This is a genomic window from Streptomyces sp. NPDC048523 (genome assembly GCF_043199815.1).
Lineage (GTDB): Bacteria > Actinomycetota > Actinomycetes > Streptomycetales > Streptomycetaceae > Streptomyces.
This window is the reverse complement of the sequence record NZ_JBICWQ010000001.1, coordinates 1,637,842-1,868,527: the sequence shown is the minus strand read 5'-3', so window position 1 is coordinate 1,868,527 and position 230,686 is coordinate 1,637,842. Positions and strand designations below refer to the sequence as shown.

Genomic DNA, 230,686 nt, shown 5'->3' with positions numbered 1-230,686 from the left:
AGCGGCAAGACCGCGCTGCTGCGTGCCTTCGGTGCGCGGGCAACCGCGAACGGAGCACTGTTCCTGCAGGCCACGGCATCGGAAACAGAAAAAGTCCTGCCCCTCGGAGTGCTGGGGCAATTACTGCTCGGCGCGGATCTGCCTGCGGTCGACGCCGAGCGCGCGACCGGCCTTGTAGAACTCGTCGCGAGGGAAGCACAACGGCACGGCACACCGGAGGCGCCACCGGCCCTGGCGATGAACGTGATTCCCGAGCTGTGCGGGACACTGCTGAAAATGGCGGAGAAAAGGCCCGTGGTGATCAGTGTCGATGCCGTGCAACACGCCGACAGTCAATCGCTTGATTGTCTGCTCTATCTGGCCCGGCGTCTCGACACCAGCCGAATTCTGGTGGTGCTGGCCGGAAACAGTGGATTTCCCGACGACAGGCAGCAATTGAAGGTGGATTTATTGCGGCTGTCCGGCGTCCGGCATATCAGGCTCCGCCCCCTCCGTCGGCAGGGAGTGGCGGACCTGGTGTCCACCCTCGGTCAGGACCTGCGGCAGGGGCGGAAGCTCGTGGCCGACCTCTACCGTGTGGGCGGCGGGAACCCGCTGCTGACGCAGGCTCTGATCGAGGACCAGCGCACTTCGGACGCCGCCGCACTCGTACCGGGTGACGCGTTCGCGCAGGCGGTGACCGCCACCGTCTACCGCAGTGACACCTCGGTCCGGCACACCGTCTGGGGCCTCGCGGTGCTCGGCTCCCACGGATCGCTCGCCGAACTGGTGGAGGTCCTGGGCACCACCCAAGAAGCCGTGCAGCGGGGTCTGTGCGCCCTGAACGAGGCAGGGCTGCTCGACAACGGCCGGTTCCGCCACGAAGCCGGCCGGACCGCGGCACTCAGGAGCATGGAACCCGCGCACCGCGCGCACCTGGAAGCCCGGGCTGCCCAAGTGCTGCACGAACACGGCGCGGCGGCGACCGTGGTGGTGCGGCACCTGGTCGCGGCCGAACCTGTCGACGCCCCGTGGGCCCTGCGCACCCTGCTCGACGCGGCCCAACGGGCCCTGGCCGACGACGAGATCGAGTTCGCCCTCACCTGCCTGCGCACCGCACGCGACTCCGGTGCCGACGCAGGCCAGTTGCTCGCGGTCAAGGCGGAACTGACGCGGGCCGGCTGGCGCGTCAATCCCTCCGCCGCCGCCCAGAACCTGCCGGAGCTCACCGCGGCGGCGCTCGGCGGTCGGCTCGGCGCGCGGCACGTCGACGAACTCGTCGGGCAACTGCTCTGGTTCGGCAAGGTGGACGAGGCCCTCGACGTCGTGGGCTCCGCCGAGAAGCACGGCGGGCCGTCCGGCCCGGACGGGACCAAAGGGGCCGGGCTCGACAGCACCCGTCGCTGGATCGCGTGTGTCTACCCGGGGCGTCCGGGCTCCGTCGCCACCCGCCACGCCGACGCCGCGGCCACGGACGACCTGGCGCGCGGCCTCCGTCAGCGAACGGCGAACCTGATCGAAACGGTGCTCGAGGGAGCCGAGGACGCCGTGGTCGTCCGTGCCGAGCAGATCCTGCAGAGCACCCGCCTCGACGACAGCACCCTGACGGCGCTCGTCGTCGCCGTGCGCTCGCTGGTCCTCGCCGACCGCCTGGACACGGCGGCGCTCTGGTGCGACACCCTTCTCCAAGAGGCCACCGAGCGCCGCGTCCCGATGTGGCAGGCGCTCCTGTCGTCCGCCAAGGCGCGCATGGACCTGCGCGCGGGACGGCTCGCCGCGGCGGAGGAGTCGGCCCGCGTCGCGCTCACACTGGTGCCCGCCGAGGGCTGGGGCGTGGCCGTCGTCTCGCCGGTCACCACGTCCCTCCACGTCAACACCGCTCTGGGGCGGCTCGACGAGGCGGCCGCCCAACTGGCCGTGCCCATACCGGACCCGGCGTTCCAGACGACCGACGGACTCCTCTATCTCCAGGCGCGCGGCCACTACTACCTCGTCGCCGGACGCCCCTATGCCGCGCTCGACGACTTCCTCACCTGTGGGGACCTGATGACCCGCTGGAACCTGGACCTGCCCGCCCTCGTACCGTGGCGGACCGACGCGGCCCAGGCCTATCTGTCCCTCGGCGACGACGAGCGTGCCCTGAACCTGGCGGAGGAGCAACTGGCGCTGGCCGGCCCCGGTCGCTCCTGGGTGCACGCCGTCTCGCTGCGTGTCATGGCGAGCGGGCTCACCCCCCGGCAGCGGTTGCCGCTCATCGACGAGGCGGTGGAGATCCTGCGGGAGCGCGGCCACCGGTTCGAGCTCGCCCGTGCCATTGCCGACCTGGCACAGACCCACCGCGAACTGGGAGACGGCGGCAGAGCCCGGGCACTGGCCCGCAAAGCCCAACAGCTGGAGCGGGAGTGCGGTGTCCCCGCGCCCAGAACGAGGCCCGCGGCCGAAACAGGGTCCCCCACCGACGAGCGGCCCTGGAACGCCCACGGCAACCGGGGTGCCCCCGTCGAACTCACCGACGGGGAACTGCGGGTGGCGACGCTCGCCGCCGACGGGTACACCAACCGGCAGATCGCCGAGAAGCTGTTCATCACGATCAGCACCGTCGAGCAGCATCTCACCCGCTCGTACCGCAAACTCGCCGTACGGCGCCGAGCGGACCTGGCGGCGCGCCTGAGCTCCGTCTCGGTCCCGTGCGGCGGTGAGGAGGACGTCCATGGCGGCGTGTGCGGCCGTCTGCGAGCGGTGTAGGAACCGACCGTCCAGGAGTGGCGCCCGCACGGCACGGGCCGCGACCCGCACAGCGACGCACGGGACGAGGAGGCCGTAGAACAACTCGCGCATGCCGGCAACTCCCCTTCGTCCTCGCGGTCGTGTGGCAGGTGTGGCCGCTCCGGTCGTCCGTTCTACGGGGCGGGCGGTCACACCGAGGTCCGAGAATCTGTGACCGCGGCGAGGAGCCGGGGGTACCCTTTCGACAACAGGGGACCGAACGTGAAGGCGCGTCGACGGGGGGCCGCGACCTGAGCTGTGACCGGTGTGTGACGTGTGATCGGGCAACGTGACACCCCATGACCAGCCTCAGCCGCACTGTCCTTGCCCCCGCGATCACGCGCTCCGCCAGGGGTGGGCGATGAGGATACTGGTCGTCGAGGATCACGCCGAGCTGGCGCATTCCGTGGCGAGGGTGCTGCGCAGGGAGGGAATGGCCGTCGACGTCGTCTACGACGGCTCGGACGCCCTCGACCGCACGACCGTGGTCGACTACGACGTGGTCGTCCTCGACCGGGACCTGCCAGGCGTACACGGCGACGACGTCTGCAGCGCGCTCGCCAGCCAGCCCGTGCACGCCCGCGTCCTGATGCTCACCGCGTCCGGCACGATCGCACACCGCGTGGAGGGATTCAGCCTCGGCGCGGACGACTACCTGCCCAAGCCGTTCGCCTACGCCGAACTGGTCGCCCGGATCCGGGCGCTCGCCCGGCGCTCCCAGCCGGCGGTCCCTCCGGTGCTCGTCCACGGCGATCTGCGGCTCGACCCCGCCCAGCGGATCGCGTCGCGGGCCGGTGTGCGACTGGCCCTCACCCCCAAGGAGTTCGCGGTCCTGGAGTACCTGCTGGCCGCCCAGGGCCGGGCGGTGTCGGCCGAGGAACTCCTGGAACGGGTGTGGGACGAGGCGACCGACCCGTTCACCACCACCGTCAAAGCGACGATCAACCGGCTGCGCCCGAAGCTCGGCGACCCACCCGTCATAGAGACCGTTCCTCGGGGCGGCTACCGGATTTGAGGCAGCCATGCGTCTGTCCCCGCTCATCGACACGATCTCCGCGTACGCCCGGCGCCTGATGCCCCGACGGGTGCGCCTGCGTCTGACCCTGTTGTACGGGGCGCTGTTCGTCGTCTCGGGCGGGGTCCTCCTCGCGATCACCTATCTGCTCGTCACCGGCTCCCCGGCGAATCTGGTGCTCCTCGACGGCGGCGCCGGCAACCCCGTGGTGACACCGGACGGTCAGGGCAACCTCTATCTGGGGCCGGACCCCAGCGGCTCCGCGCAGCTCGAGGACTTCACGGAGGAACTGCGCCGGCAGGCCCTGTGGCAGCACGAGGCCGAAGTGCACCATCTGCTGGTCCAGTCGGGGATCGCCCTGGGCATCATGGCGGTGATCTCGATGGTGCTCGGCTGGCTCGTCGCCGGACGGGTGCTGCATCCGCTGCGCACGATGACCGACAGCATCCGGCGCATCTCCGCGAGCAACATGCACGAACGGCTGGCCGTCGCCGGACCCGACGACGAACTCAAAGGGCTCGCCGACACGGTCGACGGACTCCTCGGCCGCCTGGAGAGCGCCCTGGACTCCCACAAGCGGTTCGTCGCCAACGCCGCGCACGAACTGCGCACCCCGCTCACCCTGGAGCACGCGCTGCTGGAGGAGGCGCTCATCGACCGGCACGCCACCCGGGAGTCGTTCAGGTCGAACTTCGAGCGGCTGCTGAAGATCAGCAAGCAGCAGGCACGCCTCCTGGAATCGCTGCTCACCCTGTCCAGCAGTGAGCGCGGCCTGGATCACCACGAACCCCTGGACCTGTCCGTCGTCGTGGAGCAGATCGTGGGCACCTCGCGTTCGGAGGCGGCCAGGCGCGGCCTGCGGCTCCAGACCATGATCGGTCCCGCCCCCGTCTGGGGCGACTCCGCCTTGGTCCAGCGTCTGGTGGCCAATCTCGTCGACAACGCGATGGGCTACAACATCCCCGCCGGACAGGTGGAGATCACCACGTGCACCGACGGCGGCCGCGCTGTCGTCTCCGTGTCCAACACGGGGCCCATGGTGCCGCCGGAACACGTGGAGCGGCTGTTCGAGCCCTTCCAGCGGCTCGGCCGCATGGACGGCGGTGGCCACCACGGACTCGGTCTGTCCATCGTCCGCGCGATCGCCGGCGCCCACAACGCGGTGATCGTCGCACGGGCCCGGCCGGAGGGCGGACTCGTGGTGGAGGTCGCGTTCCTCGCACGCACGGAACGACCCGGCCGGCACGGCATCCCCCTTGCGGCGCCGCCGCCCGCAGCCACGCACCGGGGCCGTACGGTCACTGAGCAGTTGGACAATGCGGCCGGGGGCCGTTGAGGAAAGACCCCGGCCCTCCTACCGTTGACGTGACGAGCCGCGGTCGGTCATCTCGTTTCCCGACCCGGTTGATGTGAGCGGCAAGGCCGCCGGCAACCGCGCGCCCCCTTCCGGGGGTTCACCGCAACCGCGTCTGCCGCAATGCCCGCACCTATTCACGATCAGCGCTTGGTCGTCCGCTGTCTGCCCGAGTGACGGGAGTAGAACCATGGTGGTGGTGATGGCCCCCGAGGCCACTGAGGAGGACGTGGACGCGATCGTCCGGGCGGTGCGCGCGGCCGGCGGCGACGCGTTCGTCAGCCGCGGAGTGTCCCGCACGATCGTCGGCCTCGTCGGAGACGTCGACGCGTTCGATGCCCTCAACCTGTCCAACCGGCGTGGCGTGCTCGACGTCGTGCGGATCTCCGTGCCGTACAAGCTGGTCAGCCGCGAACACCATCCCGACCGTTCCGTGATCAGGGTCGGGGGCGTGCCCATCGGCCCGGACACCCTGACCGTGATCGCGGGGCCGTGCGCGGTCGAGACCCCCGAGCAGACCCTCGCCGCCGCGCGGATGGCAAAGCAGGCGGGGGCCGCGCTGCTGCGCGGCGGGGCGTTCAAGCCGCGCACCTCCCCGTACGCGTATCAGGGACTCGGCGAGGACGGACTGCGGATCCTCGCCGAGGTGCGGGAGGAGACCGGGCTTCCGGTGATCACCGAGGTCATCGACCCGGGCACTGTCGAACTGGTCGCCGGCTACGCGGACATGCTGCAGATCGGCACCCGCAACATGCACAACTTCGCGCTGCTCCAAGCGGTGGGCGCGGCCGGCCGGCCCGTGCTGCTCAAGCGCGGCTTCGCGGCGACCATCGAGGAGTGGCTGATGGCCGCGGAGTACATCGCGCAGCGCGGCAACCTCGACATCGTGCTGTGCGAGCGTGGCATCCGTACCTTCGAGACCGCCACCCGCAACACCCTCGACATCAGCGCCGTCCCTGTGGTGCAGCGGCTCTCCCACCTGCCGGTGATCGTGGACCCCTCCCACTCGGGCGGACGCCGCGACCTCGTGCTGCCCCTCACCCGGGCCGCCCTCGCCGTCGGCGCGGACGGTGTGCTGATCGATGTGCACCCCGACCCGGGAACGGCACTGTGCGACGGTGACCAGGCCGTGCCCCCGGCCGGGATTCCCGAACTCGCCGACGCCGTCGCCATTCTGTCGCCGCTGATGGGACGTACTCTCGCCCAGCCGGCACCTCGGGGGCATGCGGCGGTCCGCTGATCCGGTACTCGAGGGCCTCTAGGGGTGGGGGCCACGTCCATTGAGGGGCACCGGCAGGACCTGGTAGGGGTGGAAAGAGCTGTTCCGCTGCGCCGGTTCAGGGGTACCAGCTGTGAATATGCCTTGTTAGGGTGAACGTGCTCGATCAGCAGGGGAGCAGATCCCGTTGAGTGTGCTGGACGACGGATTCCCGACGGGGGGATCTCGACGCCGCACGCGGAACGAAATACGCCATCGACGGGATGCGTGCTTCGCATTCCGCACGGCTGATGGATCGATCGTTTCAGGACGGCTGACGAGGGCGTAGGGGACACGCCTTTCCGCGCAGCACAGTCACGTTCACTCGGCCCTTGAGTACAGGAACTCGGCGGGCCGGTCGGCGCTGTCCACAAGAGCACGGATCACCGGTTCGAGCGGACCGGCTGCTTCTCCTTGCCCGGATGGTGTCGGATCACTAGGGGGAAATGGTGTTGACAACACCGAGGCACGTGCAGACAGACCATCCCATGGTCGTCGAAGTGGATATCGCATCGCTGTCGACGGCCGACTCACCCCGCATCTCCGGAGTCGATCCGGTGCACGTCGAGGCGCTCGCGGTGGCGCAGAACCCACTGCCGCCCATCACCGTGCACCGCTCGACCGGGCGGGTCATCGACGGCCTGCACCGGCTACGGGCCGCCGAAATACGGGGACAGCGCAAAATCGCGGTGCAGTACTTCGACGGGGACGCGGCCGACGCGTTCGTGCTGGCCGTCGAATCCAATGTCACGCACGGTCTGCCGCTGACGACGGCGGACCGCAAACATGCGGCGGCACGCATCATCGCCTCGCACCCGCAGTGGTCGGACCGGATGATCGCGTCGGTGAGCGGCATCGCTCCCGGGACGGTCGCGGAGATCCGCAGACGGGACCCGGGCGGCCGGCCCGCCGAGGAGAGCAGGATCGGCCACGACGGGCGGGTGCGTCCGCTGAACGGCAACGAGGGGCGCCGGGTCGCCAGTCAACTCATCAGCGAGAACCCTCACCTGTCACTCCGTCAGATCGCCCGCGTCGCGGCCATCTCCCCGGAGACCGTGCGTGACGTGCGCAACCGGATGCGGCGGGGCGAGGACCCGCTGCCGCAGCGCGGCAGGCAGACGGGCCACGAGCCCCCGGCCGCCCCGCACGGCAGCCGGGGCCCTGCCGCCGTACCCGACCGCGAACCCGCCGAGGACCGTGCCGCGATCGTGGGGCGCCTCAAAGCGGACCCGGCGCTGCGGTTCAGCGAGACCGGACGCCTGCTGCTGCGCCTGCTCGCCATGCACACGATCAGCATGGCGGAGTGGGACAGGATCATCGACAAGGTGCCGCCGCACTGCGGAGAGATCGTGGCCTGTCTGGCCAACGACTGCGCGCAGATGTGGACGGACGCCGCGCTGCGTATGCAGCGCAAGGTCGCCGAAACGGCGTAAGGGCTTCTGTCCGGGCCTGTCGGTACGCCAACGGTTCCTGTCACGCGTTTTCGTGCAGTGGTGTCACGAACACCCCCGCGTCCAAGTGGGCAATTCGGTCGGTTGGACGGTGGGAACTGAATCCGCTGCCCGCGCGTGCGATGTCGACGCGCGCGGGCAAGCATTCCCATTTTCGGGCATTGCGCTGCCCAACTCTGCCCTGGTTGACGGGAATTGACCGCCGGTATGGTCCGGGAGTGAGCGGAGTCGCCGCAATGGTTCAAACGCAGGAGGTTTCCGTCGCGTGTTGATCACCCAAGGTCCTGGCGGGCCTACCCTCGGAGGACCGCAGTCCGGGTCCCGGAAGCAGGCCCTTCGGCCAGGCACTCTGCGCCGATCCCTCACCTATATGAAGGCGCACAAGGACGCGCTTCTCCTTCTTCTGCTGCTCACCGTGGTGGATTCCCTCATCGTGGTCTCCACGCCTTTGCTCCTCAAGAAGATCATCGATGACGGAATACTCAAGAACGACGCGGGAGTTGTCACCGAGATCGCCCTTGTCGTCGCCGGGCTCGCCGTTCTCGACGCGCTCACGCAACTCGTGCAGAGCTATTACTCCGGCCGAATAGGGCAGGGCATCAGCCACGATCTGCGCGTCCAGGCGTTCAAGCACGTGCAGCGGCAGCCGATGGCCTTCTTCACCCGCACCCAGACGGGACTGCTCTCCAGCCGCCTGAACGGCGACGTCATGCTCGCCCAGCAGGCCCTCACCACACTCCTCGCATCGGCGACCAGCGTGCTGACCGTGGCCCTGGTCCTCGCCGAGATGTTCTACCTGTCCTGGCTCATCAGCCTGATCGCCGTGCTCACGCTGCCGCTGTTCATCGTGCCCAGCATCTACGTCGGCCGGCGCCTGCAGCACTACTCACGCGAGCAGATGCAGGCCAACGGCGAGCTGGGCGGCATCATCCACGAGCGCTTCAACGTCGGCGGAGCCATGCTCGCCAAACTCTTCGGGCGCCCGGACCAGGAGGCCGCCGCATTCGAGGCACGCGCGGGCGAGGTGCGGCAGGTCGGCGTCATCTGGACGGTCTACAGCAGGCTCTCGTTCATCATCATGGCGCTGCTCGCCTCCCTCACCACCGCGCTCGTGTACGGCGTCGGCGGCAGCATGGTCCTCAACGACGTCTTCCGCATCGGCACCCTGGTGGCGCTGGCCACCCTGCTCGGCCGGCTGTACGGACCCATCACGCAGCTGTCCAGCCTCCAGTCCAACGCGCTGACCGCGCTGGTCAGTTTCGACCGGATCTTCGAGGTGCTCGACCTCAAGCCCCTCATCACCGAACGGCCGGACGCGAAGGCACTGCCCGCGCCGGGCAGCGGACCCGCACCCGAGATCGAGTTCGACAACGTGTCCTTCCGCTATCCGCGCGCCAGTGACGTGTCCCTGGCCTCCCTGGAGTCCAACGTGCTCTCCCCGGCCGAACGGGCCAAGGAGACCCCGGAGGTCCTCCACGACATGAGCTTCCGGGTCCCGTCCGGCAAGCTCACCGCCCTCGTCGGACCGTCGGGCGGCGGCAAGACGACCACCACCCACCTCGTCTCCCGCCTCTACGACCCCACCTCGGGGAGCGTGCGGATCGACGGCCACGACCTGCGCGAGGTCACCCTCGACTCACTGCGCCAAGTCGTCGGCGTGGTGAGTCAGGACGCGCACTTCTACCACGACACGATCCGCGCGAACCTGTTGTACGCACTCCCCGAGGCCACCGAGCAGCAGCTGATCGAGGCCTGTGACGCCGCCCAGATCGGCGAGCTGATCCGCTCGTTGCCCAGCGGCCTCGACACCGTGGTCGGCGACCGCGGCTACCGGCTCTCGGGCGGCGAGAAGCAACGACTGGCCCTCGCCAGGCTGCTGTTGAAGGCTCCCTCGGTCGTGGTGCTCGACGAAGCCACCGCGCACCTGGACTCCGAGTCCGAAGTCGCCATCCAACGCGCGCTGAAGACCGCGCTGCGCGACCGGACCTCCGTCGTGATCGCACACCGTCTGTCCACCATCCGCGAGGCCGACCAGATCCTGGTCGTCGACGGGGGCCGGGTGCGCGAGCGCGGCACGCACGAGGAACTCCTCGCGGCCGGCGGGCTCTACGCCGAGCTGTACCACACCCAGTTCAACAGGACCGGGATGAACGGCTCGGGCGCCGACGCCCCCGACGAAGAACCCGTCCTCCGGGGGCCGGTCGTCGGCGGTGGCCCCGTACTTGGCGGCGGGCCCGTGCTCGGCGGGGGCCCGGTGCTCGGCGGGGGGCCTGTCCTGGGCGGCGGTGGCCCGCATCAGGGCCGCCGAATGAAGGGAGAACGGTGATGGGCCAGGCGGATCCCACTTTGTCTCAGCCTCCGGTCCCGGAGGGACTCCGCCCCTTTCGGCCGGTGCCGGAGTTGATCGCTGAGCGGGTGGTGTCGGTGCCGGGTGCGGTGGCCGTTGCTGGTGGTGAACGTCCTTTTTCCTACGGCGAGTTGTGGGAGGCGTCGGGGCGTTGGGCGGCGTATTTGGCCGGTGTGGGTGTGGGTCGGGGTGATCGGGTTGTAGTGGTGTTGGAGCGGTCGCCCGAGTTGGTTGCGGTGTTGTTGGGTGTGTGGCGTGTGGGTGCCGCGTATGTGCCGGTGGATGTGGGGTCTCCGGCGGAGCGGGTTGCGTTCGTGGTGGCGGACGCGGGTGCGGTGTTGGTGGTGGATGATCTGCGGGCCGCGGACGGGGTCCGTGATGGTGGTCTGTTGGTCCCGGTGGATGCCGGTGATGTCGCGTATGTGATGTACACGTCCGGTTCTACTGGTGTGCCGAAGGGTGTGGCGGTTCCGCACGGCAGTGTCGCGGCTCTGGTGGGTGAGAGCGGCTGGCAAGTCGGGTGTGACGACGTGGTGTTGATGCATGCTCCGCATGCGTTTGATGTGTCGTTGTTCGAGGTGTGGGTGCCCTTGGCGGTCGGCGGACAGGTGATGGTGGCCTCGCCAGGGGCCGTTGATGCGCAGCGGATGCGCGCTTACGTGCGGCGCGGAGTGAGTGCGGTGCATGTGACGGCGGGATCTTTCCGGGTGTTGGCGGAGGAGGCGCCGGGGTGTTTCGCGGGGTTGCGTGAGGTGCTCACCGGTGGGGATGTGGTTCCCGCGCGGTCGGTGGCGCGGGTGCGGGAAGCGTGCCCCGATGTCGCCGTGCGGCACATGTATGGGCCGACGGAGACGACGTTGTGCGCGACGTGGCATGTGCTGGCTCCCGGTGATGCCGCGGCGTCGGTCCTGCCCATCGGACGTCCGCTGTCCGACCGGAGGACCTATGTGCTGGACGCGTTTCTGCAGCCGGTTCCGCCCGGCACGGTGGGCGAACTGTACGTATCCGGCGCCGGGTTGGCGCGCGGTTACTGGGATCGTCCGGCGTTGACGGCTGAGCGGTTCGTGGCGTGCCCGTTTGCTGCGGGGGAGCGGATGTACCGCACCGGAGACCTGGTCCGTGTCGCCGCCACCGGTGAGTTGCTGTTCGTCGGTCGCGCGGATGCGCAGGTGAAAGTCCGGGGCTTCCGCGTCGAGTTGGGTGAGGTCGAGGCGGTGTTGTCCGCGCATCCGGCCGTGTCCCAGGCGGTGGTGGTGGCTCGTGAGGACGTTCCGGGTGAGCGTCGTCTGATCGGCTATGTGGTGGCGGACGGCCAGGTGGTGGAGGGCTCGTCGGTCCGTACGTACCTGGCCGAGCGGCTTCCGGAGTACATGGTGCCGGCCGCTGTTCTGGTACTCGACGGGCTGCCGGTGACGCGTAACGGCAAGGTGGACCGGGCTGCTCTGCCTGCCCCGGATTTCGCCGGCAAGGTGACCGAGCGGGCGCCGCGCACCGATGCCGAGCGTGTGTTGTGTGAGCTGTTCGCCGAGGTGCTGGGGCTTGAGCGGGTCGGTGTCGAGGACAGTTTCTTCGAGCTCGGCGGCGACTCCATCATGTCGATGCAGGTGGCGTCGCGGGCTCGTGGAGCGGGTCTGTTCTTCACGGCGGAGGACGTGTTCCGGCAGCGGACGCCGGCGCGCCTGGCCGCGGTCGCCGCGCGCGCCGAGGAAACGGGGCCGGCCGGTGACCGGCGCGCCGGGTCACTCCTGGCGGATCTGGACGAGGAGGACGCGGAGCAACTGCGGGACCGGGTGCCGGACATGGTGGACGTCTGGCCGCTGTCACCCCTCCAGGAGGGGCTGCTCTTCCATGCCACGTTCGACGAGCGGGGTCCCGACGTGTACGCGAGCCAGCGGATGCTGGCGCTCGACGGTCCGCTGGACGTGGACCGGTTGCGGGCTTCGTGGCAGGCGCTCCTCGCCCGGCACGCGGTACTGCGCGGGAGCTTCCACCAGCGCGCGTCCGGCGAGACGGTGCAGGTCATCGCGTCCTACGTGGAGCCACGTTGGCGCGAGGCCGATCTGACGGGGCTCGCGCCGGACGCCGTACCCGGTGAGCTGGCGCGGCTCGCCGATGCCGAGCGGATGGAGCGGTTCGATCTCGGGGACGCCCCGTTGCTACGGCTGCTGCTGATACGTCTGGGCGCGGACCGGTATCGCCAGGTCGTCACCGTCCATCACGCGCTGGTGGACGGCTGGTCCACGGATGTCGTCTTCGCAGAGCTGTCCGAGGTGTACGCGGCCGGTGGCGACGCCTCGGCGCTCGCACCCGTCACCTCGTACACGGAGTACCTGGCGTGGCTGTCCCGGCAGGACAAGGAGGCGGCGCGCGAGGCGTGGCGGGCCGAACTCGACGGCGTGGCGGAACCCACGCTGGTGGCACCCGAAGGGGTTGGGACGCAGGCGGTTCCGGAGCCGGTGTCCTTCGAGCTGTCCGATGAACTCACGGGCGCGGTGGCGGAGTTGGCGCGCTCGCAGGGTGTGACCGTGAACACCGTGGTGCAGGGCGCCTGGGCGCTGGTCCTCGCCCGCCTCGTGGGGCGCACGGACGTCGTGTTCGGCGCCACGGTGGCGAGCCGGCCGGCGGAACTTCCCGGGGTCGAGTCGGCGGTCGGTCTGTTTCTCAACACGCTGCCGGTACGGGTGAGTCTGGCAGCGGAGCAGCCGGTCGCCGGAATGCTGGCGGACCTGCGGGACCGGCAGGTCGCGCTGATGGCCCGGCAGCATCTGGGGCTCCGGGAGATCCACCAACTGGTCGGGGCTGGCGCGGAGTTCGACACGCTCGTGGTGTACGAGAACCTTCCTCGTACGCCCGGGGCAAGGGCGGGCGTCGGCCCTCGGGGGACGGGATCCGGCGGTTCCCTGAGCGTACGTACTGTCGGCGACCCGCAGGACCGGGGTCACTATCCGATGGCCCTGATCGTGATGCCCGACGAGCGGCTGCGCGGCCATCTCGTCTGCCGGCCGGACGTGGTCGACCGGGCCCGGGGGGAGTCGGTGGTGGCATCGCTGATCCGGGCCCTGGAACAGATGGCGGCGGATCCGTCGACGCCGGTGGGACGGCTCGACGTGCTCGGCGCGGCGGAACGCGCGCAGGTCGCGGCACAGTCCGGCACCACCGCACGGGAACACGCGCGCCGGGTGGGCGCCGGGGAGCCGGCACGGTCGTCGGATCTGGTGCCGGAACTGTTCGCCCGGCAGGCCGCGGCCACGCCCACCGCGGTGGCGCTGGTGGACGGCGCCCGGACGCTGACGTACGGCGAACTCGCCGTCGGCTCGGCGGGACTTGCTCGCCGCCTCGTGCGGGCGGGCGTGGCCCCGGAGACCCGGGTGGCCGTCGTCGCCGACCGTTCGGCGGAACTGGTGGTGGCCCTCCTCGCGGTGGCGACGGCCGGCGGGGTGTACGTCCCCGTCGACCCGGGACTTCCCGAGGCGCGGATGCGTCTGATCCTCGGCGACGTCGCGCCTCCGGTCCTGGTGTGCACGAGTGCGGCCCGCGACGCCGTACCGCCGGACTTCAACGGCCGTCTCGTGGTCGTGGACGAGGTCGTGGACGACACCGCGGCGGCCGAGGTGGCGACCGCCCGCGCCGAAGCCCCTGTGCCGGATCACGGTCACCCCCGGCCGCTGACCGCCGACCACGCGGCGTACATCATCTACACCTCGGGTTCCACGGGCACCCCCAAGGGCGCGGTCGTCCCGCACCGCGGTCTGCGCAACCTGGTCGCCGACCGTCTGGAGCGCTACCGGATCGGCGCCGACAGCGCGGTGCTGCAACTGGTCCCGCCGAGCTTCGACGTGTCGATGGCGGACATCTGGCCGGTGCTGTGCGCGGGCGGCCGACTGGTCCTCGCGCCTGCGACGAAACACCACGCGAGCGGCGAGGACCTGGTCCGGCTGATGTGCGCCGAGCGCGTCACCCATGTCGCGATGACCCCGACCGTCCTCGCCCAACTCCCGCCGCAGGAGCTGACATCGCTGCGGGTGCTCGTCGTCGGGGGTGAACCCCTGCCGGACGATCTGCGCGGGCAGTGGACGGCGGGCCGCGAGGTGTACAGCGAGTACGGGGTGACCGAGGCGACGGTCGCCTCGACAGTGAGCCGCCCGCTCGGGCACCCTGGCGACGCCCCGGGCACACCGCCGATCGGCCGCCCCATCGCCGGTACAGGGGCGTATGTACTGGACGCCTTCCTGCACCCGGTGCCCCCGGGCGCGGTCGGTGAGCTGTACGTGTCCGGGGACGGCCTCGCACGCGGCTACCTGAGCCGGCCGGGCCTGACGGCACAGCGCTTCGTGGCCTGCCCGTTCGCCCCCGGGCGGCGGATGTACCGGACGGGCGACCTCGCGCGCCGGACGGGCGACGGCGAACTCCGCTACGCGGGGCGGGCCGACGCACAGGTGAAGGTGCGCGGGTTCCGGGTGGAGCCCGGAGAGATCGAGGCGGCGCTCGCCGCGCACCCCGAGGTGGGCCGCGCCGTCGTCGTCCTGAGGCAGGACCGCCAGGGCGAACGACGCCTCGTCGGCTACGTGGTGCCGCGCGGCTCGGGCGGCGTCGACCCCGAGCTGGTACGGGCGTACGCGGCCAAGGAACTGCCCGGCCACATGGTGCCCGCGGCCGTCCTCGCCCTCGACGCGCTGCCGGCCACCCACAACGGGAAGGTCGACGTCACGGCCCTGCCCGCCCCCGACTTCGCCGAGCTGAGCTCCGGCCGGGCTCCCCGGGGCGCGGCCGAGGAGATCCTCTGCGCGACGTTCGCCGAAGTCCTGGGCCTTGAGCACGTCGGCGCCGACGCCAACTTCTTCGCGCTGGGCGGCGACTCGATCACCTCGATGCAACTGGTGAGCAGGGCGCGCCGGGCGGGGGCGTTCTTCGGTGCCCAGGACGTGTTCGAGCACAGGTCACCCGCCGCGCTGGCCCGGGTCGTCCGACTCGGCGACAGGACGCCGCACGGAGCGGACGGCGACGCGGACGAGGGCGAGATCGTCTGGACGCCCGTGATGCGGGCCCTGGGGGAGCGGGCGGCCATGGGCCCCGGATTCACCCAGTGGATGGTGATCGGAACCCCGCCGGACCTCGACGCCGACACCTTGACGGCGGGCCTGCGGGCGCTGCTGGACACGCACGCCATGCTGCGCGCCCGTACCGAGGCGGACGGGACCGGGCCCCGACTCGTCGTGGGCCGCCGCGGCTCGGTCGACGCCGCCGGCCTCATCACCCGCATCGACGCGACCGGGGCGAGCGCCCAGGAGCTGGAGGAGCTGGCGGACCGCGCCGCACGGGAGGCGGACCTGCGCCTCGAACCGAGGTCCGGGGTGATGCTCCAGGCGGCATGGGTGGACGCGGGCGCCGGACGCGTGGGCCGACTGGCCCTGGTCGTCCACCACTTGGCGGTCGACGGCGTCTCGTGGCGGATCCTCGTACCGGACCTGCGGACCGCCTGCGAAGCGGCCGCGGCCGGACGGCGGCCTCGACTCGACCCGGTCGGCACGTCCTTCCGGCGGTGGTCGCGGCTGCTCGCCCAGGAGGCGGCCGCGCGGCACCGGGTCGCGGAACTGGACGCCTGGACCCGCGTGCTCGACACCCGTGAGCCTCCGCTGGGGGCACGGGAGCTGGATCCGGAGCGCGATGTCGCGGCGGACGAACGACACCGCTCGTGGGTCGTGCCCCCGCAGCAGACCGCCACGCTGACGGGCCGCACCCCGGCGCTGTTCCACTGCGGCGTGCACGAGGTGCTGCTCGCCACGCTCGCCGGCGCGGTAGTGCACGGGCGGTCCGGCAGCGGCGCAGGGGCCGTCCCCGGTCGCCCTGTCGCTCACGGAGCGGGTACGCACACACGGACCGTCTCTGACGGAACGATCCTTCTCGACGTCGAGGGGCACGGGCGCAAGCCGGTCGGCGACGCGGATCTGCTGCGCACGGTGGGCTGGTTCACCAGCGTGCACCCGATCCGCCTCGATCTGGCCGCCATCGACGTGACCCGCGCCCTGGCGGGCGGACCTGCCGCGGGAACGCTGCTGAAGGCCGTCAAGGAACAGGCACGCACGGTGCCCGGCGACGGCCTCGGCCACGGGCTGCTGCGCCACCTCAACCCCGACACGAGCCCGGTGCTCGCCGCACTGCCCGTGCCCCGGATCGGGTTCAACTATCTGGGCCGCTTCCCCGCGGGAAGCCGCGAGGGCGCCCTCGCACCGTGGCAGATGGCCGGCCAGGACGCGATCGGCGGCTCCTCCGACCCGGCCATGCCCACCCTGCACGCGCTCGAAGCGAGCGCGGCCGTACGGGACACCCTCGACGGCCCGGAACTGACCATCACGCTCACCTGGCACCCCGCGGTCCTCGACGACGCGGCCGCGGACCGCCTCGGCCGCCTCTGGCTCGACCTGCTCGCGGGTCTGGCCGCACACACCACGCACCCCGCGGCGGGCGGGCACACCCCGTCCGACTTCCCGCTCATCGAGCTCGCCCAGGACGAGGTCGAGCAGTTCGAAGCGATAGCAGCAGAGCTCGAAGGAGGACGGACATGGTGACTTCGTCAACCCCCGCCGAAGCAGCGGCACGCGCCGAGGGGCCCGCGACGGCCGCGAAGGGGTCCGCACTCGCGGAGGTCTGGCCCCTCTCGCCGCTCCAGGAAGGGCTGCTGTTCCACGCGGACCTCGACGGCCACGGACCCGACGTCTACACCGTGCAGAACGTCCTGGCCGTCGACGGCCCCCTGGTCCCGGCACGGCTCCGCGCCTCCTGGGAGGCGCTCCTGACCCGGCACGCCGCGCTCCGCGCGAGCTTCCAGCGGCGCAGGACGGGTGAGGCTGTCCAGATGATCACCCGCGAGGTCGTCCTGCCCTGGAGCGAGGCGGACGTGTCGCACCTGGCGGAGGAGGAGGCGTCGGCGCGGGCGGAGCGACTGGCCGCCGGTGAACGCGCCCACCGCATAGACCCGGCGAAGCCCCCGCTGCTGCGACTTCTCCTGATCCGGCTCGGCGAGCGCCGCCACCGCCTGGTGATGACGAGCCACCACCTCCTCATGGACGGCTGGTCGGCCCCCGTCCTCCTCAAAGAACTCACCGAGATCTACGAAGCCGGAGGCGACGCCTCGGGCCTGGCACCCGTGACGTCCTACCGTGAGTACCTGGCGTGGCTGGCCCGGCAGGACAAGGACGCCGCCCGAGCCGCCTGGCAGGCGGAGCTCGCCGGCGTGGCGGAGCCGACGCGAGTGGGGGCGACAGCGCCTACGGAGCAAGCGGAAGAGCCGAAAAGGGTCTCCGCGCATCTCTCCGAGGCGACGACCACGGCCCTCACCGAGCTGGCCCGTGCCCACGGTCTGACGGTGAACACGGTGGTGCAGGGGGCCTGGGCGCTGGTCCTGGCGCGCCTCGCCGGGCGTACGGACGTGGTGTTCGGCGCGACGGTCGCGGGCCGTCCCCCGGAACTCCCGGGCGCCGAGTCCATGATCGGCCTGTTCATCAACACGCTGCCCGTACGCGTACGGCTCGACGGCGCGCAGCCGGTGCTGGAGATGCTCCGGGACTTGCAGAACCGCCAGTCCGCACTGATGGCCCACCAGCACATCGGGCTCACGGAGCTGAAGCAACTCGTCGGCCGCGGCGCGGCCTTCGACACGCTCCTCGTGTACGAGAACTACCCGCTGCCGCCCGGCCGGACGCTCGCCCCGGACGCGCTCTCCGTGACCACCGAGACATCACGCCAGGCCACGCACTACCCAGTCTCACTGGGAATCTTCCCCGGCGAACGCCTTCGGGTGGGCGTGACCTACCGACCCGACCAGATCGACGCGGCGGTGGGAGAAAAGCTGGGCGGGCTGATCGTGCGGGTGTTGGAGGGGGTGGTGGCCGATCCGTCCGTGGTGGTGGGACGGGTGGGGGTGGCCGAGGTCGCGGAGCGCGTGCCGGCGGGTGAGGTGCGCGGTGGGGTGTCGGTGCCGGAGTTGATCCGCGGGCGAGTGTTGGCCGTGCCGGATGCGGTGGCCGTTGCTGGTGGTGAACGTCCTTTGTCCTACGGCGCGTTGTGGGAGGCGTCGGGGCGTTGGGCGGCGTATTTGGCCGGTGTGGGTGTGGGTCGGGGTGATCGGGTTGTAGTGGTGTTGGAGCGGTCGCCTGAGTTGGTTGCGGTGTTGTTGGGTGTGTGGCGTGTGGGTGCGGCGTATGTGCCGGTGGATGTGGGGTCTCCGGCGGAGCGGGTTGCGTTCGTGGTGGCGGACGCGGGTGCGGTGTTGGTGGTGGATGATCTGCGGGCCGCTGAGGGGGTGCGTGATGGTGGTCTGTTGGTCCCGGTGGATGCGGATGATGTCGCGTATGTGATGTACACGTCTGGTTCTACTGGTGTGCCGAAGGGTGTGGCGGTTCCGCACGGCAGTGTCGCGGCTCTGGTGGGTGAGAGCGGCTGGCAAGTCGGGTGTGACGATGTGGTGTTGATGCATGCTCCGCATGCGTTTGATGTGTCGTTGTTCGAGGTGTGGGTGCCGCTGGTGGCCGGGGCGCGGGTTGTCGTGGCGGAACCGGGCGTGGTGGATGCTTCTCGCGTTCGTGAGTTTGTGGCTGCGGGTGTGACGTCTGTGCATGTCACGGCTGGTCTGTTCCGGGTGTTGGCGGAGGAGGCGCCGGGGTGTTTCGCGGGGTTGCGTGAGGTGTTGACGGGTGGGGATGTGGTTCCCGCGCGGTCGGTGGCGCGGGTGCGGGAGGCGTGCCCGGACGTGGTCGTGCGGCACATGTATGGGCCGACGGAGACGACGTTGTGCGCGACCTGGCATGTGCTGGCTCCCGGTGATGCCGCGGCTTCGGTCCTGCCCATCGGACGCCCGCTGTCCGACCGGAGGACCTATGTGCTGGACGCGTTCTTGCAGCCGGTGCCGTCAGGAGTGACGGGCGAGTTGTATGTCGCGGGTGCGGGGTTGGCGCGCGGTTACTGGGACCGTGCGGCTCTGACGGCAGAACGCTTTGTCGCCTGCCCGTTCGCTGCGGGGCAGCGGATGTATCGCACCGGAGACCTGGTCCGTGTCGCCGCCACCGGTGAGTTGCTGTTCGTCGGCCGCGCGGATGCGCAGGTGAAGGTCCGGGGTTTCCGTGTGGAGTTGGGTGAGGTCGAGGCGGTGTTGTCCGCGCATCCGGCCGTGTCCCAGGCGGTGGTGGTGGCTCGTGAGGACGTTCCGGGTGAGCGTCGTCTGATCGGTTATGTGGTGGCGGACGGCCAGGTGGTGGAGGGCTCGTCGGTCCGTACGTATCTGGCCGAGCGGCTTCCGGAGTACATGGTGCCGGCCGCTGTTCTGGTACTCGACGGGCTGCCGGTGACTCGTAATGGCAAGGTGGACCGGGCTGCTCTGCCCGCCCCGGATTTCGCCGGCAAGGTGACCGAGCGGGCGCCGCGCACCGATGCCGAGCGTGTGTTGTGTGAGCTGTTCGCCGAGGTGCTGGGGCTGGAGCGGGTCGGTGTCGAGGACAGTTTCTTCGAGCTCGGCGGCGACTCCATCATGTCGATGCAGCTCGCGGCGCGGGCCCGCCGTGCCCACCTGCTCTTCAACGCGCAGGACGTCTTCGAGTACGAGACCCCGGCAAAGGTCGCGGCCGTGGCCCGGCTCGTGGTCCCGAACGCACCCGCACGGGACGCGGGCGTGGGTGAGGTGCCCTGGACGCCGGTCATGCGGGCGCTCGGTGAGCACGCGATTCACCCGCACTTCGCGCAGTGGACGGTCCTCGGTGCCCCGGCCGGCCTTGGCCGGGAGGTCCTGACCGCCGGGTGGAACGCGGTCATGAACACCCACGACGTGCTGCGTTCCGTGGTGGTGCGGAGGGAGAACGGCCCCCAGCTGCTCGTCCGTGCCCGAGGTGCGGTCGACGCCGGGGTGCTCGTCACGCGTGCCGACGCCACCTACGCCTCGGCCGACTCGCTGGACGGAATCGCGCGGGAGGCGGCGCGAGGCGCAGTCGAGCGGCTTGACCCGGCGGCGGGCGTGATGGCCCAGGTGGTGTGGGTCGACGCAGGTCCGGGGCGGACGGGACGGCTCGTGCTCGTGGCGCACCACCTGGTGGTGGACGGGGTCTCATGGCGGATCCTCGTGCCGGACCTGCGGCTCGCCTGCGAGGCGGTCGCGGCGGGGAGCGAGCCGAAACTCGATCCCGTGGCGACCTCGTTCAGGCGGTGGGCGGGCCACCTCGCGGAGCAGGCCACCGGCGTGAGCCGGACCGGTGAGACCGAAGAGTGGACGAGGCTGCTCGGCCGGCCCGAACCACGGATCGGCGCGGCGGCACTGGACCCCGCCCGGGACACGGCCGAGGCGATGCGCCACCGCTCATGGACCGTACCCGTCCGGGATGCCGTCACCTTGGTGGGCCGGACGCCCGCCCTCTTCCACTGCGGTGTGCACGAGGTGCTCCTGTCGACACTCGCCGGAGCCGTGACGCGGTGGCGCGAGGACCGTTCCACCGGGGTTCTGGTGGACGTGGAGGGCCATGGCAGGGAGTCGGTGGAGGGGCTGGATCTATCGCGGACGGTGGGCTGGTTCACCCGTACGCATCCGCTCCGGTTCGAGCTCGGCGGGGTGGACCTGGACGACGTGCCGGCCGGTGGTCCGGCGGCCGGCGTGCTGTTGAAGGTGGTGAAGGAGCAGGCGCGGGCGGTACCGGGTGACGGTCTCGGCTACGGGCTGCTGCGGCACCTCAACCCGGAGACGGGACCGGTGCTCGCCGCGCTGCCCAGTCCACAGATCGGCTTCAACTACCTGGGCCGCTTCAGCGCGACCGGAACCGGTGAACTCCCGCCCGCCGCCTGGCAGATGACCGGAGACACCGCGATCGGCGGCTCCGTCGGCCCGGACCTGCCCGCCCAGCACGTCCTCGAAGCGGGGGCTGTCGTCGTGGACACCGCCGACGGCCCCACGATCACCGTCATGCTGAGCTGGGCCGACCGGATCCTCGGCGACGCCGCGGTCGAACGCCTCGGCCGGGCCTGGCTCGACCTGCTCGGTGGCCTGGCCGCACACACGGCCGACCCCACGGCCGGCGGCCACACGTCCTCCGACTTCCCCCTCCTCGACCTCGGGCAGGACGAGGTCGACGCACTCGAAGCCGAACTCGGCGACGACATCTCCTAGCCCCCCGTCGGCATGCCCTGACCGCTCGATCCCGTACGTGCTCGAAGCAATGTGCTCTGAGGAGAGAAGCGATGACCCGATCCCTTGTCGAGGACGTGTGGCCGCTGTCGCCGTTGCAGGCCGGCCTGCTGTTCCATGCCGCCTTCGACGACGAGGGACCCGATGTCTACGTGGGACAGCGCATGGTCGACCTGGCCGGACCGCTGGACGCGGACCGGCTGCGGGTCTCGTGGGAGGCGCTCCTGGTCCGGCACGCGGCGCTGCGGGCCGGTTTCCGTCGGCGCAAGTCGGGCGCGTCGGTTCAGGTCATCGCGCGCGAGGCGGAGTTGCCCTGGCGCGAGGCGGATCTCTCGGAGCTCGCGGAGACGGACGCCTCGGCCGAGGCGGAACAGCTGGCCGCGCGGGAGCGGGACCAGCGGTTCGATCCCGCGGCGGCGCCGCTGCTGCGACTGCTGCTGATCCGGCTCGGCGCGGACCGGCACCGCCTGGTGGTCACCAGCCACCACCTCCTGATGGACGGCTGGTCCATGCCGGTCCTGCTGAACGAGTTGTCCGAGGTGTACGCCGCTGGGGGCGACGCGTCGGTCCTGGCACCCGTGACGTCCTACCGTGAGTACCTGGCGTGGCTGTCCCGGCAGGACAAGGACGCCGCCCGAGCCGCCTGGCAGGAGGAGTTGGCCGGCGCGGACGAACCCACGCTGGTGGTACCGGCGGACGCGGGCCGGGCACCCGCCACCCCGGAGAGCCTGATCAGGGACATCCCGGAAGACCTGACCGAGAGCCTGGTGCGGCTCGCCCGCGGCCACGGTCTGACCCTCAACACGGTGGTGCAGGGCGCCTGGGCGTTGGTCCTTGCGCGTCTGACCGGCCGTACCGACGTGGTGTTCGGCGCCACCGTTGCCGGACGTCCCGCGGACATACCCGGCGTCGAGTCGATGGTCGGTCTGTTCATCAACACCCTGCCCGTGCGGGTGCCGCTCGACGGCGCGCAGTCCGTCGTGCGCATGCTGGCCGAACTCCAGCAGCGTCAGTCTGCCCTGATGACGCATCAGCACATCGGACTGCCGGAGCTTCAGCAGTCCGTCGGCCCCGGCGCTGTCTTCGACACGCTCCTCGTCTACGAGAACTACCCGAGCCCCCCGACCGAGCCGACCGCCCCCGGCGCCCTCGCCCTGAGCGTCGCCCCCGGCCAGGAGACCGCGCACTACCCCCTCACGCTGGTGGCGGCCCCCGGCGACCGGATGCTCTTCAAGCTGGACTACCGGCCGGACCTCTTCGACCGTGCGACGGCGGAGTCCGTATTCCGCTGGCTGGTAAGGGTGTTGGAGCAGATGGCGCAGAATCCGTCCACGGCGGTGGGGCGCGTAGGAGTGCTGGACGCACCCGAGCGGGGCCTTGTCGTGGAGGGCTGGGGCGGGGCGTCCGGGGACGCGGCTCCGAGCGGCATGGTCCCGGAGTTGATCCGCGGGCGGGTGTTGGCCGTGCCGGATGGGGTGGCGGTGGTTGGTGGTGAACGTGCGCTGTCGTATGGGGAGTTGTGGGAGGCGTCGGGGCGTTGGGCGGCGTACTTGGCCGGTGTGGGTGTGGGTCGGGGTGATCGGGTTGTAGTGGTGTTGGAGCGGTCGCCTGAGTTGGTTGCGGTGTTGTTGGGTGTGTGGCGTGCGGGTGCCGCGTATGTGCCGGTGGATGTGGGGTCTCCGGCGGAGCGGATTGCCTACGTGGTGTCCGACGCGGGTGCGGTGTTGGTGGTGGATGATCTGCGGGCCGCGGACGGGGTCCGTGATGGTGGTCTGTTGGTCCCGGTGGACGCCGATGATGTCGCGTATGTGATGTACACGTCCGGGTCGACTGGTGTGCCGAAGGGTGTGGCGGTTCCGCACGGCAGTGTCGCTGCTTTGGTGGGTGAGTCGGGCTGGCAGGTCGGGTCTGACGACGTGGTGTTGATGCATGCTCCGCACGCGTTCGATGTGTCGTTGTTCGAGGTGTGGGTGCCGCTGGTGGCCGGGGCGCGGGTTGTCGTGGCGGAACCGGGCGTGGTGGACGCTCCCCGTATTCGTGAGCATGTTGCGGGTGGGGGCACTGCGGTGCATGTGACGGCGGGATCTTTCCGGGTGTTGGCGGAGGAGGCGCCGGGGTGTTTCGCGGGGTTGCGTGAGGTGCTCACCGGTGGGGATGTGGTTCCCGCCCGGTCGGTGGCGCGGGTGCGGGAAGCGTGCCCCGATGTCGTCGTACGGCACTTGTATGGGCCGACGGAGACGACGTTGTGCGCGACCTGGCGGGTGTGGAGGCCGGGTGAGCCCGTGGATGCGGTGCTGCCCATCGGGCGGCCTTACGGCAATCGGCGCGTGTTCGTGCTGGACGCGTTCTTGCAGCCGGTGCCGTCAGGAGTGACGGGCGAGTTGTATGTCGCGGGTGCGGGGTTGGCGCGCGGTTACTGGGACCGTGCGGCTCTGACGGCAGAACGCTTTGTCGCCTGCCCATTCGCTCCGGGGGAGCGGATGTATCGCACCGGGGATCTGGTGCGCTGGACGGACGACGGTGAGTTGCTGTTTGTCGGCCGAGCCGATGCGCAGGTGAAGGTCCGGGGTTTCCGGGTGGAGTTGGGTGAGGTCGAGGCGGTGTTGTCCGCGCATCCGGCCGTGTCCCAGGCGGTGGTGGTGGCTCGTGAGGACGTTCCGGGTGAGCGTCGTCTGATCGGCTATGTGGTGGCGGACGGCCAGGTGGTGGAGGGCTCGTCGGTCCGTACGTACCTGGCCGAGCGGCTTCCGGAGTACATGGTGCCGGCCGCTGTTCTGGTACTCGACGGGCTGCCGGTGACTCGTAACGGCAAGGTGGACCGGGCTGCTCTGCCCGCCCCGGATTTCGCCGGCAAGGTGACCGAGCGGGCGCCGCGCACCGATGCCGAGCGTGTGTTGTGTGAGCTGTTCGCCGAGGTGCTGGGGCTTGAGCGGGTCGGTGTCGAGGACAGTTTCTTCGAGCTCGGCGGCGACTCCATCATGTCGATGCAGGTCGTCGCCCGTGCTCGCCGGGAGGGCATGGTCCTCACACCTCGGCAGGTGTTCGCGGAACGGACCCCGGAACGCCTGGCCCTGGCCGCGGGCACGGTCGGGACGGACGACACCGGCACCGCCCGCCGCGACGACGGTGTGGGCGAGGTGCCCTGGACGCCGGTGATGCGGGAGTTGGGAGAGCCGGCCCTGCGTCGGAGTTTCGCGCAGTGGGCGATCGTGGGTGCTCCGGCCAGGCTTGAGCGGGACGTGCTGGTGGCCGGCGTGGCGGCCGTGCTCGACGCACACGACATGCTGCGGGCCACAGTCACGACGAGCGACGGGGAGTTCGGACTGTCCGTCGGCCCGAAGGGCTCCCTCGACGCCGCATCGCTGGTGACGCGCGTGCGGGTGCCGGACGCGTCGGCGGACTCGCCGGACGACGTCGCGGCGGAGTCGGCGCGCGAGGCCGCGGAACGCCTCGACCCGGCGGCGGGCGTGCTGCTCCAGGTGGTGTGGGTGGACGCCGGTCAGGACCGGATGGGCCGCCTGGCGCTCGTGGTGCACCACCTGGTGGTGGACGGGGTGTCGTGGCGCATCCTGCTGCCCGACCTGCGCGATGCGTGCGAGGCGGCGGCAGCCGGGCGCAAGCCGGAGCTCGACCCGGTGGGGACGTCGTACAGGCAGTGGGCGCGCCGGCTGAGCCAGGAGGCGAGCGGACAGCACCGGACAGCTGAGCTCGACGCCTGGACGGCCCTGCTCGGGGAGCCCGAACCAGCCCTCGGCACGAGGGGGTTGGACCCGGCCCTCGACACGGCACGGACGCTGCGCCGACGGTCGTGGAAGCTGGCGCCCGAGCACGCGGCCACGGTGCTCCGCCGGACGCCCGCCGTCTTCCACTGCGGTGTGCACGAGGTGCTGCTGGCCTCCCTGGCGGGCGCGGTCGCACGGTGGCGCGGGGACGGGTCTACCGGGCTGCTGGTGGATGTCGAGGGCCACGGCAGGGAGTCGGTGGAGGGGCTGGATCTGTCGCGGACGGTGGGCTGGTTCACCCGTACGCATCCGCTCCGGTTCGAGCTCGGCGGGGTGGACCTGGACGACGTACTGGCCGGTGGTCCGGCGGCCGGGATGCTGTTGAAGGTGGTGAAGGAGCAGGCGCGGGCGGTACCGGGTGACGGGCTCGGCTACGGCTTGCTGCGGCACCTCAACCCGGAGACGGGCCCGGTGCTCGCCGCGCTGCCCAGTCCACAGATCGGCTTCAATTACCTGGGCCGCTTCCGCGCGACCGGAACCGGTGAACTTCCGTCCGCCGCATGGCAGATGACCGGTGAGTCGGCGATCGGCGGTTCGGTCGACCCCGACACACCCGTCCTGCACGCCCTTGAGGCAAGCGCCACCGTACGGGACACCCCCGATGGGCCGGAGCTGACGTTTTCCCTGAGCTGGCCCAGCGGGCTGATGGATGAGGCCGAGGCAGTGCGGCTGGGCCGTGCCTGGGAGCAGGTCCTGAGCGGCCTCGCCGCCCACACCGAGGAACCCGCCTCCGGCGGACGTACGCCGTCCGACTTCTCCCTGCTGTCCTTGACACAGCACGAGGTCGACCAACTGGAGCGCCGCATACCGGAGCTGACGGACGTCTGGCCGCTGTCGCCGCTCCAGGAAGGGATGCTGTTCCACGCCACCTTCGAACAGGAGGGGCCGGACGTCTACCAGAGTCAGCGGCTCCTCGCTCTGGACGGGCCGCTGGACGCGGGGCGGTTGAAGGCGTCCTGGGAGGCGCTGCTCACCCGGCACGCAGCGCTGCGGGCGAGCTTCCACCGACGGGAGTCGGGCGAGGCCGTACAAGTCATCGCGGACGCAGTGCAGTTGCCCTGGCGGGAGGTCGATCTCTCGGGCCTGGCGGAGCGGGACGCCGAGGAGGAGGCGGAGCGGCTCGCCGAGCAGGAGCGGGCGGAACGGTTCGACCTGACCCGGGCACCGTTGCTGCGTCTGCTGCTCGTCCGGTTCGCCGGGGCACGGCACCGCCTCGTCATCACCAGCCACCACATCCTGGTGGACGGCTGGTCCATGCCCATCATCCTCACGGAAGTGTCCGGGCTGTACGCGGCGGACGGCGACCCCGCACAGCTCACCCCCACCGCCTCCTACCGGGAGTACCTGGAGTGGCTCGGGCGGCAGGACGTCGGGGCGGCCAGGGAGGCCTGGCGGGCGGAGCTGGCCGGTGTCGACGAGCCGACGCTGGTCGCCCCGGCGGACGCGGGCCGGCCGCCGGTCGTGCCCGACGTGTGCTCGGCCGAACTGTCCACGGAACACACCCGGGCACTCACCGCTTGGGCCCGAAGCCAGGGTCTGACGGTGAACACGGTGGTGCAGGGCGCCTGGGCGCTGGTCCTCGCGCGGCTCGCCGGGCGCACCGACGTCGTCTTCGGCGGCACCGTGGCCGGGCGGCCCCCTGAGCTTCCCGAGTCCGAGTCGATGGTCGGCCTGTTCATCAACACGCTGCCGGTACGGGTCCGCCTCGACGGCGCGCAAACCGTCCTCGAACTGCTCCGGACGCTGCAGGACCACCAGTCCACGCTCATCGCACACCAGCACCTGGGACTGCCGGCCGTCCAGCAACTCGCCGGTGCCGGCGCGGTGTTCGACACCATGCTGATGTTCGAGAACTATCCCAGGAGCGCGCCTGCCCTCTCCGCGCCCGACGAGGCGGCCGACGAGGTCTCGATCACCCCCGTGCACACCGTGGCCGGAACGCACTACCCGTTGGCGGTGGGAGCCATCCCCGCCGACCGGCTTCAGGTGCGTGTGACGTACCGGCCCGACCTGCTCGACCGGCGGACGGCCCAGGAAACAGCACAGCGGATCGTCCGCGTCCTTGAGCGGATGACCGCGAACCCGGCGGCACCAGTGGCACAGGTGGACCCGCTCGACACGGCGGAGCGCTCGTCCGTCCTGGGGGAGTGGAGCACGACGGAGGGAGAAGCGCCGGCAGGGGTGGTCCCGGAGTTGATCGCTGAGCGGGTGGTGTCGGTGCCGGGTGCGGTGGCGGTGGTGGGTGGTGAGCGTGCGCTGTCGTATGGGGAGTTGTGGGAGGCGTCGGGGCGTTGGGCGGCGTATTTGGCCGGTGTGGGTGTGGGTCGGGGTGATCGGGTTGTAGTGGTGTTGGAGCGGTCGCCTGAGTTGGTTGCGGTGTTGTTGGGTGTGTGGCGTGTGGGTGCCGCGTATGTGCCGGTGGATGTGGGGTCTCCGGCGGAGCGGGTTGCGTTCGTGGTGGCGGACGCGGGTGCGGTGTTGGTGGTGGATGATCTGCGGGCCGCGGACGGGGTCCGTGATGGTGGTCTGTTGGTTCCGGTGGATGCCGGTGATGTCGCGTATGTGATGTATACGTCTGGTTCTACTGGTGTGCCGAAGGGTGTGGCGGTTCCGCACGGCAGTGTCGCTGCTTTGGTGGGTGAGAGCGGCTGGCAGGTCGGGTGTGACGACGTGGTGTTGATGCATGCTCCGCATGCGTTTGATGTGTCGTTGTTCGAGGTGTGGGTGCCCTTGGCGGTCGGCGGACAGGTGATGGTGGCCTCGCCGGGGGCCGTTGATGCGCAGCGGATGCGCGATTACGTGCGGCGCGGAGTGAGTGCGGTGCATGTGACGGCGGGGTCTTTCCGGGTGTTGGCGGAGGAGGCGCCGGGGTGTTTCGCGGGGTTGCGTGAGGTGTTGACGGGTGGGGATGTGGTTCCCGCGCGGTCGGTGGCGCGGGTGCGGGAGGCATGCCCGGACGTGGTCGTGCGGCACATGTATGGGCCGACGGAGACGACGTTGTGCGCGACGTGGCATGTGCTGGCTCCCGGTGATGCCGCGGCGTCGGTCCTGCCTATCGGACGTCCGCTGTCCGACCGTAGGACCTACGTGCTGGACGCGTTTCTGCAGCCGGTCCCGCCCGGCACGGTGGGCGAACTCTACGTATCCGGCGCCGGGTTGGCGCGCGGTTACTGGGATCGTCCGGCGTTGACGGCTGAGCGTTTCGTGGCGTGCCCGTTCGCTGCGGGGGAGCGGATGTATCGCACCGGGGATCTGGTGCGCTGGACGGACGACGGTGAGTTGGTGTTCGTCGGTCGCGCGGATGCGCAGGTGAAGGTCCGGGGTTTCCGGGTGGAGTTGGGTGAGGTCGAGGCGGTCCTCTCCGGGCTCCCGGCCGTGTCCCAAGCCGTGGTGGTCGCTCGCGAGGACGTTCCGGGTGAGCGCCGCCTCGTCGGCTACGTCGTGCCCGAGGACCCGCAGGCCGGTGTGGACGCGGAGCGCGCTCGTGAGGAGACTGCGAGGCAGTTGCCGGACTACATGGTGCCCGCCGCCGTACTCGTTCTCGACAAGCTCCCGGTGACTCGTAACGGCAAGGTGGACCGGGCCGCTCTGCCCGCCCCGGACTTTGCCGGCAAGGTGACCGAGCGGGCGCCGCGCACCGATGCCGAGGCTGTGCTCTGTGAGCTGTTCGCCGAGGTGCTGGGGCTTGAGCGGGTCGGTGTCGAGGACAGTTTCTTCGAGCTCGGCGGCGACTCCATCATGTCGATGCAGCTCGTCGCGCGCGCTCGCCGTGCCGGTCTGCTCCTCGCGGCGCAGGACGTCTTCGCATCCCCGAGCCCCGCCGAACTCGCCGCGCTGGCCAAGCCCTTGGACGAGCCGACGGGCACGGGAGGACCCTCCGCATCCCTCTCCGAGCCGGGCGTGGGCGACGTGCCCTGGACGCCGGCGATGCGGGCGCTCGGGGAGCGAGGCCGACGCGGCAGGTTCGCACAGTGGACCGTGGTCGGCGCTCCGGCCGGGCTTGAGCGGGACGTGCTGGTGGCCGGCGTGGCGGCCGTACTCGACACGCACGACATGCTGCGGGCCGTCGTCGTGGTGACCGACGGGGCGGAGCCCGGGCTGACGGTGCGGAAGCGCGGCTCGGTACCGGCCGCACCGCTCGTCTCCCGCGTGGACGCGGTCGACGCTCCGGCCGAGTCCCTGGACGCCGTCGCGGACCGGGCCGCACGCGAAGCGACAGAGCGCCTCGATCCTGCGGCGGGTGTGCTGCTTCAGATCGTCTGGGTGGACGCCGGTCCCGAGCGGACCGGACGGCTGGTCGTCGTAGTGCACCACCTGGTGGTCGACGGACTGTCGTGGCGGATACTGATCCCGGACCTGCGAGCCGCCTGCGCAGCCGCGGCGGCCGGGCGGGAGCCCGAACTTCCCCCGGCGGGAACGTCGTTCAAGCGGTGGGCCGACCTGCTCGTCGAGGAAGCCGGCGCGGCGAGCCGGACCGCGGAACTCCAGAACTGGACGACCCGGCTGGGACAGCCGGAACCGCCGCTCGGGTCAAGGGAGTTGGACGGCTCCCTGGACACCGCGTCGACCATGGGCCGCCGTTCCTGGAACCTGCCCGCCCGGCACGCGGTCACTCTGGCCGGCCGGACCCCGGCGCTCTTCCACTGCGGTGTGCACGAGGTGCTGCTGTCGACGCTGGCGGGAGCTGTCACGCGATGGCGCCAGGAGAACGGGCGGGACAGCACGGCCGGAGTGCTCGTGGACATCGAAGGGCATGGCCGGGAGCCGGTCGCGGGCGCCGAACTCTCCCGCACCATCGGCTGGTTCAGCAGCATGCACCCCCTTCGCCTCGACGCGGCCGGCATAGATCTGGACGACGTGCTGGCCGGTGGTCCGGGGGCAGGGATGCTGTTGAAGGCGGTGAAGGAGCAGGCGCGGGCGGTGCCCGGGGACGGTCTCGGCTACGGACTGCTGCGGCACCTCAACCCGGAGACGGGCCCGGTGCTCGCCGCGCTGCCGAGTGCGCAGATCGGCTTCAATTACCTGGGGCGCTTCGCCTCCCACGGCGACAGTCACCTTCCGCCGGCCCCCTGGGAGATGTCCGGTGACGCGGCGATCGGCGGCTCCGTCGATCCCGACATGCCCGCTCAGCACACCCTGGAGGCGGGCGCCGCCGTACTGGACACCCCGGCGGGTCCCGAACTGACCCTCACCCTCATGTGGCCCACCGGCCTGCTCGACGACGCGGAGGTCGAACGGCTCGGCCGTCTCTGGCTGGACCTGCTGGCGGGGCTGGCCGCGCACACCGCGGACCCGGGAGCGGGTGGACGCAGCCCCTCCGACTTCCCCCTCCTCGGCCTCGGCCAGCGCGAGATCGACGAACTGGAAAGCCTGGTACCGGAGTTGGCGGACATCTGGCCGCTGTCGCCGCTCCAGGAAGGGCTGCTGTTCCACGCGGAGTACGACGACCAAGGACCGGACCTCTACGAAGGGCAACGCGTCCTGGCCCTGGACGGACCGCTGGACACGGAACGGTTGCGGGCATCCTGGGAGGCCCTGATCGCCCGGCATCCGATCCTGCGGGCGAGCTTCCACCAACGCGCGTCGGGCGAAGCGGTCCAGGTCATCGCACGTCACGTCCAACTGCCCTGGACGCAGGCCGACCTGGCCGGGACAGCGGAAGCGGACCGCGCGGCGGAGCTCGACCGGCTGTTCGCGGGCGAGCGGTCCCGGCGCCTGGACGTGACCTCCGCCCCGCTCCTCAGGCTGCTGCTCGTCCGGCTCGCGGCGGACCGGCACCTTCTCGTGCTGACCAGCCACCACATCGTCGCGGACGGCTGGTCGCTGCCGGTCATCATCACCGAGGTGTCCGCGCTCTACGAAGCGGGCGGTGACGGGCGGGCACTGCCGCCCGCGACCTCGTACCGCACGTACCTGGACTGGCTGCGCCGACGGGACGGCGAGACGGCGCGGGAGGCATGGCGAGCGGAGTTCGCCGGAGCCGACGAGCCGACGCTCGTGGCGCCCGCCCACCAGGGTGCGGCAACCGACGTACCGGAACGTGTGTCGTTCGAGTTCACCGAGGACGTCACCCGGGCGGTGTCCGAGCTGGCCCGCGCGCACGGTCTGACCGTGAACACGGTGGTGCAGGGCGCCTGGGCGCTGCTGCTCGCCCGGCTCGTGGGCCGTACGGACGTGGTGTTCGGTGCGACCGTCGCGGGACGCCCCGCGGACATACCGGGAGTCGAGTCGATGGTGGGGCTCTTCATCAACTCCCTCCCCGTGCGCGTGAATCCGGCAGCGGAGCAGTCCGTCGTCGCGATGCTGACCGACCTCCAGGCACGGCAGGTCGCGCTGATGGCCCACCAGCATCTCGGCCTTCCCGAGATCCGCAGGGCCGCCGGTCCGGGCGCGGTCTTCGACACCCTGCTCGTGTACGAGAACTACCCGCGCCCGCCCCTCAAGGAGCCCTCGCCGGACGCCCTGTCCATCCGCCCCGGACGGAAACCGGAGGACACCGGGCACTATCCGGTGACGCTGGTCGCGGTCCCCGGCGACCGACTGCACGGCGAACTCGTCTACCAGCCGGGCTCGTTCACGCAGGCCTGGGCCGAGGAGGCGGTGGCGTCGCTGTCGGACGTCCTCGCGCAGCTGGCGGCCGACCCGTCGGCGCCCGTGGCGCGTGTGTCCGTCCTCGGCGGAGCGCGCCGCGAACGCGTGGTGCGCGAATGGAACCGCACCGAGGTGCCCGTGCCCGCCGCGACCCTGCCCCAGCTGCTGCGCCGGCAGGTGGAACGGTCACCGGAGGCGACCGCCCTTGAGGGTGAACTCTCGCTCTCCTACAAGGAGTTGCAGGACCAGGCGGGCCGGTGGGCGCGCTATCTGATCGGTGCGGGCGTCGCGGCGGAGCGCCCGGTGGCGGTGCTCGCGCCGCGATCGGTGGCGACGGTGACCGCCGTCCTCGCGGTGTCCATGGCGGGCGGCGTCTTCGTCCCGGTGGACCCCGGATATCCGCCGGACCGGGTGGCGTTCCTCCTGGCGGACACCGACCCGTCCGTCGTGCTGTGCACCCGGCGGACCCGGGCCGCGGTGCCCGAGGGATACGGCGGACAGATCGTCGTCCTGGACGAGCCGGAGGTCGCGGAAGCCGTCGCCGCGTGCCGTCCGGGGCCTGTCGAGGACAGGGAGCGCCCGCTGCCGCTCGTCGCGGACAACGCGGCGTACGTCATCCACACCTCCGGATCGACCGGCACGCCGAAGGGAGTGGTGGTGCCGCACGCCGGTCTCGCCAACCTGGCGCGGGCGCAGATCGAACGCTTCGCCGTGGGCCCGGACGCCCGGGTGCTCCAGTTCGCCTCGCTCAGCTTCGACGCCGCGGTTTCCGAGCTGTGCATGGCGCTGCTCTCGGGCGGGACACTCGTCCTGCCCGACGAGACCGCGCTGCCCCCGCACGTGACCCTCGGTGAGGCGGTGCGCGCGGCCCGGGCGACCCATGTCACGGTGCCGCCGAGCGTCCTCGCCGCGGAGGAGGACCTGCCTGCCGGCCTGCGGACCCTGGTGGTGGCGGGCGAGGCGTGCACGCCGGCTCTGGTGGACCGGTGGTCCGCGCAGCACCGCATGGTGAACGCGTACGGGCCCACCGAGGCGACCGTGTGCGCCGCGATGAGCCAACCGCTGTCACCGGGTGCGGGCCAGGTGCCGATCGGCCGCCCGATGGCGAACGTACGCGCGTACGTCCTCGACGGCTTCCTCCAGCCGGTACCGCCGGGAACGACCGGCGAACTGTATGTAACGGGTCCCGGCGTGGCCCGCGGCTACTGGGGACGCCCGGGTCTCACCGCGCAGCGGTTCGTGGCCTGCCCCTTCCTGCCGGGGGAGCGGATGTACCGGACCGGTGACCTGGCACGCTGGACCGACACCGGTGAACTGGACTTCGTCGGCCGGGCGGACGCGCAGGTCAAGGTGCGCGGCTACCGCATCGAACCCGGAGAGGTCGAAGCCGTACTGGCCACCCATCCCGACGTCGACCAGGCTGTGGTGGTGGCGCGCCGGGACGGTCCCGGCGAGCGGCGGCTGGTCGCGTACGTCGTCCCGGCGTCCCCGGAGTCCGGGCAACTGGCAGCGCGACTCAGTGAGTTCGCCACCGCTCGGCTCCCGGGTCACATGGTGCCCTCGTCGTTCGTGCCGCTTGACCGTCTGCCGCTCACCGTGAGCGGAAAGGTGGACCGCCGGGCGCTGCCGGCGCCCGACTTCACGGGCCGGGTGCTGGGACGGGAGCCACGCACCGCGGCCGAAGCGCTGCTGTGCGGCCTCTTCGGTGAAGTCCTCGGGCTGGAGCGGGTCGGTGTGACGGACGGCTTCTTCGCGTTGGGCGGCGACTCCATCTCCTCGATGCAGCTGGCGTCCCGCGCCCGCCGTGCCGGGCTGATCGTCACCCCCCGGCAGGTCTTCGAGGAGAAGACCCCCGAACGCCTCGCGGCCGTGGCACGCCCGGCCGCAACCGGTGCGGCACCCGCCGCGGACGACACCGGGGTGGGCGAGGTGCCGTGGACCCCCGTGATGCGGGAGCTGGGCGCGGCGGCCCTGCGGCCCCGGTTCGCGCAGTGGACCGCGGTCGGCGCCCCGGCTGGGCTGGGGCTCGACGTGCTGGTGGCCGGCGTGGCCGCCCTGCTCGACACCCACGACATGCTCCGCGCACGGGTACTCACCGACGACGGCACGGAGCCGCTGCTGACGGTCCGCGAGCGTGGCTCGGTCTCCGCGGCGGACCTCGTCACCCGGGTGGCCGCGCAGGACGCGGCCGCGGGGATCGCCTCGGCCGACCTGGACGAGATCGCGGACCGCGCCGCCCGGGAGGCCGTTCTGCGCCTCGACCCGGAAGCGGGCGTGATGCTCCAGGTGGTCTGGGTCGACGCGGGCCCCGAGCGGCTCGGCCGCATCGTCGTGATGATCCACCACTTGGCCGTCGACGGCATGTCCTGGCGGATCCTGCTGCCCGACCTCGCCCTGGCGTGCGAGGCGGTGGCGGCCGGGCAGGAACCGGCCCTCGATCCCGTGACGATGTCGTTCGGGCGCTGGGCACGACGCCTGGTCGAACAGGCCGCCGGACCGGAGCGGACCGCGGAACTCGACACCTGGAAGGCACTTCTGGGCCAGCCCGAGACACCCTTGGGCAAGCGGGAGTTGGACCCGGCCCGGGACACCGCGGCAGCCATGCGCCGCCGCTCCTGGCGGCTGCCGCACGATGAGGCGGCCACCCTGGCGGCCCGTACGCCCGCGCTGTTCCACTGCGGTGTGCACGAGGTGCTCCTGTCGACGCTGGCGGGCGCGGTCGCGCGGTGGCGTGGGGACGATGCTTCCGGGGTTCTGGTCGATGTGGAGGGGCATGGCCGAGAGTCGGTCGAAGGGGTCGACCTGTCGCGGACGACGGGCTGGTTCACCAGCACGCATCCGGTGCGCCTCGATGTGGCCGGCCTAGACCTGGGGGAGGCGCAGGCAGGTGGTCCGGCGGCCGGGGCGCTGTTGAAGGCGGTGAAGGAGCAGGCGCGGGCGGTACCGGGTGACGGGCTCGGCTACGGGTTGCTGCGGCACCTCAACCCGGTGACGGGCCCGGTGCTCGCCGCGCTGCCCAGTCCACAGATCGGCTTCAATTACCTGGGCCGCTTCAGCGCGACCGGCGCCGGTGAACTCCCGCCCGCCGCCTGGCAGATGACCGGGGACAGCGCGATCGGCGGCTCCGCGGACCCGGACATGCCGTCCACCCACACGCTGGAAGCGGGCGCCGCCATCGTGGACACTGCTGACGGGCCCGAACTCACCCTCTCCATCGGCTGGGCGGGCCGGATCCTCGACGACGCCGAGGCGGAACGCCTCGGACAGAGTTGGCTCGACCTGCTCGTCGGCCTCGCCGCCCACACCACGGCCCCCGCCTCCGGCGGCCACACCCCGTCCGACTTCCCCCTGCTCGGCCTCGCCCAGAGCCAGATCGAGGAACTCGAAGCCGGACTCGCCGACGACATCCCCTGAGGGACCGCTCGCCCAACCGCTGTGCTCCGCAAGTGCTCGACCCGTACGTGCTCGCAGCAACTCGCTCTGAGGAGAGACGCGATGACCCGATCCCTAGTCGAGGACGTGTGGCCGCTGTCGCCGTTGCAGGCCGGCCTGCTGTTCCACGCCGCCTTCGACGACCAGGGTCCGGACGTGTACACCGTGCAGTCCGCGCTCGACATCGACGGCCCCCTGGACACGGGTCGCCTGCGCGCGTCGTGGGAGGCTCTCCTGACCCGGCACGCCGCGCTGCGCGCCTGTTTCCGTCAGGTCAGCGGGGCGCAGATGGTGCAGGTCATCGCACGGGAGGTCGTGCTGCCCTGGCGCACGGAGGACGTCTCGGGTCTTCCCGCACCCGAGGCGCCGGCCGCCCTCGAACACCTGGTGCGCGGCGAGCGGTCCGAGCCCTTCGATCTGGCCGCGGCGCCCCTGCTGCGCCTGCTCCTGATCAAGCTCGGCGAACGCCGCCACCGCCTGGTCATGACGAGCCACCACATCCTCATGGACGGCTGGTCGGCCCCGATCATGATCGAAGAGCTGTCACGGATCTACGCCGCCGGGGGCGACGCGTCCGTCCTGCCGCCCGTGACGTCCTACCGTGAGTACCTGGCGTGGCTGTCCCGGCAGGACAAGGAAGCCGCCCGAGCCGCCTGGCAGGAGGAGTTGGCCGGCGCGGACGAACCGACGCTGGTGACCCCGGCCGTTCCCGACCGGCTCCCCGTCTTCCCCGACCGGGTGAGCGGAGAGCTTCCGGAAACGGTCACCCGGAGCGTGACCGAGCTGGCCCGTGCCCACGGTCTGACGGTGAACACGGTGGTGCAGGGGGCCTGGGCGCTGGTCCTGGCGCGCCTCGCGGGGCGTACGGACGTGGTGTTCGGCGCGACGGTCGCGGGCCGTCCCCCGGAACTCCCGGGTGTGGAGACGATGGTGGGCCTGCTCATCAACACCCTGCCCGTGCGGGTGCCGCTCGACGGCGCCGAGCCGTTCGTGGAGATGCTCCGCGCGCTCCAGAGCCGGCAGTCCGCGCTGCTGTCGCACCACCACCTGGGCCTCCCCGAGATACAGAAGGCCGCGGGCCCGGGAGCCACCTTCGACACGCTCGTCGTCTACGAGAGCTTCCCCCGCCCGCCCGCCACCGACTCCTCCCCGAACGGCAGCTCCGTCACCATCAGGCCGTCCGGCACGGCACGCGAGGCGGCCCATTATCCGTTCACCCTGGTCGTCGCCCCCGGCGACCGGATGCGCTTCACCCTCGAGTACCGCCCCGACGTGTTCGACCGCGGTCTCGCCGAATCGGTACTGCGGTATCTGGAGCGGGTGTTGGAGGGGGTGGCGGCCGATCCGTCCGTGGTGGTGGGACGGGTGGGGGTGGCCGAGGTCGCGGAGCGCGTGCCGGCGGGTGAGGTGCGCGGTGGGGTGCCGGTGCCGGAGTTGATCGCTGAGCGGGTGGTGTCGGTGCCGGGTGCGGTGGCGGTTGCTGGTGGTGAACGTCCTTTGTCCTATGGGGAGTTGTGGGAGGCGTCGGGGCGTTGGGCGGCGTATCTGTCTGGTGTGGGTGTGGGTCGGGGTGATCGGGTTGTAGTGGTGTTGGAGCGGTCGCCCGAGTTGGTTGCGGTGTTGCTGGGTGTGTGGCGTGCGGGTGCCGCGTATGTGCCGGTGGATGTGGGGTCTCCGGCGGAGCGGGTTGCGTTCGTGGTGGCGGACGCGGGTGCGGTGTTGGTGGTGGATGATCTGCGGGCCGCGGACGGGGTCCGCGATGGTGGTCTGTTGGTCCCGGTGGATGCCGGTGATGTCGCGTATGTGATGTATACGTCTGGTTCTACTGGTGTGCCGAAGGGTGTGGCGGTTCCGCACGGCAGTGTCGCGGCTCTGGTGGGTGAGAGCGGCTGGCAAGTCGGGCCTGATGATGTGGTGTTGATGCATGCTCCGCACGCCTTTGATGTGTCGTTGTTCGAGGTGTGGGTGCCGCTGGTGGCCGGGGCGCGGGTTGTCGTGGCGGAGCCGGGCGTGGTGGATGCTCCCCGTATTCGTGAGCATGTTGCGGGTGGGGGCACTGCGGTGCATGTGACGGCGGGGTCTTTCCGGGTGTTGGCGGAGGAGGCGCCGGGGTGTTTCGCGGGGTTGCGTGAGGTGCTCACGGGTGGGGATGTGGTTCCCGCGCGGTCGGTGGCGCGGGTGCGGGAAGCGTGCCCCGATGTCGTCGTGCGGCACATGTATGGGCCGACGGAGACGACGTTGTGCGCGACCTGGCATGTGCTGGCTCCCGGTGATGCCGCGGCGTCGGTCCTGCCCATCGGACGCCCGCTGTCCGACCGGAGGACTTACGTGCTGGACGCGTTTCTGCAGCCGGTTCCGCCCGGCACGGTGGGCGAACTGTACGTATCCGGCGCCGGGTTGGCGCGCGGTTACTGGGACCGTGCGGCTCTGACGGCAGAACGCTTTGTCGCCTGCCCGTTCGCTGCGGGGCAGCGGATGTACCGCACCGGAGACCTGGTCCGTGTCGCCGCCACCGGTGAGTTGCTGTTCGTCGGCCGAGCGGACGCCCAGGTGAAAGTCCGGGGCTTCCGCGTCGAGTTGGGTGAGGTCGAGGCGGTGTTGTCCGCACATCCGGCCGTGTCCCAAGCCGTGGTGGTCGCCCGCGACGACGGTCCCGGTGAGCGCCGCCTCGTCGGTTACGTCGTGCCCGAGGACCCGCAGGTCACCATGGACCCCAACCAGGTGCGCACGGACATCGCGCGGCGACTGCCCGACTACATGGTGCCCACCGCCGTGCTCGCCCTGGCCGCGCTCCCGCTCACCCGCAACGGCAAGGTCGACCGCAAAGCCCTGCCGGCCCCCGATCTCACCGACCGCGTCTCGGGCCGCAAACCGCAGACCGCCGCCGAGGCCACCCTGTGCGGACTGTTCGCCGAGGTCCTGGGCTTGGAGCGGGTGGGGCGCGACGACAACTTCTTCGACCTGGGAGGCGACTCGGGTCTGGCGATGCGGCTCGCCGGACGGGTGCGCGAGGAGTTCGGCGTCGAACTCGCCCTCCGGCAGTTCTTCGGCTCGCCCACGCCGGTCGGGGTGGCGCGCCTCCTCGCCACGAAGGCACGTCCGCTGCTGCGGGCCGTCGACCACCGTGACGGCGTACCCGTGTCCGCGGGTCAGTTCCGTACCTGGCTGATGTCCCAACTGGACGACACCGCGCAGGCTCACCGCATCCCTGTGGCGCTGCGCCTCGACGGCGAGCTGGACCACGCGGCGCTCCGGGCGGCCCTCGGCGATGTCGCCGCCCGGCACGAGATCCTGCGCACCACCTTCCAGAGCGCCCGCGACGGCGAGATGCGGCAGCACGTGAGGGACGTGTCCGATGCCCGCCCCGAACCGACCGTCGTGTCCGCGACCGACGCGGAGCTCGCGGACCTCCTGGCCGCGCACGCGGCGCACGAGTTCGACCTCGCCCGTGAGACGCCGTGGACGCAGACCCTGTTCGCCCTGCCGGACAGCGCGCACGTGCTGCTTCTGGTGGTGCACCGGATCGCGGCCGACACCGCGTCCGTCGACGTCCTCGTCCGCGACCTGGCGACCGCGTACGGGGCCCGTCGGGAGGGCCGGGTGCCCGAACGGGCGCCGCTGCCCGTGCAGTTCGCCGACTACGCCTTCTGGGAGCGCGAACTGCTCCGGGGGGAGCGGCAGCCCGACAGCCTCGTCAACGACCAACTCGCCTACTGGAAGGACACCCTGGCGGGAACGGACGGCGCACTCGCGCTGCCCACCGATCGGCCGCGGCCGGCGCCCCTGGAGTCCGGCCGGCCCGAGACCGTCCGTCCGGCCGGGAATGTACCGCTGCGGCTCGACGCCGATGTGCACGCCCGCCTCGCCGACCTGACCGAGGACGAGGCCACCACGACCTTCATGGTGGTGCAGACGGCTCTCGTGATGCTGCTCGCCCGCCTGGGCGCCGGCACCGACATCACGGTCGGCGCCCTCGTCCCGCGCCGCGACGAGCCCGGTCTTGAGGGGCTGGTGGGCCCGCTCGCCGGACCGCTGGCGCTGCGCACGGACGCGTCGGGCGACCCGACGTTCGGTGAGCTGCTCGACCGGGTCCGGGCGGCGAACCAGGAAGCGAACGAGCATCGCGACGTGCCGTTCGAGCGCGTCGTGGACGCACTGGAGCTGCCGCCCTCGCCCGGGCGCCACCCTGTGTTCCAGGTGCTGCTGGAGGTGGAGGACAGCGTCGGCGAAGCCTGGGACCCCTGGGAACTGCCGGGTCTGCGCACGGCCCGGGTCGACCTCCCTGCCAGGACCACCGAACTCGACCTCTCGCTCAGCCTCGTCGAACGGTACGAACCCGACGGCGACCTCGGGGGCCTCGACGGACAACTCCGCTACGCCGTCGACCTGTTCGACGAACGGACCGCACAGGCCCTCGCGGACCGCCTGGCCCGCGTCATCGAGCAGGTGACGGCCGATCCGGACCTGCGCCTGAACGCCGTCGACGTCCTGCTCGGCACGGACGAGCACAACCGGCTCGTGGACCGCGCGGACGGTGCTCTGGTCCTCGACGACATGCTGCGCCCGGTGCCGGAAGGCGTCGTGGGCGACCTGTACCTGACGGACACGACAGCGGCCCCGGACGCGGGCGAGGCTCTCGTGGCCTGCCCCTTCGGGCCGCCCGGCACCCGCATGGTCCGCACCGGGGACCGGGCGAAGCACACCGCCGAGGGCCTGGTCACGGTCCGGGACGAGAACCAGGACCGGAGCGGGGAGAGCCGGACCGCCCGGCGCCCCGGCCGACACCGCGGCGACCTCGGGGTGTTGCTGCCCCTGCGTCCCGAAGGCAGCCGTCCGCCGCTGTTCTGCGTACATCCGGGCATGGGACTGAGCTGGGGCTACGCGGCTCTCCTGGCCCACCTTCCGCAGGACCAGCCGGTGTACGGAGTGCAGGCACGCGGGCTCGCCCGGCCGGAACCGCTGCCGGCGAGCATCGAGGAGATGGCGGCCGACTACGCGGAGCAGATCCGTACCGTGCAGCCGGCCGGACCCTACCGCCTCCTGGGCTGGTCCATCGGCGGCGTCATCGCCCAGGCCGTCGCCACCCGCCTTCAGGAGTTGGGCGAGGACGTGGAGTTGCTCGCCCTGCTCGACGCCTACCCCGACGGCGACTCGGCCAAGTCGAAGTTCCGCGGCGAGGAGGAGGGCCCGCAGGACGGCTATGCGGTGCTGCGCGACCGGGGCGGTCTGCCCGACCTCTACCGCTCCACCGGGATGAGCGACCAGGTCCTGGCGAACCTGGAGAAGGTGCTGCGCAACATGTCGGGCTTCGCACCCGACCACACGCCGCGCCTCTTCCAGGGCGACCTGCTCCTCTTCGTCGCGACCGCCGACCGGCCCGACGACGCTCCGGCGGCCGACGCGGCCCGGAGCTGGCAGGCCCATATCGAGGGCGACATCGAAACGCACGAAGTCCCCGTCGGTCACTACGACATGCTGCGGCCCGAGCCGTTGTCGGGCATCGCACGCGTGGTCGCGCGGCGGCTGGAGCAGCCGCGCGGGACGACATCCGAGAAGGCACGCGAAAGGACCGATCGATGACCAACAACCCGTTCGACAACGAAGAGGCGACCTTCCTCGTCCTCGTCAACGACGAGGGCCAGTACTCGCTGTGGCCCGCCTTCGCCGAGATCCCCGAGGGCTGGACCACCGAGCACGGCGAAGCCACCCGGCAGGAATGCCTGGCGTTCATCGACGAGCACTGGACGGACATGCGTCCCAAGAGTCTCGTCGCGGAGATGGGCCGCAGCGACACGGCGGCACCCTAGATGACCACCGAAGCCCTGGTGACCGTCGCCATCGGCGATGTCGCCGTCATCGTCGTGGTCTCCCGGCTCCTCGGGGCGGCGGCGCGGAAGGTGGGGCAGCCGGCCGTCATCGGTCACATCCTCGCGGGGATCGCCCTGGGCCCCACCCTGCTCGGCCGCCTGCCCGGCAATCCGACCGGGCGGCTCTTCCCCCACGAGGTCCTGCCGTTCCTGACCGTCCTGTCCCAGATCGCCATCGTGATCTTCATGTTCGTCGTGGGATACGAGACCGACTGGCGGCAGCTGCGGCAGGGCGGCAGAGCCGCGGCGACCGTGGCCCTGTGCGCAGCCCTGGTCCCCGCGGGACTGGGCGCCGGAGCGGCCGGCCTGTTCCACGGCGCTTTCACGGCGGTGCAACCGCATCAGTCGGACGGCAGAGCGTTCTGGATGTTCATGGCCGTGGCGACCTCCGTCACCGCGCTGCCCGTCCTCGCGGCCATCGTCCGCGAGCGCGGGTACGCGGGCAGCCCCCCGGGCACCGTGGCCACGGCGGCCGCCGGAATCATGGACGTCGCGGCCTGGCTGGTGCTGGCCGCCGCGCTCGCGGGCGCCGGACACGCGGCGGCGCGCCCGTGGCCGACGACCCTGCTTCTGATCACCCTGTTCGCGGCGGCCCTGGTCCTGGTGGTACGGCCCGTGCTCACCCGGTGGCTCGAACGGTCCCCGGCCGCCCGGAGCAGTCAGCTCACCATCGCGCTGGGCCTCGCCCTGAGCAGCGCCTGGGTGACCGCGGAACTGGGCCTGCACCCGGTGTTCGGCGGCCTGCTCGCGGGACTCACGATGCCCCGCCCCGGCGGTGTGCCGGACGCCGATGTGCTGCGCCCCATGGAACAGACCGCCGAACTGCTGCTGCCCCTCTTCTTCGTGACCACGGGTCTGTCGTTCAACGTCGGCTCCCTCGACGGCGACGGCGGTGTGCTGCTGGCGCTGATCCTGACCGTCGCCGTTCTGGGCAAGCTGCTCCCGGGGTACGCGGCGGCACGCTTCAGCGGCATGGACACTCACCAGTCGGCCGTCGTGGCGGCCCTGGTGAACACCCGGGGTCTGACCGAACTCATCGTCCTGAACGTCGCCCTGGACGCCGGGCTCATCGGGCAGGAACTCTTCACCGTGCTGGTGCTCATGGCACTGATCACCACGCTCATGACCGGCCCGCTGCTCTCACTGACAGAGCGCGGACGGAATCGGCGGAACACTCCGAAGGATACGGAGAATGCCGTTCCCGTCATGCCTGATGGACAGCGTTGACTCTCAACGGGTCCGATTCCAGACTCGATTGAGAAATAGGCAAGAGTAGACGCAAAGAACGAATGGCAAGCGTGAACGGACAGGGAAAGGGAGGGGTGATCTTGCCGAATTCCGAGGAATTCGACGTGGTGGTCGTCGGTGGAGGGCCCGCCGGTTCGACCCTGGCCGCATTGGTGGCCATGCAGGATCGGCGGGTCCTGGTTCTGGAGAAGGAATTCTTTCCCCGCCACCAGATCGGCGAGTCCCTGCTGCCGTCGACCGTTCACGGCGTGTGCCGGCTGACCGGTGTGGCGGACGAACTCGCCAAGGCGGGCTTCCCGCGCAAGCGCGGCGGCACCTTCAAGTGGGGCGCGAGCCCGGACCCCTGGACCTTCGCGTTCTCCGTCTCCCCGCGCATGTCGGGGCCGACCTCGTTCGCCTATCAGGTCGAGCGGTCCAAGTTCGACAAGATCCTCCTCGACCACGCCGGCCGGGTCGGTGCCGAGGTCCGCGAGGGATGCGCCGTCTCGGACGTCATCGCCGACGAGGAGCGGGTGCGCGGTGTGCGGTACACCGACGCCGACGGCGTCGAGCGCGAGGCCCTTGCCACGTACGTCGTGGACGCCTCCGGCAACATGAGCCGTCTGCACGGGAAGGTGGGCGGCAGGCGCGAGTACTCGGAGTTCTTCCGCAGCCTGGCCCTGTACGGCTACTTCGAGGGCGGCAAGCGGCTCCCCGAACCCAATTCGGGCAACATCCTGTCGGTGGCGTTCGAAAGCGGCTGGTTCTGGTACATCCCGCTCAGCGACACCCTGACGAGCGTCGGCGCGGTGGTGCGGCGGGAGCTCGCCGACAAGATCCAGGGCGATCAGGAGAAGGCGCTGATGTCCCTCGTCGCCGAGTGCCCCCTGATCGGGGAGTACCTCGCGGACGCCAAGCGGGTCACCGAGGGACCGTACGGAAAACTGCGGGTCCGCAAGGACTACTCGTACCACCAGACGACGTTCTGGCGCCCCGGCCTGGTCCTCGTCGGTGACGCGGCGTGCTTCGTCGACCCGGTGTTCTCCTCCGGCGTCCACCTGGCGACATACAGCGCGCTCCTCGCGGCCCGCTCCATCAACAGCGCCCTCGCCGGACTGGTCGACGAGGAACAGGCGCTGGGCGAGTTCGAGGCCCGCTACCGGCGCGAGTTCGGCGTCTTCTACGAGTTCCTCCTGTCGTTCTACGACATGCACCACGACGAGGACTCCTACTTCTGGCAGGCCAAGAAGGTCACCCACACCAACCGTCCCGAACTCCAGTCGTTCGTCGAACTCATCGGCGGCGTCTCCTCCGGCGAGCGGGCCCTCACCGACGCCGAGGTCCTCGCCAAGCGCTTCGGCGCCGAGTCCGAGGAGTTCGCCGGGGCCGTCGACGAACTCGCGCGCAGCGAGGACGGGAGCATGGTGCCGCTGTTCCGCTCCTCCGTCGTGCGCGAGGTGATGCGAGAGGGCGGCCAGGTCCAGATGCGCGCACTGCTCGGAGAGGACGCCGAACGCGAGACCCCGCTGTTCGACGGAGGCCTGGTGGCGTCCCCCGACGGCATGTTCTGGCTTCCGTTCGCCCCCGAAGGCGACTAGAAGGAGACCCCCGCATGGCCCGGCCGTCCGACCTGTCGATGCACAACCGCCGCGACCGCCTCGACCCGCTGCCCGAGCTCGGCGCGCTCAGTGCCCGGGCCCCGCTGGCCGAGGCCGACCTCACCGACGGCCCCACCCCCTCCATGGGGTGGCTCGTCACGGGCCCCGAGGAGGTACGGGCCGTCCTGGGCGACGCGGAGCGCTTCAGCACCGCCCCGCCCGCCGACGGCTCGCGCCCCGTGCAACCGGGCAACCTCATCCAGTACGACCCGCCCGACCACACCCGGCTGCGGCTGCTGCTCACCCCGGAGTTCACCGTTCGCCGGATGAGCCGGCTGCGTCCCGCGGTCGACGCCGTCGTCGCGGACTGCCTCGACGCCCTGGAGAAGGCCGGGCAGTCCGCCGACTTCATGCGGTACGTCGCCTGGCCCCTGCCCGGCCTGGTCATGAGCGAGCTGTTCGGTGTGCCCCGCGACGACCGGGCGGAGCTCGCCCGCGTCCTCAAGGTCAGCCGGCCCGCCTTCCGCGGCCGACAGGTGCAGATGACCGCGGGGGCCGCCTATCTCTCGTACGTCGACCAGCTCGTCACCCGCAAGCGCCGCGACCCCGGCGACGACCTCCTCGGCCGTCTGGTGCGGGACCACGGCGACGACATCAGTCACGAGGAACTGGTCGGTCTCACCGCGTTCGTCATCGGCTCCGGCGTGGAGAACATGGCCAGCATGCTGGGCCTCGGCATCCTCGCGCTCCTCGAGAACCCCGCCCAGCTCGCGCAGTTGAGGCAGTGCCCCCACCTGATCGACCAGGCGGTGGAGGAACTCGTCCGCTACCTCTCGATCATTCCGACCGCCTCGCCGCGCACCGCCCGTGTGGACGTGCCGCTCGGCGGCCGGGTGATCAAGGCCGGTGACCGGGTGGCCTGTTCACTGTTCGCCGCCAACCGGGTCCGGCCGCCGGGCACACCGCCGGACCGTCTCGACATCACCCGCGAGCCGGCCGCGCATGTGGGACTCGGCCACGGCATCCACTACTGCATCGGCGCCTCGCTCGTCCGGATGGAGCTGACCAGCGCCTATCTGGCGGTGCTGAACCGCTTCCCCGAACTGCGCTGCGCCGTACCGCCCGAAGAGATCCGCTTCCGCCCGCAGGCGCCGTACGGCGTGGAGACACTGCCCGTCGCCTGGTAGTCACAGAGGAGGTCAGGGGAAGCCATGCCGTCCTCGACCGAGACCGCCGTGCCCGTCCACACCCGCCGCGACCGCTTCGACCCCGCAGGAGAGCTGCGCCTGATGGCCGGGGGCGGGCCGGTCACGAGGATCGACGGCGGCCCCCAGGCGGGCGACGTACCCGTCTGGCTGGTCACCGGCCACGCCGAGGTACGCCAGGTGCTGGGCGACCACCGCCGCTTCTCCACCCGGCGCCGCTTCGGCGCCCGCACCGCCCCCGACGGCCCCCGGCCCGACGAGCTGATCGGGCAGCTCATGGACTACGACCCGCCCGAGCACACGCGCCTGAGGCAGCTCCTCACACCCGAGTTCACCCTGCGCAGGATGCGCCGCCTCGAACCCGGCATCACCGCCCTCGTCAGCGAGCACCTCGACGCCATGGAACGGTCGGGGCCGTCGGCCGACCTGATGGCGGCGTACGCCTCGCCCGTGCCCGGCGCGGTCCTGTGCCAGTTCATCGGCGTGCCCCGCGACGACCGTGCCGACTTCCTGCGCCGCTGTCACGCCTTCCTCGCCCCCGGCCGGGGGCGTCGGCAGCGGGCGGCGGCCGGCGAACTGCTGTCCCGGTACATCGCCGCGCTGGTGGCGCGTCGGCGCGAGGACCCGGACGACGGTTTCCTGGGCATGCTGGCGCGCGACCACGGCGACCGGATCACCGACGCGGAACTGCGGGGCGTGTGCGTCCTGCTGGTCCTCGCGGGACTCGACAACGTCTCGGGCATGCTCGGCCTGGGCACCCTGCTCCTCCTCGGCCACCCCGACCAGCTCGCCCTCGTGCGCGACGACGACACGGCGGTGGACGGCGCGGTCGACGAACTGCTGCGTTACCTGACGGTGCCGCACGCGCCGACCCCGCGCACCGCTCTGGAGGACGTCGAGGTGGGAGGCCGGCTGATCCGGGCCGGGGAACACGTCGTCTGCTCCCTGCCGATGGCCAACCGCGACGCCGTGCTGCTCGCCGAGCCCGACCGGTTCGACATCACGCGGCCGCCCACCGCCCATGTCGCCTTCGGGCACGGTGTCCACCACTGTCTGGGCGCGGCGATGGCCCGCATGGAGCTGCGGATCGCCTTTCCGGCGCTGCTGCGGCGCTTCCCGGGACTCCGCCTCGCCGTGCCCGAGTCGGAGGTCCCCTTCCGTGTCCACGCGCTCGCCCACGGCGTGGACCGGTTGCCCGTCACCTGGTGAACGTGTGAAGGAGAAGCCGATGAGCTGGGAGATACGCGTGGACCGCGCGAGGTGCGCGGGCTCGGGGCTGTGCCTGGCACAGGTCCCGGCCGTCTTCGACCAGTCGGACGACGACGGCAAGGTACTGCTCAACACCCCCGCGCCCGAACCCGCGTTGGCCGCCGCCGTGCGGGTGGCGGCAGGCCGTTGCCCGTCCGGGGCGATCACCCTGCACGAGACCGGCCCGGACGCCGTACGGGGGTGAACCACGTACACGGCTCCCCCGTACGGGAGCCGTGGTCACATCTCGACCGCGTGGACTCGCATGAGGTCCACGCGGTCGTACGGCCTGGCGGTCAGGGTGGGGTCACGACTGAGGCCGGCCGGCGCCGCTCACGGCGGGCGCCCGCAGCGTACGGAGTCGCCGCGCGTCCGCGACATCCGCGCAGCCCGCGAGCCCCAGGGCGTCGCCGAACTCCTCGGCCAGCAGGTCGAGCACCCGCCGCGCCCCGGCCTCCCCGGCTGCCGCGAGCCCCCAGACCGGTGGGCGCCCCACGAGAACCCCGTTCGCGCCCAGGGCCAGCGCCTTGAGCACGTCCGTGCCGCCGCGGACGCCGCCGTCCACCAGGACCTCGCACTCCCCGGCGACCGCCGCGGCCACCTCGGGCAGCGCGTCGATGCCGGGCAGCGCACCGTCCAGCTGCCGCCCCCCGTGGTTCGACACCACGACGGCGTCGACGCCGAGCCGGGCGGCCCGCACGGCGTCCTCGGGCGCGAGCAGACCCTTGAGGATCAGCGGCAGCCGGCTGGCGGCACGCAGTTCCTCCACACAACTCCAGGTCACCGCGGGCGAGAACGCCTCGGCGGTGTGCGCGGCCACCGCCGAGCCGTCGGCGGACGGCAGATGCGCGGCCGAGGCGGCGCCGCCGTCGAGATGAGCGGCGCGCACCCGCGCGGGCAGCGTGAAGCGATTGCGCGCGTCCCGTAGCCGTCGGCCCATCCACGGCACGTCGACGGTGAGCATCAGCGCCTGACAGCCCGCGTCCTCGGCCCGGCGCGCCAGGTCCAGGGTGCGGCCCCGTTCGCGCAACCAGTACAGCTGGAACCACACGGTGCCACCGGCCGCCGTGACCTCCTCGACCGGGACGCTGCTCAGGGTGCCGACCGTGAACGGCACCCCCGCCGCCCGCGCGGCCCGGGCGGACCCGGACTCGCCCTCGGGATGCACCAGCCGCTGGTACGCGACCGGGGCGACCGCCACCGGCATTCGTACCGGCCGGCCGAGCAGCGTCGTGGCCGTGTCGCACGCCGAGACGTCCCTGAGCACCCGGGAGGCGACGAAGACCCGCTCGAACGCCTCCCGGTTCGCCGCGAGCGTGTGCTCACGGCCGCTCCCGCCCGCCACGAAGTCCCACACCTCGGCGGGCAGTACGGCGGCCGCGGCGCGCTCCACATCACCTAGGTCCCGCAGCTCGTGCGGGTCGACGGTGCTCGGCGGGCCACCTGGGTCAGCGCGCCGCATGCTGCCCCGTCCGCTCCAGTTCCACGGCCTCGTACAGCGCCTTGATGTTGGAGCTGCCGAAGGTCCGCGCGCCCTGGCGCTCGATGACCTCGTAGAAGATCGTGCCGCGCGGGTGGGCGGAGGCGGTGAAGATCTGGAACAGCTGACCGCCGTGGTCCTCGTCGACGAGGAGGCCGGTCGCGCGCAGGTCGTCCAGCTCGTGGGTCCGCAGCCCGATCCGCTCGCCGAGCAGGTCGTAGTACGCCGCCGGGGTCTTCAGGAAGCCGACACCGCGCGAGGCCAGGGTCCGCACCGACCGCACGGCGTCGTTGCTGGAGAACGCGAGATGCTGGACGCCCGGCCCGTGGTGGCTCTTGAGGAACTCGTCTATCTGCCCGGGCTGTGCGGCCGCGTCCGGCTGGATCAGGGTCAGCGTCACCGCGCCGGTCGCGCTCTGCACGACCGTCGAGTCCATCGCCTGCGCGCCGACGACGATGTGCTCCTGGAAGATCTCCCCGAACCCGAGGGCCTGTTGATAGAAGAGGGCCGTGGAGTCGAGGTCGCCGGCGTTCAGGCAGACCGCGACGTGGTCGATGTCGAGCAGGCCCACGTCACTGGTGCGCGCCTCCCGCGAGCCGAGCGCGGGCACGAAGCCGGCCGGCAGCCCGGGACCCTCGCCGGGCGCGCGCTCCACGAGGGTGTGCACGACGTCGCCGAAGCCCGAGACGGCCGCCGTGACGGCCGGGCCCTCGCCCACGTGCCGGGTCGGCTGCCGCACGGGACGGGCGCCGCCCGCCACCGCGGTGGCGAAGACCCCGGACACGTCGGCGGTGCGCAGGGCGATGTCGGCGACACCGTCGCCGTGGGTGCTGACGTACGTGGCGGCGGGATGCTGCTGAGAGGTCGGCGCGGTGAGGACCAGGGTCATCCGGCCCTGACGCAGCGCGATGCTCCGGTGCTCGGCGGAGCCGCCGGTGCCGACGACCGTGAAGGCGTACTTGTCGACCCAGGAGAACGCCGCCGCCTCCAGGTCGCCGACGTACATCTCCACGTAGTCGATCGCGAGGTCATTGACTGGTGCCGCTGCGGGTAGAACCGTCATCAGATTCCTCGGGTGTGGTGAAGAATGCGAATTCAGCCGACCACCCAACCGGCATATCAAATTCCCCTTCGAGGATTCACCTCGACTGCCCGGCCGTGGATCCGAATTCGCGGAACGGCCCGATGGTATGGCCGGCCGGGAGCGAGCCGCACCTGTCCAGGCATTGCCCTCCCTCCGCGGTCCGTAGACCCTGATGACGCAGGAAGTTCCCGGCCGAGGAGTCGTTCTATGGAAATTCTTCAATCGGAAATCGTCCACGCCGAGTTGCGAGCTGCCACCCTGCACGCCTCGCTCACCGATGTGTCCATGGAATCCATGAACCTCCTCAACCAGGTCGCCGACACCTATCCGGACGCGATCTCGTTCGCGGCCGGCCGGCCCTACGAGGGCTTCTACGACGTGGCCCGCCTCCACGGGTACCTGCGGACGTTCTGCGACCACCTGCGCGACGAGCGGCACATGAGCGAGACGGAGGTGGCCCGTGCCCTGTTCCAGTACGGCGCCACGAAGGGAATCATCACCGACCTGGTGGCGCGCGGTCTCGCCGTGGACGAGGGCATCGAGGCCGACCCCGCCAGTGTGGTCGTCACCGTCGGCTGCCAGGAGGCGATGTTCCTGGTCCTGCGCGCCCTGCGCGCCGACGACAGCGACGCGCTGCTCGCCCCCGTCCCGGCCTATGTCGGCCTGACCGGCGCCGCGTTGCTCGCCGACCTGCCCGTGCTGCCTGTCCGCACCGGCGACACCGGCATCGATCTCGACGACCTGGTCGAGCAGGTGCGCCGGGCCCGCGCCGAGGGGCGCCGGGTGCGCGCCTGTTACGTCACTCCCGACTTCGCCAACCCGGCGGGCGTCAGCCTTCCCCTGGCCGACCGGCACCGGCTCCTCGACATCGCGGCGACCGAGGACCTGCTCCTGCTGGAGGACAACGCCTACGGCCTGCTCACCGACGCGGCCGGCCGGACGCCGACGCTGAAGGCACTCGACCGGCGCCACCAGGTCGTCTACCTCGGCTCGTTCGCCAAGACGGCCATGCCCGGCGCGCGCGTCGGCTACGTGGTGGCGGACCAGCGGGTGACCGGCCCGAACGGTGAAACCTCCCTGCTCGCCGATGAGTTGGCCAAGCTGAAGAGCATGCTCACCGTCAACACCGCACCGATCGCACAGGCGGTGATCGGCGGCAAACTCCTCGACCACGGATGCAGCCTCGTCGCGGCCAACCGGCGGGAGACGGAGGTCTATCAGCGCAATCTGCACCAGGTGCTCGACGGTCTCACCCGTCGGTTCGGACACCGGCCCGACATCACCTGGAACGCGCCGACCGGCGGGTTCTTCATCGTGCTCAGCGTGCCGTTCACGGTGGACGACGACCTCCTCACCCATGCCGCGCGCCGCTACGGCGTGCTGTTCACGCCCATGCACCATTTCTACGGGGCAGCGGGCGGATTCCGCCAACTCCGCCTGTCCATCAGTACGTTGACGCCCGACCGTATCGAGGAGGGCCTGGACCGCCTCGCCGCGCTGCTCGACGAGCGGCTGAACGCACGGAACGGCGCCGACCACCGCGAGCCGCTGTCGGGAGGCACCTCGTGACCCTCCGTACGCTGGCCGTCGTCGGCACCGGTCTCATCGGTACGTCGGTGGCGCTCGCCGCGAGCCGACGCGGGGTGACCGTCCACCTCCTGGACCGGGACGAGTCCGCGGCCCGTACCGCCGCCGCCCTGGGCGCCGGTTCGCCCGGACCTCCGCCGCATCCCGTGGACCTGGCGGTCATCGCCGTCCCGCCCAGCGCGGCCGCCCCTGTCCTCGCCGAGGCCCAGGCGCGGCGGCTCGCGCTGAGCTACACCGATGTGGCGAGCGTGAAGGCGCCCGCCGAGCGGGAGATCCTGGCCGGCGTACCCGACCCTCGCCGCTACATCGGGGGACATCCGCTGGCGGGCCGCGAGCGGTCAGGGCCGCTGGCGGCCCGCGCGGACCTGTTCCGCGGCCGTGCCTGGGTGCTGACCCCGACCCGCCTCACGTCCAAGACCGCCTTCGACCGCGCCCTCGACCTGATCGCACTGTGCGGCGCCGAGCCACGCGTGATGCGAGCCCGCGCGCACGACGACGCGGTGGCACTGACCTCCCACGCGCCGCACCTGGTGGCCAGTCTGATGGCCGCTCGCCTGAGCCAGGGCCCTCCGGAGGCGGCGCACCTCGCCGGTCAGGGACTGCGCGACGTCATCCGTATCGCCCGCGGCGACTCGTGCCTGTGGAGCGACATCGTCGAGTCCAACGCCGCTGCCATCGCCGACATCCTCACCCAGGTCCAGGAGGATCTCGGTGCCGTCCTGGCCGCGCTCAGGGAACTGGCGGAGCCGGACCTGCTCCGCGGCCCCGAGGCGACGGCCAAGAGCAGGAACATCCTCGTGGACCTCCTGGAGCGGGGCATCACGGGAGTGGAGGAACTGGACGTGGACCCGGGGCCGGGCGGTCGGGCCGGCACAGCGGAGCGACCTGACATCCGTCCCGGCGGACGCGCATCCTGCGAGCCCGTCCGATGACCGCGCGGCCGTGTGACGGTGTCGTCGGAGGACGGCGCCGCTGTGCCCGCCCTGTGACCGGCACCCGCGTAGAACTTGGCCCCATGTTCCTCACACACAAACGCAGGATTGCCAAAACCCTCTCCGTGGGCTCGGTCCTTCTCACCGGAACCCTTTTACTCAGCGGGTGTTCCGGCGACGACGACCCGGATTCGTCGAAGACCGACCAGCAGGCAGCGGCCGCGACCGCTTCGCCCACCAGCCCGTTCGATCAGGCGCTGGCGTTCTCGCAGTGCATGCGCACGAACGGGGTGGCCGGATTCCCCGATCCGCAGCAGCAGGCGAACGGTGGGATCGCGCTCTCGCCGGGCGGTGACGTCGACCCCAACTCCGCGGAGTTCCAGGCCGCGATGGAGTCCTGCCGCGACAAGATGCCGCAGGGCCAGCTCGGCGGTGGCGGGAGCGGGGGAGGAGAGCCGCTGGACTCCGGGAAGGTCGCCGACTGGGCGAAGTGCATGCGCAAGAACGGACTGCCCAACCTCCCCGACCCGACGATCAACGGCGGGTCCATGTCGATCGACTTCAGCAGCAGCGGCATCGACCCGGGGGGCGCGGACTGGAACAAGGCCCGGCTGGCCTGCCAGTCGAAGTGGCCCGGCGGCGCTCTGACGGGCAGCTAGGAGGACGGGCCGATGACAGCACCGGACGAGATCCGAGTAAGGGTCCAGGACGAGAAGGCCGATGAGCCACCCACAGCGGGCGACTCATCCGGCGAGACCTCCAGGGCTCTGCAACTGCACACAGCGGGCGAGGTGTCGCGGCCCGGCGCGCCGGGCCGCGACTCCGTCGACCGGCGCGGGCTCGACACCCTGGGCGAGAACAGCCCCGACATGTCGAGAGACAGCGGCCCCGACACCGCCGTGAAGGGCGGCGGCGACGGGGCCGGGACCACACCGGCCCCGGTGAGCAGCCGCAGGCGTCGCCCCCTGCGTACGTCGCTCATCGTGGTCATCGCGATCGCGGTGGCCGCCGCGGCGGGCGCCGCCACCACCGGGGTCTTCGGGGGCGACGGCGACGACGGGGCGAACGCGGCGGCGTCGGCGCCGCCCCGGACGGCCAAGGTGCAGCGGACCACGCTGACCCGCACCGAGACCGTCGACGGCAACCTCGGCTTCGGCGACACCTCGACCGTGCAGGCCCCGGCCGCGGCAGGTCCCGGCGCCGGGACCGTCACCTGGGTGCCGACGGCCGGCGACATCGTCAAGCGGGGCGGCACCGTGTACAAGGTCGACGAGCAGAAGGTCCCGCTTCTCTACGGCTCCGTGCCGTTCTACCGCACGATGCAGGACGGCACGGAGGGCAGGGATGTCGCGACGCTGGAGAAGAACCTCGCCGCACTCGGCTACGACGGCTTCGTCGTCGACGACAGCTACAACGCGTCGACCGCCGCGGCCGTACGGGAGTGGCAGGAGGACCTGGGCCGCGAGGAGACCGGCACCGTACGGCCGTCGGACGCGGTGGTCGCCTCCGGTGCCCGGCGCGTCGCCGAGGTGAAGGCCGTCACCGGGGCCCCGCCCAGCGGGCCTGTCGTGACCTGGACCGGAACCGAGCGGATCGTCAGCGTCGCCCTCGACGTGCAGTACGAGGACATCGTGGCGAAGGGCGTCAAGGCCACGGTCACCCTGCCGGACAACACCACGGTCAACGCCGAGGTGACGGACGTCGGCTCGCCGACCACGCCGCAGTCCGCGGACTCCCAGGGCGCCGGCGGAAGTTCGGCGGGCCAGGGCGGGCCGAGCAGCCAGAAGGCGACCCTGCCCGTCGAGCTGAAGGTCGACGACCAGAAGGCACTGGGCCGCTACCAGGCCGCCGCGGTCAAGATCTCCCTGAAGGCGCAGACCCGCGAGAACGTGCTCGCCGTGCCCATCAACGCGCTGGTGGCACAGCGAGGAGGCGGCTACGCCGTACAGGCCGTGGAGTCGGACGGCGTGCACGTCAGGCCGGTCAAGGTCGGCATGTTCGCGGACAGCATGGTCGAGGTGTCGGGACCGGGCATCACCGCCGGCACGGTCGTGGGGGTCCCCAAGTGACCGGTTCGCCCCGCCCCGTGGTCGAACTCCGTGGCGTCTCCAAGACGTACGGAGACGTGGCCGCGCTCAAGAGCGCCGATCTCGTGATCCGGCGCGGCGAACTGCTCGCCGTCGTCGGTCCGTCGGGCTCGGGCAAGTCCACGATGCTCAACATCATGGGCACGCTCGACCGGCCCACCGCGGGCACCGTACGCATCGACGGGTACGACATCGACCGCCTCAGCGACCGCGAGCTGTCCGCGCTGCGGGCCGGGACGATCGGCTTCGTCTTCCAGCAGTTCCACCTCGCACCCGGTGTCCCGGCGCTCGACAGCGTCGCCAACGGCCTGCTCTACAGCGGCAGGCCGCGCGGGGAGCGGCGCAGGCTCGCGGAGAGCGCCCTGCGCCGGGTCGGCCTCGGGCACCGTCTCCACCACGAGCCGCACCAGTTGTCGGGCGGCGAGAAGCAGCGGGTGGCCATCGCCCGCGCGGTGCTCGGTGACCCGCCGCTGCTGCTCGCCGACGAGCCGACGGGCGCCCTCGACTCGCGGTCGGGAGCGGTCGTCATCGAGCTCCTGCACGAGCTGCAACGGGCCGGCACCACGGTCGTCGTCATCACCCACGACCGGGACATCGCCGGTTCCCTGCCGCGCGAGGTACGCATCAAGGACGGCCACATCGAACACGACTCGGGCACCGTCGACGGCCTCGACGGCCTCGACGGCATCGACCGCCGCGGCGGCATGCCGCCGGCCGCGCTGCCCCGGGTCCCGCTCCCCGAGGAGGCCGTGCGGTGAACGCGACGAAGGAGCTGACAAGCGCCGCCGCGCCGCCGCGCCCGAAGCCGGCCCGGATGGGGCCGGCGGACGTGGTGCGGGTCGGCGGCTCCGGGCTGCGGTCGCGTCCCATGCGCGTCTTTCTGTCGGCACTCGGCATAGCCATCGGTATCGCGGCGATGGTCGGCGTGGTCGGCATCTCGTCGTCCAGCACCGCCGACCTCAACCGCCGGCTCGCGGCCCTCGGCACCAATCTGCTCACCGTGTCGCCGGGTCAGTCGTTCTCCGGCTCGGCGGCCCACCTGCCCGACGCGTCCCTCTCGATGATCAGCAACATCGACGGCGTCGAGTCGGTCTCGGCCGTGGGCAGGACCGACGCCAAGGTCTACCGCAACGACCACGTCCCGAAGGAGGAGACGGGCGGCCTCAACGTGTACGCGGCCCGCACCGACCTGCCGAGGACCGCGGGGGCGGAGATCACCGAGGGCCGTTGGCTGAACGCCGCCAACGCGCGCTACCCGGCTGTGGTGCTGGGCCCGAAGGCGGCCCAGCAGCTCGGTGTCTTCCAGGCGGGACCGGACACGATGGTGTGGCTGGGCGGCCGGTGGTTCACGGTCATCGGCATCCTCGCGCCCAACCAGCTCGTACCCGAGCTGGACTCCGCCGCCCTGGTCGGCTGGCCCGAGGCGGAGCGGGAACTGGACTTCGACGGCTACCCGACGACGGTGTACACCCGCTCCGAGGAGTCGAAGGTGACCGATGTGCAGGCGGTCCTCGGCGCCACCGCCAACCCCGAGAACCCGAGCGAGGCCAATGTCTCGCGGCCCTCGGACGCGCTCGCCGCCAAGGAGGCCACGGACAGCGCCCTGAGCGGGTTGCTCCTCGGTCTCGGCGCGGTCGCGCTGCTCGTCGGCGGTGTGGGGGTGGCCAACACCATGGTCATCTCGGTCCTCGAACGCCGGTCGGAGATCGGACTGCGCCGGGCGCTCGGCGCGACGCGCGGTCAGATCCGTACGCAATTCCTGTGCGAGGCACTGCTGTTGTCCGCGCTGGGCGGCCTCGGCGGCGTCCTGCTGGGCATCGCCGTCACGTCCGGCTACGCCGCGTACCAGGGCTGGCCCTCGGTGGTGCCGGTGTGGGCGATGGCGGGCGGCATCGGCGCCACGCTGGTCATCGGCGGCCTGGCCGGCTTCTATCCCGCGGTACGCGCGGCCAGGCTGCCTCCCACGGAGGCCCTGTCGACCACCTGACCGCACCGAGATCGCGGTGTCCTCGTCGTGCCCCCATCCCCCGGGCGACGACGGGGGCACCGCCTCCGCCATGCGCGGACCAGGACCGACCGCTCAACCGCCGTACAAAGCAACTAAGTTGCTCCGGTCTCGGCTGCCGCACGTGGTTGGACAGGCACTCGGCCGCCTATTCTCCAGCTATGGCTGAGGTATTAGGGAAAAGCGACGAAAGCGCCCTGTTCGAGCTGCTCCAGGAGCAGCACATCGGCACGCTCGTCACGCTCAAGCGCGACGGCCGTCCCCAGCTCTCCAACGTCGGTTACGCGTACGACCCCGAGGCCCGGATCATCCGCCTCATGGTCACGTACAGCCGCGCCAAGACCCGCAATCTGCGCCGTGATCCACGGGCGAGCTTCTTCGTCAGCGACAGCGCCGGGTTCTCCTACATGGTCGCCGAGGGGGACGCCGAACTGACGCCGGTCACGACCGACGAGCACGACGCGATCGCCGACGAACTGGTGCAGGTCTTCCGCGGGTTCCAGGGCGAGCACCCCGACTGGGAGGGATTCCGCGCCGCGATGGTGCGCGAGCGGCGCCTGGTGATCCGGCTGCACGTCGCGAAGGTCTACGGGGCGGCCGGAAAGCGTCTCAGTGGCGGCGGCGGTGGGGGCGGACCGGTGCAGAAGGGCACGGGCCCTCTGGTCCGCCATCTGAGCCACTGAAGGCACCGGAGCATCGCAGCAGTGACGCGGAGTCGACTTCCCGTATGGGATGCCGGCGCGACGCGTCTACAGCCAGTCCCGCCGCTTGAAAATCACGTACAAAGCGATGCAAACGATCCCCATCAGTCCGATCGCGAAGGGGTATCCGAAGCCCCAGCCCAGCTCGGGCATGTTCTCGAAGTTCATACCGTAGATGGTTCCGACGAGTGTGGGAGCAAAGAGAATTGCCGCCCAGGCCGAGATCTTCTTGATCTCCTCGTTCTGTTCGAACCCCGCCTCCGCCAACGCCCGCATCTCCGCGTTCTGTTGCTGGGTGACGAGGGTCGCGTTGACCGTGAGGATGTCGGCGAGGGCCTGGCGGAAGCCGTCGACTCGTTCGCTGGTGTGGGTGACGTGGTCGGCGACGTCACGGAGGTAGCGTTGCAGTTCCTCGTCCGTGCCGTACTTCGTGAAGCCGGCCATCAGGGCGTGCAGCATGCCGACGAGGGGGCGGGTGGCGCGCTGGAACTCGACCATCTCGCGGGAGAGTTCGTAGATGCGGCGGGAGACCTCCGGGTCGCCGCGGAAGACCTCCGTCTCGATCTCGTCGATGTCGTTCTGGACGCCCGCGACGACCGGGGCGTAGCCGTCGACCACCGCGTCCAGGATGGCGTAGAGCACGGCCTCGGGGCCCAGCTTCAGCAGCTCGGGTGTCTTCTCCATGCGGGCGCGCACCGCCGACAGGTCGGGCGCCGCCCCGTGCCGGACCGTGATCACGAAGTCCGGGCCCACGAACACGTGCAGTTCGCCGAAGTCGACCTCCTCGGGGGCGTCCAGATAGCGGGCCGCCCGCAGGACGACGAAGAGCGTGTCGCCGTAGCGCTCCAGCTTGGGGCGCTGGTGGGCCTCCATCGCGTCCTCGACGGACAGGGGGTGCAGGTCGAACTCCTCGGCCAGGGAGAGGAGTTCGTGCTCCGTGGGACGGGCCAGGCCGATCCAGGCCATGCCGGAGGGCTGTTCGCGCAGTTCGCGGAAGGTGTCCGCGAGCGTCGCGGGGGAGGACACGCGCACGCCGTCCCGGTAGAGGGCCGCCTGGACGATGCTCGGCGGCTCCGCCGTCTCGGAGGCGGATCCCTCGCCCCCGGGTGCCTGAGTCTCCGGAGGCGCGGAAGGCGGGGCCAGGGCGCGGCGCCAGGCGGACTTCCGGGAGTCCTTGGCGGCGGAGCCGGCGGAATCCTTGGCGGTGGAGCTCTTCGCGGCGGGGCGAGCGCGTCGCTCGGACATCGTGGCTGCCTCTCGCTCTCGGGCCGAGCCGATGTCGGCGTGATCACGGAGCAGGGTATACGGGGCAAATGACATCCTGGGGAGGGCTGTGCGGGGACACGGTGAGAGTTGCGGACAGAGGCTGTCCGCAAGCACCCCTAGCGTGTTTCCCATGACGAAGACGACCACGTCGGCCCCGGTGCTCGGCACCCGCGCCCTCAACCGCGCGACCCTCGACCGTCAGCTGCTCCTGCGCCGGTCCGGCCTGTCGGCGAAGGCCGCCGTGGGGCACCTCCTCGGCCTCCAGGCCCAGAACGTCAAGCCGCCGTACTACGCGCTCGCCGCCCGCCTCGACGGGTTCACACCCGAGGCGCTCTCGGAGCTGATGGCCGACCGCGAGGTCGTCCGGATCGTCACCATGCGCTCGACCATCCACACCCACACCGCGGAGGACTGCCTCACCCTGCGGCCGCTCGTGCAGCCCGCCCGGGACCGCGAACTCACCCACTTCCGCAAGGGACTCGACGGCGTCGACCTCGACCGCCTCGCCGTCCTCGCCCGGGAGCTCGTCGAGACCGAGCCGCGCACCATGAAGCAGTTGCGCGAGGTCCTGGTCGCCGAGTGGCCGGACGCCGATCCGCAGGCCCTCGGCATCGCCGCCCGCTGCAAGCTGCCCCTCGTCCAGGTCACCCCCCGCGGGCTGTGGGGCAGGAGCGGCCAGGTCGCGCTCACCACGGCCGAGCACTGGCTGGGCCGCCCCGCCGAACCGGCCCCCGCGCCGGAGGACGTCGTCCTGCGCTACCTCGCCGCCTTCGGCCCCGCCTCCGTCAAGGACATGCAGACCTGGGCCGGCCTGACCCGCCTGCGCGAGACCTTCGAGCGGTTGCGCCCGCGGCTGCTCACCTTCCGCGACGAGAAGGGAGTCGAACTCTTCGACCTCCCCGACGCCCCGCGCCCCGACGCCGGCACCCCTGCCCCGCCCCGCTTCCTCCCCGAGTTCGACAACCTGCTCCTCTCCCACGCCGACCGCAGCCGGGTGGTGCCGCCCGAGTACTGGGGCCGCAGCTGGGTGGGCAACCTGGTGTACAGCACGTTCCTGGTCGACGGCTTCCTGGCCGGGGTGTGGAAGCTGGAGCGCGACGTCCTCGTCATCGAGCCCTTCGGCAGCCTCACCAAGGCCCAGCGCGCGGACCTCATGGCGGAGGGGCAGCTCATGCTCGCCACGCTGCACCCGGGAACGCCGTACGACATCCGGTTCGGGACCGTGATCCCGTGACCCTCAGTCGGCCCGCCCCGCCGACGCCGTCAGGCCCGCAGGGTGTCGGTGACCAGGCCGAGCAACAGCGTCTGCCGCCCTGGCGTAGATCACCCCGCGCAGGCCCCGCGGACGGCGAGGCGATCGTCGGCGCCTTCGGCTCACCCCGGTGCCGGAACGCGGACAGGCGGCCGTCATGTCGGCGTCGGGCAGCACGCGGGCGAGCGCGGCGGTGGAGTGATAGCCGGGGTTGGCGGCGGCCGTCGACCGCACCACCAGGCAGCCGACCGCGGCCGCCGCGACGAGCAGGCAGTGCCGTTCGTCATCAACGGGCGGTCGTTCGCATACGGACCGCACCCATGGATTGGGGGCGCTGCGGGCCGCTCGTGGTGGCCCGCAACGCCCCCGGTCTCTCACCTGAGGGATGCTCAGGAGAACCTCTGGGGACCTATGAGTTGACCTGTGCGGTCACGAGGCTGGAGAAGGTGGTCAGCCGGGTGTAGACACCCGGGTAACCGGCCTCCGCGCAGCCCTCTCCCCAAGAAGTGATCCCTGCCAGGACGCCCCCGATGAGCAGGGGACCGCCGCTGTCGCCCTGGCAGGTGTCTGTGCCGCCGGAGGTGTATCCGGCGCAAACCATGTCGCTCGCCACGTAGGACGAACCGTAGGAGCTCTTGCAGCTGGAGTCGGACACGATCGGGACGGTCGCGGTCCGCAGCTGGTTGGAGGAGCTGCCGCTCTCCGAGGTGGTGCCCCAGCCGACGATGCGGGCCGTGGTGCCGGCCGCGTACACGCTGGTCTGGGACGAGGAGACGTAGGACGCCGTGGTGTACGGCATCGACGTCGACAGGGTCAGCACGGCCACGTCGTCGCCGTTGGTGGCGTCCGTGTAGTCCGGGTTGATCCAGATCTTGCTGACCCGGCTGACCGTGCCGTTGGTGCCGCTGAGGTAGGTGCGGCCGCCGACGACCCGCACGCTGCTGGTGGTCTCGCCGACCATGCAGTGGGCCGCGGTGACGACCTTGGTCGCGGAGACCAGGGTGCCGCCGCAGAACTGGTTCTGCGAGGCGTCCGTGATCTGCATCATGAACGGGTACGCCGTCGTGGTCGTCGTCGTACCGCCGACGATGGGCTCGGGGGCGGCGACGGCGGTGGGGGCGCCGAGCAACGCGGTGGCGGCGGCAGCGGCGGTCGCCAGAGCGGCGGCGCCGGCTCTCTTCGCACGGGTGAGACCGAACATCAGTGAGTCTCCTCAGGGTTGCCGGTGGGGGGTCGCGCGGGTGTGGGGGTGTACACGGGGGTCGCGGGACCGACCCCCGTATGCCCGGGCGAGCGGCATGTTCATAAGCTAGAACGCGGAAGTTCCCCTTCCCAATGAGGGAACCCCCTAAGGGAGTTGGGCAGGGAAAACCCTCGGTCGGCCCCCTGGGGCAGCTGTTCTGACGGCCCCTCGGCTACGGTCGGCGGCCCGCCGCCAGCCGGACGATGTCCACCCGGGAGCGGATCCCGAGCTTGCGGTAGACCCGCGTGAGCGTCGCCTCGACCGTCTTCACACTGATGAACAGCCGCGCGGCTATCTCCCGGTTGGTGGCGCCCTCCATCACCAGCGCCGCCACCTGACGCTCCATCGAGGCGAGCCCTTCGAGGCTGTCCAGCCCGTCCGGCGCGACGGAATGCGCGGGCTCCGGCTCGGCCGGCCGGGCCAGCGCGGCCGCCTCCACCTGCCGCAGCCACGGCAGCGCCCGGCAGCGCCTGAAGAGCCGGGCCGCCTCGTCGTACGACGTCGGACCGGGCCGCCGGGTGCGCAACTGGGCCAGCGCGAAGGCGGCGCGGGCCTCCTCCAGGCCGTACCCCAGCTTGGCGAGCCGGTCCTGTACCGACGTCAACTGCACCAGCGCCGCGTCGACTTCACCCCGCGCCGCCCGCACCAGGGCCTCGGCCCGGTCCAGGACGGCGAGCACGCTCTCCCGGCCCAGCCGGAGCGCGTTCACCCGCGTCACGTCGATGACGTCCTGCGCCTCGCCGGTCTCCCCGATGCGTACGAGGGCCTCGGCGAGGTCGCCCTGCCAGCGGCCGCGCGCCGGGTCCGTGATGCCGAGGCCGTGCTCCAGCTCGCGCACCCGGCGCAGCGAACGCACCGCTCCCTGCGCGTCCCCGGCGACGAGCTGCGCGTACCCGAGGGCGGCCAGGCCCCGGGACTCGTACATCTGGTCGCCGTTCTCCTCGGCGTGGTCGACCGCCTCCCGGGCCAGTTCCAGCGCCCGCTCGACCTGGCCGCCCGAGGCCTCCGCGAGGGAGGCGAGCACGGCCGAGGCCACCTCGCCGATCCCGGTGTCCCGGGCCATCATCAGGCTCTCCCGCGCCAGGTCGAGCGCCCGCCCGCAGTGCCCGGAACGCAGCTCGGTCTCGGCCACCCCGCGCAGGAAGTGCACCTCGCTCTCGACCGAACCGCGCCGCCGCACCTCGCGCAGCAGCGCGGTGACCGTCGCACGGGCCTCGGGCAGCTGGTCGCTCATGATCAGCCAGCGGAAGCGGGAGTACCCGGCGCCGTTGTGGTGGCAGGCCACCCGCGGGTCCTGGGGCTCCTTCAGGGCGCGCTTGATGGTGGCGGGGGCGTCCGGGTGGCCCATGAGGGTCTCCAGCTGGGCCTGGAAGGACAGCGCCATCAGTTCGTTGTAGCGGTCGCCGGCCCGCGCGGCCAGCGCCGCCGAGTGCGCTGCCTCCCCGCGGGCCTCGTCGAAGTCGCCCTCGACGAGCAGCGCCCGCCAGGCCAGCTGGTAGCGGATCAGGGCGAGCAGCTCCGGGTCGTCGCCCGCGTCGGCCAGCGCCTGCGGGAAGACCGCGTCGACCTCCGTCATGGCGTGGCCCGCGGTGTCGATCACGGTGATCCAGGCCCGTACCCGGTCCGCGGGCACGGTGGCCCGGGTGAGTACGTCCCGGGCGATGTCCCGGGCGAGATCCAGCTCGCCGGCGGTGATCGCGTCCTCGGCCGCCGTGAGCCGCCGTACGTCGGGAGCGGGCACGCTGTCTGCCGGGGTGTGCCGGGCCGACAGCAGCCCGAGGGAGGCGGCCATCGAGGGCGCGCCCCGGTCCCGGGCCAGGGCCGCGGCCTCGGCGAGCCGGGCGGCCACCTCCGGGTCGGTGCCGATGGTCGCGAGGGCCAGGTGGCGGGCCCGTTCGATCGGGTCGGAGGCGGCCGTGGACAGCGCCCGGTGCGCGTCCCGCCGTTCCTGCGCGGGCGCCTCCGCGTACAGCGCGGCCGAGATCAGCGGATGCGCGAAGCGTACGGCGGGACCCTCGGCCTCCGTCGCGAGCAGGCCCAGTGCGGCCGCCTGGGCCATCTCCGCCTCGGCGTCCCCGCGGCCGGCCGCGTGCAGCAGGGCCGGGGTGGGACGGGCGCCCGCGCTCGCCACCAGGAGGGTGCGTCGGGCCTCCTCGGACAGCATCTGCAGACGGCTGAGCACCAGGGCCCGGAGGGAGGTGGGCACGGGAAGAGGCTCGCCGGGGCGGGGCGGGGTCGGGTTCTCGCTGAGGGCGCGTCCGAGTTCCAGGGCGTAGAACGGGTTGCCGCCGCTGGTGCGGTGGATGTCCCGGACGGTGGAGCGCTGGAGGCCGGTGTAGCCGCGGTGGTCGAGCAGCGCGGCCACCTGGGCGCGGGTGAGCGGGTTGAAGCGGACGGCGAGACTGTCCGGGGGCAACGCGCGTAGATGGCGGTCGTACTCGGGGCCGTCGGTCCGGACCGCGCACAGCATCCGTACCGGGATGTCGCCGAGCCTGCGGGCGGCGAAGCCGAGCAGTTCCAGGCTCGCCGGATCCAGCCACTGCATGTCGTCGGCGACGACCAGGACCGGCCCCTCGGCGGCCAGCGCGCGCAGCGCCGACAGCACGGCCAGGCGCAGGGCGAGGCCGTCGCGCTGCAGGGTGGACTCGCCGCGGCCGGTCAGCGCCGATTCGAGCGCGGTGCGCTGCGCGGCGGGCAGCTTGTCGGAGATGTCGTCGAGGACCAGGCCGAAGAGGTCGGCCAGGGCCAGGAAGGGGAGGTGGGATTCCGACTCGGTGGCCGAGCAGCGCAACACGGTGTGGGCCGTTTCGCCGTATTCCGTGGCCAGGGCGCGCAGCACGGTGGACTTGCCTATTCCGGCCGGGCCGTGCAGCAGCACGCTGCCACCGCGGGCCAGCTGCTCACGGGCCTGGACGAACAGCTCGTCCCGGCCGATGACCAGGTCGGGGCGACATCTCGCAGGCTCCTGGAAGTCGCGTGGCACGGTCACCGCTTCCCTCCCTGTGTCGTGTCCTGGCCAATATTAGGCAAGCTGCTCCGAAATTCGGCGGGAAGATGTGGTGAGGGAGATAACAACCCGTTCCGTATGGAGAAATTCAAACCGCCCGCGAATGAATGAGATGTCTACGAATGTTACGGGAGCGGCCGGGTTGTCACGGGAGCAGTCCTGACCGGCGTGCGGCGACCACCGCCTCGCCACGCGTCCTGGCCCCGAGCTTGCGCATCGCCGACCGCAGGTACGCCTTGACCGTCTCGGCACTCACGCCCAGCCTCTCCGCCGCCACCGCGTTCGTCGCCCCGGCCGCCACACAGGCCAGGACGTCCAACTCACGCGGGGCCAGAGAGACCACCTTCGAGGGCCCGGAACCGGTGGTCAGGAGCGCGCAGGCGTCGAGCAGCTCGGCGCGCAGTGCGGGATCGGTGATCCGCGGGGCCAGCGCCCGCAGCGCCAGGTGGGCCTCCCGGACCTGCTCCCACCCGGAGGCGTCATCGTGCCCGGGCTCGGCCCGCGCCGCCACCAGCACCTCCCGTGCCTCGTCGCCGACGACCAGCGCCTGCTCCACGTCCCGGGCCGCGTCCACCGCGGCGGTCAGCGTGCGGTCACCCAGCGGCCGGGCGTCCCGCAGGGCGCCGTAGAGCACGCCCCGCACCCGGCGCCGTACGACCACCGGCACGGCCAGCACCGAGCGCAGACCCTCCGCGGCGACGGCGGCGTCGTACTCGTGGCTGATCTGCCGGGACAGTGAGTAGTCCGCCACGGCGCACGGCCGGGCCAGTGCGACGGTCCTGCCGCCGAGGCCGTTGCCCGAGGTCACCGCGAGGGCGAGGAGCGAGGTGGTGGCCGTACCGCTCAGCTCGCTGATCCGTATCTGCGGGCGCCCCGACTCGACCAGACCGCCGAAGGCGACCGGGAGGCCCGTGGTGCGCCGCAGCCGTACGAGCGCACGCCGGATCTCCACCGCCCCGACCGGGTCCACTGTCACCTGTTCGTCCCTTCACCGCGGCACACACCCCCGTTCGGGGGTAGTGAGACCTGCATCACGGATTACACGATGACAGAGAGCCGCCCGGCAATGGTCCGGTACGAGGAGGACACCAAGATGACGGCCACGGAGGATTTCCGCGGGGCGCGGGACTTCCTGCTGCAGCACCGCGAGGACTACGCCAGGGCGTACGAGGGCTTCGCCTGGCCCCGCCCGCGACACTTCAACTGGGCGCTCGACTGGTTCGACGTCATCGCGCGGGGCAACGACCGCACCGCCCTGCACATCGTCGAGGAGGACGGCAGCGAGGTCCGCCTGTCCTTCGCCGAGCTGGCCGAACGGTCCGACCGGGTCGCCAACCTGCTGCGCGAGCGCGGGGTGGAGGCAGAAGACCGGATCCTCGTCATGCTGGGCAACCAGGCCGAGCTGTGGGAGACGGCCCTGGCCGCCATGAAGCTGCGTGCCGTCGTCATCCCGGCGACCCCGCTGCTCGGCCCCGCCGACCTGCGCGACCGCGTCGAGCGCGGCCGGGTGCGGCACGTCCTGGTGCGGGCCGAGGACACCGGCAAGTTCGACGAGGTGCCCGGCGACTACACGCGCATCGCCGTCGGTGGCGTACCGGAGGGCTGGCAGCCGTACGAGGACGCGTACACCACCTCCGAGGAGTTCCTGCCCGACGGCCCCACCTTGGCCGACGACCCGCTGATGCTGTACTTCACCTCCGGGACGACGGCCCGCCCCAAGCTGGTCGAGCACACGCACACGTCGTATCCGATCGGGCACCTGGCGACCATGTACTGGATCGGTCTCCAGCCAGGTGACGTGCACCTCAACATCTCCTCGCCCGGCTGGGCCAAGCACGCCTGGTCCAACCTGTTCGCGCCGTGGAACGCGGAGGCGACCGTCTTCATCCACAACTACACACGCTTCGACGCCGCCCGGCTGATGTCGGAGATGGACCGGGCGGGCGTCACGACCTTCTGCGCCCCGCCGACCGTGTGGCGCATGCTCATCCAGGCCGACCTCACCCAGCTGCGCACACCGCCGCGGGAGGTGGTCGCGGCCGGTGAACCCCTGAACCGCGAGGTCATCGAGCAGGTCCGGCGGGCCTGGGGCATCACCATCCGGGACGGCTTCGGCCAGACCGAGACGGCCGTGCAGGTCTCCAACAGTCCCGGGCAGATGCTGAAGACCGGCTCCATGGGCCGCCCGAGCCCCGGCTACAAGGTGGAGCTCCTCGACCCGGTCTCCGGCGCGCCCGGCGCTGCCGAGGGCGAGATCGCCCTGGACCTGTCGGCCCGGCCGGTCGGTCTGATGACCGGCTACCACGGCGACCCGGACCGTACGGCGGAGGCGATGGCCGGCGGTTACTACCGGACCGGCGACGTGGCGTCGAGGGACGACGAGGGCTACCTGACCTACATCGGGCGCAGCGACGACGTCTTCAAGGCCTCCGACTACAAGATCAGCCCCTTCGAGCTGGAGAGCGCGCTCCTGGAGCACGAGGCGGTGGCCGAGGCGGCCGTCGTGCCGGCGCCGGACGAGCTGCGGCTCGCGGTCCCGAAGGCGTACGTCGTGCTGGCGGAGGGCTGGGAGCCCGGCCCCGACACGGCCAAGGTGCTCTTCGAACACTCCCGGCAGACGCTGGCGCCGTACAAGCGGATCCGGCGCCTGGAGTTCGGGGAGCTGCCCAAGACTGTGTCGGGCAAGATCCGGCGGATCGAGCTGCGTGAGGCCACGGCGGCGGGCTCGGACGCGGAGTACCGCGAGGAGGACTTCCGGTGAACTCGTACACGCACGGCGCCGGTGACACCGCACTTCTCGGCGACACGATCGGGGCCAACCTGGACCGGGCGGTGGCGACCTGGCCCGACCGGGAGGCGCTCGTCGACGTGCCGTCCGGACGGCGTTGGACGTACGCGCAATTCGGCGCCGACGTCGAGGAGTTGGCGTCCGCGCTGCTCGCGTCCGGGATCGCCGAGGGGGACCGGGTCGGCATCTGGGCGGTCAACTGCCCCGAGTGGGTGCTCGTCCAGTACGCCACCGCCCGCATCGGCGCGATCATGGTGAACATCAACCCGGCGTACCGCACCCACGAGGTCGAGTACGTCCTCAACCAGGCGGGGATCTCTCTGCTCTTCGCCTCGCTCAGTCACAAGAGCAGTGACTACCGGGCGATGGTCGACGAAGTGCGCGGCAGGTGCCGGGAGTTGCGGGAGGTCGTGTACATCGGTGACCCGAGCTGGGGGGAGTTGCTGGGGCGCGGCGACCGTGCGGCGGCGTACCCGGAACTGTCCTGCGACGACCCGATCAACATCCAGTACACCTCGGGCACCACGGGCTTCCCCAAGGGAGCCACCCTCTCCCACCACAACATCCTCAACAACGGCTACTTCGTGGGGGAGTTGATCTCCTACAGCGAGCAGGACCGGATCTGCATCCCGGTGCCCTTCTACCACTGCTTCGGCATGGTGATGGGCAATCTTGCGGCGACCTCGCACGGCGCGTGCATGGTGATCCCGGCCCCGTCCTTCGACCCGGCGGCGACGCTGCGGGCGGTCCAGCAGGAGCGTTGCACCTCGCTCTACGGGGTGCCGACCATGTTCATCGCGGAGTTGAACCTCCCCGACTTCGCGACGTACGACCTCTCCTCCCTGCGCACTGGCATCATGGCGGGCTCGCCGTGTCCGGTGGAGGTGATGAAGCGGGTGGTCGCGGAGATGCACATGGCGGAGGTGTCCATCTGCTACGGCATGACGGAGACGTCCCCGGTGTCCTTGCAGACCCGCAGGGACGACGACCTGGAGCACCGCACCGGCACGGTCGGCCGCGTCCTGCCCCACCTCGAGGTCAAGGTCGTCGACCCGGCGACCGGGGTGACCCAACCCCGGGGCACATCGGGGGAGTTGTGCACCCGTGGTTACAGCGTGATGCTCGGCTACTGGCAGGAGCCGGAGAAGACGGCGGAGGCCGTGGACGCCGGACGCTGGATGCACACCGGGGACCTGGCGATGATGCGCGAGGACGGGTACGTCGAGATCGTCGGCCGCATCAAGGACATGATCATCCGGGGCGGGGAGAACATCTACCCGCGCGAGATCGAGGAGTTCCTCTACGGCCACCCGAAGATCGCGGACGTCCAGGTGGTCGGCGTCCCCCACGAGCGCTACGGCGAGGAGGTGCTCGCCTGTGTCATCCCGAGGGACCCTGCGGACCCGCCGACCCTCGAGGAACTGCGCGGCTTCTGCGAGGGACGACTGGCGCACTACAAGATCCCGAGCCGGCTGAAGATCCTCGACACCTTCCCGATGACGGTGTCCGGGAAGGTACGCAAGGTGGAACTGCGGGAGACGTACGGCCGGTAAACCGCTGCACAGCCTCTCGGCGGACGGTTCACCGGGAGTAGCCCCCGGCCCGGCCCTGCCCTGCCCGGCCGGCCGGTCGCACCCGGACCAGCCCGTCCAGGTCACCGGTCGCGTCGGCGACGACCCGGGTCTCCGGCCAGGCCCGCAGAGCACCGAGCCGCTCTCCCAGCGCGTCACCCTTGCCGGCCGCGCTCTTGACGGCTGGTGAGTCTGGGATGACCGCAGCCGCGGAAACGAGAGCTTGAGATGCCGAAGGGTCACGTGCCGCCCGGAGGACTGGCCCCTTACTGGTAGGCCCAGTACAACCTGATTGTCGATCCGACCGAAACCAGAACTGCTCCCAGAAGGACCATTGACCAAGCGAACGTCTGGTTCGCCAACTCACCGAGCCTGCGCGCATCGTCCTCACCGCTGGCGCGGATGAGATCAAGGTTCTGTGCTACCACCCGTTGCGCCCGAAAAAAGGCCACGGGAGGAAGCTCCAGAACATTTTTCTTCAACTCAGCCCCCATCAATTTCCATGTTTGAGCTGCCAACGTGACAGCAGCTCTAGGGCCCTTGCGGACGGCTCTGACAGGGACGCCGAGCAGCACCCACAGCCCGCCCCCCAGCACGATCCCCAGGAGAGAGCCGACCGCGCGAGGGGTGGCCCAAACCTCGATCGTGAATCGCAGCGCCGCCTTTAACAGGTCGGGAACTTCGGCCCGCCGCACCAGGTCTTGGTACTCCTTGAGTGCGAACCACGCGCGCACGGCTGACCCCAGTCCCCCGAGAAGACCCCCCAGCAGGGCGAACCAAGATGCAGTCTGCGTCACGGATGTTGGTGTTGGCATCGTGCCCACGCTGCTCCAACCTTGATCACTAATTCCCTCGATCCAAAAGCCGTCCATCGCATTTTGTCTGGATCATTACCAGCTGCCGCCCGTATGCCCGGCAACACGCCGCCCCCCTCCAACAGCAGCTGACCCGCCAGTCGGCATCCGCCGAGCTTCCGCTGGTAACAAGCCCTTGGGGGCCCCAGTCGCCGCCCGGCAAAAGACCAGGTCAGGCAGCAACAAGAAGAGGATTATGCGGCGGTGCGCTGGCGTTCGGCGTCGACCGCGCGCCGCAGGGCCTCCAGCTTGAGGGGCAGCAGCTGGCGTAGCCCGTCGTACCGCAGCCGGCCGACCCGGTACGAGGTGATCAGCCCGTTCTCCTCCAGCGGCATCCCGGGCGGGCGGATCGTCGTGTGCCCTTCGTCGTCGAGGACGCCGTCATGGTTCATCCAGAGCGACACCCACAGCTTCGAGGTGCCATGGGCCCGCTGCACCAGGTCCTTGCGGACGTCCAGCCAGCGCTCCAGCGCGGCCCGGGTCAGCGCCGAGGTCTCGACCCACTCCCCCTCGACCGTGCCGCCGCCCTGGGGACGCCGCTCGACATACACCGCGGCGTTGCCCTCGCGCAGGTCCGTGGTGCGCAGCTCGACCAACTCCCCGCTGCGCGCCGCGGTGTCCAACTCCAGCGCGAGCAGCGCCGTCAGCCGGGTCTGCGCGGGGGACATGGCCCCGACGAGGTACCGGTCGAGCTGGCGGGCCAGGGCGGAGAGGGTGGCCGCCTCCGGTGCGGGCTGCAGCGGGATCTCCCCGCCGCCCAGCCGCAGCGCGGGCAGGCCCAGCGCCTCGCGCAGCAGGTCGACGCACTTTCGGCGGATCTCGTTGGTCGCCTCCGAGGTGGGCGGGAAGCCGCCCTCGACCCGGCGGTGCCGCAGCGCCCCGGACTCCGCGAGCCGCACGTACGGGTCGAGCGCCTCTTCCTCCAGGAGCCGCCGCAGGCTGCGCCGGGCGCCGACCGGCAGCGCACCACGGTCCAGTGCCCGCTCCAGCTCCCCGCGCACCATGTCCAGCTGACGCCGACGGGCCGCGCCGGCGCCCAGGCCGTCGAGGAGCTGGTCGAGCGCGCGGACCGAGAGGAACTTCGACGTCTGCACGCCGCGATTGTCGCGCACCGAGCCGGGCCGGACCTGGGGGACGGCCGAGTTTCTGGACTTTCTGGACCCCCCTTTATGCGCGCACGCGTACGCGCGACCTGTCGGTGCCCGGCCGGCCGCTGCCCTCTTGAGGGGCAGAGAAGACGTACGGCCAAACCCGTACTGCTACGGAGTCTTTGGGCGGCGAAGTGACCATGCTGGGACAACGAACCGCGAGCACGAAGGAAGAGGAGGACGACCGTGTCGCTGGTCTTCGGCTTCAACAACGGGAAGATGACGACCGCGCAGGACTACGCCGATGCAGGTCTCACGGTAGAGAGCAGCTACCGGATCACCAGCGCCGAGGACGGGTCCGTGACGGTGACCGACACGACCCCGAAGGTGCCCGAGCGTGAGGTCGAGGAGGACATCGACCTGTAGCGGCTGGTTCCACCAGGCAGGGCGCTCTCAGTCATTCGAGCTGACTGAGGGCGCCCTTTGTACGTGCGGGGACCGGTACCCGGACGCGATCCCGCCAGGACACCTGTCTCCCGCAGATCTAGCATGAAGGCGCAGGTCACGAAGGGGAGGGCAGGAGCATGCCCGGACCCGTCATCTGGAGCGGACACATCACGTTCGGGTTGGTCACGGTGCCCGTCAGCCTGATCAGCGCGGTCGAGCGCGGCGGTACGCCGCTGCATCTCGTGCACATGGCCGGCGACTGCTACGGGCGTATCCGGTACCGCAAGGTGTGCGAGATCGAGGACCGCGAGGTGCCCGAGCACGACATCGGCCGCGGCTACGAGACCGCCGACGGCAGCATCGTCCCGATCTCCGACACCGACCTCGACCACCTGCCGCTGGCCACCGCGCACGCGATAGAGCTGCTCGGCACGCTGCCCGCCGAGGCGATCGACCCGCGGCAGATCGGCGCCGCCTCCTACTACCTGGCCGCGTCCACCGCCCCGGCCGCCGTACGGCCCTACGTCCTGCTCGTCGAGGCCCTCGCCCGCCGCTCCCAGGTCGTCATCGTCAAGTTCGCCGTGCGCGGCGACCGCGAACGGCTCGGCATGCTCCGGGCCCGGCAGGGCGCCCTGGTCCTCAACGCACTCCGGTGGAGCGACGAGATTCGACCCCCGGCCGGTGTCGCCCCCTCACCCGCCGAGGTCGACGAGGAGGAGCTGGCCGCCGCCCTCGACCTCATCGAGGCCCGCAGCGTCGACACCCTCGCCGAGATCGCCGACCTGACCGACCACTACGCGCAGGCCCTCGACGCCGTGGTCGAGGCCAAGCTGCACGCCCGGGACCTCACCCGCCCTGCCGAGTCCACTCGGGGGCCCCACCCGGTCGACCTGATGGACATGCTCCAACAGTCCGTACGCGACGCGCATGCGAACCGGGGCGGCGCATAGGACGCGCACAGTGCAGTGAAATGGCTGGATGACGCCTCCCGTGTCAGCCAGGCACTAGATGTGTACGATGCAGAGGACTCACCGGGACTCACCGAGACTCACCGAGTCTGACCCCGTCCCGGACGCCGAGAAGGGCCCGATGCCGGCGGCAACCGACATCAGACCCCCTCGACGAGTACCGCAGTCACCGAGCCCGGCCGTCTAGATACCGGCCGGGCTCACTGCTGAGCACAGACCATACGGCGGGCTTTCCGGCTCTCTGGTCAAGACCAGAGGGACCGCAGTACATCGATGGTTGCGACGATCACGGGCGCCCAGTCGACAAGGGCCTGACGCCAGGTCAGGGTGCGCTTGTAGCAGGCGCAGTGCTCGTGCTGATCCATCGATGCCTCCTCTCACTCAGCCCCAAGTGGCCCGTGAGGCAGGGCCTTCGCCCGGGAGGGCGAAGCACGTGAGGGGCTCCGTGTGAGGAAGCAGCCCCAAGCATACGAGTCCATCCAGGCTGTAAAGACCCCGATGGCTACAACTCCTGGGCTGCTGTAGCAATCCAAGCACTACATGTAGGGATTGGCACGGCATACACGTCGTACACGCATGTCGCGCGTGTAAGCGCGGGTGGCTATGTGACGGTCAACTCTGCGTGAGACGGCGGGTGTTCCACCGGTGACCGTGCCCACTTCCGTGCGACCAGCGGCATGGTGGCTGTGCACACGAGAACGGGAGTCGTTTGTCGGCGACCTCGGGAGTCGCCTCGCCGGGCGGGTAGTCGGGCACCGTGACCTCCTGAACTTGAGTCCAGGGCCATCACGATGCGGGTATCAGCGTCAGTCAGACCAAGCGGGGGGCAGGAACAACCCGGCTGGTGGCGATCCGCTCGTCGGCAGACCGGTCGGCGCTTCACCTGCCACTGAGTTGAAGTTGACCTCGCCGCCGGAGAAACGCGCCCTGCGGAAGTCGACCGTGCCGTCGGAGAACGTCGCTCTCGCGAAGTCGACCCTGCCGCCGGAGAACGTCGCCTCGCTGAAGGAGACCATGCCGTCGGAGAACGTCGCTCTCGCGAAGTCGACCCTGCCGTCGGAGAACGTCGCCTCGCTGAAGGAGACCGTGCCGCCGGAGAACGTCGCCCAACCGAGGAAGACCTCGCCGCCTGAGAACGTCACTGTGCTGAAGAAGACCCAGCTGCCGGAGAACGTCGCCTCGCTGAAGGAGACCGAGCTGCCGGAGAACGTCGCCCAACCGAGGAAGACCTCGCTGCCGGAGAATGTCACCCCGCCGAAGTCGACCCTGCCGCTGGAGAACGTCGCCCCGCCGAAGTCGACCCAGCCGCCGGAGAACGTCGCCCCGCGGAAGTCGACCCAGCCGCCGGAGAACATTGCGCCGGAGAAGCTGACCGTGCCGCCCGAAAACGTGGCGCCGGAGAAGTCTCCGCCGTCGAAGGTGACGGAGGTGAAGTCGAAGTCGTGGTCCTGCCAGGAGTGCGCGTGTTCGCGGGGCAGGCGGAGGTGGTCGCGGACGAGTCGGATGACGGTGCGCCGAACCTCCCGCAGGGCCAGGTAGGTGTGCCGGGCCGCCGCGTCGTCCGCCGGCAGGTCGGTCTCGGCGGTGTAGGGCAGGCGTAGGTAGGCGCACAGGACGTCGATGCAAGTCTGGCGCAGCGCGCGGGTGGGGGCGTCGTCGGCGAGGCCGGCCAGGGCGTGCACGCCGCCGAGGCGCACGGCCGCAGAGTCCTCGCCCAGCTGGGAGACCGCGGTAGTGAAGCGCTCGGTGTGCAGGCGCGTGGCCTCCCGCAGGGCGCCGTCCTCGTCCACGCGCTGGCGCCGGTAGGCGACCACCAGGGCGACCAGGGCGCCGGCCCCGGCGACAACTCCGAAGGACAGCTTCACCAGGTCGAACAGCGTCTTGGAGTCGATACGGTGCTCGGGCTTCAGCCCGCGGGCGCCGAGCAGGTCCCATCCGGTGGCGAACACCGCGGCGGCCACGAGGAGCGCGGTGGTGAACGCCAGCATCAGGACGGTGCCGACCGGCCACAGGCGCAGTCCGCGCCGCTCGGTCCGGCGCCGGGGCAGAGGTGCTCTCACACATCTCCAAGACAGTCCACGCCCGTCGCCGGTTGCGGCTTCCCCCGGGCCCTCACGACGCCGGCCGACGGTACGTATGCGACCGAGCCTCTCAGCCGGTACCGGTGACGAGCCGCCGAGGACCCCGAACAAGATTTTCTCGATGCCGTGTAAAGGATCCAGCGGCCGTATGTCTCTCAGCATGCGTACGGCCGCCGCTGCTTCATCGTGAGGCGCTGGGCCGCAGACTGGAGGAGGTCCGGTGGAGTCGACGGGTGTTGGCGTCGTGGTGTTCCTGGTGCTGTTCTTCGCGCCGGCGCTGAGCAGCGTGCTGAAGAGCATCGCGTTCCGCAACCGCGCGGCGGGTAAGGCCGTAGTCATTCGGGCGAAGGGGACGTCGGACGTGCGGGCGGGCAAGGGGCGCCAGGCGGGGAAGCGGGGGCGGCGTGGCTGATCTGGACAGGCCGCGGTCGCGGCATGCCGAGGCGCTGGAGGCGCTGGTCCAGGAGCGGTACCCCTTGATGGTCCGCTACGCCGCGAGCCGGCTGCACAACCGTGGGGTGCCGCAGTCTTCGGCGGATCCCGAGGACGTCGTGCAAAACGCCCTCAAGTCCGTGCTGGCCGTCACCGAGCCGATCGACAATATCCGCGCCTACCTCTACAGATGCATCAACAACGAGATCAAGCGAGCAGCCGAGCGCCGGGCAAAGGGCATGGGGTACGCCTCGCTCGACGCGGACGTGCGGCTGGAGGACGAGCCGGTCGTCGACCCCATCCCCGAGGCCGAGCTGCGCCACGTGATCGATGAGGCGATGGGCGGTCTGCCCTTGCAGCAACGCAGGGCGATGCTGCTGACCCGGGAGCTGGGGATGACTCAGGCGGACGCGGCTCGGGTGCTGGGGTCTGCCTCGAACACGGTGGGCGTCCACACGCACCGTGCGATCCGCGCGCTGCGTGTGACGCTCGTCGGTCTGAGCACGGCGTTGGTCGCGTTGATTGGGTGGCTGCTGACGGCTGGCAACGGGGAGATCATCCCGGCCGCTGGCATCGGCTCCACGGCCGGCGCCGTGACGTTGGGTCTCACCAGCGTGATTGCCGCCCTGACTGGTGTGCTGGCGGTCTTGATGGTGATGGCAACGGGAGACGGCGGCATGAAATGGAGGGAGGCGCTGCGCGTGTTGCTCGAGCCCGTGGAGCCCGCTCGCCCCCAAGCCAACACCGCCTTCAAACCTTCCTCCCCCGACATGCAGAGGGACATTGGTAGCAAAGGGAGTAAACCACCCGCAGCGGAACCAGGGGCAGTTCCACGAGCCTCTCCCCTTCGCGGGCCCGACGCGCCGCCGCAGTGACGTCCGCCGGGGCAGCCGCATCGCGCGACTGCCCCCGAGGGTCGCCCGGTCGTTCGGTGACACCCATTACACATGGGCTCCGGATAAATCCGGTCCGCAGCCAGGCCGCCGATAAGGGGCCGGGCCTACTCGGGCCTCATGATCCGGGCACCGACCATGAGCGGGTCCCCTCCTGCTGAGGCCGACGTCGTTGTCGCCGCGCCGTACACCCGCGACAACGAGTGACCCGTTCCTCTGTCGCGCCGATCCGAACTGTGCCGCCAAAAATCTTGGCTCCCGCGTCAAGAATTCGGCGACCAGCCGACTGTGAGGGTGCGTACGGCCGTTGCTTCACGGTGAGGCGCTCAAGGCCGCAGACTGGAGGAGGTTCCGGTGGAGGTTACTGGCGTCGGCATCACCGCGTTCCTGGTGTTCCTGCTCGCACCGGGGCTGAGCAGCGTGCTCAAGAGCATCGCGTTCCGCATCCGCGCCTCGGGCAAAGCGGAACTCCTGCGCGCCGAGCGAGAGCCGGACGCGCCTGCGGCTTGCGAGCGCCGCCGGGGGAAGCGGGGGCGGCATGGCTGAGGAGGAACGGTCGGCGGCACACGCCGAGGCGGTCGCAGACTTGGTCGCCGAGCGGTACGAGCAACTGGTGGGCTACGCCCGCAAGCGCCTTCGGGCCCTTGGGGTCCCGTTGTCGTCGGCAGATCCCGAGGACGTGGTGCAGATCGCCCTGACGAACGTACTGACCCACCGCGAGCCGATCGAGAAACTGCGCCCGTATGTGTTCACCGTAGTCAAGAACGAGACCAGGCATGCGGCCAGCCGCCACCACACCGGACAGGGATACGGGTCCCTCGACAGGGACCTGCGGCTGGAGGACGCGGGGCTGACCGTCGACCCTTGCCCGGCGGTCGACCTGCGGCTGGGCCTTCAGGACGCGATGAGCGCCCTGCCTCCGCAGCAGCGCAGGGCACTGCTCTATCGAATGCAGGGATATACCCAGGCGGAGACGGCCGCGGCGATGGGGACCGCCCCCGGCACTGTGGCCACCCACATGTCGCGGGCAGTTGGCACGCTGAGAATGACCCTGAGCGCCCTGGCAATGGCGCTGACCGGTTCCGGTGTCGCATGGCTGTACGTGGGGGTGCGTGCCGTGACGCCGGCAGCGGGCGGTTCGTTGCGGCAGCAACTGACGGCTTATGCGGCCACGATGCTCATCACTCTGCTCACCGTCCTGTTCCTCGCCGCCGGGGCGTGGCTGGTGTGGGAGATCAGGAAGGTGCTGCCTAACCGGACGCGTGGGCGCGTTCGGCCCGGACGGTCGTACCAGGGGAGCAGCTCGTACGGCTCGTCTTCTGACTTCGGCTCTTCTTCTATCTTCTCCACCAGCGATATACCGGGCGGCTAGCCGCTGCCTTTTTCTGCTGGGCGCCCAGTGGCTTTCGCGGACAGCTCTCGGGCATGGTTCCCGGATAAGCTCCCCATATCAGGAGTCCATGGAAGTGCGTAAGTCCGGTGAACGGGGCGGATCATGTCAGATGGTCAGAAAGTAGTCGAAGCGGTCGTCATCCCGGCTGCGCCGGCCCGGCCCGAGGAGTACGACACCGCGACCCGGGCCACGCTCGACCACATCGACCGCCAGGCCGTGCGCACCATCGCCGACGGCCGCCCCTCGAGCACCCGCAGAAGCTACGCCCAGGACTGGGCGAGCTGGAGCAAGTTCTGCGCCGCCTCCGGAGTGCCCCAGCTCGCCATCACCCCCGGCACGCTCGTGATGTTCGTCGAGTGGCTGTGGACCCAGCCCGGCGGGAAGAAGGGGACGTGCACCGCGCCGTCGACCATCGACCGGCGGATCTCCGGCACCGTGGTGTCCGTCCGCGCCGAGCACGGCGTGCGGCTGGAGGACGGCGTCGCCCGCCTCGCCCGCAACCGCCTCAAGCAACTGGTGAAGGAGATGGAGGAAAACGGGGAGACCCGCGGCCGGGGCCAGGCCCCGCCGCTCCTCGTCGAGCACCTGGTCCGCATCAGCGCCGCCTGCCCGGACAACCTCCAGGGCATCCGCGACCGCGCCCTGGTCCTCATGCACTTCGCCGTCGCCGGCCGCGAACACGAACTCGCCTTCAACCGGGTGCGCGACTACACCGAGACCCCCGGCGGCATCCAGGCCGACCTGCGCGTGTCCAAGGTCCGCCCCCGCGTCGTGCCGGTCCCCTACGGCTCCCGGCCCTCGATCTGCCCGGTCCGCGCCTGGCAGGCGTGGAAGGAGGCCGCCGACCTCACCGACCCCGACGGATACGCCTGGCGCCGACTGCACAACCGCTGGCACACCGTCATGGACAGCGGACTGCAGCCCGAGTCCATCGGCGACATCGTCACCCGCGCCGGCGAACGCGCCGGGATCGAGATCCGCTTCACCGGCCACAGCCCCCGCCGCGGCCTCGCCACATCCTCCCGCCTGAAGGGCCACGACCAGATCGTCATCGCCAAACAGGGCGGATGGGCCCCGCACTCCAAGGTCCTCGCCGGCTACCTCGAAGTCGTCGACCAGTGGGAGGACAACGCCCTGCTCGGCGTGCTGTAGGGCGCACCGAGCAGGGTCCCCGAGTCGGCCCTGTTCCGTGTGAAGTTCTGGAACTGCGCTCCGTGATAGAACGACAACGGCCCCCCACCCCGTCGACATCGGGGTGGGGGGCCGCATGCTGGCCGGGCCGGAGCTACGCGACGATGCCGCGGATCTTCCGCCCGAGTTCCGTGGACGGGTAGAGGATCGCTTCGGCGACCCGGCCTCCGGAGTCCTTCGCGCCACCTGCGAACGACACGCCTGTCACCTGCCCCTCGTTGACCAGCGCCTTACCGCCGACTCCGTCCCAGTACTGCGCCGACCGGTCCCACTTGACGGATGTCACCATGCCCATGAGCGCCTCCGCCGTGATCTGGTCGCTGTCCGCCCACTCGGTCGCGTGGTGCACGGCGACGCCGAGCCCGGTGAGGATCGCCGGCGCATTCAGCGCCGTCCCCTTCGGCCCCTTGGCCAGCTCTGGGGCGAGCTTCGTGAGGACCTCCGACAGCAGCGACACCACCCGCTCCTTCTGCTCCTCCGCCGACACCTTCTCCGTGTTCAGCGTCGATTCCGTCACCGTCGCCGACGTCTTCGCGATCCCGGACCGGCCGAGGAGCGCGGTGGTGACCAGCGCCCGCAGCCCGGACAAGGTGATCAGCTTGTCGTCCGACGCGGCGAGCTGCCGACGCTGCGACTGCACCAGCGAGGCGAGAGGGACGATGCCATCGGCGGTGGGGATCTTCACCCGGTCGGCGATCTTGTGGGCGAGCTGCGTCCCCAAGTCGCGCTGGTCCATGGACATGGCGAGGTTCTTGTCCACCGTGATGCCCTTGACGTTCCGGTCGTGGAACACCTGCCGCGCCTCCTCGACGCTCAGGTCCCAGTACAGCTCCACCGGGACCCGCACGTTGCGGAGCTGCTCGATCGTCAGCCCGTACGACTCCGGGTCGGCAACAATCTGGTGCAGCGCCGTGCACTGCGTCTCGCCGTCGATCGGCACCTCGTGCGCGCCCACCGGGATGAACACCTCGTACAGCCCCGAGCCCGCCGCCTCCGCCACCTCCGTCGCCGTGGCCGTCGGCTTCCCATCCGCCTGCGACGGGATCCAGATGGTCACCGGCGGCGTCGACCAGCCGTTGAAGAGTTCACCACGCAGACCCGCGGCGATGTAATCGGCGTACTCGTTCGCGTTCTTGCCCTTCGCCCCGGCGAGGGTGCGCTGAACGAGAAGCCGGATCTCGGCGTGCGCCTTGAGGAGCGCGCCCGCCTGCGCCAGGTTCTTCTTCCCCTCCTCCTTCCGCGGGTCGGGCACCGTCTGGACGAGGGAGAACAGTTCGACAGTGGTGACGGCGACGCCAGGCCGCACGATCATCGCGGGCACCGTGACGCCCTGTCGTCCGAACGCGGACAGGCTCATCTTGGCCTCCAAGGTAAAGGGGGTTTCCGCGGCACGGTTTCGTTTGCCGCTAGTCCTGACACTAGAGCACTTCGGTCTTCCGCGGTAGCGAGATTTACAGAAACTCCCCCTACCGACTGGCAGTTCACCTTCCGCGGAACTTCGCTGACGAGGTGTCACTGCACGTCAGAGCGGTGAAGTCGCAGCTAAGAGACGGTTATGACCACACCTCTCGCCTCGCTGTTCTCGGCGCTTGCCGTAACCGAGGAGCTGCGGCACTCGACGGCCCGGAGGTCATCGCTCACATATGCGGGACACGGGCACACAAAGAGCGATACGAACAAGGGGCATGACGGAGCATCATGGACCAGACCGAGACGAGCACGGACGTTCGAGGCGTCGTGACGCCCACCGCGGTGCTGCCGGCGTCGGCCGGTCCGGTCGCCGGGACCGCCGAGTCGTTCAGCCCCGACGTGCTCGCCAAGCTCCAGGAGCTGGAGGAGCGGTCCGTCCAGCACGAGAAGAACCTCCGGCCGGACAACACCACCGACTCCTACGCCGCCGACTGGAAGCAGCGGGAGCAGTTCTGTGCCCTGCTCGAACTCCCCGTCACCGCCATCACCCCGGGCAGCCTGACCGCGTTCGTCGAGTGGCTGTGGTGGCAGCCCGGTTGGAAGAAGGGCACCTACACCGCGTTCCTCGACCATCGACCGCCGCTTGTCCGGCGTGGTCGTCACCGGCCGCACCGACCACCGCCTGGTCCTCGACAAGACCGTGGCCGCCCGCGCCCGCCGGGTGCTCAAGGCCAAGGTGAAGGAGATGGAGAAGACCCAGGAGACCCGGGGCCGGGGACCGGCGCCCGCGCTGCTCGCCGAGCACCTGCGCGCCACCGTGGTGGCCGCGCCCGACAACCGCCTGGGCATCCGCGACCGTTCCATCGGGCTGACCTGCTTCGCCATCGCCGGCCGCGAGCACGAGGTCGCCTTCCTGCGCCTCCGCGACTTCGTCGAGACCGAGCACGGCATGGAGGTCGACGTGCGGTTATCGAAGATCAAGCCGCGCAAGGTGAAGGTGCCGTTCGGCTCCCGGCCGAGCAGCTGCCCGGTGCGCGCGTGGCGGGCCTGGAAGACGGAGGCCCAGCTGACCGACCCCGACGACTTCGCGTACAAGCCGCTGCGCAACCGCTGGCACACCGTCATGGACGGCGGGCTGGACCCGGAGACGATCGGCGACGTCATCACCCGGCTGGGCAAGTGGGCCGAGCTGTCCTTCCGCCCGACCGGGCACTCCCCGCGCCGCGGACTGGCCACCAGCTCCAAGCGCGCCGGCAACGACCGCAAGGTCATCGCCAAGCAGGGCGGATGGGTCGAGAACTCCGCAGCCATGGAGGGCTACTTCGAGGACGGGGACGGCTGGGAGGAGAACGCCCTGGTCAAGGTGCTGTAGGCGGCGGGCCGCCCACGGGCGTGGCGCCGGAGATGGCGGCATAACCTACGCGCCTGATGTAGGGGATGCCGTCAGCCTGATCGCCACATGGCGGGGTGCTTCACGAACGCCGATGAAATGGCCGGACGCTCCATCGATCCTCCTGTCGGTGACGGGCATCACATAAATTCATTGCCGCTGGGGCCTGCTGCCGTCGCCGAGAGGTGAAGCTGTCGTTGGACTACCAGGAGGCGCCTCCCGTGACCCCCCTTCGTCTTCCCGCAGTGGCCACAGGGCCACAAGCCGAGCCGCCTACCGTCTGGCGAGTCAGGCGACTCGCCATGCCTGCCCACCTCGGCGGGCTGTCCGGGACCTACCTGCGCGAGAACCCGGACGGCAGCCTGTCCGTGACGCCCGCCCCGTACAGCGACAACGCCCACCTGCCCCGTTGGGACCAACCCCCCTCTCCTGCAGTCGGGCAGGTCTACGAGGGACGCCGAGCCGACGAACGCATCATCTTCCCTCGTGCGCGCGCCAGAAGGATGCGCGCACTGCGGCAGCCGGAACTGGTTGCTGCGCTGAACGCCCGCGACATGACACTGGCCACGGGAGAAGCCCGTTGGATCGATGCTTTCGCCTCCAAGGTTCTGGTACTGAACCGGAGTGAGCGGTGGCGCCGGGCCGTTTCCTCCGCTCTGCTCGGGAACTGGTGCGCTCCCCTGGCTCATGGCCACCTCGGCGTCGAGGCCCTCGGCAGGCTGAAGACCGAGGCGCAGCGGATCTACCGGCAGGAGCGCCCGCTGTTCGAGCGAGGCACCCGGAAGGGCCGCATGCTGTCGCTGGACGCCCCACTCGGCGACAACCTGAACCTGTACGACGTCCTCGATGACGGGCAGGCCGACCTGTACGAGCTGGTGACTCGGGGGATGATCACCGACGAGCGTCTCGTCTCGTTGCTGAAGTCCTTGAAGCCGGACGAGCTGGCGGTCCTGCTGGCCCGAGCGGGGGAGTCCGGAGTGACGTGGACCGAGGCTGCGGCGTTGGCTGGAGCCGACGAGCCGGCAGTTCTCGGCGAACGGGTCCGCCGCAAGGTGAAACGGCTCGTCGACGCGCAGCACAAGCGGCACGACGCGAGCGGCGGGCAGTGGCTGCCCGGTCCCAGGGGAGGCCGGTCATGAGCCTGCTCGCCGAGACCCTGCCACACATCATCGGCGGCCTCACCGTCACAGGTCTGATCGGCGCCGCGACCTGGACCACGCACCGCATTCGGCTCCGCCGGACCACTTCGTCCGCCTTTGCTGTCCACGCCACCACGCCAGCTCCGGAAGCGGGGAGGGAGCAGCAGCCCGCGCACCCCGCTCTCGAAGGGACGGTCATGACGCTGCGCGCCTATACCCTGCTCGGCACGACGGGGACCGACGACCGGCCGGTCCGCCGCGAGAGCACCCGGCCCGTCGGCAGCATCATCACGGTCGTCGTCGACGGCAGCGCCGAGCGGTTCGAGCTGACCGGCATCCCGTTGCAGGACGGCACGTTCGCAGCCGAGCCCCTCGACCGGTACCTGTAACCGGCCAGCCCCGGCGAACGACCCCGAGCCATCTTCGACGCGGGGTCGTTCGCGGACCGGCACCACGCTGTAGGGCGGACACTCCGCCGTGGCTTCCTTCGGGGTGCGGCCAGCAGGCCGTGGCCGCACCGTGGAGTCATGGGAATCATCATCGTCGAGGAAACCCGCAAGCAGATGTCCGTGGACTTCGGACCGGGGCGCGCGGACACCTTCACCGAAGCGGTGCATGCCGCGCCTGCAGACCCTTCGGTGCCCGGCGATCCGGGCGACACCACGCTCTGCGGCAAGCCGACGCGGGACATGGAGAAGCTCTCGTACACCCCGAGCGGCCCCGGTGCCCCCTGGTTCCCTCGGAACAAACGCCAGTGGATGTGCCGTGCCTGCGACGAGGCGCTGCGCTCCGGCTGAGCGTTCCCCGGCACGCGCTGGGGAGATGATGTGCCGGAGCACCGAGGCGAGGAACGACCCGTGACCAAGCACCTTGCCCGGCTGCAGTTCGAGGCGGACGGCCCGGCCGTCGAGGGCGAGTGGGCCATCCCGGACACCGCGCAGGACCGGTACACGGAGTGGGTCGGGCTGTACGGCACCGACCCGGCCGTGGTGATCCGCCTCATCGAGGAGAGCGACGGGCGCGAGCGCGTACGCAAGACCTGGACCGCGCAGGGCGAGGTCGAGGGCCCGGGGACCTGACCGTCCGGCCGGTCCCTCGCGGTGCGGGAGCATGTCCCCCATGCCCAACACCCTGTGGACCCTGCTGGTGGCCGCCATCACCGCCGTGGTGACCACCCTTGCGGTCGGTCTGTTCGTCACCCCGCGCATGGAGGCCCGCAAAAAACGGTTGGGCGAGGTCCACACCGCCCGCGACACCTTCGGGGCGAACATGCTCCGCGTCATCTCCGCCTGCTCCCTGCTGCAGAGGTTCGAGCTACCGGCGGTCGACGATCCCGACTGGACGCCCGTCATGCGCGAACGGCTGACGGGCGAGCGGAACCGCTGGCTGCAGCAGCTCGACGAGGCCACCGTGTGGCTGCTCGACAACGCCGCGACGTACGCCGGCAGCTGGCCGAACTCGCGCATCATCCGGTTCGCCATCGACTACGCCGGTCACGCACGTGCGGTCGTGCTGTCCGAACGGGAGGAGGCCACCAAGGTGGAGTTGCTGCTCGCGCTGACCGTGCCGGTTCAACGGCAGTTCTTCGGGTGGCCCTGGTCGCGGGCCCGTCACGTCCTCGCAGATCACCGTGCTTTCGCCGAGACCGTCGCCCGCATCAGTGGCGAGCCCAGCACTCCGTAAGCCGGGGCGAAGAACGCCACCATGACGGTGGGCGGGACCAACCGTCCCGACCACCAGTGCGATGAGCTCAGCGAAGCTGTGGAGGCTTCCGGGGCGGGGGAACAGCGGGAAGAATCTCCCACAGCGGTCGCCCGCCCCGAGCCCACTGCTCCAGCACCCGCCGGTCGACCAGGTGCAGGCGCTGCTGCCGGGCGAAGTCGCGGGCAGGCGCGGAGATCCTCCCGTTGGTCACCATCACGACGACGTCGCCGCCGTGCACCGGCCGGCCAGTGCCGTTGAGAGTCTGCAGCTCCGGAGTCCCGACAGCCGAGCCGTCCAGGCCTTTCCTGCGGTGCTTGCACTGGATCACCCACAGCCGACCGAGCGGATCGTGCCCCTTCACATCGGCGCCGAGGTCACCCCGGCCGCCGCAGCGCAGCGCGTCGAGGGAGCCATCCCGGGCCAGCAGATCACGCACGGCGTTCTCGAAGGCGCTGTGGTGCATGGCATCCAGCTGGCCGAGCGAGTAGGTCAGGCCCTCAACCCGCAGCTGCGCGGTTCGCATCTGGTCAACCTGCTGGTAGATCCAGCCCGCGAGGACGAGAAGCGCCAGCAGGCCGAGTACGACCAGGACCCACCAGTGCGCCCACACCCACTCTCCGACCTTGACCAGCACGAACCCGGCGACCACGACCCCGCCCAGCGCGACGAGCAGATCTTCATCGCTCTTGCGCCGCCGCCGACGCGGGCTCACCGTAAGTCCCCCGCCACCAGGGCGCGCAGAGTCCCGCGCCCCTCCCGGCCGGTGTGATCGGCATCTTCGTATCCCCTGTTCCCGGGCACATTTCCCCCCTCATCTGCCGTTCTCCGCCGCTTTCATGACAGCACCCGGCACTGACAGTCGGTCCGTTGTCGGGATCACCCATCTGAAAATCGCTGGCCGCCGCCCAACGGCCGCGCACAGTCGATGAGTTGACCGCCCTGGACTGTCAGTGCCGATCGCTACCGTCGAATGTTGCGCCGAGGAACACCCGGCCCCGCCTGGGGGCATTGCCCCCTCTCACCGCCGAGGACCGCCCGTGACCTACGTACGCCCCCACTACCGCCGCGACGGCACCTACGTCAAAGGCCACAACCGCCGCACCCGGCCGCGCACCGCACAGCCCCGTACGGCACCCCGACGCACCACCTCCCGGCCACGTCCGGTCCCCACCGGACCGACGACCTACGTACGCCCCCACTACCGCCGCGACGGCACCCGCGTCCGCGGGCACCACCGCTCCGTCAACCCGCGCACTGTCGCCGTGGTCGCCGGCACGGGGGGCGGAGGTCTGCTCCTGCTCCTCTTACTGCTGGCTCTGGCCGGCGGAGCGGGAACCAGCAAGTCCCCAGTCGGCACCACACCGTCGCAGTCGGCATCAGTCCCAGTCAGTCACCACCGGTAGGACTCGCACCACATCGGGGCCCGTGAGATGTAACGGGCCCCCACACAGCAAGCACGAAGGAGGGCCCCCGGAGAACAGGGGCCCTGGATGCTGCCGTGGGAGTTCTTCGGATCAAGGCTGTCTCATGAGACAGCCTTGATCCGACCTGAGACTACGTCCAGAGAGGGACGCCAGTCGCTTTCTGCAATTCTGCACCGACGTAGGTCTCGGTCGTTTTAACAAGCTTCTGAACGTGGGCGTAGTAGGTCTCGACCTTGGGCTTGGTGGGTGCCGTCACCGATGAACCACGATGCGCAATGTCTCCTCGAAGGGTGACCAGGGCGTCGAGCTTCTGCTCAGCTTTCACGGCGCTCATTCGTGGCCAGGACCAGTGATCCGGGACGTCCTCAATGCCTATGGCCTCGGCAAAGAGCATCTTGATGTTCCATGTCTTCGGCGTATTCAGTCGCTGATTCCGCTCCGCCTGTAGGTTGGCCAGCCGCGTGCGGAGGAGCGTGCGCCAGCCGCCATCAGCAAGATCCCATGCGGCGAGTTGGTTCTTGGGATCAAGTTCTTTGGAGACACGCTTACGGAGCGGCTCCGGAAGTACCTGCGCGTCTGCCCCATGTGTCACCAAGTGCTCCAGCCCTTCCGCAGCAAGGTCTTCGCAGAATGCCTCCCAAAAGGCCGAGAGCAGAACGATCGATGCCTTGTGGAGCGCGTCGACTTGCCACTTGCGCCCGGGCCCCTTGGGAGTGATGTCGGCGTGGATTTCGAGCAAACGGTCGATGTCTTTGCGGTTCGCGTCGAAGGCGTTGCGAGCCTTGCTGGGCATTGGACTCCCTGGAGAGTGGGGTTGAGCAGGAGGTTAGCGACGTTGGCGGGTACCGCGTGAGTCGTCTCGACCGCTTCAGATGAGAGGTGATCGCTTGACGGCCCTACTTCTCGATGACGAAGTAGATGGCCCGGTGCTCATCCACCTTCTCCAGCAGGCCACTGTCCGCCAGTCGTCGATACACCTCTCGGATGTACTTCTCGGAGGGGTGGTAACCGGCGTCTCGGAGGGTCTGCATTCCGCGGCTCGGGTCCCAGGTTCCGCCGAGCGCGCGAACGGACTTCTCCAGGGACTCTCGCTGGGTGTTCTCAGCCTTCTGCACCTTGGCCATGTGATTGCGGATGCTTTCAGGGGCGCCCTTGTAGTCGCAGTGTTCGCACTTCTTCCAGGCGCCCGCTTCGACGGCTGCGTCGGTGACGGGGTTGTCGGGGCCGTAGCCCTGGCTCTTGAGGAGTTCGGCGACGGAGCCGCTGTGGTGGACGGCGAGGTAGGCGGCTTCGGCGATCTTGTCATGACCGGCGGCGAAGGTGCGTCCGTAGCCGATGACGGTCTGGCAGCCGCAGTAGCAGCGGTTGGTGGTCGCGGTGTCTGTCATGCCGTCAGGTTAGCCACCCCGGATTCCCCTAGCAAGGCTTGGAAACCCTTGGATTCCTAGGGTGATGGAAGGTGGGTGGGGCTCCGTGCCCCACGCTGGGCGCTACATGTCCGTTGGCCGGTTGGAGCAACAGCTCGCAATGGGCGAGAGAACCGGCGGACGCCACCGGGCCGCTACAACCGCCATGGCCCTGCGCGCCGTGGTCGCCGGCGACGTCGAGCAGGCCGCCGCGTATGGACTGGCAGATGTCGCCGAGCAGTTCGCCGACCGGCCCCTGGTCGTGGAACTTGCCCACCGCGACCTCGCCAAGGTCAACGCCACCCGCTGACCATCCCGCAGCACCAGCAAGGGCACCCGCAGCCATTCGAGCTGGCTGCGGGCGCTTTTGCCGACTCTAGCCCGCCCGCTCCCCGGCACGAAGATGATGGAGCTACCGGATCACCGAGCCGAGGAGTCGCCCGTGTCAGTGACCGTCTGGATTCTGAATCCGTCGTACCGGGACGGCCCCTACCAGCTGCTCCGCATGGGATGGATCGCGCGCATCGAGCAGGACGAGGACCGGTGGGTGGTTCTGCACGACACCAGGGGTGACAAGCACTATCCGGTCCGCATGTCCAAGGACATCGAGGTCCCATCGGATTTCGGTGTGCAGTTGCTCCAGGCTCTCGACCGCGCACGGCGAGCAGCGCAGGACGCCAACAGCGACCGCGTCGTCGCCGCGCGCCACAGTGCAGACAGCTGGTCATGGGAGGTGTACGCGCCCGACGAAGTCCCGCCTGCGCAGGACGAGCCCCCGGAGCCCTCGCCGCCGTCGAGTTGGCAGCCACCACCGCCCTTCCAGGCTCCAGTGCCCGGCCCGAACGGTTCCTTCGTACCTATCCCCAAGGGAGGGATGCCCCTGTGGGATCCCAAGTTCCAGGAGCAGAAGGACCAGGAGCCGGCCGAGGCGGACGCCGTCGCCGAGTGACCTGCTCCGCCCCCGCATGACGAAGGGCCCCGAGGAGATTCGGGGCCCTTCGTCATGCGCAGTACCTACTGGCTTCGGTCCCACCGGATCGGGTACGACACCGTCGGCGTCGGCCGCGGTGCGGGCTTGTCCCAGCCGGGGAAGTGCACCGGGTACACCCCGGTCTGCTGCGGCCGGGGTAAGCGCTCACCCGACCCGACGCCGCCGGCCGACTCGCCGCTGCTGCTGCCGAAGCCGACGACGACCAGGGCGAACACCGCGAAGATCGTCACCTCCCGCCGCGCCCCCGGGTGCCACCGCGAGTGTGCCCGTACCTTCGTGCCATCCGCCCGCTCGTACTCCCCTACCTGCACCACGACGTGCTTCCCCTCCCCTGGGCAACGCGCCGCACCGACGCAACGGACCATGAAAGCAGCTGCCACTGACAACGGGTGACCCGTTGATCACGTTCGGGGATCACGCGGGAGGTCCGGCCGGTGCCACGATGGGCGCATGAGCACCGTAAGCACGACGCCGCCGCCCGCATGGCCTACCGCGAGGTGCCCACCACGGTGCTCAGCGTCGGCGACTACGACCCCAGCGGGCTGAGCATCCTGGACGCTGCCGTCGAGGACGTCGTCGCGTTCGTCGCGGAGATGGGCGGCACCCCGCCGGCGGTGAAGCGGCTGGCCGTCACCGAGGAGCAGATCGGCAGGTACGGGCTGGCCACCGCGCCGCAGAAGAGCACCGACCGGCGCGGCGACCATATGCACGCCACCGTCCAGGCCGAGGCCCTCAGCCTCACGCTGCTGACCGACCTGGTGCGCGCCGGTGTCGAGGAGGCCGTGGACCTGCGGGCACTGGAGCGCGTGCGAGCCCGTGCTGAGCGCGAACGGCAGCGGGTGGTGGCGAAGGCAGAGCGGCTGCGCTGACCGTACGGGGTCGGGGCACAGACCAGTGGCTGAGCATCGTGGTACCCGGGGGCTTCGCCGCCCCCGGGACCCCGCTGCCCCGTCACTCCCCGGCGCGAAACGGCATCGTCGTGGTGCAGACCGACCGCGCCAGGGAGCAACAGGGTTGTGGTCAAAGGCTGCTGCTCGGTGGGGAGTTTCACTAGCGACCCGATCCGGTCGACGGCCGTCACTCGGCCTGGGAGGGCTTAGCGCACGTTTTGACGTCGTTGTTCCTCAACCTGCGCTGGAGCGAGGACGGATGGAAGCCGGCCAGCTTCGACCAGAAGGCCGGCCCCACCCCCGAGGGCGCCGACCCGGAGTTCGGTGAAGCCCCGCAGCTGTAGAACAGAGGCCCGGAGATCCCTCTGGACAAGCCGCAATTCTCAGGAGTCCAGGACACCGCGGTCGGGCCCGTCATGCTCCTCATCGTGGACGGCTTCCACAGGAAACAAGGGAAGATCCAGTTGCTTGCCATCGACTTCTTCGAGGTGAGCGACGACTTCCTCAAGTACGACGAGGGCCAGGCGTAGATGGGCCACACCTCGACGTCTTCACGTTCACGGCGGGGTGTTCAAGGGGACGGCTACAGAGACGCGACGCGGCCCCGGACTCCTACCTCGGACACCAGGCTCAAACTAGGCGTGTCTTCACTGGTCAGCGGCTCAGCCGGTGTGCTTCGGTCTACCCGGAGGTGACGGAGTCCGGGGCCGACACGACGGTAAGCGCTGTGACTTGCAGCACAACCCGCGCGCTGACAGTGTGGACGGTCAACAGCCTTCTGAGCTGGGCTTTTTGGGAGGCGACGCGAGAAGGTCAGGGGGCGGGACGGACGATACCGCACTAATGAAATGACGTTCCCCGGGGCTCTGCAATCCTTCCCGATATGTCCCTTTGGGGGGCATATCGGAAAGTGGTATCCAGGAGCGTGCTGCCCAGTACGGTTGTCGCAACCGAAACGCCCTTCGGCGGCATGACGAAGGGAGACCTCCTAGCGGCCCTTGCTTCCTACGGCCAGCCGCGGGGAAGTCTCCCTCTCGTGTCGTCGAGGCGGCCCGTCCTGCTGTAGGGAGAACCGACCGAATGACGCCCCTCGAACGTACCCCAGGTGCGACCCCGTCGCCCAGCTCCACCCCACTCATGTGGCTGACGGTCCTGACCGGACTCGTCTCCATCGTTGCGGTAGTCGTCCTGTCCCTGACGCACAACCCCGAGGCCACTGCCGCCGCAGGCACCATCGGTACCGCAGTCACCGCCATCGGCGGCGTGCAGATCGGCATGCGGAACCGCCAGTGACCGCTGTCGTACACCGTTCCCGAACACTGCGACGGGCACTGAAAGCCAGCCCAGTACTGGTGTTCGGGAACGGCGGATCCTGGACACCTTGAGCGCCCGTGTCTGCCTTGCCGGTTGCTCAAGGTCAATGTTTTTCTCAGTCGAGGGACACCCGCTACTTTGCGACTGGTGTCTGGGCTAGGACTCCGAGGCCTGGTCCGGGCGGCCGGTCAGATGCTGGCGAACCGTGAGACCCCGCAGCCGGTGCCGTGAGACCCATGATGCATCGCGCTGACCTGCGACAAGGTACGCCTGTGGAACCTATGAGACCGTCCTGCGCGTGCGCGTGCGGGACGGTCTTGGCGGACGAAAGGGGGCGTATCCCTCGGTTGTTGCGCTACTTGCGCAGGTCCACGCGCGCGTGCGCGTACGAGAAGGTGGCCCCGGTGGCGCAGAGCCGCCCTAGCTCTTCTGCACCACCGGGGCCCGGGGAAGGCCCGCGCTCACGGAGGGAAGCGACGGGCCGGGACCGTGGACCGGCTCAGTCGGGTACAGGCCGAGGCGTGCTCAGCCGGTCGAGCCGGGCGTACAGGTCGCGCACGATGCGGGCCCGGCCCTGCGCGCACCGCAGGGTCGGCTCCAACGGCAGGGCCAGCAGCTCCCGCGCCCGCTCCAGGACGTCCTCCGAGAACACCCTCCGCCCGTCGCACTCCGGGAACTGCTCGACCAGCTGCTCGACATCACGCGCGACGACCCGGGCGTGCCCGGTCAGCTGCAGCGCGATCTGCTCGCAGTCCGCCGGCACGAGCCCGGCCGGGTCGGTCACCGCGAGCACGGCCCGCACCAGGAGCTGGTGACGTTCCCGGTCCAGCGGCACGTCGTCCAGCACGTAGTCGGGATCGTTGACCACCTGATGCCCCCTCACGAGGCCACCGCCTGTTCCGCGTCGACCGAGCGCAACAGCGCGCCCACCAACTTGCCGGAGTCGACGAGCCGCGAACCCCGAGGAGCGCTCACCCAGTGAGCCGCAGCCGTGCCAGCACCGGAGACCGGGACCAGGACCTGGGAACCCGTCGACAGCACCCGGACGCCCGGGACGTCCCTGCACACACTGCCGGTGCCCGGGTCGACCATCACGTACAGCCGGTTGGTCAGGTAGTCCGCCAGCACCGGATAGCCCCGGTGCCGCCCGAGGCGCAGCGCGTCCAGCGCATCCAGACCCCGCCTCAGCTCGACCACGACCGCGTCCCACTCCCGGCCGCAGTGCGCCCAGTCCGTACGGCAGTCCGCGCGGCGCCACCGTTCTCGCAGCAGGTCGTCCACGTCGGCTATCGAGGACCAGGTGGAACGGCGACGGCCAGAGGAGGAGTTCGGCACGCGGGGCTCCCGGATCAGTGCGTCTCGGTACTCCCAGACAACCGCCACCCGTCCGGGTGGGATCAGGTCGCAATGCGGGCACTTCCCGTCGAGAGACCGGACAGTTTTGCCTACGCGCGGGATGCCGCAGCACTACCGTCTCGCGCACGCACAGCAACCCGGGGGCCCCGATGGACAGACAGCGCAACGTCGTACTGGAAGCGCTGCTCGACGAGTACGACTTCACCCACCAGGGCCTCGCCGACGAGGTCAACCGGGTGGCCGAGACCATCTTCGGCAAGCCCGGCGACTGCAGCGACCGGCATGTCCGGCGGTGGATCTCAGGCGAAGTCCGCTGGCCGTGGACGAAGTACCTTCTGCCACTGGAACGGATCTTCGATCGTCCGGCCCAGGCACTGGGGTTCGTGCCGCGCGGCAAAGCCAGCGCCAACCTTCCCCGCCCGCCGCGGCCAGCACAGCAGGAGGAGGGGCCTGTGCACCGTCGCCGGTTCATCACCGCGTCCGCCGCCACCACCGTCGCCGTCGCCCTGGGCATCGACCAGACCCCCACCAGCGGGCGCCTGTCCATGAGCGACGTCGCGCGCATCCACCAGCGCATCGGCCGCATGGACGCCCACTTCTTCTCCATCGGCGGAGGCCCGCTCATCTCCGTGTCCACCGGCTACATCGCCCGGCTGCGCGACGCCCTCGACGGCTGCACCTACGGCGACCGCGTCGAGCGCGCCCTGCACGGCGCGATCAGTAGCCTGTATGCGTCCGCCGGTTGGGCCTGCCACGACAGCGGCGACCCCGAGCAGGCCGCCCTGCTCCACACCGCCTCCCTGCAGAGCGCCCTGCTCGCCGCCGACCCGTCCGCCGCGGCCCGCGCGTGGTCCAACCTCGCCATGCAGGCCCGGCTGGAGGGACGCCACCGCGAGGCCGTCCAGATCACCCGGGCCGCCCTCGACAACCGCCGCGCCCGCCAGGACCCGCACATCGCCGCCCTGCTGCACGCCCGCCTCGCCATCGGCCAGGCCCGCACCAGCGACCGCACCGGCGCCGCCCGCTCCCTGCTCGCCGCCGAGCGCGCGTACGACCGGGTCGACGCGTCGGTGCCGGCGCCGACGTGGCTGTCGTTCCTCACCCCGGCCGAACTGTCCGGGCTGGCCGCCATCACCCACCAGGCCCTGGGCCACTACGACCACGCCGAGGCCGCCACCGTCCAGGCCCTCGACCTGCTGCCGCCCTCGATGCGCCGCAACCGGGCGTACTACTCCGTGCAGTTGGCCGAGCTGCAGCTGGCCCAGGGCGAGCGCGAGCAGGCCGCGGCCACCGTCTCCGGCATCGACGCCACGTCCCTCGACAGCCGCCGCATCACCGACCGGCTGGCCACCGTCCGCCGCACCCTCACCGCCTAGGAGCCCCCGCCCGTGACCGCGCTCGACATACGGCACTACGACCACCACCAGGCCGCCGACATCCGCCAGCTGCTGCTCGACGTCTACGCCGAGGTGTACGCCGAGGCCGCGAAGACGGACCCGTTCGCCACCGTCGACCGCTTCGCCAAGGGACTGGACGGCTGGAGCCGCCGGGACGGCTGGACCTGCGTGGTCGGCTACGACCAGGACCAGCCCGTCGGCTACGCCTACGGAGCCCTGCTCCCGGCCGGCGCCCCGTGGTGGGGCGGACTGCTCACCGAGGTGCCCGCCGACGTCGTCGAGGAGACCGGCACCCGCACCTACGCGCTCAGCGAGCTGATGGTGCGCGTCCCGTGGCGCAAGACCGGTGCAGCCCGCCAGCTGCACGACGCGCTACTACAGGACCGGCCCGAGGAACGCGCCACGCTGCTGGTCGACCAGGAGCACCCCAAGGTCCATGCCTTGTACGAGTCGTGGGGCTGGCAGACGCTGGGGGACCTGCGCCCGCGCATCCCCGACGCGCCCCTCTTCCACGCCATGCTGCTCGACCTCCCGCAGCACTGACCGGACCCGGCCGCGAGCGGGGGTGTCACAAAATCCGGCGGACGACGTTCCTTTCACCGTGAGGACGCCACCGACATGCCTGTCGGGCCGCAAGCCCGGACAGCCCTCTCCCGCGAGACGGGACGCCCAGCAGGAGACACCCCGCCCGTCTTCCCGCCCGGGGGGACACCACTTGACGTGCGAAAACTTGTGTCCCCTTACCTGTAACGATTCCGGGGGCCGATACGTCTACGGCTTTGAGAGGATCTCATGAAGCCGCCAGGGAAAGGACGTTGGGTGACCGGATCGGATGGTGTCGCAGGACGGCCCTTGACCGTGCTGCAGAACGTCGGCGCGAGCCGCGCCCAACTCGAAAGCGGTCGAACTCTCCTGATGTGCCCTCACCTCCCGCGACACGGGAAGCCGAAAAGTAAACGCCCGCCCCACGGGAAATCCCACGACACGCGGCCAGTCGGTAGTGAAAGCGTGGCGGGATATGCAAAGATCGGCAACGTGACTAGGAAGATCGGTAAGGGTGTCGAGGCCAACGGGCCAGTGCGCGGTCGCGCGCAGACCGGACGGCCGGTGACGTACGACCCGAAGTCCGGTCAGAACTGGCGCACAGGCGTGGTGATCGTGCCGGACATGGCAGAGAAGGCCATCAAGGCAGCCAGTTCCACAGGGCTGTCGTTCGCTGGATTGGTCAACGAGCTGATCAAGCGGATGCCGGTCGACGAGAACGGCCGACCCGTATGGGCGGACGAACTCACCCAACAGGAGGCGCTTCCGTTGACCGGATAGCGCCTCCCGCATGACCGTCTGAGCGCGCCAAAAAGCCCCGGTCAAACTTCCAACCGGGGCGGCGCCCTACGACGTACCGGGACCAGCGTGCCCTTCCAAGCCGCTGATTCCCAAGATGTTTTGCCTGCTACAGCAACACCCACCCAGAGGCGTCTCCCAACGCCATCCATCCAGAAGTCCCAGGTTTTCCAGGCCCGGGACCTCGCCCCCAAAAGGGAGGAGGTGAGTCGAGCCCCACAGCTGCTTTCCACGGCGACTGTCGGGCGGGTTGTCCCCTAACCACACGGAGTTAGAAGCGCCCTCTTGAGCGACCTGGTTGGCCGCGTTCGAGGCCCTCCGCCGATTCGGCGAGAGGGGGCTTCGGCGTTCATATGGAGTTAGGAGCCCTCCCATCGTAGCGGACAGCTACGGTGCCGGACAGCTCATGCCCGCTCCCGGAGTGTCCGGGGAACCGGGCGTGCACAGCCCGTCATCTGCCCCGATTCACAATCCTCATACCGGTGTCATCCTCGCCTCCCGGGCCGCGCGCGCGGACCTGCAGGAGCTGTTCCTGCGGCTGTCCCCGCGGCTGTCGGTGCGCGTCGACACCAAGAACGCTTCGGGCCAGTGGCAGCACAAGTACATCGAGCGCTCCCTTCCTGACCGGGCCCCTCGCGGGCCGTACGCCGTCTACCTGTCGAGCTTCTTCCGCGCCTTCCGCTGGATCTGCTTCGACCTAGACACCAAGCGTGGCGAGGTCGGCCCGGACCTTGCAACTCTGCTGCGCTGGTTGGAGGAAGCCGGGCTGACCTACGTGGTCGCCGCCTCCGGGTCCGCCGGCGGACGGCACGTATGGGTGGCCGCCGAGACGCTGCTGGACGCGCGAGTGGTCGAGTCCATCGCCGTGGCCGCCGCGAAGCGCCTGCCCACGCTCGACTACGGCCTGCTCAAGTCCCGTACGGGCGCGGTCCGTCCCATCGGGGCCCCGCACCGCAACGGAGGCCGCAGCGAGTTGCTGAGCCCGTCGAGCCCTCGCCGGGCCGCCGAGCTGCTCACCCCGGCCACCTGCGGCAACCCTTCGGATGCGTTCCTGCGGCTGCTGCTCATCATCGACGCCGTCCCGGCCACCGTGGACGTATGGCCCAAGCTGGTGGGCCGGGACGCGTTCGGCGAGATCATCGACGACGACGGCCCCCGGCTGGCCGGCCCCCCGAAGACCGTCCTCGACCGCGAGACGATGGCGCTGCTGACGCGCCGTCCGCCTGCCGACCGGGTCAGCGAGGTGTGCGCCTCTGTGCTCACCAGGCTGGCCCTGCGCCGCTGGTCGCAGCCGATGGTCGAGCGCCTGCTGGAAGACCGCCAGTACCGCGAGGGTGGGCTGCTGCACCTGTGCACTTCGCCGGGCGTGGGCCCGCTGCGCGTCATGCTCAACCCGGCCGAGGTGGAGAAGAAGTTCGAGCGGCAGTGGGAGCGGTGCGTGGCGTACGCGGCCAAGCTGCCGATCTCGCAGGAGTCGCTGGAGTGGACGGAGAACCTCGCCGACGTTGTCGCCCTGGTCGAGGAGCTGCAGCAGGCCGCTGACGCCTGCCCGGAGCGCTGGACGAGTGAGTCCGGGCCCGCCGACCGTGCTGCGCTGGACGTGTTCTGTCTGCTTGCCCTGCAGTCCGGCAGCACCGTGCTGAGCCTGGAGGCCCGCAGGGCCGCCCTCGCCGCCGGTTACGGCCGCTCGACCATGAGCCGGGCGTTCCGAGACCGCCTGAGCCCCGACGGCTGGCTGGCCCGAGCCGAGGACAACGGCCCCGCCAACACCTACGAGCTGCTCCCCGTCACCGCTTCGCACCCTGCTTTCACCCTCGTTGCACGGGGTGGGACACAAAGAAACCTGCCCCCCAAGGGGGTAAACCGCCCCACCCTCATCTCCCGCCTGGAAACCCGCCTCGCCGCAGGCCAGGCCGACCTCTTCGCCTACGGCCGCGCCACCGCCACCCACGTCGGCGGGCTGGGCCACCACGCCGGGCGGGTCTACCAGCAGCTCACCCTGCACGCCGACCGTGCCCTCAGCCTCACGGAGCTGTGCGAGCGCACCGGGTACAGCGCCCGCACGGTCTCCAAGCACCTGGGACGGATGCAGAACCTGCTGGTTGCCACGCGCGCGGTGATGACCGTCCACCACGAGTGCCCCACCTGCGAGGCCGTGCCTGGGGAACGCTGCCGTACGGCCGCAGGAGCGGCCCGCGCGTCATCGCGGACCGGGATCGGTTTGCGTCCGCCTCGGCCTCTGCCGTACCTGGTCGCAGTGTGCGTGGGCCGGTGGTCCCGGCCGGGGCGCACCGGGTGCGACCGTCACCGGTCGCGTCGCCGGGGACCGGGATCGGGTTGGGTCTGCCCCGACCCTCCTGCCGTCCCGGTCGGCCGGTGCGCAGGCCGGAAGCGCACTCACCGTGAGGACCCTGTGCCTCGAACGCCGCCCTCCAGGCGGTGGTCCCGGCCGGGCCGCAGCCGGTGCGACCGTCACCGGTCGCGTGAGCGCGGACCGGGATCGGGCCGCGTCCCACCCTGGCCGTCCCGCCTCGGGTGCCGCCGCCCCCGTTCAGGCTTCGCGCTGCCCGGTCGGTCGAATCGCCGACGCCTACGGCCCGTCCAGTTCGTCCGCCAGGGTGTTCACGGGCTGGGGCGTGCCCGTCAGGTCCAGGACGAACAGGGGGACGCCGAGGGTGTCGGCGCTGGTGCGGGCCTCGGTGGTGTAGCCGGCCAGGGAGAAGTACACGCACCGTGCGGACTCCGTCATGGCCGTCAGCCACAGGCACTCCACGTCCCGCGGTGAGGCCGGTCGCACGGTCGGGTCCACCTGGGCCAGCAGCCCGCGGGCCGCGAGACCGATGCCGGACGGCGGCCGCTGGTCCGCGCGCCGGATGTCCTGGTAGCCGAGCCAGCGCAGATACAGCGCGGCGACGGTGACCGCGTCGCGCGCGGTGCGGATCGTGATCGGCTGAAAGGCGGGGCGCGGGGGAGCGGCGGCGTCCGCGTCCGGCTCCGCCCGCGGACAGGCGTCCCCGGCCACCGCGATCCGCAGGACCGTCCCGCAGCCACACCCCAGCTCCGGCTGCGGCCACTCGGCCTTGCGGCCGCAGACCGCGCACTCCACGGCGACCCACGCCTCGTCCCACACCTGGTGGGTGACGGCCGTGGGCACGCCGTGCCGGTCCAACGGGGGACAGACGGGGGCGCCGCACTCGCACGGGTAGGACGGCGCCGCGTAGAGGTGCTCGCGCCGGCAGACCGGACAGCGCACCGACACGCTCTCGGACATGGGCTCATCGTCCTCCAGCGCGGGCCCGGTTGTCCGCCTCTTGACGGTCTTCACCCGCCCGCCTACATTACTTCCAGATAGTAGAAAACTTATTCCACTATACGGAAGTGCTCGCCGCGGGGCGCGACGGGAGTACGCATCCGACAGCCGAAGCAGGAGTACTCAATGGCTCGAATGACCGCTGCCCGCGCGGCAGTTGAGATCCTCAAGCGCGAAGGTGTCACGGACGCGTTCGGTGTCCCCGGCGCGGCGATCAACCCCTTCTACGCCGCGCTCAAGGCCTCCGGAGGTATCCACCACACCCTCGCCCGCCATGTCGAGGGTGCCTCGCACATGGCCGAGGGTTACACCCGCACCCGCCCGGGCAACATCGGAGTCTGCATCGGCACCTCGGGCCCGGCCGGCACCGACATGATCACCGGCCTGTACTCCGCGACCGGCGACTCGATCCCGATCCTGTGCATCACGGGCCAGGCCCCGACCGCCGTGATCCACAAGGAGGACTTCCAGGCCGTCGACATCGCCTCCATCGCGGGAACGGTGACGAAGATGGCGGTCACCGTCCTGGAGGCGGCCCAGGTCCCCGGTGTCTTCCAGCAGGCCTTCCACCTCATGCGCTCCGGCCGCCCCGGCCCGGTCCTCATCGACCTGCCGATCGACGTCCAGCTGACCGAGATCGAGTTCGACCCGGAGACCTACCAGCCGCTCCCGGTCTACAAGCCCGCCGCGAGCCGCGCCCAGATCGAGAAGGCGCTCGGTCTCCTCAACGCCTCCGCGCGCCCGCTGATCGTCGCCGGCGGCGGGGTCATCAACGCCGACGCCGCCGAACTCCTCGTCGAGTTCGCCGAATTGACCGGCACCCCGGTCGTCCCGACCCTCATGGGCTGGGGCGTCCTGCCCGACGACCACGAACTGAACGCCGGCATGGTGGGCCTGCAGACCTCCCACCGCTACGGCAACGCCACCTTCCTGGAGTCCGACTTCGTCCTCGGCATCGGCAACCGCTGGGCCAACCGCCACACGGGCAAGCTGGACGTCTACACGGCCGGCCGGACGTTCGTCCACGTCGACGTGGAGCCCACCCAGATCGGCAGGATCTTCGCGCCGGACTACGGCATCGCCTCCGATGCCAAGGCGGCCCTGGAGCTCTTCGTCGAGGTGGCGGGGGAGTTGAAGGCAGCGGGCCGGCTCCCCGACCGCTCGGCCTGGGCGGCCTCGGCGCAGGAGAAGAAGGCGACCCTCCAGCGCCGTACGCACTTCGACGACATCCCCATCAAGCCGCAGCGCGTCTACGAGGAGATGAACAAGGCCTTCGGCCCGGAGACCCGGTACGTCTCCACGATCGGCCTCTCCCAGATCGCCGGCGCCCAGATGCTGCACGTCTTCAGGCCCCGCCACTGGATCAACTGCGGTCAGGCGGGCCCCCTCGGCTGGACGATCCCGGCCGCGCTGGGCGTCGCCAAGGCCGACCCGGAGGCCCAGGTCGTCGCCCTCTCCGGGGACTACGACTTCCAGTTCATGATCGAGGAGCTGGCCGTCGGGGCCCAGCACCGGATCCCGTACATCCATGTCCTGGTGAACAACTCCTACCTGGGCCTGATCCGCCAGGCCCAGCGCGCCTTCGACATCGACTTCCAGGTCAATCTGGAGTTCGAGAACATCAACTCCCCGGAGCTGGGCGTCTACGGCGTCGACCACGTCAAGGTCGCCGAGGGCCTCGGCTGCAAGGCGATCCGGGTGACCGACCCGGCGGAACTGGGCGCCGCCCTGGAGCAGGCTAAGAAGCTCGCCGCCGAGTTCCAGGTCCCGGTGGTCGTCGAGGCCATCCTGGAGCGGGTCACCAACATCTCGATGTCGACGACGAACGACATCTCCGACGTGGTCGAGTTCGAGGAGATCGCGACGGAGCCGGCCCACGCGCCGACGTCGATCAAGCCGCTCAAGGTCTGACACCGCACACAGCTGAAGGGCGGTCCCACCGTGAAGGTCGGACCGCCCTTTCCCGTGCCCGGCTCCCCCGAAGCCGTCCCCCGTCGCGATGCCCGCCGCCCCCGTGTCGGCGAACCTCGTGTGATGAGAATGCGCCCGGAACGGGTCCGGCAGAAGCCCTTGAATCAGGTTCAGAGGTTGATTTGAGGATTCCGTAGCCGACCTACGACCGCTGCGGTACGCCCGCTCACCGCTCGTGGTGCTCGGACAGTCCCGGCCAGTCGTCGGGACCGCCGCCCTGCCACTCCACGATGTCGTCGTCCTCGACCTCGATCCGGTCCAGGTCGGCGAGCCGGAGGAACTCCACGACGTCGTCCAGGTGCGAGGCGACGCCGAGGTTGTCGTCGTTCGCGGTGACCCGCCGGGAACCGTCCAGGGCCGGGGCGTGCACCACGACATGCGGATGCTGTGCTGGATGTCCTGCCATGCCTTCAGAGTCCTGCGATCCGCGGCGCTCCGCACCCCGGGAACACGGCGGAGCGCCGGATACGGGACCGTCCGTATCCGGCGCTCTGTGTTCCTGCCGGCCTTGCCGGGACCGCGGCGGCGGCGACGGAACCGGGGCGCGCTCCTTCCCTCAGGTCGAAGAAGGAGGGCCCGGGACCTTCACCACCGCACTGGCTCGCACGCCGCCGCGGTCCTCCCCCGACCGCACCCGGTACCGGGCGACCACCCCTCATCCGGGTCGCCGGGCGCATCGGGTGCGGTCAGGGAGTCTCGGTTCTCCACGCGGTCGGAACCGGTGGAGTGGTTTCCGGGCGGCGCCGTCGCCTGGGCGCGACAGGACAGATGTCAGCGGCGGCGCCGCCCGGAGTCTTGGGGAGCGGAGGTCAGACCTGGGCGCCGGACAGCCGCTCGACCGCACGCAGCAGTGCCGAGTGATCCAGCGCCCCGTCGCCCTGCGCACGCAGGCTGGCGACCAACTGGGCGACCACGGCGCCGACCGGCAGGGCCGCCCCGACGTTGCGGGCGGCGTCGGTGACGATGCCCATGTCCTTGTGGTGCAGGTCGATCCGGAAACCCGGCTTGAAGTCGCGCTGGAGGAAGTTGTCCTTCTTGCGCGTCAGAACCGTCGAGCCGGCGAGACCGCCGCCCAGCACGTCGAGGGCGGCCTTGAGGTCCACGCCCGACTTCTCCAGGAAGACCACGGCCTCGGCGCACGCCTGGATGTTCACGGCGACGATCAGCTGGTTCGCGGCCTTCACCGTCTGGCCAGAGCCGTGCGGACCACACAGCACGATGGTCTTGCCGAGTGCCTCGAAGACCGGCTCGGCCTCGTCGAAGTCGGCCTGCTCACCGCCGACCATGATGGACAGCACGGCCTCGATCGCACCGGCCTCACCGCCGGACACGGGTGCGTCCAGGACGCGGATGCCCTTCTCCTTCGCCGCCTTCGCCAGGTCGACCGAGGTCTGCGGGGTGATCGAGGACATGTCGATCAGCAGGGCGCCGGAGCGGGCGTTCTCCAGGATGCCCTCGGGGCCGTACGCGATGGCCTCGACCTGGGGGGAGGCGGGCACCATCGTGATGATCACGTCGGCGTCCCGCACGGCCTCGGCGATCGAACCGGCGGCGGAGCCACCGGCGGCGGCCAGCCGGTCCAGCTTGTCCTGTTCGAGGGTGAAGCCGGTGACGTCGTAACCCGCCTTGACCAGATTCTCGGACATGGGGGAGCCCATGATGCCGAGGCCTATCCAGGCGATCTTGGGAAGGTTGCTCATGATGCGAGTGCCTCTCGGTACGGGGGATGTCAGCGGGGCAGCCAGTCGAAGGCCTCGGCGCTCGGGCGGTCGCCCGGCTTGTACTCGAGGCCGACCCAGCCGTCGTAGCCCGCCTTCTGCAGCTGGTCGAGGAGGTCTTCGAGGGGGAGCGAGCCGGTACCGGGCGCGCCGCGACCGGGGTTGTCGGCGATCTGCACATGGCCGGTCTTCGGAGTGAACTCCTCGATCACCGCCGGCAGGTCCTCGCCGTTCATCGACAGGTGGTAGAGGTCCATCAGGAACTTCGCGTTCCCGAGGCCGGTCGCGGCGTTGACCTTGTCGACGATCCCCACCGCCGCGGGCGCACTCACCAGCGGATACCGCGGCGACTCGGGCTTGTTGAGGGCCTCGATCAGCAGGATCGCGCCGATCCGGTCGGCCGCGCGGGCCGCGAGGACCAGGTTCTCCAGCGCGAGCGCGTCCTGCTCGGCCGGGTCCACGCCGTCGACGCGGTTGCCGTACAGGGCGTTGAGCGCGGTGGCGCCGAGTGATCCGGCGAAGTCGGCGGCCACGTCGATGTTGGCGCGGAACCGCTGCGACTCCTCGCCCGGCAGGGACAGGGCGCCGCGGTCGGGGCCCGGCAGCCGGCCGGCGTAGAAGTTCAGGCCCGTGAGCTGGACGCCCGCGTCCTCGATCGCCTTCTTCAGGGCATCGAGCTCGGACCGCCCGGGGGTGGGGGAGTCGATCCAGGGCCACCACAGCTCGACCGCGGTGAAGCCGGCCGCGGCGGCCGCCGCGGGGCGCTCCAGGAGCGGGAGTTCCGTGTAGAGGATCGACAGGTTGACGTTGAAGCGCTGGTCTGCGAATCCCATCGGTCGCGGCGCTCCCTTCCGTGTCGTGGTCCGTCGTATTCCATAATGCGGAAGTTAGTTTCTGCGTATTGGAAGATTGCCCTCGTGGCGAAGGCGTTGTCAAGAGGGCCCGACGGAAAACGGCACCGCGGGTTAGGTTGTGCGCGTGCGATTGAGAGTGGAGTTCACGACCGAACCCTTCGACCTCGACGAGGCCCCGGCGCACGCGCTCGTGGCCCGTGAGGTCATCGAGGCCGCCGACCTGGACGCGGTGGACGTCGGCCCGTTCGGCAACACGGCCGAAGGCGGTGCCGACGAGGTGCTCGGTGCCGTGGACGCCCTGCTGCGCCGGACCCTGGCCTCCGGCGCCACTCGGATCTCCCTCCAGGTGAACGTGGTCGGGGAGGCCGGGGCGTGAGCACCGACGAGCCGTTCATCGCGGCGGTCAAGCCGCTGATCGACGCCATGGGCGGCGAGATGGTCCCGCCCGACGAGGCCGGCCCCGACGACGTCGTGCTCTCCTGGGAGGGCGCCGACGTGGTCGCCGTACGGCTGCCGCAGCTCGCGGACTCCCTCGATCACATCCTGGCCGCCATGGAGCGCAAGCAGGGCAAGCCGCTCGCCGACCTGGACCGCAAGGCCAAGCAGGAGGTCGTACGCATACTGGAGGCGCGCGGCGCCTTCTCCGTACGGCACGGCGTGGAGACCGTGGCGAGCGCCCTCGGGGTGAGCCGCTTCACGGTCTACAACTACCTGAACCGGGACAAAGCGTAGGCTGCGGACCCCGGCGGGTTTCGTAACCGCGAATTTTCAACAAAGTGTTGACGTGACGTCGCGTCGGGGCGTTAGCTGACTCCCGTGACTTCGACTTCCACGTCCCCCGGCCTGGCCCGGTTCAACGTCCTCGAGGAGCACGCGGCCCACGCGGTCCTCCTCGAGGCGTGCGCCTCGACGGCGTGGGCTCGTCGGCTGCTCGCCGCCCGCCCCTACGCGACCGCGGAAGACCTCTACGCCACCAGCGACGCCGCCATGGCCGAGCTGACCGCCGACGACCTCGCCGAGGCGATGGCCGGGCACCCCCCGATCGGCCGCCCCAAGCCCGGCGACCCGACCTCCGCCCGCGAGCAGCGCGGCATGGCCGGCGCCTCCGAGGAGCTCAGGGCGCAGATGCTGGAACTGAACCTGGCGTACCAGGAGAGGTTCGGCCATGTCTTCCTGATCTGCGCGACCGGCCGCACCGCCGAGCAGATGCGCGACGCGGTCGAGGAACGGATCGGCAACTCGCCGGAGCGGGAGCGCGAGATCGTCCGCACCGAGCTGGGCAAGATCAACCGTATCCGGCTCGCCCGTATCGTCGAAGAGGACCGATCAGCATGAGCACCAGCACCACCGCCTCGGTGTCCACGCACATCCTGGACACCAGCGTCGGCCGGCCCGCCGAGGGTGTCCCCGTCCGGATCGCGGCCCGCAGCGGCCGGGACGCCGACTGGCAGGCGCTCGGCGGTTCCGCGACCGACGCGGACGGGCGGTGCAAGGACCTGCCGGCGCTGCCGGAGGGGACCACCCACGTACGGCTCGACTTCGCCGTGGAGCCGTATTTCCTGAAGAAGCAAGCCGATGCGCAGCAGGATGCCCCCGCGAATCGGGACAGCGGTGCCGGTGTGTTCTTCCCGGAGGTGGCGATCACGTTCGCCGTCGAGCCGGGCGAGCACTACCACGTACCGCTGCTGCTCAACCCGTTCGGCTACTCCGTATACCGAGGGAGCTAGCTAGAGATGCCCACCATTCTGGGACAGAACCAGTACGGCAAGGCCGAGAACCGAGTCGTCAAGATCACGCGGGACGGCGCCACCCATCACATCAAGGACCTCAACGTCTCGGTGTCGCTGAGCGGCGACATGGACGAGGTCCACTACTCCGGCTCCAACGCCAACGTGCTGCCGACCGACACCACCAAGAACACGGTGTACGCCTTCGCCAAGGAGCACGGCATCGAGTCCGCCGAGCAGTTCGGCATCCACCTCGCCCGGCACTTCGTGACGAGTCAGGAGCCGATCAGGACCGCGCGGATCCGCATCGAGGAGTACGCCTGGGAGCGGATCGGGACGCCCGGCGAGGACGCCCACTCGTTCGTCCGCCAGGGCCAGGAGACCCGCCTGAGCCAGATCACCTACGACGGCTCTTCGTGGGAGGTCGTCTCCGGCCTCAAGGACCTCACGGTGATGAATTCGACCAACTCCGAGTTCTGGGGCTACGTCAAGGACAAGTACACGACCCTGCCCGAGGCGTACGACCGCATCCTGGCCACCGAGGTCGCCGCCCGCTGGCGCTTCAACTGGTCCGACGACGAGCAGGAGACGCCCGACTGGGAGGAGTCCTACGAGCAGGTGAAGAAGCACATGCTCCAGGCCTTCGCCGGGACGTACTCGCTCTCGCTCCAGCAGACCCTGTACCAGATGGGGTCGCGGATCATCGAGAACCGCGGTGAGATCGACGAGGTCCGCTTCTCACTGCCCAACAAGCACCACTTCCTGGTCGACCTGGAGCCGTTCGGCCTCAAGAACGACAACGAGGTGTACTTCGCCGCCGACCGGCCCTACGGCCTGATCGAGGCGACCGTCCTGCGGGACGGCGTCGAGCAGAGGATCCCGGTGGACCTCACCAACCTCTGACCAACTCCCACTGCGGCACCCGCGGCCCGCCTGTACGGGCCGCGGCACTCAAATCCCAGGGTCCTGCCGTGCCCACTCCGCACAGTGAAGGAGACGCATCATGGCAGCAGCCCAGCGCATCGTCATCGAGAACTGTTCGATCGCGACGGTCGACGCCGACGACACGGAGTACGCCACCGGGCACCTGGTCATCGCCGGCAACCGCATCGAGTCGCTCGGCGCGGGCAGGGCCCCCGAGGGCCTGGAGAACGTCGGCCGCCGTATCGACGCCACCGGCCACCTGGTGACCCCCGGTCTGGTCAACACCCACCACCACTACTACCAGTGGATCACCCGGGGTCTCGCCACCGACCACAACCTCTTCAACTGGCTCGTCGCCCTCTACCCGACCTGGGCGCGCATCGACGAGCAGATGGTCTACGCGGCGGCGCAGGGCTCGCTCGCGATGATGGCCCGCGGCGGCGTCACCACCGCCATGGACCACCACTACGTCTTCCCCGCCGGCTCCGGCGACCTGTCCGGTGCGATCATCCGCGCCGCCCGCGAGACAGGCGTCCGCTTCACCCTCGCCCGTGGCTCCATGGACCGCAGCGAGAAGGACGGCGGCCTGCCCCCGGACTTCGCGGTCGAGACACTGGAGGGCGCCCTCGCCGCGACCGAGGCGACCGTCAAGGAGCACCACGACTCCTCCTTCGACGCGATGACCCAGGTCGCCGTCGCCCCCTGCTCGCCCTTCTCGGTCTCCACCGAACTCCTGCGTGAAGGCGCCGAGTTGGCCCGCCGCCTCGGTGTACGGCTGCACACCCACGGCTCGGAGACCGTCGAGGAGGAGCAGTTCTGCAAGGAACTGTTCGGCATGGGCCCCACCGACTACTTCGAGTCCACCGGCTGGCTCGGCGAGGACGTGTGGATGGCGCACTGCGTCCACATGAACGACTCCGACATCGCCGCCTTCGCCCGGACGAAGACGGGCGTGGCCCACTGCCCCTCGTCCAACGCCCGTCTGGCGGCGGGGATCGCACGGGTCCCGGACATGCTCGCGGCCGGCGTCCCGGTCGGCCTCGGAGTCGACGGCACGGCGTCCAACGAGTCCGGCGAACTCCACACCGAGCTGCGCAACGCCCTGCTCATCAACCGCCTCGGCGCCCACCGGGAAGCGGCTCTCAACGCCCGCCAGGCGCTGCGTCTGGGCACCTACGGCGGCGCCCAGGTCCTTGGCCGCGCGGCGGAGACCGGTTCCCTGGAGGCGGGCAAGCTCGCCGACCTGGTGCTGTGGAAGCTCGACACCCTCGCCCACGCCTCGATCGCCGACCCGGTGACCGCGCTGGTCTTCGGCGCGGCGGCACCCGTCACGGCCTCCTTCGTGAACGGCCGCCAGATCGTCGCGGACAGCCGCCTGTTGCATGTCGACGAGGACGCCATCGCGCGTTCCACGCGGGAACAGGCCCAGCGCCTCGCGCGGATCGCCGCGCAGGGCTGACGGCTTCACCAGAACTCCGGTCGGGAGGGACGGCTCCCGGCCGGCAGCCGTGGATCCCGCATGCCGGGTTCCACGGCGGCCGTGCCCGGGGCGCGTGTTGGACGCACGCGCCCCGGAACGGTCTCCGTTCCCGGTCCCGCACGACCACTCGCACCACCTCCATGAAACCCACGGCACCGCCTTTCGGCAGCCGTGTAACCGCCCGGAGGCGAGCCGCAGTGTCAGTCCACCCCGTCGACGAGAAGCTCCCCGCCCTGAAGATGGCGACCACCGGCCTCCAGCACGTGGCCGCCATGTACGCCGGAGTCGTCGCCCCGCCCCTGATCGTCGGCGCGGCCATCGGCCTCTCCGCCGCCGACCTCACCTTCCTCACCGGCGCCTGCCTGTTCACCGCGGGCCTCGCCACCTTCCTGCAGACCCTCGGCATCTGGAAGATCGGCGCCCGGCTGCCCTTCGTCAACGGCGTCACATTCGCCGGCGTCGCCCCCATGACCGCCGTCGTCGCCTCCGTGGACGACAAGTCCGACGCCCTGCCCGTCATCTTCGGCGCGGTGATCGTCGCCGGACTCCTCGGCTTCCTCGCCGCCCCCTTCTTCAGCAAGGCGATCCGTTTCTTCCCGCCGGTCGTCACCGGGACCGTCATCACCCTGATAGGCGTCTCGCTCCTGCCGGTCGCCTTCGGCTGGGCACAGGGCCCCGACCCCACGGCGCGCGACTACGGCGCGATGACCAACCTGGGCCTGGCCGCGGCGACGCTCGGGATCGTGCTCCTCCTACGACGCTTCACGCGAGGCTTCGTCAAGCAGATCGCCGTACTGCTCGGCCTGGTGACCGGCACACTCCTCGCGATCCCCTTCGGCGCGACGGACTTCGGGCCCGTCACCGACGCGGCCGTCGTCGGCTTCCCGACCCCCTTCCACTTCGGTGCCCCGCAGTTCCAGCTCGCCGCGATCCTCTCGCTGTGCGTGGTGATGGTGGTCTCCATGACCGAATCGACCGCGGACATGCTGGCGTTGGGCGATATCGTCGAGCGCCCCGCCGACGAGCGGACCATCGCCGCGGGCCTGCGCGCCGACACCCTAGGCTCGGCGATCAGCCCCCTCTTCAACGGCTTCATGTGCAGCGCCTTCGCCCAGAACATCGGCCTCGTGGCGATGACGAGGATCCGCAGCCGCTACGTCGTCGCCACCGGCGGTGCCTTCCTGGTGCTGATGGGCCTGTGCCCCATGGCCGCCTCGCTCATCGCCGTCGTCCCGCGCCCGGTGCTCGGCGGTGCCGGAGTCGTCCTGTTCGGCTCGGTGGCCGCCAGCGGCATCCAGACCCTGGTCAGGGCGGGCCTGGACAAGGACAACAACGTCCTGATCGTCGCAGTGTCGCTGGCCGTCGGCATCATCCCGATCACCGCGCCGGAGTTCTACCACGCCTTCCCGGAGACCGCGAGGATCGTCCTGGACTCGGGGATCTCGACAGGCTGCGTCGCCGCGGTGGCGCTGAACCTGGTCTTCAACCACCTCGGCCGGGGCGGGGAGGCACGCGAGGTCACCCACCCCATGGAGGCCGTCCCTGCTCAGCCGATCTCGTAACTGTCCCCGTACACCTTCCACTTGAGCGGCGGGTCCAGGTCGAGATTGCCCTGTTCCAGGAAGACCCGCTGGGCCGTCTCGACCCGGCTGACGTCACGGTGTGCCGCCTCCTGCTCCATCGCCCACACCCGGGCGTCGAGGAAGGCGTGCAGGTAAGCCGTCTCGTCGCCGCCGTCCGTGGGGGTGTCCGCGCCCCTGCGTGCCCGGTCGCGGATGCCGCCGAAGCTCAGGGCGTCGGTGCCGGGGCCGTGCATGACCATCGCGTCGTAGTGGACGAACTGGCCGAGCGTGCCGAGGCCGTCCTTCTTGGCACGCGCGACCGCCGGGTCGAAGTAGCCGCGGTCCCGCTCGTCCCGCTGTGCCCGGCGGAACGCGGACGTCTGCGCCGCTTCCCGCCAGGCCGCCGGAAACCCCGGGTCCAGCCCGTCGTGCGAGTCGGTGCCGTCCACCGTGCGCAGGGCGGACAGATACGGGGCCAGCGGGTTGTCGGGGACCCGCTGCGTGTACAGCTCGACCAGCGCGAGCATGTCGCTCGTACCGGAGCAGAAACCGATGATGCCGGCGGTGTAGCCGCGGCCGTCCCCGATGTCCTCGAGGTAGGCGTACTGCGCCTGCCAGTCCAGCGAGGAGTTCTCCGCGCTGGACACCAGCCGCATCGCGAGGTCCTTCTTGACCGGATCGTCGAGACCGGTCGGGCCCGCGGCCTCGGCGGACGGCCACCGGGAGGTCAGCACTCCGGCTCCGAGGGCTCCGAGGGCGGCGAGCAGGGTGCGGCGGGCGGCGGTTCTGTGGAATCGCATCACGGTCTGTCGATCGTCTGGCAGGAGCGGGGAGCGGGAAGCCGTCCCGTGAGGTACGAGCGCGGCGGGACGCCCATCAGGGTGCGGAAGTCGGACGTCATGTGGGACTGGTCGTAGTAGCCGGTGACGGCGGCCAGTTCGGCGGAGGCCAGCTCGGAGGCCTGGGCCAGCACCGCGCGGACGCGGTCGATGCGGGCGTAGTGCTTGGGCGAGAGCCCGACACCGTCGCTGAACAGGTTGCGCAACTGGCGCTCGCTGACGGCGAGTTCACGAGCCACCTCGCTGACCTGACCGGGTGGGTGACCCGAGCGGACCGACAGCGCGGCGACCGCGGCCCGCAGCAGTTCGGCGCGCGCCTGGTCGGCCGCGGTGGGCAGCCGGTCCGGAAGGACGTCCGCGAGCCGGGCGACCACGTCCTCGGGCTCCAGCCGCCCGAGCTCGTACGCCAGTCGCCGCGCGGTGGGGCCCGGCAGTGCGCCCAGCGGCACGATCCGCCCGACGAGGTCGACCGCGCGGACGCCCAGCAGCGCGCGGGTCGTGCCGGGCGCGAGGCGCACCTCCACGCAGGACACGTCTGGCTTGCCCCGGTGGTACGTGGCCCGGACGCGCGGTCCCGACACCAGCAGGGTCGGCCGGCCCCGCGCCTCGCTGCGGACGATCACCTTGGTCGAGGGGTCCGGCAACTGGACGAACGGCTCCCGCGGATCCGCCTGCACGGCCAGGGCCCCGATCCCGGCGATCCACGGACCCGGATTCAGGGCAACGGAGTTGGTCACGCATCCACCGTAAGCGCGGGGCCGGGGGTTCGGGCGTGCGAAACGTGCCGGAATTTCCTATCGCCCGGGGCGGTGTGGCACCCACCGTGGTGGTCATGATCCTTGTCACGGGTGCCACGGGCACCATCGGAAGCGATGTCGTACGACGGCTTGTGGCGCGCGGCGAGAAGGTGCGCGCGCTCACGCGGGACCCGGACCGGGCCGGGCTGCCGCCGGGAGTGGAGGCGGCCCGGGGTCACCATCGCGACCTCGACTCCGTGGCGTCGGCCATGGCGGGCGCTGACGCCGCCTTCCTCGTGGGTGTCTTCGGCCCGGAGGACGGGGACAGCGACCGGGGGATGGTCGAGGCGGCGCGGACGGCGGGGGTACGGCGCGTGGTGAAGCTCTCCGCGATCAGCGCGGGCGATCCCAGGACGGGCCTGGGCGGCATCGCGCACGGACACGGCGAGGAGGCGGTCCGGGGCAGCGGCCTGGAGTGGGTGATCCTGCGGCCGTCGTCCTTCGCGTCGAACACCTTGAGCTGGGCGGCGGCGCTCCGCTCGGGTGAGCCGGTGCCGAACATGCTGGGAACGGGCCGGCAGGGGGTCGTGGACCCGCGCGATGTCGCCGAGATCGCGGTCGCCGCACTGGTGGGTCCGGGTCACGCGGGGCGGACGTACACCCTGACCGGCCCCGAGACGCTCAGCCCCCACGACCAGGCGGCCGCGCTGGGGGAGGTGCTGGGCGGCCGGGTGGAACTCCGTGACCTGACCCCGTCCCAGACGCGTGAACTGCTGCTCGCCTCGGGCTGGAGCGAGGAGGCCGCGGAGGGGATGCTGCGCAGCGTCCGCTTCGTGGCCGAGGGCGGCAACGCGGTGGTCACCGGGGACGTGGAGGAGGTGCTGGGGCGTCCGGCGCGGACGTATCGGGAGTGGGCCCAGGACCACAAGGGGGCGTTCGGCGGGGGTGGAGGCTGACGGTTGTGTGTCGGCTGCGCGCCGGTGGGGGCTGGCCGCGCAGTTCCCCGCGCCCCTGGTGGGTGCCGTCACGGCACCTGCGGCTGCACCCCGAAGAGGCGCGGGGAACTGCGCGACCAGCCACGATGTACCCGCAGCCGCGAGACGGCGCAGCGAGGCACAGGCGAAGGCGGCTCAGACCTTCCCTCGCGGCCGGAGCACCACCGCAGCCAAGCCCAACGCCGCCACCGCGATCCCCGCTCCCACCCGGAACGCCAGCTGATATCCCTGCGCCGTCGCCGAGACCACCTCGGCCCCGTCGGCCAGCAGCCCCTCCGTCCGACCCGCCGCCAGCACCGACAGCACCGCCAGCCCCAGCGAACCCCCCACCACCTGCGTGGTGTTGAACAACCCGGACGCCAGCCCCGCGTCCTCCTCCCGCGCCCCCGACATGGCGAGCCCGGTCAGCGCGGGCATCGCCGCGGCGAACCCGACGGACAGCAACAGCAGCGGCGGAAGAACGTCCGCGACGTACGAGCCCTCGACCGGTGCACGGCTCAGCAGGGCCATCCCGGCGACGATGAGGCCGAGCCCCGCCAGCAGGACCCGGTACGGGCCGAACCGCCCGATGGTCCGCGCCGACAGCCCCAGCATCAGCAGCCCGATCACGACCGGCGCCGGCAGGAACGCCGTGCCGGTGAGCAACTCACCGAAGCCGAGGACGCGTTGGACATACAGCGCACCCAGGAACTGGAAGCCGTACATGGTGGCGATCATCAGGACCTGCACGGCGTTCGCGCCGGACAGCAGTCGGGAACCGAACAGCCGGAGCCGCAGCAGGGGACGGGCGGCACGGGCCTGGCGCAGGGTGAAGGCCGTGAACAGGGCGACGGCGGCCAGGGCCGGCAACAGCGTGGTGGCCGGCCCGCGGTCGCCGGACCCGACGATCACGTACACCGTCAGCATCAGCGCCCCCGTCACCAGCGCGGCCCCCGGATAGTCCGCGCCCCGGCCGAGCCCTTCGCCGGCCTCCGGAGCGAGCACCCGGATCGCCGCCACCAGGGCGACGATCCCGATCGGCAGGTTGATCAGGAAGATCCAGTGCCAGTTCAGTGCCTGCGTCAGCGCCCCGCCGAGGAACGTGCCCAGCGCCCCGCCCCCCGCGCCCACCGCGCTGAACACCGCGATCGCCCGGGCCTGTTCACGAGGCTCCGGGAACAGCGCGACCAGCATGCCGAGCACCACCGCAGAGGTCATCGCCCCGCCGACGCCCTGCAGGGCACGCGCCGCGATCAGCGTGCCCTGGCCGGTGGCCACCCCGCACAGCACGGACGCCGCCGTGAACACGGCGAGCCCCGCCGTGAACATCCGCTTGCGCCCGATCAGGTCGCCCAGCCGGCCCGCCAGCAACAGCAGCCCCCCGAACGGGATCAGATAGGCGTTGACCACCCAGGCGAGGCCCGGCCCGGAGAAGCCGAGGTCGCTCTGGACGGCCGGCATGGCGACCGTGACGATGTTGCCGTCCAGGATCGTCATGAGTGTCCCCGCGCACAGGACGATCAGGGCCGTCCAGCGGGAGTAGGTTCGGTGCGGCGTTCGTGTCGGGGTTCCGACGACGGTTGTCATGGCGGGCGTGGCCTCCGCGTTCTCCATGGATTCCGGCAACTGGCTTTGGTGCACGACTTGTAACGGGCAACATCGTCAGTGACCATGGAGAGCGGTGTAAGGAGGCAGTTCGATGTCCCAGAGGAACACCGGTGTGACCGTGCAGGTCGTGAACGCGCACGCGTGTCCGGTGCGGGAAGTTCTTGACAGGGTCTCCGGCAAATGGAGCGTGCAGATCCTCGTCGCGGCGGCCCACGGACCCATCCGTTTCACCGAGTTGGAGCGCAGCATCGAGGGCATCAGCCGCCGCATGCTGACCCTGACCCTGCGCAACCTGGAGCGCGACGGTCTTGTCACCCGCACCGTCCATCCCACGGTGCCGCCCCGGGTGGAGTACGAACTCACCCCGGTTGCCCGCGATTTGCACGAGACCCTGCAACGCCTCACCGACTGGGCGGAGCGCAACAGGGTCTACATCGCCGAGGCGCGGGCGCACTACGACGCCGAGCGGGAACCGGAGCCGGCCTGAGCTACAGCCCGAACAGGCCCGGGTCGGCGGCCAGTTCCTTGAAGACCTCGACGGGCTGCGCGACCAGTCGCCGCTCCTTGAGATCCATGATCCCGCCGACCGCCGTGATCTCGGCCGCCACCGTGCCGTCCTTCTTGAGGATCGTCTGCTGTATGCGGAACGTCTTGCCCCCGCCCCACTCGAAGGCGCAGGTCACCTCCACCTCGTCGCCCGCCAGCAGTTCGCGCCGGTACCGGATGGTGGTCTCCAGGGCCACCGGGCCCACTCCGCTGCCGATGAGCCCGGCCTGGGTGATCCCGGCGGCCTTGAGCAGCGACCAGCGGGCGTGCTCCGCGTAGTTGATGTACACGCTCTGGTTGAGGTGTCCCTGCACGTCCGTCTCGTACCCGCGGACGGTCACCGGCACGGAAAACGGTTCGCTCATGCGTCAATCCCCTCTCAGGCCACGGCAGTTGCTGGACCCGATCCTGACATGTGTCCGCTACACCCGGCGCGGCGAGGCCAGCAGGTACCGGGCCCTGGTCCGCGGTTCGGTGTACTCGCCGACCTGCCAGCCGGCCTTCTCCAGGGTGGTCGCGCAGGCCCGCAGCGCCTCGCCGTCCGGCGCGTGCACGGCCACGGCCTCGGGCTGCGGGGTCGCGCGCACCCGGTAGCCGGACGAGCCCCCCGCTTCCGGCGCGTGCCCGGCCGCCTCCAGGGCGAGCGCCGCCGCCTGCACGAGGTGTGCGCGTTCCCAGCCGCAGGGCCGGTCCGTGGACCCGTCCGGGTTGGTCATGCGGCGCAGCTCCAGCAGCCCCTGCCAGGCGCTGTGCACCTCCCGCGCCCGGGCCGGACCGCTGTCCGCGGCCTCCTCGGTGCCGCCGATGTGCGCGGCGAACACGCCGGTGGCCGGGTCGGCGGGCCGTTCGGGCTCCTCCTCGACCGTCTCCCGTATGCGGTGCCCGGCCGGGGTCAGGAAATGGTCGTGCGGCGGCCGGGGATGCCGGAAGGCCAGCCCGCGCTTCACCAGCGCGTCCAGCTGGGCCTCGGTGCCCCTCAGCCGCCCGGTGACGGGATCGGCGGCGTCGATGACACGCCGCTGTGCGGCGGTGGGCGGTCGCGTCACGGCGTGCTCCTTCCGGGGGAGGGACCGCACGACGGACCGTACGGATCACTGACCCCTCCGCTTCGAAGGCTACGACGGGGGTCTGACATCCCGCCCGGCGATCACCGGCGGCCCAGGTTCCGCCACCCGGCCGGAAAGGGGACGGGCCGAGCCGACGAGCGGTGAGCATGCGCAGGAAAGGGCGGGCGCCACCAGCCCGACGCACCCCTCGGTTTTCGCGTGGCCCGCGTTCACCTCGACCGGCACATGGTCGGCCCGCCCGCCGCCCCCGCCGGGTCACACCCGCCCGAGCCCCGCCTCACACCCCCGGCAACCCCTGCACCGACTGCGCGAGTTGTCCCACCGCGACGACCAGCGGTGTCACCGGCTGTACGAAGTCGTTGAGGCGGTCGAGGGCCCGTCGCAGGACCGTCGGCTGGGGTTCGGGTTCGTCGAGTTCCTCGCGCAGGCGGCGCAGTTCCCTGCCGGTCGCGTCGGGGTCGGCGAGCGCCGCCCGGTGTTCCGTCAGCAACTGCTCGACGTGCGCGAGGAGTTCGGCCGTACGCTCGGCGTCCGGCGGCTGGAAGGAGACCGCGCCGGAGAACGCCTGGGCGTGGTGCCCCACGGCCTGGTTGCCGACGTAGTGGGTACCGCCGCTGATCATGACGCCGTTGTTGACCGGAGGGTCCTGGCGCCGGTCGTCGTTGCCCATGATGAGGACCTCCTCGGACTATGTGCCGGAGCCGCCGACGGCACCCGGTGCCGCCGCCGCACCGGACTGCTGCTGGGGGACGTTCTGCGTGGCGGTCGCGCCGGTACCGATCGCCTGGTTGCCGATGATGCTCGTCCCGCCCTGCTGGATGAGGCCCTGGTTGAGGATGGTCTGCTGCTGGGCGCGGAAGTCGGTGATGTCGTAGCCGCGCGCGGCGAGGAACTCACGGATCGCGGCGAAGGTGTGGCGCTCCACCAGGGACGTGATCCGGGTGGCGTCCACGACCTGGAAGTAGTTGTGGTAGTCCGGACTCAGCGCCAGCTCCCGGATGCTCATCCGGGCGCCGAAGTCGTAGACCGGGTCCTGCTCCAGGGCCTTGAGCTCGTCCGTCATCCGTCTGCGGTGCCGCTCGTCGAAGTAGCTCTGCCGCAGCGCCCTGAAAGGCGCCGCGTAGAACGCCTTGCCGGTGCGGGGGACGGCCTCCAGCAGCAGTTCGCGCCGTGCCGCGGCGGAGAGGGGACCGCGCAGCCGGTCCACGACGTGGTACTCGGCGCGCACCGGAGCGAGTACGTGGTTGCTGCAGTGCAGGTGGAGCGTGCGTCCCGTGGTCGAGAAGTGCAGGAAGACGCTCGGCACCACGTCCCCGCCCCACAGCGGGACATGCACGGCCAGATAGTGGCGGACGGCCCCGGTGGGACGCTCCGTGATCCGCTCCACCTCGTCGGCCGACAGGCGCGCGGCCGGGGCGAGGCTCCTGGTCCTGATGAACCGCTCGTCGTCGCCGATGGTCGTGCCGCTCGCGAAGACCCGGTCCTCGACGACGAGGGAGGCGAGGGACTCGGCGACATCCGCCGGCGTCCCGTCGGCCGTGCCGTGGGTGGCGGTCGCCCGCAGTCGCGCGCGTACGTGGTCGACGAGCTCGGTGACCGTGAACGGCTCAGGGTCGGCAGGGCGGCGCGGCACCCCTGCCACGGGGTTGCCGGCGGGCAGCAGCGGCACGCTGAGCGACCACTGCGAGGCGGCCTCCGCATAGCCGATGAAGGGTGTGAACCCGCTGTACACCGTGACGTTCCCGTCCTGCGCCTCCCTGATGGCCGTCAGCCGCTCGGCCATCCACTTCCGCCGCGGCACGGTCGGCCGCGGCTGCCGGCCGAAGGCCTCGCGGGTCATGGTCGTGCGCAGCAGCCGGTCGACGGCGAGTTCATGGCGTACGACCGTGGCGTACGCGCTCGCCGCCACCGCGACGGACAGCAGCACGGCCGGTACCCCGGCCAGATAGGCGCCCAGCAGCCAGCTCACGAAGCCGGGCGCGGGCAGCGCCGAGACGAGGACACCGAAGGCGAAGGCGACGAGCACCGTGATGCCGGCCGTGATCGCCGTGCCCACCAGCACCCTGCCCTCGGGCTGGTGCCGGCCCCTGGTGGCCCGGCTCGGCCGGCCGCCGGCCCGCCGGCCGGCCGACAGGAACACCGTGACGGACACCAGCCACAGGGGCGCGAACACCGCCAGGACGGCGAAGGCCGCGGTCAGCCGCAGGTCGCGGGAGCGGCGCAGCTCCTGGGCCGTCAGACAGTGACGTACCACCGTCACCAGGTCGACGTCGGGCGAGGCCGCCACGGCGCCGGCCTCGTCGGCCAGGAGGTCCTCCACCACTCGTTCGGCGAAGCTCTCGTCGATGTAGGCCGCGGCGCACAGATACCGGGTGACATCACCCGGCGCACTCCCGACCGGCATGTGGACCGGCGCCGTCGTCATGCCGAGCCCTCCCTCTCTCCAGCGGCGGAGCGGCGCCGTGACGGCGCCGACGGAGCTCCTGGCCCGGATCCCCGGCGGGCCGCCGGTCAGGAGCACGAGCAGCACGCCCGCCGCCAGGCCGAACAGCAGGCCACCGGGCAGCAGGTAGTCCAGCATCATGTCGGTCGGCGCCAGCGGCACCTCGGGCACGAACTCCTTGTGCAGGCCCCACCACAGGAGGTTGGAGGCCACCGAGACCGACACACCCACGACGAGACAGCGGAGCAGGCCCGGTTTCCCGCGGACCGACATCCGCCACAGGAAGAAGGCGAGGCCCGCGAGCAGGAACAGGACGGAGAGGTCGTTCACGACCAGTGCGGGCGTGGTGCCGTACCGCGCGTCCGACGTGTCCCAGGCGGGGACGAACGCCGCTTCGAGCAGTCGGCGCAGGTTCTTGCTGTCGGATCCCTCGATGTAGAACTTCCGCTCGTACAGGTCCCGGACGGGCCCTTGTACCCACGGGCTGCCGAAGAGACCGACGCTCAGGACGAGCAGTACGACACGGACGCGTAAGGCCGACGGTGTCGAAGGTGTGTCCGAGGCACGGCGACGAGACAAGAACACCCGGGATCCCCCCATCCCCCGACCCTGCGGATCAGTGGCCGCACTCTATGGCATCCCCGCTCTCCTCGACCATGAATCCCCGCAACACCACCAGCTACTGCCGGTATCCGCTCAGGAACCGCCCGATCCGCCCGATCGCCGCCTCCAGGTCCTGCGCGTGAGGCAGCGTCAGGATGCGGAAGTGGTCCGGAGCAGGCCAGTTGAAGCCGGTGCCCTGGACGACCTGGATCTTCTCCCGCAGCAACAGGTCCAGGACGAACTTCTCGTCGTCGTGGATCTTGTGGACCTTGGGGTCCAGACGCGGGAAGGCGTACAGCGAGCCCTTCGGCTTCACACAGGTCACACCGGGGATCTCGTTGAGCTTCTCCCAGGCCACCGTGCGCTGTTCGTACAGCCGGCCGCCGGGCGCGGTCAGCTCGTGGATGGACTGGCGGCCGCCGAGCGCGGCCTGGATGGCGTACTGGGCGGGGGCGTTGGCGCACAGCCGCATGGAGGCCAGCATGGTCAGGCCCTCCAGGTAGCTCTTCGCGTGCTGCTTGGGGCCGGTGACCACCAGCCAGCCCGAGCGGAAGCCCGCCACCCGGTACGTCTTCGACAGCCCGCAGAAGGTCAGGACGACCAGATCGGGGGCGAGGGCGGCGACGGAGTGGTGCACGGCGTCGTCGTACAGGATCTGGTCGTAGATCTCGTCGGCGAAGACCATCAGGCCGTGCCGGCGGGCGAGATCGAGGATGCCCTCGATGATCTCCTTCGGATAGACCGCGCCGGTGGGGTTGTTCGGGTTGATGATGACGACGGCCTTGGTGCGGTCCGTGATCTTCGAGGCCATGTCGTCCAGGTCCGGGTACCAGTCGGCCTGTTCGTCGCAGAGGTAGTGGACCGCCTTGCCGCCGGCGAGGGTGGTGACCGCGGTCCAGAGGGGGAAGTCGGGGGCGGGGATGAGGATCTCGTCGCCGTCCTCGACGAGTGCCTGGACGGCCATCGAGATCAGCTCGGAGATGCCGTTGCCGAGGTAGACGTCGTCGACGTCGACCTCCAGGCCCAGTGCCTGGTAGCGCCCCGCCACCGCCCGGCGGGCGGAGAGGACACCCCGGGAGTCCGTGTAGCCGTGCGCCTTGGGGAGCATCCGGATCATGTCCTGGAGGATCTCCTCCGGCGCCTCGAAGCCGAACAGCGCGGGATTGCCGGTGTTGAGGCGCAGCACGCTGTGGCCCGCCTCCTCCAGTGCGTCGGCGTGCTCGATCACCGGGCCGCGGATCTCGTAACAGACCTCGCTGAGCTTGCTCGACTGCCGGAACTCCATGCGCTGCTGCCTCTCCGGTTACCTGTGTTGCTTGGTTTTACCAAGTAGGAGCTTGGAAAGTCCAACAACTTGTCTAGACTGCGTCGCATGTCACCTCGCCGAAGCTACGACCAGTACTGTTCCGCGGCCCGCGCCCTGGATGTCGTGGGCGACCGCTGGACCCTGCTGATCGTCCGGGAACTGCTGGCCGGCCCGCGCCGCTACACGGACCTGCACGCCGACCTGCCGGGCGTGAGCACGGACGTACTCGCCTCGCGGCTGAAGGACATGGAACGCGACGGCCTGACCACCCGGCGCCGGCTGCCCCCGCCCGGGGCGGCCTACGTCTACGAACTCACCGGTCGCGGACGCGAGCTGCTGCCCGTGCTGCAGGCCCTCGGCGCCTGGGGCGGACCCGAGCTCGGCGACCGGCGGCCCACCGACGCGGTGCGCGCGCACTGGTTCGCGCTGCCGCTGCTGCGCTCGCTGGAGGGTGACGGACTCGTCGAAGTGCGTCTGGAGGAGGGGGAGTTCCACCTGTACGTCGGCGCACAGGCCGGCCCCGCGTACGGCGAGGGGCCGGCCCCCCGGGAGCCCGACGCCCGCCTGGCCCTGGACGCCGAAACCTGCGAGGCCCTCAGCCGCGGCGAGTTGAGCCTGCCGGACGCGGTGCGGACCGGCCGGGTCGAGGTGACCGGGGACGGCGCGATCGCCAAGCTGCTGCGGGCGGGGTGACGGGAGAAGGCCCGCCGGGGCGGGCCTTCTTGATGAACCGTCAGATTCTGCTGCGCACCCGTCAGGCTCCCGGCGGTACCCGCGTGGGTCGTCCCGAGCCGCGGGTCAGTGTGTAGCCGCCGACCCCGGCCAGCGCGGCGAGCGCGCCGCCGATCGCGGTCCACACCCAGCGGTCGGACCACCAGCCGGAGGACCACCCGTCCTCGGGCTCAATGGCGGACAGCACGGCGGAGGAGTCCTCCGAATCGCCGTCCTCCGTCTCCGACTTCACCGCGATGCCCGGCACCAGCGGCTCCGCCAGCGAACCGTCCACCGCGGCCGATCCGCCGACGTCCTTGGAGTCCACCCGGACTTCCGTGCTCACCGGGAGTCCCAGGTCGGCCGTGGTGAGGCCGACGGCCGTCAGCCGGACGTAGTACGTGCCCGGCAACGGGTCGTTCGCCCAGGTCTCCGACCAGGCGCGGACCGTGCGCAGTGTGCAGGCCAGCTCCACCGAGGCGGTGTCCGCGGCGGTGGTGCGCGTCTGGGCGCCGTACTGGCAGGACTGGCGGCGGCGCAGACCGTCGTACACGTCGATCTGCCAGGTCTGCGAGGCGTGCGTCTCGGGCAGCTTCACCGTCGCCTGCACGGTGGGGCGCTGTCCGGCGTCCGCGGGGAACGACCAGTACAGGTAGTCGCCCGTGGAGCCGCTCGCCGTGGCGGTTTGGCCCTGCTCGACCTCGGTCGCCGTACGGAACGACGTGCCCGCCTGGGTGGGCGCGTCACCGTCCGCCGAGGCGGAATCCGTCGGCGTCGGCGAGGAGTCGGCCGCCGCCGGTGCGACGGCCAGCCCCAGCATCAGGAGGGCTGCGCTCAACACGCGTGTGATCCGCATCAGTTGGTCCTCCAGACCGCGACCCGCCAGCGTGACAGCCAGCCCCACAGCAGACCGGCGACGAAGCCCGCGAGAATCAGCGCGCCGAGCAGCCACCAGCCGCGCCCGAGGCCGAAGGAGGCCACGTCGCTCGCGTTCGACGGCCCGTCCACGACGTCGACGGTCAGCTCGAGTGGCAGACCCGGGGTGGTCTTCACCCCGGAGGCCGCCGAGAAGGAGTTGGTGACCTGGAGACACACGGTCTCGGCCGAGGCGTCGTCACGGTCGGCCTTGGGGTATCTGAGCCCCGTCGAGATCACATCCGTACGGCCGTTGCCCGCACCCTCGCCGCGCACGATCTCCCGGCCGTGCACGGTGACCGCCCGCAGCAGCACCCCGTACGAGGGGTTCACGGCCCGGTCGGCCCCCACGCTCACCGAGGCGCGCAGCTCCTGGCCCGGTTCGACGTCCACCCGGTACCAGCGCTGCTGGATGAACTCCTCGCGGTCGGTGTAGAGCCCGGACTTCAGCGTCGGGGCGGTGGCGCAGGTGCCGGCGCCCTCCGTGGCCACCGGCGTCACCACCGGGTCGGCCGCGCGGTCCACCAACTGGTTGACCTTGTCGGTGAGTTCGTCGGCGTGCTCCACCGAGCTGTAGGTACCGCCGGTCGCCTCCGCGATGCAGCTCAGCTGCCGCCGCATCTTGGTGTTCGGGACCAGACCGAGGGTGTCGATGGTCAGCCCGACGCCCTTGGCCGCGATCTCGCGGGCCACCTCGCACGGGTCGAGCGGCGCGCAGGTGTCCTCGCCGTCGCTGATCAGCACGATCCGCTTGGAGGAGGCGCTGTCGGTGAAGTCACCGGCGGCCTTCAGCAGTGCGGGGCCGATCGGTGTCCAGCCGGTGGGGGAGAGGGTCGCCACCTGCGTCTTGGCCTCGGTACGGTCCAGCGTGCTGACCGGGTAGAGCTGCGCGGTGTCCTTGCAGCCCGTCTTCTGGTTGTCACCCGGGTAGTTGGCGCCGAGGGTCCGGATGCCGAGCTGGACCTCTTCGGGCGTCGCGTCCAGCACCTCGTTGAAGGCCCGCTTCGCCGCCGCCATCCGGGTGCCGCCGTCGATGTCCGCCGTCCGCATCGAGCCGCTCACGTCGAGGACGAGATCGACCTGAGGCGCGGTGCCGCCCGTTGGTTCACCGGCGACCGCCGCGGCCGGGAAGGCGACCCCGGCCGTCAGGGCGGCGAGCAGGGCGCACACTCCCGCCGCCAGCCGTTTTCTTGTGATCATCGCCGGATCCTATTGATCAGGTGCGCCGGGCTCCAAAACGGCCGCTCACAGCAGGGGGTTAGGGAGCTCCGTCCACTGGTCGCCCGGCGTCCCCGGCGACAGCCGCATCAGCGTCAACGCCTTCGCGGGCAGCGGCTGTTCGAGCAGCGCGGCCAGATCGGGCGTGCGCGGCAGCTCCCGTACGGCCGTCTCCAGCGCCCCTCGCAACGCCGCCTCCGAACCCGCCGTAGCGGCCAGGGCCCCGGCCACCAGGGAGCCGAACAGCTTGCGCCGCAGGGTCGTCACATCGTCCGTGACGATCCGCCCGGACAGCGCGGGAACCGCGATGCCGTGCCGCGCGAGCCTGGCCGGGCTGACCCGGATGTCGGCGAGGTCCCGGTAGACGAGCCCGAGCGGCGCGCCCGACTCGGACAGGACGACGAGGAGGTTCTGGCCGTGTGCCTCCAGGGCGACGCCGAGTTCCAGGAGCCGCAGCCCCACCGTGAGGGCCAGCCGGGCGAACTCGGCCAGCCATGCCGGGGACCGGGGCAGCTCGGTGGTGGCGAGGGCCGCCACGGGCAGCACCCGGCCGCCGTACACCTGGGGGGACTCGCGCACCACGGCCGCAAGATCGGGCGAGTCGGCCGTCACCGCCCCCAGCGTCCGGGTGAACTGCAGGAGGCCGTCCATCCGTTCCGCCAGGGTCTCCGCGAACTCCGAGAGGATCGCCGACATGCCGATCGAGTAGACGGAGATGTCCCGCACCGAGGAGGTGAGCCGGGCGCTGAGCGCGGTCTTCACATGCGGTCCGCCGCCGGCCAGGGCGAGGGTGCGCAGCGACATCAGCGGATGCGCGTCGAGTCCGTGGGAGACGGTCCGTTTCAGCACATGTTCCGCCTGCCACGGATGCACCGGCAGCAACAGCCGCTCCCCGTCCCGCATCTCGGCCGGCCACGCCCCCGTCACCAGGCACTCACCGGCCGGTACGGGCACGAGCCCCAGCCGTACCAGCGGCCGGTGCTCCGGCCCGTAGGCCAGCTGCTCGGCCACCGAGAAGCCGGGCCGGGAACGGCAGTTGGGGTGGTAGGGATGCCCGTCGACGACCCGCTGCTCCCACTCCCAGTCACGCACCGGCCACTCCTCGGGGCCCGGCGGCCGGCCTGCCCTCGACAGCGCCAACGACGCCACGCTGTCGGCGAGTTCGACCGCGAAGTCCGCGCCGTGCGGTACGCCGAGGGCGGTCATCAAGCACGCCGGATCGTCATGCACGACCTCGTCGAGCCGTACGACGGTGACCTGGGCGGCGGTCGCGAACGGGTCAGGGTGCGGGCCGCGCAGCCGGCGTCCGTCCGACAGACGCAGCGTGAGCCCCTCCCGGCCCGCCTCCCGCGCGGCGACCCAGGGCAGCGGCTCGTGCGTGAGCCCCCGCCACAGCCGGGACAGCACGGCCGCACGGGCGCCGGGCAGCTCGGCCGCGTACCGCGCCACGAGGTCGGGGCGCAGGACGGCCAGTTCTTCGGCGAACCGGGCCTCGGCGGCGCGGGGACGGTGCACGGGCGGACTCCTCGGGTACGACTGGTGTCACAGCGGGACGGAGACGGCAGACATACTGATCGTCATCGCCCCGGATGAACCGTAGAGAACGAGTGAAACGCGTGGATCTCCTGCCCCCGCCGGCCGGCACCTCCGTAGCCCGCCGCGCCGACGCGTACGCGGCAGCGCCCCTGCTGAACTGCCTGCTGCGCGAGGTGGCCGTGCCGCTCCCGGAACCCGGCGAGCGCCCGGTGTACCGGCTGCCCGGCGGGCGGCTGCTCAGGGTGCGGGGCGATCGGCGGCCCGTCGAGCCCGAGGTGTACACGGCGGGTGGCTGGCGGCGGATCGGTCATCCCGAACTCGTGAAGCTCGTTGCCGAGGAACTCACCCGGCACACCGGAGTGTCCAACCACGAGCTGCCCGCCGAGATGATCGACAGCCGGGACGCGGTGGCCGCCCTGCTCACCGCCAGGGACCGGACGACGGCCCCCGACGACCCGTACCTGCGCTCCGAACAGTGCCTGGTCACCGGCCATCCGCACCACCCCGCGCCGAAGGCCCGCGGCGGCGGTCCCGCCGCCGCCTGGCTGCCGTACGCCCCCGAGGCGCATGCCCGTTTCCCGCTGGTCCTGCTCGGGGTGCGCGAGGACGCCGTCGTCGAGGAGGGCGACACCGAGGCCCTCGACGCGCTCGGCGAGGCCCCGTCCGGCTACCGGCTGCTGCCCGCCCACCCCTGGCAGCTCGACCTGGTGTCCTGCGCGGAGGCCTTCGAGGACGGCCGTCTGATCCGGCTCGGCACGACCGCCTTCGAGACCTGGCCCACGGCCGCGATCCGCACGGTGTACGCCCCCAGCCGGGATCTCTTCCTCAAGTTCAGTCTCGACGTCCGCATCACGAACGACATCCGCCGGCTCTGGCGCCACGACCTGCTCGGACTCCGCCGTACGGATGAAGCGGTCGCGAGCGCCTTCGCCGCGAGCCCCGGCTGCGCGGCCTGGCTGAGCGACCGCGGCTACCGCACCGCCGACTTCGCCTTCGAGGAACTCGCCGTCCTGGTCCGCGACGGACTGCGCGGCCATGTCCTGCCCGGGGCGACCCCGCTGCTCGCCGCCGCCCTGGTGGAGGGCTTCGAGGGCAGCCCGCTCGACGGCACCGGGGATCCGGCGGGCTGGTGGGAGGCGTACCTGGGCGCGGTCGTCCCGCCCGCCTTCGCGGCCTTCGCCGACCACGGCGTCGTCCTCGAGGCGCATCTGCAGAACACCCTGGTCGCCGTGGACGCGGACGGTACGCCCGTGCAGGCGCTGTTCCGGGACGCCGAGGGCGTGAAGCTGCTGCCGGACGTGTCGCGCGAGGCCGGGTGGGAGCGGCTGGTGTACTGCCTGGTCGTCAACCACCTGTGCGAGATCGCCGCGGCCCTCGCCGAACGCCACCCCGGCTTCGATCCCTGGCCGGCCGCCCGCCGCCAACTGTCCCGCCACGACATCTCCCGCCACGACCTCCCCGAAGCCACCGCCCTCCTCACCGCGCCCACCCTCCCCGGCAAGACGAACCTGCTGCTGCGGTGGACAGGGGCGGACGGGGCGGACGCCCGCTACCTGCCGCTGCCGAACCCGCTGTCCGGCACCTGACCCGAAGCCGGTCTGCTCCTCCGTCGGCCTCAGTTCCTTCTGAGGCCGACGGCCTGAGCGATCGCCACCGCGCCTGCCAGCACTCCGGCGGCCAGGGCGAGCAGGACACCCGTGGACCCGAGGAGGTCCGCGGAGTCCGAGGCGTTCTGCAGATCCCCGAGCAGGATGTTGACCGGCGAGACGCCCCTGCCCAGCAGGACCGCCAGCAGCAGGACCAGGGCCGCCACGAGTGCGTAGCCCTGGTGCCGGAAGAGTGGACGCGAGCAGAGCACGCCGATGGCGACGCCGGTCACGGCACAGGTGAGCTGGGCCTCCACACCCAGCACGGCGTCGGCCGCCGTGAAGGTGTGGGACCCGAACAGCAGCGGCAGGAGCAGACCCGCCACCGTCAGCGGCAGGCACCACAGCAGGGCCGTGGCCACCGATCCGAGCAGCACCCGCAGCTGGCTGCCCGCGCTGACGATCACGACCGAGCGGTGCGCCGGGTCCTCTAGGCCGATCAGTGCCATGGTCGACCAGACCGAACACACCAGCATGGCGCCGGCCGCCGAGCCGTAGGTGGCCGCGAGCGGGCCCGAGTCGCTGCTGGTCAGCACCGCCAGCAGCCCGACGAACAGCAGCAGGGGCGCGAGGAAACGCTGGGACAGCAGCAGCGCCGTGACCATGTAGCGGATCAGGGCGATCACCGGGAGGAGGCCCTCCTCCCGGCCGGACGGGAGGCGCGGGCGTCGTCGGCCCTCGCGACACCCTCCACGGACCATCGGTGCCGCAGTGCCGTGAGCAGGACGGTGTCCGAGTGCTCGCGCGTCACCCGCAGGACGAGCGCCCCGCCCCGACGCGCAGCGTCGAGCACGCCCGGCAGGTCGTACCAGCTCACCTCGGTGGGCGGGGCACCGGTGGGCGGCGCCGTCAGGACCAGTTCGACCTCCGGGGGCCGCCCTTGTGCACGCGTCCCGTCCCGCGGGGTGACCCGGCCGTCGCCGAGTACGTGGACGCCGGTGGCGTGCGTCCGGGTGATCGCCTCTCGATGGTCGGTGAAGACCACGGCCCCGCCCCGGGCGGCCACCTGCTCGATGAACTCGGCCAGAACACCGTGGGCCGAGGCGTCCAGACCCGACCAGGGTTCGTCGAGCACCAGCAGATCGGGTTCGACGAGCAGCGCCTGGGCCAGTGCCACCTTCTGCGCGTTGCCCTTGGACAGGGTGCGCAGCGCGGCGTCCGGGCCGCCCACCAGGGCCAGGCGCTCCAGCAGCAGACCCGCCCGGACGCGGGCCGCCGCCCCTGACAGACCACGGATCCGTCCCATGTGGGTGAGGTAGGAGAGCGCCGACATGCGGTCGGGAGCGGTGAAACGATCGGGTACGTAACCGATGTGCGGCGGGCGGCCCGAGACGGTTCCCGAGGTGGGCCGAGACAGTCCCACGAGGATCCTCAACAGGGTCGACTTCCCGGAGCCGTTGCCGCCGACCACCGCGAGGACGTCTTCGGCCGAGACCTCCATGTCCACGTCTCTGAGGACCCAACGCCCTCTGCCGTAACGCTTGGTGAGCCCTTCGCACCGCATCGAGGACCGCAACAGACCGACCCCTCATCCGCTGTCCGGTGTACCGCCGGACCACATTGTCCTCCAGCGACACGAGCGGTGGGCCGTCACGGCCGGCAGGCCCGGTCGGCGGCCCCGGGCGTCACAGGAGCACTCGGTCGGAGCCGGTGTCCGCGAGGAGTCGCGCGGTCTGCGGGGACGGGTGGTGCAGGCGCAGGGACGTGTGGCTCTCGGCGGCGTGCCGCGACGCGTCGAGGAAGACGCGCAGGCCGCTGGTGTCGCAGCGGCCGACGGTGCTCAGGTCGACGTCGATGGTGGTGATGCCGTCGTGCAGGCACCGGTCCAGGGCGGTCCGCACCTGGGGCGCGGTGGCCCGGTCGATCTCACCGGCCAGGGTGATCAGTGCCCGCGTGCCCCGGTCGTGCCGGTAGATGTTCAGCCGCGGAAGAGCCATGGTGCCTCCGTTCGTCGACTCCGGCCGCCCCTGCCCCTTCACATACCGACGGTCGGACGGCCGTCCCGACCGGGCTGATGCGGGACGGCTGTGGACGCCGCGGCGGCGCCGCCCTCTGACTCCCAGGCCTCGTCAGGTTCCAGCGGTGCGTCGGTGGCGGTGGCGGTGGCGGCGCCGTTGTGCCGGGTGTCCGCGGTGATGAGCGCGCTCGCCGTCAGGGGCGGGCCGTCGTGGTCGGACGCGGCAGCCATCAGCCGGGCCGCCGACTCCGCTCCGGTTTCCGGCGGGATGATCAGCAGATCCCAGCGGCCGGTGCCGTAGGAGAGCAGGAGCAGCTTGTGCGGGTCGATCTCCGGGGTGAACCAACCGACCTTGACGACATGGCCGTTCGCTGAGATCTTGCGCGGGATGACGGGCCAGTACTCGGGGTTGACGGCGATGCGCGTGATGCGGCCCCACAAGGGGTCCAACGCGTCGGCCAACGCGGGCAGTTCGCTCAGCAGATCCCGGGAGCGGGGCCACCAGGCGCCGTCCAGGAGTCCGCGGGAGGCGCCGTTCGTCTTCAGGGCGAGACGCGCTGCCGGGGCTGCGACGGGCTCGGGGTGCGGCAGGGTTGGGTTCAAGGTCGCCGACATGGCGCGGACCCGTCTCGGGCCGCCTGTGCGGCGGCCCGGGTTTCATCTCTCACCGAGAACGACCCGGCGAGGAAGCCGGTGTGCGAAATGCCCTCGGTACTGTCGACACTACTCCGCACTCGGCCGGGACGCGGGGTGCGAGTGTGCGTCGGCGCGGATGCCGAGAACGTGCCGGAGACACTGGACGATCTTGCCGCCGTACCTCATCGGGGTCCGCTTCCCTTGCGCCTGAAGGCGTCCTTGGTCTTCTCGGCGGCCTGTTTCAGGCTTCCGGAGACGCGGTCGTTCCTGCCCTGTCGTTGCAGGCGCCTGTTGTGGGTGACCCGGCCGAGCCCTTCCGTGAGCCTGCCCTTCATCGTCTGCGCCTGGTTCCTGATGCTCCGTGCAACGCTCATGGTCGGCCTCGCTGTTGTCCGGTGAGTGGGTTCTCGCGGGGACCGGGCGAGGCGGAACGGCGGCGTGCCTCGCCGGAGGTGTCACGGGCTCACGCAGGGGTGTCGACCTGTTCCGCGGTCATGAGAGCGGTCGCGGTCGACAGCGGGGCGGTGCTCGCACTCGCGGCGGCCATCAGCCGGGCGGCCGAGGGGGTGGTGGTCTCCGGGGGAACCACCAGGAGGTCCCAGCGGCCCGACGTTCCGGACAGCAGCAGGATCTTGTGCGGGTCCAGCTCCGAGGTGAACCAACCGACCTTCACCACATGGCCGTTGACGAAAACCCGGGGCGGGATGATCGGCCAGTGGCGGGGGTTGACGGCGATACGGGTGATCCGTCCCCACAGCGGGTCCAGTACGTCGGCCAGCCCGGGGAGTTCCTGGCTCAGGTCACGGGAGCGGGGCCACCAGGCGCCGTCCAGCTCGACCTGTCCGGGGGAGGGGGGTACGGGTTTGAGGGCGAGCCGTGCGGTCGAGGCCCTGAAGGGCACCGCGCGCGGGGAGGGCTGGTGGGTGATCGCGGACATCGTGCGAACCCGTCTCCGAACCCCTGCGCGTGAACAGTGGCCCGGCGCCGTTGCTCACCAGGAACGGCACCGGCATCGATGCCGGTGCGCGAAGTGCTCCCGATGAGGCCACGCTACTCCCCGAAGAGGCGGAACGGACGGCTCCGGGAGATCCCCTCATGTCCGACGGCCGTTCTGACCCGTAGAGCGACTGGTCTCCAGCCAGGACCGCGCCGGTTCGGCCGCGCTGGTGGTGTCCACGGTGAGCTGGAGGCAGGTCCCTCCTTCGCTGTCCGCCGGGAAGCTGCGCTGTTCTGTGGCGGCGAAGCAGTGACGGAGAATTTCCGCGACCTGACGGGCGACTTCGGGGGAGGCGGCGACGATACGCACGTCGGCGTGTCCGTCCGGGGGAGTTTCGGTGGGCTGCATGACGACCTCGTCGTTCCCCCGGGGGCCGGGGCCCGGGGACTGGATCCGTGGACCGGATCTTTCACCCTACTCCGGCGAGTGCGATCAGAGATTCGGCGAGCCGAGGTGTCCGCCTCGTGAGCCCGGTGGTGCCGGTGCCGGAATGGCCGAGCTGTCGACGTCGCCGGAGATGATCTGTGCCGCGAGTTCGGACAGACGAAGGTGACGGGCGCGGGCGTACGAGCGGAACGCCTCGAAGGCGTCGTCGACGGAGGCGTTCCAGCGCTCTGCCAGCACACCCTTGACCTGTTCGATCAGGACCCGGCTGGTCAGCGCGGTCTCCAGCTGGCTGTTCTCGAGATGCGACCGTTCCAGTGTGCGCTGCTGGAGTATCGCGATCGTGGCCACGTCGGCGAGGGCCTGGGCGAGCGCGGTGTCGTCGTCGCCGAGGCGGTGCGCGGTGGTCTGGAAGAGGTTGAGCGCGCCGACGACCCGGCGGCGCAGACGCAGCGGGATGGCGTGTGTGCTCACATACCCCGTCTCGCGGGCTCGTGCCGCGAAGCGCGGCCAGCCCATGGTCGGCTCCGGGCACGTCAGGTCGATGTCGGTCCGGGCGGTGCCGGTGCGGTAGCACTCCACGCACGGGCCCTGGTCGTGCTGGAGGGCGAAGAGCTCCAGCAGCCGGGTGCGTTCGTCGGAGGCCGCGATGATCTGCAGTTCGCCCTGTGCGTCCGCGAGCAGGATCCCGGCCGCTGACACGTCGAGCAGTTCGACGCACCGCGCCGACAGCCGCTGGAGCAGGTCGATGACGTCGAAGTCCTCGACGAGGGAGTCCGCCACCTCGACGAAGATCTCGGCCAGACGTCGTTCGCGGGCCATGCCGATCATCCCTTTCCACCGTCGGGCGAATGCGGCCCGCTTCCGTCGTCGGATTTGTCGAATTCATCGGATTCGTCACTGAAGTGGAGCCTGCGGGTGACCACGGCCTCCGCCACCTCCCCGAGGGGATGCGCGCTGCCGTAGGCGTGGGCCCGCAGCCGCAGCAGAGCCTCCTCCATGGAGACGCCCAACTGGACGCTGACCATCCCGGTGGCCTGGTGCACGACCGCTCGGCGCAGCCCCGACGGCTGCCGCACGCCCATGGCGAAGCCCTGCACACCCGCCTCCTCGCCGCGGGGTTCCCCGTTCAGGAACGCGCTGGTCAGCATGGCCGACAGGGCGACGGCGTCCGCGTACTGCTGCCGGCTCAGCTGCCGGTCCCGGTCGCACAGCACGGTCAGCACCCCGATACGGATGGCGCCGATACCCAGCGGAAAGCAGCACACGCCGTGCACGGCGCCCAGCTCGCGCACGGCCGGCAGCAGCGCCGGCCACCGCGCGGGGCGCACCCGCTCCAGGTCCGGCTCCAGGACGGGTGAACCAGTGCGGACCGCCTCGGGGCCCGGCCCCTCGCCGAGTGTGAACTGGAGCTCCTCGAACCGCCCGCTGAGTCCGGGGTGAGACCACAGCGGCTCGGCCGACCGCTCGGGGCCGACCAGCAGCGACAGCGTGACACCCGCGGCGCCCAGGGCTCGCGCGCACGCCTGGGCCGGGTCGCCGACCCGGCCCAGGCGCAGCGACCGCAGGACCTCGGCCATGCCGTCGCTGATCACTGTTCCGCATTCCACACCCGCTGCGGCGGCCGCGGCACCACGGTGCGGGGCGCCGCCCGGCCCGCGCCGGGCATTACGTCGCCCGGTATGCCGTCGCGCGGCTCGCGGGTATGTCCTGCCAGGCGTCCTGGGCACTGGCGTACCGGGGGAAACGCTCCAGCAGACCCGCGGCCCTGAACACGAGACCTGTGCCTGGCCGGTGGTGCGCGATGCGGACCCATCCGAGCCGCTCATGACAGTCCTTCCACGTCGCGCACAGCGGGGCCAGGACGCTGCCGTCCATGAACGTGACGTCGCCCAGATCGACGATGAGGAACAGCCGTCCGCTGCCGTGCCGGGCGTCTTCCAGATCACGTGCGAAGGCCGACACGGTCGTCAGATCCAACTCGCCGCCCGCCGTGACCAAACGCAACTCGTCGAACAGGTCGGGATGCGGGCCCATGCGCCCCATCTCCTCCGTCGCTGGAGTGGCTTTCGCCTTGCGCAGAGCCTCAGTTGCGCGGAACGGAACTACACGGAGAGGGCCGGGGTCCCGGGCGCCGTACGACGACCCTACCGTCGTGGGAAGATCGGACCGCCCCTTCTCCGGGAATCCATAAGGGCGGTCGAAATTGTCGTCCCCGGTCGGTTCTTGATGAGATCGGGACTGAAAGGGCAGGGTGGGTCTCGGCCGGTGTTTCACTGACCGGTTGGAGAAATGTGAACCCGCGACCACCGCGCCGGTGTTCCCCTGCCCGTCATAGAGCTGCACACCCGGATGTTCCGCCACTAAGGCCGCGCCACTGAGGGCCGCGTCGCTACGGCCGGGCCCCGGTCGCCGTGCCGCTACGGCCGCGACACCGCCCCGGTCTCCTCGCGGGGGTGCGGGTACTCCGCCGTGCGGTGCTGGAAGGCGAGCACCTTGGGGTTCTGGACGACACCGCGGCGGATCTCGATGGCGTGCCGGATCGTGTCGTCGGCGTCCCAGCTGTCGGGGCCCCGGAGCACGACGTCCAGATACGGAAGCAGGGCCTCGCTGTTCTCCCAGGTCGCCGAGTTCCACAGGTAGGAGGGGCTGTGGTCCACCCCGTAGTACCTGACGTGGTCGCCGACGGTGAACATCGGGTCGGCGAAGGTGGTGGGCCGGGCCCAGCCGAAGCCCATGCCCTCGTCGCAGGAGACGTCGATGACCAGCGTGCCGGGGGCCAGCTTGGGCAGGTCCTCGTCGAGCAGGAACATCAGCGGCGCGTCGGTGTCCTGCAGCACGCAGTTGACGATGATGTCGTGCCCGGCGAGGAAATCGGCCAGCGGCAGCGGGCCGTCCTCGGTCAGGGCGACACTGCGTCGCGGGTCGAGGGAGTCGTCGGCCTCGTCGTGGTCGAAGTGGACGATCCGCGCGGAGTGGATCGGGGAGCTGACGGCCGTCACGCCACGCGCGGTGAGCACGTCGACGTCGTGCACGCCCAGGGCGTTGAGCGCGGTCACCGCGCCGCGGGCGGTCGCGCCGAAGCCGATGACGACCGCGCGCTGGCGCCGCCCGTAGTCGCCGGTCACGCCGGTCAGCTGCATGGCGTGCAGGACCGAGGAGTACCCGGCCAGCTCGTTGTTCTTGTGGAAGACGTGCAGGTTGAAGGCGCCGCTGCGGGTCCAGTGGTTCATCGCTTCGAAGGCGATCAGGGTGAGCCGCCGGTCGATGGCGGTCTGGGTGAGTTTCTCGTCCTGGACGCAGTGCGGCCAGCCCCACAGGACCTGCCCCTCGCGCAGTTCCGCCAGGTCTTCGCGCAGTGGCTTGGCCAGCAGGATCACATCGCATTCGGCGATGAGTTCCTCGCGGGTACGGAAACCCGCGACGAGCGGGGCGAGCAGGCTGTCGGGGACGCCGAAATGCTCTCCGTAGTTTTCCTGGAGGTAGATCCGCTTGCGGAGACCGGAGTCGACACGGTCGAAATGAGCGGGGTGAAGGGGCAGACGATGCTCGTTTTCCTTGCGGGTCTGCGACATGATTCCGAGCGTGAGCTGCTGCAAAATTCCCCTTTGGTTACTTCCTGTCTAGCACACCGGGGCAATGCGGCAACCGCTCGTGACGGGCCGGACCAGAGAGACGGCAGGGAGAGACGGCAGGGAGAGACGGCAGGCTCGGGCCGCCGGCGATCACCCGGTTACCATGGTCAGTCACAAGGTTGAAGGGTGGGTGACCTGAGGGACATGCTGAGAGAGGTCACCGCGACCCGCTACGTCGAACCCCTGCGCTCCGGCGGCTCCGTCCCCGGTGTCGTCGAGGCCGACGACCTGGGGACGTACGTCGTGAAGTTCACCGGCTCCGCCCAGGGCCGCAAGGCGCTGGTCGCCGAGGTGATCGTCGGTGAGCTGGCGCGGGCGCTGGGGCTGCGCTTCCCCGAACTGGTCCTCGTGCGCTTCGACCCGGCGATCGCCGACAGTGAGCCGCACCAGGAGGTGCGGGACCTCCACGCGGCGAGCGCGGGGCTGAACCTCGGCATGGACTATCTGCCGGGCGCGCGCGACTTCACCCCCGAGATCGCGAAGGTCTTCCCCGTGGACCCGCTGGAGGCCGGCCGGATCGTCTGGCTCGACGCCCTCACGGTCAACGTCGACCGTACGGTCCACAGCTCGAACCTGATGGTCTGGCCGACCCTCGGCATCACGCCCCCGCGGCTGTGGCTGATCGACCACGGTGCCGCTCTCGTCTTCCACCACCGCTGGGACGGCACGGACCCGTCGAAGTCCTACGACTTCCGCCATCACGCCCTGGGCCACTACGGCCCCGACGTGCGCGCCGCCGACGCGGAACTCGCGCCCAAGGTCACTCTCGACGTCCTGCGCGAGGTCGCCGCGGCCGTCCCCGACGCCTGGCTCACCGACTTCGGGACCCCGGCCCAGGCACGCGAGGCCTATGTGACGTATCTGCACGCGCGCGTGGGCGCCTCCGCGTCGTGGCTGCCCACCGACTTCCCCTCCCGGGACGAACTCGCCGCCGAGGAGGCGCGCCGGACGGCGAGAAATCAGCAAGGACGTCCCGCGTGGCTCAAGCAGGTGCCCGACCTGCACGGCAAGCCCGCGGCCGAACAGGATTGGTCGGTGCATCTCGGATGAGTGGCCGCGTCGAGATCGAGTACTGCACCCAGTGCCGCTGGCTGCCCCGCGCGGCCTGGCTGGCGCAGGAGTTGCTGACGACCTTCGAGGACGAGCTGACGGAACTGGCGCTGAAGCCCGGCAAGGGCGGGATCTTCGTCGTGCGCGTCGACGACGAGCTCGTCTGGGACCGGCGGGAGCAGGGCTTCCCGGAGCCCACGGCGGTGAAGCAGGCCGTACGCGACCGAGTGGCCCCGGGGAAGTCCCTGGGCCACTCGGACAAGGTCTCTCAGGGGGACGCGAGCCCCTGAGGCGTGTCAGTTTCCGAGGCGTGTCAGCCCCTGAGCTGCTCGTACGCCGGCAGTGTCAGGAAGTCCGCGTAGTCGTCGTCGAGGGAGACCTGGAGCAGCAGGTCGTGGGCCTGCTGCCAGTGGCCGGCCGCGAAGGCCTCCTCGCCGATCTCCTGGCGGATGTTCGAGAGCTCCTCGGCGGCGACCTTGCGGGCCAGCTCGGGAGTCGCGCGTTCGCCGTTCTCGAACTCGACACCCGCGTTGATCCACTGCCAGATCTGCGAACGGGAGATCTCGGCGGTGGCCGCGTCCTCCATGAGGTTGAAGATGGCCACCGCGCCGAGCCCGCGCAGCCATGCCTCGATGTAACGGATGCCGACCTGGACGGCGTTGACCAGGCCGTTGTACGTCGGCCTGGCCTTCAGCGAGTCGATCGCGATGAGGTCGGCCGCCTCGACGTGGACGTCCTCGCGCAGGCGGTCCTTCTGGTTGGGCCGGTCACCGAGGACCTTGTCGAAGGACTCCATGGCGATCGGCACCAGGTCGGGGTGGGCGACCCAGGAACCGTCGAAACCGTCGGCCGCCTCACGGTCCTTGTCGGCGCGGACCTTCTCGAAGGCCACCTTGTTCACCTCGGCGTCCCGGCGGGAGGGGATGAACGCCGCCATGCCGCCGATCGCGTGCGCACCGCGCTTGTGGCAGGTGCGGACGAGGAGTTCGGTGTACGCGCGCATGAACGGGGCCGTCATCGTGACGGCGTTGCGGTCCGGCAGGACGAACTTGGCGCCGCCGTCACGGAAGTTCTTGACGATGGAGAACAGGTAGTCCCAGCGGCCCGCGTTCAACCCGGAGGCGTGGTCGCGGAGTTCGTAGAGGATCTCCTCCATCTCGTACGCGGCCGTGATCGTCTCGACCAGTACGGTCGCGCGGATGGTGCCCTGCGGGATGCCGGTGTACTCCTGGGCGAAGACGAATACGTCGTTCCACAGGCGCGCTTCGAGGTGCGACTCGGTCTTGGGGAGGTAGAAGTACGGGCCCTTGCCGAGGTCGAGCAGGCGCTGCGCGTTGTGGAAGAAGTACAGGCCGAAGTCGACGAGGGCGCCGGGGACCTGGGCGCCGTCGGCGTCGACCAGGTGCCGTTCGTTCAGGTGCCAGCCGCGCGGGCGCATGACGACCGTGGCGAGCTCTTCGGCGGCCTTGAGCGCGTAGGACTTGCCGGACCGCTCGTCCGTGAAGTCGATGTTCCGGGTGTACGCGTCGGCCAGGTTGACCTGCCCGAGGACGACGTTCTCCCACGTCGGCGCCGAGGCGTCCTCGAAGTCCGCGAGCCACACCCTGGCCCCTGAATTGAGGGCGTTGATGGTCATCTTGCGGTCGGTGGGACCGGTGATCTCGACCCGGCGGTCGTCCAGGGCCGCGGGGGAGGGGGCCACCCTCCACGAGTCGTCCGCGCGGATCGCGGCGGTCTCGGGGAGGAAGTCGAGCGTGGAGGTGCGGGCGATCTCGGCGCGGCGCTCGGCACGGCGGGCGAGGAGCTCGTCACGCCGGGGCGTGAACCGGCGGTGCAGCTCGGCCACGAAGGCGAGGGCCGCCTCGGTGAGGACCTCGTCCTGCCGCGGCAGGGGCTCGGCGTCGACGATGGCCAGCGGGGACGGCGCTGGTGCGGACATGAGCGGTCACTTCCTTCAGCGGTGGCACCGGGTGCCAGTCGAACCGGGTACGCGGGCGGCGCCCCTCGCAAGGGTAGGGCGCTTCTGAACAGTGGATACTAGTTTCCTCATTGTGGAAGTTCAATGTTTTGTTGATGTCGAGATTCTCCGGGTCGAGCAAGGGTGGCTCTGCGTGCCACCACGTTCACTCAAGGTGCGCCAGATCCCCCGGCGTGTCGATGTCGTACGGCTCGGCCACGTCCCCGCACTCGACGAGCGTGATGTTGTCCTGGTGTTCCTTCAGGTAGGCGCGTGCCCCCCGGTCACCGGTCGCAGTCGCCGCGATCCCGGCCCAGTGCGTGGCGCCGAAGAGCACGGGATGGCCCCGTACGCCGTCGTAGGCGGCCGAGACGAGCGAGGTCTCGTCCTCGTACGCGGCGAGCACCCGGCGCACGGCCCGCGCCCCGATACCGGGCTGGTCGACGAGCGAGACCAGCGCCGCCCGCGCCGTCGTTCCGGCGAGCGAGTCGAGCCCGGCCCGCAGTGAGGACCCCATGCCGTCGGCCCACTCCGGGTTCTCCACGAGCACGCAGTCACCGAGCTCGGCCCGCTCCCGTACGACCGCCGCGGCCGCTCCCAGCACCACGTGCACGCGAATGCAGCCGGCCGCCCGCAGGACACCGACCGCGTGTTCGACGAGCGGGCGGCCCCGGTGTTCCAGCAGCGCCTTGGGCCGCCCGCCCAGTCGCCGCCCGCCGCCCGCGGCCAGCAGCACCGCGGCGACCTGCTGTTCGTTCTCCGTCATGCGTCCTGCATACCTGACGCATGGGCTGAATTTCGGTCCGCACGGTGGCGCGCGGCGCTCCGCGTGGCGTTTACTGACCCGCGTCCCCCGGGGCCCGACCACTGCCGAGGGGTCTTCATGACGCCGGGGCGCACAAAGGAGTGCGGGGGAGAGCTGTGTTGCGGAGCTTGGGGCAGAGGCCGGTGACCGGCAGCGACAACGATCCGAGAGTGGCGGAACTGCGGAGCGCGGTGTCCCGGCTGCGCCGCGAACTCGCCGCGCACCCGGCCGAGTTCCCCGACCGGGGCATCGCCGAGGACGAACTCGCCGCGCTGGCCGCCATGACGATCGACGGTACGCCCGAAGTCCCACGTCTGCGGCGGTCGTTGCTGCTGATCGCGGGGGCGATCGGGTCGATGAGCGCGCTGTCGCGGGGCCTGACCGATGTGCGCAGGGCAGTGGAGTCGTTCGGGGAGCCGAGGCGCTAGCCTGCCGTAGCGGTCCTTGTGTCACGAAGCCACGCCGGCCCCGGCATGAACCCGTTGCCGACGGGGTTGTAGTCGGACCACGTGCACGAGACGCATGCCTTCATCCGAGCCGCCCGCGGCAGCTTGCGCTGGACATCGATGGTCGGCGCGCACGCCCCTGATCGTCGTACGGATCAGCTCCCGCCCGTCCGACTCGAAGACGATCTCCTCCGTGCCGTGCCGGTCGGTGTACCGCCCCGGCCGCACGGCAAGGGCGTCACGCCGGGTTCTGGGTGGCCAGCGCCTCCGACAGTTCCGCGGCCACCTGCTGAAGCATGGGCACGATCTTCTCGGTGGCGGCCTCGGTGACCCGTCCGGCCGGGCCGGAGATCGAAATGGCGGCGGCGGTGGGGGAGTTGGGCACCGAGACCGCGAGGCAGCGGACGCCGATCTCCTGCTCGTTGTCGTCGACCGCGTAGCCCTGGCCGCGCACGTCCTTGAGGGCCGCGAGAAAGCCGTCCGGGGTGGTGATCGTCTTCTCCGTCGCGGCCGGCATACCGGTCCGGGCGAGCAGGGCGCGCACCTCGTCGTCGGGGGTGTTGGCGAGCAGGGCCTTGCCGACGCCGGTGGAGTGCGGCAGGACGCGCCGGCCGACCTCGGTGAACATCCGCATCGAGTGCTTCGACGGCACCTGGGCGACGTAGACGATCTCGTCCCCGTCGAGCAGCGCCATGTTGGCCGTCTCGCCGGTCTCCTCGACCAGGCGGGCGAGGTAGGGGCGGGCCCAGGTGCCGAGCAGCCGGGCGGCCGACTCGCCGAGGCGGATCAGGCGCGGGCCGAGGGCGTAGCGCCGGTTGGGCTGCTGGCGGACGTATCCGCAGGACACGAGTGTCCGCATCAGGCGGTGGATGGTGGGCAGCGGCAACCCGCTGCTCGCGGCCAGTTCGCTCAGGCCGACCTCTCCGCCCGCGTCCGCCATCCGCTCCAGCAGATCGAAGGCGCGCTCGAGGGACTGGACCCCGCCACCGGCGGACTTGGCGGAGTCGGTGGTGCTGGCGCTGGACGTCGGCACGGCGCGTTCCTTTCGGGGCTGCCTTTCGGTCTGGGCAGGAGGGCAGAAGCCTACCCGGCAGTCGGTTGACTCCCCGCTGGTGCATGGCTACGTTCTGTCTGTCGGAATATTAATTCCGCTTTGTGGAAACGTCCAGAGTGCCGACGCAGGGTGCACTGTGAGGAAGTGTGCCCTTGACGGCGCTCGACCGGGAGTGAAGACTCCTTCAACAGAAAGTTGAATTCCGTTACGCGGAAGTTAACGGCGGCAGAGAGGGGTCCGGGTGTCCGACACTGAACTGGTGCTGCGCTCGACGCGCGTCATCACACCCGAGGGGACGCGGCCCGCGTCGGTCGCGGTCGCCGGCGGGAAGATCGCCGCCGTACTGCCGTACGAGGCCCCGGTCCCCGGCAGTGCCCGCCTGGTGGACCTCGGCGACGACGTCCTGCTGCCCGGCCTCGTCGACACCCATGTGCACGTCAACGACCCCGGCCGCACCGAGTGGGAGGGCTTCTGGACCGCCACGCGCGCGGCGGCGGCCGGCGGCATCACCACCCTCGTCGACATGCCCCTCAACTCCCTCCCGCCCACCACGACGGTCGACCACCTCCGTACCAAGCAGGAGGTCGCCGCCGACAAGGCCCACATCGACGTCGGCTTCTGGGGCGGCGCCCTGCCCGACAACGTCAAGGACCTGCGCCCGCTGCACGAGTCGGGCGTCTTCGGCTTCAAGGCGTTTCTGTCACCGTCCGGCGTGGACGAGTTCCCGCATCTCGACCAGGACGGCCTCGCCCGGTCGCTGGCCGAGATCGCCTCCTTCGGGGGGCTGCTGATCGTGCACGCCGAGGACCCGCACCACCTGGAGGCCGCCCCGCAGCAGCCCGGGCCCCGGTACGCGGACTTCCTGGCGTCCCGTCCGCGCGATGCCGAGGACACGGCGATCGCCCAACTCATCGCCCAGGCGAAGCGGTTGGACGCACGCGTGCACGTGCTCCACCTGTCGTCGAGCGACGCGCTCCCGCTGATCGCCCGGGCGAAGGCGGAGGGCGTCCGCATCACCGTCGAGACCTGCCCGCACTACCTCACCCTGACCGCCGAGGAAGTCCCGGACGGCGCCAGCGAGTTCAAGTGCTGCCCGCCCATCCGCGAGTCCGCCAACCAGGACCTGCTCTGGCAGGCGCTGGCCGACGGCACCATCGACTGCGTGGTCACCGACCACTCCCCGTCCACGGCCGACCTCAAGACGGACGACTTCGCCACCGCGTGGGGCGGCATCTCGGGCCTCCAGCTGAGCCTGGCGGCGGTGTGGACGGAGGCGCGCAGACGCGGTCACTCGCTGGACGACGTGGTCCGCTGGATGTCCGCGCGGACCTCCCAACTGGCCGGCCTGGACCGCAAGGGAGCCATCGAGGCCGGCCGCGACGCCGACTTCGCGGTCCTCGCACCCGACGAGACCTTCACCGTCGACCCGGCGGCCCTCCAGCACCGCAACCGCGTCACGGCGTACGCGGGCAAGACCCTGTACGGCGTCGTGAAGTCGACCTGGCTGCGCGGCGAACGCATCGTGGCGAACGGGGAGTTCACGGCTCCCCGGGGTCAACTGCTCACCCGTACGCCCTGATCCACCCGCACCGGAAACTCCAGAAAGGCACATGGACGTGACGGCGATTCCCAGCTTCACCGGCGACGCGAACCCGTACGGGGGCGGTGACCCGTACGCGGACTACCGCACCGCCGATTTCCCCTTCACCCAGTACGCCAACCTCGCCGCACGAAGCCTCGGCGCCGGAGTCGTCGCCGCCAACGACGAGTTCTTCGCCCAGCGCGAGAACCTGCTGATGCCCGAGCGGGCCGAGTTCGACCCCGAGCACTTCGGGCACAAGGGCAAGATCATGGACGGCTGGGAGACGCGGCGCCGCCGGGGCGCCTCGGCCGAGCACCCCTGGCCGACGGCCGAGGACCACGACTGGGCGCTGGTGCGGCTGGGCGCGCCCGGGGTGATCCGCGGGATCGTGGTGGACACGGCCCACTTCCGCGGCAACTACCCGCAGGCGGTGTCGGTCGAAGGCACGTCCGTGGCAGGGTCCCCGTCCCCGGAGGAACTGCTGGGCGACGACGTGAAGTGGACGACGCTGGTCCCGCGGACGCCGGTCGGCGGCCACGCCGCGAACGGCTTCCCGGTGTCGCTGGAACAGCGCTTCACCCACCTGCGGGTCAACCAGCACCCCGACGGCGGCATCGCCCGCCTGCGCGTGTACGGCGAGGTCGTCCCGGACCCGGCGTGGCTGGAGATCCTCGGCACCTTCGACGTGGTCGCCCTGGAGAACGGTGGCCAGGCGGAGGACGCGTCGAACCTCTTCTACTCACCGGCGTCCAACACCATCCAGCCGGGCCGCTCCCGCAAGATGGACGACGGCTGGGAGACCCGCCGCCGCCGTGACCAGGGCAACGACTGGATCCGCTACCGACTGGTGGCCCAGTCCCAGATCCGCGCGATCGAGATCGATACGGCGTATCTGAAGGGGAACAGTGCGGGCTGGGCCTCGGTGTCGGTCCGCGACGGCGAGGGGGGCGACTGGCGGGAGATCCTCCCGCGCACGCGCCTCCAGCCCGACACGAACCACCGCTTCGTGCTGCCGGCCCCCGCGGTGGGCACGCACGCGCGCGTGGACATCTTCCCGGACGGGGGGATCTCGCGCCTGCGGCTGTTCGGCTCGCTGACCGAGAGCGGCGCGGCGGCGCTGTCGGCGAGGCACCAGGAACTGGGCGGCTGAGGCGGTCCCCCGGGGGACAACCCCCCGGGGGGAGAGGCAGCGGGGGGCGAGAGGTGGGCGGCTCCCTCACGCCGCGGGCTGCCTCACGCCGCGTGCCCCCCGTCCACGGAGAACTCCGCACCGGTGACGTACTCCGCGTCCGCCAGATACGCCACCATCGACGCCACTTCCTCCGCCGTCCCGAACCGCCCCGCCGCGGTCAGCGCGGCCTGCCCCGCCGCGAACGGCCCGTCCCCCGGATTCATGTCCGTGTCGATGGGCCCGGGATGCACGATGTTCGCCGTGATGCCCCGCGGCCCCAGCTCACGCGCGAGGGCCTTCGTCAGCCCGATCAGAGCCGACTTGCTCGTCGCGTACAGGGTTCCGCCGGGGCCGGGCACCCGCTGGGTCATACAGCTCCCGATGGTGATGATCCGTCCCCCGTCCCGCATCCGGGCGGCCGCCGCCTGAGAGGCCAGGAACACCCCGCGCACGTTCACGGCCAGCACCCGGTCGACGTCCGCGAGAGACAGCTCGCCCAAGGGACCGAGCACTCCCACGCCCGCGTTGTTCACCAGCACGTCCAGCCCACCGAGTGCCTCCGCCGTACGCAGAACCGCCCCCGCCGCCTCCTCGGAGTCCGCGGAGTCCGCCCGCAGGGCGACGGCCCGCCGCCCCAGCGCCTCGATCCGCCGTACGACGTCCGAGGCCGCCTCCTTGCCGCCCACGTACGTCACGGCCACGTCCGCGCCCTCCCGCGCCAGCCGCACCGCCGTGGCCGCGCCGATCCCCCGGCTGCCCCCGGTGACGAGCGCGACCTTGCCGTTCAGAGTTCCGTAAGTCGTTGTCATGGCCCCCATCGAAGTGGCCCGGCCCCCGAACCGCTGGCGGCGAACGGACACGGCCCTCGGCCGGCCATCTTTGGATCGCAGTGCAGGCCGCCGGGGAGCCAGGTCCCTCCTCGTTGCAAACGCCATGTTGCGCGGGTGTTGACACCTCGTAGCGCGAGCATCGAGTATCTCGCCTACGAACACCCGATTGAATCGATTCAGTTCCCATCGATTCAGTTCGCTTGGGTGCCGTTCAGCGCCGGATGCCGCCCCCTTCACGCTGCACTCCGCACAGCGAAAGCAGGAGTCCACGATGAACCATGTATCGCGCCGGTCCGCCCTGCGCTCGGCCATAGCCGTGGCTCTCACGCCCACTCTTGGTTCCCTTGCGCTCCCCGGGCTCGCGTCCACGGCGTCCGCAGCGGTTTCCTGGTCGGCCAGGTGGATCTGGGCGCCGTCCAGCGCGACGAACCAATGGGTGGCGTTCCGTAGATCGTTCACTCTGGGTTCGGCTCCGTCGAAGGCGGTCACGCAGATCGCCGCGGACTCGAAGTACTGGCTGTGGGTGAACGGCACGCTGGTGGTGTTCGAGGGCGGGCTCAAGCGGGGCCCCAACCGCATGGACACCTACTACGACGAGATCGACCTCGCCCCGTACCTGCAGGCCGGTGGCAACACGGTCGCGCTGCTGGTGTGGTACTTCGGCAAGCAGGGCTTCTCGCACAGCAGCAGTGGCAAGGGCGGGCTGCTGTTCCAGTCGGACATCACGACCGGCTCCACTGTGACCCGGCTCGTCAGCGACACCGGTTGGAAGCACACCGTCCACCCCGGCTACTCGAACAACACGAGCGGAACACAGGTCAACTTCCGGCTGCCGGAGTCGAACGTCTACTACGACGCCCGCAACGCCACGGGTATGACCGGCTGGCAGTCCTCCGGGTTCGACGAGAGTGGCTGGACGGCGCCGACCGACTTCGGGGTCACGGGTGCGGCACCTTGGAACGCCCTGGTCGAGCGGCCGGTCCCGCAGTTCCGCTACTCCGGTCTGAGGTCCTACACCAACGCCGCGTCCCTGCCGGGCGCCGGGCGGGGTTCCACCGCGATCTCGGGCACCCTGCCGTCCAACCTCCAAGTGACCCCGTACCTGAAGGTGGACGCCCCGGCCGGGGCGGTGATCGGCGTCCAGACCGACCACTACGACGACGGTGCGGGCCTGGTGGGCATCGAGCCCGGAACGCAGTACAACATGCGCGCCACCTACGTCTGCTCCGGCGGCGTCCAGGAGTTCGAGCCGCTGGCCTGGATGAGCGGGACGGCCGTGCGGTACACGATCCCGGCGGGCGTGACGATCCTGGAGCTGAAGTACCGCGAGTCCGGCTACGACACCGACTTCGCCGGGTCCTTCAGCAGCAGCGACCCCTTTCTCGACACCCTGTGGGCCAAGGCCGCCCGCACCATGTACGTCAACATGCGGGACAACTACATGGACTGCCCCACCCGCGAGCGGGCCCAGTGGTGGGGCGATGTGGTCAACCAGCTGAAGGAAGGCTTCTACACCTTCGACACCCGCTCCCACGCGCTGGGCAAGAAGGCCATCGCCCAGCTGACCTCCTGGCAGGAGTCCGGCGGCGTGCTGTACTCCCCGATCCCCACGAGCATCTGGACCAACGAACTGCCCGTCCAGATGCTCGCCTCGGTGTGGTCGTTCTGGACGTACTACCTCTACACCGGCAACGCGGACGCCGTCACGGGCGCCTACCCGGCGGTCAAGAAGTACCTGAACCTGTGGAGCCTGGACGCCGACGGCCTGGTCAACCACCGCGCCGGGGACTGGGACTGGGAGGACTGGGGCTCCGACATCGACGCCCGCGTCCTGGACAACTGCTGGTACTACCTGGCCCTCGACACCGCCGCAAAGCTCGCCGACCTCAGCGGCAACAGCGGCGACGTCGCCGCATGGAAGGCCCAGCGCGACAGCATCAAGGCCAACTTCGACCGCGTCCTGTGGAACTCCTCGCGTAACGAGTACCGCTCACCCGGCTACACCCGCGACACCGACGACCGCGCCCATGGCCTCGCCGTCGTCGCGGGCCTGGCACCCGCCTCCCGGTACCGGGCGATCACCGAGGTGCTGCGCACCCATCTCAACGCCAGCCCGTACATGGAGTTCTACGTCCTCGAGGCGCTGTATCTGATGGGCGCGGCCACGGTCGCCGAGGAGCGGATGCGCAACCGCTTCGCCGCCCAGGTCGCCGACCCCGCCTGCTACACGCTGTGGGAGGTGTGGGACAAGGCGGCCGGCACCGACAACCACGCCTGGAACGGCGGCCCGCTGTACGCGCTGTCCGCCTACGCCGCCGGTGTCCGCCCGACCAAGCCGGGCTGGCAGACATACGAGGTGATCCCGCAGACCGGCACCCTCGCAAAGATCAACACCGTGACGTCGACCGTCAAGGGTGACATCCGCATGGGCATCACCCGAGACGGAACAACCGTGACGCTGACCCTCACCTCCCCGAGCGGAACGACTGCGCGCGTGGGCGTGCCCACCTACGGCGGAGCCCAACCGGTCATCAAGGCGAACGACACCACCGTCTTCACCGGCGGTTCGTCGACCGGCGGCGTCAGCGGACTGACCTACGACGGCAAGGACTCCTCGTACGTGTACTGGGTTGTCCAGCCCGGCACCTGGACCTTCACGGCGACCGGCGTGGGACGTCTCGACGACCTCGCCCTGGGCCGGCCGGTCACCGGCAACAACAGCCTGGAGAACAGCAACTGGGGCCGCGGCCGCCTCACCGACGGCACGCTGACCAGCGTGACCGGCGCCAAGGGCTACACCAGTAACGACTTCGCCTCCGCCGACCTCAGTGCCACCCCTGTCTGGGTGGAGGTCGATCTCGGCACCGACACCGACCTCGACGCCGTACGCCTCTTCCCCCGCACCGACACTCCCGCCGCCGGCGGCGGCACGGCGGGCTTCCCCGTCGACTTCACCATCCAGACCCGGCCCGACGGATCCAGCACCTACACCACCGTCCGCGCCGTCACCGGGCAGGCGAACCCCGACGGACTGGTGCAGACGTACGGCTTCAGAACCGGCACCGCCCGCTACGTCCGTCTGCAGGCCACGCGCCTGGGTACTCCCGCCTCCGATGAGACCACCAAGTACCGCCTCCAGTTGGCCGAGCTCACCATCCCCACCGCAGGGACCACCGTCACCGCCAACTGCACGCTGGAGAACGGCGACTGGGGCAAGACCCGGGTCCTGGACGGCACCACCACCAGCGTGACCGGTACGAAGGGCTTCACCAGCATCGACTTCGCCTCCGCCGACGTCAGTGACACCCCCGTATGGATCGAGATCGACCTCGGTGCCGACCGGGCCATCGGCTCCGTCACCCTCCACCCGCGCACCGACGCCGGCGGGACCGGCGGCGGCTCGGCGGGCTTCCCCGTCGACTTCACCTTCCAGACCCGCACCGACGGCGGCACCACGTACACCACGGCCCGCACCATCACCGGCGAGCCCAACCCCAACGGAACCGCCCAGACCTACACCCTCACCTCCGCCAACGGCCGCTACCTGCGCCTGCGCGCAACCCGGCTCGGCCGGCCCGCCTCCGACGAGACCGGCAAGTACCGCCTGCAGTTGGCGGAGATCCGCACCAGGTAAGACGCCCTTCTGGCAACGGCCCGACCGTGTCCGCTCCGCACCCGTGGTTCTGCAGGGCGGGCGGGGCCGGTCGGGGGTCAGCGGGTGGTGTGAGCTGTCAACGCCTGTTCTACGTAGGGCAGTTGCACGCCGTGCTGCATTCCCGCGGTGGCACTCTCATGGCCGACCGGGAGCGGCTGTGGCGAACGAGGACATCCGGCCACGCGGCAGGGTGCCGGTCATGTCGGCGTCAGCTCCGGTGGGGGCAGGCCCGTCGGACCGGTCTCCTGCGGGCCGCTCCGGTGCCGTCAGTCCGGCACGGAGATGCCGGTAGCACAGTGGGTGCCGTTGAATCTTGGTCGGCCTGATCGCGGGTGGACGCCTCAGACGGGGTACGTGACGTCGGTGAGCTGCTGGGACACGGCCCACAGGCGCTGCTGGACGGCGGTGTCGTGGGACTTCTTGCTGGAGGCGACCACCTTGGGGTATCCGCGGGTTTCGCCCATGCCGTTGGGGCCGTAGTACTGGCCGCCGGTGGCGGCGGGATCGGTGGCCGCCCTCAGGGTGGGCAGCGCTCCCATGGAGGCCGGCTGGCTGAACAGGGGCTGGAGCAGGTCTGCCCCCTTGCGCACCAGGCCGCTCAGGTTCTGCGAGAGTTCGGTGTCCGCCGTGCCGGGATGCGCGGCGGCGGCGATGGTGCTGTGGTGCGGGGCGAGGCGGCGCTGGAGTTCGTAGGTGAACATCAGGTTGGCCAGCTTGGCCTGCCCGTAGGCGACAACCCGGTTGTAGGAGCGGTCGAACTGCAGGTCGTCGAAGTGGATGTCGGCCCGGATGCGGTGGCCGACGCTGCTGACGGTGACCACCCGGGAGCCGGGCACCGAACAAGAACGACCTGGTCACGGCCGCGATCGCCGCCTCGTTCGAAACGCTCGCCGACGACGCCGAGGAGTGCCTGCAACGGGAGGCCCAAGGTTCACCCGCCATGGCGGAGCTCACCGGCTTCCTCAACCGCGTCATGGACACCGTCGCCCACAACCGCGCCGTCAAAGCAGCCGCCCACGCGCTCAGCGCCGACCACACCGCCCACCCCGCCATGCAGGCCGTGGAAACCCGCGTCACCCAGGCCCTCGGCCGGCTCATCCGCAGCGCACAGGCTCAGGGCGCCCTGCGCGCCGACTTCACCCTCGACGACCTGTACCTGATGCTCTCCACCCTCCCCGCCGACCAGCCACCCACCGCCCGCGCCCGATGGCTCGCCCTCCTGCTCACCGGGCTCACCACCCGCTGACCGACCGTGCGGCCGGAGTGCACAGCGCGGTGCGCACCCGACTGGGAGGCGGCGGGCTGCCCTGCCATGTATCCGCCGGTCCAGGTGGGTAGGATTCACCCGCCGCCGCCGCCGCCGCCGCCGCCGCGGCAGGTCAGGGGGCAGTTCGGGCACAGCGCGCACCATCGTCGTACGGGGCGGCGACGCGCATGGTCAGTTCCTTCCTCCCCGCCCTGTCGTGTGGCTCACGACCGCCGGTGCAGCGAGTCGGCAGGTCGGGGGGTGGCCGTCCAACTGGCGAGGAGTTTGAGTCGTTCCTCGTCCGGGGTGCCCGGCTGGGCGGTGTAGATGGTCAGGGAGTGTGCTTCGCCGGCGGAGATGGGCAGGTCCAGTGGCTGGTAGGTGAGTTCCAGGGGGCCGGCGTCGGGGTGGTGGAAGCGTTTGACGCCGCCGTGGTGGATGCGCACGTTGTGGGCGGCCCACCGGGTGCGGAACTCGGTGCTGACGGTGGAGAGCTCGCCGACGAGTTCGCGCAGTGCCTTGTCGTGGGGGTAGCGGCCGGCTTCGGCGCGCAGCAGGGCGACGGTGGTGTGGGCGGCCCGGTCCCAGTCGGCGACGAAGTCGTGGGAGCCGTCGTCGAGGAAGTAGTACCGGGCGAAGTTGGGGCGATGGCGCTCGCCGGTGGTGCGACTGTCGAACATCGGCGCGAACAGGGCGCGGGCGAGTGCGTTGGTGGCCACGATGTCCAGGCGGCCGTTGGTGACGAATGCTGCGGACAGCGTCATGGAGTCGAGGAGCCACTGGACGTGGGGCGGGACGTCGACGGCTTTGCGGCGGCGCCGCGTTGCCGGGCTGGGGTGGGCGGCTTTGGCGAGGTCGAACAGGTAGATGCGTTCGTCCTCGCTCAGCTGCAGGGTGCGGGCCACCGCGTCGAGGACATCCTCGGACACGCCGCTGATGTGGCCCTTCTCCAGCCGCGTGTACCACTCGGTGCTCACCCCGGCGAGGACGGCGACCTCCTCGCGGCGCAGCCCGGGCACGCGACGTCGGCCGCTGGTGGGCAGGCCGACCTGCTCGGGCGTGAGCTGGGCACGTCGGCGGGCGAGGAAGTCACGGATGTCGGCGCGGTTGTCGGGGCGGGGTTCCATGCTTCCCACGCTACGGCCCGTAACCCCGGGCAGGGGGGTCGAGCTTGTACCCCCTATAAACGCAGCCTCCCGCGCGGGCGGCAGGAGCGGTTTGGTGGGATGCGCACCCCGATCTCGATCGCTGCGGAGATGATGCATGACCACGCGAGGAGGAGCCCTCCACGCCCCCGCCGATGTAAGCGCCGGTGACCGCGGGCGTCCGCCTGCCCGGCTTCCGCTCGTCGTGTATGTGCTGGCGCTGGGCACGTTCCTGATGGGCACGACCGAGTTCGTGGTGGCGGGCCTGCTGCCGGAGATCGCGGGCGATGTGCAGGTCAGCGTGGCCCGGGCCGGGCTGCTGATCACGGTCTTCGCCATCGGGATGATCGTCGGCGCGCCGCTGATGGCGATGCTGACGCTGCGGCTGCCCCAGCGGCTGACGCTGATCCTCGCCCTGGGCGTTTTCGCGGCCGGACACGTCATCGTCGCGCTCGGCTCCAGCTTCGCCCTGCTGCTGGCCGCACGGTTCTTGACCGCGCTGGCGACCGGGGCGTTCTGGGCGGTGGCCAACGTGGTGGCCACGGGCGCGGCCGGTCCTGCCGCGAGCTCTCGCGCTCTGGGTGTCGTGGGCGCCGGCGCGATGCTCGCCAACGTCGTCGGTGTGCCGCTGGGTGCCTTCGCCGGGCAGCTGATGGGCTGGCGGGGACCGTTCTGGGCCCTGGCCGTCTTCGGAGCGGCCGCCATGGCACTGATCGCCCGCCAGGTTCCGCACGACACCGACGGCGGCCGGACGATCTCCGTTCGCTCGGAGCTGTCCGCTCTGCGCTCGGGACGCCTGTGGCTGGCACTCGCGGCCTGCGCGACCACCACCGGCGGCGTGCTGTCGACGTACACCTACATCTCGCCGCTGCTGACCGACCGGGCCGGTCTGGCCGCCGGCCTGGTGCCACTCGTGCTGGTCGGTTTCGGTATGGGCGCCCTGGCAGGTTTCCTGGTGGGAGGCCGCCAGGGGGACCGTCGTCCGCACGCGACGACGATCGTGGCCCCCGCGGTGACCACGGTCCTGCTGCTGGCGATCTGCCTGCTGTCCACCCACGCTGCGCCCACGGTCGCACTGATCGCCCTGCTGGGACTGTTCGGGCTGGGCGCGAACCCGGTCCTCATCGCCCTGGGAGTGCGCTTCGCAGGGAAAGCGCCCACGTTGGGCTCCGCACTGACCGTGTCGGCGTTCAACCTCGGCACCGCCATCGGCTCCTGGATCGCCGGACTCGCCCTCGAATCCTCCTTGGGCGCTACGGGCCCCGCCGTCATCGGCACCGTCATTGCCGCATCGACCCTCATCCCCACGATCGCCATCGCACTCGTCCAGCGCCGTCGCTCGGCGGCATGAGTCCCACCGACCCGGTAGGTCGCGGTACTGCCGTGCCTTCCGGAACACGAACCGGCGCCGTAGGCGCCTGCCCAACAGAGCAAGGAGAACCACCATGCGTGGAGTAGTGATGTACACGGCCGGTGACGTCCGGGTGGAGGAGCGCGAGGATCCGAAGATCGTCGAGCCCACCGACGCCATCGTGAAGCTGACCGCGACCTGCATCTGCGGTTCCGACCTGTGGCCGTACCGCGGCATCGAGCCCGCCGACCACCAGGTCATGGGTCACGAGTACGTCGGCGTGGTCGAGGAGATCGGCTCCGAGGTCAAGAACGTCAAGGTGGGCGACTTCGTCGTCGGGTCGTTCGTCATCTCCGACAACACCTGCGAGATCTGCCGGGCGGGCTTCCAGTCCAAGTGCGTGCACGCCGAGTTCGTCTCGCAGACGATCGGCACCCAGGCAGAGAAGGCCCGCATCCCGCACGCCGACGGCACCCTCGTCGCCACTCCGGGACAGCCCGACGCCGAGCTGATTCCCTCCCTGCTGGCCGCCTCCGACGTGCTCGGCACCGGCTGGTACGCCGCCGTCGCCGCCGAGGCCGGGCCCGGCAAGACCGTCGCGGTCGTCGGCGACGGCGCGGTCGGTCTGATGGCCGTCCTCGCCGCCAAGCAGCTGGGCGCGGAACGCATCATCGCGATGTCGCGCCACCCCGAGCGGCAGAAGCTGGCCCGCTACTACGGCGCCACCGACATCGTCGAAGAGCGCGGCGAGGAGGGCATCGCGAAGATCAAGGAACTCACGGGCGGGCTCGGTGCGCACTCGGTAGTCGAGGCGGTCGGCACCCAGGAGTCGTTCATGCAGGCCGTCGGCGCCACCCGTGGCGGCGGGCACCTGGGCTACGTGGGCGTGAACTACGACGTGAAGATCCCCGGGATCGAGCTGTTCTTCGCCGGCATCCACACGCTCGGCGGTCCGGCCCCGGTGCGCCGGTTCCTGCCGGACCTGATCCAGCTCATCTGGGACCGCACGATCGACCCCGGCAAGGTCTTCGACCTCACCCTGCCCCTGGAGCAGGCCGCCGAGGGCTACAAGGCGATGGACGAGCGGCGCGCCACCAAGGTGATCCTCACCCTCTGACCTCGCCTCTCACACCCTTCTCCGTCCGCTCCACACCACCGCAGCGGACGGAGCCGACCCGGGGGCCGGCCCCCAGCCGCTCTGTCACCCCCACCGCGCGACATCGCCGCGTGGGGTGGGCGGCGGTGCCTTGTGCACGGCCATCCCGTCTTGCGGCGAAGGCGATCTCACTCAGCCGTGCTCCTGGGCACGGCTGGTCCGTCCACTCAGAAGGTACGTATGTCTGCCGACCCTCTGAATTCGCCATCGAGCTGGCCGTCGAGGACTGCGAGTCGCCGCTGTACGGGGTCAAGGCCGAGGGCATCGTCGTGCGCAACGGGCGACTGCACGTACAGGACAACTCCGCCCGTGGCGAGACCTGTCAGCGGCTGCTGGCCCGCAACAGCCTCACCCACCTCGAAGCCGACGGCTCGTGGTCCGGGCCACAGGATCCCGAGCGGCACTCGTACTACTCCTACGGCGCGGTCTTCACCGAAGTAGGGCAAAGGGCTCGGAGAGATCGTCGAGGTGGGGGTGGCGTCGGCCATTGCCAACGCGGTCTTCAACGCCACCGGCCGCCGTATTCGTGAACTGCCCATCACCGCCGACGCGTTGATCTGATTCCGGCGCCGTCAAGGACCGTCCAGGCCGGCCCGGCCGCCAGCCCCCGTCCGGCTGCCGGGCCCTCCAGGGTCGTCGCCGCTTCCCACTCCCCGGAGGGTGCGGCGGCGGCCCGCCCCACCGTACGAAGAAGCACACGCCGGAGGCAGTCCATGCTCAACATCGCAGACGTACTGCACCGCTGGTGCCGCGCAGCCCGTCCCTTCGCCCTGGCGACGGTCGTCGACGTCAGCGGCAGCGCACCCCTGCCCATCGGTACGTCGGTCGCGGTCGACGAAGAAGGCAACGCGGTCGGCAGCATCTCCGGCGGCTGTGTCGAGGGCGCGGTGTACGAGCTGTGCCATCAGGTGCTCCGCGACCGTGGTGCCGCACAACGCGCCTGGTTCGGCTACTCCGACGACGACGCCTTCGCCGTCGGCCTGACCTGCGGCGGCGAACTCGACGTCCTCATCCAGCGGATCGACCCCACGGAGCAGCCCCACCTGACCGCCGCCTTTGCCGAGGTCGCCGGGGGCCGACCGGCCGCCGTGGCACAGATCGTGGACGGCCCGGACCACCTCCTCGGCGCGACTATGAGCGTCCTCGGTGACGACCGCGTCGCTCACGGGACCATGGACAGCGGACCGGTATACCGGGCGGTGACTGACCAGACGCGTGCCCTGATGCGAATGGGGCGCACCGGACGCGCGGCGGCCGGCGGGGGAGACGACTGTCGCGAACCGCTGTCCGTGCTGGTGCACGTCCGCGCGGCCCGCCCCCGCATGCTGATCTTCGGAGCCGTCGACTTCGCCGCCGCTCTCAGCCAGGCCGGGGCCTTTCTGGGCTTCCGGGTCACCGTGTGCGACGCCCGCCCCGTCTTCGCCACCACGGCCCGCTTTCCGCACGCGGACGAGGTCATCGCCGACTGGCCTCACCGCTACCTGGAACACACCGAGGTGGACGAACGCACCGCCATCTGTGTCCTCACCCACGACGCCAAGTTCGACATCCCCCTGCTGCGCGTGGCCCTCGCCACGCCTGCCGCCTACATCGGTGCGATGGGCTCACGGCGCACCCACCACGAGCGTCTGCACCTACTGATGCAGGCCGGCCTGACCGAGGACCAACTGGCCCGGCTGCGGTCCCCCATCGGCCTCGACCTGGGCGCCCGCACCCCGCAGGAGACAGCCGTCTCCATCACAGCGGAGATCATCGCCCACACCAACCTGGGCACCGGACTGCCCCTGTCGTCGACCAGCGGCCCGATCCACCGGCCGGCCGTGAGAGAACGAGCAGTCATGAAGTGAGCCGGGCATTGGGCGGTCCGTGGCGCTCGACCGGCCAGCGACGGCCGCACGCCCCGGCTACTACTACTTCCTCCGCTCCGAAGCCGCCGGCATTGGGCATGAGTGGCGCCGCGACTTCACCCGTCAGGTCGGCCGCATCGCACCCGGTACGCCAGTACGCGTGCCATCTCCGAGTGGTTGTCTGCTCGGCCGCCGAGGGGCAGGGGTTCATGGCCCCAGTGAGCCTGCTCGGGAGGGGGGTTGAGTTTATGCCCCCCATAGACACGACCTTCCTCATGCGCGACCGAGCCGGTTTCCTGAAGCACCGCAGCTCGACCACGTTCCTCTCCCGTACTGCACGACTTCCCGCTTGAGCTGCCGCGGCGCCCTGTGCGCGGCTGATCCGTCCGTGATGTGAAGGCGTACGTATGTCAAGTGAACTCCCTCAGTCCTCCGTCCCTCCCCCCACCGGAGCCGACGAGCCCTCCTCGGCGCCCACCCGGCGCACCTTTATCGCCACCACCACCGTGGTCGGTGGTGCCGTCGTTGCGGGCGGGGTGATCGGAGGCACCCTGCTCGTCGATGATGAGGTGGCCGCCGCCGAGGCGGCCCCGCCTGAGAGTCGCGTCTCCCTGACGGTCAACGGCACCCGCAGGACCGTGACCGTGGACAACCGCACCTCGTTGCTGGACCTGCTGCGCGAGCACCTCGACCTCACCGGGTTCAAGAAGGGCTGCAACGCGGGCGCTTGCGGGGCGTGCACAGTTTTGGTCGACGGGCGTCGGGTGAACTCCTGCCTGACACTGGCAGTGCGGTTGGAGGGCGCCGAGGTCACCACGATCGAGGGCCTGGCCGAGGGGGATCAACTGCACCCGCTGCAGCAGGCGTTCATCGACGAGGACGCCTTCCAGTGCGGCTACTGCACCCCGGGCCAGATCATGCCGGCGTCGGTTGCATCCAGGAGGGCCACACCGGCTCGCCGGAGGAGATCCGGGAGTGGATGAGCGGCACCCGTGCTGAAGAAGGTGAGCCAGGCATCCGGCGAGTCCACCTTCCTCGCATTCGCCACGGGCACCGACTACCTGTGCGTGGACGCCGTGCAATCCGATCAGCCCCTGCACCTCGCCGTCAGGCCCGGCGAGCGAAAGCCACTGATCGGCGAGGCCCTCGGGCACGCTCTGCTCGCAGCCGACCCCGACCTCGCCCACTTGGTCCGCGCCGATGACCCGGACCGATGGGAGAGTCACGCGCAGGAGATCGCCGACGCCAAGCACCACGGCTTCGCCCTCGACCTGGACAGCCAGCAGGCAGGGATCTCGTGTGTCGCGGTCGCGGTCACCCCCCGCGCCGCGATCGCCGTCGCCGGGCCCACCACCCGCCTCCCGGAATCACGCCTCATCACGATCGGCCAGAAGATCCGCGAGGCACTGGACAAAGTGCGACCGGTCAACCAGGAATGGCTGTGACCACGGACCGCCCGAAGTGCAAAAAGCCGGCCCGTGTGAGAGCGTGCCGGCCTTCTACGACTCTGGCCGGTGGACGCGGGGACCGACCGAAGCCGTCACCGCGGAGACGGCGTCGGTGACCCTGCCGTCGGTGAACTCGACGATCGCGCGGTTCGGAGCGGGGTTGCCCAGGGCGGCGGTGATGAAGGCAGCGAGGTTGTCGCGGCTCGGCAGGCGGGATGGAACTGTTCGACATCCAAGCGGTGGCGGTCGCTGCTGCAGCGGTCGGGGCCACGAGGACTCGCTGTCACAGCGGCCCAAGAGGGTCGGCCCCCTATATCCCCTCACGCGTTTTCATCGCGGGTGTCGCGGTCCGGCGTCCGCGTCCATGCGTCGGACGTGGTTGACGAAGTGCTCCGGAGGCACCAGGGGGGGGTGATGGCCGCAGCCGTGCCATGCCTCGACGGTGACGTGCGGCTGCGACTTGGCCGGCCAGGCCCGGTATTCCGCGCCCGGTTCAGTGCCGTGCAGCGCGAGGTGGGGCGCGCGGATCGCGCTGAGCAACCCGTCGTCCAGTTCCGTGAGTTCGGCCGGTGTCGCCTGCTGGAGATCGTTGTTCCAATTTTTCCAGGACGAGGTCGGGGTCGTAATGGCGGAGGTTGCTGAGACGTGCGGACGCGGAAGCGGCGAGCGCGCCCGCTTCCAGGTCTGCGAACATCGCGTCGAGCGTGTCCGGGAGGGGGCCGCGTGCGCGCCAGTGGCCAACGACATGTTCGCGGTGGCTCATACGTCGTCACACCGCCGTCGACGACCAGGCACGAGCCGTTGATGAACCGTCAGGGCGGCGAGGCGACGAACGCGATGACTCGGGGCAGTTCGACCCGCCCGGCCTGGGAGACGCAGTACGCGGGCCGGCGCTGGATCCCACCGCGGCTGCGGTGGAGGCCGGCGTGGTCGGTGCCATCGAACGCGACGTAGCACAGGGCGGTGAACTGGGCCGCAAGCCGATTGGCAGGAAACGCTGCTTCCTCAGGTGCGGTTGTCGTCGCACACGATCGGATCTGCGCGGTCGGCGGATGCCGGTTCGGCGGGGCGCCCCTCGGTGCGAAGCTCAGATGGCCACCGGAGCGGTGGCCGCGGCATTACCGGAGAGGCCGGCGGCCGGACCGTCGACCGTACGCTGCCGGGACATGAGGAAGGCGAGTACCGCCGCCACGGCGACGGCGCGGGCCCCGACCCAGAGGGCCGGGACGAGCCCGTCCACGAACAGTGAGGCCGATCCGTAGCCGCCCTGGGCGGAGAAGGCGGCGGCCAGTGATGCGACACGGTGGACTGGGCGGCCGCCCCGCCGGCCCTCAGGGAAGCTGGGGGTAGAGCGCCGCGACGCCCCCCGACAGCGCTGCCTGTGCCTGGTGGGCGACGTCGTCCGCGAGGATCTCGTAGGCGCCGGCGGCGATGCCGTCGACGGCGATGCGGGCGATGTCGGCGGGGTCGGACTTGGGCGCGTCGACGGCCCGGGCCATGTCGGTGTCCATGTAGCCGACGTGCAGGCCGGCCACGCGGATGCCCTGGTCGGCGAGTTGCAGGCGCAGGCTGTTGGTGAGTGACCATTGCGCGGACTTGGCGGCGCAGTAGGCGCCGGCCTCCGGGAAGCTGAACCAGGACAGGCCGGAGAGGATGTTCAGGATCGCGCCACCGCCGCCCGCCGCGATCTGGGGTGCGAAGGCCCGGACCACCGAGAGGGTGCCGAAGTAGTGGGTGTCCATCTCCAGGTGGATGTCGTTCAGACCGGCGGCCAGCAGATCGGCCCCGGTGGAGGATCCCGCGTTGTTGATCAGGACGGTCACGTCGCCGGTGGCCTGGGCGGCGGCCGCGACGGAGGCGGGGTCGGTGATGTCGAGCGCGATCGGCTTGGCGCCGGGCAGGTCGACCTGGTCGGGGTTGCGGGCGCCGGCGTAGACCGTGGCGCCGCGGCTGAGCAACTCGGTGGCGAGGGCCCGGCCCAGGCCCCGGTTGGCTCCGGTGACGAGGGCAGTGCTGGTGGAGAGGTCCATGGAAAGCTCCTCGCGATGTCGGAAGGGTGCTGTGCCGGCGCATCGACCGCGCCCGCTGATGGGCTCCCTTGAATAATTGAATTATGACCATAATCCTATAGGTCGGGTGATCGCAAGCGCCGCATGCGATGAGCGTCGAGTTGGCCGGGTGGCGGCGCCGGTCACCGTCGCCGGCTGCTCGGGCACCCCCCGCGACCTAGTCGGAGGAGGGGGTTTGTCGCCGGCGAGGCTGCTCGCAGAGGGTGCACGACCTCGACCCATCCCATGGTCGCCATCGGTCAAGGCTGCACGTGGATCACGTCCACGTCCGGATGCGGGGATGCCGGCGATCGCGATCGGAGATTGTCCTGGGCCGACCATCCTGCTATTGTATTATTATCGTAATTTAAAGGATTCGGGGAGCTGGCCATGACAGCAGACAGACCGCTTGCGCTCGTGACCGGCGCATCCTCAGGTCTCGGCAAGGCGACAGCGCTCGCCGAGGCAGGGTTCGACGTGGTCGGGACGAGTCGCAAGGTGACCGCGGGAGATTCGCGCGGCGGCGTGACGTTCCTGAGTCTCGACGTCACCCGCGATGACTCGGTCGAGAGTGTCGTTCAGCAGGTGATCGAGAAGTTCGGGCGTATCGACGTCCTGGTCAACAACGCCGGGATCGGTGCCAACGGAGCCGCAGAGGAAATCTCCGCAGCCCAGGCACAGCGCATCTTCGAGGTGAACGTCTTCAGCCTGATGCGCATGACCAAGGCCGTCCTGCCGCACATGCGCCGCCAGGGGAGAGGACGCATCATCAACATCTCCTCGGTGATCGGATTCGTGCCCAACCCGTTCATGGCCGTCTACGCCGCGACGAAGCATGCGGTGGAAGGCTACTCGCAGTCCCTGGACCACGAGGTCCGTGAGCAGGGCATTCGAGTCCTGCGCGTCCAGCCGGGGCCCATCAACACCCCGTTCGACGTCAACATGATGCAGGCCGACACCCCCCTGCCGATATACGCGCGCCAACGGGCCGTATTCGATGAGTTGATGGAGGAGCAGATGAGACGTGGCGACGATCCCGCCGTCGTCGCCAAGGTGGTCGTCGCGGCAGCGACCGGCCCGAAGCCGAAGCTGAGCTATCCCGCCGGCTCGATCGCCGCACGCGTGAGCGTGCTGCGGCGCATCGTCCCGGCCCGGGCCTTCGACAAGAGCGTCCGCAAACTCAACCGGATGGCCAGTTGACGGCACGGAGTCGGGAACATGTGCGGATCGGGTCTCTCGGAATACCGGCTTGCCGCGGCCGTGGTGCCCGTTCAGGCGCCTCCGAGGGCAATCGCCGTGCCGCGTGCCGTTCGGAGTCGTTCGACCTGGTCGACTCCGGCTGCTGACAGCGCCCTGTCAGCCGGACCCCCGGCTCTCCGCGGCGGCGAACAGCGCGAACGCCAGCACGACCAGGGCGACGCTCGCGTAGACCTCGTAGCCGTCCAGGAAACCGATCCGCTGGACGAGGCCGACGTGCCAGTCGGTGAGTTCGTGCAGCAGACCCATACCGCCCTGCATCAGGGCGAGAAAGCCGAGCAGTTCCAGCAGTTGCTTCATGGGTAGACCCTCGCCCCGCGGACCCCTCACGCACATCGGCCGCGGGGCGAGCCCCGTACCCCGGAAGCATCGGAGCTACGAGGCCGTCCGCGCCGAAAGTCGTCGGTGCCGCGACTTTGGTCGCCGATCCCCGTCGCGGGGAGGCGCCCTGGACTTCTCACTGCGTAGATTTGTCGACCGTGAGCGGCGATGAGACGGTACCCGGAACCCCGGCCTTCCCCGGCCGGCGCTGGCTGATGCCGTCCGCGGTGATCCACGAGTTCGACTCCGCCGACGCGCGGCCCGGACGGCGGCCCCGGCGTACCGCGCGCGACTGGATCGTCGACTTCTCCTGCTTCCTCCTGGCCGTCCTCATCGGCATGATCGCCGCGGACGCGGTGGGCGACAACCCGCATGTGTCACACACCGCGGCCACCCTCGACCAACTGCTCGGCGCAGTCGCCTGCGCCGCCGTCTGGTTGCGCCGCCGCTGGCCGCTGGGCCTCGCCCTGGGCACCATCCCGCTCGGCCTCCTCTCGGACACCGCCGGCGGCGCCTGCATGATCGCCGTCTTCACCCTCGCCGTACACCGCCCCTTCCGGTACGTCGCCTGGGTGGGCGGCATCAACATCGCCATGATCCCGCTCACCTACCGGCTGCGGCCCGACGCGGACCTGCCCTACCTCGTCTCCGTCGTCCTCACCGTGGTGCTGATCGCCGCGATCGTCGGCTGGGGCCTGCTGGTGCGGGCCAAACGGCAGCTCATGTTCAGCCTGCGGGACCGCGCCCGGCGCGCGGAGACCGAGGCGCGGCTGCGGGCCGAGCAGGCGCAACGGCTCGCCCGTGAGGCCATCGCGCGCGAGATGCACGACGTCCTCGCGCACCGGCTGACCCTGCTCAGCGTCCACGCGGGCGCCCTGGAGTTCCGGCCGGACGCGCCCCAGGAGGAGGTCGCCCGGGCGGCCGGCGTCATCCGCGAGAGCGCGCACGAGGCGCTCCAGGACCTGCGGGAGATCATCGGCGTGCTGCGGGCCGCGGACCACGACGACACGGGCCGCCCCCAGCCGACCCTCGCCGCGCTCGACACCCTGGTCGCCGAGTCCCGCGAGGCCGGCATGAAGGTCGTCCTCGACAGCCGGGTCACCGACCCCGACGCCGTGCCCGCCTCGGTGGGCCGCACCGCCTACCGCATCGCCCAGGAGAGCCTCACCAACGCCCGCAAGCACGCCCCCGGCACGGAGGTCACGGTCACCGTCACCGGCGGTCCGGGCGAAGGCCTCGTCGTGACCGTCCGGAACCCTCCGCCCGACGGTGAGGTGCCGCGGGTCCCCGGCTCCGGCCAGGGCCTGATCGGCCTCACCGAGCGCGCGACGCTCGCCGGGGGGCGGCTGGAGCACGGGGTGGAGAGGGACGGGGCGTTCGGGGTGCGGGCGTGGCTGCCGTGGGGGTGACGGTCCCAGATGTCGTCCGTGGTGTCGTCGACGGTGCCATCAGTGGTGCAACTCGCCCGCCCGCAAGGGTGATTGCGCCCCGCCTCCGCGTGATTACGTAAGGCCCATGACTGTGATCAGAGTGCTCCTCGTCGACGACGACCCCCTCGTGCGGGCCGGCCTGTCCCTGATGATGGGCGGCGCCGAGGACATCGAGATCGTCGGAGAGGCGGCGGACGGCACCGGGGTCGAGGCCGCCGTCGACCGGACCCGCCCCGACGTCGTCCTCATGGACATCAGAATGCCGGCGGTGGACGGCCTCACGGCCACGGAGCGGCTGCGCGCCCGGCCCGACGCCCCGCAGGTCGTCGTCCTGACCACCTTCCACGCCGACGAGCAGGTCCTGCGCGCCCTGCGCGCGGGCGCGGCCGGATTCGTCCTCAAGGACACCCCGCCCGCCGAGATCCTCGCCGCAGTCCGCCGTGTCGCGGCCGGCGATCCCGTGCTGTCGCCGGCCGTCACCCGCCAGCTGATGGAGCACGCGGCCGGCACCGTCGCCGACACCCGACGGGCACGCGCGCGTGAGCGCGTCGCCGCACTCAACGACCGCGAACGCGAGGTGGCCGTCGCCGTCGGCCGGGGACTGTCCAACGCCGAGATCGCCGCCGCCCTCTATATGAGCGTCGCCACCGTCAAGACCCACGTCTCCCGCGTCCTCGCCAAGCTCGACCTCAACAACCGCGTGCAGATCGCGTTGTTGGCGTACGACGCGGGACTGCTGGAACAGTCCGCGGAATCCGAGCGGGACGGGCACTAGGCGCGGGCGTCGGGCGTTGACGGTGTGAAGGGGGAGCTCATGACCGAAGCAGTGATCGATCTGGGGGAGCACGGCGACGCGTTCCGTGTCGATCCGCACCCCGTGTACGCCGAGTTGCGCGGACTCGGCCCCGTCCACCGGGTGCGACCGCCCGGCTCCGAAGCCGACTACTCGACCTGGCTCGTCGTCGGGCACGAGGAGGCGCGCGCGGCCCTCGCCGACCCGAGGCTGTCCAAGGACGGCCGCAGGATCGGCATGGTGTTCGACGACGAGGCGCTGATCGGCCGCCACTTGCTCAGCAGTGACCCGCCCGAGCACACCCGGCTGCGCGGCCTGGTCTCCCGCGCCTTCACCATGCGCCGCATCGAGCAACTGAGCCCCAGGATCCAGCAGATCACCGACGACCTCCTCGAGGCGATGCTGCCGCACGGCCGCGCCGACCTGATGCGGTACCTCGCCTACCCGCTGCCGATCACCGTGATCTGCGAGCTCCTCGGCGTACCCGAGATGGACCGCACCGAGTTCCGGAAGCTGTCCACGGAGGTCGTGTCACCCACCAGCGCGGAGAGCGCGTACGACGCCGTCGCGCGCCTCGGCGAGTACCTGACGGAGCTCATCGAGGACAAGCGGTGCGCCGGACCCAGCGACGACCTGCTCGGCGACCTCATCCGCACCACCGCCGAGGACGGTGACCGGCTCTCCCCCTCGGAACTGCGCGGCATGGCCTTCCTGCTGCTGATCGCGGGCCACGAGACCACGGTCAACATCACCAACGGCGTGCACGCCCTGCTCACCCACCCGGACCAACTCGCCGCACTGCGCGCCGACATGAGCCTCGTCGACGGCGTGGTCGAGGAGACGCTGCGCTATGAGGGCCCGGTGGAGAACGCGAGGTTCCGGTACGCCGCCGAGCCCCTGGAGATAGCGGGACGGGCCATCGCCAAGGGCGACCCGGTGATGATCTGTCTGAGCGCGGCCGACCGCGACAACTCCCGCTCCCCGGCGCCGGACCGCTTCGACATCCGCCGCGACCCCCGCGGCCACCTCGCGTTCGGCCACGGCATCCACTACTGCCTGGGCGCCCCGCTGGCCCGCCTGGAGGCCCGTACGGCGATCGGGACCCTGCTGGACCGCGCCCCCGCCCTCGCCCTCGACGGACCGGCGGGGGAGTGGCTGCCGGGGATGCTGATCAGGGGGGTACGGAGCCTGCCGGTGCGGTGGTAGTCGGCCCGGCCGGGGTGAGGTCGGCAGGGCATCGTGGGATGCGCTCGGGTGGGTGTCACGGGGCGTGGTCCGGGCCGTGTCGGGTTGCGGTGGTGGGCGGCTCGGCCGGGGATGCGGTCAGCGGGGCGTCGTGGGATGCGGTCCCCTGGGCCCGACAGGGGGCGATCCGGTGGGCGTGAAGGACGGGCCCCGTGGACGCGACAGGCTCACACCCCGGCCCCGATGGGCGTCAAGGGGCGCTGCCCGGGTTGCCACAGGTTCAGAACGCGGACGCGCTCGCGCCTCCCAGGATCTCCGCCAGCCGCACGGCCCTGCGCTCGCGCCGGGACACCTCGCACGCCTCGGCGACCCTTAGCGCCTGCAACGCCTCGCGCCCGTCGCAGGGGTTCGCTCTCTCACCCCGCACCACCTCGATGAACGCGTCCAGTTCCGCCTCGTAGGCCGGTCCGAACCGCTCCATGAACCCCGTCCACGGCTTGTCCGCTGCGGGCGGCCCGGTGGGTTCCGTGGACGCGATCGGCGTGCGGTCGTCCAGGCCCACCACGACCTGGTCCAGCTCCCCGGCGAGCTCCATGCGCACGTCGTACCCGGCCCCGTTCAGCCGCGTGGCCGTGGCCGTCGCGAGCGTCCCGTCGTCGAGGGTGAGCACGGCCGCCGCGGTGTCGACGTCCCCCGCGGCCCGGAACATCGGCGGACCGGCGTCGGAGCCCGCCGCGTACACGTCGATGATCTCGTGCCCGGTGACCCAGCGCAGGATGTCGAAGTCGTGGATCAGGGTGTCCCGGTACAGGCCCCCGGACAGCGGCAGCCACTCCGCCGGCGGCGGCGCCTGGTCGGAGGTGAGCGCCCGCACGGTGTGCAGCCGCCCGAGCCGTCCCGAGCGCACCGCCTCCCGCGCACCGGTGTAACCCGCGTCGAAGCGGCGCTGGAAGCCCATCTGGAGAATCGTCCCGGCGGTCTCCACCTCGGCGATGGCCTGCAGCGTGCCGGGCAGGTCGAGCGCGATGGGTTTCTCGCAGAACACGGGCAGCCCCGAGCGTGCCGCCCGGCCGATCAGTTCGGCGTGGGCGGAGGTCGCCGTGGTGATGACCACCGCGTCCACGCCCCATTTGAAGATCTCGTCGACGCCGGGGGCAGCGGTCTCCCCCAGGCGGTGCGCGAGCTCCTGGGCCCGCGCGCCGTCCGCGTCCGTGAGGATTAAGGAACCGACCTCCCGATGGCGGCTGAGCGTGTTCGCATGAATGGTGCCGATGCGGCCCGTCCCTATGACCCCGATGCGCATGTGAACAAAGTGTGGTCGCGAACCCCGTGCTGTCAATGCGTATGTCCGGACAATCTGACTACACGACTTCCCGTCAACAGCGCACGGAGCTACGCTCGGGCCCGTGCCGAAACCAGGAGTGGACCCGACCGTGACGCTCGAGCTCAGTGTGGACCGCAGCAGCCCGGTGCCTTTGTACTTCCAGCTGTCCCAGCAGCTGGAGGCCGCGATCGAGCACGGCACGCTCACCCCCGGCAGCCTGCTGGGCAACGAGATCGAGCTCGCCGCCCGGCTCGGCCTGTCCCGGCCCACCGTCCGCCAGGCCATCCAGTCGCTCGTCGACAAGGGCCTGCTCGTGCGCCGCCGCGGAGTCGGCACCCAGGTCGTGCACAGCCAGGTCAAGCGCCCCTTGGAGCTCAGCAGCCTCTACGACGACCTGGAGGCGGCCGGCCAGCGCCCCGCGACCAAGGTCCTCGTCAACAGCCTCGTCTCCGCCACCGCCGAGATCGCCGCCGCGCTCGGCGTCACCGAGGGCAGCGAGGTGCACCAGGTGGAACGTCTGCGCCTGTCCCACGGCGAGCCGATGGCGTACCTCTGCAACTACCTCCCCCCGGCCCTCCTCGACCTGGACACCGCCCAGCTGGAGGCCACCGGCCTGTACCGCATGATGCGCGCGGCGGGCATCACCCTGCACAGCGCCCGCCAGTCCATCGGCGCGAGAGCGGCCACGGCGGCGGAGGCGGAACGTCTGGCCGAGGAGGCGGGCGCCCCCCTGCTCACCATGCAACGCGTCACTTTCGACGACACCGGCCGAGCGGTGGAGTACGGCACGCATACGTACAGGCCGACGCGCTATTCGTTCGAGTTCCAGCTACTGGTACGCCCCTGAGGGACGCGGGGCCGTATCGGAGTCCCGCGCGCTCCTCCCTGCCGCCCTGTACGGCACCCGGCCCGGCGGTGAGGCAGAATCAGGGCCGATGAGCACCTACGGCAACTTCACCGCCCCCATAGGCTCCCGCCGCGCCCCCGCCCTGCGGACCGTCGGCACGAGGGAACGCCGCTCACACCTGACCGCACCGCGCGTGCCGACGGTGGGCATCGACATCGGCGGCACCAAGGTCATGGCGGGTGTCGTCGACGCCGACGGCAACATCCTGGAGAAGGTCCGCACCGAGACACCGGACAAGTCCAAGAGCCCCAAGGTCGTCGAGGACACCATCGTCGAACTGGTCCTGGACCTGTCCGACCGCCACGACGTGCACGCGGTGGGCATCGGCGCGGCCGGCTGGGTCGACGCCGACCGCAACCGCGTCCTGTTCGCCCCCCACCTGTCCTGGCGCAACGAACCGCTGCGGGACCGCATCGCCGGCCGCCTCGCGGTCCCCGTCCTGGTGGACAACGACGCCAACACCGCCGCCTGGGCCGAGTGGCGCTTCGGCGCGGGGCGTGGTGAGGACCACCTCGTCATGATCACGCTCGGCACCGGCATCGGCGGCGCGATCCTGGAGGACGGCCAGGTCAAGCGCGGCAAGTACGGCGTCGCCGGCGAGTTCGGGCACATGCAGGTCGTCCCCGGCGGACACCGCTGCCCGTGCGGCAACCGCGGCTGCTGGGAGCAGTACAGCTCCGGCAACGCGCTGGTCAGGGAGGCCAGGGAGCTGGCCGCGGCCGACTCCCCGGTGGCGTACGGGATCATCGAGCACGTCAAGGGCAACATCGGCGACATCACCGGCCCGATGATCACCGAGCTGGCCCGCGACGGCGACGCGATGTGCATCGAGCTGCTCCAGGACATCGGCCAGTGGCTCGGTGTCGGCATCGCCAACCTCGCCGCCGCCCTCGACCCGTCCTGCTTCGTCATCGGCGGCGGCGTCAGCGCGGCCGACGACCTGCTGATCGGCCCCGCGCGGGACGCCTTCAAGCGCCAGCTCACCGGCCGCGGCTACCGCCCCGAGGCCCGCATCGCCCGCGCCCAGCTCGGCCCCGAGGCCGGCATGGTCGGCGCCGCGGACCTCGCCCGCCTGGTCGCCCGTCGTTTCCGGCGCGCCAACCGGCGCCGGGTTGAGCGGCACGAGCGCTACGAACGGTACGTGGAGGCCCGCCGTACGTCCCGGGACACCGCATGACGGCATCCCTGCCGCACCAGGCCTCGGCGCCTCCCGACGAACCGGAGCGTCCCCCCGAGGACCGCCGCCACATGATCCGCCGCAGGGCGATCACGCTGCTCATCATCGGTCTGCTCATCGGCGTCCCGGCCGGCTATCTGGTGATCTCCGCCAACCAGAGCCGCGACAGCGGCAAGGACAAGGAGGCGAAGTACTCCGCGACGGGCCTCACGCCCGACTGGCCGTCCAAGGTCCAGCGCCGCCTCTACCAGGTGCCGGTCCCGCACCCCGCCGACCTGGTCGCCTCCTACGAGACCAACAACTGGAAGACCAGCCGTCTCTACGTCCAGTTCCGGACGACCGACGCCGGCCTGGACGCCTTCCTCACCGCCATGGGCGTCAGCCGCGCCGAGCTGAAGAAGGGCGACATCTCCATCAGCGAGCGCGACCAGAAGGTCAGCGGCTGGAAGTTCGACGGCCCGCGCTCCTGGTGGGGCCTGACCCACCCGCAGAAGGACCCGGCGCCCACCCAGGACGTCATGGTCAACCTCACCGTGCCGAACGCCCCGAAGGTGTACGTCGTCTCGCGCACGGTTCCCTGACGCGGCCGCCGGAGCCGATTGTCAGACCCCGCCCGTAGAGTCGAAGACGAGTGATCCGACGTGCGGGCGGGAGGTGACAGGACGTATGAGCGACAGGACCGTGGTGGCCGAGCGCAGGGGTGAGCGGCAGGACGCGGCCGTCCCCGTCCGGCTCGCCGCCGTCTTCCTGCCCGCGCCCCTTCCCCGAGAGGGCCGGATCGCGTTCTGGGACCCCGCGGGCGAGCCACTGCCGGCCGAGAGCCCCGACGCCGACGCCACGTCCCCCGAGCGCACCGAACTCACCGTCGTACGACCGCACGGAGCCGCGGTCCGGCGCCGGACCGCTCCCGCCCTCTCGCTCCCCGTCGGTGAGGCCCTGCCGCTGCTCGTCCGGGCCCGGCGTGATCCCGCCGCCCACCCCGCCACCGCCTGCTGGGGCGCGGCGGCCCTGCACGCGCTGCGGCTCACCGCCCGCGGCCGTCTCCTGCCCGGACTCACTCCCACCGGCCACGACGCCTGGCGGGCCGGCCCCCTGGACCCGGACGACATCGCCCACCTCCGCGCGGTCGCGGCCGCCCTGCCCCCCGAGGGCCACGCGGTCCCGCTGCCGGGCCCCGGCCCGCTCCGGCTGCCGGAACCCGAAGCCCTGATGCGGTCCTTCCTGGACGCGGTCGCCGACACCCTGCCCCGCACCCCCGCGGCCCCCTATGCCTCCGGCAAGCCCTTCGCGGCCCGCGCCCCGCAGCGGCTGCCGCACGCCCAGGACTGGGCCGCCGAAGTCGCCGCCGGCATGGACGCGGGCGTGCGGATCTCCCTGCGCCTGGACCTGTCGGCGGACAACCTGTTCGACGCCGACGCCGGGGGTGTGCGCAGTGCGGGCGCCGCGATCGTCCAGGTGCACAGCCTCGCCGACCCGACCCTGGTGACCGACGCGGCGGCCCTGTGGGCGGGGGACGCCGACGCCGTCTTCGGGCCACGCGCACGCGTGGACGCGGCCCTCGCCGTGCGCCGCGCCGCACGGGTCTGGCCGCCCCTGGACCGGCTCTCCGAGCAGGACGTACCCGATGTGCTGGCCCTGTCCGACGAGGAGTTGGGCGACCTGCTCGGCGTGGCCGCGACCCGGCTCGCCGCGGCGGGAGTGGCGGTGCACTGGCCGCGGGACCTGGCGCAGGACCTCACCGCGGCGGCGGTCGTACGGTCCGCCCCGGGCTCGGCGACCGACGGCACCGGCTTCTTCGACAGCGAGGAACTCCTCCAGTTCCGCTGGCAGTTGGCGCTCGGCGGCGACCCGCTCAGCGAGGCCGAGATGGACACCCTGGCCGAGGCCCACCGCCCCGTCGTACGCCTCAGGGACCAGTGGGTGCTGGTGGACCCCGCCCTCGTCCGCAAGGCCCGCAAGCGCGAACTGGGCCTGCTCGACCCGGTCGACGCGCTCTCCGTGGCCCTGACCGGCAGCGCGGAGGTCGACGGTGAGACCGTGGAGGCGGTCCCGGTCGGCGCGCTCGCCGCCCTGCGCGACCGCCTGACGAGCGGAGTGCAGCCCGCCGAACCGCCCGCGGGCCTGCACGCCACCCTCCGCGACTACCAACTCCGCGGCCTGGCCTGGCTGGACCTCATGACCTCCCTCGGCCTCGGCGGCTGCCTCGCCGACGACATGGGACTCGGCAAGACGATCACCGTCATCGCCCTGCACCTGCGTCGCGCGCGCCGGGAGCCGACCCTCGTCGTCTGCCCCGCCTCGCTCCTGGGCAACTGGCAGCGCGAGATCACCCGGTTCGCGCCCGGCGTCCCCGTCCGCCGCTTCCACGGCACGGACCGCAGCCTGGACGGCCTCGACGGCGGCTTCGTCCTCACCACGTACGGCACCATGCGCGCGGCGGCGACGAGGCTGGCCGAACAGCGCTGGGGCATGGTCGTCGCGGACGAGGCCCAGCACGTGAAGAACCCGTACTCGGCGACCGCGAAGGCCCTGCGCACGATTCCGTCGCCCGCGCGCGTGGCCCTGACCGGCACACCGGTCGAGAACAACCTCTCGGAGCTCTGGGCCCTGCTGGACTGGACCACCCCCGGGCTCCTCGGCCCTCTGAAGTCCTTCCGTGCCCGGCACGCGCGCGCGGTGGAGAACGGCGAGGACCAGGAGGCGGTGACCAGGCTGGCCAGGCTCGTGCGGCCCTTCCTCCTGCGCCGCAAGAAGTCCGACCCGGGCATCGTCCCCGAGCTGCCGCCCAAGACGGAGACGGACCATCCCGTCCCGCTCACCCGCGAGCAGGCCTCGCTGTACGAGGCGGTGGTGCGCGAGTCACTGCTGGCGATCGAGACGGCACAGGGCATCGCGCGCAGGGGCCTGGTGCTGAAGTTGCTCGGCGCGCTGAAGCAGATCTGCGACCATCCCGCGCTGTACCTGAAGGAGGAGGTCCCGCCGACGGCCGGAGAGCGCCTGGTCGCCCGCTCCGGCAAACTCGCCCTGCTGGACGAGCTGTTGGACACCCTGCTGGCGGAGGACGGCTCGGCCATCGTCTTCACCCAGTACGTGGGCATGGCCCGCCTCATCACCGCCCACCTCGCCGCCCGCGCGATCCCGGTGGACATGCTGCACGGGGGCACGCCGGTACCGGAGCGGGAACGCATGGTGGACCGTTTCCAGAGCGGCTCGATCCCGGTCCTGGTGCTGTCGCTGAAGGCGGCGGGCACCGGCCTCAACCTCACCCGCGCGGGCCATGTCGTCCACTTCGACCGCTGGTGGAACCCGGCCGTCGAGGAACAGGCCACCGACCGCGCCTACCGCATCGGCCAGACCCAGCCCGTCCAGGTCCACCGCCTCATCACCGAGGGCACCGTGGAGGACCGCATCGCCGAGATGCTCGAATCCAAGCGCGCCCTCGCCGACGCGATCCTCGGCTCCGGTGAGTCCGCCCTCACCGAACTCACCGACCGCGAACTGACCGACCTGGTCTCCCTCAGGAGGTCGTCATGACCCCGGGCCCCGCCGACGAGGCCCGCCGAGCCCTGCGGGCGGCACGGGAGCGGGCCACGGGGGCGAGCGGCGGGGACGCGCGGGTGGACAACTCGGCGGAGGCGGGGGCGGGGGGCCGCACGGCTGAGGCCGGTGGTGGCCCGGGGGTGCGGGATGCTGACGATTCGGCTGCGTGGGGTGCGGGCGACCCTGCGGTCGAGGGGAGTGGCGATCCGGTAGTGGGGGAGGCGGCCGGGAATCCCTCGGCGGCGGGTGCGGGGGGCTCTGCGACTGAGGGGGGTGGCGTTCCGGCCGTGGGGGAGGCCGGGAATCCCCCGGCGGTGGATGCCGGGAGCCTCGCGGTGGAGGGGGGCGGCGATCCGGTAGTGGGGGAGGCCGGGAACCCCTCGGCGGCGGGTGCCGGGAGCTTCGAGGTGGCGGGCGACGACACCTCGGGGGTGTCGGAGGCCGGTGACTCTGTGGCGTCCGACGCCGGGAGTTGTGCGGTTGGGGAGACCGGAAGTTCTGCGGCGCAGGGGACGGGGAGCCGCGCGGCCGAGGAGAGCGGCAGCCCGGTGGCGCAGGGTACGGGGCACGACGGGGCGCACGGTGCGGCGAGCCGCGCGGCCGGGGCCACCGGGAGCTCTGCAGTGCCGGGATGGGGGAGCCTTCCTGGGGGCAGCCTCGCGGAGCATCAAGAGGGCAACTCTGCGGCGCGGGCCGCGGCCACGGCGGCGGACCGCGCCGCCGCTGAACGTGCGGTTCGCCCGGTGAGCGCGGACGCCGCCGGGCCGGATACCGCCGACGGGCAGGACACGGTGTCCGAGAACGCCGTGGCCGAACCCGACCCGGCCGAGCCCCGGCCAGGTGACGCCGCCCGTGCGGCCCTGCGGGAAGCTGTCGCGGCGCGGCGCGGTGTCACGGGTCGGTCCGAGACGGGCGCCGGTGCCGCTGCCTCCGGTTCTGCCGGCCCCACGCAGTCCCGCGCACCTCTTCCGGAAGCCGTCGCGGCCCGGCGTGAGTCGATCGTGGACGCGGCCGGCGCCACAGGCCGGTCCGACGCGGACGCCGCCCCCACCACCGCGCCCACCGCCGCCCCCTCCATCGAGCCCACCGACCGAGACACGGATCGCGTCGCTGAGGCGGCTCGTCCCGGCGCACGTCCCGCGGATGCGGTCCGCGAAGCGCTGCGCGCGGCACGCAAGAGGCGGTCGGACGCCGAGGCCGCGGAAGCGGAGGCCGCCCACGCGCGCCGGTCGCGCAGCACCTCAGCGACCCCGACCCCGACTTCGACCCCGACCCGGAACCGTACGCCTAGTCCCACGGCCGGCGTCCGGGCGCGTGACGTACGGGAGTTGCTGGCCGACGTCTTCCGGATGCCCGACGACGCGCCCCTGCCGGCGGAGGAGCCTGAGGACAGCAGTCGTACACAGCAAGGCAGTTCGCTCCCGGACAGCCACGTTCCTGACGGCAGCCCCCTGAACACCCCGTCCGCACCCCGTCACCCCCACTCCATGGCCGCCCCCAACCGGGACAACGAGCTGCGCCGCACCTTCCCGGCCTTTCCTCCCCACGCTTCCGAGGACTCCCGGTTCGCCGCCACCTGGTGGGGCAACGCCTGGGTCACCGCGTTGGAGGAGGGCGCACTGGACGCCAAGCGGCTCGCGCGGGGCCGCGGTTACGCCGAGCAGGGGAATGTGGACGCGATCACCGTGACGCCCGGTCTCGTGCTCGCCTATGTGCAGGGCAGCCGCGCCCGGCCGTACCGCGTGCAGGTGCGGTTGCGGACGCTCGGTGACGCCGACTGGGACCGCTTCCTGGACCTCGCCGCCGACCGGACCGGACACATCGCCGCACTGCTCGACAAGGAGATGCCCGAGGCGCTGGCCGAATGCGGAGTGCCGTTGCTTCCCGGCCCCGGTGATCTCGAACCGCAGTGCAGCTGCCCCGACCGCGGTCACCCCTGCAAACACGCCGCCGCCCTCTGCTACCAGACCGCACGTCTCCTCGACGCCGACCCCTTCGTCCTGCTCCTGCTGCGTGGCCGTGGCGAACGCGAGCTGCTCGACGCCCTCTCCCGCCTCAGCGCCGCCCGCGCGGCCCGTGCCGCCCAGGAACAGGAGCCGGCGCCGCTGCCCGGCGTACGGGCCGGTGAAGCACTCGCGCCCCGCAGACTCCCACCACTCCCGGCCCCGCTGCCCGTCCCTCCGCATCCCGAGCAGCCCCCGGCCTATCCCGCGTCCCCGGGCGGTCCCGACCCCTTCGCCCTGGACCAGCTGGCCACCGACGCCGCCGCCCGCGCGCACGCCCTGCTCGGCACCGGCCGCGACCCGGTCGGCGAACTCACCCTCTGGCAGGACGCGGTCCGCCTCGCCGCCGCCCGCCCCGGTTCCGGCCTCACCGCCGGCACCCGCGCCCTCTATGCCTCCCTCGCCGCGGCCACCGACCGCACCCCGGCCGACCTGGCCCGCGCGGTCGCCGCCTGGCGGCAGGGCGGGCTCGAAGGACTCGCCGTCCTCGAAGAGCCCTGGGACCCACCGGCCGGCCGCTTCGACCGCGCCCGCCCCCTCCTCCTCGCCGCCGACCTCCCGGCCTTCCGCCCCTGGCACAACCACCTCACCCACCCCCGCGGCCACATCCAGCTCCGCCTCGGCCACGACGGCCTCTGGTACGCCTACGAGTCCGAACCGGGCCGCGACGACTGGTGGCCCCGCGGCACCCCTGACCTGGACCCGGTCGGCGCCCTCACGGGCCTGGGCACACCGACCGACCTCTAGGTCGGACCGACGGGGAAAAGCGGACGCCGAGCAGGGCCCGGTCGTCGGGGAAGGCCGCCTCGGGCTGGTGGTGCAGGAAGCGGTCGCACAGCTCGGTGATGTCCAGGCGGCTGGTGGTGCGGGCGAACTCGGTGAGCCGTTGCAGGCCGATGGCGAGGTCCTCGCGGCGGCGCTCGATCAGTCCGTCGGTGTACAGCAGCAGCGTGTCGTTCTCGGCCACGGTGGTGTCGGCCTGCCGGTAGCGGACGTTCCTGATGGGACCGAGCGGCGGAGAGGTGGCCTTGTTGAGGTAGTCGCTGGTGCCGTCGGCGTGGATGAGCAGCGGTGGCGGATGGCCGGCGGTGGCGTAGGTCAGGGTGCGGGTCCGGCGATCGAAGACCAGGTAGCAGGCGGTGGCCATCCGCCCCGGGTGGTAGCGGCCCAGGAAGGTGTTGACCTCGTCGAGGACGGCGGCGGGGTCGGTGCCGCAGCGCGGCACGATGTTGCGCAGGGCCGCGGTGACCTGGGCCATGACGGTCGCTTCGTGCAGTCCGTGGCCGGCGACGTCGCCGATGCTCAGGCCGATGTGATCGGCGTCCACCTCGTAGACGTCGTACCAGTCGCCGCCGACCGAGAGCAGGTCACTGCCCGGGGCGTAGCAGGTGGCGGTCTCCAGGCCGGACAGCTGCGGCAGCTGGGGCAGCAGGCTGAGCTGGAGACGTTCGGCGACCCGGTGCTCGTGCTCGTGGAGCCCCGCCCGGCGAAGGGCCTGGGCGATCTGCTGCGCCACGGCCGTCACGTGCGCAGAGACGGTGGAGTGCTGGGAGCCGTGCACGACGAGCATGCCCAGCTGGACGCCGTCCGCCTCCAGGGACAGAGCGAGCGGCACCGCGTCCCCGGCCTCGCGGGGAAGCGAGCCGTCCGCGCGGTACGGCCGGTCCAGGTCGGTCCAGCCGCCCGCGTCGGCCCGAAGGCCGTTGTCCTCGGGCTGCAGGAGCGGTACCAGCCGCGCCGAGTGCAGGAAGAGCTCGGCCGAGGTGGCCCCCAGGGCGGCCGGCGCCACCTCGCTGACGACGCGGGAAACCTCCGCGAGGGTGATGGCGGCGGCCAAGGCGGCCGTCAGGTCGTACATGTGCTGCAACTGAGCGCGGGCGGCCTGTTCGGCGGCCAGCAGCCGTGCCCGGTCGACTTCGGTGGCACGGCGGAATGCCACCTCCCGGTTCAGCGCCTCCACCTGCTGGCTGAGCGCGACGAACCGGTCGGAGGCGCCTGCCTCGACGAGGTGCAGCTGCACGGCCGGCTGTGGGCCGTCCCACCACGTGGCCCGCGCCCCGTGACAGCGAAACCGTCGCTTGCGGCCGTCGGCGTCCTTGAGAACCAGCGCACCGGGCACGGGGCTGCCGCTGCGCAGCCATACGGCCAGCTGCTGACGCAGCCGTGGCGTGTCGTCGGGCCGTAGATCGAACACGCTGGCACCCGGGCACAGCCGGTCGTCGGAGCGGATCGCCGCCGGGTTGGCAGCCAGCACGCGGCCGTCGGCCCCGCAGAGCAGCACCGCGTGGGGCAGCGGTTTGGTGATGGCCCGGAAGAGGCCAAGGGTCATGGAGCCACAGCCCGGTCGTCGAAGTACTCACGGCCGTTCACCGTCTCGATGTCCACGTCGGGGATCAGATGCACCACCACGCGGCAGCCCGCGTCGCCGCGCGCGATGGTCTCTTCCAGCTCCACGCGCGCATAGCCCAGATTGCGGGCGGCGATGGTGCCGAAGACGTTGGACGTCATCATGCACATCGACTCGCGGCCCACCACCTTCTCCGCGAACGGGCACATCCGGTTGCCCAGCACGATCTTCGTCTCGTCGTGCTCGATGACGTAGAAGTCACCGTTGATACGGCGCTTGAGGTCCACGAGTGCCTCGGCGACCTGCTCGCCTGTGAGCCGGTCGGCTCCCAGCGCCTTGAGGTACATCTCGTCGATCTGGGTGCCGACGGCCTGTCCCACGAGGCTGACATAGCCGGACGCCTCCTCCAGACCGATCACCGACTCCAGCGATGTCGCCAGCTCACGCACCAAGGTCCGCAGGAACACGTCACGGTCCAGTGGAATCTCCACATCCGAAACCTGTTCCATATGGGCTCCCTCGGTTCTCGGACCACGGCGGCAGCGCGACCGGCGTGGCCCCGTTTCGTGTGACGGGATGATTCTGCCAGCGCTCTCCGGGCCGCCACCACCAGTCCCGTCGACAGCGGTGTACGAGCCTTCACAGAATCTGCCGGTCATCCGGCAGCGACAGATGGTTCACCCGGCGGGCAGCGGTAACCCGGAGGACGGCTGCCACTGGCTGTGCACAGCGCCAGTCGGCGACAGCGCAGGGCTACCCCGCTGGAGGACCGCGTGGACAGAGCACTGGACAGCGAACCGACCATCCCATCCTGCGAGTCGCGCTTCCCCGCGGTCACAGCGAGCATCGGGGCCGCCCGGCACTGGGTCCGCGAGTGCGTGGAGGGTTTCGGCGGCCCGCTGCGCCGCCACCGGATGACCCAGACCGCCGAACTGCTCGTCTCGGAACTGATCACCAACGCCATCCGCCACGGCGCCGGTTCACCGGTGATCCGGCTCACCTGGAACGGTCGGCTGCTGCGCATCGCGGTCAGCGATCACGGCGACCGTCGGCCGTGCATACGCGCCACCATGAACACCGAGCCCGGCGGCTTCGGCATGCAGCTCCTGGAGCGACTCTCCCACCGCTGGGGCGTCACCCCGCGCCACCCCGGCAAGACGGTCTGGGCCGAGCTCAGCCTCGCCTGAGCGCGCCTCCAGCGGGCCCTGGCGAGGGCGGGCAGGTGGGCGGCCGGGGCCCGATGGTGGTCCAACTACGTGTCCGATCCGGTGCGCATGCACACCGGCGACGTCGGCACGACGTGCGCTTCTTCCTCAGCCTGTAAGCCTGTAACCGCACGAGCAGGCGGCCACTTCTACGTTGCGGATCCCATCGGGGCACTGCCGCGGCACGGTCCTGCCGGGAGCACGCCGGGCGGCGTGACCGCCCCGGGGGCGCAGTGACCGTTCACGACAGGCGTCGTGGGTGATGCGGCGGGGTCAGTGGGTGGTGAGCATGCCCTCGCGCAGCTGGGCCAGGGTGCGTGACAGGAGCCGGGAGACGTGCATCTGGGAGACGCCGAGTCGTTCGCCGATCTGGGCCTGCGTCAGTTCGTCCACGAACCTCCAGTGCAGGATCTTGCGCGAACGCTCGTCGAGGTCGGCGATCATCGGAGCGAGGGCGTGGAAGTCCTCCACCAGTTCCAGTGCGCTGTCCTCGTTGCCGATGAAGTCGGCCAGGGCCGTCTCGCCGTCCTCGCTGTTGTTGATGGCGGCGTCCAGTGAGGAGGAGCGGTAGCCGTTGGAGGCCAGACGTGCCTCGATGACCTCCTCCTCGTCCAGGTTCATCAGCTGGGCCAGTTCGGCCACGGTGGGTGTGCGGCCCAGGCGGCTGCTCAGTTCCTCGGTGGCGCGGGCCAGCTGGACGCGGGCCTCCTGCAGACGTCGCGGAACGTGCACGGCCCACGTGGTGTCACGGAAGAAGCGCTTGATCTCTCCCACGATGTAGGGGATCGAGAAGGAGGTGAACTCCACCTCCCGGGAGATCTCGAACCGGTCGATGGCCTTGATCAGACCGATCACACCGACCTGGACGATGTCCTCCATCTCGTCCGCGTCCCGGCTGCGGAACCGGGAAGCCGCGAAGCGGACCAGGGAAATGTTCATCTCGATCAGCGTGTTGCGCGCGTACTGGTACTCCGGCGTGCCCTCCTCCAGGAGGGCCAGCTGCTGGAAGAACAGGCGGGTCAGTTCACGCGCGTCCTTCGGAGCGACCTTCGACGGGTCGGCCACCTCCGGCAAGGCAGAGCAGTGCGCATCCGCCGCCGCTGTCGCCGTCGTTGCCGTATCCGAGATCATGTGTCCCTCCCCTGTCGGTCCTGCTGACAGGCCATTTCGGCTCGCCGCAGCCGCGTCTACCCCTTCCTCCCGCCTTCATGCCAACTCCTTCCACGATCAGGTCGTCGTGATGAACGAGGCAGGACGGGGTACGGGAAATTCCGGCAGATTTCCCCCGCACGAAGGTGATGCCTCAACCCATGGCAGAGACACGAGACGTCGTTGAACTCATTCTCCAGGACCACCGGAAGATGGAGGACCTCTTTCGTCTGATGCGCAGCGTCGAAGCCGACCGGGGCGCCGCTCTTCGGGAGTTCTCCGATCTGCTGATCGCACACGCGCTGGCGGAGGAGGCCAAGGTCTATCCCGCCCTCAAGCGCTACAAGAAGATCGACGACGACGAGGTGGAACACGGCGAGGAGGAGCACGAGGAGGGCAACAAGGCACTTCTGGAGCTGCTGGAGGTCGACGAGGTCGGCTCCGAGGAGTGGGACGAGAAGCTGGAAGAACTCGTGCAGGCCGTCACCCACCACGCCGACGAGGAGGAGCGCACCATCCTCAACGGAGCACGCGAGAACGTGGCCATGGAGCGCCGCGAGGAACTGGGCGAGGCGTTTGTGGAAGAGCGCGAGCGTCAGCTCAAGGCAGGCTGCGGTGCCGTGGACAACGTGCGCCGCATCGTCGGCTCCTGACCGCAACCCCTTCGCGGGTGACGAGACCGTTCCAACGGCAGGATGCTCTGATCCCGGACATGCCTGGGGCCCCCGGAATACGTATCCGGGGGCCCCAGGCATGTCCGGGATCGGCGGGTTACCAGCGATACCAGCGTCCCTTGCGGCCGCCTGTGTCGGCGGATCGCATGACGAAGCCGAGCAGCCAGACGACCAGGACGATGACGGCGATCCACCACAGTGCCTTCAGCGCGAAGCCCGCGCCGAAGAGGATCAGTGCCAGCAGGAGAACGAGAAGCAGGGGAACCATAGTTATCAACCTCCGTCGCTCCTCGTGCCCGGCGAATACAGGAACACGCAATCGATTTCCCTGGTTTCTTCACCGTTCTCACGGGCACTGAACCCGGTTGCTCCGCGCCGTGTCGACCCGCCGCGGGAAAGCGTTCCCCGGTGCGCAATACTCTCCCGATGAGTTCACGCACTTCCCGGATCAGCCGGCCGATCACCATTCGGAGGGCCGTCGCACGGGATGCCAAACGGCTCACACGGCTAGTGCGCGGCTCAGGGGCCTACGAGGGCAAATACGCAGCCGCAGTGGCCGGCTACCGGGTCGGTCCTGACTACATCGACGCCCACCGTGCCTTCGTAGCCGTCGGCGCCGACGAGCATGAAGGCGGCCGGGTCCTCGGGTTCTACTCGCTCGTCCTCGCTCCACCGGAGCTCGACCTGCTGTTCGTCGCCGACGAGGCGCAAGGTCGGGGTATTGGACGGCTGCTCGTCGAGCACATGCAGTCCGAGGCCCGCGCCGCCGGGCTCGACCGTGTCAAGGTCGTGTCGCATCGCCCCGCCGAGGACTTCTACCACCGCGTCGGCGCGGTGCGGATCGGGACCACGCTCGCGAACCCGCCCGCCGTGCCGTGGGACCGGCCCGCATTCGAGTTCCGCATTCCTTCGGAATGACGTGTGGGCGGGCCCGCCCCGCGGTGCCGCGGAGGAGCCGGGCTGCAGTGGGCCCGGCTCCGGCGGGGTCCGGGTTCGGTGCGCGGCGTGCGACGCGATCTTGCTGTGCTCGTCGTGTATTGCCATGCGGCACCGCTGCGGTCGTCGTGGGTGTGTACGCAGGGGCGATCAGGGCCCGGCGGTCACCGGCCCGGCGCCACCGCGCGGGCCCCGGTCACCACTGGACCGTCCCTGGGACCGACGGCGGCGCCTCCCGTGCCGTGACCGTCTCGCGTGCCGACGCGCGGACGTCGGGGTGTGCGTGCCGGCGCAGGGTGCGGAGCCGGCCGAGCCACGGCTCCGTCCACCGGGAGCGGCTGCCGCCGGAGACGGTGAGCCCGATGGCGAACAGGCCCTGGGCCAGGCCCGGTTCCGCACCCAGCGTGCGGGCGGTCTCCCACCACGCGTCCGGCGCGGGGCCGCTGATCGCGCCGAGCCGCGAGCTGAACCCTTCGGCGATGTCCCGGGCGAGCAGCGGACGTCCTTCGCAGTCGGCAGCCAATCGGCGCAGGCCCGACGACAGTGCGGTGGCGTCCTTGTGCAGGTCGAGGGCGTACAGCCGGAGTTCGGCGACGGAGCGCGCGAAATCCTCGTGCCCGGCGGCGGTGTCGGCGGCGCGCAGCAGCACGTCCGTCGTCGGCCGGCCCCCGCCCCGGTAGCGATGGTGGAGCAGGAGGTGGTGCAGCAGGCTCGCGGCCCGCTGCCGGGCCGGCCGGTCGCGTTCGGGCTCGGCGTCGGGCTGGTCCGGGTCTCCTGTGGCTTCCAGCATCGCCCGCAGGGCCCGAAGGTACGGACCGTCGTCGTCCGCCGCGAGCTCCACCAGCTCCTGCCCGGCCATCGCCCACACCGGCCGACCGGCAAGATCCGTGGTGGCGGCCACCAGCAACTCGGCGATCTCCGGCTGCCACGGCGCCCATTCCGCCAGTGCCGGGAACAGCGCCGCAGCAGTCTCCGGTTCGAGCGGCTCGCAGGCGCGAAGCAGCAGCCCTGCGTACCTGGCTCGATGCTCCTCGTCCACCTCGGCCACGGCCGCCCGCGCCAGCTCCCGGCGGAGCTCCGTGCGTCCCTGCGCGGCCGACTCCAGCAGGGGCCAGCCGGCCGGCTCCGCCAGCATCCCCTGGGCGAACGCGACGCACACCGACTGCACGTCGTGGTGCTGCCCGGGCAGCTCGAACGCTTCCCGCAGCAGCGGCGCCGCCTGCGCCGGGGGCAGCATCGTCGCCGCGAGGCGCACCGCCTCCTTGCGGCTGGTGACCTTCACCGTCCGCGGGTCCTTCGGCGTGAGCAGCCTGCGGAGCTCCGTGGCGAGCCGCGACGGCGCGACGTACTGCGCGGCCCGCGTCGCCGCGTAGACCGCGACCCGGGCGCGGTCGCCGCCCGCGTGCTCCAGCAGCAGCGGCAGCACCTCGTCGGGGCGGTCGGTCCACGGCAGTGCTCCGAGGGCCGCCTCCGCCAGCGGGACGTTCGACGATCCCGTGTAGCGGCGGACGACTTCCAGGCCCGCCTCCGGGATCACTGCCGCCGCCGAGAGGGCCTGGACGCGCACATGCACCGGCTGCCCCGCGTCTCCCGCTGTGTGCGCGAGGAGTTTTGCTGCCGCCCGCTGCTGGCGCGGCACCCAGCGGTGGGCCCGGTGGGTGGGTGGCGTCCAGTGGCTGCGGGCGGTCAGGAAGCGGCCGTACGGTGGGGTCTCCGCCAGCACCGGGTCGAGCAGGTCCGTACGCCGCTCCGTCAGGACTCTCAGAACGGACGGCAGCACGGCGGCGGACGGCTCCAGCCGCACGATCCGCTCCACCCGCTCGTCGCGCCCCTTCGGCTGCTCCAGCCAGAGGTCGACGGCGGTGCGGACGGACGCGTCGTTTCCGAACCGGACGGCCTGCCACAGGTACTCCTGGAGTTCGGCCATCCCCCACGCGCGCCGCCCGAATGCCCGTACGAGTGCGAAGACCAGCGAGTAGTCGGCCTTGTCGGTGGCGGCCTCCAGCCACGGCCGTAGCGCCGCCAGCACCTCGTACTCCTGGCCGCGCCGCAGCACGATGTCGAGGCGGCCGACGTTCGCGCCGCCGGTGTGGCCGGACAGCCGGGTGAGGGTGTCGAGGGCCCAGCCGATGAGCCGCGTGCCGCCCGTGACGGCGTGCTCGCGCAGCACGGACAGGGCGAGCGTGCTGAGCGCGTGACGGGTGCTCCAGGAGGAGTCGCGGGCTTCGACGGCGTCGATGGCGATTTGTCCGAGGTGCTCGGCGGCATCCTCCGCGAACAGCGAAGGGGGCACCTCCGCCAGTGCGGAGAGGGCGGCGCTGCGGACCGGGTCCTGTTCATTGCGCAGCCGCAGCAGCGCACGCAGCAACCGGCTCACTTCCTGTGGGTCGCGGGAGCGTGCTGCGTTGCGGACGAGCAGTGGGTAGGCCGTCGCGCGGTCGTCCGCGGCGGAGCGGCGGACGGCGGTGAGAAGGTCGTCACGGACCTCGTCCGGCGGCAGACAGGCGGCTGCCGTCAGTACCTGCGTCCAGTGCGCGCCCCTGCCGCGGGCCAGCGTCGCCATCCGCCGGGCCTCGGCGGTGCGCCGCTCGTACGGCAGTACGTCGAGCAGGGCAGGGCTGAGGTCCGCGTGGGCGAGGTCCTTGCCCTCCATCGCCGCGTCGAACAGGGCGCCGCGGCGGGAGGGCGGCAGGCAGGCCAGCAGCCGGGCGAGAGCGGCCGCGTTGTCGTTCCAGGCGCGGGCGAGGTCGGTGAGTTCCGCCGGGGCGTGGCGGACGAGGCGGCGCAGCACGGCGGGTTCGAGGTGGCCGCCGTTCAGCCGGGACCGCAGCTTCGGGCGCAGCAGCAGCCGCACCGTGCGGCCGGGATCCGCCTCGGCCAGGAGGTGCAGCTTGCGGTCCACGGGCATCGGCAGCGTCTCGTAACGCTCGAGCACAGCCAGCACGCCGAGCGGATCCCGTTCGGCGAGGAGGGCGAGCGCGTCCGCGTGGGACGCCAGCCAGCCGTCCCGTACGACGGCGGGGAGGGTGTCGAGCTGCCGCTCCACCTCGGCGAGCAGCAGAGCGGGATGGCGGGCGGCGAGCAGCCGGTAGGAGCCCAGTCCGCGGAACATGCGGGGCAGCAGCCGGGCGGCGGTCTCCACCGTGCAGGCGGTGAGCAGTTCCGCGGCGGCCTCGGCGCCCCATCGCCGGTACGTCGGCTCGACCAGCGCCTCGGCGAGGCCCGTACGCCCCGCAACGGCGATGGCGTGCACGAGCTGCTGCCGCACGGCGGCGGGTGCGTCCTCGATGGCCTCGATCACGGTGGCGTCCGTGAGCCGCCCCTGCCGCAGCGCCCTGATCGCGGGGGCGCGGACGAGGCGGTCGGGGTCCGCGAGGCAGCCCTCCAGATACGTGTCGTGGCGCACCATGTCCGCCACGGTGGCGGCGAGCCGTTGCCCGTGGAGGCCGTGGGCGACGAGCCCGGTCACAAGCTCGTCGACCGCCCCCCTTGCCGCGGCGCGCCGGGCAGCGGAGGCCAACTCGCGCATGCGGTGGGGGTAGGAGAGCCGGTCGACGGCCGTGAGCAGGTGTTCGGCACGCTGGGACATGAGGGCGATTCTGCCCGGCGGGCGGGGGCGGCGCCTGCGGATTTCGGCGGGCCAAGTCCCGTCGCGAAACCGCCCCTTGCCTCGAGCGCCACGCGGCTCGGGAGATCTTCCACCTGGTCGGACAGGTGCAGCCAGGACCCCGCTCATAGGGGCTGTCGGGAAAGATGAGAGGCTCGGACGGGTGAGCGAGACACCACCGAACACCCTCCAATACCGCTTTGACGGGCCGCAAGAGGCTCCCGTCCTGATCCTCGGTCCCTCACTGGGCACCACATGGCACATGTGGGACCGCCAGGTCCCCGAACTGGTCAAGCAGTGGCGCGTCTTCCGGTTCGACCTGCCGGGACACGGCGGCGCCCCCGCCTACCCGGCAGGTTCGGTCGGCGACCTCACCGACCGGCTGCTCGCCACGCTCGACCGGTTCGGGGTGCAGCGCTTCGGCTACGCGGGCTGCGCGCTCGGCGGCGCGGTCGGCATCGAGCTGGCGCTGCGCCACCCGGAGCGGCTCGCCTCCCTCGCGCTGATCGCCGCCTCGCCCCGCTTCGGCACCGCCGACGAGTTCCGCCAGCGCGGCGTGATCGTGCGGACGAACGGGCTCGATCCCATCGCCCGCACCTCGCCCGACCGCTGGTTCACCTCCGGTTTCGCCGCCGCCCAGCCCGCGATCACCGAGTGGGCCGTGCAGATGGTGCGCACCACCGACCCCGGCTGCTACATCGCGGCCTGCGAAGCGCTCGCCGCGTTCGACGTGCGGGCCGGCCTTGCGAGCGTCGGGGTGCCGACCCTGGTCCTCGTCGGCTCCGACGACCAGGTCACCGGCCCCGCCGAGGCCCGCACCCTGGTCGCGGGCATCCCGGACGCCCGGCTCGCCGTCGTACCCGGCGCCTCCCACCTGGTGCCGGTCGAGCAGCCCGCCGCCGTCACCGACCTCCTGGTCAGACACTTCTCCACCGCCTGGCAGCCCGCCTTCGACTCCAGCACCGGCCAGACGGCGATGCCCACCGCCCCCCTCACCCCGGTCCTCAACGCCGCGCCGCCGCACCCCGTGCCGATCGCCGAGATCGCACCGGCCGCCCCGGACCCGCACACGGCGGGCCGTGCCGACCCGTACGACACCGGCATCAAGGTGCGCCGCGAGGTGCTCGGCGATGCGCATGTCGACCGGGCGCTGGCGCAGGCCGACGACTTCTCGGGCGACTTCCAGGAGCTCCTCACCCGCTACGCCTGGGGCGAGATCTGGGACCGGCCGGGGCTCGACCGCCGTTCCCGCAGCGTCGCCACGCTCACCGCGCTGGTCGCGGGCGGCCACCTGGACGAGCTCGCCGTCCACACCCGGGCCGCCCTGCGCAACGGCCTCACCCCCTCCGAGATCAAGGAAGTGCTGCTCCAGGCGGCCGTCTACTGCGGTGTGCCGGCGGCCGGCAGCGCGTTCAAGGTGGCCCAGCGGGTCATCCGCGAGGAGACCACCCCCACCGAGTGAGCCGGGCGGTGCGCCCAGGCAGGATGGATCCATGAAGCTCACGAAGATGTCGCACGCCTGTGTCCGTCTGGAGAAGGACGGACAGACGCTCGTCCTCGATCCCGGGGCCTTCAGCGAGGAGGACGCCGCCCTCGGCGCGGACGCGATCCTCGTCACCCACGAGCACCTCGACCACTTCAGCGAGGAACGGCTGCGGGTGGCCCTGGACGCCAACCCGGCAGCCGAGATCTGGACGCTGAAGTCGGTCGCCGAGAAGATCGGGACGGCCTTCCCGGGCCGCGTGCACACCGTCGGCCACGGCGACACCTTCACCGCCGCCGGCTTCGACGTCCAGGTCCACGGTGAGCTGCACGCCGTGATCCACCCGGACATCCCGCGCATCACCAACGTCGGTTACCTGATCGACGGCGGCGCGGTCTTCCACCCCGGCGACGCCCTCACCGTCCCCGATCACGCCGTCGAGACGCTGATGCTCCCCGTCATGGCCCCCTGGAGCAAGATCTCCGAGGTCATCGACTACGTCCGTGAGGTCCGGCCCCAGCGCGCCTACGACATCCACGACGCCCTTCTCACGGACCTCGCCCGACCGGTCTACGACAACCAGATCGGCGCCCTCGGCGGCGCGGAGCACCTGCGTCTGAAGCCAGGGGAGAGCACGGCTCTGTGACTGTCAGTGCCGCCGGGTAGGTTGTCAGGCATGCGCATCGCGACCTGGAACGTCAACTCGATCACCGCTCGTCTCCCGAGGCTGCTGGCCTGGCTGGAGAGCACCGGCACCGATGTGCTGTGCCTCCAGGAGGCCAAGCTCGCCGAGGAGCAGTTCCCGTTCGGCCAGCTGCGCGAGGCGGGCTACGAGGCGGCGGTGCACGCGACGGGCCGGTGGAACGGCGTGGCGGTGATCTCCCGGCTGGGCCTGGAGGACGTCGTCAAGGGCCTGCCCGGCGACCCCGGTTACGACGGCGCCACGGAACCCCGCGCGATCTCCGCGACCTGCGGCCCGGTCCGCGTCTGGTCGGTCTACGTGCCCAACGGCCGCGAGGTCGACCACCCGCACTACGCGTACAAGCTCCAGTGGTTCGAGGCACTGAAGGCCGCTGTCGCCGGTGACGCGGCCGGCAGCCGCCCCTTCGCGGTCCTCGGCGACTACAACGTGGCGCCGACGGATGACGACGTCTACGACGTGGCCGCCTTCGAGGGCCTCACCCACGTCACTCCCGCCGAGCGCGCCGCCCTCGCCGCCCTGCGCGAGGCGGGCCTGTCGGACGTGGTCCCGCGGCCCCTCAAGTACGACCACCCGTTCACGTACTGGGACTACCGCCAGCTCTGCTTCCCCAAGAACCGCGGCATGCGCATCGACCTGGTCTACGGCAACGAGCCCTTCGCGAAGGCCGTCACCGACGCGTACGTCGACCGTGAGGAGCGCAAGGGCAAGGGCGCCTCCGATCACGCACCGGTCGTCGTCGACCTGGACGTCTAGACCACGATCCGGACGCCTGGACCACGACGTGGACGTCCGGGCCTCGCTCCACCCGGCACGGTGGAAACGACAGCCCGCGCGCCTGTGGTGCACAGGGCCGAGTGAGTGACACGCTGAGCGTATGAAGATCCCTTTTCTGGGCGGCTGGAGTGAGAAGCCGGGGACCCGCGATCCCGAGGGCATCGCCGAACTCCTCTCCGAGTGCGAGCTCCTGCGCTCCCACGCCTCCCGTTCGGGTGTCCTACTGGACGACACGGCGGCCTCGTTGGAGGCGCTCGACCAGCTCGTGCCGGGCTGGCGGGACGACGAGGAGATCCTGCTCTGGCTGGGCAACGACGCCGGGCTCTATCTGGGCACGGTCATCGTGCGGACCGTCCCCGGGGCGGCCTGGGATCTGCGCTCGGACGGCCAGCCCGTGATCCGGCTGGAATCGGGCCGCGAGTTCGACGTGGTGGCCTCCGGTCACGAGTGGGCCGCGAGCGGGGTGCCCGAGCTGTCGCAGCTCTACGCCGAGGTCGCCGAGGAGTGAATCCATGGCCGTAAGCGCGGCGTAAATACGGCTTATGACCGAAAAGTGCGTGTCGTTCCTCAAGTCTGATCTTGCCTCGATAGGTTGCGGCAACCACGACACAGCTGAGAGTGAGTAGGGCTGGGTATGGCCGTCGTCGATCCGTTGATCGAACTGCGTGACGTCAACAAGTACTACGGGGAGCTGCATGTCCTGCAGGACATCAACCTCACCGTCGGCAAGGGGGAGGTGGTCGTGGTCATCGGCCCTTCGGGGTCGGGCAAGTCCACGCTCTGCAGGACGATCAACCGCCTGGAGACCATCAAGTCCGGTTCCATCACGCTCGACGGGCAGCCGCTGCCCGAGGAGGGCAGGGCCCTCGCGAAGCTCCGTGCCGAGGTCGGCATGGTCTTCCAGTCCTTCAACCTGTTCGCCCACAAGACGGTCCTGCAGAACGTCTCGCTGGCCCAGGTCAAGGTCCGCGGACGCAAGAAGGACCAGGCCGACCAGCGCTCCCGCCAACTCCTCGACCGGGTGGGCCTCGCCGACCAGGCGGACAAGTACCCGGCCCAGCTCTCCGGCGGTCAGCAGCAGCGCGTGGCCATCGCCCGCGCCCTCGCCATGGAGCCCAAGGCCCTGCTGTTCGACGAGCCCACCTCGGCCCTCGACCCGGAGATGATCAACGAGGTCCTGGAGGTCATGCAGCAACTGGCCCGGGAGGGCATGACCATGGTTGTCGTCACCCACGAGATGGGCTTCGCCCGCTCGGCCGCCAACCGCGTGGTGTTCATGGCCGACGGCCGCATCGTCGAGGACCGCGCCCCCGACGACTTCTTCACCAACCCGGACAGCGAGCGCGCCAGGGACTTCCTCTCCAAGATCCTCAAGCACTGAGAGAGCGACGGCCATGGCTTCGAGCCTCGACTACGATGGTCCGCTCACCCCCAGGGTGACGGCGACCGAACCTCCAGGGACGCTGCTGCCGGGTGGGGGACCCCCCACGGCCCGTCAGCCGTAGGGGGCAACAGTCACAGAGCCCTACCCGCCCGGCGCCGGCCGGAGATCACTGCTCGCGCAGCGGAATCGACACGTACGACGGGTCGTTCGCCGGTGAGGAGAAGGTCAGCTGAGCGCCGGACGGGTTGTGCTCGATGTAGAGCGGGTCGACCGTGTCCACCACCAGGGCCAGCCGGTGCCCTGCCGGGACGTCGTAGGCCGTGGAGAACAGCTCCACGTCGACGCCGAACGGCTTTCCGGGCGTCCGGCCGTGGAAGGTGTACGGCGCGTGGGAGACCAGCTTGCCGAGGCCGAGCGGCCCCACGTCGTAGAGGTAGGCGACGAGGGTGCCGCTCTCCTTGGTGGGCGTGACGGTTGTATGCAACTTCGCGGTGCCGCGCACCTGTTGGGCGGTCGGGTACTTCTCCGACTGCCACACGGCGGCCCACCGGCGCGGGAGCAGCGGGATCGAGGCGACCGGGGGAGCCTGGGCGATCTGGTCGAGGATGCTGGACAGGAGGACGATCCCGCCGTCCGCGCCCGAGTCGACGTTGGTGTGGATCGTGGTGGTGCCCGAGAGGGCCATCTTCTTGCGGGTCGCGCCGACCGACTTCCAGTCCGGATAGCCCTCGTAGCCGCCGGTGGAACGGGACTTGAGCCGGACCGGCTCCTCGTGGTCGATCCCGTTGTCCGTGCCCTTGAGGTAGTGGTCGAACCAGCGCCCGGTGTCGGTCCACACGTCGTTGGGCAGGCCGAACAGTCCGGTCAGTTCGGCCGTGGCGTGGTCGCCGGGGCGGAACTCCAGTCTCTTCGGGCCGGTCAGCTTCTCGTAGAAGTCCGCGTACTGGTTGGGCGCGAAGACCGTGTCGCCCCACGCGTTGGCCATCATGACCGCCGCGCCGTTCTTGTTCAGTTGGTCCACGTATGTGTCGGCCGAACGTTTCTTCCCCCAATCGATCATCTCCTGCTCCTTCGACAGGTTCGACGCGTAGAAGTTGTCGAAGATCTGCCGGATTTCGGCGCTCTGGCGGCCGGTGACCAGGCTCGCACCGTCCAGCAGGGCCCCGGCCTGGACGTGCTGGGTGCGGCCGGAGTAGATCGAGTCGATCAGGTCGGCCCAGCCGCTGAGTGCGGCGACGGCCTTGATGCGCTTGTCGTGCGCGGCGGCGAGGAGGCTGATGCCGGCGCCGTAGGAGACGCCCGCCATGCCGATGTGCTGTGCGTCGGCGGGGGTGTTGGCGAGCGCCCAGTCGATGACCTTGGACGCGTCGGCGGTGTCGGGAGGGCCCGCCACTTCTATCTCCCCGCCCGACTGCCAGAACCCGCGGACGTTGTAACTGACCACGACGTAGCCGGAGTCCGCGAGCTTCTGGGCCTGGGCGAGGTACTCGATCTGGGGCAGGCCCCAGCTCGTGGGCAGGACGAGCAGCGGGTAGCGCCGGGAGCCGTCGGCTCCGGCGGGCGTGATGACGTTCGCCTTGAGGACGGTTCCGCCGTCCCCGGTGATGTCTACGAAGCGGACGGCGTCCGCCGCCTGGGCGGTGGGGGCGAGTCCGAGGGCGCTTCCGGCGATCAGAGTCGCGGAGACGGCGCCCACGGTGGTCGTACGCAGGGCCTTGCGAGGGTGTCCCACGGGTCACTCCCTACTCGTGTCAATGCAAAGTGACCAGACGGTAACCTCGACGCTTTACCTGAGGTAACCCGTCGGTAAGTTACGTGGGAGTAACGATTGTTGTCGTGTGAATCAATTCAGGAGGCGCGGTGGGAGTTGCGTGCAGGCGCGGTTGCCGGAAGAGGCGTCTTGGCCTCCCGGGTCACGTCCGCGACGAGCTCCACGACGTCCGGGCCGTACGCCCCGGAGTTGACCACCCGCAGCAGCAGGACGAAGGTGCTGTCGCCGTACTTGCGGGTCAACCGCTCGTGGTTGCGGGCCAGGTAGCGGGTCGCGGCCTGGTTGGTGATCGCGGTCTGGCCGCAGAAGAGGAACACCGGCCGGGCGCCGTTGCTCTGCTCGACGGTGAGCCGGGCGAGGAGGGCGTACTCGGACGTGCCGACCTCCACGCGGTAGCGCTCGGAGCCCACCTGGAAGGCGCCGCGGTCCGGGCTCGGTTCGGCGTCCACATTGACCCGGACGCCGGGCAGCAGGGACGAAAGGTGGGCGGCCATACGGCGGTTCGAGGCCGGGCCGCCGACGCAGAACTCGGTGCGCTCGCCGAAGCCCTGCCGTGCCGCGTCGTGCGCGAGGACCTGGGCGTGGGCGTTGCAGTCCTTGATGAGCGCGGCGAGCTCCAGGAGGGCGAACACGTCGTAGCGCATCACCGCCAGGTCCGGGCCGCCCGCGCCGCGGTTCACGACCAGCAGTGACTCGGAGTTGTCCGGCAGCCCGAAGAACGCCTGCTTGCGGCGGAGTTTCCGCTTCCACAGATACGTCCGGGCGAGCCAGCCGAGCGCGGCGCTGATGCCCGCCGCCACCACACCCAGGACGATGTTGCGCACGTCGTCAGTCATGTGCGCGCATGCTAGCGGGCCGACACGGCTGGTACGTACCGGTGTTCGATGTGTGGCATTCGCATGACACCTGACCCGATGGGGGGTGTCGGGGTCCCGGCGATGTGGTTACGCTGCGCGGACGGTCCTGGACTGGAGGTACGGATGCGTCGCCCTGTCGCACGGAAACTGTCGGTGCTGGCGGTCTCGGCCGCCGTGGTGTCGGTGGGGGCGGCAGCGCCCCCGCAGGCCGCCCCGGCACCCGGGAAGGTACCCGTCGCCGTGGGCTACAGCGGCGCCGTCTCCAGCGTCGACGCGGACGCCTCCGCCGCCGGCATCGAGGTCCTGAGGAAGGGCGGCAACGCGGTCGACGCGGCCGTCGCCACCGCCGCCGCGCTCGGCGTCACCGAGCCGTACTCCTCCGGCATCGGCGGGGGCGGCTACTTCGTCTACTACGACGCCAAGTCCCGTACGGTCCACACGATCGACGGCCGCGAGACGGCCCCGCTGACCGCGGACTCCGACCTGTTCACGGAGAACGGCAAGCCGCTCGCCTTCGCCGACGCCGTCAGCAGTGGGCTGAGCGTCGGCACCCCCGGCACACCGGCCACGTGGGCCACGGCCCTGGGCGAGTGGGGCAGCAGATCGCTGGGCAGCGTCCTGAAGCCGGCCGAGCGGATCGCCCGGGACGGGTTCACGGTCGACGACACCTTCCGCTCGCAGACCGCGTCCAACGAGACGCGGTTCCGGTACTTCCCCGACACCGCGAAGCTCTTCCTGCCCGGCGGGCAGCTGCCGGTCGTCGGGTCCACCTTCAAGAACCCCGACCTCGCCCGCACCTACCAGGAGCTGGGCCGCAAGGGCGTCGGCGCGATCTACCACGGCGACCTCGGCGACGACATCGTCGACACGGTGAACCACCCGCCCGTGGACCCCGGTTCGGGCTGGAACGCACGGCCGGGCGAGCTGTCCGAGAAGGACCTCGCCGCCTACCGGGCCAAGCTCCAGAAGCCCACCAAGACCTCCTACCGCGGGCTCGGCGTCTACTCCATCGCGCCCTCCTCCTCCGGCGGCACGACGGTCGCCGAGGCCCTCAACATCCTCGAGCACACCGACCTCTCCAAGGCCAGTGAGGTCCAGTACCTGCACCACTACATCGAGGCCAGCCGGATCGCGTTCGCGGACCGGGGGCGCTGGGTCGGCGACCCCGCCTTCGAGGACGTTCCGACGAAGGGGCTGCTGTCGCAGCGGTTCGCCGACTCGCGGGCCTGCCTGATCAGGGACGACTCGGTGCTCACGAGTCCGGTGGCGCCCGGGGACCCGCGCAATCCGGGGGCGTGCACGGACCGGGGCACCGCGGCTCCGACGACGTACGAGGGCGAGAACACCACGCATCTGACGGTGGCCGACAAGTGGGGGAACGTCGTCTCCTACACGCTGACCATCGAGCAGACCGGTGGCAGTGCGATCACCGTGCCCGGGCGCGGGTTCATCCTCAACAACGAGCTGACGGACTTCTCCTTCGTGCCGGCGAACCCCGCTGTGCACGACCCGAACCTGCCGGGGCCCGGCAAGCGGCCGCGGTCCTCGATCTCACCGACGATCGTGCTGGACCGGCACAACCAGCCCGTGGTGGCGCTGGGTTCGCCCGGCGGGGCGACCATCATCACGACCGTGCTCCAGGTGCTGACCGAGTTCGTGGACCGCGGGCTGCCGTTGGTGGACGCGATCGCCGCGCCGCGGGCGAGCCAGCGCAACGCCGCGCAGACCGAGCTGGAGCCGGCGCTGTACAGCAGCGGGGTGCGGTCCCAGCTGGAGGCGATCGGGCATTCCTTCAAGCTGAACCCGGAGATCGGGGCGGCGACGGGTGTGCAGCGGTTGCCGGGCGGGAAGTGGCTCGCGGCCGCTGAGACGGTGCGGCGGGGTGGGGGCTCCGCGCAGGTGGTCCATCCCGCTTCGTAGCCGTGTGCGGGTGCGTGGGGGGCTGGTCGCGCAGTTCCCCGCGCCCCTAAAGATCCTCGGGCCCCCGGAACTTCAGAGTGCCTGCCTCCACATCTACCCTCACTCGGCCGCCCTCCTCGACCGTGCCGTCGAGGAGCATCCGGGACAGCTGGTTGTCGACCTCCCGCTGGATCGTGCGGCGCAGCGGGCGGGCGCCGTACTCCGGCTGGTAGCCGCGTTCGGCCAGCCAGTCGATCGCCCGGTCGGTGAAGTCGACCGTGATGCCCTGGGCGTGGAGCATGCGGCGGGTCCGCTCCAGCAACAGCCTGGTGATCTCACGCAGTTGCTCTCCCGTCAGCTGGCGGAAGACGACGATCTCGTCGATACGGTTCAGGAACTCCGGGCGGAAGTGGTCGCGCAGGGGGCGCAGGATCTGTTCGCGCCTCGCCTCCTCGTCCGTGTCCGAGCCGCCCGCGCCGAACCCGATGCCGGCGCCGCGTCGGATGATCGCCTCGGAGCCCAGGTTGCTCGTCATCACGATCACCGTGTTGGTGAAGTCGACTGTGCGGCCCTGTGAATCGGTGAGCCGTCCGTCGTCGAGGACCTGGAGGAGGATGTTGAAGACGTCCGGGTGAGCCTTCTCCACCTCGTCGAGCAGGAGCAGGGAGTACGGGTGCCTGCGGACGACCTCCGTCAGCTGGCCCGCCTCCTCGTGGCCCACGTATCCGGGCGGGGCGCCGACCAGGCGGCTGACGGTGTGGCGCTCCTGGTACTCGCTCATGTCCAGGCGGACCATGCGCTCCTCGCTGCCGAACAGGGACTCGGCGAGGGCGCGGGCCAGTTCGGTCTTGCCGACGCCGGTCGGGCCGAGGAAGAGGAAACTGCCGATCGGCCGGTCCGGGCTCGCGAGGCCGGCACGGGAGCGCAGGACGGCGTCCGAGACGACCCGTACGGCCTCGTCCTGGCCGACCACCCGCCCGTGCAGATGCCGCTCCAGGCCGAGCAGCCGGTCCTTCTCCTCCTCGGTGAGGCTGCTGACCGGGATTCCGGTGAGCCGGGACACCACCTGGGCAACGGCCTCCGTGGTGACCTCCAGGTGCTGGCCCTCGTCGGCCTCGCCGTCCCCGCCGGCCTCGCCGATCCGCTGCTTCAACTCGGCTATCCGGTCGCGTAGTTGGGTGGCCTGCTCGTACTGCTCGTCGGCGACCGCCTGGTCCTTGTCCAGGCTCAGCTGCTCGACCTCGCGCTCCAGGGCCCGTACGTCCGTGCCCTTCGTGCGGGCGCGCAGGCGTACCCGCGCTCCTGCCTGGTCGATGAGGTCGATCGCCTTGTCCGGCAGCCGGCGGTCGGGGAGGTAGCGGTCGGAGAGCTCCACGGCGGCCACCAGCGCCTCGTCGGTGTAGCGGACCTGGTGGTGGGCCTCGTAGCGGTCGCTCAGCCCGCGCAGGATCTCGATCGCGTCCGCGGGGGTGGGCTCCGGCACCAGGATCGGCTGGAAACGCCGAGCCAGGGCCGCGTCCTTCTCGATCCTGCGGAACTCCTCCAGCGTGGTCGCGCCCACGATGTGCAGTTCGCCGCGGGCCAGGGCGGGCTTGAGGATGTTGCCGGCGTCCAGGGAGCCGCCCTCGCCGCCTCCGCCCGCGCCGACGACCGTGTGCAGCTCGTCGATGAAGACGATCAGCCGGTCCGAGTTGTCGCGGATCTCGCCCACGATGTTCGTCAGCCGCTCCTCGAAGTCGCCCCGGTAGCGGGTGCCCGCGACCACTCCGGTCAGGTCGAGGGCGAAGACCCGACGCCCGATCAGCACGTCGGGGACGTCCCCGTCGACGATCCGCTGGGCCAGGCCCTCCACGATGGCGGTCTTGCCGACGCCCGCGTCACCGATGAGCACCGGGTTGTTCTTGCCGCGCCGGGACAGCACCTCGATGGTCTGCTCGATCTCCTCGTCCCGGCCGATGACCGGGTCGATACGGCCCTGGCGGGCCAGGTCGGTGAGATCGCGGCCGTACTTGTCGAGGGTGGGCGTGCTCGTGCCGCGCGGTGTCTCGCCGCTCGGCTGTCCCCCGTCCGGGGCCGCCTCGGGAGGCAGGCCGGTGGGGGCGAACCGGGCCGAGTTGAGGATGTGCCCGGCGGCCGAGTCGGGGTTGGCGGCCAGGGCGCTGAGCACGTGCTCCGGGCCGATGTAACCGGCGCCCCGGGCCCGGGCCAGCTCGTGCGCGTCCAGCAGGGCGCGCTTGGCGGCCGGGGTGAGGGACAGCGAGGTGGGCGGCGGGGCCTCCTCCGGCTGGTGCTGGACGGGACCGGAGCGTTCGTCGATCTCCGAGGCGAGCGTGTCGGGATCGGCACCCGCCCGGCTCAGCAGGGTCCTCGTCGGCTCGGCGGAGAGCGCGGCCCGCAGCAGGTGCTGGGTGTCCAGATCCCGGCTGCCGTGCTCGGCGGCGTACTGCGCGGCGCCCCGCACCAGCTCCCTGGCCGGCTGGCTCAGCAACTGGCCGATGTTGATCTGCCGGGGGCCGGGACGCGGCCCGCCGAAGAAACGGGCGAGGAACTCTCCGAAGGCGTCATAGCCTTCCGGTCCGCTGAATCCGCTGGTCATGGCGTTCCCATCCGGCATCCCCGCGCGGGCCGGGGACACCCCTCGCTGATCGACGTGCCGGGGCCGGGTAACCCGGGTGTCAGCCGGTTACACCTTCGCACGGATGGGGGAGCGGGGCACACGCAGCGCTCGGCGGGCGACGCCGGTTCACCGAGCGCTTGCGGAGAGCCTGCTCAGCGCGCCGTCAGGACGCGGGGTCCCGCGTCGGTGACGGCCACGGTGTGCTCGGTGTGCGCCGCGCGGGAACCGTCGTTCGTCTTCAGCGTCCAGCCGTCCGGTGCCGCGTGGTACTCGTCGGTGCCGCCGGCGATGAGCATCGGCTCGATCGCGAGCACCATTCCGTGCCGCAGCGCGAGCCCCCGCCCCGGGCGCCCCTCGTTCGGCACCGGCGGGTCCTCGTGCATACGGCGGCCGATGCCGTGGCCGCCGAAGTCCTCCATGATGCCGTAACCGCCGTCCCGGCAGACCGTGCCGATCGCGTGCGCGATGTCGCCGATGCGGTTGCCCACGACCGCCGCCCCGATCCCGGCCGCCAGCGCCCGCTCCGCGGTCTCGATCAGCCGGAGGTCGGCGGCGCGCGGCCTGCCCACGGTGAAACTGATCGCCGAGTCCCCTGCCCAGCCGCCGAGTTGGGCACCGCAGTCGATCGAGACGAGGTCGCCGTCGCGCAGCCGGTAGCCGGTCGGGATGCCGTGCACGATCGCGTCGTTCACGGAGGCGCAGATCACGGCGGGGAAGGGAGTGGTGGCGAAGGTGGGGCGATAGCCCAGGAAGGGCGAGGACGCCCCGGCCTCCCGCAGTACCCCACGCGCCACCTCGTCCAGCTCCAACAGGGAAACGCCCACGTCAGCGGCCTCTTGTACGGCGGTCAGGGCGCGCCCGACCACCTGTCCCGCCTCGTACATGGCATCCATCGATGTATCCGTCTTCAGCTCCACCATGCCAATTACTATACCGGTATTAGAATGGGGGCATGGTGCGCACCCCTCTCACTCCCGAAGAACACGAACGCGGCGAACGGCTCGGCCGGCTGCTGCGCGAGGCCCGCGGCGGCCGCAGCATGACGGAGGTCGCGACGACCGCCGGGATCTCCCCGGAGACACTCCGGAAGATCGAGACCGGGCGTGCTCCGACGCCGGCGTTCTTCACGGTGGCCGCGCTCGCCCGGGCGCTCGGGCTGTCCATGGACGAGCTGGCCGGACTGTGCGAGTTGGCGGGTGTGTGACGGGAGTTCGCTCAGTGACCGGGAGCGCGCCGGGAGGCACCTGCTGCGCCTTTGCAAACTGCCTGTAGCCCGTTCGTAACACTGCTGGTGTTGCCTTACGGACCGGAGTGCTCCGGTCTAACGGGAGTTGAGCGATGGCAGTGGATCAACTCCCGGGCCGGATGCGGGAGTTCGTGGCCTATCTGGACGGTGTACTGGCGCGCCTGGATCAGGGCGCCGGTTGGTGCGCGGTGTTCTGGCAGCGCGACCCGGACGGTATGCAGGCCTGCCTCGACGGCCGCGAAGTACCGCCCTGGGACGTGGTCGAGGCGCTCCTTCAGGACCTCGCCGCGGAGTACGGCCCCGAGGTGGCCCACGCCGAGGCGGAGCGGGCCCGCCCCCTGCACGCCGCCGCCCAGGCCGCCCACGACGCCCGCCCCGGCGGCCGGGACGCCCTCGGCGACCGCTTCGACGTCATGCTCCGCGAACAGCGCTACGCGGCGGAACGGCAGGCCGAACTGGGCCGCCGGCTCGCCACCGCCACCACCCACGAGGAGGCCGACGCCATCCGCCTGGACCTCGCCTGGGCTCGCGACGACCACGAGCGCGCCGTACGGCGTTGCGCTGAACTCCAGTCCCGGATAGCCGAGTTGGATCACCGGGCGATGACCGACCAGGCCCGGGCGATCCGACGGGGCCGGGTCGGGGAGGGGGGCTTCGGGGGTGGCTCTGCCGGCGGCGGTCGAGGCGCCGAGTTGCCGAACATGCCGCAGCAGCGCGACGCGGTCAGGGAGACAGACACCGAAGCGCTCCACCCAGGGCGCGCACCGCAGTCGACGGCTCCCACCTGGGCGGATGCCCCCGGAGACGTACCGCCGCAACACGGTGCCACTGAAGCGACCCGTTCGGGATACGCCCCGTACCCGCAGGCCCCGGCCCAGGTCACCCGCCACGAGGTGGAACCCGCGCAGCCGACCCCCGCCGCCCCGCCGCCGGAGGCAGCCGCCCCCAAGCGCAAGCGCCGGCGTGGCGGTGCCCGTTTCGCCGGGATGGGCCACGAGGGCGGCGCCCCCGTGGCCGTACCCCCGGCCGCCGTGCCCGATCTGCCCGCCGCGCCGGTGGCGAAGGGGCGGACCTTGCGCGGGGCCCGTTTCGCCGGGGCCGCGGAGGTGCCGGCGGTGAGTGAACAGGAGTGGCCCGAGCCGTCGGACGTGCTGGCGCGGCGGGAGACCGCCGAGACGGTCGCGACGCTGGTACGGCTGCGCTCGGAGGGGCGCACCGGCGAGGCGCACGCCCTGCTCGTCGAGGTCGCCCACTGGCCCGCCGACCGTTTCCCGCTGCTCGCAGCGGAGCTTCAGCACGCCGGGCTCGGCGCCGACTGGGCGTCCCTGCTGTGGGAGGCCGCCTCGCTCCCCGCCGACCGGCTGGTGGCCGCCGCGGACGCCCTGGTCGCGGCCGGGCGGAGCGCGGACGCCGAGCAGGTGCTCAGGCAGGGGGTCGCGCGACCCCCGGGCGAGATCGGCGCCGCCGTGCTCGCCCTGGCCGCGGAGGGCCGCCGCCGTGAGGTCACCGCGCTCCTCGACGCCTACGTCCGCGTCCGCACCCCCGAGGAGGCCGCCCGCAGCGCCGAGCCCGGCCCGGGGACGCTCGTGCCGCTCCTGCTGGCCGCCGCGCGAGGCGTCTCGGACGAGCGGCACTGGGACCTGGTGCACGCCCTGCGGGTCGCCGGATTCTCCGCCTGACAGGTCCCCCACAACCCACTGACCGGCCGCGTCACTCCTCCACTGGAGTGTGAAACGTGATCGACTTCGCGGGTTAACGACGATGGTCTTGGCAAGCCTCTCCAGGAGGCTTACGTTCGTCCCTCTACGGCTACATCTACGGGCGTAGAGGCTCTGACGTCCCGCCGAAGGAGCAGCTCATGGCCAACGTCGTACGTGCCGCTCTGGTCCAGGCCACCTGGACCGGCGACACCGAGTCCATGGTGGCGAAACACGAGGAGCACGCCCGCGAGGCGGCCCGACAGGGCGCGAAGATCATCGGGTTCCAGGAAGTGTTCAACGCCCCCTACTTCTGCCAGGTCCAGGAACCGGAGCACTACCGCTGGGCCGAGCCGGTGCCCGACGGCCCCACCACGAGTCGTATGCAGGCCCTCGCCCGCGAGACCGGCATGGTGATCGTCGTGCCGGTGTTCGAGGTCGAGCAGTCCGGCTTCTACTACAACACCGCGGTCGTGATCGACGCCGACGGCAGCGTCCTCGGCAAGTACCGCAAGCACCACATTCCGCAGGTCAAGGGCTTCTGGGAGAAGTACTACTTCAAGCCCGGCAACCTCGGCTGGCCGGTCTTCGACACCGCTGTGGGCAAGGTCGGTGTCTACATCTGCTACGACCGGCACTTCCCGGAGGGCTGGCGGCAGCTGGGCCTGAACGGCGCCCAGCTCGTCTTCAACCCGTCTGCCACGCACCGGGGACTCTCCTCCCACCTGTGGCGCCTGGAGCAGCCCGCGGCCGCCGTCGCCAACGAGTACTTCGTCGCCGCCATCAACCGGGTCGGCGTCGAGGAGTACGGCGACAACGACTTCTACGGAACGTCGTACTTCGTCGACCCGCGCGGCCAGTTCGTGGGGGAGACGGCGAGCGACAAGGAGGAGGAACTGGTCGTCCGCGACCTGGACTTCGACCTCGTCGAAGAAGTGCGGCAGCAGTGGGCCTTCTACCGCGACCGCCGCCCCGACGCCTACGAAGGGCTGGTGCAGCCGTGACCGAGGACCTGCTGGGACGCCACCGGGCCGTCCTGCCCGACTGGCTCGCCCTCTACTACGAGCAGCCGCTGGAGATCACGCACGGCGAGGGCCGGTACGTCTGGGACTCCGAGGGCAACAAGTACCTCGACTTCTTCGGCGGCATCCTGACCACGATGACCGCGCACGCCCTGCCCGAGATCACCAAGGCAGTGAGCGAACAGGCCGGGCGGATCATCCACTCGTCGACCCTGTACCTGAACCGGCCGATGGTCGAACTCGCCGAGCGCGTCGCCCAGTTGTCCGGCATCCCGGACGCCCGGGTCTTCTTCACCACCTCCGGCACCGAGGCCAACGACACCGCGCTGCTGCTGGCCACGACCTACCGCCGCAGCAACACGATCCTGGCGATGCGCAACAGCTACCACGGCCGCTCCTTCAGCGCGGTCGGCATCACCGGCAACCGCGGCTGGTCACCCACCTCACTGTCCCCGCTGCAGACGCTGTACGTCCACGGAGGCGTGCGCACCCGCGGCCCGTACGCCTCCCTCGGCGACGACGACTTCATCGCGGCCTGCGTCGACGACCTCAAGGACCTCCTCGGCCACACCCGCCCGCCCGCGGCCCTGATCGCCGAGCCGATCCAGGGCGTCGGCGGCTTCACCTCACCGCCCGACGGCCTCTACGCCGCCTTCCGCGAGGTGCTCCAGGAGCGCGGCATCCTCTGGATCGCCGACGAGGTGCAGACCGGGTGGGGCCGCACCGGCGACCACTTCTGGGGCTGGCAGGCGCACGGGCAGTCCGGCCCGCCGGACATCCTCACCTTCGCCAAGGGCATCGGCAACGGCATGTCCATCGGCGGAGTCGTCGCCCGCGGCGAGATCATGAACTGCCTGGACTCCAACAGCATCTCGACCTTCGGCGGCACCCAGATCACCATGGCGGCCGGCCTCGCGAACCTGACGTACCTCCTGGAACACGACCTCCAGGGCAACGCCCGGCGGGTCGGCGGACTGCTCATCGAGCGGCTGCGGTCCGTCTCCACGCAGATTCCCGGCGTACGGGAGGTGCGCGGGCGCGGTCTGATGCTCGGCGTCGAGCTGGTCAAGCCCGGCACCGACGAGGCCGACCCGCAGGCCGCAGCCGCCGTCCTGGAGGCGGCCCGCGCCGAGGGGCTGCTGCTCGGAAAGGGCGGCGGGCACAACACCAGCGCCCTCAGGATCGCCCCGCCCCTGTCCCTGACCGTCGCGGAGGCCGAAGAGGGCGCCGCGATCCTCGAACACGCTCTGAGGAGCACCATCCAGTAGGTCCACAGCAAGGGAACACCGTCATGAGCACCACCTTGGAGCGCCTGGAGCCCCTGGAACCTCTGGAGCCGACCCTGTCGGTCCGCCAGGTCCTCATGCTGGAACGGGTGCTCGCCGGGGAGCCCGAGGTGGTGGCCGGTGCCGGCCAGCTCGACCGGGCCGTGCGCTGGGTGCACGTGGCCGAGGCCGCCGACGTCGGCGTGATGCTCAGCGGCGGCGAGATGGTCCTCACCACCGGCGTGCTGCTCGCCGGTGACGACGACAAGCAGACCGAGTACATCCGGTCCCTGCACCGCGCGGAGGCCGCGGCCGTGGTCCTCGGACTCGGCCGCGCCTTCCCGGCCCCGCCGGACGTGATGCGCCGGGCCGCCGAACGGTGCGGGCTGCCCATGGTCGTCCTGCACCGGCCCTTTCCCTTCGCCGAGTTGACGGAGGAGGTCCAAGCCCGGCTGGTACGGCGGAAGTTCGCCGCCGTCAGCATGTCCGAGGCCGTCCGCACCGCCCTCACCGGACTCATCACCGCGGGCGCCCCGCTCCAGCGGATGCTGGACGAGATCGCCCACCACAGCGGCTGCCCCGTCGTCGTCACCAACCTCGCCCACCGGGTCCTCGCCACCGCGGGGGAGCGCTCGGCGGTGGACGACGTGCTGCGCGACTGGGAGCGCATCGCCCGCCAGGCCGGCGGCAGCGAGGGCGACGGCTGGATCCGCGCCGAACTCGCCGGGCGCGGGGAACGCTGGGGCCAGATCATGCTGTGCGGCTACCGGGGCGACACGGCCACGGGACGCCTCCTCGCCGACCGAGCCGCCGAGTCCCTCGTCCTGCACCGCATGCTCGGCGGTACCTCCGCCCACACCTGGGAGGAACAGTCCGCGCAGAGCCTGCTCACCGACCTGGTCAGCGGGGTCGTACCGGCCAGGCAGCTGCTGCCCCGCGCGCGAGCGGCCGGGCTGCCCGTGAACCGGCGCACCTTCGTGCCGCTCGTCGTACGGGACGGTGACCCGGCCGAACTCGACCGGGTGCTGCGGCTGTTGGGGCTGCCGGGAATCGTCGCCGAACTCGCCGACGGGGCCACCGCCGTCCTGCTGAGCCTGGCCCGGGACCAGGACGCCGCCGTACTCACGGCCAACTTCGCGGCGCGGCTCACCGGGATGGTCGTGGCGGCGGCCGACCCTCGTACGGTGTGGGACGACGTTCCCGCCGGCATGCGCGAGGCCCGGCATGTCGCGGACGCCGTCGCCTCGGGGGTGCTCGACCTGCCGGCCGTCGTCCGCCTCAAGGACGTCCATCTGCGCGGCCTGATACGGCTGTTGCGCGACGACCCGCACGTGCAGTCCTTCGCCGAGCGCGAGCTGGACGGACTGCTGTGCGCGGCGGGAGACGATCTGCTGGCGGTGCTGCGCACCTACCTCGCCACCGGCCGCAACAAGTCCCGCACCGCCCAGCTCCACCACGTCTCCCGCCCCGCGCTGTACCGGCGGCTGGAAGCCATACAGGGCCGGCTCGGCGTCGACCTCGACGACTTCGAGCAGGCCGCCTCGGTGCACATCGCACTTCTCGCGCACGACGCGCAACAGGGCTGAAACATGCCACGACCTGGGAAAACGGCGGTGAAACATGGGCTCACGACAGGGTGACACCGTGGCACGCCCAAGGCCCGCGGACGTGACACCGTGCAACTCAGAGGAGCTTTTCGGACTTCCTAGTCTTCTCGCACACCGAGTGACCGGAGGTCCCGATGAGCAGAGTGATTCGCGCCGCCCTCTTCCAGACCGCGTGGACGGGCGACAAGGAGTCGATGATCCAGGTACACGAGCAGGCGGCCCGGGACGCGGCCGCGCAGGGTGCTCAGGTCCTGTGCTTCCAGGAGCTGTTCTACGGGCCGTACTTCTGCCAGGTCCAGGACAAGGCGTTCTACGAGTACGCCGAGCAGATCCCGGACGGCCCGATCGTCAAGCGGTTCCAGGCGCTGGCCAAGGAACTGGGCATCGTCCTCATTCTGCCGATGTACGAGGAGGAGCAGCCCGGCGTCCTCTACAACACCGCCGCGGTGATCGACGCGGACGGCTCGTACCTCGGCAAGTACCGCAAGCACCACATCCCCCAAGTCCCGGGATTCTGGGAGAAGTTCTACTTCCGTCCCGGCAATCTCGGCTGGCCGATCTTCGACACCAAGGTCGGGAGGATCGGTGTCTACATCTGCTACGACCGCCACTTCCCGGAGGGCTGGCGGGCGCTGGGCCTCGCGGGTGCCGAGATCGTCTTCAACCCGTCGGCCACCTCGCGCGGACTGTCCGCCTACCTGTGGCAGCTGGAGCAGCCCGCGGCGGCCGTCGCCAACGAGTACTTCGTGGGCGCGATCAACCGGGTGGGCGTGGAGGAGCTGGGCGACAACGACTTCTACGGGACGACGTACTTCGTCGACCCCGAGGCCCAGTTCGTCGGCGAGGTGGCGAGCGACAAGGAGACCGAACTCGTCGTCCGCGACCTGGACATGGCCAAGCTGCGGGAAGTCCGCGACCGCTGGCAGTTCTACCGGGACCGCCGCCCGGACGCCTACCCCCCGCTGACCGCACCCTGACCGAACCGACCACCTTGGCAGGAGAGGGAACATGAGCAGCCGTACCGTCATCAGCGGTGGCCTCGTCATCACCGCGTCCGACGAGATCCACGCCGACGTGCTGATCGAGGACGGCCGCATCGCCGCCCTCGCCGTGCCCGGTACCCAGAGCTGGACCGCGGACCGCACGATCGACGCCACCGGGAAGTACGTCATCCCCGGTGGCGTCGACGCCCACACCCACATGGAGCTGCCGTTCGGCGGCACCTTCGCCTCCGACACCTTCGAGACCGGCACCAGGGCCGCCGCCTGGGGCGGTACGACCACGATCGTCGACTTCGCGGTGCAGAGCGTCGGCCACACCCTGCGCGAGGGCCTGGACGCCTGGCACGCCAAGGCCGAGGGCAACTGCGCCATCGACTACGGCTTCCACATGATCGTCTCCGATGTGAACCAGGAGACGCTCAAGGAGATGGACCTGCTGGTGGAGGAGGGGGTCACCTCCTTCAAGCAGTTCATGGCCTACCCCGGCGTCTTCTACTCCGACGACGGCCAGATCCTGCGCGCCATGCAGCGCTCCGCCGAGAACGGCGGCCTGATCATGATGCACGCCGAGAACGGCATCGCGATCGACGTGCTGGTCGAGCAGGCGCTGGCCCGCGGCGAGACCGACCCCCGCTATCACGGCGAGGTACGCAAGGCGCTCCTGGAGGCCGAGGCCACCCACCGTGCCATCAAGCTCGCGCAGGTCGCCGGCGCGCCCCTGTACGTCGTGCACGTCTCGGCCATGGAGGCGGTGGCGGAGCTGGCACGCGCCCGTGACGAGGGACTCAACGTCTTCGGCGAGACCTGCCCGCAGTACCTGTTCCTGTCGACGGACAACCTCGCGGAGCCCGACTTCGAGGGCTCGAAGTACGTGTGCAGTACCCCGCTGCGTCCGAAGGAACACCAGTCCAAGCTCTGGCAGGGCCTGCGCACCAACGACCTCCAGGTCGTCTCCACCGACCACTGCCCCTTCTGCTTCGTGGGCCAGAAGGAACTCGGCCGCGGCGACTTCTCGAAGATCCCCAACGGCCTGCCCGGCGTCGAGAACCGCATGGACCTGCTCCACCAGGGTGTCGTCGACGGGCACATCTCGCGCCGCCGCTGGATCGAGATCGCCTGCGCCACCCCGGCCCGGATGTTCGGCATGTACCCGAAGAAGGGCACCATCGCCCCGGGCGCCGACGCGGACATCGTCATCTACGACCCGCACGCCGAGCAGATCGTCTCCGCCGAGACCCACCACATGAACGTCGACTACTCGGCCTACGAGGGCAAGCGCCTCACCGGCCGGGTCGAGACGGTTCTCTCGCGCGGCGAACTCGTCATCACCGAGCGGGAGTACACCGGGCACGCCGGGCACGGCACGTACACCCCTCGGTCCACCTGTCAGTACCTCAACTAGGAGTGGCGCAGATGGACTTCGGACTCGTCCTGCAGACGGATCCGCCCGCCTCGAAGGTCATCAGCCTGATGAAGCGGGCCGAACGCAACGGCTTCACCTACGGGTGGACCTTCGACTCCGCCGTGCTCTGGCAGGAGCCGTTCGTGATCTACAGTCAGATCCTCTCCAACACCACGAAGTTGAAGGTCGGTCCGATGGTCACCAACCCGGGCACCCGCACCTGGGAGGTGACCGCGTCCACCTTCGCCACCCTCAACGACATGTTCGGCAACCGCACGGTGTGCGGCATCGGCCGCGGCGACTCCGCGATGCGCGTCGCGGGCCGTACGCCCAACACGCTGGCCCGGATCAGCGAGGCCATGAAGGTCATCAGGGCGCTCGGCTCGGGCCAGGAGGCCGACCTCGGCGGCACGGTGATCAGGTTCCCGTGGATCAAGGAGGGCGCCGAACTCCCCGTATGGATGGCGGCGTACGGTCCGAAGGCGCTGAAGATGACCGGCGAGGAGGCCGACGGGTTCATCCTCCAGCTGGCCGACCTGTACCTCACCGAGTACATGGTGAAGGCCGTCAAGGACGCGGCCGTCGCCGCCGGACGCTCGCCGGACGAGGTCAAGATCTGCGTCGCCGCCCCCGCCTACGTCACCGAGGACGACTCGCCCGAGGCACTCGCCCACGCGCGCGAGCAGTGCCGGTGGTTCGGCGGGATGGTCGGCAACCACGTGGCCGATCTGGTCTCCAAGTACGGCGAGCACTCGGCCGCCGTCCCCGACGAACTCACGGACTACATCAAGGCCCGCGAGGGGTACGACTACTCGCACCACGGTCGGGCCGACAACCCGGACACCGCGTTCGTGCCCGACGAGATCGTCGACCGGTTCTGCCTCATCGGACCGGTCGAGAAGCACATCGAGAAGCTGAACGCGCTGCGTGAGCTGGGCGTCGACCAGTTCGCCGTCTACGACATGCACGACGCCCAGGAAGCGACCATCGACGCGTACGGCTCGAAGGTCATCCCCGCCCTCAACGCCTGACCTGCGATCTCCGACCCCCCACACCTTGTTCTCCCCTCTCCTCCCCGCCGTCCCGGGGCGGAGGGGGGCCCAAGGCCCCCGCACGGCCTATCCCGTCCCGCTCTGATCGATTGGCCTGCCATGACCGAAACAGTCCCCCCGGGGTCGCCGATACCGCAGTCCACCGGTGGCCGCGTCGAACTCGCCCCCGAAGCCTTCCCCGCCGACAGCCCCTTCGCCAACGAGGACCTGCGTCCCGTACCGGTCTCCGAGCGCAAGTGGACCACGTACAACTTCGCGGCCCTGTGGATCTCCATGGCGCACTGCATCCCCAGCTGGACCCTGGCCTCCGGCCTGGTCGCCCTCGGCATGGACTGGAAGCAGGCCGTGTTCACCATCGCCCTGGCCAACATCATCGTGCTGCTGCCGATGCTGGCCACCGGGCACGCCGGACCCAAGTACGGCATTCCCTTCCCGGTCCTCGCCCGTGCCTCCTTCGGGCTGCGGGGCGCCAACATCCCGGCGCTGATCAGGGCGGCCGTGGCCTGCGGCTGGTTCGGCATCCAGACCTGGATCGGCGGCAGCGGCATTTTCGCGCTGGGCTCCAAGCTCACCGGCGGACACTGGGAGAACGCGGCCGAGATCGCCGGCAACCCCTGGCCCCTGTGGCTCTGCTTCGTGCTGTTCTGGGCGCTCCAGATCGCGATCATCTACCGCGGTATGGAGTTTCTGCGGCGCTTCGAGAACTGGGCCGCGCCCTTCGTGATCGCCGGTGCCCTCGTGCTGCTGATCTGGATCGCGGTCAAGGCCGACGGCTTCGGCGCGCTGCTCGACCAGCCGTCCAAGCTCGGCTGGGGCGCCGACTTCTGGCCGGTCTTCTTCCCCTCCCTCATGGGCATGATCGGTTTCTGGGCCACTCTGTCGCTGAACATCCCCGACTTCACCCGCTTCGGTGCCAGTCAGAAGGCGCAGACCTGGGGCCAGGCCCTGGGACTTCCCACCACGATGACCCTGTTCGCGGTCCTCGCGGTGCTGGTCACCTCCGGATCCGAGGCCATCTACGGCGAGGCCATCTGGGACCCGGTCGCGCTGGCCGCCAAGACGGACAACGCCTTCGGTCTGCTCTTCGCGCTCGTCATCGTGCTGGTCGCCACCGTCTCCGTGAACATCGCGGCGAACGTGGTCTCACCGGCGTACGACCTGTCCAACCTGGCCCCGAAGTTCATCAACTTCCGCACCGGCGCGCTGATCACGGGCGTCCTCGGCGTCCTGATCTTCCCGTGGAAGCTGATCTCCACGCCGGAGTTCTACATCTTCACCTGGCTCGGCGTGGTCGGCGGTCTGCTCGGCACGGTCGCGGGCATCCTCATCGCCGACTACTGGATCGTGCGGCGCACGGTCCTGCACCTCGTGGACCTGTACACGCCCGGCGGCCGCTACTGGTACACCAACGGCTGGAACTGGCGGGCGATCGCCGCCTTCGTGGTCGGCGGTCTGCTCGCGGTCGGCGGCTCGTACTCGGCCGTGGGCGCGGACGGCAAGAAGACCGGGCCGTTCCCGACCGACGGTCTGATCCCGTTCCTCAAGCCGCTGGCCGACTACGGCTGGGCGGTGGGCCTGAGCGCGTCCCTGCTGCTGTACATCGCGCTGATGCTGCCGAAGGGCAGGGAGCAGGAGGGCATCGCGGCCTGAGCGTGCGGGTCACGCGCGCGTGGAGGGCGGTCGGATCGGCCCCGGGTCCACCGACTCAGGTCTTCTGACCGCTCTCCAGCGCCGCCACCGCTTCCTTGGCGGCCTTGATGGCGCCCTTGTTGATCTCGTCCGTGCTGGGCGCCTTCTTCGACTCGAAGTCGCTGCCGTTGTACGTCACGGTCACCAGCGCGTTGGACACCTGGATCATGACCACGCCCTCGCGGGTCTGCTGCTTGTCCTGGGTCGTGAGGTTCACCACCGAGTACCCCGCGTCGCCGACCCCGGGCACGCCCCCGCCGCCGCTCTTCTCGGAGATGTTCTCCTTGTACGACTTGGCGGCCGCCACATCGGACTCCGTGATCTCGAAGGACACGTCGAGCCAGCGGTAGTCGTATCCCTTGAGCGCGTTCCAGGAGCAGGTGCGGCGCAGCGTGGTGTCCGTGGAGGGGATCTCCTTGCCGGCCGTCTTGGCGCCCGGCACGAGCGACTTGATGGTGGCCGTGCTGATGCTGCCGCAGGGTGCGGGGGCGGCGGCGTACCGCTTCGTGGGTGCCGCCGTGGACGCGCCCGAGGGGGACTCGCCGGCGGACCGCGGAGCCGACTCCTTCTCGGCGGCCGGCGTGGTGGTGGCCGGACCCGACGTCAACACCCAGCCCGCCGCGGCGAGCACGACTACGGGCGAGATGCGCGCGGTGAGCGCGATCGGCAGGGAAAGAGTTCGCACGGCGCACTTTTCGTGGGGGACGGACGGTGCGGAGGGGTCCGCACTGCGGACGGGACGCCAGTTTCACATGTCTGCCTGTGGGGCGGAAGTCCGAACTCGCTCCGTACCTGTGCCGTCACCGCACCCTGCAACCGATGCGTCATGTGTCCGTTTATGTCCGGGCGATGGGCCGGTGGAGGGCCGATTCGACACGGTCCACGGCCAGGAACGCCCCGTAGGCCACCAGGTGCACCAGACGCTCGTCGGTGTGCTCCGGCCGCCGCCAGGCCGCCACGTCCTCGTCGGTGATCCGGTACGGCGCGAGCGCGGCCAGCAGCACCAGACGCGCACCGGGGCGCTCCCGCCGGTCCGGGAAACCGCTCGGATCGAGCGGCGGGTGCGACCCGTCCCAGTCCAGCAGTGTCTCCTCCACGAGGTCCTGGTCGTCGACGCCGAGGAGGCCGGCGCCCGCCATGGCCGCCCGCAGCAGCGCCGCGTACGCGAGTCCGACGGGTGTACCGTCCGCCCACGCGGGGGCTTCGCCGGGGTCGGGCAGGTCGAGCAGAGCGAGGGACGCGCCGGGCCGCGCGGGCCGGCGTACGGTCCGGGCGAGGGTACGGCCCCCGAGGGAGCGGACGGCCCGGAAGCGCTGGGCGTTGCCCGGCAGCAGGTTCTCGGTGAGCAGGGCGGACACGATCCGGTTGATGAAGTGGAAGGCGAACGCGGTGCCGAGGTAGCCCGGAGCGTGCTCGCGCGGGAACGGGTACGGCGCCGCGTCGAGGCCGCCCGGCACGCGCGTGTGCCTGCCCCACTCCAGCACGCGTGCGTGCTCCTCCTTCTTGGGCCGCTCCCCTCGGGCGACGCGCTCGGCGAGTGCGTGGTCACCGGTGGCGTGCAGCAGCATGGTGTGCGCGTCCACGCAGAACGGACAGCGGTTGGCCAGCGACACCCCGAGCGCCGCCAGCTCCTTGCCGGTGCGGTTGCCGGGGCCCGCGATCAGCGACTCGCGCATCAGCGCCCACGTGGGGGCGAGGAGCTCCGGCGCGGAGGAGAGGACCACGAAGGTGGCGGGTTCGTCGATGCCGAAGTCGCGGGACACCTGCTCGTAGACCTCGGCGACACGGCCGGTGGCGGCCTTGGGCGGCAGGGGCTCGGTGTAGCGGAAGGGTGTGGACATGCACAGCAGCGTGCGCTCCGGTCCGGGTTGCGGTCGTCGTACGGCTGAAGGGAGTTGGCGCTGCGCCGACGAGTGCGGGGCGGGTCCGGGGCTACTACGGGGGGAGTAGCCAAGGAGTTGTCCACAGGGCTGACGCCGGTGTCGGTGCGGCGGTCTAGCGTGTGGGCATGAGCGGGCACCCGGTCGATTCGGCCATCTCCCAGCGGCTCGCCGACCTGGCCCTCACGGTCGTGGTCGGCGCCCTCGTCGTGACCGTGGCGGCTTTCGACGCGGACACGACCGCCCTCGACCACGGGCTCCTCGTGGTGAGTGCGGTCGCCCTCGCGTTCTATCGCGCGGTCCCGCTCGTGGTGCTCGCCGTGGCCACGGTGACCGGGGCCGCGTACGTCCTGCACGCACACCCCGGACCGCTTGGCGCGCTGTCCGTCTTCGCCGCCGTGCATCTGGCGTCCCAGCTGGGGCACCGGGGCTGGGCGGCCGGGGCGAGCGGGATCTTCCTGGGGGCGTACGCGGCGACGGGTCCGACGGCCCAGGAGGCGATCGAGAAGACCGCGCTGCTCGCGGGCTGGTTCGTGTGCGCGGTGGTGACGGGTCTCGCCGGCCGCAACTGGCAGGCGTATCTGCGCCAGACCGAACAGCGTGCCCTGGAGGCCGAGCGGACCCGGGAGGAGGCGGCCTTGCGTCGCGCCGGGGAGGAACGGCTGCGGATAGCCCGGGAGTTGCACGACTCCCTCACTCACAGCATCTCCATCGTGAAGCTCCAGGCCGGCGTGGCCGTCCACTTGGCGCGCAAGCGCGGCGAGGAGGTGCCTCCCGCCCTGCTCGCCATCCAGGAAGCGGGCGGCGAGGCCATGCGCGAGCTGCGCGCCACGCTGGAGATCCTGCGCACCGACGAGCCGACCGGCACCCCGGCGCTGCTCGTGGAGCGGGCGCGGGCGGCGGGCCTCGCCGTCGAACTGAGCGTGACGGGCGAGGAGTGCGCCCTGCCCGCCCCCCTGGACCGGGCCGTGTATCGGATCGTCCAGGAGTCCCTGACGAACGCGGCCCGGCATGCGGGCCCGGCGAAGGTACGGGTCGAACTGGCCTACGGCAAGGACGACGTGGCGATACGCGTGGACGACGACGGGGCCGCCCGTCCGGACTGCCCACCGCAGCCCGGCCACGGCCTGACCGGCATGCGCGAACGCGTCACGGCACTGGGCGGGACGCTGCACACCGGGCCGCGGGAGGAGGGCGGGTTCTCGGTACGGGCGGAACTGCCGTTGGGGGTGGGGGAGTCGGTGTGAGCGGAGGGTGGCTTCTCGGGGTGCGCGACGGGTCCCCGGTATGTGCGGGGTCTTGTGCGCGGGCGTGGGCGGGGTTCTCGGTGGGTGGGCCCCGCGTGGGTCCTTCGGGAGTCGGCGTGATCGGGGCGAAGGGCGGCATGGTGGGGCGCGTGGAGGTGTGGGCGTGATCAGGGTGGCGCTCGTCGACGACCAGGCATTGATGCGGGCCGGGTTCCGGGCCCTGCTCGACGCCGAGGACGGGATCGAGGTGGTCGGAGAGGCGGCGGACGGGGAGCGGGGCGTGGAGCTGGTGCGCGCGCAGGTGCCCGACATCGCGCTGATCGACGTACAGATGCCGGTGATGACGGGCATCGAGGCGACCCGGCGGATCGCCGCGGATCCGGAGCTGGCCGGGGTCCGCGTGGTGATCCTCACCAACTACGGCGTCGACGAGTACGTCTTCGAGGCGCTGCGGGCGGGCGCGAGCGGCTTCCTGCTGAAGGACACCGAGCCGGCCGACCTGCTCCAGGCCATCGAGGTGGTGGCCCGGGGCGAGGCCCTGTTGTCCCCCGCGGTCACCCGCACCCTGATCGGCGAGTTCGTCTCCCGGCCCCCCGACCGGTCCACCGCGCCAGGCCTGGAATGCCTCACCCGCCGCGAACGCGAGGTCACGGCCCTGGCCGCCCGCGGCCTGACGAACGAGGAGATCGCCGAGCACATGGTGATCAGCCCCCTCACGGCCAAGACGCACATCAGCCGAGCGATGACGAAGCTGGGCGCCCGGGACCGTGCCCAACTGGTCGTGTTCGCCTACGAGTCGGGACTGGTGACGGCACGCGGTTCCTGAAATTCCGTTGTCGGCTCGGGCCATGGATCAGCACCATGAGGCGATGACCGAGACATCACCGCGGATGCGCCAGGAGATCCTCGCCTACTACGCCCGGGGCAAGGAGGACGCCCGGCTCAGAGAGGGCGGAACACCCATCGGGCGGCTGGAGTTCTGGCGCACCCAGGACGTACTGCGCAGACTGCTGCCGGCCGCACCCGCGCGCGTACTGGACGTCGGCGGCGGGAGCGGAGTGCACGCGGAATGGCTCGCGCGGGACGGATACACGGTCGAACTCGTCGACCCCGTACCGCTCCACGTCGAACAGGCCTCGCGGCTGCCGGGGGTTGCCGCTCGACTCGGGGACGCGCGCGAGCTGGCCGCGTCCGACTCCTCGTACGATGTGGTGCTCCTGCTCGGCCCGCTGTACCACCTGCCCGAACAGGCCGACCGGGTAAGGGCGTTGGCCGAGGCGGTCCGGGTGGTCCGGCCGGGCGGGCTCGTGGTCGCGGCCACCATCAACCGGTACGCACAACTGCACGACCTGCTGCGCGAGGAGCGCTACTTCACCCCGGAACACCGCGAACGCACCGACGCCGTCCTCGTGGACGGCCGGCACCCCCACCACGACGAGGGCTTCTTCACCGTCGCCCACTTCGCCGCGCCGAACGAGGTGACCGAGGAGTTCACCGACGCGCGACTGGCCGTGGAGGGCCAGTACGGCATCGAGGGCGTCGCCTGGCTGATGGCCGGCCTCGGGGACTGGCTGGACGACCCGGACCGGCGCGAGGCCGTGCTGGCCGCGTGCCGGCACATCGAGTCGGAGCCGACACTGCTGGGGGCGAGCGGGCATCTGCTCACGGCGGGCAGACGGCCGCCGGTGTGACAGGGCGGAGGGCCACCGCCTGCGCGGAGTCGGCTGTGCGGCGTTCATCGAGCCGGCACCGGCTCCATGCCTACGCGGAGATCCCGCCGCGCGTGGAGTAGCCAGGCCCCACCGGCGATGTCCTACTGCTGCACATCGACTCCTCCTCCCGGGCACCGTCGTACAGCCGCTTCACGAGGCGGAGACCGCCGATCCATGGATAAACCTTCCTCTCCCGCCCCTGCGCGGGCGCCCCTACGTTCGAAGCCGCGGGCGCTCACCGGCCCGCCGTACCGAAGGAGCGGGACCCCCACATGAAGATCACCGGCAACACCATCCTGATCACCGGCGGCACCTCGGGCATCGGCCTCGGCCTGGCCCTGCGCCTGCGCGAGGCCGGCAACAAGGTGATCGTCGCCGGCCGGCGCAAGGAGCTCCTCGACGAGATCACGGCCGAGCACCCGGGCATCGACGCGCTCGTCCTCGACGTCGCCGACCCCGACTCGATCGCCCGGGCCCGCGAGAGCGTGGCGGCGAGCCACCCGGGACTGAACGTCCTGGTCAACAACGCCGGCATCATGCTGCGGGAGAACGTCCTCGACCCGGCCGGACTCCAGGTCGCCGAGGATCACATCGCGATCAACCTGCTCGGCACGATCCGGATGACGTACGGCTTCCTGCCGCTGCTGGTGGGCAAGGACGACGCGGTCGTCGTGAACGTCACCTCGGCTCTGGCGTACGTACCGTTCCCGATCACGCCGACCTACAGCGCGACCAAGGCCGCGCTGCACTCCTTCTCCGAGAGCCTGCGCGTCCAGCTCGCCGGTGCCGACGCCGGCGTCCAGGTGATCGAGGTGGTACCGCCGGGCGTGCGCACGACTCTGCTCGGCCAGCAGGACGACGAGAACTCCATGCCGTTGGACGACTTCCTCACCGAGACCCTCGACCTGCTGCGCGAGAAGCCGGAGACGAAGGAGCTGGTCGTCGAGCGCGCCCGGTTCCTCCGCGACGCGCAGGCCAACGGCTCCTACGACGACGTCCTCGCCATGCTCAGCGGCATCTGACCGACCTACGAGGCTCACCCCGCAGGCCGTCCCCGCAGGCCGTCCTCCACGCCGACGGCCTGCGGCGCACCGCCGACGGTCGGTGAATCTCCCGGGAGTCATGCACTTCAAGCAGGTCATGCCGGTCATGCAGGTCATGCGGCCATCAGGCCGTCTCGCTGCGAGCGCCCGACTGCTCAGCCATGGATCGGTGGTCTCTGGATAGGCGGGCGGGATGCGGCGAGGATGGGGCCATGGACAAGAAGGAACTGGCCGAATTCCTGCGCCGTCGGCGTGAGACGTTGCGTCCCCGTGACGTCGGCCTGGTCGAGGGGCCGCGCAGGCGTACCCAGGGCCTGCGCCGCGAGGAGGTCGCCCAGCTCGCCGGCATGTCCACCGACTACTACGCCCGGCTGGAGCAGCAGCGTGCTCCGCAGCCCTCCGTGCAGATCACCGCGGCTCTCGCCCGGGCGCTGCGGCTGACCCTGGACGAACGCGACCATCTCTTCGCCCTCATCGGTCACCACGCCCCGGCCCGCTTCCGCCGCTCCGAACACGTCAGCCCGACCCTGATGCGGGTCCTGGACAGCCTGGACGACACTCCGGCCCTCGTGCAGACCGATCTGGTGGACACGCTCGCGATGAACCCGCCGGCCGTCGCGCTGCTCGGCGACCTGACCCGTCACACCGGTCTGGCCGGCAGCGGCTTCTACCGCTGGTTCATGGACCCGGCCGAGCGTCTGACGGTTCCCGAGGAGTCCCACGAACGCCATGGCCGTGCCCAGGCAGCACGCCTGCGGGCCGCGCTGACAAATGGCAGCGACACTCCCCGAGCCGCCCGGATCCTCGCCGAACTCCAGGAACACAGCCCCGAGTTCGTCCGCATGTGGGAACTCCAGGAGGTCGCCCAGCGCTACGACGACTGCAAGACCCTCCTGCATCCCGAACTCGGCCGCATCGACGTCGACGCCCAGCTCCTCTACACCGAGAACCGCGCCCAGATCCTGGTCGTGCTGACCACCCGCCCCGGCACGGAAAGCCACAGCAAACTCGAACTGCTCTCCGTCATCGGACACCAGCAGCTCACCCCCTGAGGTCCCGGCCGCTGGGCCTCGTGGCCGGGCCGCCCATTTGACCGGATGCCGCCTCCGCTTTACTCTCGAAGACGTACGGAGGCAGCATCCGTTTTGATGCGGTCGCAGAGTGACGGCAGGCAGGAGGGCGCATGAGCGCCGGTGCACAGCGCGAACGCAAGCCCCGCGCGGACGTCCAGCGCAACCGTGCTGCCCTGCTGGAGACCGCGCAGCGTCATTTCCTGCGGCACGGCGTCGGCACCTCCCTGGAGGCGGTGGCCAAGGAGGCCGGTGTCGGTCCCGGCACCCTGTACCGGCACTTCCCCACCCGGGAGGCACTGCTCGCGGCCGTGCTGCAGACCCGCTCCGAGGAACTCGTGGCCCGCCAGGCGGACATCGAGCAACTCGGCGACCCCGCCGAGGCCTTGGAGCAGTGGCTGCGGGCGATGGAGGAGTACTTCAGCGCCTACAGCGGCCTTCCGGAACCGCTCATGGCCGCGGCCCGGGCGCACGAGCCGGACAGCCCGCTCACCATCCCCTGCGACATCCTCATCACCGCCACCGACCAGTACGTACGAGCAGCCCAGCACGCCGGACACGTACGCGCCTCGGTACGGGGCTACGACCTGTTCCTCGCGGCCTGCTCCCTCGCCTGGATCAAGGGCAACGGTCCCGACGAGGACTCCCTCGACCGGCTCCGCGCCCTGATCGCGACCGGCTACCGCGAACGGCACGCCCAGGCGTAACCGCCCCCACCCACGCCCCGGCCGACCGGCGCGGCCCACATACCTGTCACCTCGTTCCGCCCTCACGGGCGCAGCGCAACCTCCAGAAGGACAAATCGTGAAAATCACTGTTATAGGCACCGGTGCCATCGGCGGGAATCTCGCCGTCAAGCTCAGCGCGGCCGGTCACGACGTCCAGGTCGCCCATGTCCGCGGCCCCGAGGCCGTCCCGGCCGAGGTGCTGGGGTCCGGGGTCCGTGCGGTGGACCTGGAGGAGTCGGTCCAGGGCCCGGACGTGATCATCCTGGCGATCCCGTTCGGGGTGGTGGGACAGTTGGCGCACCTGTTCGCCTCGGTCCCCGCCGAGACGGTGGTCATCGACACCTCGAACTACTACCCCGGCATGCTCAGCGAGCCCATCGAGGCCGTGGACAACGGCCAGGTCGAGAGCGTGTACACCGCCGAGCAGCTCGGCCGTCCCGTGGTCAAGGCGTGGAACGCCGCCCTGGCCGAGACCCAGCGGGCCAAGGGCGCCCCGGCAGGAACGCCCGGCCGTATCGCCATCCCCGTCGCCGGCGACTCCGAGGAGGCGCGGAAGGTGGCCATGCAGCTCGTGGACGACACGGGCTTCGACCCCTACGACGCCGGTACCCTGGCCGACTCCTGGCGCCAGCAGCCCAACAGCCCCGCCTACTGCACCGAGTTGACCCTCGACGAGCTTCCGGCGGCCCTGGCCGCGGCCGACCGCGCCAAGGACGCCGCCATTCGCGACAGCCTCCCCGAACGCTTCGCCGCCCTCGGTGCCGACCCCACCGTCGACGACGTCGTCGAGATGAACCGCGCCGCCCACCGCTGAGCCACTTCACCCCCACCCACGCGAACACGAAGAGCGCGCCGTCCCCCCACGTCGCACCGAGAGGAAGAAGAGCCTTGACCGGCACCGCATCACCCTTCACCGACATCGCACGCGCGCGACGCTCCCCCCGCCGTTTCCTGGCCACCCCCCTGTCCCCGTCGGACATCCGTGGCGTACTGGAGGACGCCCAGACGGCCCCCTCGAACAGCAACACCCAGCCGTGGACCGTGCACGTCGTCTCGGGTGCGCAGCGGTCCGCGCTGAGCGGGGAACTCCTCCGGGCCGAGGAAAAGGGCCGGACCTCCCCGGACTTCACCGCCGACTACGGTGAAGGTGTCTATCTCGAGCGCGCCCAGGCCCTGGCCGCGAGTCATTACGGAGCCCGGGGGATAGCGCGCTCCGACCGAGAGGGCAGGCGGGCGGCGGTCCGCGAGAACCTGGAGTTCTACGGCGCGCCCCACGTCGCCCTGCTGTTCATGCCGGCCCTCGGCGACGGGGTACGGACAGCCGGGGACATCGGCATGTACGCACAGAACTTCCTGCTCTCGCTGGCGGCCCGGGGGCTGGCGGGCATCCCGCAGACCATACTCGGCGTCTACGCCGACACCGTCCGGGAGTTCCTGGGCGTTCCCGAAGAGCTCAAGCTGCTGTTCGGCATCTCCTTCGGCACGGCCGATCCGGCGGCGCCGGTCAACGCGGTCGGCCGGGAACGCGTCCCGCTCCAGCAGAGCGTGGTCCTGCACGACACCCCTGGTGTCCTCGACAGGGAGTAGGACCTCCGTCCGCACCCACGACGGCTGCTCGTCCCGCGCCCGCGATCGATAACCTGCTGCGGGACCGGGCGGAGGAGAGCTCCGCCCCGAACTCCCCTGAGCAGCGAGGTCGGAGCCCACATGTTCACCACCCGCCCCACCCTCCAGGGCACCTTCGGCATGGTGTCCTCCACCCACTGGCTGGCCTCGCAGTCGGCGATGGCGGTGCTGGAGGACGGCGGCAACGCGTACGACGCCGCGGTGGCCGGTGCCTTCGTGCTGCACGTCGTCGAGCCGCACCTCAACGGGCCCGCCGGCGAGGTGCCGATCCTGCTCGCGCCCGCCGGTGGGGAGGTGCGGGTGCTGTGCGGGCAGGGCGTCGCGCCCGCCGGGGCGACCGTGGCCCACTACAAGGGGCTGGGCCTGGAACTCGTCCCCGGCACCGGACCCCTCGCCGCCGCGGTCCCCGGCGCCTTCGACGCCTGGATGCTGCTGCTCCGCGACCACGGCACCAAGTCCCTCGCCGACGTGCTCGAGTACGCCATCGGGTACGCGGAGGACGGTCACGCGCCCGTGGAGAACGTCGGCGCGACCGTCGAGAGCGTACGGGAGTTGTTCGAGACGGAGTGGACCTCGTCGGCGGAGGTGTATCTGCCGGGCGGCAAGGCCCCACGGCCCGGCGAGCTGTTCCGCAACCCCGCCCTCGCCGCCACCTGGAAGCGGCTGGTCGACGAGGTGGCGGGGGCGGGCGACCGGGTCGCGCAGATCGAGGCCGCGCGCGAGGTGTGGCGTACCGGATTCATCGCCGAGGCCCTCGTACGGCAGGCGCGGCGACCCACCATGGACACCAGCGGCTCGCGCCACACCGGCACGCTCACGGCCGGCGATCTCGCCGGGTGGTCCGCGGCCTACGAGGCGCCGGCGACGTACGACTGGAACGGCTGGACCCTGTGCAAGGCCGGCCCCTGGAGCCAGGGCCCGGTCCTCCTCCAGCAGCTCGCCCTGCTGCCCCCCGAGCTGCCCCGGTACGGGTCCGCCGAGTACGTCCATCTGCTCGTCGAGGGCTGCAAGCTGGCCATGGCCGACCGGGAGGCCTGGTACGGGGACGCGGCCGAGGTTCCGCTCGGCGAGCTGCTGTCGGCCGAGTACAACGCGGGGCGGCGTGAACTCGTCGGCGACAAGGCCTCGTACGAGCTGCGGCCGGGCAGTCCCGGCGGGCGCGCCCCGCGGCTCAGCGCACACGCGCGTGTGGTCCTCACCGACGAGCCCGGGTTCAGCCCGATGGGAGTCGGGGAGCCCACGGTCGCGAAGAACCCGACGTCACCCGTGCCGGGTGAGCCCGAGACCGGTCCCGACGGCGGCACCCGGGGCGACACCTGCCACCTCGACGTCGTCGACCGCTGGGGCAACATGGTCGCCGCCACTCCCAGCGGCGGATGGCTCCAGTCCAACCCGGTCGTGCCCGAACTGGGCTTCCCGCTCGGCACCCGGCTCCAGATGACCTGGCTGGAGGAGGGCCTGCCGAACTCCCTCACCCCCGGCCGCCGCCCCCGCACCACCCTCACGCCCTCGATCGCCCTGCGCGCCGGGGTCCCCGTCCTGGCCTTCGGCACACCCGGCGGGGACCAGCAGGACCAGTGGCAGCTCCACTTCTTCCTCGCCGTCGCCCTGCGCTCCCCGGTCCGCGGCGGCCTCGACCTCCAGGGCGCGATCGACGCCCCGAACTGGCACAACGACAGCTTCCCCGGGTCGTTCTATCCGCGCGGGATGCGGCCGGGGAGCCTCACGGTGGAGGCGCGCATGGATCCCGGGGTGGTCGAGGAACTACGTCGGCGGGGACACGACGTGACGGTGGGGGAGCCGTGGTCGGAGGGACGGCTGTGCGCGGTGGCGCGGGAACCGGAGACGGGAGTGCTGTCGGCGGCGGCCAATCCCCGGGGGATGCAGGGGTACGCGGTGGGACGGTGACGGCGGCGGCAAGGCGTACGACGCCGCCCCGTGTCACGAGTTGAGCGTCCGTCGCCTTTGGACCCCGATGTTCACGGCGATTCCACTCGCCCTTCAATAGACCGGTGGGGATTGTCGGTCCCGCGTGCTCTCATGGAGTCATGATCGAAGGCACGGAAACCATCGACGAGTTTCTCGACCGGCACGCGGGTGACGTGGAAGAGGCGGTGCGCAAGGCCGCCGCCACCGAGGTCATGCCGCGCTTCCGGCGGCTCGCCGCGCACGAGGTCGACCAGAAGGCCGGCCCGCACGACCTGGTCACGGACGCCGACCGGCTGGCCGAGCAGTACCTCACCGGGGTGCTCGGCGCCCTTCTGCCCGGCTCCGTAGTGGTCGGCGAGGAGGCGGTCCACGCCAACCCGGCGTCGTACGAGGCGCTGCAGGGCGACACACCGGTGTGGATAGTCGACCCCGTCGACGGCACCCGGCAGTTCGTGCACGGCGACCCCGGTTTCTGCATGCTGGTCGCGCTCGCGAGGAGCGGCGTGCTGCTCGCCTCCTGGACCTACGCACCGGCCCGGGACCAACTGGCCACGGCGATACGCGGCCGGGGCGCGTTCCTCGACGGCGAGCGGCTGCACGCGGGCGCCCCCGACCCGGGCCGCGACCTCCAAGTGGCCACCTCCCACCCCGACTACACGACGCCCGAGCAGAAGCGCGGCCTGCAGGGACTGTGGACGGACGGCGTCGCACCACGCCGGTGCGGCTCGGCCGGCCTGGAGTACCTCGCCGTCGCCCGGGGCGAGTCGGACGCCGTGGCGTTCTCCTGGGAGGCGGCCTGGGACCATGCGGCGGGCCTGCTGCTGGTCGAGGAGGCGGGCGGCGTCCATCTGACTCTCACCGGCGAACCGTTCCGCATCAGGGGCGGCAACACCCTCCCCTTCACCGCGGCCCGCGACGCGGCGACGGCCCGCAGGGTGAGGGGCTTGCTGACGGGCGAGGCCTGACGCGACGCCGGGCCGAAGCGGTGCGACTTACCCCCGCGCCCCGGGACTGTCGGTCCCCCGGCATATCCTGATCCTCTGGCCATCGGCTGACGAAGGGGTCCGAAGGTGCCGTCGATGCTCGATGCGGTCGTAGTGGGTGCGGGGCCGAACGGACTGACGGCTGCCGTGGAGCTGGCCCGCCGCGGCTTCTCCGTGGCCGTCTTCGAGGCGTGCGGCACCGTCGGCGGGGGAGCCCGCACCGAGGAGCTCACCCTCCCCGGCTTCCTGCACGACCCGTGCTCCGCGGCCCACCCACTCGGCATCAACTCCCCGGCGTTCCGCGCCCTGCCCCTGGAGCGCTACGGGCTGGAGTGGCTGCACGCCGACCTGCCCATGGCACACCCCTTCACCGACGGCACCGCCGCCGTGCTGTCGAGGTCGGTCGCCGAGACGGCCGCCTCGTTCGGACCACGCGACGCGGGGACGTACCGCAGGCTCGTCGAGCCGTTCCTGCCCAAGTGGGACACCCTGACCCGCGACTTCATGTCCCTGCCCGCGACCGCGCTGCCCCGCGACCCGCTCACCCTGGCCCGCTTCGGTCTCGTCGGCCTGCCCCCGTCGACCTGGCTGATGCGCCGCTTCCGCGACGAACGCGCCAAGACCCTGTTCGCCGGGCTCGTCGCGCACGTCATGGCCCCGCTCGGCGGCTTCGCCACCGGAGCCATCGGTCTGGTCTTCGCCCTCGCGGCACACGCCCGCGGCTGGCCGGTGGCCCGCGGCGGCTCCCAGGCCATCTCCGACGCGCTCGCCGGGTACCTCAAGGATCTCGGCGGGAGCGTCCACACCGACTACGAGGTCAAGCGGCTCGACGACCTGCCGCCCGCCCGCGCGTACGTCTTCGACACCTCGCCCACCGCCCTGGCCCGCATCGCCGGCTTCGGCAACTACTACGAGGGCTACCGCTACGGCCCGGGCGTCTTCAAGGTCGACTACGCCCTCGACGGCCCCGTGCCGTGGACCGCGAAGGAGGCGCGCGCCGCGGGCACCGTGCAGATCGGCGCCGACAGCGCGGAGATCGGCACCGCGCTGCGCGCCGCGTCCCGGGAGGGCCGCGCACCGGACAGGCCGTTCATGATCACCGTGCAGCCCAGCGTCGTCGACCCGAGTCGGGCCCCTGCCGGGAAGCACGTGTTCTGGGCCTACGGCCATGTGCCCAGCGGCTGGACCGGCGACCTCACCGACGCCATGGAGCGCCAACTGGAGCGCTTCGCCCCGGGCTTCCGCGACCGCGTCCTCGCCCGTGCCACCGCGGGTCCGCCCGAACTGGCCACGCGCAACGCCAACTACGTCGGCGGCGACATCGGCTCCGGCGCGGTCACCGGGCTCCAGACCATGCTGCGTCCCAAGCTCTCCCTGTCCCCGTACGGCACTCCGCACCCGGCCGTCTTCATCTGCTCGTCGGCGACCCCGCCGGGCCCGGGCGTGCACGGCATGTCGGGACACAACGCCGCGAAGGCCGTATGGCGCAAGCTGCGCCTGCAGTCCTGAGCGGTGCGGGCTGGGAGAGTGGTGGTCATGACCACCACCAGGCTCGTCCAGGGCGACATCACCCGGGAGAGCGCCGACGCCATCGTCAACGCCGCGAACTCCTCCCTCCTCGGCGGGGGAGGAGTCGACGGCGCCATCCACCGCCGCGGCGGCCCCGCGATCCTGGCGGACTGCCGGAAACTGCGCGCCTCGCACTACGGCAAGGGCCTGGCGACCGGAAAGGCGGTGGCCACCACCGCGGGCGACCTGGACGCGCGCTGGGTGATCCACACCGTCGGCCCCCGCTACAGCCACGAGGAGGACCGCTCGCAGTTGCTGGCCTCCTGCTACCGCGAGTCCCTGCGCGTCGCCGACGAACTGGGCGCGCGGACCGTCGCCTTCCCAGCCGTCTCCGCCGGCATCTACGGCTGGCCGATCGACGACGCCGCCCGGATCGCGGTGGAGACCGTCCGGGAGACCGGGACCGCGGTCGAGGAGGTCAGGTTCGTGCTGTTCGACGAGAAGGCGTACCGGGCGTTCGCGGAGCGGATCGCCTGACAACGGAGGGCCCGTACCCTGACGGCCGAACGTTCCCGGGCGCCGAAAACGGGGGAGCGCGCGGGGAACGTGCCTGTTCAGAGGCCTTCTTGAGACGGTGACCGGCCGGTCGCACGCCCCGCGACCGGTTGCGGGACACCCGGCCGGTTCGCACGGTGGGCCCTACGAAGCACTTCGAAAGGACCCCGCATGCGCCCCCTCGTCTCCCGCGGCCTTCTCCTGCCGTCTCTGGTCTGTGCCGCGCTGATCCTCGGCCCGGTCGGCACCGCGGCCGCCGTCGTCGACGCGGGCCGCGGCGCGTCGGACCACGGTGTGGCCCAGACGGCGACCGCGTACGGCACCGTCGACGCGGACACCCTGACGGACCGCCTGGAGGCACTGGACCGTGCCGAACACGTCCGTGTCCTCCAGCCTCTCCAGCCCCTCCTCGACGCCGTCACCGACCTCACCGCCCTCGACGGCACCCGCCTCGACGCGAGCGGGGCGGCCGCCCACGCGAAGACCGTGAAGGCGGCGAACACCGAGGTCCAGGAAGAGCTGCGCAAGCCGAGCGGTACGGACCGGTCCGTCGCGGCGGCCGACCCCGTCGACGATCTCCTGGCCTCGCTCCAGTCCACGATCGACGGCCTGCTCGAGTCCCTGACCTCGCTGGACATCGGCGGTGTGCTGGGCGCGGTCACCGGCCTCCTGGACAGCGTGATCGGAGCCGTCACCGGACTCCTCGGCGGCGGCCTGCCCACCTTGCCGGCCGCCGGCTGACCCGACGGCACCTCGGGCGACCGCCGCGCCGAAGCACCCCGCCGCCTAGGCACCCCCGCGTGAGCGCACGCGGGGGTGCCGCATGTCTGCCTGTCCGCTTGCCCCCAGGACCCCACAAAGTCCGACAGAGTCATTGCCTCACACGTCTTCGGGATCTAGGTTGAGTCGCATCCTGTGTCTCAAAGTCACCAATAGCGCACAGGAATTGACGCTCCCTCAGTACGTACACCGCACTGTCGTCCCGAGGAAGGTTCCACCGATGCCCCACCCGTATCTCCCTGCCCCCATCAGCCGCAGGCGTCTGCTGGAGTCGGGGGCCGCCGTCCTCGGCGCCCTCGCCCTCTCCTCCGGGCCCCTGGCCGGCCGCGGCCACGCGGCGGAGGGCACCCCGGAGTGGAACGGCGCCATCGACCTCTTCCGGGTGGGCACCCAGCCCCCGCACACCACCCTCATGCCGTACGCCGACGTCGGCCAGGCACTCGCCGCCGACCGCACCCGCTCGCCGTACCGGCTGAGCCTCGACGGCACATGGAAGTTCGCCTACGCCGACCGCCCCGACGACCGTGACACCGACTTCCACCGCACCGACGTGGACGACAAGGACTGGGACACGATCCCCGTGCCCTCGGTTTGGCAGGTGCATGGCTACGACTTCCCGATCTACGTCAACATCACCTACCCCTGGTGGGGTCCCAACGGTCTCGGCGAGGAGGCCCAGCCGCCCGCCGCCCCGACCCGCTACAACCCCGTCGGCCAGTACCGGCGCACCTTCACCGTCCCGAAGGACTGGTCGGGGCGGCGGACCTTCCTGCACTTCGAGGGCGTCAAGTCCGCGCACTACGTGTGGATCAACGGCGAACTCGTCGGTTACCACGAGGACTCCTACACGCCCGCCGAGTACGACATCACCCCGCACCTGAAGCCGGGCACCAACCAGATCGCGGTCGAGGTCTACCGCTACTCGGACGGCGACTGGCTGGAGGACCAGGACATGATCCGGCTGAGCGGCATCTTCCGCTCGGTCTACCTCTACTCCACCCCGGCCGTCCACCTGCGCGACTTCAAGCTGGACACCCCGCTCGGCGACGACTACACCTCCGCCGAACTCTCCGTCACGGCGAGCGTGCGCGACTACGGCGGCGCCAACCAGGGCCGCTACACGGTCGAGACCCAGCTCTACGACTCGGGCGGCCACGCGGTCTGGTCCCGCCCGCTCCAGCAGGCGGTCGCCCTCGACGCCGGCGGCGAGACGACCGTACAGGCGGCGAAGGCCGTGCCCGCGCCGAAGCTGTGGTCGGCTGAGCATCCGAACCTCTATACCGCCGTCCTGCGGCTGCGTGATCCCGCGGGCAGGGTGATCGAGACGCTCTCGCACCGCGTCGGCCTGCGCGAGTTCGCCCTGAAGGACGGGCTGATGCGCATCAACGGCAAACCCGTCTCCTTCCGCGGCACCAACCGCCACGAGATGCACCCCGACCGCGGCACCGCGCTCACCCGCGCGGACCTCGTGAAGGACATCACGATCATCAAGCGGCTGAACATCAACTCGGTCCGCACCTCGCACTACCCCAACAACCCGCTGTGGCTCGAACTCGCCGACGAGTACGGCCTCTACCTTGTCGGCGAGACCAACCTGGAGACCCACGGCATCCGCGACCAGTACCCCGGCAACCACCCCGACTGGAGCGCGGCCTGTGTGGCGCGCGCCCAGAACATGGTCCACCGCGACAAGAACCACGCCTCGGTGGTCATCTGGTCCCTCGGCAACGAGGCGGGTGGCGGCAGCACCTTCGTGAACATGCGTGACTGGATCAAGTCGTACGACACCACCCGCGTCGTCCAGTACGAGGGCGACGACCGGCCCACCATCAGCGACATCCGCTCCGAGATGTACGACAGCCCCGCCACCGTCGAGTCCCGCGCGAAGAACACCAGCGACACCCGGCCGTACGTGATGATCGAGTACTGCCACGCGATGGGGAACTCCAACGGCAACTTCAAGAAGTACTGGGACATCGTCCGCCGCTACCCCGTCCTCCAGGGCGGCTGGATCTGGGACTTCGTCGACCAGTCCCTCAGCGAGCCGGTCCCGGTGCGCCAGTTGCTGACCGAGAGCGGACCGGGCGCCCTGAAGGGCGAAGTCCTGCCCGCGAGCGCCAGGTTCGACCGCGAAACGGGCGTCTCGGGGGGTACGGTCTTCGCCCGCGACGCACGCCTCGACCTCACCGGCTCGCTGACCCTGGAGGCCTGGTTCACCCCGAAGGTGACGGGCAATCACCAGCCGGTCATCGCCAAGGGCGACACCCAGTACGCCCTCAAACAGTCCGGAAAGTCACTGGAGTTCTTCATCTACGGCGGCGGCCAGTGGATCACCGCCACCTGGGCGCTCCCGGACGACTGGACGGGCCGCGAACACCACGTCGCCGGTGTCTTCGACGCGACCGCGGGCACGTTGACCCTCCATGTGGACGGCCAGGTCAGGGCGGTCAGGAGCACCACTCAGCGGCCCAGCAGCAACACCACTCCGCTCGCGCTGGCCGTCGATGTCGACAACCCCACGAGGGAGTTCAGCGGCACGATCAGGAAGGCGCACGTGTACGCCCGCGCCCTCACCGCCGTCGAACTGGCCTCCGGCAGCCGGGGCCCCGGCGACGAGGGCGTGCGGTTCTGGTTCGACGCGGCGACCGCGGGGCTCACCGAGAAGCGGCCCGCCCAGAAGACCTTCTTCGCGTTCGGCGGCGACTGGGGCGACAACCCCAACGACGGCGCCTTCGTCGCGGACGGCATCGTCACCGCCGACCGCGGACACACCGGCAAGGCCGCCGAGGTCAAGCAGATCTACCAGGCGGTCAACGCGTCCTGGGCCCCGGACGGGTCGGTGACCCTGGTCAACGAGTACCTCTTCACCAACCTCCGTGAATTCAACGGTACGTGGGCCCTCTCCGCGGACGGCAAGGTGGTGCAGCGCGGAAAGCTGACACGGGACCAGCTGAACCTGGCACCGCTGTCGAGCAAGAACATCACCGTCCCGTACAAACTCCCGAGCGCCCCCGCGCCCGGCACGGAGTACTTCCTCCAACTCTCCTTCACCATCAGGGAGTCGACCCCCTGGGCGAGGGCCGGCTTCGAGGTGGCCAAGCAGCAGCTCGCCGTCGACGCGGACAGTCCGGCGGTGACGCCGGTGCCGCTCGCGAAGGTACCGGCCCTGAGGTACGAGGACGCTTCCGACCAAGTGACCGTCAGGGGGGAGGAGTTCTCCGTCACGGTCGACAAGGCAAGCGGGATCATCACGTCGTACAAAGCCCACGGCACTCGTCTGATCACCTCCGGACCCGTGCCCAACTTCTGGCGGGCGCCCACCGACAACGACCACGGCAACGGGCAGCACACCCGCAACCAGACCTGGCGCGACGCGGGTGCGAACCGCAAGGTGACCGATGTGAGGGTGCGGGCGCTGCGGGACCGGGCCGTCGAGATCAAGGTCAGCGGCACCCTGCCGACGACGACCGAGTCGGCGTACACCACGACCTACACGGTCTTCGGCAACGGCGAGATCAAGGTCGACAACACCCTGCACCCGGGGGCGGGTTCCCTGCCGTACATCCCCGAGGTCGGCACGATCCTGTTCCTGCCGCGCCGCCTGGACCGGCTGCACTACTACGGCCGCGGCCCCGAGGAGAACCACTGGGACCGCAACGACGGTACGGACGTGGGCCTTTACTCCGGGACCGTCGCCGAGCAGTGGACCTCCTACATACGCCCGCAGGAGAACGGCAACAAGACGGATGTGCGCTGGGCCGCCCTGACGGGCCGCGACGGCGTGGGACTGCTGGTCTCCGGTGAGCCCCTGCTGGAGGTCAACGCCTCGCACTTCACACCCGAGGACCTGTCCAACGGGGTCCGTCACGACTACCAGCTCACCCCGCGTGACGCGGTCGTCCTGCGGGTGAACCACCGGCAGATGGGCGTCGGCGGCGACAACAGCTGGGGCGCGCACACCCACGACGAGTACAAGCTGTTCGCCAACCGGGACTACGCGTACACCTACCGGCTGCGGCCCCTGACGGACGTGGGCCGGGCGACGGCGGCCTCACGACGGCCGACGGGCACGGCTTGAGCAGTGCGCCGGACGTGCCGGGCCAGGCCGTCGGGCACCTGACGGCCTCGTCGTGGCAGGTCGCGCAGTTCCCCGCGCCCCTTCGCAGGCGCGGGGAACGTCTCACCCGCGCCTGCGAAGGAGCCCTACGGCCAGCACCGGTCCGCACGCCAGCAGCACCGCCAGTACCCCGTAGCCGTACGTCAGGGTCGCCGCCGCGGCCACGCCCGCGACCAGCAACGGCCCACCCGCGTCCCCGAGTTCGCGGCCGAGCTCTGCCGCCCCCATCGTCTGCCCGAGCCGTTCCGGCGGAGTCGAGGCCGCGAGCGCCGCGAACCCCAGCGGGGTGATCAGCCCCGTCCCCACGCCGATCAGCGCGGCACCCAGCAGCACACCCGCGAGCCCCGGGAGCATCGCGCAGCCCAGACCGGCCGCCGCCAGCAGCAACCCGGCACTGAGCCCACCCCGTACCGTGATCCGCCCCGCGTCCAACGCCCGCCCGGCGCGCGGCTGTACGACCGCAGCGCAGGCCGCCAGCACCGACACCGCCGCCCCCGTCGCCACCGTGCCGAGTCCCGCCACCGCACCCGACACGGGCAGGAAGCCCACGCCCACCGAGAGCGCGGCGGTCGCCCCGGCGAGCGCGGCAGTCGGAATCAGGAACACCGGGTCGGCCAGCCGCCGCGCCAGATCGAGGACCGTCTGCCGGGCTCGCGGGAGGGGCGGTACGACGGGTACGGCGATCAGTGCCCACACCGCCACGGCCGCGCCCAGCACCGCCAGCACCGTGAACAGCAGCCGCAGTCCGCCCGCCCACACCAGGACGCCGCCGAGCAGCGGGCCCAGGGTGTAGCCGACGGACTTGTGGAAGCCGTAACTCCCGAAGGCCCGCCCCTGTTTGGCGGCCGGATTCAGCCGGGAGACCAGCGCGGACGCGGCGGGGGAGAAGGCGGAGGCCGCCGCACCCTGCCCCAGCCGCGCGGCCCACAGCCACCCGGGGCTGTCGGCGAGGGCGTAGAGCGCGGAGGCCACGGCGAAGGCCACCAGTCCGCCGAGGAGCACGGGGCGCGCCCCGATCCGGTCCGCGATCGTGCCGAACACCGGTTTGAGCACGACCTCGGCACCGTCGTACAGAGCGAGCAGACCGCCCAGCACGAGCAGGGAGGTGACCGCGTCGGCCGAGTCCGCGCCGAGGTTCGCGGCGATGCCGTGCGCGCCGAAGGCGGTGGTGAACCCGGCCGCGTACAGCGGCCACATCACGCGCCGGGGCGGCTCACTCCGTGGCGTCACTGAGCCCCAGCCGCAGGTGTTCCACGTGGTACACGGCCTGGTCGAGCAGCTCGGCCACATGGTGGTCGTGCAGCGCGTACACCACCGACCGGCCCCGGCGCTCGCCCACGACCAGGCCCAGGTTGCGCAGCAACCGCAACTGGTGCGAGCAGGCCGACTGCTCCATGCCCACCTCGGCGGCCAACTCCGTCGCCGGCAGCGGTCCTTCGCGCAGCCGCGCGAGGATCAGCAGCCGGGAGGGGGTGGACAGGGCCTGGAGGGTGGTGGCCACCTTGGCCACGTTCGCCGCGTCCAGACGTACGCGCTCGGCGGTTTCCTGCGCGGTGGTGACGGCTCCATGACCCATGGGCGGTATCTTACCCACCACCCATGAACAGATGAATGAGTCTTCATGTGTTCCTGTATGGTGTCTCTGGTGTCCACGACTCTCACCCCCGTTCGCGCCCCCTCGCCCGCGCACCCGGCACCGAGCCGCCGTACCCGGGTGCTCGCCCTCCCCGAGGCCCGCTGGGCGCTCGCGTCGACCGCCGCGTTCCTGCTCGCGCTCGCGCTGGATCTCGGAGGCCTGCCGTGGTGGGCGTACGGGCCGCTGTACGCGCTCGCCTATGTCACCGGCGGCTGGGAACCGGCCCTCGAAGGGCTCAGGGCGCTGCGCGAGAGGACCCTGGACGTCGACCTGCTGATGATCGTCGCCGCCCTCGGCGCAGCCGCGATCGGCCAGGTCCTGGACGGCGCCCTCCTCATCGTCATCTTCGCCACCTCCGGTGCCCTGGAGGCCCTGGCCACGGCCCGCACCGCCGACTCGGTGCGCGGCCTGCTCGACCTCGCGCCCACGATGGCGACCCGGGTGACGGACGAGGGCGAGGAAGCGGTCCCGACGGGCGAACTCACCGCGGGAGACGTGCTGTTGATCCGGCCGGGCGAGCGCATCGGCGCCGACGGCCGGGTCCTGGACGGCGCGAGCGAGGCCGACCAGGCCACCATCACCGGCGAACCCCTCCCGGTCGCCAAGGGCCCCGGCGACGAGGTCTTCGCCGGCACCCTCAACGGCACCGGCACCCTGCGCGTCCGCGTCGAGCGCGACCCCGCCGACTCCGTGATCGCCCGCATCGTGACCCTGGTCGAGGAGGCATCCCGGACCAAGGCGCCGACGCAGCTGTTCATCGAGAAGATCGAGCAGCGGTACGCGGTGGGCATCGTCGTCGCCACACTCGCGGTGTTCGGGGTGCCGCTGATGTTCGGCGCCGACCTCACGGACGCGTTGCTGCGCGCGATGACCTTCATGATCGTCGCCTCCCCGTGCGCGGTCGTTCTCGCGACCATGCCGCCCCTGCTGTCCGCCATCGCCAACGCCGGGCGCCACGGAGTCCTGGTGAAGTCGGCGGTCGCGATGGAACGGCTGGGCGAGGTGGACGCCGTGGCCCTCGACAAGACGGGGACGCTGACCGAGGGCTCCCCGGAGGTCTCGGCCGTACGGCCGCTGCCGGGCTCCGGGCTGACTCCGGACGCCCTCCTCGCGCTGGCCGCCGCGGCCGAGTACTCCAGTGAGCATCCGCTGGGGCGTGCGGTGGTGAGGGCGGCGAAGGAGCGGGTGCTGCGGATCGCGGACGCGCGGGACTTCGTCGCCGTGCCCGGGAGCGGGGTGACGGCGCTGGTCGAGGGTCGGGTGATCGGGGTCGGGCGTGCGGGTGCCCCGGTGACCGAGATCGCAGATGCCAATGCCAATGCCAATGCCAGTGCCGATGCCGATGCCGATGAGACCGGGGTCGTGCATGCGGACTCGCATCGCGCGGCCTTCCCCGGCACCGAGGACGGCGACACCGTCGTCCTGGTGACCGGCGACGGAGTCCCCCTCGGGACCCTCGCCCTCACCGACCGCCTGCGCCCCCACGCCCCGGCCGCCACCGCCGCGCTCACCGTCCTGACCGGCGCGGCCCCCGTCCTGCTCACCGGCGACAACGCGCGGGCCGCCGCGAAGGTCGCCGAGGCCACCGGCCTGGTGGACGTCCGCGCCGAACTGCTGCCCGAGGGCAAGGTGGACGCCGTACGGGAGCTTCAGGACGCCGGACGCAAGGTGCTGTTCGTCGGGGACGGCGTCAACGACGCACCGGCGCTCGCCGCAGCCCACTCCGGCATCGCTATGGGCCGCGCGGGCTCCGACCTCGCACTGGAGACCGCGGACGCGGTGGTCGTACGGGACGAGCTGGCGACCGTACCGGCGGTCGTACGACTGTCCCGGACCGCCCGCCGACTGGTCGTCCAGAACCTGGTCATCGCGGGTGCCTTCATCACCGGGCTCGTCCTGTGGGACCTCCTGGGCCACCTCCCGCTGCCCCTCGGCGTCGCCGGGCACGAGGGCTCGACGGTGCTCGTCGGCCTCAACGGACTGCGGCTGCTGCGCGAGTCGGCGTGGCGACCGGGGCAGGTGCCGTCCCAGGGCACGCGAGGTTGATGTCGGATTCTCGCCAGCCCGGGTGGGCCGGGTGGTCGATGCTGGACGCATGCAGACGGGGATGTACGCCGAGACCGAGCGCTGTGTGCGCGCCGTGCAGTCCAAGGACGCGCGGTTCGACGGATGGTTCTTCACGGCCGTCCTGACGACCCGCATCTACTGCCGGCCGAGCTGCCCGGTCGTCCCGCCCAAGCCCGAGAACATGACCTTCTACCCGAGTGCGGCAGCCTGCCAGCAGGCGGGCTTCCGCGCCTGCAAGCGGTGCCGGCCCGACACCAGCCCGGGCTCCCCGGAGTGGAACCAGCGCGCCGACCTCGTGGCCCGCGCGATGCGGCTGATCGCCGACGGCGTGGTCGACCGCGAGGGCGTGCCCGGCCTCGCCGCCCGCCTCGGCTACAGCGCCCGGCAGATCGAACGCCAACTGCTCTCCGAACTCGGCGCCGGCCCGCTCGCCCTCGCCCGCGCCCAGCGCGCCCAGACCGCGAGGATCCTCATCGAGACGACCGCGCTCCCGATGGCGGACATCGCCTTCGCGGCCGGCTTCTCCGCGATCCGCACCTTCAACGACACCGTCCGCGAGGTCTTCGCGCTCGCGCCGAGCGAGCTGCGCACACGCGCCGCCAAGAGGACCACGCCGGACACGCCGGACACCCCCGGCTTCCTGTCCCTGCGCCTGCCGTTCCGCGCCCCCCTCAACCCCGACAACCTCTTCGGTCACCTCGCGGCCACCGCCGTCCCGGGCGTGGAGGAGTGGCGGGACGGCGCGTACCGGCGCACACTGCGACTGCCGTACGGACACGGTGTCGTGGCCCTCGCGCCCCGACCCGACCACATCGCCTGCCGGTTGACGCTGAGCGACCTGCGCGACCTGACCGTGGCCATCAGCCGCTGTCGCCGCATGCTCGACCTGGACGCCGACCCGGTCGCGATCGACGACCAGCTGCGCACGGACCCGCTCCTCGCGTCCCTGGTGGACAAGGCGCCCGGCCGACGCGTCCCGCGCACGGTCGACGAGGCGGAGTTCGCGGTACGGGCCGTGCTGGGCCAGCAGGTCTCCACGGCGGCGGCCCGCACCCACGCGGCCCGCCTGGTCGCGGCCCACGGCGACCCCGTCGACGACCCCGAGGGCGGCCTGACCCACCTCTTCCCGTCCCCCGAGGCACTGGCCGCGCTCGACCCCGCCACGCTCGCGATGCCCCGCACCCGCCGCACGACCTTCACCACCCTGGTCGGCCAACTAGCCGACGGATCGCTCCACTTGGGGGTGGAGACCGACTGGACGGAGACCCGAGCCCACCTTCTCGCTCTGCCCGGCTTCGGTCCCTGGACGGTCGATGTCATCGCCATGCGCGCCCTCGGCGACCCGGACGCCTTCCTCCCGACCGACCTCGGAATCCGCCGCGCCGCCCAGGAGTTGGGCCTGCCGTCGACCCCGGGCGCACTGACGGCCCGCGCGGCGGCCTGGCGGCCCTGGCGGGCCTACGCGGTCCAGTACCTGTGGGCGACCGACAGCCACCCGATCAACTTCCTTCCCGTATAAGGACGTTCAGTGAGACACCACACCGTGATCGACAGCCCCTACGGCCCCCTGACCCTCGTCGCCGACGACGGCGTCCTGTGCGGCCTCTACATGACCGACCAACGCCACCGCCCACCGGAGGAGACCTTCGGCACGCCGGACGACGCGTGGTCGAGGGAGGCCGAGGAACAGCTGAAGGCCTACTTCGGGGGCGAGTTGAAGGAGTTCACCCTGGAAGTTCGCCTGCACGGGACCCCGTTCCAGCGCACGGTCTGGGAGCAGCTGTGCCGGATCCCGCACGGCGAGACCCGCACCTACGGTGAACTCGCCGACGCCCTCGGCAACCCCAAGGCCTCCCGCGCGGTCGGCCTAGCCAACGGCAGGAACCCGATCGGCATCATCGTCCCCTGCCACCGCGTGGTCGGTGCCGACGGCAGCCTCACGGGCTACGGCGGCGGACTGGAGCGCAAGCAGCGACTGCTGGACTTCGAACGGGGAGCGGCACTGTTCTGACCGGTACCCGGTGATTCCCCCCGGACGGGCCGGTGTGAAGCCCGCCTTGGTAACCGAGATCCGCGGTGCCGTTCTCGATGTCGACGAGGTTGAACCTGCCCAGCACCGAACCGTTCTCGGCGACCAGCTGCGTGATCAGCGCGCAGCCGCTTCAGCTCGGGCATCGGTGTTCACTTCGGCACTCCTCACTTATCGGTGTATTATGATGAGAAATGGCAGGTTCTGTGCGGGTTATGAACAAACCGCGGCGAATGCCACGATTCCTCCATCCAGTCCTCACCAGGGTGGGATTATGGCGAGTTATCCAGATCGCTCCGATCCCCAGCTCACGTTCATTCGTCCATCGCGCCTGTATGGATCCCCTCTCCGCCTGTCCGCCGCCAGGTCGGTCCTCGGTCGGGATCCCGGCTGCGACATTCGGATAGACGATCCGTATGTGAGCGGCAGGCACGCAATCCTGCTCCGTTCGGGAGCGGACGTGCTCCTGGAAGACCTCGGTTCCGCCAACGGCACTTCGGTGAACGATCGTCCTCTCGCCGCACCGCAGGCGCTGCACGACGGTGATGTGCTCACCTTGGGGAGCGTGAGTATGCGCTACGAATGGCCCGGCAGTGCTCCGCAGGAGCGTGAAACCGCACAGGGCACCGTCCTGATGCCGGAAGTGAACAGCGCCCCGCGATTCGATGTGCGTGACCAGTACGGTGCCAACATCAACAACGTGGGTGGTCACCAGTATGTCGATCAAAGGCAGGAGAGCTTTCTCCGGCAGATCGCGGCGGCTCGCACGAGAGCACGAAGAATCATTCTGTTCGGCTTCGTACTCTTCTTGATCGGCTTCGCTGTCTTCGCCTATGGAATTCTGCGCTTCATGGGTCATATCGGGGATCCCGTGTCCGGGGATCCCAATGAATGGCCCGACCCGGGAGACATGTTCGGCACCGAGATCGGTGGCTTTCCGGTGTTCCTCCTCGGCTGGGCAGGTGCCGGCGTCGGCACGGTCCTGATGACGGCCGGGCTGGTGATGCACGTCATCGCCGCGTCCCGGCAACGCTCGTTCGACGCGGCCGTGCGCCGCCGGTGACTCATGCGAGGCGACATCCAGTGAGCTTCAATATCGGCAGTCAACAGGGCAACATCAACAACGTCGCCGGCGACCAGACCATTCACGGTGGCCAGCACGGACAATTCGCGATGACCACGGATCCGCGTGCCATGCTCGGTCTGCTGCGCTCGGAGCTCGACCGCCTGGCACTCCCGCCCGATGTCGCGAGCCAGGTGAACGCCGAAGTCGCGTCCCTGGATGCCGAACTCGCTTCCCCCGCTCCTGATCGCACCACCATGGCCCAGCGTCTGGTGCAGATCACCAGACTGGTGACCACTGCGGGTGCAGCCGTCACCGCCGGCGGGACCCTCGCAGGAGCCCTGTCCTCCCTCGCGGCCTGGTTGGGGCCGGTCGGTGACTCCGTCCTCCACGCCATCGGGCTGTAGCGCCCGACACGGGCCGCAAGATCTGCCCGCAGCTTGCCGCCGGTCCAGCGGCATCGATCACAGCCCCCCGGACGACCTGATCCTGTGCATGAGTTCGGGCAGTGCCGTGCCGATCGGCTCCCGGATCACCTCGTCGGCGCGGTCGTCGTACGGGGTCGGCTCGGCGTTGACGATGACTAGACGGGCCCCGTGGTCGGCGGCGACACCTGCGAGGCCCGCGGCCGGCTGGACCTGGAGGGTGGTGCCGACGGCGATGAAGATCTGGCAGGCCTTGGTGATGGCGACGGCCTCGCCCATGACGACGGGGTCGAGGCGCTCGCCGAACATCACGGTCGCCGACTTGAGGATGCCGCCGCACGTCAGGCACGGCGGGTCCGCCTCACCGGCCTCGACCCGGGCGAGCGCGTCCTCCATCGGACCACGGGCGTGGCACTTCGTACAGACCACCTGCCGAGCGGTGCCGTGCAGTTCGAGGACCTTGCGGGCGGGCATCCCGGCGAGCTGGTGCAGCCCGTCCACGTTCTGCGTGATCACCCGCACCGGCACCCCGGACTTCTCCAGCTCGGCCACCGCCACGTGCGCCGCGTTGGGCTCGGCGTTCAGCGCGCGGTTCGCTCGCCGCATCTGCCACGAGCGGCGGCGGATCTCCGCATCGCCCATGTAGTAGTCGTACGTCACCAGCTTCTCGGCCTCGGGGTCCTTGCGCCACAGCCCGTTCGGGCCGCGGTAGTCGGGGATTCCGGAGTCGGTGGAGATACCGGCGCCGCTGAGAAGCGCGACGAGGGGCTTGGCCATGGTTCCGAGGGTAGGGCGGGTGATCCGGGTGCGGCGAGCGGATTTCCCACCGCCGGGGCGCGAGCCGTCATGAGCACCGACAGCGCGCGGGATCAGCCCACCCGGTGGCCGTTCTCCAACTCCACGGTGCCCGAGCCGTCCGCCAGGACGTCCAGCGCGGCCACGACCCGGCGGCCCAGGGCCCCCGGCAGATGGTCGGCGAGCTCCTCGCGCGGCACGAGGCGCCAGGACAGCAGCTCTTCCTCCTGGAGCCGGATCGCCTTGAGGTCGTCGTCGCCGAGGACACCGCCGTCGTAGAGGTAGGCGACCAGCGGGGGGCGGGCCGTCCCGGGCACCCAGTCCACCGCCAGCAGCCGCCCCAGTTCGCGGTCCAGGCCGATCTCCTCCAGCGTCTCGCGACGCGCGCCCTGCCGCGGGGTCTCACCCTGGTCGGACTCGATCGTGCCGCCCGGAAGTGCCCAGCCCTCACGGTAGTTGGGCTCGACGAGCAGGACCCGGCCCGAGGCGTCACGGAAGAGAGCAGCGGCACCGGCGAGGATCCGGGGAAGACCGGCGATGTACGTGGCGAAGTCAGGAGTGGTGGTCATCCTCGAAGGGTAACGAGCCTCGGCGGCCGCCTTCGCCCGCTCAGCGGGTGGCCTCCACTCCCGCCAAGCGCACCGTCCGTTCGGCCAGTTCGGTGATGTGGACCCCGTCGAAACCGAACACCGCGCTGCGCACCCGGTCCTCCAGCGGCTCCTTCCACTGGTCCGGGATCGCGTCCGCCCCGGTGAGCACCCCGGCCACCGAGCCCGCGGTGGCCCCGTTGGAGTCGGTGTCCAGGCCGCCCCGGACGGTGAGCGCGATGGTGCGGGTGAAGTCGCCGTCGCCGTACAGCAGCCCCGCGGTCAGGACAGCCACGTTCGGGACGCTGTGGATCCAGCCGAGCCCGGCGGTCTCCTCCGAGACCGTGGCCAGCGTGTCCTCCCAGGTCATCCGGGTGTCGTGCAGGGACGCCACCCGGCGAACCGTGCGGGCGAGGCGACTGCTCGGGGGGATCACCGCGAGCGCCTGGTCCACCGCCTGCCGCACGGTGTCCACGGTGAACGCCGCCGAGATCAGCGCCGCTGCCCACATCGCCCCGTACACACCGTTCCCGGTGTGCGAAAGCACCGCGTCCCGGCGGGCCAGGGAGGCGGCGCGCTGCGGGGCGCCGGGGCAGGTCCAGCCGTAGATGTCGGCGCGGATGAGCGCCCCGATCCACTCCTGGCAGGGGTTGTCGTACGTCGCCGTCAGCGGAGGTTTCAGCCCGTTGGCGAGGTTGCGGTAGGCGGCCCGCTCCGCGGTGAACGTCTGCAGATACGGCAGCCTCAGCAGCCACAGGTCGCCCACCTGCTCGGTGCTGAAGGCGAAGCCGTGGGTCTCCAGGAGGTCGAGGCCGAGGATGGCGTAGTCGACGTCGTCGTCGCGGCAGCTGCCGTGGATGCGGCCGCGCACGCACTCGCGCCACTCGGGCCGCAGCTCGAAACCGTCGCTCTCGCCGACGGGCTCGGGGAGGTAGTCGGTCAGGGGCAGCGCGGCGGCCTGGCGCAGATAGCGGTCGATCCGGTCCCGCGTCCACAGGTCGCCCTGCTCGACCGGCTTGCCGAGCATGTTGCCCGCGATCCGGCCGAGCCAGCCTCCGAGGATGCGGTCGGCGAGTTCCGGCTCAGTGCCCACAAGGGTCATAGCTCCGGTTTACCCCATTCCGGAGCACCGCACAGACGGTTCGCAGGGCCTTCTCAGCCTCTGGGCCGCGCATGACGTCGGGGGGCGTCTCCGGTTAAGGTCGCAGCGGCGCGACTGGCCTTGACGTGCGCGAGGCCCGGAGAGCAAGGGGAAGACGTGACACAGCGCGTGCTCATCGCCGCGGACAAGTTCAAGGGCTCGCTCACGGCCGTACAGGTCGCCGAGCGGGTGACGGCCGGGCTGCGCCGGGTCGTGCCGGACCTGGCGGTGGAGTCGCTGCCCGTCGCCGACGGCGGTGACGGCACCGTCGCCGCGGCGGTCGCGGCCGGGTTCGAGCGCCGGGAAGTGGCGGTCGCCGGGCCCCTCGGGCAGGAGATCACGGCCGCGTTCGCGGTACGCGCGGACACCGCCGTGGTGGAGATGGCCGAGGCCAGCGGGCTCCAGCGGCTGCCCGCGGGCGTCTTCGCCCCGCTCACGGCGTCCACGTACGGCTCCGGAGAGCTCCTGCGCGCCGCGCTGGACGCCGGTGCCCGCACCATCGTGTTCGGCGTCGGCGGCAGCGCCACCACCGACGGCGGCGCCGGCATGCTCTCCGCGCTCGGCGCGCGTTTCCTGGACGCCGACGGCGAGCCCGTGGCCCCCGGCGGCGAAGGCCTCGCCGACCTCGCCTCGGCCGACCTCTCGGGGCTGGACCCGCGGCTCGCAGCCGTCGAGTTCATCCTGGCCAGCGATGTCGACAACCCGCTGACCGGCCCCAAGGGCGCCCCGGCGGTCTACGGCCCGCAGAAGGGCGCCTCCCCGGACGACGTGGAGGCCCTGGACGGCGCCCTCGCCCACTACGCGAAGGTGCTGGAGGAGACCGTCGGTGCGAAAGCCGCCGAGTACGCCGCCGCACCGGGGGCGGGCGCGGCCGGCGGCATCGGCTACGGCGCCCTCCTCGTCGGCGCCACGTTCCGGCCCGGCATCGAGGTCATGCTCGACGTCCTCGGCTTCGCGCCCGCGCTGGAGTGGGCGGACCTGGTGATCACCGGCGAGGGCTCCCTCGACGAGCAGACCCTGCACGGCAAGGCCCCGGCGGGCGTCGCCGCGGCCGCCCGCGCGAAGGACAAGGAGGTCGTCGCCGTCTGCGGCCGCCTCGCCCTGCCTCCGGAGGCCCTCGGCCGGGCGGGCATCCGCCGCGCCTACCCACTCACCGACGTCGAGCCCGACATCCAGAAGTGCATCACCGAGGCGGGCCCGATCCTGGAGAACGTGGCGGAGCAGATCGGCCGCGACTTCCTGATCTGACCGCGTGCACGATCCTCGGGCCGAGCCGTTGCCCGGCCCGAGCCGTTGCCCGGCCCGAGCCGTTGCCCGGCCCGAGCCGGCAACGGCACCGAGCCGGCGGCCGACCCGAGCTGCCGGCCCGGTCGAGCCGTCGGCCGCGTTGCTCTCCTGACGGGGCCGAGCCGCTGCCTCGAGTCGAGCAGGTGCGGGGCCGTGCCGTGATCCGGGCCGGGTGTTCAGGCGCGGGCGCCGTCCGGGCCGAGTCGCTGCCTGGAGGCGAGCGGTACCGGGGCTGCCCGTGGTCCGGGCCGAGCCGCCCCCCGGAAGCCGGCCGGTGCCCAAGCTGAGCCGCCGTCCAGGCCCAGCCGCCCGCCCCCCCCGAGCGCCCCACATTCACCCCCGCACCCCCGACAACCGATACGCGTCCAATGCCAGTGTCAGCTCGATCAGGTCCCGGGGGCGGGCCAGGGAGCGGGACGTGAGTTGTTCCAGGCGGCGTAGGCGGTTGAAGACCGTGTTGCGGTGGCAGTACAACCGTCCCGCGGCCCGGCCCGCCGAACCCTCGCAGACCAGCCACACGTCGAGGGTCTCCAGGAGGACGGCCCGGTCGGCGGGCTCCAGCTCCAGGAGGGTGCCGAACACGTCCTTCACCAGCCGGTCGGCCAGCTCCGGCTGGCTCACCACCAGCGCGGTCGGCATCCGCTGATCGAGGCGTACGACCGCGGTGG

187 protein-coding genes and 3 pseudogenes (2 of these 190 running past the window's edge) are annotated in these 230,686 nt (G+C 71.0%); 120 read left to right on the top strand and 70 right to left on the bottom strand.

Features of this window, described 5'->3' with window-relative positions; all coding sequences use genetic code 11:
- The 16 genes from ACGFWE_RS08405 to ACGFWE_RS08330 all read left to right on the top strand — a co-directional run.
- Positions 1 to 2,724, top strand: partial view of an AAA family ATPase gene (locus ACGFWE_RS08405; RefSeq protein ID WP_393598718.1) — the 3' portion only. Its footprint begins 174 nt before the window's first position; only the last 2,724 of its 2,898 coding nucleotides appear in the window; its start codon lies off the left edge, out of view; it ends in the stop codon at positions 2,722 to 2,724.
- 382 nt (positions 2,725 to 3,106) lie between these two features.
- Positions 3,107 to 3,760 carry a response regulator transcription factor gene (locus ACGFWE_RS08400; RefSeq protein ID WP_352381636.1) on the top strand — a complete coding sequence of 218 codons (654 nt, stop codon included), beginning with the start codon at positions 3,107 to 3,109 and terminating at the stop codon, positions 3,758 to 3,760.
- Positions 3,761 to 3,767: 7 nt separating this feature from the next.
- The gene (locus tag ACGFWE_RS08395; protein WP_352381634.1) at positions 3,768 to 5,096 is read left to right on the top strand and encodes a HAMP domain-containing sensor histidine kinase; all 1,329 of its coding nucleotides are present in this window, start codon (positions 3,768 to 3,770) and stop codon (positions 5,094 to 5,096) included.
- A 208-nt stretch (positions 5,097 to 5,304) separates the two neighbouring features.
- Positions 5,305 to 6,354 (top strand): 3-deoxy-7-phosphoheptulonate synthase, encoded by a 1,050-nt coding sequence (aroF, locus tag ACGFWE_RS08390; RefSeq protein WP_352381633.1) that lies wholly within the window; start codon positions 5,305 to 5,307, stop codon positions 6,352 to 6,354.
- Between the two features lie 518 nt (positions 6,355 to 6,872).
- Positions 6,873 to 7,805, top strand: a complete 933-nt coding sequence (locus ACGFWE_RS08385) for a ParB/RepB/Spo0J family partition protein (protein ID WP_352381631.1) — start codon at positions 6,873 to 6,875, stop codon at positions 7,803 to 7,805.
- 388 nt (positions 7,806 to 8,193) lie between these two features.
- Positions 8,194 to 10,149 (top strand): ABC transporter ATP-binding protein, encoded by a 1,956-nt coding sequence (locus ACGFWE_RS08380; protein ID WP_352381629.1) that lies wholly within the window; start codon positions 8,194 to 8,196, stop codon positions 10,147 to 10,149.
- Positions 10,149 to 16,736: an amino acid adenylation domain-containing protein gene (locus ACGFWE_RS08375; RefSeq protein WP_393598716.1), complete on the top strand. Its 6,588-nt coding sequence runs from the start codon at positions 10,149 to 10,151 to the stop codon at positions 16,734 to 16,736. Before ACGFWE_RS08380 ends, ACGFWE_RS08375 begins: the two co-directional genes overlap by 1 nt.
- Positions 16,730 to 21,310 carry an amino acid adenylation domain-containing protein gene (locus ACGFWE_RS08370; RefSeq protein WP_393598714.1) on the top strand — a complete coding sequence of 1,527 codons (4,581 nt, stop codon included), beginning with the start codon at positions 16,730 to 16,732 and terminating at the stop codon, positions 21,308 to 21,310. The genes ACGFWE_RS08375 and ACGFWE_RS08370 overlap by 7 nt, the downstream gene beginning before the upstream one ends.
- A gap of 71 nt (positions 21,311 to 21,381) precedes the next feature.
- Complete coding sequence (locus ACGFWE_RS08365; protein WP_393598713.1) at positions 21,382 to 35,115, top strand: amino acid adenylation domain-containing protein; 13,734 nt, start codon at positions 21,382 to 21,384, stop codon at positions 35,113 to 35,115.
- Between the two features lie 81 nt (positions 35,116 to 35,196).
- On the top strand, positions 35,197 to 40,713 hold the full coding sequence (locus ACGFWE_RS08360; RefSeq protein ID WP_393598711.1) for an amino acid adenylation domain-containing protein: 5,517 nt from the start codon (positions 35,197 to 35,199) through the stop codon (positions 40,711 to 40,713).
- Positions 40,710 to 40,940: an MbtH family protein gene (locus ACGFWE_RS08355; protein WP_352381620.1), complete on the top strand. Its 231-nt coding sequence runs from the start codon at positions 40,710 to 40,712 to the stop codon at positions 40,938 to 40,940. The genes ACGFWE_RS08360 and ACGFWE_RS08355 overlap by 4 nt, the downstream gene beginning before the upstream one ends.
- On the top strand, positions 40,941 to 42,227 hold the full coding sequence (locus ACGFWE_RS08350) for a cation:proton antiporter (protein WP_352381619.1): 1,287 nt from the start codon (positions 40,941 to 40,943) through the stop codon (positions 42,225 to 42,227).
- 101 nt (positions 42,228 to 42,328) lie between these two features.
- Positions 42,329 to 43,825 (top strand): tryptophan 7-halogenase, encoded by a 1,497-nt coding sequence (locus tag ACGFWE_RS08345; RefSeq protein WP_352381617.1) that lies wholly within the window; start codon positions 42,329 to 42,331, stop codon positions 43,823 to 43,825.
- A 14-nt stretch (positions 43,826 to 43,839) separates the two neighbouring features.
- A complete protein-coding gene (locus ACGFWE_RS08340; protein ID WP_352381616.1) occupies positions 43,840 to 45,012 on the top strand; it encodes a cytochrome P450 in 1,173 nt (390 codons plus the stop codon).
- Positions 45,013 to 45,036: 24 nt separating this feature from the next.
- The gene (locus ACGFWE_RS08335; protein ID WP_352381614.1) at positions 45,037 to 46,239 is read left to right on the top strand and encodes a cytochrome P450; all 1,203 of its coding nucleotides are present in this window, start codon (positions 45,037 to 45,039) and stop codon (positions 46,237 to 46,239) included.
- 19 nt (positions 46,240 to 46,258) lie between these two features.
- Positions 46,259 to 46,483, top strand: coding sequence for a ferredoxin (locus ACGFWE_RS08330; RefSeq protein WP_352381612.1), 225 nt, complete (start codon positions 46,259 to 46,261; stop codon positions 46,481 to 46,483).
- A 102-nt stretch (positions 46,484 to 46,585) separates the two neighbouring features.
- On the opposite strand, the gene ACGFWE_RS08325 is transcribed toward ACGFWE_RS08330, so the two are convergent.
- Together ACGFWE_RS08325 and hppD are read right to left on the bottom strand one after the other, a co-directional pair.
- Positions 46,586 to 47,740: an alpha-hydroxy acid oxidase gene (locus ACGFWE_RS08325; protein WP_352381610.1), complete on the bottom strand. Its 1,155-nt coding sequence runs from the start codon at positions 47,738 to 47,740 to the stop codon at positions 46,586 to 46,588.
- Positions 47,727 to 48,821 (bottom strand): 4-hydroxyphenylpyruvate dioxygenase, encoded by a 1,095-nt coding sequence (hppD, locus tag ACGFWE_RS08320; RefSeq protein WP_352381608.1) that lies wholly within the window; start codon positions 48,819 to 48,821, stop codon positions 47,727 to 47,729. The genes ACGFWE_RS08325 and hppD overlap by 14 nt, the downstream gene beginning before the upstream one ends.
- 228 nt (positions 48,822 to 49,049) lie before the next feature.
- On the opposite strand from hppD, the gene ACGFWE_RS08315 reads away from it, so the two are divergent.
- From ACGFWE_RS08315 to ACGFWE_RS08285, 7 genes are all read left to right on the top strand, one after another.
- Positions 49,050 to 50,411, top strand: coding sequence for a PLP-dependent aminotransferase family protein (locus ACGFWE_RS08315; RefSeq protein WP_393598708.1), 1,362 nt, complete (start codon positions 49,050 to 49,052; stop codon positions 50,409 to 50,411).
- Positions 50,408 to 51,361: a prephenate dehydrogenase gene (locus ACGFWE_RS08310; RefSeq protein ID WP_393598707.1), complete on the top strand. Its 954-nt coding sequence runs from the start codon at positions 50,408 to 50,410 to the stop codon at positions 51,359 to 51,361. Before ACGFWE_RS08315 ends, ACGFWE_RS08310 begins: the two co-directional genes overlap by 4 nt.
- 83 nt (positions 51,362 to 51,444) lie before the next feature.
- A complete protein-coding gene (locus tag ACGFWE_RS08305; RefSeq protein ID WP_393598705.1) occupies positions 51,445 to 52,020 on the top strand; it encodes a hypothetical protein in 576 nt (191 codons plus the stop codon).
- Positions 52,021 to 52,032: 12 nt separating this feature from the next.
- On the top strand, positions 52,033 to 53,430 hold the full coding sequence (locus ACGFWE_RS08300; protein ID WP_393598703.1) for a peptidoglycan-binding protein: 1,398 nt from the start codon (positions 52,033 to 52,035) through the stop codon (positions 53,428 to 53,430).
- Positions 53,427 to 54,206: an ABC transporter ATP-binding protein gene (locus ACGFWE_RS08295; protein ID WP_352381599.1), complete on the top strand. Its 780-nt coding sequence runs from the start codon at positions 53,427 to 53,429 to the stop codon at positions 54,204 to 54,206. The genes ACGFWE_RS08300 and ACGFWE_RS08295 overlap by 4 nt, the downstream gene beginning before the upstream one ends.
- A 56-nt stretch (positions 54,207 to 54,262) precedes the next feature.
- Positions 54,263 to 55,435 carry an ABC transporter permease gene (locus ACGFWE_RS08290; RefSeq protein WP_393598976.1) on the top strand — a complete coding sequence of 391 codons (1,173 nt, stop codon included), beginning with the start codon at positions 54,263 to 54,265 and terminating at the stop codon, positions 55,433 to 55,435.
- A 179-nt stretch (positions 55,436 to 55,614) separates the two neighbouring features.
- Positions 55,615 to 56,136 carry a PPOX class F420-dependent oxidoreductase gene (locus tag ACGFWE_RS08285; RefSeq protein ID WP_352381598.1) on the top strand — a complete coding sequence of 174 codons (522 nt, stop codon included), beginning with the start codon at positions 55,615 to 55,617 and terminating at the stop codon, positions 56,134 to 56,136.
- Positions 56,137 to 56,202: 66 nt separating this feature from the next.
- On the opposite strand, the gene ACGFWE_RS08280 is transcribed toward ACGFWE_RS08285, so the two are convergent.
- A complete protein-coding gene (locus ACGFWE_RS08280; RefSeq protein ID WP_352381596.1) occupies positions 56,203 to 57,399 on the bottom strand; it encodes a magnesium and cobalt transport protein CorA in 1,197 nt (398 codons plus the stop codon).
- 151 nt (positions 57,400 to 57,550) lie between these two features.
- On the opposite strand from ACGFWE_RS08280, the gene ACGFWE_RS08275 reads away from it, so the two are divergent.
- Positions 57,551 to 58,654 (top strand): winged helix DNA-binding domain-containing protein, encoded by a 1,104-nt coding sequence (locus ACGFWE_RS08275; RefSeq protein WP_393598701.1) that lies wholly within the window; start codon positions 57,551 to 57,553, stop codon positions 58,652 to 58,654.
- A gap of 427 nt (positions 58,655 to 59,081) precedes the next feature.
- On the opposite strand, the gene ACGFWE_RS08270 is transcribed toward ACGFWE_RS08275, so the two are convergent.
- The 3 genes from ACGFWE_RS08270 to ACGFWE_RS08260 all read right to left on the bottom strand — a co-directional run bounded on the left by ACGFWE_RS08270 (position 59,082) and on the right by ACGFWE_RS08260 (position 63,898).
- Positions 59,082 to 59,873: a serine protease gene (locus ACGFWE_RS08270; protein WP_352381591.1), complete on the bottom strand. Its 792-nt coding sequence runs from the start codon at positions 59,871 to 59,873 to the stop codon at positions 59,082 to 59,084.
- A gap of 214 nt (positions 59,874 to 60,087) precedes the next feature.
- On the bottom strand, positions 60,088 to 62,904 hold the full coding sequence (locus ACGFWE_RS08265; protein WP_352381589.1) for an AAA family ATPase: 2,817 nt from the start codon (positions 62,902 to 62,904) through the stop codon (positions 60,088 to 60,090).
- A 163-nt stretch (positions 62,905 to 63,067) separates the two neighbouring features.
- Positions 63,068 to 63,898 carry a response regulator transcription factor gene (locus ACGFWE_RS08260; protein ID WP_393598700.1) on the bottom strand — a complete coding sequence of 277 codons (831 nt, stop codon included), beginning with the start codon at positions 63,896 to 63,898 and terminating at the stop codon, positions 63,068 to 63,070.
- A gap of 117 nt (positions 63,899 to 64,015) precedes the next feature.
- Here ACGFWE_RS08260 and ACGFWE_RS08255 point away from each other — a divergent pair, with 117 nt between their 5' ends.
- Positions 64,016 to 65,683, top strand: coding sequence for an AMP-binding protein (locus ACGFWE_RS08255; RefSeq protein ID WP_393598974.1), 1,668 nt, complete (start codon positions 64,016 to 64,018; stop codon positions 65,681 to 65,683).
- A complete protein-coding gene (locus ACGFWE_RS08250) occupies positions 65,680 to 67,263 on the top strand; it encodes an AMP-binding protein (protein WP_393598698.1) in 1,584 nt (527 codons plus the stop codon). Before ACGFWE_RS08255 ends, ACGFWE_RS08250 begins: the two co-directional genes overlap by 4 nt.
- A gap of 284 nt (positions 67,264 to 67,547) precedes the next feature.
- Here the strand turns inward: ACGFWE_RS08250 and ACGFWE_RS08245 are convergent, their stop codons facing one another.
- Positions 67,548 to 68,078 (bottom strand): hypothetical protein, encoded by a 531-nt coding sequence (locus ACGFWE_RS08245; RefSeq protein WP_393598696.1) that lies wholly within the window; start codon positions 68,076 to 68,078, stop codon positions 67,548 to 67,550.
- Between the two features lie 251 nt (positions 68,079 to 68,329).
- Entirely contained in the window at positions 68,330 to 69,229 is a 900-nt protein-coding gene (locus ACGFWE_RS08240; protein ID WP_393598695.1) for a hypothetical protein, read from the bottom strand.
- A 240-nt stretch (positions 69,230 to 69,469) separates the two neighbouring features.
- Here ACGFWE_RS08240 and ACGFWE_RS08235 point away from each other — a divergent pair, with 240 nt between their 5' ends.
- Together ACGFWE_RS08235 and ACGFWE_RS08230 are read left to right on the top strand one after the other, a co-directional pair.
- Complete coding sequence (locus tag ACGFWE_RS08235) at positions 69,470 to 69,649, top strand: hypothetical protein (RefSeq protein WP_393598694.1); 180 nt, start codon at positions 69,470 to 69,472, stop codon at positions 69,647 to 69,649.
- 158 nt (positions 69,650 to 69,807) lie between these two features.
- Complete coding sequence (locus ACGFWE_RS08230; RefSeq protein ID WP_393598692.1) at positions 69,808 to 70,620, top strand: Ku protein; 813 nt, start codon at positions 69,808 to 69,810, stop codon at positions 70,618 to 70,620.
- Positions 70,621 to 71,444: 824 nt separating this feature from the next.
- Here the strand turns inward: ACGFWE_RS08230 and ACGFWE_RS08225 are convergent.
- Positions 71,445 to 72,698, bottom strand: coding sequence for a pentapeptide repeat-containing protein (locus ACGFWE_RS08225; RefSeq protein WP_393598691.1), 1,254 nt, complete (start codon positions 72,696 to 72,698; stop codon positions 71,445 to 71,447).
- Positions 72,699 to 72,939: 241 nt separating this feature from the next.
- Here ACGFWE_RS08225 and ACGFWE_RS08220 point away from each other — a divergent pair, with 241 nt between their 5' ends.
- The 5 genes from ACGFWE_RS08220 to ACGFWE_RS08200 all read left to right on the top strand — a co-directional run bounded on the left by ACGFWE_RS08220 (position 72,940) and on the right by ACGFWE_RS08200 (position 76,589).
- A complete protein-coding gene (locus ACGFWE_RS08220; protein WP_393598689.1) occupies positions 72,940 to 73,131 on the top strand; it encodes a hypothetical protein in 192 nt (63 codons plus the stop codon).
- Positions 73,124 to 74,026, top strand: a complete 903-nt coding sequence (locus ACGFWE_RS08215) for a sigma-70 family RNA polymerase sigma factor (protein ID WP_393598688.1) — start codon at positions 73,124 to 73,126, stop codon at positions 74,024 to 74,026. The genes ACGFWE_RS08220 and ACGFWE_RS08215 overlap by 8 nt, the downstream gene beginning before the upstream one ends.
- Before the next feature lie 372 nt (positions 74,027 to 74,398).
- Positions 74,399 to 74,590, top strand: coding sequence for a hypothetical protein (locus tag ACGFWE_RS08210; RefSeq protein WP_393598686.1), 192 nt, complete (start codon positions 74,399 to 74,401; stop codon positions 74,588 to 74,590).
- On the top strand, positions 74,583 to 75,416 hold the full coding sequence (locus ACGFWE_RS08205) for an RNA polymerase sigma factor (RefSeq protein WP_393598685.1): 834 nt from the start codon (positions 74,583 to 74,585) through the stop codon (positions 75,414 to 75,416). The genes ACGFWE_RS08210 and ACGFWE_RS08205 overlap by 8 nt, the downstream gene beginning before the upstream one ends.
- A gap of 123 nt (positions 75,417 to 75,539) precedes the next feature.
- Positions 75,540 to 76,589 (top strand): integrase, encoded by a 1,050-nt coding sequence (locus ACGFWE_RS08200; protein WP_393598683.1) that lies wholly within the window; start codon positions 75,540 to 75,542, stop codon positions 76,587 to 76,589.
- 133 nt (positions 76,590 to 76,722) lie between these two features.
- Here the strand turns inward: ACGFWE_RS08200 and ACGFWE_RS08195 are convergent, their stop codons facing one another.
- Both ACGFWE_RS08195 and ACGFWE_RS08190 read right to left on the bottom strand, forming a co-directional pair.
- Positions 76,723 to 77,985 carry a DNA sulfur modification protein DndB gene (locus ACGFWE_RS08195; protein WP_393598682.1) on the bottom strand — a complete coding sequence of 421 codons (1,263 nt, stop codon included), beginning with the start codon at positions 77,983 to 77,985 and terminating at the stop codon, positions 76,723 to 76,725.
- A 185-nt stretch (positions 77,986 to 78,170) separates the two neighbouring features.
- Positions 78,171 to 78,701, bottom strand: a complete 531-nt coding sequence (locus ACGFWE_RS08190) for a hypothetical protein (protein WP_393598680.1) — start codon at positions 78,699 to 78,701, stop codon at positions 78,171 to 78,173.
- On the opposite strand from ACGFWE_RS08190, the gene ACGFWE_RS08185 reads away from it, so the two are divergent.
- The 6 genes from ACGFWE_RS08185 to ACGFWE_RS08160 all read left to right on the top strand — a co-directional run bounded on the left by ACGFWE_RS08185 (position 78,682) and on the right by ACGFWE_RS08160 (position 82,250).
- On the top strand, positions 78,682 to 79,410 hold the full coding sequence (locus tag ACGFWE_RS08185) for an integrase (protein WP_393598679.1): 729 nt from the start codon (positions 78,682 to 78,684) through the stop codon (positions 79,408 to 79,410). The genes ACGFWE_RS08190 and ACGFWE_RS08185 overlap by 20 nt on opposite strands.
- Before the next feature lie 320 nt (positions 79,411 to 79,730).
- Positions 79,731 to 80,567, top strand: a complete 837-nt coding sequence (locus ACGFWE_RS08180; RefSeq protein ID WP_393598678.1) for a hypothetical protein — start codon at positions 79,731 to 79,733, stop codon at positions 80,565 to 80,567.
- Positions 80,564 to 80,956: a hypothetical protein gene (locus ACGFWE_RS08175; RefSeq protein WP_393598676.1), complete on the top strand. Its 393-nt coding sequence runs from the start codon at positions 80,564 to 80,566 to the stop codon at positions 80,954 to 80,956. Before ACGFWE_RS08180 ends, ACGFWE_RS08175 begins: the two co-directional genes overlap by 4 nt.
- 138 nt (positions 80,957 to 81,094) lie before the next feature.
- A complete protein-coding gene (locus ACGFWE_RS08170) occupies positions 81,095 to 81,364 on the top strand; it encodes a hypothetical protein (protein ID WP_393598674.1) in 270 nt (89 codons plus the stop codon).
- Positions 81,365 to 81,424: 60 nt separating this feature from the next.
- Positions 81,425 to 81,646 (top strand): hypothetical protein, encoded by a 222-nt coding sequence (locus ACGFWE_RS08165; protein WP_393598673.1) that lies wholly within the window; start codon positions 81,425 to 81,427, stop codon positions 81,644 to 81,646.
- A 40-nt stretch (positions 81,647 to 81,686) separates the two neighbouring features.
- Positions 81,687 to 82,250: a hypothetical protein gene (locus ACGFWE_RS08160; protein ID WP_393598672.1), complete on the top strand. Its 564-nt coding sequence runs from the start codon at positions 81,687 to 81,689 to the stop codon at positions 82,248 to 82,250.
- A 67-nt stretch (positions 82,251 to 82,317) separates the two neighbouring features.
- On the opposite strand, the gene ACGFWE_RS08155 is transcribed toward ACGFWE_RS08160, so the two are convergent.
- Positions 82,318 to 82,983 carry a restriction endonuclease gene (locus ACGFWE_RS08155; protein WP_393598670.1) on the bottom strand — a complete coding sequence of 222 codons (666 nt, stop codon included), beginning with the start codon at positions 82,981 to 82,983 and terminating at the stop codon, positions 82,318 to 82,320.
- 325 nt (positions 82,984 to 83,308) lie between these two features.
- Here ACGFWE_RS08155 and ACGFWE_RS08150 point away from each other — a divergent pair, with 325 nt between their 5' ends.
- On the top strand, positions 83,309 to 83,674 hold the full coding sequence (locus ACGFWE_RS08150) for a hypothetical protein (RefSeq protein WP_393598669.1): 366 nt from the start codon (positions 83,309 to 83,311) through the stop codon (positions 83,672 to 83,674).
- 151 nt (positions 83,675 to 83,825) lie between these two features.
- On the opposite strand, the gene ACGFWE_RS08145 is transcribed toward ACGFWE_RS08150, so the two are convergent.
- Complete coding sequence (locus ACGFWE_RS08145; RefSeq protein WP_393598667.1) at positions 83,826 to 84,488, bottom strand: HEPN domain-containing protein; 663 nt, start codon at positions 84,486 to 84,488, stop codon at positions 83,826 to 83,828.
- A 103-nt stretch (positions 84,489 to 84,591) separates the two neighbouring features.
- Positions 84,592 to 85,083, bottom strand: a complete 492-nt coding sequence (locus ACGFWE_RS08140; protein ID WP_393598665.1) for a hypothetical protein — start codon at positions 85,081 to 85,083, stop codon at positions 84,592 to 84,594.
- Between the two features lie 139 nt (positions 85,084 to 85,222).
- Between ACGFWE_RS08140 and ACGFWE_RS08135 the strand changes: the two genes are divergently transcribed.
- Both ACGFWE_RS08135 and ACGFWE_RS08130 read left to right on the top strand, forming a co-directional pair.
- Positions 85,223 to 85,411, top strand: a complete 189-nt coding sequence (locus ACGFWE_RS08135; protein ID WP_393598664.1) for a hypothetical protein — start codon at positions 85,223 to 85,225, stop codon at positions 85,409 to 85,411.
- A gap of 132 nt (positions 85,412 to 85,543) precedes the next feature.
- Positions 85,544 to 86,050 (top strand): hypothetical protein, encoded by a 507-nt coding sequence (locus ACGFWE_RS08130; protein WP_393598662.1) that lies wholly within the window; start codon positions 85,544 to 85,546, stop codon positions 86,048 to 86,050.
- Positions 86,051 to 86,115: 65 nt separating this feature from the next.
- Here ACGFWE_RS08130 and ACGFWE_RS08125 read toward each other — a convergent pair whose 3' ends face one another.
- Positions 86,116 to 86,406, bottom strand: a complete 291-nt coding sequence (locus tag ACGFWE_RS08125; protein ID WP_393598661.1) for a hypothetical protein — start codon at positions 86,404 to 86,406, stop codon at positions 86,116 to 86,118.
- Between the two features lie 120 nt (positions 86,407 to 86,526).
- Here ACGFWE_RS08125 and ACGFWE_RS08120 point away from each other — a divergent pair, with 120 nt between their 5' ends.
- From ACGFWE_RS08120 to ACGFWE_RS08110, 3 genes are all read left to right on the top strand, one after another.
- Positions 86,527 to 86,961 carry a hypothetical protein gene (locus ACGFWE_RS08120; protein ID WP_393598659.1) on the top strand — a complete coding sequence of 145 codons (435 nt, stop codon included), beginning with the start codon at positions 86,527 to 86,529 and terminating at the stop codon, positions 86,959 to 86,961.
- Positions 86,962 to 87,200: 239 nt separating this feature from the next.
- Positions 87,201 to 87,326: a hypothetical protein gene (locus ACGFWE_RS08115; RefSeq protein WP_393598658.1), complete on the top strand. Its 126-nt coding sequence runs from the start codon at positions 87,201 to 87,203 to the stop codon at positions 87,324 to 87,326.
- A gap of 736 nt (positions 87,327 to 88,062) precedes the next feature.
- Positions 88,063 to 88,275 (top strand): hypothetical protein, encoded by a 213-nt coding sequence (locus ACGFWE_RS08110; protein ID WP_393598656.1) that lies wholly within the window; start codon positions 88,063 to 88,065, stop codon positions 88,273 to 88,275.
- 520 nt (positions 88,276 to 88,795) lie between these two features.
- Here ACGFWE_RS08110 and ACGFWE_RS08105 read toward each other — a convergent pair.
- The gene (locus ACGFWE_RS08105) at positions 88,796 to 89,179 is read right to left on the bottom strand and encodes a DUF6415 family natural product biosynthesis protein (RefSeq protein ID WP_393598655.1); all 384 of its coding nucleotides are present in this window, start codon (positions 89,177 to 89,179) and stop codon (positions 88,796 to 88,798) included.
- Positions 89,176 to 89,631, bottom strand: a complete 456-nt coding sequence (locus ACGFWE_RS08100) for a hypothetical protein (RefSeq protein WP_393598654.1) — start codon at positions 89,629 to 89,631, stop codon at positions 89,176 to 89,178. The genes ACGFWE_RS08105 and ACGFWE_RS08100 overlap by 4 nt, the downstream gene beginning before the upstream one ends.
- Positions 89,632 to 89,801: 170 nt before the next feature.
- Between ACGFWE_RS08100 and ACGFWE_RS08095 the strand changes: the two genes are divergently transcribed.
- The 3 genes from ACGFWE_RS08095 (at position 89,802) to ACGFWE_RS08085 (ending at position 92,372) form a co-directional block, all read left to right on the top strand.
- Positions 89,802 to 91,028, top strand: coding sequence for a twin-arginine translocation signal domain-containing protein (locus ACGFWE_RS08095; protein WP_393598652.1), 1,227 nt, complete (start codon positions 89,802 to 89,804; stop codon positions 91,026 to 91,028).
- Positions 91,029 to 91,040: 12 nt separating this feature from the next.
- The gene (locus ACGFWE_RS08090) at positions 91,041 to 91,592 is read left to right on the top strand and encodes a GNAT family N-acetyltransferase (protein ID WP_393598651.1); all 552 of its coding nucleotides are present in this window, start codon (positions 91,041 to 91,043) and stop codon (positions 91,590 to 91,592) included.
- Between the two features lie 309 nt (positions 91,593 to 91,901).
- Positions 91,902 to 92,372, top strand: coding sequence for a hypothetical protein (locus tag ACGFWE_RS08085; protein WP_393598649.1), 471 nt, complete (start codon positions 91,902 to 91,904; stop codon positions 92,370 to 92,372).
- 2,608 nt (positions 92,373 to 94,980) lie between these two features.
- Here the strand turns inward: ACGFWE_RS08085 and ACGFWE_RS08080 are convergent.
- Entirely contained in the window at positions 94,981 to 95,661 is a 681-nt protein-coding gene (locus tag ACGFWE_RS08080; protein ID WP_393598648.1) for a hypothetical protein, read from the bottom strand.
- Positions 95,662 to 95,826: 165 nt separating this feature from the next.
- On the opposite strand from ACGFWE_RS08080, the gene gcl reads away from it, so the two are divergent.
- Positions 95,827 to 97,611: a glyoxylate carboligase gene (gene gcl, locus ACGFWE_RS08075; protein ID WP_393598647.1), complete on the top strand. Its 1,785-nt coding sequence runs from the start codon at positions 95,827 to 95,829 to the stop codon at positions 97,609 to 97,611.
- 226 nt (positions 97,612 to 97,837) lie between these two features.
- On the opposite strand, the gene ACGFWE_RS08070 is transcribed toward gcl, so the two are convergent.
- The 3 genes from ACGFWE_RS08070 to ACGFWE_RS08060 form a co-directional block, all read right to left on the bottom strand.
- Complete coding sequence (locus tag ACGFWE_RS08070) at positions 97,838 to 98,077, bottom strand: hypothetical protein (protein WP_393598645.1); 240 nt, start codon at positions 98,075 to 98,077, stop codon at positions 97,838 to 97,840.
- A 403-nt stretch (positions 98,078 to 98,480) separates the two neighbouring features.
- Positions 98,481 to 99,371, bottom strand: a complete 891-nt coding sequence (locus ACGFWE_RS08065) for a 2-hydroxy-3-oxopropionate reductase (protein WP_393598644.1) — start codon at positions 99,369 to 99,371, stop codon at positions 98,481 to 98,483.
- A 29-nt stretch (positions 99,372 to 99,400) separates the two neighbouring features.
- Positions 99,401 to 100,222 carry a TIM barrel protein gene (locus ACGFWE_RS08060; protein ID WP_393598642.1) on the bottom strand — a complete coding sequence of 274 codons (822 nt, stop codon included), beginning with the start codon at positions 100,220 to 100,222 and terminating at the stop codon, positions 99,401 to 99,403.
- Between the two features lie 145 nt (positions 100,223 to 100,367).
- Here ACGFWE_RS08060 and ACGFWE_RS08055 point away from each other — a divergent pair, with 145 nt between their 5' ends.
- The 7 genes from ACGFWE_RS08055 (at position 100,368) to ACGFWE_RS08025 (ending at position 105,936) form a co-directional block, all read left to right on the top strand.
- Positions 100,368 to 100,619 carry a hypothetical protein gene (locus ACGFWE_RS08055; protein WP_352381574.1) on the top strand — a complete coding sequence of 84 codons (252 nt, stop codon included), beginning with the start codon at positions 100,368 to 100,370 and terminating at the stop codon, positions 100,617 to 100,619.
- Positions 100,620 to 100,666: 47 nt separating this feature from the next.
- On the top strand, positions 100,667 to 100,975 hold the full coding sequence (locus ACGFWE_RS08050) for a helix-turn-helix domain-containing protein (protein ID WP_352382529.1): 309 nt from the start codon (positions 100,667 to 100,669) through the stop codon (positions 100,973 to 100,975).
- An 84-nt stretch (positions 100,976 to 101,059) separates the two neighbouring features.
- Positions 101,060 to 101,578 carry a 2-oxo-4-hydroxy-4-carboxy-5-ureidoimidazoline decarboxylase gene (gene uraD / locus ACGFWE_RS08045; RefSeq protein WP_352381572.1) on the top strand — a complete coding sequence of 173 codons (519 nt, stop codon included), beginning with the start codon at positions 101,060 to 101,062 and terminating at the stop codon, positions 101,576 to 101,578.
- On the top strand, positions 101,575 to 101,970 hold the full coding sequence (gene uraH, locus ACGFWE_RS08040; RefSeq protein ID WP_352381570.1) for a hydroxyisourate hydrolase: 396 nt from the start codon (positions 101,575 to 101,577) through the stop codon (positions 101,968 to 101,970). Before uraD ends, uraH begins: the two co-directional genes overlap by 4 nt.
- A gap of 6 nt (positions 101,971 to 101,976) precedes the next feature.
- Positions 101,977 to 102,873, top strand: a complete 897-nt coding sequence (gene pucL / locus ACGFWE_RS08035) for a factor-independent urate hydroxylase (protein WP_393598641.1) — start codon at positions 101,977 to 101,979, stop codon at positions 102,871 to 102,873.
- Between the two features lie 100 nt (positions 102,874 to 102,973).
- Positions 102,974 to 104,353 carry an 8-oxoguanine deaminase gene (locus ACGFWE_RS08030; protein ID WP_393598639.1) on the top strand — a complete coding sequence of 460 codons (1,380 nt, stop codon included), beginning with the start codon at positions 102,974 to 102,976 and terminating at the stop codon, positions 104,351 to 104,353.
- Positions 104,354 to 104,571: 218 nt separating this feature from the next.
- Positions 104,572 to 105,936: a nucleobase:cation symporter-2 family protein gene (locus ACGFWE_RS08025; RefSeq protein ID WP_393598638.1), complete on the top strand. Its 1,365-nt coding sequence runs from the start codon at positions 104,572 to 104,574 to the stop codon at positions 105,934 to 105,936.
- On the opposite strand, the gene ACGFWE_RS08020 is transcribed toward ACGFWE_RS08025, so the two are convergent.
- Positions 105,921 to 106,736 (bottom strand): chitosanase, encoded by an 816-nt coding sequence (locus tag ACGFWE_RS08020; RefSeq protein ID WP_393598636.1) that lies wholly within the window; start codon positions 106,734 to 106,736, stop codon positions 105,921 to 105,923. The two genes, ACGFWE_RS08025 and ACGFWE_RS08020, sit on opposite strands and share 16 nt — an antisense overlap.
- On the bottom strand, positions 106,736 to 107,512 hold the full coding sequence (locus ACGFWE_RS08015) for a helix-turn-helix domain-containing protein (protein WP_393598635.1): 777 nt from the start codon (positions 107,510 to 107,512) through the stop codon (positions 106,736 to 106,738). The genes ACGFWE_RS08020 and ACGFWE_RS08015 overlap by 1 nt, the downstream gene beginning before the upstream one ends.
- Before the next feature lie 86 nt (positions 107,513 to 107,598).
- Here ACGFWE_RS08015 and ACGFWE_RS08010 point away from each other — a divergent pair, with 86 nt between their 5' ends.
- Complete coding sequence (locus ACGFWE_RS08010) at positions 107,599 to 108,468, top strand: NAD(P)H-binding protein (protein WP_393598972.1); 870 nt, start codon at positions 107,599 to 107,601, stop codon at positions 108,466 to 108,468.
- Positions 108,469 to 108,642: 174 nt separating this feature from the next.
- Here the strand turns inward: ACGFWE_RS08010 and ACGFWE_RS08005 are convergent, their stop codons facing one another.
- Positions 108,643 to 110,073 (bottom strand): MFS transporter, encoded by a 1,431-nt coding sequence (locus tag ACGFWE_RS08005; protein ID WP_393598634.1) that lies wholly within the window; start codon positions 110,071 to 110,073, stop codon positions 108,643 to 108,645.
- Between the two features lie 112 nt (positions 110,074 to 110,185).
- On the opposite strand from ACGFWE_RS08005, the gene ACGFWE_RS08000 reads away from it, so the two are divergent.
- Entirely contained in the window at positions 110,186 to 110,581 is a 396-nt protein-coding gene (locus ACGFWE_RS08000) for a helix-turn-helix domain-containing protein (RefSeq protein ID WP_352381559.1), read from the top strand.
- A gap of 1 nt (position 110,582) precedes the next feature.
- On the opposite strand, the gene ACGFWE_RS07995 is transcribed toward ACGFWE_RS08000, so the two are convergent.
- The 5 genes from ACGFWE_RS07995 to ACGFWE_RS07975 all read right to left on the bottom strand — a co-directional run bounded on the left by ACGFWE_RS07995 (position 110,583) and on the right by ACGFWE_RS07975 (position 116,038).
- A complete protein-coding gene (locus ACGFWE_RS07995) occupies positions 110,583 to 111,005 on the bottom strand; it encodes an acyl-CoA thioesterase (RefSeq protein ID WP_352381557.1) in 423 nt (140 codons plus the stop codon).
- Positions 111,006 to 111,062: 57 nt separating this feature from the next.
- Positions 111,063 to 111,686 (bottom strand): hypothetical protein, encoded by a 624-nt coding sequence (locus tag ACGFWE_RS07990; protein WP_352381556.1) that lies wholly within the window; start codon positions 111,684 to 111,686, stop codon positions 111,063 to 111,065.
- A gap of 298 nt (positions 111,687 to 111,984) precedes the next feature.
- Complete coding sequence (locus ACGFWE_RS07985) at positions 111,985 to 112,377, bottom strand: hypothetical protein (protein WP_393598632.1); 393 nt, start codon at positions 112,375 to 112,377, stop codon at positions 111,985 to 111,987.
- An 18-nt stretch (positions 112,378 to 112,395) separates the two neighbouring features.
- Positions 112,396 to 114,735, bottom strand: coding sequence for a hypothetical protein (locus ACGFWE_RS07980; protein WP_352381552.1), 2,340 nt, complete (start codon positions 114,733 to 114,735; stop codon positions 112,396 to 112,398).
- A 94-nt stretch (positions 114,736 to 114,829) separates the two neighbouring features.
- Positions 114,830 to 116,038, bottom strand: coding sequence for a pyridoxal phosphate-dependent aminotransferase (locus ACGFWE_RS07975; RefSeq protein WP_393598630.1), 1,209 nt, complete (start codon positions 116,036 to 116,038; stop codon positions 114,830 to 114,832).
- Between the two features lie 87 nt (positions 116,039 to 116,125).
- Between ACGFWE_RS07975 and ACGFWE_RS07970 the strand changes: the two genes are divergently transcribed.
- Positions 116,126 to 116,752 carry a winged helix-turn-helix transcriptional regulator gene (locus tag ACGFWE_RS07970; protein ID WP_393598629.1) on the top strand — a complete coding sequence of 209 codons (627 nt, stop codon included), beginning with the start codon at positions 116,126 to 116,128 and terminating at the stop codon, positions 116,750 to 116,752.
- A 61-nt stretch (positions 116,753 to 116,813) separates the two neighbouring features.
- Here the strand turns inward: ACGFWE_RS07970 and ACGFWE_RS07965 are convergent, their stop codons facing one another.
- From ACGFWE_RS07965 to ACGFWE_RS07955, 3 genes are read right to left on the bottom strand one after another with little or no spacing between them, the layout of a single operon-like run.
- Positions 116,814 to 117,626, bottom strand: a complete 813-nt coding sequence (locus tag ACGFWE_RS07965) for a hypothetical protein (protein WP_393598627.1) — start codon at positions 117,624 to 117,626, stop codon at positions 116,814 to 116,816.
- Complete coding sequence (locus ACGFWE_RS07960; protein WP_393598626.1) at positions 117,626 to 118,885, bottom strand: VWA domain-containing protein; 1,260 nt, start codon at positions 118,883 to 118,885, stop codon at positions 117,626 to 117,628. Before ACGFWE_RS07960 ends, ACGFWE_RS07965 begins: the two co-directional genes overlap by 1 nt.
- Before the next feature lie 45 nt (positions 118,886 to 118,930).
- The gene (locus tag ACGFWE_RS07955; protein ID WP_393598624.1) at positions 118,931 to 120,418 is read right to left on the bottom strand and encodes an IucA/IucC family protein; all 1,488 of its coding nucleotides are present in this window, start codon (positions 120,416 to 120,418) and stop codon (positions 118,931 to 118,933) included.
- Positions 120,419 to 120,510: 92 nt separating this feature from the next.
- Between ACGFWE_RS07955 and ACGFWE_RS07950 the strand changes: the two genes are divergently transcribed.
- The gene (locus ACGFWE_RS07950) at positions 120,511 to 122,025 is read left to right on the top strand and encodes an IucA/IucC family protein (protein WP_393598623.1); all 1,515 of its coding nucleotides are present in this window, start codon (positions 120,511 to 120,513) and stop codon (positions 122,023 to 122,025) included.
- A gap of 29 nt (positions 122,026 to 122,054) precedes the next feature.
- On the opposite strand, the gene ACGFWE_RS07945 is transcribed toward ACGFWE_RS07950, so the two are convergent.
- The 11 genes from ACGFWE_RS07945 to ACGFWE_RS07895 all read right to left on the bottom strand — a co-directional run bounded on the left by ACGFWE_RS07945 (position 122,055) and on the right by ACGFWE_RS07895 (position 129,658).
- Complete coding sequence (locus ACGFWE_RS07945; RefSeq protein ID WP_352381540.1) at positions 122,055 to 122,711, bottom strand: hypothetical protein; 657 nt, start codon at positions 122,709 to 122,711, stop codon at positions 122,055 to 122,057.
- Entirely contained in the window at positions 122,708 to 123,589 is an 882-nt protein-coding gene (locus ACGFWE_RS07940) for an ABC transporter ATP-binding protein (RefSeq protein WP_352382524.1), read from the bottom strand. The genes ACGFWE_RS07945 and ACGFWE_RS07940 overlap by 4 nt, the downstream gene beginning before the upstream one ends.
- 121 nt (positions 123,590 to 123,710) lie before the next feature.
- Positions 123,711 to 124,022, bottom strand: coding sequence for an STAS domain-containing protein (locus ACGFWE_RS07935; RefSeq protein ID WP_393598622.1), 312 nt, complete (start codon positions 124,020 to 124,022; stop codon positions 123,711 to 123,713).
- 38 nt (positions 124,023 to 124,060) lie between these two features.
- Positions 124,061 to 124,657: a DUF5994 family protein gene (locus ACGFWE_RS07930; RefSeq protein ID WP_352381536.1), complete on the bottom strand. Its 597-nt coding sequence runs from the start codon at positions 124,655 to 124,657 to the stop codon at positions 124,061 to 124,063.
- A 203-nt stretch (positions 124,658 to 124,860) separates the two neighbouring features.
- Positions 124,861 to 125,052 (bottom strand): CsbD family protein, encoded by a 192-nt coding sequence (locus ACGFWE_RS07925; protein ID WP_393598621.1) that lies wholly within the window; start codon positions 125,050 to 125,052, stop codon positions 124,861 to 124,863.
- 89 nt (positions 125,053 to 125,141) lie between these two features.
- On the bottom strand, positions 125,142 to 125,615 hold the full coding sequence (locus ACGFWE_RS07920) for a DUF5994 family protein (RefSeq protein ID WP_393598620.1): 474 nt from the start codon (positions 125,613 to 125,615) through the stop codon (positions 125,142 to 125,144).
- Between the two features lie 156 nt (positions 125,616 to 125,771).
- Positions 125,772 to 126,023: a hypothetical protein gene (locus ACGFWE_RS07915; protein WP_352381533.1), complete on the bottom strand. Its 252-nt coding sequence runs from the start codon at positions 126,021 to 126,023 to the stop codon at positions 125,772 to 125,774.
- 84 nt (positions 126,024 to 126,107) lie between these two features.
- Positions 126,108 to 126,890 carry a GAF and ANTAR domain-containing protein gene (locus ACGFWE_RS07910; protein ID WP_352381531.1) on the bottom strand — a complete coding sequence of 261 codons (783 nt, stop codon included), beginning with the start codon at positions 126,888 to 126,890 and terminating at the stop codon, positions 126,108 to 126,110.
- Positions 126,887 to 127,654: a GAF and ANTAR domain-containing protein gene (locus ACGFWE_RS07905; protein WP_393598618.1), complete on the bottom strand. Its 768-nt coding sequence runs from the start codon at positions 127,652 to 127,654 to the stop codon at positions 126,887 to 126,889. Before ACGFWE_RS07905 ends, ACGFWE_RS07910 begins: the two co-directional genes overlap by 4 nt.
- Before the next feature lie 73 nt (positions 127,655 to 127,727).
- On the bottom strand, positions 127,728 to 128,096 hold the full coding sequence (locus tag ACGFWE_RS07900) for an STAS domain-containing protein (protein WP_393598617.1): 369 nt from the start codon (positions 128,094 to 128,096) through the stop codon (positions 127,728 to 127,730).
- Positions 128,097 to 128,479: 383 nt separating this feature from the next.
- On the bottom strand, positions 128,480 to 129,658 hold the full coding sequence (locus ACGFWE_RS07895) for a N(5)-(carboxyethyl)ornithine synthase (protein WP_393598616.1): 1,179 nt from the start codon (positions 129,656 to 129,658) through the stop codon (positions 128,480 to 128,482).
- 180 nt (positions 129,659 to 129,838) lie between these two features.
- Between ACGFWE_RS07895 and ACGFWE_RS07890 the strand changes: the two genes are divergently transcribed.
- Together ACGFWE_RS07890 and ACGFWE_RS07885 are read left to right on the top strand one after the other, a co-directional pair.
- Positions 129,839 to 130,744 carry a HipA family kinase gene (locus tag ACGFWE_RS07890; protein WP_393598970.1) on the top strand — a complete coding sequence of 302 codons (906 nt, stop codon included), beginning with the start codon at positions 129,839 to 129,841 and terminating at the stop codon, positions 130,742 to 130,744.
- A complete protein-coding gene (locus ACGFWE_RS07885) occupies positions 130,741 to 131,034 on the top strand; it encodes an Rdx family protein (RefSeq protein WP_352381525.1) in 294 nt (97 codons plus the stop codon). Before ACGFWE_RS07890 ends, ACGFWE_RS07885 begins: the two co-directional genes overlap by 4 nt.
- 23 nt (positions 131,035 to 131,057) lie before the next feature.
- On the opposite strand, the gene aceB is transcribed toward ACGFWE_RS07885, so the two are convergent.
- Both aceB and ACGFWE_RS07875 read right to left on the bottom strand, forming a co-directional pair.
- A complete protein-coding gene (gene aceB / locus ACGFWE_RS07880; RefSeq protein WP_393598615.1) occupies positions 131,058 to 132,683 on the bottom strand; it encodes a malate synthase A in 1,626 nt (541 codons plus the stop codon).
- 184 nt (positions 132,684 to 132,867) lie between these two features.
- Positions 132,868 to 133,467, bottom strand: a complete 600-nt coding sequence (locus ACGFWE_RS07875) for a nucleotidyltransferase family protein (RefSeq protein WP_352381521.1) — start codon at positions 133,465 to 133,467, stop codon at positions 132,868 to 132,870.
- A gap of 182 nt (positions 133,468 to 133,649) precedes the next feature.
- Between ACGFWE_RS07875 and ACGFWE_RS07870 the strand changes: the two genes are divergently transcribed.
- A complete protein-coding gene (locus tag ACGFWE_RS07870; protein WP_352381520.1) occupies positions 133,650 to 133,934 on the top strand; it encodes a DUF5955 family protein in 285 nt (94 codons plus the stop codon).
- A 256-nt stretch (positions 133,935 to 134,190) separates the two neighbouring features.
- On the opposite strand, the gene ACGFWE_RS07865 is transcribed toward ACGFWE_RS07870, so the two are convergent.
- Positions 134,191 to 134,985 (bottom strand): IclR family transcriptional regulator, encoded by a 795-nt coding sequence (locus ACGFWE_RS07865; protein ID WP_352381518.1) that lies wholly within the window; start codon positions 134,983 to 134,985, stop codon positions 134,191 to 134,193.
- A gap of 262 nt (positions 134,986 to 135,247) precedes the next feature.
- Between ACGFWE_RS07865 and allB the strand changes: the two genes are divergently transcribed.
- Together allB and alc are read left to right on the top strand one after the other, a co-directional pair.
- The gene (allB, locus tag ACGFWE_RS07860) at positions 135,248 to 136,585 is read left to right on the top strand and encodes an allantoinase AllB (protein ID WP_352381516.1); all 1,338 of its coding nucleotides are present in this window, start codon (positions 135,248 to 135,250) and stop codon (positions 136,583 to 136,585) included.
- A gap of 37 nt (positions 136,586 to 136,622) precedes the next feature.
- On the top strand, positions 136,623 to 137,738 hold the full coding sequence (gene alc, locus ACGFWE_RS07855; RefSeq protein WP_352381514.1) for an allantoicase: 1,116 nt from the start codon (positions 136,623 to 136,625) through the stop codon (positions 137,736 to 137,738).
- Positions 137,739 to 137,821: 83 nt separating this feature from the next.
- On the opposite strand, the gene ACGFWE_RS07850 is transcribed toward alc, so the two are convergent.
- The gene (locus tag ACGFWE_RS07850; protein ID WP_352381512.1) at positions 137,822 to 138,577 is read right to left on the bottom strand and encodes a 3-oxoacyl-ACP reductase family protein; all 756 of its coding nucleotides are present in this window, start codon (positions 138,575 to 138,577) and stop codon (positions 137,822 to 137,824) included.
- A 448-nt stretch (positions 138,578 to 139,025) separates the two neighbouring features.
- Between ACGFWE_RS07850 and ACGFWE_RS07845 the strand changes: the two genes are divergently transcribed.
- A complete protein-coding gene (locus tag ACGFWE_RS07845; protein WP_393598612.1) occupies positions 139,026 to 142,223 on the top strand; it encodes a discoidin domain-containing protein in 3,198 nt (1,065 codons plus the stop codon).
- Between the two features lie 362 nt (positions 142,224 to 142,585).
- Here ACGFWE_RS07845 and ACGFWE_RS07840 read toward each other — a convergent pair.
- Positions 142,586 to 143,092, bottom strand: a pseudogene (locus ACGFWE_RS07840) (short-chain dehydrogenase); the annotation flags it as partial.
- A 92-nt stretch (positions 143,093 to 143,184) separates the two neighbouring features.
- Here ACGFWE_RS07840 and ACGFWE_RS07835 point away from each other — a divergent pair.
- Positions 143,185 to 143,490: a hypothetical protein gene (locus ACGFWE_RS07835; protein WP_393598611.1), complete on the top strand. Its 306-nt coding sequence runs from the start codon at positions 143,185 to 143,187 to the stop codon at positions 143,488 to 143,490.
- 224 nt (positions 143,491 to 143,714) lie between these two features.
- On the opposite strand, the gene ACGFWE_RS07830 is transcribed toward ACGFWE_RS07835, so the two are convergent.
- Positions 143,715 to 144,617 (bottom strand): helix-turn-helix domain-containing protein, encoded by a 903-nt coding sequence (locus ACGFWE_RS07830; RefSeq protein ID WP_393598609.1) that lies wholly within the window; start codon positions 144,615 to 144,617, stop codon positions 143,715 to 143,717.
- Positions 144,618 to 144,753: 136 nt separating this feature from the next.
- On the opposite strand from ACGFWE_RS07830, the gene ACGFWE_RS07825 reads away from it, so the two are divergent.
- The 6 genes and pseudogenes from ACGFWE_RS07825 to ACGFWE_RS07800 all read left to right on the top strand — a co-directional run bounded on the left by ACGFWE_RS07825 (position 144,754) and on the right by ACGFWE_RS07800 (position 150,434).
- Positions 144,754 to 145,986 carry an MFS transporter gene (locus tag ACGFWE_RS07825; RefSeq protein WP_393598608.1) on the top strand — a complete coding sequence of 411 codons (1,233 nt, stop codon included), beginning with the start codon at positions 144,754 to 144,756 and terminating at the stop codon, positions 145,984 to 145,986.
- Positions 145,987 to 146,080: 94 nt separating this feature from the next.
- Positions 146,081 to 147,103 (top strand): zinc-dependent alcohol dehydrogenase family protein, encoded by a 1,023-nt coding sequence (locus tag ACGFWE_RS07820; RefSeq protein ID WP_393598606.1) that lies wholly within the window; start codon positions 146,081 to 146,083, stop codon positions 147,101 to 147,103.
- 242 nt (positions 147,104 to 147,345) lie between these two features.
- Positions 147,346 to 147,703, top strand: a pseudogene (locus ACGFWE_RS07815) (hypothetical protein); the annotation flags it as partial.
- Between the two features lie 152 nt (positions 147,704 to 147,855).
- A complete protein-coding gene (locus tag ACGFWE_RS07810) occupies positions 147,856 to 148,989 on the top strand; it encodes an XdhC family protein (RefSeq protein WP_393598605.1) in 1,134 nt (377 codons plus the stop codon).
- Between the two features lie 407 nt (positions 148,990 to 149,396).
- Positions 149,397 to 149,977, top strand: a pseudogene (locus ACGFWE_RS07805) ((2Fe-2S)-binding protein); the annotation flags it as partial.
- A gap of 4 nt (positions 149,978 to 149,981) precedes the next feature.
- Positions 149,982 to 150,434: an IclR family transcriptional regulator C-terminal domain-containing protein gene (locus tag ACGFWE_RS07800; RefSeq protein WP_393598603.1), complete on the top strand. Its 453-nt coding sequence runs from the start codon at positions 149,982 to 149,984 to the stop codon at positions 150,432 to 150,434.
- 1,090 nt (positions 150,435 to 151,524) lie between these two features.
- Here ACGFWE_RS07800 and ACGFWE_RS07795 read toward each other — a convergent pair.
- Both ACGFWE_RS07795 and ACGFWE_RS07790 read right to left on the bottom strand, forming a co-directional pair.
- Entirely contained in the window at positions 151,525 to 151,677 is a 153-nt protein-coding gene (locus tag ACGFWE_RS07795) for a hypothetical protein (protein ID WP_393598602.1), read from the bottom strand.
- A 91-nt stretch (positions 151,678 to 151,768) separates the two neighbouring features.
- Entirely contained in the window at positions 151,769 to 152,467 is a 699-nt protein-coding gene (locus ACGFWE_RS07790) for an SDR family oxidoreductase (protein WP_393598600.1), read from the bottom strand.
- Positions 152,468 to 152,875: 408 nt separating this feature from the next.
- On the opposite strand from ACGFWE_RS07790, the gene ACGFWE_RS07785 reads away from it, so the two are divergent.
- On the top strand, positions 152,876 to 153,685 hold the full coding sequence (locus tag ACGFWE_RS07785) for an oxidoreductase (RefSeq protein ID WP_393598599.1): 810 nt from the start codon (positions 152,876 to 152,878) through the stop codon (positions 153,683 to 153,685).
- 156 nt (positions 153,686 to 153,841) lie between these two features.
- Here the strand turns inward: ACGFWE_RS07785 and ACGFWE_RS07780 are convergent, their stop codons facing one another.
- On the bottom strand, positions 153,842 to 154,042 hold the full coding sequence (locus tag ACGFWE_RS07780; protein ID WP_352381508.1) for a hypothetical protein: 201 nt from the start codon (positions 154,040 to 154,042) through the stop codon (positions 153,842 to 153,844).
- 170 nt (positions 154,043 to 154,212) lie between these two features.
- Here ACGFWE_RS07780 and ACGFWE_RS07775 point away from each other — a divergent pair, with 170 nt between their 5' ends.
- From ACGFWE_RS07775 to ACGFWE_RS07765, 3 genes are all read left to right on the top strand, one after another.
- On the top strand, positions 154,213 to 155,472 hold the full coding sequence (locus ACGFWE_RS07775; RefSeq protein WP_352381507.1) for a histidine kinase: 1,260 nt from the start codon (positions 154,213 to 154,215) through the stop codon (positions 155,470 to 155,472).
- 106 nt (positions 155,473 to 155,578) lie between these two features.
- Positions 155,579 to 156,268, top strand: a complete 690-nt coding sequence (locus ACGFWE_RS07770; RefSeq protein ID WP_393598597.1) for a response regulator — start codon at positions 155,579 to 155,581, stop codon at positions 156,266 to 156,268.
- A 39-nt stretch (positions 156,269 to 156,307) separates the two neighbouring features.
- Positions 156,308 to 157,492: a cytochrome P450 gene (locus ACGFWE_RS07765; RefSeq protein WP_393598596.1), complete on the top strand. Its 1,185-nt coding sequence runs from the start codon at positions 156,308 to 156,310 to the stop codon at positions 157,490 to 157,492.
- A gap of 259 nt (positions 157,493 to 157,751) precedes the next feature.
- Here ACGFWE_RS07765 and ACGFWE_RS07760 read toward each other — a convergent pair whose 3' ends face one another.
- A complete protein-coding gene (locus tag ACGFWE_RS07760; protein ID WP_352381503.1) occupies positions 157,752 to 158,774 on the bottom strand; it encodes a Gfo/Idh/MocA family oxidoreductase in 1,023 nt (340 codons plus the stop codon).
- Between the two features lie 130 nt (positions 158,775 to 158,904).
- Between ACGFWE_RS07760 and ACGFWE_RS07755 the strand changes: the two genes are divergently transcribed.
- The 5 genes from ACGFWE_RS07755 (at position 158,905) to ACGFWE_RS07735 (ending at position 167,169) form a co-directional block, all read left to right on the top strand.
- Positions 158,905 to 159,642, top strand: coding sequence for a GntR family transcriptional regulator (locus ACGFWE_RS07755; protein WP_352382521.1), 738 nt, complete (start codon positions 158,905 to 158,907; stop codon positions 159,640 to 159,642).
- 88 nt (positions 159,643 to 159,730) lie between these two features.
- On the top strand, positions 159,731 to 160,879 hold the full coding sequence (locus ACGFWE_RS07750) for an ROK family glucokinase (protein ID WP_352381501.1): 1,149 nt from the start codon (positions 159,731 to 159,733) through the stop codon (positions 160,877 to 160,879).
- On the top strand, positions 160,876 to 161,460 hold the full coding sequence (locus ACGFWE_RS07745) for a sugar kinase (protein WP_352381499.1): 585 nt from the start codon (positions 160,876 to 160,878) through the stop codon (positions 161,458 to 161,460). The genes ACGFWE_RS07750 and ACGFWE_RS07745 overlap by 4 nt, the downstream gene beginning before the upstream one ends.
- 85 nt (positions 161,461 to 161,545) lie before the next feature.
- On the top strand, positions 161,546 to 164,413 hold the full coding sequence (locus tag ACGFWE_RS07740; protein WP_393598593.1) for an SNF2-related protein: 2,868 nt from the start codon (positions 161,546 to 161,548) through the stop codon (positions 164,411 to 164,413).
- 797 nt (positions 164,414 to 165,210) lie between these two features.
- Positions 165,211 to 167,169 carry an SWIM zinc finger family protein gene (locus tag ACGFWE_RS07735; protein WP_393598968.1) on the top strand — a complete coding sequence of 653 codons (1,959 nt, stop codon included), beginning with the start codon at positions 165,211 to 165,213 and terminating at the stop codon, positions 167,167 to 167,169.
- On the opposite strand, the gene ACGFWE_RS07730 is transcribed toward ACGFWE_RS07735, so the two are convergent.
- Together ACGFWE_RS07730 and ACGFWE_RS07725 are read right to left on the bottom strand one after the other, a co-directional pair.
- Complete coding sequence (locus tag ACGFWE_RS07730) at positions 167,138 to 168,751, bottom strand: SpoIIE family protein phosphatase (protein WP_352381495.1); 1,614 nt, start codon at positions 168,749 to 168,751, stop codon at positions 167,138 to 167,140. The genes ACGFWE_RS07735 and ACGFWE_RS07730 overlap by 32 nt on opposite strands.
- Positions 168,748 to 169,278 carry a methanogen output domain 1-containing protein gene (locus ACGFWE_RS07725; RefSeq protein WP_393598592.1) on the bottom strand — a complete coding sequence of 177 codons (531 nt, stop codon included), beginning with the start codon at positions 169,276 to 169,278 and terminating at the stop codon, positions 168,748 to 168,750. The genes ACGFWE_RS07730 and ACGFWE_RS07725 overlap by 4 nt, the downstream gene beginning before the upstream one ends.
- Positions 169,279 to 169,542: 264 nt before the next feature.
- Between ACGFWE_RS07725 and ACGFWE_RS07720 the strand changes: the two genes are divergently transcribed.
- Positions 169,543 to 169,956, top strand: a complete 414-nt coding sequence (locus ACGFWE_RS07720; RefSeq protein ID WP_352381492.1) for an ATP-binding protein — start codon at positions 169,543 to 169,545, stop codon at positions 169,954 to 169,956.
- Between the two features lie 291 nt (positions 169,957 to 170,247).
- On the opposite strand, the gene ACGFWE_RS07715 is transcribed toward ACGFWE_RS07720, so the two are convergent.
- The gene (locus ACGFWE_RS07715) at positions 170,248 to 171,105 is read right to left on the bottom strand and encodes an RNA polymerase sigma factor SigF (protein WP_393598590.1); all 858 of its coding nucleotides are present in this window, start codon (positions 171,103 to 171,105) and stop codon (positions 170,248 to 170,250) included.
- 179 nt (positions 171,106 to 171,284) lie between these two features.
- Here ACGFWE_RS07715 and ACGFWE_RS07710 point away from each other — a divergent pair, with 179 nt between their 5' ends.
- On the top strand, positions 171,285 to 171,776 hold the full coding sequence (locus tag ACGFWE_RS07710; RefSeq protein ID WP_352381488.1) for a hemerythrin domain-containing protein: 492 nt from the start codon (positions 171,285 to 171,287) through the stop codon (positions 171,774 to 171,776).
- A 118-nt stretch (positions 171,777 to 171,894) separates the two neighbouring features.
- Here ACGFWE_RS07710 and ACGFWE_RS07705 read toward each other — a convergent pair whose 3' ends face one another.
- On the bottom strand, positions 171,895 to 172,065 hold the full coding sequence (locus ACGFWE_RS07705; protein ID WP_030933194.1) for a DUF5670 family protein: 171 nt from the start codon (positions 172,063 to 172,065) through the stop codon (positions 171,895 to 171,897).
- Between the two features lie 158 nt (positions 172,066 to 172,223).
- Between ACGFWE_RS07705 and ACGFWE_RS07700 the strand changes: the two genes are divergently transcribed.
- A complete protein-coding gene (locus ACGFWE_RS07700) occupies positions 172,224 to 172,715 on the top strand; it encodes a GNAT family N-acetyltransferase (RefSeq protein ID WP_393598588.1) in 492 nt (163 codons plus the stop codon).
- A gap of 214 nt (positions 172,716 to 172,929) precedes the next feature.
- On the opposite strand, the gene ACGFWE_RS07695 is transcribed toward ACGFWE_RS07700, so the two are convergent.
- Positions 172,930 to 176,322, bottom strand: coding sequence for a hypothetical protein (locus ACGFWE_RS07695; protein WP_393598587.1), 3,393 nt, complete (start codon positions 176,320 to 176,322; stop codon positions 172,930 to 172,932).
- 181 nt (positions 176,323 to 176,503) lie between these two features.
- On the opposite strand from ACGFWE_RS07695, the gene pcaC reads away from it, so the two are divergent.
- From pcaC to ACGFWE_RS07670, 5 genes are all read left to right on the top strand, one after another.
- Entirely contained in the window at positions 176,504 to 177,802 is a 1,299-nt protein-coding gene (gene pcaC, locus ACGFWE_RS07690) for a 4-carboxymuconolactone decarboxylase (RefSeq protein ID WP_352381483.1), read from the top strand.
- 31 nt (positions 177,803 to 177,833) lie between these two features.
- Positions 177,834 to 178,469: an MBL fold metallo-hydrolase gene (locus tag ACGFWE_RS07685; RefSeq protein WP_352381482.1), complete on the top strand. Its 636-nt coding sequence runs from the start codon at positions 177,834 to 177,836 to the stop codon at positions 178,467 to 178,469.
- A gap of 30 nt (positions 178,470 to 178,499) precedes the next feature.
- The gene (locus ACGFWE_RS07680) at positions 178,500 to 179,279 is read left to right on the top strand and encodes an exodeoxyribonuclease III (RefSeq protein WP_393598586.1); all 780 of its coding nucleotides are present in this window, start codon (positions 178,500 to 178,502) and stop codon (positions 179,277 to 179,279) included.
- Positions 179,280 to 179,400: 121 nt separating this feature from the next.
- Positions 179,401 to 179,808, top strand: a complete 408-nt coding sequence (locus ACGFWE_RS07675) for a DUF6278 family protein (RefSeq protein WP_306974396.1) — start codon at positions 179,401 to 179,403, stop codon at positions 179,806 to 179,808.
- 126 nt (positions 179,809 to 179,934) lie between these two features.
- Positions 179,935 to 180,681 carry an amino acid ABC transporter ATP-binding protein gene (locus ACGFWE_RS07670; RefSeq protein ID WP_352381478.1) on the top strand — a complete coding sequence of 249 codons (747 nt, stop codon included), beginning with the start codon at positions 179,935 to 179,937 and terminating at the stop codon, positions 180,679 to 180,681.
- A gap of 169 nt (positions 180,682 to 180,850) precedes the next feature.
- Here the strand turns inward: ACGFWE_RS07670 and ACGFWE_RS07665 are convergent, their stop codons facing one another.
- Together ACGFWE_RS07665 and ACGFWE_RS07660 are read right to left on the bottom strand one after the other, a co-directional pair.
- Positions 180,851 to 182,416, bottom strand: a complete 1,566-nt coding sequence (locus ACGFWE_RS07665; protein ID WP_393598584.1) for a CocE/NonD family hydrolase — start codon at positions 182,414 to 182,416, stop codon at positions 180,851 to 180,853.
- Positions 182,417 to 182,532: 116 nt separating this feature from the next.
- Positions 182,533 to 183,291 (bottom strand): hypothetical protein, encoded by a 759-nt coding sequence (locus ACGFWE_RS07660; RefSeq protein WP_352381475.1) that lies wholly within the window; start codon positions 183,289 to 183,291, stop codon positions 182,533 to 182,535.
- A gap of 144 nt (positions 183,292 to 183,435) precedes the next feature.
- Between ACGFWE_RS07660 and ggt the strand changes: the two genes are divergently transcribed.
- Complete coding sequence (gene ggt / locus ACGFWE_RS07655; protein ID WP_393598583.1) at positions 183,436 to 185,232, top strand: gamma-glutamyltransferase; 1,797 nt, start codon at positions 183,436 to 183,438, stop codon at positions 185,230 to 185,232.
- A gap of 46 nt (positions 185,233 to 185,278) precedes the next feature.
- Here ggt and ACGFWE_RS07650 read toward each other — a convergent pair whose 3' ends face one another.
- Together ACGFWE_RS07650 and map are read right to left on the bottom strand one after the other, a co-directional pair.
- Positions 185,279 to 187,807, bottom strand: a complete 2,529-nt coding sequence (locus tag ACGFWE_RS07650) for an ATP-dependent Clp protease ATP-binding subunit (RefSeq protein WP_393598581.1) — start codon at positions 187,805 to 187,807, stop codon at positions 185,279 to 185,281.
- A gap of 173 nt (positions 187,808 to 187,980) precedes the next feature.
- Positions 187,981 to 188,748: a type I methionyl aminopeptidase gene (gene map / locus ACGFWE_RS07645; protein WP_352381471.1), complete on the bottom strand. Its 768-nt coding sequence runs from the start codon at positions 188,746 to 188,748 to the stop codon at positions 187,981 to 187,983.
- 32 nt (positions 188,749 to 188,780) lie between these two features.
- On the opposite strand from map, the gene ACGFWE_RS07640 reads away from it, so the two are divergent.
- From ACGFWE_RS07640 to ACGFWE_RS07600, 9 genes are all read left to right on the top strand, one after another.
- Positions 188,781 to 189,032, top strand: a complete 252-nt coding sequence (locus ACGFWE_RS07640; RefSeq protein WP_352381469.1) for a helix-turn-helix transcriptional regulator — start codon at positions 188,781 to 188,783, stop codon at positions 189,030 to 189,032.
- A 134-nt stretch (positions 189,033 to 189,166) separates the two neighbouring features.
- A complete protein-coding gene (locus tag ACGFWE_RS07635) occupies positions 189,167 to 190,753 on the top strand; it encodes a hypothetical protein (RefSeq protein ID WP_393598579.1) in 1,587 nt (528 codons plus the stop codon).
- 179 nt (positions 190,754 to 190,932) lie between these two features.
- The gene (locus ACGFWE_RS07630; protein ID WP_352381465.1) at positions 190,933 to 191,775 is read left to right on the top strand and encodes a nitrilase-related carbon-nitrogen hydrolase; all 843 of its coding nucleotides are present in this window, start codon (positions 190,933 to 190,935) and stop codon (positions 191,773 to 191,775) included.
- Positions 191,772 to 193,061 carry an aspartate aminotransferase family protein gene (locus tag ACGFWE_RS07625; protein WP_393598577.1) on the top strand — a complete coding sequence of 430 codons (1,290 nt, stop codon included), beginning with the start codon at positions 191,772 to 191,774 and terminating at the stop codon, positions 193,059 to 193,061. Before ACGFWE_RS07630 ends, ACGFWE_RS07625 begins: the two co-directional genes overlap by 4 nt.
- Positions 193,062 to 193,084: 23 nt before the next feature.
- Positions 193,085 to 194,644 carry a PucR family transcriptional regulator gene (locus ACGFWE_RS07620; protein ID WP_393598575.1) on the top strand — a complete coding sequence of 520 codons (1,560 nt, stop codon included), beginning with the start codon at positions 193,085 to 193,087 and terminating at the stop codon, positions 194,642 to 194,644.
- Between the two features lie 155 nt (positions 194,645 to 194,799).
- Complete coding sequence (locus ACGFWE_RS07615; protein ID WP_164421243.1) at positions 194,800 to 195,642, top strand: nitrilase-related carbon-nitrogen hydrolase; 843 nt, start codon at positions 194,800 to 194,802, stop codon at positions 195,640 to 195,642.
- 31 nt (positions 195,643 to 195,673) lie between these two features.
- Entirely contained in the window at positions 195,674 to 197,068 is a 1,395-nt protein-coding gene (gene hydA, locus ACGFWE_RS07610) for a dihydropyrimidinase (protein WP_352381459.1), read from the top strand.
- An 11-nt stretch (positions 197,069 to 197,079) separates the two neighbouring features.
- Positions 197,080 to 198,099, top strand: a complete 1,020-nt coding sequence (locus ACGFWE_RS07605; RefSeq protein ID WP_352381457.1) for a TIGR03842 family LLM class F420-dependent oxidoreductase — start codon at positions 197,080 to 197,082, stop codon at positions 198,097 to 198,099.
- A 120-nt stretch (positions 198,100 to 198,219) separates the two neighbouring features.
- Entirely contained in the window at positions 198,220 to 199,770 is a 1,551-nt protein-coding gene (locus ACGFWE_RS07600; protein ID WP_352381455.1) for an NCS1 family nucleobase:cation symporter-1, read from the top strand.
- A gap of 55 nt (positions 199,771 to 199,825) precedes the next feature.
- Here ACGFWE_RS07600 and ACGFWE_RS07595 read toward each other — a convergent pair whose 3' ends face one another.
- Complete coding sequence (locus tag ACGFWE_RS07595) at positions 199,826 to 200,494, bottom strand: hypothetical protein (RefSeq protein ID WP_393598572.1); 669 nt, start codon at positions 200,492 to 200,494, stop codon at positions 199,826 to 199,828.
- A 151-nt stretch (positions 200,495 to 200,645) separates the two neighbouring features.
- Positions 200,646 to 201,650: a carboxymuconolactone decarboxylase family protein gene (locus ACGFWE_RS07590; RefSeq protein WP_352381451.1), complete on the bottom strand. Its 1,005-nt coding sequence runs from the start codon at positions 201,648 to 201,650 to the stop codon at positions 200,646 to 200,648.
- Positions 201,651 to 201,817: 167 nt separating this feature from the next.
- Here ACGFWE_RS07590 and ACGFWE_RS07585 point away from each other — a divergent pair, with 167 nt between their 5' ends.
- The 14 genes from ACGFWE_RS07585 (at position 201,818) to ACGFWE_RS07520 (ending at position 218,949) form a co-directional block, all read left to right on the top strand.
- Entirely contained in the window at positions 201,818 to 202,936 is a 1,119-nt protein-coding gene (locus ACGFWE_RS07585; protein WP_393598570.1) for a sensor histidine kinase, read from the top strand.
- 163 nt (positions 202,937 to 203,099) lie between these two features.
- Positions 203,100 to 203,762 (top strand): response regulator transcription factor, encoded by a 663-nt coding sequence (locus tag ACGFWE_RS07580; RefSeq protein ID WP_352381447.1) that lies wholly within the window; start codon positions 203,100 to 203,102, stop codon positions 203,760 to 203,762.
- A gap of 43 nt (positions 203,763 to 203,805) precedes the next feature.
- Complete coding sequence (locus ACGFWE_RS07575; RefSeq protein ID WP_352381445.1) at positions 203,806 to 204,627, top strand: class I SAM-dependent methyltransferase; 822 nt, start codon at positions 203,806 to 203,808, stop codon at positions 204,625 to 204,627.
- 293 nt (positions 204,628 to 204,920) lie between these two features.
- Positions 204,921 to 205,670, top strand: coding sequence for an SDR family NAD(P)-dependent oxidoreductase (locus ACGFWE_RS07570; protein ID WP_352381443.1), 750 nt, complete (start codon positions 204,921 to 204,923; stop codon positions 205,668 to 205,670).
- 233 nt (positions 205,671 to 205,903) lie between these two features.
- The gene (locus ACGFWE_RS07565) at positions 205,904 to 206,743 is read left to right on the top strand and encodes a helix-turn-helix transcriptional regulator (protein ID WP_393598567.1); all 840 of its coding nucleotides are present in this window, start codon (positions 205,904 to 205,906) and stop codon (positions 206,741 to 206,743) included.
- A 131-nt stretch (positions 206,744 to 206,874) separates the two neighbouring features.
- On the top strand, positions 206,875 to 207,468 hold the full coding sequence (locus tag ACGFWE_RS07560; protein WP_352381440.1) for a helix-turn-helix domain-containing protein: 594 nt from the start codon (positions 206,875 to 206,877) through the stop codon (positions 207,466 to 207,468).
- 97 nt (positions 207,469 to 207,565) lie between these two features.
- Positions 207,566 to 208,303, top strand: coding sequence for an NAD(P)-binding domain-containing protein (locus ACGFWE_RS07555; RefSeq protein ID WP_352381438.1), 738 nt, complete (start codon positions 207,566 to 207,568; stop codon positions 208,301 to 208,303).
- Positions 208,304 to 208,377: 74 nt separating this feature from the next.
- On the top strand, positions 208,378 to 209,076 hold the full coding sequence (locus ACGFWE_RS07550; RefSeq protein WP_393598564.1) for a nitroreductase: 699 nt from the start codon (positions 208,378 to 208,380) through the stop codon (positions 209,074 to 209,076).
- Between the two features lie 120 nt (positions 209,077 to 209,196).
- On the top strand, positions 209,197 to 211,023 hold the full coding sequence (locus ACGFWE_RS07545; protein WP_393598562.1) for a gamma-glutamyltransferase family protein: 1,827 nt from the start codon (positions 209,197 to 209,199) through the stop codon (positions 211,021 to 211,023).
- Between the two features lie 140 nt (positions 211,024 to 211,163).
- Positions 211,164 to 212,009, top strand: a complete 846-nt coding sequence (locus ACGFWE_RS07540; protein ID WP_352381432.1) for an inositol monophosphatase family protein — start codon at positions 211,164 to 211,166, stop codon at positions 212,007 to 212,009.
- A gap of 114 nt (positions 212,010 to 212,123) precedes the next feature.
- A complete protein-coding gene (locus ACGFWE_RS07535) occupies positions 212,124 to 213,536 on the top strand; it encodes an NAD(P)/FAD-dependent oxidoreductase (RefSeq protein WP_352381430.1) in 1,413 nt (470 codons plus the stop codon).
- A 27-nt stretch (positions 213,537 to 213,563) separates the two neighbouring features.
- Complete coding sequence (locus tag ACGFWE_RS07530; RefSeq protein ID WP_393598559.1) at positions 213,564 to 214,073, top strand: O-acetyl-ADP-ribose deacetylase; 510 nt, start codon at positions 213,564 to 213,566, stop codon at positions 214,071 to 214,073.
- Positions 214,074 to 214,262: 189 nt separating this feature from the next.
- Positions 214,263 to 214,832 carry a hypothetical protein gene (locus ACGFWE_RS07525; protein ID WP_393598557.1) on the top strand — a complete coding sequence of 190 codons (570 nt, stop codon included), beginning with the start codon at positions 214,263 to 214,265 and terminating at the stop codon, positions 214,830 to 214,832.
- Positions 214,833 to 215,091: 259 nt separating this feature from the next.
- Entirely contained in the window at positions 215,092 to 218,949 is a 3,858-nt protein-coding gene (locus ACGFWE_RS07520; protein WP_393598556.1) for a glycoside hydrolase family 2 TIM barrel-domain containing protein, read from the top strand.
- A 102-nt stretch (positions 218,950 to 219,051) separates the two neighbouring features.
- Here ACGFWE_RS07520 and ACGFWE_RS07515 read toward each other — a convergent pair whose 3' ends face one another.
- Both ACGFWE_RS07515 and ACGFWE_RS07510 read right to left on the bottom strand, forming a co-directional pair.
- Positions 219,052 to 220,185: an MFS transporter gene (locus ACGFWE_RS07515; RefSeq protein WP_352382517.1), complete on the bottom strand. Its 1,134-nt coding sequence runs from the start codon at positions 220,183 to 220,185 to the stop codon at positions 219,052 to 219,054.
- 16 nt (positions 220,186 to 220,201) lie between these two features.
- Positions 220,202 to 220,564, bottom strand: coding sequence for a metalloregulator ArsR/SmtB family transcription factor (locus tag ACGFWE_RS07510; RefSeq protein WP_057608409.1), 363 nt, complete (start codon positions 220,562 to 220,564; stop codon positions 220,202 to 220,204).
- A 57-nt stretch (positions 220,565 to 220,621) separates the two neighbouring features.
- On the opposite strand from ACGFWE_RS07510, the gene ACGFWE_RS07505 reads away from it, so the two are divergent.
- The 5 genes from ACGFWE_RS07505 (at position 220,622) to ACGFWE_RS07485 (ending at position 226,190) form a co-directional block, all read left to right on the top strand.
- On the top strand, positions 220,622 to 222,670 hold the full coding sequence (locus ACGFWE_RS07505) for a heavy metal translocating P-type ATPase (protein WP_393598554.1): 2,049 nt from the start codon (positions 220,622 to 220,624) through the stop codon (positions 222,668 to 222,670).
- 49 nt (positions 222,671 to 222,719) lie between these two features.
- On the top strand, positions 222,720 to 224,210 hold the full coding sequence (locus ACGFWE_RS07500; RefSeq protein ID WP_393598552.1) for an AlkA N-terminal domain-containing protein: 1,491 nt from the start codon (positions 222,720 to 222,722) through the stop codon (positions 224,208 to 224,210).
- Positions 224,211 to 224,219: 9 nt separating this feature from the next.
- Entirely contained in the window at positions 224,220 to 224,702 is a 483-nt protein-coding gene (locus ACGFWE_RS07495) for a methylated-DNA--[protein]-cysteine S-methyltransferase (protein ID WP_393598550.1), read from the top strand.
- A gap of 202 nt (positions 224,703 to 224,904) precedes the next feature.
- The gene (locus ACGFWE_RS07490; RefSeq protein WP_393598966.1) at positions 224,905 to 225,783 is read left to right on the top strand and encodes an FHA domain-containing protein; all 879 of its coding nucleotides are present in this window, start codon (positions 224,905 to 224,907) and stop codon (positions 225,781 to 225,783) included.
- 20 nt (positions 225,784 to 225,803) lie between these two features.
- On the top strand, positions 225,804 to 226,190 hold the full coding sequence (locus ACGFWE_RS07485; RefSeq protein ID WP_393598548.1) for a hypothetical protein: 387 nt from the start codon (positions 225,804 to 225,806) through the stop codon (positions 226,188 to 226,190).
- 57 nt (positions 226,191 to 226,247) lie between these two features.
- On the opposite strand, the gene ACGFWE_RS07480 is transcribed toward ACGFWE_RS07485, so the two are convergent.
- The 3 genes from ACGFWE_RS07480 to ACGFWE_RS07470 all read right to left on the bottom strand — a co-directional run bounded on the left by ACGFWE_RS07480 (position 226,248) and on the right by ACGFWE_RS07470 (position 228,692).
- Complete coding sequence (locus tag ACGFWE_RS07480) at positions 226,248 to 226,985, bottom strand: NAD-dependent deacetylase (protein ID WP_393598546.1); 738 nt, start codon at positions 226,983 to 226,985, stop codon at positions 226,248 to 226,250.
- A gap of 92 nt (positions 226,986 to 227,077) precedes the next feature.
- Positions 227,078 to 227,572 (bottom strand): NUDIX hydrolase, encoded by a 495-nt coding sequence (locus tag ACGFWE_RS07475; RefSeq protein ID WP_352381410.1) that lies wholly within the window; start codon positions 227,570 to 227,572, stop codon positions 227,078 to 227,080.
- A gap of 40 nt (positions 227,573 to 227,612) precedes the next feature.
- A complete protein-coding gene (locus ACGFWE_RS07470) occupies positions 227,613 to 228,692 on the bottom strand; it encodes an ADP-ribosylglycohydrolase family protein (RefSeq protein ID WP_352381408.1) in 1,080 nt (359 codons plus the stop codon).
- A gap of 168 nt (positions 228,693 to 228,860) precedes the next feature.
- Here ACGFWE_RS07470 and ACGFWE_RS07465 point away from each other — a divergent pair, with 168 nt between their 5' ends.
- Positions 228,861 to 229,979 (top strand): glycerate kinase, encoded by a 1,119-nt coding sequence (locus ACGFWE_RS07465; protein WP_352382515.1) that lies wholly within the window; start codon positions 228,861 to 228,863, stop codon positions 229,977 to 229,979.
- Between the two features lie 372 nt (positions 229,980 to 230,351).
- Here ACGFWE_RS07465 and ACGFWE_RS07460 read toward each other — a convergent pair whose 3' ends face one another.
- Positions 230,352 to 230,686, bottom strand: partial view of a helix-turn-helix domain-containing protein gene (locus ACGFWE_RS07460; protein WP_352381406.1) — the 3' end only. 862 nt of this gene lie beyond the right edge of the window; 335 of the gene's 1,197 nt are visible here — the last part of the coding sequence; its start codon lies off the right edge, out of view; its stop codon occupies positions 230,352 to 230,354.

Excerpts from the sequence above, each read along its gene's own strand:
- ACGFWE_RS07925 (WP_393598621.1), bottom strand. The coding sequence starts at position 125,052 with ATGAGCGTTGCACGGAGCATCAGGAACCAGGCGCAGACGATGAAGGGC.
- ACGFWE_RS08170 (WP_393598674.1), top strand. The coding sequence starts at position 81,095 with ATGGGAATCATCATCGTCGAGGAAACCCGCAAGCAGATGTCCGTGGAC.
- ACGFWE_RS07510 (WP_057608409.1), bottom strand. The coding sequence starts at position 220,564 with ATGGGTCATGGAGCCGTCACCACCGCGCAGGAAACCGCCGAGCGCGTA.
- ACGFWE_RS08315 (WP_393598708.1), top strand. The coding sequence starts at position 49,050 with ATGGAAATTCTTCAATCGGAAATCGTCCACGCCGAGTTGCGAGCTGCC.
- ACGFWE_RS08335 (WP_352381614.1), top strand. The coding sequence starts at position 45,037 with ATGCCGTCCTCGACCGAGACCGCCGTGCCCGTCCACACCCGCCGCGAC.
- ACGFWE_RS08290 (WP_393598976.1), top strand. The coding sequence starts at position 54,263 with ATGGGGCCGGCGGACGTGGTGCGGGTCGGCGGCTCCGGGCTGCGGTCG.
- ACGFWE_RS07910 (WP_352381531.1), bottom strand. The coding sequence starts at position 126,890 with ATGATCGGCATGGCCCGCGAACGACGTCTGGCCGAGATCTTCGTCGAG.
- ACGFWE_RS07740 (WP_393598593.1), top strand. The coding sequence starts at position 161,546 with ATGAGCGACAGGACCGTGGTGGCCGAGCGCAGGGGTGAGCGGCAGGAC.
- hydA (WP_352381459.1), top strand. The coding sequence starts at position 195,674 with ATGAGCAGCCGTACCGTCATCAGCGGTGGCCTCGTCATCACCGCGTCC.
- ACGFWE_RS08330 (WP_352381612.1), top strand. The coding sequence starts at position 46,259 with ATGAGCTGGGAGATACGCGTGGACCGCGCGAGGTGCGCGGGCTCGGGG.
- ACGFWE_RS07715 (WP_393598590.1), bottom strand. The coding sequence starts at position 171,105 with ATGATCTCGGATACGGCAACGACGGCGACAGCGGCGGCGGATGCGCAC.
- ACGFWE_RS08380 (WP_352381629.1), top strand. The coding sequence starts at position 8,194 with ATGAAGGCGCACAAGGACGCGCTTCTCCTTCTTCTGCTGCTCACCGTG.
- ACGFWE_RS07835 (WP_393598611.1), top strand. The coding sequence starts at position 143,185 with ATGGCGGAGCTCACCGGCTTCCTCAACCGCGTCATGGACACCGTCGCC.
- ACGFWE_RS07560 (WP_352381440.1), top strand. The coding sequence starts at position 206,875 with ATGAGCGCCGGTGCACAGCGCGAACGCAAGCCCCGCGCGGACGTCCAG.
- ACGFWE_RS07810 (WP_393598605.1), top strand. The coding sequence starts at position 147,856 with ATGCTCAACATCGCAGACGTACTGCACCGCTGGTGCCGCGCAGCCCGT.
- ACGFWE_RS08030 (WP_393598639.1), top strand. The coding sequence starts at position 102,974 with ATGGCAGCAGCCCAGCGCATCGTCATCGAGAACTGTTCGATCGCGACG.
- ACGFWE_RS07970 (WP_393598629.1), top strand. The coding sequence starts at position 116,126 with ATGTCACCTCGCCGAAGCTACGACCAGTACTGTTCCGCGGCCCGCGCC.
- ACGFWE_RS07830 (WP_393598609.1), bottom strand. The coding sequence starts at position 144,617 with ATGGAACCCCGCCCCGACAACCGCGCCGACATCCGTGACTTCCTCGCC.
- aroF (WP_352381633.1), top strand. The coding sequence starts at position 5,305 with ATGGTGGTGGTGATGGCCCCCGAGGCCACTGAGGAGGACGTGGACGCG.
- gcl (WP_393598647.1), top strand. The coding sequence starts at position 95,827 with ATGGCTCGAATGACCGCTGCCCGCGCGGCAGTTGAGATCCTCAAGCGC.
- ACGFWE_RS08205 (WP_393598685.1), top strand. The coding sequence starts at position 74,583 with ATGGCTGAGGAGGAACGGTCGGCGGCACACGCCGAGGCGGTCGCAGAC.
- uraH (WP_352381570.1), top strand. The coding sequence starts at position 101,575 with ATGAGCACCAGCACCACCGCCTCGGTGTCCACGCACATCCTGGACACC.
- ACGFWE_RS07470 (WP_352381408.1), bottom strand. The coding sequence starts at position 228,692 with ATGACCCTTGTGGGCACTGAGCCGGAACTCGCCGACCGCATCCTCGGA.
- ACGFWE_RS08350 (WP_352381619.1), top strand. The coding sequence starts at position 40,941 with ATGACCACCGAAGCCCTGGTGACCGTCGCCATCGGCGATGTCGCCGTC.
- ACGFWE_RS07615 (WP_164421243.1), top strand. The coding sequence starts at position 194,800 with ATGAGCAGAGTGATTCGCGCCGCCCTCTTCCAGACCGCGTGGACGGGC.
- ACGFWE_RS07935 (WP_393598622.1), bottom strand. The coding sequence starts at position 124,022 with ATGGCTCTTCCGCGGCTGAACATCTACCGGCACGACCGGGGCACGCGG.
- ACGFWE_RS08370 (WP_393598714.1), top strand. The coding sequence starts at position 16,730 with ATGGTGACTTCGTCAACCCCCGCCGAAGCAGCGGCACGCGCCGAGGGG.
- ACGFWE_RS07725 (WP_393598592.1), bottom strand. The coding sequence starts at position 169,278 with ATGGAACAGGTTTCGGATGTGGAGATTCCACTGGACCGTGACGTGTTC.
- ACGFWE_RS07960 (WP_393598626.1), bottom strand. The coding sequence starts at position 118,885 with ATGATCACAAGAAAACGGCTGGCGGCGGGAGTGTGCGCCCTGCTCGCC.
- ACGFWE_RS07710 (WP_352381488.1), top strand. The coding sequence starts at position 171,285 with ATGGCAGAGACACGAGACGTCGTTGAACTCATTCTCCAGGACCACCGG.
- ACGFWE_RS07675 (WP_306974396.1), top strand. The coding sequence starts at position 179,401 with ATGAAGATCCCTTTTCTGGGCGGCTGGAGTGAGAAGCCGGGGACCCGC.
- ggt (WP_393598583.1), top strand. The coding sequence starts at position 183,436 with ATGCGTCGCCCTGTCGCACGGAAACTGTCGGTGCTGGCGGTCTCGGCC.
- ACGFWE_RS08020 (WP_393598636.1), bottom strand. The coding sequence starts at position 106,736 with ATGCGATTCCACAGAACCGCCGCCCGCCGCACCCTGCTCGCCGCCCTC.
- ACGFWE_RS07515 (WP_352382517.1), bottom strand. The coding sequence starts at position 220,185 with ATGTGGCCGCTGTACGCGGCCGGGTTCACCACCGCCTTCGGCGCGCAC.
- ACGFWE_RS08065 (WP_393598644.1), bottom strand. The coding sequence starts at position 99,371 with ATGAGCAACCTTCCCAAGATCGCCTGGATAGGCCTCGGCATCATGGGC.
- ACGFWE_RS07620 (WP_393598575.1), top strand. The coding sequence starts at position 193,085 with ATGAGCACCACCTTGGAGCGCCTGGAGCCCCTGGAACCTCTGGAGCCG.
- ACGFWE_RS07730 (WP_352381495.1), bottom strand. The coding sequence starts at position 168,751 with ATGACCCTTGGCCTCTTCCGGGCCATCACCAAACCGCTGCCCCACGCG.
- ACGFWE_RS07850 (WP_352381512.1), bottom strand. The coding sequence starts at position 138,577 with ATGGGGGCCATGACAACGACTTACGGAACTCTGAACGGCAAGGTCGCG.
- ACGFWE_RS07825 (WP_393598608.1), top strand. The coding sequence starts at position 144,754 with ATGACCACGCGAGGAGGAGCCCTCCACGCCCCCGCCGATGTAAGCGCC.
- ACGFWE_RS07500 (WP_393598552.1), top strand. The coding sequence starts at position 222,720 with ATGCAGACGGGGATGTACGCCGAGACCGAGCGCTGTGTGCGCGCCGTG.
- ACGFWE_RS07540 (WP_352381432.1), top strand. The coding sequence starts at position 211,164 with ATGATCGAAGGCACGGAAACCATCGACGAGTTTCTCGACCGGCACGCG.
- ACGFWE_RS08275 (WP_393598701.1), top strand. The coding sequence starts at position 57,551 with ATGACGAAGACGACCACGTCGGCCCCGGTGCTCGGCACCCGCGCCCTC.
- ACGFWE_RS07745 (WP_352381499.1), top strand. The coding sequence starts at position 160,876 with ATGACGGCATCCCTGCCGCACCAGGCCTCGGCGCCTCCCGACGAACCG.
- aceB (WP_393598615.1), bottom strand. The coding sequence starts at position 132,683 with ATGTCCGCACCAGCGCCGTCCCCGCTGGCCATCGTCGACGCCGAGCCC.
- ACGFWE_RS07585 (WP_393598570.1), top strand. The coding sequence starts at position 201,818 with ATGAGCGGGCACCCGGTCGATTCGGCCATCTCCCAGCGGCTCGCCGAC.
- ACGFWE_RS07900 (WP_393598617.1), bottom strand. The coding sequence starts at position 128,096 with ATGGGCCCGCATCCCGACCTGTTCGACGAGTTGCGTTTGGTCACGGCG.
- ACGFWE_RS07525 (WP_393598557.1), top strand. The coding sequence starts at position 214,263 with ATGCGCCCCCTCGTCTCCCGCGGCCTTCTCCTGCCGTCTCTGGTCTGT.
- ACGFWE_RS07490 (WP_393598966.1), top strand. The coding sequence starts at position 224,905 with ATGATGAGAAATGGCAGGTTCTGTGCGGGTTATGAACAAACCGCGGCG.
- ACGFWE_RS07630 (WP_352381465.1), top strand. The coding sequence starts at position 190,933 with ATGGCCAACGTCGTACGTGCCGCTCTGGTCCAGGCCACCTGGACCGGC.
- ACGFWE_RS07780 (WP_352381508.1), bottom strand. The coding sequence starts at position 154,042 with ATGAAGCAACTGCTGGAACTGCTCGGCTTTCTCGCCCTGATGCAGGGC.
- ACGFWE_RS07875 (WP_352381521.1), bottom strand. The coding sequence starts at position 133,467 with ATGACGGAGAACGAACAGCAGGTCGCCGCGGTGCTGCTGGCCGCGGGC.
- ACGFWE_RS07885 (WP_352381525.1), top strand. The coding sequence starts at position 130,741 with ATGAGTGGCCGCGTCGAGATCGAGTACTGCACCCAGTGCCGCTGGCTG.
- ACGFWE_RS08355 (WP_352381620.1), top strand. The coding sequence starts at position 40,710 with ATGACCAACAACCCGTTCGACAACGAAGAGGCGACCTTCCTCGTCCTC.
- ACGFWE_RS07915 (WP_352381533.1), bottom strand. The coding sequence starts at position 126,023 with ATGCAGCCCACCGAAACTCCCCCGGACGGACACGCCGACGTGCGTATC.
- ACGFWE_RS08270 (WP_352381591.1), bottom strand. The coding sequence starts at position 59,873 with ATGTTCGGTCTCACCCGTGCGAAGAGAGCCGGCGCCGCCGCTCTGGCG.
- ACGFWE_RS08050 (WP_352382529.1), top strand. The coding sequence starts at position 100,667 with ATGGGCGGCGAGATGGTCCCGCCCGACGAGGCCGGCCCCGACGACGTC.
- ACGFWE_RS07695 (WP_393598587.1), bottom strand. The coding sequence starts at position 176,322 with ATGTCCCAGCGTGCCGAACACCTGCTCACGGCCGTCGACCGGCTCTCC.
- ACGFWE_RS07650 (WP_393598581.1), bottom strand. The coding sequence starts at position 187,807 with ATGACCAGCGGATTCAGCGGACCGGAAGGCTATGACGCCTTCGGAGAG.
- ACGFWE_RS07530 (WP_393598559.1), top strand. The coding sequence starts at position 213,564 with ATGACCACCACCAGGCTCGTCCAGGGCGACATCACCCGGGAGAGCGCC.
- ACGFWE_RS08060 (WP_393598642.1), bottom strand. The coding sequence starts at position 100,222 with ATGGGATTCGCAGACCAGCGCTTCAACGTCAACCTGTCGATCCTCTAC.
- ACGFWE_RS07475 (WP_352381410.1), bottom strand. The coding sequence starts at position 227,572 with ATGACCACCACTCCTGACTTCGCCACGTACATCGCCGGTCTTCCCCGG.
- ACGFWE_RS08095 (WP_393598652.1), top strand. The coding sequence starts at position 89,802 with ATGGACAGACAGCGCAACGTCGTACTGGAAGCGCTGCTCGACGAGTAC.
- ACGFWE_RS07565 (WP_393598567.1), top strand. The coding sequence starts at position 205,904 with ATGGACAAGAAGGAACTGGCCGAATTCCTGCGCCGTCGGCGTGAGACG.
- ACGFWE_RS08325 (WP_352381610.1), bottom strand. The coding sequence starts at position 47,740 with ATGCGGCGCGCTGACCCAGGTGGCCCGCCGAGCACCGTCGACCCGCAC.
- ACGFWE_RS08175 (WP_393598676.1), top strand. The coding sequence starts at position 80,564 with ATGAGCCTGCTCGCCGAGACCCTGCCACACATCATCGGCGGCCTCACC.
- hppD (WP_352381608.1), bottom strand. The coding sequence starts at position 48,821 with ATGACGGTTCTACCCGCAGCGGCACCAGTCAATGACCTCGCGATCGAC.
- map (WP_352381471.1), bottom strand. The coding sequence starts at position 188,748 with ATGGTGGAGCTGAAGACGGATACATCGATGGATGCCATGTACGAGGCG.
- ACGFWE_RS08070 (WP_393598645.1), bottom strand. The coding sequence starts at position 98,077 with ATGGCAGGACATCCAGCACAGCATCCGCATGTCGTGGTGCACGCCCCG.
- ACGFWE_RS07750 (WP_352381501.1), top strand. The coding sequence starts at position 159,731 with ATGAGCACCTACGGCAACTTCACCGCCCCCATAGGCTCCCGCCGCGCC.
- ACGFWE_RS07975 (WP_393598630.1), bottom strand. The coding sequence starts at position 116,038 with ATGGAGTTCCGGCAGTCGAGCAAGCTCAGCGAGGTCTGTTACGAGATC.
- ACGFWE_RS07635 (WP_393598579.1), top strand. The coding sequence starts at position 189,167 with ATGGCAGTGGATCAACTCCCGGGCCGGATGCGGGAGTTCGTGGCCTAT.
- ACGFWE_RS08145 (WP_393598667.1), bottom strand. The coding sequence starts at position 84,488 with ATGCCCAGCAAGGCTCGCAACGCCTTCGACGCGAACCGCAAAGACATC.
- ACGFWE_RS07940 (WP_352382524.1), bottom strand. The coding sequence starts at position 123,589 with ATGCGGTGCGAAGGGCTCACCAAGCGTTACGGCAGAGGGCGTTGGGTC.
- ACGFWE_RS07535 (WP_352381430.1), top strand. The coding sequence starts at position 212,124 with ATGCTCGATGCGGTCGTAGTGGGTGCGGGGCCGAACGGACTGACGGCT.
- ACGFWE_RS07985 (WP_393598632.1), bottom strand. The coding sequence starts at position 112,377 with ATGGGCAACGACGACCGGCGCCAGGACCCTCCGGTCAACAACGGCGTC.
- ACGFWE_RS07890 (WP_393598970.1), top strand. The coding sequence starts at position 129,839 with ATGCTGAGAGAGGTCACCGCGACCCGCTACGTCGAACCCCTGCGCTCC.
- pucL (WP_393598641.1), top strand. The coding sequence starts at position 101,977 with ATGCCCACCATTCTGGGACAGAACCAGTACGGCAAGGCCGAGAACCGA.
- ACGFWE_RS07820 (WP_393598606.1), top strand. The coding sequence starts at position 146,081 with ATGCGTGGAGTAGTGATGTACACGGCCGGTGACGTCCGGGTGGAGGAG.
- ACGFWE_RS07680 (WP_393598586.1), top strand. The coding sequence starts at position 178,500 with ATGCGCATCGCGACCTGGAACGTCAACTCGATCACCGCTCGTCTCCCG.
- ACGFWE_RS08230 (WP_393598692.1), top strand. The coding sequence starts at position 69,808 with ATGCCCGGACCCGTCATCTGGAGCGGACACATCACGTTCGGGTTGGTC.
- ACGFWE_RS07930 (WP_352381536.1), bottom strand. The coding sequence starts at position 124,657 with ATGTCGGCGACCTTGAACCCAACCCTGCCGCACCCCGAGCCCGTCGCA.
- ACGFWE_RS08400 (WP_352381636.1), top strand. The coding sequence starts at position 3,107 with ATGAGGATACTGGTCGTCGAGGATCACGCCGAGCTGGCGCATTCCGTG.
- ACGFWE_RS07660 (WP_352381475.1), bottom strand. The coding sequence starts at position 183,291 with ATGACTGACGACGTGCGCAACATCGTCCTGGGTGTGGTGGCGGCGGGC.
- ACGFWE_RS07600 (WP_352381455.1), top strand. The coding sequence starts at position 198,220 with ATGACCGAAACAGTCCCCCCGGGGTCGCCGATACCGCAGTCCACCGGT.
- ACGFWE_RS07760 (WP_352381503.1), bottom strand. The coding sequence starts at position 158,774 with ATGCGCATCGGGGTCATAGGGACGGGCCGCATCGGCACCATTCATGCG.
- ACGFWE_RS08000 (WP_352381559.1), top strand. The coding sequence starts at position 110,186 with ATGTCCCAGAGGAACACCGGTGTGACCGTGCAGGTCGTGAACGCGCAC.
- ACGFWE_RS07505 (WP_393598554.1), top strand. The coding sequence starts at position 220,622 with ATGGTGTCTCTGGTGTCCACGACTCTCACCCCCGTTCGCGCCCCCTCG.
- ACGFWE_RS07570 (WP_352381443.1), top strand. The coding sequence starts at position 204,921 with ATGAAGATCACCGGCAACACCATCCTGATCACCGGCGGCACCTCGGGC.
- ACGFWE_RS07700 (WP_393598588.1), top strand. The coding sequence starts at position 172,224 with ATGAGTTCACGCACTTCCCGGATCAGCCGGCCGATCACCATTCGGAGG.
- ACGFWE_RS07785 (WP_393598599.1), top strand. The coding sequence starts at position 152,876 with ATGACAGCAGACAGACCGCTTGCGCTCGTGACCGGCGCATCCTCAGGT.
- ACGFWE_RS07790 (WP_393598600.1), bottom strand. The coding sequence starts at position 152,467 with ATGGACCTCTCCACCAGCACTGCCCTCGTCACCGGAGCCAACCGGGGC.
- ACGFWE_RS08195 (WP_393598682.1), bottom strand. The coding sequence starts at position 77,985 with ATGAGCCTGTCCGCGTTCGGACGACAGGGCGTCACGGTGCCCGCGATG.
- ACGFWE_RS08135 (WP_393598664.1), top strand. The coding sequence starts at position 85,223 with ATGGGCGAGAGAACCGGCGGACGCCACCGGGCCGCTACAACCGCCATG.
- ACGFWE_RS08305 (WP_393598705.1), top strand. The coding sequence starts at position 51,445 with ATGTTCCTCACACACAAACGCAGGATTGCCAAAACCCTCTCCGTGGGC.
- ACGFWE_RS08080 (WP_393598648.1), bottom strand. The coding sequence starts at position 95,661 with ATGTCCGAGAGCGTGTCGGTGCGCTGTCCGGTCTGCCGGCGCGAGCAC.
- ACGFWE_RS07765 (WP_393598596.1), top strand. The coding sequence starts at position 156,308 with ATGACCGAAGCAGTGATCGATCTGGGGGAGCACGGCGACGCGTTCCGT.
- ACGFWE_RS08255 (WP_393598974.1), top strand. The coding sequence starts at position 64,016 with ATGACGGCCACGGAGGATTTCCGCGGGGCGCGGGACTTCCTGCTGCAG.
- ACGFWE_RS08375 (WP_393598716.1), top strand. The coding sequence starts at position 10,149 with ATGGGCCAGGCGGATCCCACTTTGTCTCAGCCTCCGGTCCCGGAGGGA.
- ACGFWE_RS08360 (WP_393598711.1), top strand. The coding sequence starts at position 35,197 with ATGACCCGATCCCTAGTCGAGGACGTGTGGCCGCTGTCGCCGTTGCAG.
- ACGFWE_RS08005 (WP_393598634.1), bottom strand. The coding sequence starts at position 110,073 with ATGACAACCGTCGTCGGAACCCCGACACGAACGCCGCACCGAACCTAC.
- ACGFWE_RS08160 (WP_393598672.1), top strand. The coding sequence starts at position 81,687 with ATGCCCAACACCCTGTGGACCCTGCTGGTGGCCGCCATCACCGCCGTG.
- ACGFWE_RS08180 (WP_393598678.1), top strand. The coding sequence starts at position 79,731 with ATGCCTGCCCACCTCGGCGGGCTGTCCGGGACCTACCTGCGCGAGAAC.
- ACGFWE_RS08280 (WP_352381596.1), bottom strand. The coding sequence starts at position 57,399 with ATGTCCGAGCGACGCGCTCGCCCCGCCGCGAAGAGCTCCACCGCCAAG.
- ACGFWE_RS07575 (WP_352381445.1), top strand. The coding sequence starts at position 203,806 with ATGACCGAGACATCACCGCGGATGCGCCAGGAGATCCTCGCCTACTAC.
- ACGFWE_RS07520 (WP_393598556.1), top strand. The coding sequence starts at position 215,092 with ATGCCCCACCCGTATCTCCCTGCCCCCATCAGCCGCAGGCGTCTGCTG.
- ACGFWE_RS08340 (WP_352381616.1), top strand. The coding sequence starts at position 43,840 with ATGGCCCGGCCGTCCGACCTGTCGATGCACAACCGCCGCGACCGCCTC.
- ACGFWE_RS07605 (WP_352381457.1), top strand. The coding sequence starts at position 197,080 with ATGGACTTCGGACTCGTCCTGCAGACGGATCCGCCCGCCTCGAAGGTC.
- ACGFWE_RS08300 (WP_393598703.1), top strand. The coding sequence starts at position 52,033 with ATGACAGCACCGGACGAGATCCGAGTAAGGGTCCAGGACGAGAAGGCC.
- ACGFWE_RS07705 (WP_030933194.1), bottom strand. The coding sequence starts at position 172,065 with ATGGTTCCCCTGCTTCTCGTTCTCCTGCTGGCACTGATCCTCTTCGGC.
- ACGFWE_RS08395 (WP_352381634.1), top strand. The coding sequence starts at position 3,768 with ATGCGTCTGTCCCCGCTCATCGACACGATCTCCGCGTACGCCCGGCGC.
- ACGFWE_RS07965 (WP_393598627.1), bottom strand. The coding sequence starts at position 117,626 with ATGCGGATCACACGCGTGTTGAGCGCAGCCCTCCTGATGCTGGGGCTG.
- ACGFWE_RS07685 (WP_352381482.1), top strand. The coding sequence starts at position 177,834 with ATGAAGCTCACGAAGATGTCGCACGCCTGTGTCCGTCTGGAGAAGGAC.
- ACGFWE_RS07480 (WP_393598546.1), bottom strand. The coding sequence starts at position 226,985 with ATGGCCAAGCCCCTCGTCGCGCTTCTCAGCGGCGCCGGTATCTCCACC.
- ACGFWE_RS07995 (WP_352381557.1), bottom strand. The coding sequence starts at position 111,005 with ATGAGCGAACCGTTTTCCGTGCCGGTGACCGTCCGCGGGTACGAGACG.
- ACGFWE_RS07770 (WP_393598597.1), top strand. The coding sequence starts at position 155,579 with ATGACTGTGATCAGAGTGCTCCTCGTCGACGACGACCCCCTCGTGCGG.
- ACGFWE_RS07670 (WP_352381478.1), top strand. The coding sequence starts at position 179,935 with ATGGCCGTCGTCGATCCGTTGATCGAACTGCGTGACGTCAACAAGTAC.
- ACGFWE_RS07920 (WP_393598620.1), bottom strand. The coding sequence starts at position 125,615 with ATGTCCGCGATCACCCACCAGCCCTCCCCGCGCGCGGTGCCCTTCAGG.
- ACGFWE_RS08365 (WP_393598713.1), top strand. The coding sequence starts at position 21,382 with ATGACCCGATCCCTTGTCGAGGACGTGTGGCCGCTGTCGCCGTTGCAG.
- ACGFWE_RS08140 (WP_393598665.1), bottom strand. The coding sequence starts at position 85,083 with ATGACAGACACCGCGACCACCAACCGCTGCTACTGCGGCTGCCAGACC.
- ACGFWE_RS08285 (WP_352381598.1), top strand. The coding sequence starts at position 55,615 with ATGGCTGAGGTATTAGGGAAAAGCGACGAAAGCGCCCTGTTCGAGCTG.
- ACGFWE_RS08110 (WP_393598656.1), top strand. The coding sequence starts at position 88,063 with ATGACGCCCCTCGAACGTACCCCAGGTGCGACCCCGTCGCCCAGCTCC.
- ACGFWE_RS07590 (WP_352381451.1), bottom strand. The coding sequence starts at position 201,650 with ATGTCCACACCCTTCCGCTACACCGAGCCCCTGCCGCCCAAGGCCGCC.
- ACGFWE_RS07640 (WP_352381469.1), top strand. The coding sequence starts at position 188,781 with ATGGTGCGCACCCCTCTCACTCCCGAAGAACACGAACGCGGCGAACGG.
- ACGFWE_RS08200 (WP_393598683.1), top strand. The coding sequence starts at position 75,540 with ATGTCAGATGGTCAGAAAGTAGTCGAAGCGGTCGTCATCCCGGCTGCG.
- ACGFWE_RS07545 (WP_393598562.1), top strand. The coding sequence starts at position 209,197 with ATGTTCACCACCCGCCCCACCCTCCAGGGCACCTTCGGCATGGTGTCC.